This window comes from Bradyrhizobium sp. BR2003 (assembly GCF_009720285.1).
Classification (GTDB): Bacteria; Pseudomonadota; Alphaproteobacteria; order Rhizobiales; family Xanthobacteraceae; genus Bradyrhizobium; species Bradyrhizobium elkanii.
Map to the genome: position 1 here is coordinate 54,929 of NZ_SMYJ01000026.1, position 225,322 is coordinate 280,250.

At 64.0% G+C, this 225,322-nt stretch carries 215 protein-coding genes, 1 tRNA gene, 1 other RNA gene and 4 pseudogenes (1 of these 221 only partly in view); 80 read left to right on the forward strand and 141 right to left on the reverse strand.

Features of this window, described 5'->3' with window-relative positions; genetic code table 11:
- Positions 1-384: 384 nt before the first annotated feature.
- Positions 385-642, forward strand: a complete 258-nt coding sequence (locus E2I15_RS19245) for a hypothetical protein (RefSeq protein ID WP_137478674.1) — start codon at positions 385-387, stop codon at positions 640-642.
- A 58-nt stretch (positions 643-700) separates the two neighbouring features.
- Here the strand turns inward: E2I15_RS19245 and E2I15_RS19250 are convergent.
- From E2I15_RS19250 to E2I15_RS19270, 5 genes and pseudogenes are all read right to left on the reverse strand, one after another.
- Positions 701-885 (reverse strand): annotated as a pseudogene (locus E2I15_RS19250) (transposase); the annotation flags it as partial.
- Positions 886-1,711: 826 nt separating this feature from the next.
- Positions 1,712-2,833: an ABC transporter permease gene (locus E2I15_RS19255; RefSeq protein ID WP_137478675.1), complete on the reverse strand. Its 1,122-nt coding sequence runs from the start codon at positions 2,831-2,833 to the stop codon at positions 1,712-1,714.
- On the reverse strand, positions 2,834-5,572 hold the full coding sequence (gene rbbA / locus E2I15_RS19260; RefSeq protein ID WP_137478676.1) for a ribosome-associated ATPase/putative transporter RbbA: 2,739 nt from the start codon (positions 5,570-5,572) through the stop codon (positions 2,834-2,836). It abuts the gene before it with no gap.
- Positions 5,569-6,657 carry an HlyD family secretion protein gene (locus E2I15_RS19265; protein WP_137478677.1) on the reverse strand — a complete coding sequence of 363 codons (1,089 nt, stop codon included), beginning with the start codon at positions 6,655-6,657 and terminating at the stop codon, positions 5,569-5,571. Before E2I15_RS19265 ends, rbbA begins: the two co-directional genes overlap by 4 nt.
- A 901-nt stretch (positions 6,658-7,558) precedes the next feature.
- A pseudogene (locus E2I15_RS19270) lies at positions 7,559-7,957 on the reverse strand (CBS domain-containing protein); the annotation flags it as partial.
- A 241-nt stretch (positions 7,958-8,198) separates the two neighbouring features.
- Here E2I15_RS19270 and E2I15_RS19275 point away from each other — a divergent pair.
- Positions 8,199-8,558, forward strand: a complete 360-nt coding sequence (locus E2I15_RS19275) for a hypothetical protein (RefSeq protein ID WP_137478679.1) — start codon at positions 8,199-8,201, stop codon at positions 8,556-8,558.
- A 329-nt stretch (positions 8,559-8,887) separates the two neighbouring features.
- Here the strand turns inward: E2I15_RS19275 and E2I15_RS19280 are convergent, their stop codons facing one another.
- Together E2I15_RS19280 and E2I15_RS19285 are read right to left on the reverse strand one after the other, a co-directional pair.
- Entirely contained in the window at positions 8,888-9,028 is a 141-nt protein-coding gene (locus E2I15_RS19280) for a CBS domain-containing protein (protein ID WP_246668032.1), read from the reverse strand.
- A 106-nt stretch (positions 9,029-9,134) separates the two neighbouring features.
- Positions 9,135-9,608 carry an Hsp20/alpha crystallin family protein gene (locus E2I15_RS19285; protein ID WP_170991492.1) on the reverse strand — a complete coding sequence of 158 codons (474 nt, stop codon included), beginning with the start codon at positions 9,606-9,608 and terminating at the stop codon, positions 9,135-9,137.
- 383 nt (positions 9,609-9,991) lie between these two features.
- Here E2I15_RS19285 and E2I15_RS19290 point away from each other — a divergent pair, with 383 nt between their 5' ends.
- The 6 genes from E2I15_RS19290 (at position 9,992) to E2I15_RS19315 (ending at position 13,514) form a co-directional block, all read left to right on the forward strand.
- Positions 9,992-10,267 carry a hypothetical protein gene (locus E2I15_RS19290; RefSeq protein ID WP_137478682.1) on the forward strand — a complete coding sequence of 92 codons (276 nt, stop codon included), beginning with the start codon at positions 9,992-9,994 and terminating at the stop codon, positions 10,265-10,267.
- Between the two features lie 215 nt (positions 10,268-10,482).
- Entirely contained in the window at positions 10,483-11,319 is an 837-nt protein-coding gene (locus tag E2I15_RS19295) for a universal stress protein (RefSeq protein WP_137478683.1), read from the forward strand.
- Between the two features lie 74 nt (positions 11,320-11,393).
- The gene (locus E2I15_RS19300; protein ID WP_137478819.1) at positions 11,394-11,690 is read left to right on the forward strand and encodes a c-type cytochrome; all 297 of its coding nucleotides are present in this window, start codon (positions 11,394-11,396) and stop codon (positions 11,688-11,690) included.
- Positions 11,691-11,752: 62 nt separating this feature from the next.
- Positions 11,753-12,475, forward strand: a complete 723-nt coding sequence (locus E2I15_RS19305; RefSeq protein WP_137478684.1) for a CBS domain-containing protein — start codon at positions 11,753-11,755, stop codon at positions 12,473-12,475.
- 19 nt (positions 12,476-12,494) lie between these two features.
- Positions 12,495-12,662 (forward strand): hypothetical protein, encoded by a 168-nt coding sequence (locus E2I15_RS19310; protein ID WP_155262461.1) that lies wholly within the window; start codon positions 12,495-12,497, stop codon positions 12,660-12,662.
- 21 nt (positions 12,663-12,683) lie between these two features.
- Positions 12,684-13,514 (forward strand): helix-turn-helix domain-containing protein, encoded by an 831-nt coding sequence (locus E2I15_RS19315; RefSeq protein ID WP_246668033.1) that lies wholly within the window; start codon positions 12,684-12,686, stop codon positions 13,512-13,514.
- Between the two features lie 159 nt (positions 13,515-13,673).
- On the opposite strand, the gene E2I15_RS19320 is transcribed toward E2I15_RS19315, so the two are convergent.
- Positions 13,674-14,840, reverse strand: coding sequence for an OpgC domain-containing protein (locus E2I15_RS19320; protein ID WP_246668034.1), 1,167 nt, complete (start codon positions 14,838-14,840; stop codon positions 13,674-13,676).
- Between the two features lie 206 nt (positions 14,841-15,046).
- On the opposite strand from E2I15_RS19320, the gene E2I15_RS19325 reads away from it, so the two are divergent.
- On the forward strand, positions 15,047-15,784 hold the full coding sequence (locus tag E2I15_RS19325) for a CBS domain-containing protein (protein ID WP_137478685.1): 738 nt from the start codon (positions 15,047-15,049) through the stop codon (positions 15,782-15,784).
- 65 nt (positions 15,785-15,849) lie between these two features.
- Here E2I15_RS19325 and E2I15_RS19330 read toward each other — a convergent pair whose 3' ends face one another.
- Complete coding sequence (locus tag E2I15_RS19330; protein ID WP_137478686.1) at positions 15,850-16,062, reverse strand: DUF6894 family protein; 213 nt, start codon at positions 16,060-16,062, stop codon at positions 15,850-15,852.
- Positions 16,063-16,330: 268 nt separating this feature from the next.
- A complete protein-coding gene (locus E2I15_RS38780) occupies positions 16,331-16,495 on the reverse strand; it encodes a hypothetical protein (RefSeq protein WP_170991493.1) in 165 nt (54 codons plus the stop codon).
- Between the two features lie 419 nt (positions 16,496-16,914).
- On the opposite strand from E2I15_RS38780, the gene E2I15_RS19335 reads away from it, so the two are divergent.
- A complete protein-coding gene (locus E2I15_RS19335) occupies positions 16,915-17,217 on the forward strand; it encodes a hypothetical protein (protein WP_137478687.1) in 303 nt (100 codons plus the stop codon).
- A 170-nt stretch (positions 17,218-17,387) separates the two neighbouring features.
- On the opposite strand, the gene E2I15_RS19340 is transcribed toward E2I15_RS19335, so the two are convergent.
- The 6 genes from E2I15_RS19340 to E2I15_RS19365 all read right to left on the reverse strand — a co-directional run bounded on the left by E2I15_RS19340 (position 17,388) and on the right by E2I15_RS19365 (position 20,373).
- Entirely contained in the window at positions 17,388-17,678 is a 291-nt protein-coding gene (locus E2I15_RS19340; protein ID WP_246668035.1) for a hypothetical protein, read from the reverse strand.
- Positions 17,679-17,694: 16 nt separating this feature from the next.
- On the reverse strand, positions 17,695-17,910 hold the full coding sequence (locus E2I15_RS19345; protein ID WP_155262462.1) for a YgaP family membrane protein: 216 nt from the start codon (positions 17,908-17,910) through the stop codon (positions 17,695-17,697).
- A gap of 255 nt (positions 17,911-18,165) precedes the next feature.
- On the reverse strand, positions 18,166-18,987 hold the full coding sequence (locus E2I15_RS19350) for a universal stress protein (protein WP_137478689.1): 822 nt from the start codon (positions 18,985-18,987) through the stop codon (positions 18,166-18,168).
- A gap of 105 nt (positions 18,988-19,092) precedes the next feature.
- Positions 19,093-19,449 (reverse strand): hypothetical protein, encoded by a 357-nt coding sequence (locus tag E2I15_RS19355; protein WP_137478690.1) that lies wholly within the window; start codon positions 19,447-19,449, stop codon positions 19,093-19,095.
- On the reverse strand, positions 19,449-19,937 hold the full coding sequence (locus E2I15_RS19360; RefSeq protein ID WP_137478691.1) for a hypothetical protein: 489 nt from the start codon (positions 19,935-19,937) through the stop codon (positions 19,449-19,451). Before E2I15_RS19360 ends, E2I15_RS19355 begins: the two co-directional genes overlap by 1 nt.
- Before the next feature lie 64 nt (positions 19,938-20,001).
- Entirely contained in the window at positions 20,002-20,373 is a 372-nt protein-coding gene (locus E2I15_RS19365; RefSeq protein WP_137478692.1) for a carboxymuconolactone decarboxylase family protein, read from the reverse strand.
- Between the two features lie 622 nt (positions 20,374-20,995).
- Between E2I15_RS19365 and E2I15_RS19370 the strand changes: the two genes are divergently transcribed.
- Positions 20,996-21,715: a CBS domain-containing protein gene (locus tag E2I15_RS19370; protein WP_137478694.1), complete on the forward strand. Its 720-nt coding sequence runs from the start codon at positions 20,996-20,998 to the stop codon at positions 21,713-21,715.
- Positions 21,716-21,777: 62 nt separating this feature from the next.
- Here the strand turns inward: E2I15_RS19370 and E2I15_RS19375 are convergent, their stop codons facing one another.
- From E2I15_RS19375 to E2I15_RS19385, 3 genes are read right to left on the reverse strand one after another with little or no spacing between them, the layout of a single operon-like run.
- Positions 21,778-23,166, reverse strand: a complete 1,389-nt coding sequence (locus E2I15_RS19375) for an MBL fold metallo-hydrolase RNA specificity domain-containing protein (RefSeq protein WP_137478695.1) — start codon at positions 23,164-23,166, stop codon at positions 21,778-21,780.
- Positions 23,163-24,182, reverse strand: a complete 1,020-nt coding sequence (locus E2I15_RS19380) for an LOG family protein (RefSeq protein WP_137478696.1) — start codon at positions 24,180-24,182, stop codon at positions 23,163-23,165. The genes E2I15_RS19375 and E2I15_RS19380 overlap by 4 nt, the downstream gene beginning before the upstream one ends.
- Positions 24,175-24,357 (reverse strand): hypothetical protein, encoded by a 183-nt coding sequence (locus tag E2I15_RS19385; protein ID WP_137478697.1) that lies wholly within the window; start codon positions 24,355-24,357, stop codon positions 24,175-24,177. The genes E2I15_RS19380 and E2I15_RS19385 overlap by 8 nt, the downstream gene beginning before the upstream one ends.
- 262 nt (positions 24,358-24,619) lie before the next feature.
- Here E2I15_RS19385 and E2I15_RS19390 point away from each other — a divergent pair, with 262 nt between their 5' ends.
- Complete coding sequence (locus E2I15_RS19390; protein ID WP_137478698.1) at positions 24,620-24,823, forward strand: hypothetical protein; 204 nt, start codon at positions 24,620-24,622, stop codon at positions 24,821-24,823.
- Positions 24,824-24,940: 117 nt separating this feature from the next.
- The gene (locus E2I15_RS19395; RefSeq protein WP_137478699.1) at positions 24,941-25,162 is read left to right on the forward strand and encodes a ChaB family protein; all 222 of its coding nucleotides are present in this window, start codon (positions 24,941-24,943) and stop codon (positions 25,160-25,162) included.
- A gap of 170 nt (positions 25,163-25,332) precedes the next feature.
- Here the strand turns inward: E2I15_RS19395 and E2I15_RS19400 are convergent, their stop codons facing one another.
- The 3 genes from E2I15_RS19400 to E2I15_RS19410 form a co-directional block, all read right to left on the reverse strand.
- Complete coding sequence (locus E2I15_RS19400; protein ID WP_137478700.1) at positions 25,333-25,983, reverse strand: BON domain-containing protein; 651 nt, start codon at positions 25,981-25,983, stop codon at positions 25,333-25,335.
- A gap of 70 nt (positions 25,984-26,053) precedes the next feature.
- Positions 26,054-26,701 carry a BON domain-containing protein gene (locus E2I15_RS19405; protein ID WP_246668036.1) on the reverse strand — a complete coding sequence of 216 codons (648 nt, stop codon included), beginning with the start codon at positions 26,699-26,701 and terminating at the stop codon, positions 26,054-26,056.
- 238 nt (positions 26,702-26,939) lie between these two features.
- Positions 26,940-27,404: a host attachment protein gene (locus E2I15_RS19410; RefSeq protein WP_137478822.1), complete on the reverse strand. Its 465-nt coding sequence runs from the start codon at positions 27,402-27,404 to the stop codon at positions 26,940-26,942.
- Between the two features lie 127 nt (positions 27,405-27,531).
- Between E2I15_RS19410 and E2I15_RS19415 the strand changes: the two genes are divergently transcribed.
- Positions 27,532-28,218 carry a CBS domain-containing protein gene (locus E2I15_RS19415; RefSeq protein WP_137478702.1) on the forward strand — a complete coding sequence of 229 codons (687 nt, stop codon included), beginning with the start codon at positions 27,532-27,534 and terminating at the stop codon, positions 28,216-28,218.
- A 76-nt stretch (positions 28,219-28,294) separates the two neighbouring features.
- Here E2I15_RS19415 and E2I15_RS19420 read toward each other — a convergent pair whose 3' ends face one another.
- The 4 genes from E2I15_RS19420 to E2I15_RS19435 all read right to left on the reverse strand — a co-directional run bounded on the left by E2I15_RS19420 (position 28,295) and on the right by E2I15_RS19435 (position 30,588).
- The gene (locus E2I15_RS19420) at positions 28,295-28,921 is read right to left on the reverse strand and encodes a S1C family serine protease (RefSeq protein ID WP_246668037.1); all 627 of its coding nucleotides are present in this window, start codon (positions 28,919-28,921) and stop codon (positions 28,295-28,297) included.
- A gap of 165 nt (positions 28,922-29,086) precedes the next feature.
- Positions 29,087-29,587 carry a hypothetical protein gene (locus E2I15_RS19425; protein ID WP_137478703.1) on the reverse strand — a complete coding sequence of 167 codons (501 nt, stop codon included), beginning with the start codon at positions 29,585-29,587 and terminating at the stop codon, positions 29,087-29,089.
- A 179-nt stretch (positions 29,588-29,766) separates the two neighbouring features.
- Positions 29,767-30,264, reverse strand: coding sequence for a c-type cytochrome (locus E2I15_RS19430; RefSeq protein ID WP_246668038.1), 498 nt, complete (start codon positions 30,262-30,264; stop codon positions 29,767-29,769).
- A 159-nt stretch (positions 30,265-30,423) separates the two neighbouring features.
- On the reverse strand, positions 30,424-30,588 hold the full coding sequence (locus tag E2I15_RS19435; protein WP_155262463.1) for a hypothetical protein: 165 nt from the start codon (positions 30,586-30,588) through the stop codon (positions 30,424-30,426).
- A gap of 147 nt (positions 30,589-30,735) precedes the next feature.
- Here E2I15_RS19435 and E2I15_RS19440 point away from each other — a divergent pair, with 147 nt between their 5' ends.
- A complete protein-coding gene (locus tag E2I15_RS19440) occupies positions 30,736-30,969 on the forward strand; it encodes a DUF6894 family protein (protein ID WP_137478704.1) in 234 nt (77 codons plus the stop codon).
- Positions 30,970-31,188: 219 nt separating this feature from the next.
- Here the strand turns inward: E2I15_RS19440 and E2I15_RS19445 are convergent, their stop codons facing one another.
- A complete protein-coding gene (locus tag E2I15_RS19445; RefSeq protein ID WP_155262464.1) occupies positions 31,189-31,356 on the reverse strand; it encodes a hypothetical protein in 168 nt (55 codons plus the stop codon).
- A gap of 460 nt (positions 31,357-31,816) precedes the next feature.
- On the opposite strand from E2I15_RS19445, the gene E2I15_RS19450 reads away from it, so the two are divergent.
- Together E2I15_RS19450 and groL are read left to right on the forward strand one after the other, a co-directional pair.
- Complete coding sequence (locus tag E2I15_RS19450; protein ID WP_137478705.1) at positions 31,817-32,344, forward strand: Hsp20/alpha crystallin family protein; 528 nt, start codon at positions 31,817-31,819, stop codon at positions 32,342-32,344.
- Positions 32,345-32,431: 87 nt separating this feature from the next.
- Positions 32,432-34,054 carry a chaperonin GroEL gene (groL, locus tag E2I15_RS19455; protein ID WP_137478706.1) on the forward strand — a complete coding sequence of 541 codons (1,623 nt, stop codon included), beginning with the start codon at positions 32,432-32,434 and terminating at the stop codon, positions 34,052-34,054.
- A 257-nt stretch (positions 34,055-34,311) separates the two neighbouring features.
- Here the strand turns inward: groL and E2I15_RS19460 are convergent, their stop codons facing one another.
- The 3 genes from E2I15_RS19460 to E2I15_RS19470 are packed head-to-tail and all read right to left on the reverse strand — an operon-like array spanning position 34,312 to position 37,567.
- Positions 34,312-34,521 carry a hypothetical protein gene (locus tag E2I15_RS19460; protein WP_137478707.1) on the reverse strand — a complete coding sequence of 70 codons (210 nt, stop codon included), beginning with the start codon at positions 34,519-34,521 and terminating at the stop codon, positions 34,312-34,314.
- 20 nt (positions 34,522-34,541) lie between these two features.
- On the reverse strand, positions 34,542-35,513 hold the full coding sequence (locus E2I15_RS19465) for a universal stress protein (protein WP_246668039.1): 972 nt from the start codon (positions 35,511-35,513) through the stop codon (positions 34,542-34,544).
- Between the two features lie 11 nt (positions 35,514-35,524).
- Complete coding sequence (locus E2I15_RS19470; protein WP_137478708.1) at positions 35,525-37,567, reverse strand: protein-L-isoaspartate(D-aspartate) O-methyltransferase; 2,043 nt, start codon at positions 37,565-37,567, stop codon at positions 35,525-35,527.
- Between the two features lie 346 nt (positions 37,568-37,913).
- Between E2I15_RS19470 and E2I15_RS19475 the strand changes: the two genes are divergently transcribed.
- Positions 37,914-38,600, forward strand: a complete 687-nt coding sequence (locus E2I15_RS19475; RefSeq protein ID WP_137478709.1) for a CBS domain-containing protein — start codon at positions 37,914-37,916, stop codon at positions 38,598-38,600.
- Here E2I15_RS19475 and ftsH read toward each other — a convergent pair.
- Positions 38,594-40,414, reverse strand: coding sequence for an ATP-dependent zinc metalloprotease FtsH (gene ftsH / locus E2I15_RS19480; RefSeq protein ID WP_422109838.1), 1,821 nt, complete (start codon positions 40,412-40,414; stop codon positions 38,594-38,596). The two genes, E2I15_RS19475 and ftsH, sit on opposite strands and share 7 nt — an antisense overlap.
- Before the next feature lie 270 nt (positions 40,415-40,684).
- Between ftsH and E2I15_RS19485 the strand changes: the two genes are divergently transcribed.
- Positions 40,685-42,442, forward strand: coding sequence for a PHA/PHB synthase family protein (locus E2I15_RS19485; protein WP_137478711.1), 1,758 nt, complete (start codon positions 40,685-40,687; stop codon positions 42,440-42,442).
- 112 nt (positions 42,443-42,554) lie between these two features.
- On the opposite strand, the gene E2I15_RS19490 is transcribed toward E2I15_RS19485, so the two are convergent.
- A complete protein-coding gene (locus tag E2I15_RS19490) occupies positions 42,555-43,301 on the reverse strand; it encodes a nitroreductase family protein (RefSeq protein WP_246668040.1) in 747 nt (248 codons plus the stop codon).
- 21 nt (positions 43,302-43,322) lie between these two features.
- Between E2I15_RS19490 and E2I15_RS19495 the strand changes: the two genes are divergently transcribed.
- The 4 genes from E2I15_RS19495 (at position 43,323) to E2I15_RS19510 (ending at position 47,624) form a co-directional block, all read left to right on the forward strand.
- Positions 43,323-44,054, forward strand: coding sequence for a CBS domain-containing protein (locus tag E2I15_RS19495; RefSeq protein ID WP_170991494.1), 732 nt, complete (start codon positions 43,323-43,325; stop codon positions 44,052-44,054).
- A 233-nt stretch (positions 44,055-44,287) separates the two neighbouring features.
- The gene (locus tag E2I15_RS19500; RefSeq protein WP_137478714.1) at positions 44,288-45,694 is read left to right on the forward strand and encodes a GH1 family beta-glucosidase; all 1,407 of its coding nucleotides are present in this window, start codon (positions 44,288-44,290) and stop codon (positions 45,692-45,694) included.
- Positions 45,691-46,689 (forward strand): glucokinase, encoded by a 999-nt coding sequence (glk, locus tag E2I15_RS19505; RefSeq protein WP_137478715.1) that lies wholly within the window; start codon positions 45,691-45,693, stop codon positions 46,687-46,689. Before E2I15_RS19500 ends, glk begins: the two co-directional genes overlap by 4 nt.
- Positions 46,686-47,624: a 1-phosphofructokinase family hexose kinase gene (locus tag E2I15_RS19510; protein ID WP_137478716.1), complete on the forward strand. Its 939-nt coding sequence runs from the start codon at positions 46,686-46,688 to the stop codon at positions 47,622-47,624. The genes glk and E2I15_RS19510 overlap by 4 nt, the downstream gene beginning before the upstream one ends.
- Here E2I15_RS19510 and E2I15_RS19515 read toward each other — a convergent pair.
- Positions 47,611-48,666, reverse strand: coding sequence for an SbmA/BacA-like family transporter (locus E2I15_RS19515; protein WP_137478826.1), 1,056 nt, complete (start codon positions 48,664-48,666; stop codon positions 47,611-47,613). The two genes, E2I15_RS19510 and E2I15_RS19515, sit on opposite strands and share 14 nt — an antisense overlap.
- Before the next feature lie 202 nt (positions 48,667-48,868).
- On the opposite strand from E2I15_RS19515, the gene ppsA reads away from it, so the two are divergent.
- The gene (gene ppsA, locus E2I15_RS19520; RefSeq protein ID WP_137478717.1) at positions 48,869-51,289 is read left to right on the forward strand and encodes a phosphoenolpyruvate synthase; all 2,421 of its coding nucleotides are present in this window, start codon (positions 48,869-48,871) and stop codon (positions 51,287-51,289) included.
- Positions 51,290-51,362: 73 nt separating this feature from the next.
- Here the strand turns inward: ppsA and E2I15_RS19525 are convergent, their stop codons facing one another.
- The gene (locus E2I15_RS19525) at positions 51,363-51,605 is read right to left on the reverse strand and encodes a hypothetical protein (RefSeq protein ID WP_246668042.1); all 243 of its coding nucleotides are present in this window, start codon (positions 51,603-51,605) and stop codon (positions 51,363-51,365) included.
- Between the two features lie 133 nt (positions 51,606-51,738).
- On the opposite strand from E2I15_RS19525, the gene E2I15_RS19530 reads away from it, so the two are divergent.
- On the forward strand, positions 51,739-52,167 hold the full coding sequence (locus tag E2I15_RS19530) for a universal stress protein (RefSeq protein WP_246668043.1): 429 nt from the start codon (positions 51,739-51,741) through the stop codon (positions 52,165-52,167).
- A gap of 84 nt (positions 52,168-52,251) precedes the next feature.
- On the opposite strand, the gene E2I15_RS19535 is transcribed toward E2I15_RS19530, so the two are convergent.
- Positions 52,252-54,954, reverse strand: a complete 2,703-nt coding sequence (locus tag E2I15_RS19535; protein ID WP_338134464.1) for a cation-translocating P-type ATPase — start codon at positions 54,952-54,954, stop codon at positions 52,252-52,254.
- Positions 54,955-55,037: 83 nt separating this feature from the next.
- Here E2I15_RS19535 and E2I15_RS19540 point away from each other — a divergent pair, with 83 nt between their 5' ends.
- Positions 55,038-55,649, forward strand: coding sequence for a hypothetical protein (locus E2I15_RS19540; RefSeq protein ID WP_246668044.1), 612 nt, complete (start codon positions 55,038-55,040; stop codon positions 55,647-55,649).
- Between the two features lie 2 nt (positions 55,650-55,651).
- On the opposite strand, the gene E2I15_RS19545 is transcribed toward E2I15_RS19540, so the two are convergent.
- Both E2I15_RS19545 and E2I15_RS19550 read right to left on the reverse strand, forming a co-directional pair.
- On the reverse strand, positions 55,652-57,943 hold the full coding sequence (locus E2I15_RS19545) for a heavy metal translocating P-type ATPase (RefSeq protein ID WP_137478718.1): 2,292 nt from the start codon (positions 57,941-57,943) through the stop codon (positions 55,652-55,654).
- A gap of 197 nt (positions 57,944-58,140) precedes the next feature.
- Positions 58,141-58,977: a universal stress protein gene (locus E2I15_RS19550; protein WP_137478719.1), complete on the reverse strand. Its 837-nt coding sequence runs from the start codon at positions 58,975-58,977 to the stop codon at positions 58,141-58,143.
- Here E2I15_RS19550 and E2I15_RS39860 point away from each other — a divergent pair.
- Positions 58,939-59,034: a hypothetical protein gene (locus E2I15_RS39860; RefSeq protein ID WP_422109839.1), complete on the forward strand. Its 96-nt coding sequence runs from the start codon at positions 58,939-58,941 to the stop codon at positions 59,032-59,034. The two genes, E2I15_RS19550 and E2I15_RS39860, sit on opposite strands and share 39 nt — an antisense overlap.
- Before the next feature lie 353 nt (positions 59,035-59,387).
- On the opposite strand, the gene E2I15_RS38785 is transcribed toward E2I15_RS39860, so the two are convergent.
- The 3 genes from E2I15_RS38785 to E2I15_RS19565 form a co-directional block, all read right to left on the reverse strand.
- Entirely contained in the window at positions 59,388-59,867 is a 480-nt protein-coding gene (locus tag E2I15_RS38785; RefSeq protein ID WP_196238922.1) for a hypothetical protein, read from the reverse strand.
- Positions 59,868-60,364: 497 nt separating this feature from the next.
- Positions 60,365-60,511, reverse strand: a complete 147-nt coding sequence (locus E2I15_RS19560; RefSeq protein WP_155262465.1) for a hypothetical protein — start codon at positions 60,509-60,511, stop codon at positions 60,365-60,367.
- 612 nt (positions 60,512-61,123) lie between these two features.
- Positions 61,124-61,483: a c-type cytochrome gene (locus E2I15_RS19565; RefSeq protein WP_137478721.1), complete on the reverse strand. Its 360-nt coding sequence runs from the start codon at positions 61,481-61,483 to the stop codon at positions 61,124-61,126.
- A 726-nt stretch (positions 61,484-62,209) separates the two neighbouring features.
- Between E2I15_RS19565 and E2I15_RS19570 the strand changes: the two genes are divergently transcribed.
- On the forward strand, positions 62,210-62,545 hold the full coding sequence (locus E2I15_RS19570; protein ID WP_137478722.1) for a hypothetical protein: 336 nt from the start codon (positions 62,210-62,212) through the stop codon (positions 62,543-62,545).
- Positions 62,546-62,978: 433 nt separating this feature from the next.
- A complete protein-coding gene (locus E2I15_RS19575; protein ID WP_137478723.1) occupies positions 62,979-63,740 on the forward strand; it encodes a hypothetical protein in 762 nt (253 codons plus the stop codon).
- A gap of 116 nt (positions 63,741-63,856) precedes the next feature.
- Here the strand turns inward: E2I15_RS19575 and E2I15_RS19580 are convergent.
- The 6 genes from E2I15_RS19580 to E2I15_RS19605 all read right to left on the reverse strand — a co-directional run bounded on the left by E2I15_RS19580 (position 63,857) and on the right by E2I15_RS19605 (position 68,724).
- Positions 63,857-63,932: transfer RNA gene (locus E2I15_RS19580), tRNA-Lys, on the reverse strand.
- Between the two features lie 175 nt (positions 63,933-64,107).
- Complete coding sequence (locus tag E2I15_RS19585; protein ID WP_137478724.1) at positions 64,108-64,698, reverse strand: Spy/CpxP family protein refolding chaperone; 591 nt, start codon at positions 64,696-64,698, stop codon at positions 64,108-64,110.
- Positions 64,699-64,859: 161 nt separating this feature from the next.
- Positions 64,860-66,185: a TRAP transporter large permease gene (locus tag E2I15_RS19590; protein ID WP_137478725.1), complete on the reverse strand. Its 1,326-nt coding sequence runs from the start codon at positions 66,183-66,185 to the stop codon at positions 64,860-64,862.
- Entirely contained in the window at positions 66,182-66,757 is a 576-nt protein-coding gene (locus E2I15_RS19595; protein WP_137478726.1) for a TRAP transporter small permease, read from the reverse strand. The genes E2I15_RS19590 and E2I15_RS19595 overlap by 4 nt, the downstream gene beginning before the upstream one ends.
- Before the next feature lie 99 nt (positions 66,758-66,856).
- Entirely contained in the window at positions 66,857-67,861 is a 1,005-nt protein-coding gene (locus E2I15_RS19600; RefSeq protein ID WP_137478727.1) for a TRAP transporter substrate-binding protein, read from the reverse strand.
- A 509-nt stretch (positions 67,862-68,370) separates the two neighbouring features.
- Positions 68,371-68,724 carry a DUF2200 domain-containing protein gene (locus tag E2I15_RS19605; protein ID WP_137478728.1) on the reverse strand — a complete coding sequence of 118 codons (354 nt, stop codon included), beginning with the start codon at positions 68,722-68,724 and terminating at the stop codon, positions 68,371-68,373.
- Positions 68,725-69,025: 301 nt separating this feature from the next.
- Between E2I15_RS19605 and E2I15_RS19610 the strand changes: the two genes are divergently transcribed.
- Positions 69,026-69,982 carry an MBL fold metallo-hydrolase gene (locus tag E2I15_RS19610; RefSeq protein WP_137478729.1) on the forward strand — a complete coding sequence of 319 codons (957 nt, stop codon included), beginning with the start codon at positions 69,026-69,028 and terminating at the stop codon, positions 69,980-69,982.
- A gap of 531 nt (positions 69,983-70,513) precedes the next feature.
- Here E2I15_RS19610 and dapD read toward each other — a convergent pair.
- The 4 genes from dapD to E2I15_RS19630 form a co-directional block, all read right to left on the reverse strand.
- Positions 70,514-71,485 carry a 2,3,4,5-tetrahydropyridine-2,6-dicarboxylate N-succinyltransferase gene (gene dapD, locus E2I15_RS19615; protein ID WP_137478731.1) on the reverse strand — a complete coding sequence of 324 codons (972 nt, stop codon included), beginning with the start codon at positions 71,483-71,485 and terminating at the stop codon, positions 70,514-70,516.
- Between the two features lie 237 nt (positions 71,486-71,722).
- Positions 71,723-74,509: a formate dehydrogenase subunit alpha gene (gene fdhF / locus E2I15_RS19620; RefSeq protein ID WP_422109836.1), complete on the reverse strand. Its 2,787-nt coding sequence runs from the start codon at positions 74,507-74,509 to the stop codon at positions 71,723-71,725.
- Between the two features lie 36 nt (positions 74,510-74,545).
- The gene (locus E2I15_RS19625; RefSeq protein WP_137478732.1) at positions 74,546-76,258 is read right to left on the reverse strand and encodes an NAD(P)H-dependent oxidoreductase subunit E; all 1,713 of its coding nucleotides are present in this window, start codon (positions 76,256-76,258) and stop codon (positions 74,546-74,548) included.
- 207 nt (positions 76,259-76,465) lie between these two features.
- Positions 76,466-77,719 (reverse strand): molybdopterin molybdotransferase MoeA, encoded by a 1,254-nt coding sequence (locus tag E2I15_RS19630; RefSeq protein ID WP_137478733.1) that lies wholly within the window; start codon positions 77,717-77,719, stop codon positions 76,466-76,468.
- Positions 77,720-77,903: 184 nt separating this feature from the next.
- Here E2I15_RS19630 and E2I15_RS19635 point away from each other — a divergent pair, with 184 nt between their 5' ends.
- A complete protein-coding gene (locus E2I15_RS19635; protein ID WP_137478734.1) occupies positions 77,904-78,788 on the forward strand; it encodes a formate dehydrogenase accessory sulfurtransferase FdhD in 885 nt (294 codons plus the stop codon).
- Positions 78,781-79,413: a molybdenum cofactor guanylyltransferase MobA gene (gene mobA / locus E2I15_RS19640; protein ID WP_137478735.1), complete on the forward strand. Its 633-nt coding sequence runs from the start codon at positions 78,781-78,783 to the stop codon at positions 79,411-79,413. Before E2I15_RS19635 ends, mobA begins: the two co-directional genes overlap by 8 nt.
- Positions 79,414-79,470: 57 nt before the next feature.
- On the opposite strand, the gene E2I15_RS19645 is transcribed toward mobA, so the two are convergent.
- The 12 genes from E2I15_RS19645 to E2I15_RS19705 all read right to left on the reverse strand — a co-directional run bounded on the left by E2I15_RS19645 (position 79,471) and on the right by E2I15_RS19705 (position 91,721).
- Positions 79,471-80,403, reverse strand: coding sequence for a LysR family transcriptional regulator (locus E2I15_RS19645; protein WP_137478736.1), 933 nt, complete (start codon positions 80,401-80,403; stop codon positions 79,471-79,473).
- A 347-nt stretch (positions 80,404-80,750) separates the two neighbouring features.
- Positions 80,751-82,310 (reverse strand): 2-isopropylmalate synthase, encoded by a 1,560-nt coding sequence (locus E2I15_RS19650; RefSeq protein ID WP_137478737.1) that lies wholly within the window; start codon positions 82,308-82,310, stop codon positions 80,751-80,753.
- Between the two features lie 375 nt (positions 82,311-82,685).
- Entirely contained in the window at positions 82,686-83,135 is a 450-nt protein-coding gene (locus tag E2I15_RS19660) for a hypothetical protein (protein ID WP_137478738.1), read from the reverse strand.
- Between the two features lie 92 nt (positions 83,136-83,227).
- Positions 83,228-84,169 carry a polyphosphate kinase 2 family protein gene (locus E2I15_RS19665; protein ID WP_137478739.1) on the reverse strand — a complete coding sequence of 314 codons (942 nt, stop codon included), beginning with the start codon at positions 84,167-84,169 and terminating at the stop codon, positions 83,228-83,230.
- The gene (locus tag E2I15_RS19670; protein ID WP_137478740.1) at positions 84,135-85,145 is read right to left on the reverse strand and encodes a branched-chain amino acid ABC transporter permease; all 1,011 of its coding nucleotides are present in this window, start codon (positions 85,143-85,145) and stop codon (positions 84,135-84,137) included. Before E2I15_RS19670 ends, E2I15_RS19665 begins: the two co-directional genes overlap by 35 nt.
- The gene (locus E2I15_RS19675; protein WP_057015074.1) at positions 85,142-86,023 is read right to left on the reverse strand and encodes a branched-chain amino acid ABC transporter permease; all 882 of its coding nucleotides are present in this window, start codon (positions 86,021-86,023) and stop codon (positions 85,142-85,144) included. The genes E2I15_RS19670 and E2I15_RS19675 overlap by 4 nt, the downstream gene beginning before the upstream one ends.
- 186 nt (positions 86,024-86,209) lie before the next feature.
- Complete coding sequence (locus E2I15_RS19680; RefSeq protein ID WP_137478741.1) at positions 86,210-86,914, reverse strand: ABC transporter ATP-binding protein; 705 nt, start codon at positions 86,912-86,914, stop codon at positions 86,210-86,212.
- A gap of 4 nt (positions 86,915-86,918) precedes the next feature.
- Positions 86,919-87,692: an ABC transporter ATP-binding protein gene (locus tag E2I15_RS19685; RefSeq protein ID WP_018272977.1), complete on the reverse strand. Its 774-nt coding sequence runs from the start codon at positions 87,690-87,692 to the stop codon at positions 86,919-86,921.
- 22 nt (positions 87,693-87,714) lie between these two features.
- Complete coding sequence (locus E2I15_RS19690) at positions 87,715-89,025, reverse strand: ABC transporter substrate-binding protein (protein ID WP_137478742.1); 1,311 nt, start codon at positions 89,023-89,025, stop codon at positions 87,715-87,717.
- 176 nt (positions 89,026-89,201) lie between these two features.
- Positions 89,202-89,966: a substrate-binding domain-containing protein gene (locus tag E2I15_RS19695; protein WP_137478743.1), complete on the reverse strand. Its 765-nt coding sequence runs from the start codon at positions 89,964-89,966 to the stop codon at positions 89,202-89,204.
- A 15-nt stretch (positions 89,967-89,981) separates the two neighbouring features.
- Complete coding sequence (locus tag E2I15_RS19700) at positions 89,982-90,683, reverse strand: NUDIX hydrolase (RefSeq protein WP_137478744.1); 702 nt, start codon at positions 90,681-90,683, stop codon at positions 89,982-89,984.
- A gap of 12 nt (positions 90,684-90,695) precedes the next feature.
- Positions 90,696-91,721 (reverse strand): ABC transporter substrate-binding protein, encoded by a 1,026-nt coding sequence (locus tag E2I15_RS19705; RefSeq protein ID WP_137478745.1) that lies wholly within the window; start codon positions 91,719-91,721, stop codon positions 90,696-90,698.
- Between E2I15_RS19705 and E2I15_RS19710 the strand changes: the two genes are divergently transcribed.
- Positions 91,720-91,920, forward strand: coding sequence for a hypothetical protein (locus E2I15_RS19710; RefSeq protein ID WP_137478746.1), 201 nt, complete (start codon positions 91,720-91,722; stop codon positions 91,918-91,920). The genes E2I15_RS19705 and E2I15_RS19710 overlap by 2 nt on opposite strands.
- A gap of 46 nt (positions 91,921-91,966) precedes the next feature.
- A complete protein-coding gene (locus E2I15_RS19715; protein WP_246729422.1) occupies positions 91,967-93,325 on the forward strand; it encodes a 4Fe-4S binding protein in 1,359 nt (452 codons plus the stop codon).
- A gap of 98 nt (positions 93,326-93,423) precedes the next feature.
- Here E2I15_RS19715 and E2I15_RS19720 read toward each other — a convergent pair whose 3' ends face one another.
- Complete coding sequence (locus E2I15_RS19720; RefSeq protein WP_137478748.1) at positions 93,424-94,308, reverse strand: SDR family oxidoreductase; 885 nt, start codon at positions 94,306-94,308, stop codon at positions 93,424-93,426.
- A gap of 92 nt (positions 94,309-94,400) precedes the next feature.
- On the opposite strand from E2I15_RS19720, the gene E2I15_RS19725 reads away from it, so the two are divergent.
- A complete protein-coding gene (locus E2I15_RS19725) occupies positions 94,401-95,243 on the forward strand; it encodes a helix-turn-helix transcriptional regulator (protein ID WP_137478749.1) in 843 nt (280 codons plus the stop codon).
- Between the two features lie 124 nt (positions 95,244-95,367).
- On the opposite strand, the gene E2I15_RS19730 is transcribed toward E2I15_RS19725, so the two are convergent.
- A complete protein-coding gene (locus E2I15_RS19730) occupies positions 95,368-96,153 on the reverse strand; it encodes an ABC transporter permease (protein WP_137478750.1) in 786 nt (261 codons plus the stop codon).
- A complete protein-coding gene (locus E2I15_RS19735) occupies positions 96,153-96,968 on the reverse strand; it encodes an ABC transporter ATP-binding protein (protein ID WP_016844307.1) in 816 nt (271 codons plus the stop codon). The genes E2I15_RS19730 and E2I15_RS19735 overlap by 1 nt, the downstream gene beginning before the upstream one ends.
- A gap of 198 nt (positions 96,969-97,166) precedes the next feature.
- On the opposite strand from E2I15_RS19735, the gene E2I15_RS19740 reads away from it, so the two are divergent.
- Positions 97,167-98,090, forward strand: coding sequence for a ketopantoate reductase family protein (locus E2I15_RS19740; RefSeq protein ID WP_246668046.1), 924 nt, complete (start codon positions 97,167-97,169; stop codon positions 98,088-98,090).
- Here E2I15_RS19740 and E2I15_RS19745 read toward each other — a convergent pair.
- Positions 98,066-98,863, reverse strand: coding sequence for an IclR family transcriptional regulator (locus E2I15_RS19745; protein WP_137478751.1), 798 nt, complete (start codon positions 98,861-98,863; stop codon positions 98,066-98,068). The two genes, E2I15_RS19740 and E2I15_RS19745, sit on opposite strands and share 25 nt — an antisense overlap.
- Before the next feature lie 129 nt (positions 98,864-98,992).
- On the opposite strand from E2I15_RS19745, the gene E2I15_RS19750 reads away from it, so the two are divergent.
- From E2I15_RS19750 to E2I15_RS19780, 7 genes are read left to right on the forward strand one after another with little or no spacing between them, the layout of a single operon-like run.
- Positions 98,993-100,228 (forward strand): ABC transporter substrate-binding protein, encoded by a 1,236-nt coding sequence (locus E2I15_RS19750; protein ID WP_137478752.1) that lies wholly within the window; start codon positions 98,993-98,995, stop codon positions 100,226-100,228.
- 56 nt (positions 100,229-100,284) lie between these two features.
- Complete coding sequence (locus tag E2I15_RS19755; RefSeq protein WP_137478753.1) at positions 100,285-101,634, forward strand: aromatic ring-hydroxylating oxygenase subunit alpha; 1,350 nt, start codon at positions 100,285-100,287, stop codon at positions 101,632-101,634.
- Entirely contained in the window at positions 101,631-102,437 is an 807-nt protein-coding gene (locus E2I15_RS19760) for an SDR family NAD(P)-dependent oxidoreductase (protein WP_137478754.1), read from the forward strand. The genes E2I15_RS19755 and E2I15_RS19760 overlap by 4 nt, the downstream gene beginning before the upstream one ends.
- Before the next feature lie 31 nt (positions 102,438-102,468).
- A complete protein-coding gene (locus E2I15_RS19765) occupies positions 102,469-103,062 on the forward strand; it encodes a 3-phenylpropionate/cinnamic acid dioxygenase subunit beta (RefSeq protein ID WP_137478755.1) in 594 nt (197 codons plus the stop codon).
- A 43-nt stretch (positions 103,063-103,105) separates the two neighbouring features.
- On the forward strand, positions 103,106-103,300 hold the full coding sequence (locus E2I15_RS19770; RefSeq protein WP_246668048.1) for an SH3 domain-containing protein: 195 nt from the start codon (positions 103,106-103,108) through the stop codon (positions 103,298-103,300).
- 23 nt (positions 103,301-103,323) lie between these two features.
- Positions 103,324-103,722, forward strand: coding sequence for a hypothetical protein (locus tag E2I15_RS19775; RefSeq protein WP_137478756.1), 399 nt, complete (start codon positions 103,324-103,326; stop codon positions 103,720-103,722).
- A 10-nt stretch (positions 103,723-103,732) separates the two neighbouring features.
- Positions 103,733-104,932 carry an FAD-dependent monooxygenase gene (locus E2I15_RS19780; protein WP_137478757.1) on the forward strand — a complete coding sequence of 400 codons (1,200 nt, stop codon included), beginning with the start codon at positions 103,733-103,735 and terminating at the stop codon, positions 104,930-104,932.
- A 24-nt stretch (positions 104,933-104,956) separates the two neighbouring features.
- Here the strand turns inward: E2I15_RS19780 and E2I15_RS19785 are convergent, their stop codons facing one another.
- From E2I15_RS19785 to E2I15_RS19800, 4 genes are all read right to left on the reverse strand, one after another.
- Positions 104,957-105,229: a DUF3551 domain-containing protein gene (locus E2I15_RS19785; protein WP_137478758.1), complete on the reverse strand. Its 273-nt coding sequence runs from the start codon at positions 105,227-105,229 to the stop codon at positions 104,957-104,959.
- 106 nt (positions 105,230-105,335) lie between these two features.
- The gene (locus tag E2I15_RS19790; protein WP_137478759.1) at positions 105,336-105,608 is read right to left on the reverse strand and encodes a DUF3551 domain-containing protein; all 273 of its coding nucleotides are present in this window, start codon (positions 105,606-105,608) and stop codon (positions 105,336-105,338) included.
- A 41-nt stretch (positions 105,609-105,649) separates the two neighbouring features.
- Positions 105,650-106,321 (reverse strand): hypothetical protein, encoded by a 672-nt coding sequence (locus tag E2I15_RS19795; protein ID WP_246668049.1) that lies wholly within the window; start codon positions 106,319-106,321, stop codon positions 105,650-105,652.
- 150 nt (positions 106,322-106,471) lie between these two features.
- Complete coding sequence (locus E2I15_RS19800) at positions 106,472-107,308, reverse strand: metal-dependent phosphohydrolase (protein WP_137478760.1); 837 nt, start codon at positions 107,306-107,308, stop codon at positions 106,472-106,474.
- Between the two features lie 230 nt (positions 107,309-107,538).
- Between E2I15_RS19800 and E2I15_RS19805 the strand changes: the two genes are divergently transcribed.
- From E2I15_RS19805 to E2I15_RS19815, 3 genes are all read left to right on the forward strand, one after another.
- Positions 107,539-107,754, forward strand: a complete 216-nt coding sequence (locus tag E2I15_RS19805) for a hypothetical protein (RefSeq protein ID WP_016844293.1) — start codon at positions 107,539-107,541, stop codon at positions 107,752-107,754.
- Positions 107,755-107,901: 147 nt separating this feature from the next.
- The gene (locus E2I15_RS19810; protein ID WP_137478761.1) at positions 107,902-108,690 is read left to right on the forward strand and encodes an ATP-binding cassette domain-containing protein; all 789 of its coding nucleotides are present in this window, start codon (positions 107,902-107,904) and stop codon (positions 108,688-108,690) included.
- On the forward strand, positions 108,687-110,246 hold the full coding sequence (locus E2I15_RS19815) for a glycine betaine ABC transporter substrate-binding protein (RefSeq protein WP_137478762.1): 1,560 nt from the start codon (positions 108,687-108,689) through the stop codon (positions 110,244-110,246). Before E2I15_RS19810 ends, E2I15_RS19815 begins: the two co-directional genes overlap by 4 nt.
- Positions 110,247-110,264: 18 nt before the next feature.
- On the opposite strand, the gene E2I15_RS19820 is transcribed toward E2I15_RS19815, so the two are convergent.
- From E2I15_RS19820 to E2I15_RS19840, 5 genes are all read right to left on the reverse strand, one after another.
- Complete coding sequence (locus E2I15_RS19820) at positions 110,265-111,227, reverse strand: ABC transporter permease (protein WP_137478763.1); 963 nt, start codon at positions 111,225-111,227, stop codon at positions 110,265-110,267.
- A complete protein-coding gene (locus E2I15_RS19825) occupies positions 111,217-112,203 on the reverse strand; it encodes an ABC transporter ATP-binding protein (protein WP_137478764.1) in 987 nt (328 codons plus the stop codon). The genes E2I15_RS19820 and E2I15_RS19825 overlap by 11 nt, the downstream gene beginning before the upstream one ends.
- Positions 112,200-113,378: a COG1470 family protein gene (locus tag E2I15_RS19830; protein WP_137478765.1), complete on the reverse strand. Its 1,179-nt coding sequence runs from the start codon at positions 113,376-113,378 to the stop codon at positions 112,200-112,202. The genes E2I15_RS19825 and E2I15_RS19830 overlap by 4 nt, the downstream gene beginning before the upstream one ends.
- A gap of 305 nt (positions 113,379-113,683) precedes the next feature.
- Complete coding sequence (locus E2I15_RS19835) at positions 113,684-115,396, reverse strand: sulfatase-like hydrolase/transferase (RefSeq protein ID WP_137478766.1); 1,713 nt, start codon at positions 115,394-115,396, stop codon at positions 113,684-113,686.
- 170 nt (positions 115,397-115,566) lie between these two features.
- A complete protein-coding gene (locus E2I15_RS19840) occupies positions 115,567-116,274 on the reverse strand; it encodes a TetR/AcrR family transcriptional regulator (RefSeq protein ID WP_137478767.1) in 708 nt (235 codons plus the stop codon).
- A 107-nt stretch (positions 116,275-116,381) separates the two neighbouring features.
- Here E2I15_RS19840 and E2I15_RS19845 point away from each other — a divergent pair, with 107 nt between their 5' ends.
- On the forward strand, positions 116,382-117,002 hold the full coding sequence (locus E2I15_RS19845; RefSeq protein WP_155262467.1) for a hypothetical protein: 621 nt from the start codon (positions 116,382-116,384) through the stop codon (positions 117,000-117,002).
- A 12-nt stretch (positions 117,003-117,014) separates the two neighbouring features.
- Here the strand turns inward: E2I15_RS19845 and E2I15_RS19850 are convergent, their stop codons facing one another.
- Both E2I15_RS19850 and E2I15_RS19855 read right to left on the reverse strand, forming a co-directional pair.
- Positions 117,015-117,248, reverse strand: coding sequence for a hypothetical protein (locus E2I15_RS19850; RefSeq protein ID WP_028342354.1), 234 nt, complete (start codon positions 117,246-117,248; stop codon positions 117,015-117,017).
- Between the two features lie 28 nt (positions 117,249-117,276).
- A complete protein-coding gene (locus E2I15_RS19855; protein ID WP_137478768.1) occupies positions 117,277-117,549 on the reverse strand; it encodes a lysozyme inhibitor LprI family protein in 273 nt (90 codons plus the stop codon).
- Between the two features lie 9 nt (positions 117,550-117,558).
- On the opposite strand from E2I15_RS19855, the gene E2I15_RS19860 reads away from it, so the two are divergent.
- A complete protein-coding gene (locus tag E2I15_RS19860; RefSeq protein WP_137478769.1) occupies positions 117,559-118,578 on the forward strand; it encodes an adenylate/guanylate cyclase domain-containing protein in 1,020 nt (339 codons plus the stop codon).
- 193 nt (positions 118,579-118,771) lie between these two features.
- Positions 118,772-119,878 carry a DUF2336 domain-containing protein gene (locus E2I15_RS19865; protein WP_137478770.1) on the forward strand — a complete coding sequence of 369 codons (1,107 nt, stop codon included), beginning with the start codon at positions 118,772-118,774 and terminating at the stop codon, positions 119,876-119,878.
- A gap of 167 nt (positions 119,879-120,045) precedes the next feature.
- Here E2I15_RS19865 and ilvC read toward each other — a convergent pair whose 3' ends face one another.
- From ilvC to miaA, 8 genes are all read right to left on the reverse strand, one after another.
- Positions 120,046-121,065: a ketol-acid reductoisomerase gene (ilvC, locus tag E2I15_RS19870; protein ID WP_018272993.1), complete on the reverse strand. Its 1,020-nt coding sequence runs from the start codon at positions 121,063-121,065 to the stop codon at positions 120,046-120,048.
- A 150-nt stretch (positions 121,066-121,215) separates the two neighbouring features.
- Entirely contained in the window at positions 121,216-121,824 is a 609-nt protein-coding gene (locus tag E2I15_RS19875) for a LysE family translocator (protein ID WP_038383367.1), read from the reverse strand.
- Positions 121,825-121,831: 7 nt separating this feature from the next.
- Complete coding sequence (locus E2I15_RS19880) at positions 121,832-122,707, reverse strand: EamA family transporter (protein WP_137478771.1); 876 nt, start codon at positions 122,705-122,707, stop codon at positions 121,832-121,834.
- 35 nt (positions 122,708-122,742) lie between these two features.
- On the reverse strand, positions 122,743-123,438 hold the full coding sequence (locus E2I15_RS19885) for a class I SAM-dependent methyltransferase (RefSeq protein ID WP_018272996.1): 696 nt from the start codon (positions 123,436-123,438) through the stop codon (positions 122,743-122,745).
- Positions 123,439-123,441: 3 nt separating this feature from the next.
- Positions 123,442-123,984 carry an acetolactate synthase small subunit gene (gene ilvN, locus E2I15_RS19890; protein ID WP_016841057.1) on the reverse strand — a complete coding sequence of 181 codons (543 nt, stop codon included), beginning with the start codon at positions 123,982-123,984 and terminating at the stop codon, positions 123,442-123,444.
- Positions 123,985-124,005: 21 nt separating this feature from the next.
- Positions 124,006-124,992 carry a threonine dehydratase gene (locus E2I15_RS19895; protein ID WP_137478772.1) on the reverse strand — a complete coding sequence of 329 codons (987 nt, stop codon included), beginning with the start codon at positions 124,990-124,992 and terminating at the stop codon, positions 124,006-124,008.
- Between the two features lie 207 nt (positions 124,993-125,199).
- Complete coding sequence (locus E2I15_RS19900) at positions 125,200-126,975, reverse strand: acetolactate synthase 3 large subunit (RefSeq protein WP_137478773.1); 1,776 nt, start codon at positions 126,973-126,975, stop codon at positions 125,200-125,202.
- 440 nt (positions 126,976-127,415) lie between these two features.
- Positions 127,416-128,345 (reverse strand): tRNA (adenosine(37)-N6)-dimethylallyltransferase MiaA, encoded by a 930-nt coding sequence (gene miaA, locus E2I15_RS19905; protein WP_137478774.1) that lies wholly within the window; start codon positions 128,343-128,345, stop codon positions 127,416-127,418.
- Between miaA and serB the strand changes: the two genes are divergently transcribed.
- Positions 128,344-129,249: a phosphoserine phosphatase SerB gene (gene serB / locus E2I15_RS19910; RefSeq protein ID WP_137478775.1), complete on the forward strand. Its 906-nt coding sequence runs from the start codon at positions 128,344-128,346 to the stop codon at positions 129,247-129,249. The genes miaA and serB overlap by 2 nt on opposite strands.
- A 109-nt stretch (positions 129,250-129,358) precedes the next feature.
- On the opposite strand, the gene E2I15_RS19915 is transcribed toward serB, so the two are convergent.
- The 12 genes from E2I15_RS19915 to E2I15_RS19970 form a co-directional block, all read right to left on the reverse strand.
- Positions 129,359-130,855, reverse strand: a complete 1,497-nt coding sequence (locus E2I15_RS19915; protein WP_016841062.1) for a Do family serine endopeptidase — start codon at positions 130,853-130,855, stop codon at positions 129,359-129,361.
- A 213-nt stretch (positions 130,856-131,068) separates the two neighbouring features.
- Entirely contained in the window at positions 131,069-131,269 is a 201-nt protein-coding gene (locus E2I15_RS19920; protein WP_016841063.1) for a DUF2065 domain-containing protein, read from the reverse strand.
- Between the two features lie 94 nt (positions 131,270-131,363).
- Positions 131,364-132,263, reverse strand: coding sequence for a protease modulator HflC (hflC, locus tag E2I15_RS19925; protein ID WP_016841064.1), 900 nt, complete (start codon positions 132,261-132,263; stop codon positions 131,364-131,366).
- Positions 132,260-133,399: an FtsH protease activity modulator HflK gene (gene hflK, locus E2I15_RS19930; RefSeq protein WP_028342342.1), complete on the reverse strand. Its 1,140-nt coding sequence runs from the start codon at positions 133,397-133,399 to the stop codon at positions 132,260-132,262. The genes hflC and hflK overlap by 4 nt, the downstream gene beginning before the upstream one ends.
- 144 nt (positions 133,400-133,543) lie before the next feature.
- Positions 133,544-134,056 (reverse strand): dihydrofolate reductase, encoded by a 513-nt coding sequence (locus E2I15_RS19935; RefSeq protein WP_137478776.1) that lies wholly within the window; start codon positions 134,054-134,056, stop codon positions 133,544-133,546.
- On the reverse strand, positions 134,056-134,541 hold the full coding sequence (locus tag E2I15_RS19940; RefSeq protein ID WP_137478777.1) for a GNAT family N-acetyltransferase: 486 nt from the start codon (positions 134,539-134,541) through the stop codon (positions 134,056-134,058). The genes E2I15_RS19935 and E2I15_RS19940 overlap by 1 nt, the downstream gene beginning before the upstream one ends.
- A 20-nt stretch (positions 134,542-134,561) precedes the next feature.
- The gene (locus tag E2I15_RS19945) at positions 134,562-135,356 is read right to left on the reverse strand and encodes a thymidylate synthase (protein WP_028332488.1); all 795 of its coding nucleotides are present in this window, start codon (positions 135,354-135,356) and stop codon (positions 134,562-134,564) included.
- Between the two features lie 174 nt (positions 135,357-135,530).
- Entirely contained in the window at positions 135,531-136,511 is a 981-nt protein-coding gene (locus tag E2I15_RS19950; RefSeq protein WP_137478778.1) for a tripartite tricarboxylate transporter substrate binding protein BugD, read from the reverse strand.
- 184 nt (positions 136,512-136,695) lie between these two features.
- Positions 136,696-138,210 carry a tripartite tricarboxylate transporter permease gene (locus E2I15_RS19955; RefSeq protein ID WP_018272999.1) on the reverse strand — a complete coding sequence of 505 codons (1,515 nt, stop codon included), beginning with the start codon at positions 138,208-138,210 and terminating at the stop codon, positions 136,696-136,698.
- 7 nt (positions 138,211-138,217) lie between these two features.
- Positions 138,218-138,718, reverse strand: a complete 501-nt coding sequence (locus E2I15_RS19960) for a tripartite tricarboxylate transporter TctB family protein (RefSeq protein WP_137478779.1) — start codon at positions 138,716-138,718, stop codon at positions 138,218-138,220.
- Positions 138,719-138,811: 93 nt separating this feature from the next.
- Complete coding sequence (locus E2I15_RS19965) at positions 138,812-139,345, reverse strand: chromate transporter (protein ID WP_137478780.1); 534 nt, start codon at positions 139,343-139,345, stop codon at positions 138,812-138,814.
- Positions 139,342-139,953, reverse strand: a complete 612-nt coding sequence (locus E2I15_RS19970; protein ID WP_057015036.1) for a chromate transporter — start codon at positions 139,951-139,953, stop codon at positions 139,342-139,344. The genes E2I15_RS19965 and E2I15_RS19970 overlap by 4 nt, the downstream gene beginning before the upstream one ends.
- A 127-nt stretch (positions 139,954-140,080) precedes the next feature.
- On the opposite strand from E2I15_RS19970, the gene ssrA reads away from it, so the two are divergent.
- The 6 genes from ssrA (at position 140,081) to E2I15_RS20000 (ending at position 143,834) form a co-directional block, all read left to right on the forward strand.
- Positions 140,081-140,436: a transfer-messenger RNA gene (gene ssrA, locus E2I15_RS19975) on the forward strand.
- A gap of 147 nt (positions 140,437-140,583) precedes the next feature.
- The gene (locus E2I15_RS19980; protein ID WP_137478781.1) at positions 140,584-141,105 is read left to right on the forward strand and encodes an SspB family protein; all 522 of its coding nucleotides are present in this window, start codon (positions 140,584-140,586) and stop codon (positions 141,103-141,105) included.
- A 167-nt stretch (positions 141,106-141,272) separates the two neighbouring features.
- Positions 141,273-142,691 carry a class II fumarate hydratase gene (fumC, locus tag E2I15_RS19985; protein ID WP_170991495.1) on the forward strand — a complete coding sequence of 473 codons (1,419 nt, stop codon included), beginning with the start codon at positions 141,273-141,275 and terminating at the stop codon, positions 142,689-142,691.
- 274 nt (positions 142,692-142,965) lie between these two features.
- Positions 142,966-143,154: a DUF4169 family protein gene (locus E2I15_RS19990; protein ID WP_137478783.1), complete on the forward strand. Its 189-nt coding sequence runs from the start codon at positions 142,966-142,968 to the stop codon at positions 143,152-143,154.
- Positions 143,151-143,426: a ribbon-helix-helix domain-containing protein gene (locus E2I15_RS19995; RefSeq protein WP_016841077.1), complete on the forward strand. Its 276-nt coding sequence runs from the start codon at positions 143,151-143,153 to the stop codon at positions 143,424-143,426. The genes E2I15_RS19990 and E2I15_RS19995 overlap by 4 nt, the downstream gene beginning before the upstream one ends.
- Before the next feature lie 54 nt (positions 143,427-143,480).
- Positions 143,481-143,834 (forward strand): VOC family protein, encoded by a 354-nt coding sequence (locus E2I15_RS20000; RefSeq protein WP_137478784.1) that lies wholly within the window; start codon positions 143,481-143,483, stop codon positions 143,832-143,834.
- 122 nt (positions 143,835-143,956) lie between these two features.
- Here E2I15_RS20000 and E2I15_RS20005 read toward each other — a convergent pair whose 3' ends face one another.
- Positions 143,957-147,676 carry an AsmA family protein gene (locus tag E2I15_RS20005; RefSeq protein ID WP_137478785.1) on the reverse strand — a complete coding sequence of 1,240 codons (3,720 nt, stop codon included), beginning with the start codon at positions 147,674-147,676 and terminating at the stop codon, positions 143,957-143,959.
- Between the two features lie 201 nt (positions 147,677-147,877).
- Positions 147,878-149,110: a cytochrome P450 gene (locus E2I15_RS20010; RefSeq protein WP_028332498.1), complete on the reverse strand. Its 1,233-nt coding sequence runs from the start codon at positions 149,108-149,110 to the stop codon at positions 147,878-147,880.
- 154 nt (positions 149,111-149,264) lie between these two features.
- Between E2I15_RS20010 and E2I15_RS20015 the strand changes: the two genes are divergently transcribed.
- Complete coding sequence (locus E2I15_RS20015; RefSeq protein ID WP_137478786.1) at positions 149,265-149,876, forward strand: TetR/AcrR family transcriptional regulator; 612 nt, start codon at positions 149,265-149,267, stop codon at positions 149,874-149,876.
- Between the two features lie 4 nt (positions 149,877-149,880).
- Here E2I15_RS20015 and E2I15_RS20020 read toward each other — a convergent pair whose 3' ends face one another.
- From E2I15_RS20020 to E2I15_RS20070, 11 genes are all read right to left on the reverse strand, one after another.
- On the reverse strand, positions 149,881-151,173 hold the full coding sequence (locus E2I15_RS20020) for an MFS transporter (protein WP_137478787.1): 1,293 nt from the start codon (positions 151,171-151,173) through the stop codon (positions 149,881-149,883).
- A gap of 170 nt (positions 151,174-151,343) precedes the next feature.
- Positions 151,344-151,982 (reverse strand): hypothetical protein, encoded by a 639-nt coding sequence (locus E2I15_RS20025; protein ID WP_137478788.1) that lies wholly within the window; start codon positions 151,980-151,982, stop codon positions 151,344-151,346.
- On the reverse strand, positions 151,942-152,583 hold the full coding sequence (locus tag E2I15_RS20030) for a hypothetical protein (protein ID WP_137478789.1): 642 nt from the start codon (positions 152,581-152,583) through the stop codon (positions 151,942-151,944). The genes E2I15_RS20025 and E2I15_RS20030 overlap by 41 nt, the downstream gene beginning before the upstream one ends.
- Positions 152,584-152,624: 41 nt before the next feature.
- Positions 152,625-155,864, reverse strand: coding sequence for an AAA family ATPase (locus tag E2I15_RS20035; RefSeq protein WP_137478790.1), 3,240 nt, complete (start codon positions 155,862-155,864; stop codon positions 152,625-152,627).
- A gap of 224 nt (positions 155,865-156,088) precedes the next feature.
- On the reverse strand, positions 156,089-156,835 hold the full coding sequence (locus E2I15_RS20040; protein WP_137478791.1) for an ABC transporter ATP-binding protein: 747 nt from the start codon (positions 156,833-156,835) through the stop codon (positions 156,089-156,091).
- Complete coding sequence (locus E2I15_RS20045) at positions 156,816-158,615, reverse strand: branched-chain amino acid ABC transporter ATP-binding protein/permease (RefSeq protein WP_137478792.1); 1,800 nt, start codon at positions 158,613-158,615, stop codon at positions 156,816-156,818. Before E2I15_RS20045 ends, E2I15_RS20040 begins: the two co-directional genes overlap by 20 nt.
- Positions 158,615-159,472, reverse strand: coding sequence for a branched-chain amino acid ABC transporter permease (locus E2I15_RS20050; protein WP_018273004.1), 858 nt, complete (start codon positions 159,470-159,472; stop codon positions 158,615-158,617). Before E2I15_RS20050 ends, E2I15_RS20045 begins: the two co-directional genes overlap by 1 nt.
- A gap of 19 nt (positions 159,473-159,491) precedes the next feature.
- Complete coding sequence (locus E2I15_RS20055; RefSeq protein WP_246668050.1) at positions 159,492-160,688, reverse strand: ABC transporter substrate-binding protein; 1,197 nt, start codon at positions 160,686-160,688, stop codon at positions 159,492-159,494.
- A 160-nt stretch (positions 160,689-160,848) separates the two neighbouring features.
- The gene (locus E2I15_RS20060; RefSeq protein WP_137478793.1) at positions 160,849-161,832 is read right to left on the reverse strand and encodes an NAD(P)-dependent oxidoreductase; all 984 of its coding nucleotides are present in this window, start codon (positions 161,830-161,832) and stop codon (positions 160,849-160,851) included.
- Positions 161,833-161,844: 12 nt separating this feature from the next.
- Entirely contained in the window at positions 161,845-163,701 is a 1,857-nt protein-coding gene (locus E2I15_RS20065; protein ID WP_137478794.1) for a TRAP transporter large permease, read from the reverse strand.
- A 9-nt stretch (positions 163,702-163,710) separates the two neighbouring features.
- Positions 163,711-164,742: a TRAP transporter substrate-binding protein gene (locus E2I15_RS20070; protein WP_137478795.1), complete on the reverse strand. Its 1,032-nt coding sequence runs from the start codon at positions 164,740-164,742 to the stop codon at positions 163,711-163,713.
- A 160-nt stretch (positions 164,743-164,902) separates the two neighbouring features.
- On the opposite strand from E2I15_RS20070, the gene E2I15_RS20075 reads away from it, so the two are divergent.
- The 3 genes from E2I15_RS20075 (at position 164,903) to E2I15_RS20085 (ending at position 168,401) form a co-directional block, all read left to right on the forward strand.
- Positions 164,903-165,649: a FadR/GntR family transcriptional regulator gene (locus E2I15_RS20075; RefSeq protein ID WP_246668051.1), complete on the forward strand. Its 747-nt coding sequence runs from the start codon at positions 164,903-164,905 to the stop codon at positions 165,647-165,649.
- A gap of 240 nt (positions 165,650-165,889) precedes the next feature.
- Positions 165,890-166,621 carry a cytochrome c biogenesis CcdA family protein gene (locus E2I15_RS20080; protein ID WP_016846251.1) on the forward strand — a complete coding sequence of 244 codons (732 nt, stop codon included), beginning with the start codon at positions 165,890-165,892 and terminating at the stop codon, positions 166,619-166,621.
- Between the two features lie 91 nt (positions 166,622-166,712).
- Positions 166,713-168,401, forward strand: coding sequence for a SulP family inorganic anion transporter (locus E2I15_RS20085; RefSeq protein ID WP_137478797.1), 1,689 nt, complete (start codon positions 166,713-166,715; stop codon positions 168,399-168,401).
- A 42-nt stretch (positions 168,402-168,443) separates the two neighbouring features.
- Here E2I15_RS20085 and E2I15_RS20090 read toward each other — a convergent pair whose 3' ends face one another.
- The 3 genes from E2I15_RS20090 to E2I15_RS20100 form a co-directional block, all read right to left on the reverse strand.
- Positions 168,444-168,836: a hypothetical protein gene (locus E2I15_RS20090; RefSeq protein WP_137478836.1), complete on the reverse strand. Its 393-nt coding sequence runs from the start codon at positions 168,834-168,836 to the stop codon at positions 168,444-168,446.
- A 235-nt stretch (positions 168,837-169,071) separates the two neighbouring features.
- Positions 169,072-170,433, reverse strand: coding sequence for a Spy/CpxP family protein refolding chaperone (locus E2I15_RS20095; protein ID WP_137478798.1), 1,362 nt, complete (start codon positions 170,431-170,433; stop codon positions 169,072-169,074).
- 126 nt (positions 170,434-170,559) lie between these two features.
- Positions 170,560-171,984, reverse strand: a complete 1,425-nt coding sequence (locus tag E2I15_RS20100) for an FAD-binding oxidoreductase (RefSeq protein ID WP_137478799.1) — start codon at positions 171,982-171,984, stop codon at positions 170,560-170,562.
- Between the two features lie 160 nt (positions 171,985-172,144).
- On the opposite strand from E2I15_RS20100, the gene E2I15_RS20105 reads away from it, so the two are divergent.
- Positions 172,145-172,627 (forward strand): thioesterase family protein, encoded by a 483-nt coding sequence (locus E2I15_RS20105; protein WP_137478837.1) that lies wholly within the window; start codon positions 172,145-172,147, stop codon positions 172,625-172,627.
- Positions 172,628-172,873: 246 nt separating this feature from the next.
- On the opposite strand, the gene E2I15_RS20110 is transcribed toward E2I15_RS20105, so the two are convergent.
- Positions 172,874-173,047, reverse strand: a complete 174-nt coding sequence (locus E2I15_RS20110; RefSeq protein ID WP_016846258.1) for a DUF1328 domain-containing protein — start codon at positions 173,045-173,047, stop codon at positions 172,874-172,876.
- A 292-nt stretch (positions 173,048-173,339) separates the two neighbouring features.
- Here E2I15_RS20110 and E2I15_RS20115 point away from each other — a divergent pair, with 292 nt between their 5' ends.
- The 6 genes from E2I15_RS20115 to E2I15_RS20140 all read left to right on the forward strand — a co-directional run bounded on the left by E2I15_RS20115 (position 173,340) and on the right by E2I15_RS20140 (position 180,868).
- On the forward strand, positions 173,340-175,934 hold the full coding sequence (locus tag E2I15_RS20115; RefSeq protein WP_137478800.1) for an ATP-dependent helicase: 2,595 nt from the start codon (positions 173,340-173,342) through the stop codon (positions 175,932-175,934).
- An 89-nt stretch (positions 175,935-176,023) separates the two neighbouring features.
- On the forward strand, positions 176,024-176,437 hold the full coding sequence (locus tag E2I15_RS20120; protein WP_016841558.1) for a hypothetical protein: 414 nt from the start codon (positions 176,024-176,026) through the stop codon (positions 176,435-176,437).
- Positions 176,434-177,126 (forward strand): OmpA family protein, encoded by a 693-nt coding sequence (locus tag E2I15_RS20125; RefSeq protein WP_137478801.1) that lies wholly within the window; start codon positions 176,434-176,436, stop codon positions 177,124-177,126. The genes E2I15_RS20120 and E2I15_RS20125 overlap by 4 nt, the downstream gene beginning before the upstream one ends.
- Positions 177,127-177,393: 267 nt before the next feature.
- Positions 177,394-178,788: an ISNCY family transposase gene (locus E2I15_RS20130; RefSeq protein WP_155262337.1), complete on the forward strand. Its 1,395-nt coding sequence runs from the start codon at positions 177,394-177,396 to the stop codon at positions 178,786-178,788.
- A 398-nt stretch (positions 178,789-179,186) separates the two neighbouring features.
- On the forward strand, positions 179,187-180,110 hold the full coding sequence (locus E2I15_RS20135) for an ABC transporter ATP-binding protein (protein ID WP_137484030.1): 924 nt from the start codon (positions 179,187-179,189) through the stop codon (positions 180,108-180,110).
- Positions 180,107-180,868, forward strand: coding sequence for an ABC transporter permease (locus E2I15_RS20140; protein WP_028342160.1), 762 nt, complete (start codon positions 180,107-180,109; stop codon positions 180,866-180,868). Before E2I15_RS20135 ends, E2I15_RS20140 begins: the two co-directional genes overlap by 4 nt.
- Positions 180,869-180,973: 105 nt before the next feature.
- Here the strand turns inward: E2I15_RS20140 and E2I15_RS20145 are convergent, their stop codons facing one another.
- Complete coding sequence (locus E2I15_RS20145) at positions 180,974-181,303, reverse strand: hypothetical protein (protein WP_137484031.1); 330 nt, start codon at positions 181,301-181,303, stop codon at positions 180,974-180,976.
- Between the two features lie 301 nt (positions 181,304-181,604).
- On the opposite strand from E2I15_RS20145, the gene E2I15_RS20150 reads away from it, so the two are divergent.
- Together E2I15_RS20150 and E2I15_RS20155 are read left to right on the forward strand one after the other, a co-directional pair.
- A complete protein-coding gene (locus E2I15_RS20150; protein ID WP_137484032.1) occupies positions 181,605-182,402 on the forward strand; it encodes a L,D-transpeptidase in 798 nt (265 codons plus the stop codon).
- Between the two features lie 257 nt (positions 182,403-182,659).
- The gene (locus tag E2I15_RS20155) at positions 182,660-183,508 is read left to right on the forward strand and encodes an alpha/beta fold hydrolase (RefSeq protein WP_246668475.1); all 849 of its coding nucleotides are present in this window, start codon (positions 182,660-182,662) and stop codon (positions 183,506-183,508) included.
- A 98-nt stretch (positions 183,509-183,606) separates the two neighbouring features.
- Here E2I15_RS20155 and E2I15_RS20160 read toward each other — a convergent pair whose 3' ends face one another.
- The gene (locus E2I15_RS20160; protein WP_137484033.1) at positions 183,607-184,164 is read right to left on the reverse strand and encodes a DUF308 domain-containing protein; all 558 of its coding nucleotides are present in this window, start codon (positions 184,162-184,164) and stop codon (positions 183,607-183,609) included.
- A 134-nt stretch (positions 184,165-184,298) separates the two neighbouring features.
- Here E2I15_RS20160 and E2I15_RS20165 point away from each other — a divergent pair, with 134 nt between their 5' ends.
- Entirely contained in the window at positions 184,299-184,886 is a 588-nt protein-coding gene (locus E2I15_RS20165; RefSeq protein ID WP_137484034.1) for a TetR/AcrR family transcriptional regulator, read from the forward strand.
- A 45-nt stretch (positions 184,887-184,931) separates the two neighbouring features.
- Here the strand turns inward: E2I15_RS20165 and E2I15_RS20170 are convergent, their stop codons facing one another.
- Positions 184,932-187,193 (reverse strand): spermidine synthase, encoded by a 2,262-nt coding sequence (locus E2I15_RS20170; RefSeq protein WP_137484035.1) that lies wholly within the window; start codon positions 187,191-187,193, stop codon positions 184,932-184,934.
- A gap of 178 nt (positions 187,194-187,371) precedes the next feature.
- Between E2I15_RS20170 and E2I15_RS20175 the strand changes: the two genes are divergently transcribed.
- Complete coding sequence (locus tag E2I15_RS20175; protein WP_137484036.1) at positions 187,372-188,973, forward strand: phytoene desaturase family protein; 1,602 nt, start codon at positions 187,372-187,374, stop codon at positions 188,971-188,973.
- Between the two features lie 276 nt (positions 188,974-189,249).
- Here the strand turns inward: E2I15_RS20175 and E2I15_RS20180 are convergent, their stop codons facing one another.
- On the reverse strand, positions 189,250-189,414 hold the full coding sequence (locus E2I15_RS20180) for a Flp family type IVb pilin (protein WP_016841571.1): 165 nt from the start codon (positions 189,412-189,414) through the stop codon (positions 189,250-189,252).
- A gap of 170 nt (positions 189,415-189,584) precedes the next feature.
- Between E2I15_RS20180 and E2I15_RS20185 the strand changes: the two genes are divergently transcribed.
- Together E2I15_RS20185 and E2I15_RS20190 are read left to right on the forward strand one after the other, a co-directional pair.
- Entirely contained in the window at positions 189,585-190,469 is an 885-nt protein-coding gene (locus E2I15_RS20185; RefSeq protein WP_137484037.1) for a 50S ribosomal protein L11 methyltransferase, read from the forward strand.
- On the forward strand, positions 190,466-190,972 hold the full coding sequence (locus E2I15_RS20190; RefSeq protein WP_137484038.1) for a hypothetical protein: 507 nt from the start codon (positions 190,466-190,468) through the stop codon (positions 190,970-190,972). Before E2I15_RS20185 ends, E2I15_RS20190 begins: the two co-directional genes overlap by 4 nt.
- An 18-nt stretch (positions 190,973-190,990) precedes the next feature.
- Here the strand turns inward: E2I15_RS20190 and E2I15_RS20195 are convergent, their stop codons facing one another.
- A complete protein-coding gene (locus E2I15_RS20195) occupies positions 190,991-191,176 on the reverse strand; it encodes a hypothetical protein (protein WP_028342170.1) in 186 nt (61 codons plus the stop codon).
- A 190-nt stretch (positions 191,177-191,366) separates the two neighbouring features.
- On the opposite strand from E2I15_RS20195, the gene E2I15_RS20200 reads away from it, so the two are divergent.
- Both E2I15_RS20200 and E2I15_RS20205 read left to right on the forward strand, forming a co-directional pair.
- Entirely contained in the window at positions 191,367-193,196 is a 1,830-nt protein-coding gene (locus E2I15_RS20200; protein ID WP_137484039.1) for an aminopeptidase P family protein, read from the forward strand.
- A 292-nt stretch (positions 193,197-193,488) separates the two neighbouring features.
- A complete protein-coding gene (locus E2I15_RS20205; protein ID WP_137484040.1) occupies positions 193,489-194,766 on the forward strand; it encodes a multidrug effflux MFS transporter in 1,278 nt (425 codons plus the stop codon).
- Positions 194,767-194,821: 55 nt separating this feature from the next.
- Here the strand turns inward: E2I15_RS20205 and ligA are convergent, their stop codons facing one another.
- A complete protein-coding gene (ligA, locus tag E2I15_RS20210) occupies positions 194,822-196,972 on the reverse strand; it encodes an NAD-dependent DNA ligase LigA (protein WP_137484041.1) in 2,151 nt (716 codons plus the stop codon).
- A gap of 124 nt (positions 196,973-197,096) precedes the next feature.
- Here ligA and E2I15_RS20215 point away from each other — a divergent pair.
- Positions 197,097-197,385: pseudogene (locus E2I15_RS20215) on the forward strand (GIY-YIG nuclease family protein).
- Positions 197,386-197,502: 117 nt separating this feature from the next.
- Here the strand turns inward: E2I15_RS20215 and recN are convergent.
- The 19 genes and pseudogenes from recN to rsmH form a co-directional block, all read right to left on the reverse strand.
- Positions 197,503-199,176: a DNA repair protein RecN gene (gene recN, locus E2I15_RS20220; RefSeq protein ID WP_137484042.1), complete on the reverse strand. Its 1,674-nt coding sequence runs from the start codon at positions 199,174-199,176 to the stop codon at positions 197,503-197,505.
- A 13-nt stretch (positions 199,177-199,189) separates the two neighbouring features.
- Positions 199,190-200,098, reverse strand: a complete 909-nt coding sequence (locus E2I15_RS20225; protein ID WP_422109896.1) for an outer membrane protein assembly factor BamD — start codon at positions 200,096-200,098, stop codon at positions 199,190-199,192.
- A gap of 245 nt (positions 200,099-200,343) precedes the next feature.
- On the reverse strand, positions 200,344-201,306 hold the full coding sequence (lpxC, locus tag E2I15_RS20230) for a UDP-3-O-acyl-N-acetylglucosamine deacetylase (protein ID WP_137484044.1): 963 nt from the start codon (positions 201,304-201,306) through the stop codon (positions 200,344-200,346).
- 350 nt (positions 201,307-201,656) lie between these two features.
- Positions 201,657-203,447 carry a cell division protein FtsZ gene (ftsZ, locus tag E2I15_RS20235; protein ID WP_155262470.1) on the reverse strand — a complete coding sequence of 597 codons (1,791 nt, stop codon included), beginning with the start codon at positions 203,445-203,447 and terminating at the stop codon, positions 201,657-201,659.
- A gap of 89 nt (positions 203,448-203,536) precedes the next feature.
- A complete protein-coding gene (ftsA, locus tag E2I15_RS20240; protein WP_028332543.1) occupies positions 203,537-204,853 on the reverse strand; it encodes a cell division protein FtsA in 1,317 nt (438 codons plus the stop codon).
- Positions 204,850-205,860, reverse strand: a complete 1,011-nt coding sequence (locus E2I15_RS20245) for a cell division protein FtsQ/DivIB (protein ID WP_137480614.1) — start codon at positions 205,858-205,860, stop codon at positions 204,850-204,852. Before E2I15_RS20245 ends, ftsA begins: the two co-directional genes overlap by 4 nt.
- Positions 205,800-206,124: pseudogene (locus E2I15_RS39275) on the reverse strand (D-alanine--D-alanine ligase); the annotation flags it as partial. The gene E2I15_RS20245 and the pseudogene E2I15_RS39275, both read right to left, overlap by 61 nt.
- 68 nt (positions 206,125-206,192) lie before the next feature.
- A complete protein-coding gene (locus E2I15_RS20250) occupies positions 206,193-207,179 on the reverse strand; it encodes a D-alanine--D-alanine ligase family protein (RefSeq protein WP_137480611.1) in 987 nt (328 codons plus the stop codon).
- Between the two features lie 108 nt (positions 207,180-207,287).
- Positions 207,288-208,208, reverse strand: coding sequence for a UDP-N-acetylmuramate dehydrogenase (gene murB, locus E2I15_RS20255; RefSeq protein WP_137480609.1), 921 nt, complete (start codon positions 208,206-208,208; stop codon positions 207,288-207,290).
- 265 nt (positions 208,209-208,473) lie between these two features.
- Complete coding sequence (gene murC / locus E2I15_RS20260; protein WP_137480607.1) at positions 208,474-209,877, reverse strand: UDP-N-acetylmuramate--L-alanine ligase; 1,404 nt, start codon at positions 209,875-209,877, stop codon at positions 208,474-208,476.
- Between the two features lie 119 nt (positions 209,878-209,996).
- Positions 209,997-211,097 (reverse strand): undecaprenyldiphospho-muramoylpentapeptide beta-N-acetylglucosaminyltransferase, encoded by a 1,101-nt coding sequence (gene murG, locus E2I15_RS20265; RefSeq protein WP_137480605.1) that lies wholly within the window; start codon positions 211,095-211,097, stop codon positions 209,997-209,999.
- Between the two features lie 35 nt (positions 211,098-211,132).
- Complete coding sequence (gene ftsW, locus E2I15_RS20270; protein WP_137480603.1) at positions 211,133-212,284, reverse strand: putative lipid II flippase FtsW; 1,152 nt, start codon at positions 212,282-212,284, stop codon at positions 211,133-211,135.
- A gap of 295 nt (positions 212,285-212,579) precedes the next feature.
- On the reverse strand, positions 212,580-213,980 hold the full coding sequence (murD, locus tag E2I15_RS20275; RefSeq protein ID WP_137480601.1) for a UDP-N-acetylmuramoyl-L-alanine--D-glutamate ligase: 1,401 nt from the start codon (positions 213,978-213,980) through the stop codon (positions 212,580-212,582).
- Between the two features lie 112 nt (positions 213,981-214,092).
- Complete coding sequence (gene mraY / locus E2I15_RS20280) at positions 214,093-215,199, reverse strand: phospho-N-acetylmuramoyl-pentapeptide-transferase (RefSeq protein ID WP_016846578.1); 1,107 nt, start codon at positions 215,197-215,199, stop codon at positions 214,093-214,095.
- A gap of 10 nt (positions 215,200-215,209) precedes the next feature.
- Positions 215,210-216,643, reverse strand: coding sequence for a UDP-N-acetylmuramoylalanyl-D-glutamyl-2,6-diaminopimelate--D-alanyl-D-alanine ligase (locus E2I15_RS20285; RefSeq protein ID WP_137480599.1), 1,434 nt, complete (start codon positions 216,641-216,643; stop codon positions 215,210-215,212).
- Positions 216,640-218,097: a UDP-N-acetylmuramoyl-L-alanyl-D-glutamate--2,6-diaminopimelate ligase gene (locus E2I15_RS20290; RefSeq protein ID WP_137480597.1), complete on the reverse strand. Its 1,458-nt coding sequence runs from the start codon at positions 218,095-218,097 to the stop codon at positions 216,640-216,642. Before E2I15_RS20290 ends, E2I15_RS20285 begins: the two co-directional genes overlap by 4 nt.
- Before the next feature lie 49 nt (positions 218,098-218,146).
- A complete protein-coding gene (locus E2I15_RS20295; RefSeq protein ID WP_050385389.1) occupies positions 218,147-219,904 on the reverse strand; it encodes a peptidoglycan D,D-transpeptidase FtsI family protein in 1,758 nt (585 codons plus the stop codon).
- Between the two features lie 11 nt (positions 219,905-219,915).
- Complete coding sequence (ftsL, locus tag E2I15_RS20300) at positions 219,916-220,350, reverse strand: cell division protein FtsL (protein WP_137480595.1); 435 nt, start codon at positions 220,348-220,350, stop codon at positions 219,916-219,918.
- A 2-nt stretch (positions 220,351-220,352) separates the two neighbouring features.
- Positions 220,353-221,348 (reverse strand): 16S rRNA (cytosine(1402)-N(4))-methyltransferase RsmH, encoded by a 996-nt coding sequence (gene rsmH / locus E2I15_RS20305; RefSeq protein ID WP_137480593.1) that lies wholly within the window; start codon positions 221,346-221,348, stop codon positions 220,353-220,355.
- A 571-nt stretch (positions 221,349-221,919) separates the two neighbouring features.
- On the opposite strand from rsmH, the gene E2I15_RS20310 reads away from it, so the two are divergent.
- Positions 221,920-222,786, forward strand: coding sequence for an N-acetylmuramoyl-L-alanine amidase (locus tag E2I15_RS20310; RefSeq protein WP_155262471.1), 867 nt, complete (start codon positions 221,920-221,922; stop codon positions 222,784-222,786).
- 120 nt (positions 222,787-222,906) lie between these two features.
- Positions 222,907-223,134, forward strand: a complete 228-nt coding sequence (locus E2I15_RS20315) for a hypothetical protein (RefSeq protein WP_016840052.1) — start codon at positions 222,907-222,909, stop codon at positions 223,132-223,134.
- A gap of 80 nt (positions 223,135-223,214) precedes the next feature.
- Here the strand turns inward: E2I15_RS20315 and E2I15_RS20320 are convergent, their stop codons facing one another.
- Together E2I15_RS20320 and E2I15_RS20325 are read right to left on the reverse strand one after the other, a co-directional pair.
- Positions 223,215-224,450: an RNA polymerase sigma factor gene (locus tag E2I15_RS20320; protein WP_137480589.1), complete on the reverse strand. Its 1,236-nt coding sequence runs from the start codon at positions 224,448-224,450 to the stop codon at positions 223,215-223,217.
- Between the two features lie 105 nt (positions 224,451-224,555).
- The gene (locus E2I15_RS20325) at positions 224,556-224,909 is read right to left on the reverse strand and encodes a YciI family protein (protein WP_137480588.1); all 354 of its coding nucleotides are present in this window, start codon (positions 224,907-224,909) and stop codon (positions 224,556-224,558) included.
- A 224-nt stretch (positions 224,910-225,133) separates the two neighbouring features.
- On the opposite strand from E2I15_RS20325, the gene E2I15_RS38790 reads away from it, so the two are divergent.
- Positions 225,134-225,289 carry a hypothetical protein gene (locus E2I15_RS38790; RefSeq protein ID WP_170991631.1) on the forward strand — a complete coding sequence of 52 codons (156 nt, stop codon included), beginning with the start codon at positions 225,134-225,136 and terminating at the stop codon, positions 225,287-225,289.
- 7 nt (positions 225,290-225,296) lie between these two features.
- Positions 225,297-225,322: the 5' end (the start) of a hypothetical protein gene (locus tag E2I15_RS20330; protein ID WP_137480586.1), read on the forward strand. 175 nt of this gene lie beyond the right edge of the window; only the first 26 of its 201 coding nucleotides appear in the window; the start codon lies at positions 225,297-225,299; the stop codon falls past the right edge of the window.

Sequence of the window (225,322 nt, forward strand, 5' to 3'; positions counted from 1 at the left end):
GACCGGCGCAATGGATGCCGGGGCATCGTTTGCTGACCCGATCAACTTGCTATCTCGGTACGCTGTCCGCCACCGATGTTAGAGCGTCCTTGTGAATAGCCGGCAGCAGCAACCAGTCCTCATTTTAAGTAAGCAATTGCCAACAGATCAACGCCGCGCCGACAACGCCGAAAAAACGAGCCCAAGCGCGTGACGCAGACAGAAGCCGGACGCAACCTGGAGCTGATGTGGTTGTTGGGCCGCTCGCTCCCGACCACAGGACGATCGCAGACTTCCGCAAGGACGACGGCCTGTCGCTTCGCAAGGATTGTGCACGTTTCGTCGAACTTTGCCGTGAGATGGGGCTTGCCGCAGCGACGTCGATAAAACTATGTGGAGGGTAAAATGGCCCTGCACTTCAGCCACGTCGGCACTGGCGATCTGGAGATGTGGATCGCAAACAGCGACGACTATTCATTCGTAATCAGCAACGAGAGCCGAAGTGGACCCGGATTGCATGGAGAGCCGGGCTTTGCTGCGTCATATCGCCCCGACTTTCTGAACATGCCCGCGGCTCAAGTGTCCGGATCGCCCTTCAGCACATTCGTTGAAGCCGAGCGGGCCTGTAATGCTTTCCTTAATCGTCTAATTATCAAGGGATAATGCTCCTATAAGGCGCGCGCAGATTGAGACACGCGTGATGTCCGGAACAGGAAATTCCGCCCGTCGACAGGACGTAGAGGATCGCCTGTACGATCTCGCGCAAATCGACTGCCCGCGGTCTCCCCAGCCGCCGGGGCGGCGGCATCTGTCGGGCATCAGCGCCCACTCCCGATCGGTCAGGTCGCTTGTGTAGCGCAGCCCATTGCGCTGATACTCGACGCGAGTGATTTCGGTCCGCGGCATCGTGCCCTCCCTCGAATCTTCGCAAATCCGAAGGAATCACAGCCAACCGAAATCACTCACTGCTTTTTCACTCAGGCTCTCAGGTAGTCGATCATTGTCAGGCAGTGTCGCGCGCAATCGAGCTCGACAAACTGTGCCCGCGGCAAATGCTCGCTGGCAGGCCTTGATTGCTTTATCAAAGTCGAATTCCTTCTCCGCTCGTGCCCCTACATGAAAAACAGCTACTTCTTAGGCTTCTTCTCGACACCGCTGCATGTAGCGATCCGATCAACATGGCAAGACTGACGACTCCGTCAGTGCGGTTGGTAGCCTTGAACATCCGCCGTCCGGTTCGGTTGGGATCGCGGTGTCACTCGATGGTTGCGAGGCGGACACCTTCGACGAAAAGCGCATAATCGTCGGGCCGGATCCAGGGTGGCCTTTCCTGCCAACGCTCAAGCTGCTCTACCGACCGGGCGCGCCTCGTCAAACGCCCAAGATAAGCAAACGACGCGGCAATGTATTGGAAGGTAACGACATAACCCGGACGCAGGCGAGCAACTTGGCCCAATGTCTGCAGCGCGGCCGTGAATCGTGTGGACGGAACTGCAAAAGCGGACGCAAGATCAACCAAAGCCACATCAGCGGATCGTGCGAGCTGGCGCGCATTGCCTGCTGCAGCCTTTCGTTGAAATGACCGCCTTGTCGCGAAAAGACCAGGATGAAAACGGTCCTACTAGGCACTCGTTGCCCGCAGCGCAACGACCGCACCGCGGAGGAGGCGGAAACCAAGGAACTCGCCGATAAGAGCTCCGTTCTGACGATTGCCTTCGGCGTTGCGCGGCCGTCAGGCAGAGCTGAGCGAGGCCCGGAAGCGGATCAGCGACAGCATCAGGAACAGGGAGGCGATCGCGGCGACCGCGACAAATTGCGGCCAGACCACGTCCAGGCCGGCACCGCGGTACAGGATGGCCTGCGCGAACGAAACGAAATGGGTCGATGGCGAAGCCTGCATGGCGATAGCGAGCCAGTGCGGCATGCTTTCGAGCGGCGTCGCGTTGCCGGACAGGATATTCATGGGAACGGCAACCAGCATATAGAGCAAACCAAGTTGCGGCATGGAGCGGACAACGGTGCCGAGAAACAGCCCGATGGCTGTAGCAAAGAACAGGTAAAGCGTGGTGCCGAACATGAAAAGCGAGATCGAGCCGGCGATCGGAACCTGTAGAAGCGTGCGCACCACGAGGTGGAGCGACAGACCTACCGCCACGGCGATGACGAAGCCGTTGGCCCAGATCTTGGATATCGCAATCTCGAGCGGGCTGAGCGGCATGACCATCAAATGATCCATCGTGCCGTGCTCTCGCTCCCGGACGAGGGCGGCGCCGGCGAGGATGATCGCGAGCATGGTGACGCTCGAGATAATGCTCATCACGCTGGTGAACCAGGAGGTCGCCACGTTAGGGTTGAACGCGATTCTGACGGCGAGATTTACCGGCGAGGATGGCACAGGCTCCGCATGCGACACGAAGCGGGCGATTTCCGTATTGACGATCTGTTCGGCGTAACCCGAACCCAGTCCGGCCTGGACCATGGCGGTCGCGTCGACGTTAATCTGCAGGCGTGGTTGCCGGCCGGCCAGCAGGTCCTGCTGGAAGTCCGGCGGAATATCCATGACGAAGGTGTATTTGCCGGCGTTCATCAATCGCTCGACGTCAGCCTCTCGAATTGCCACCGGTGGCTTGAAATAGGGCATGAGAAACGCATGGGTGATGCGCCGCGACAGCTCCGAATGGTCCTCGTCGACGACGGCGATCGAGGCGTGATAGAGCTCCTGGGAGTTGCTCTGCGCCTGGCTGGTCACCGCGAGCGAGAAAGAGTAGATGACGAAGCCGAGCAGCACCCAGTCGGAGAAGAAGCTGCGCAACTCCTTGGTGCCGAGCCAGAAGATGTTCGAGAGTAAGCGCATCTATCGCTCCTGCTTGCGAAGCAAGAGCATGCTGATGATCGTCAGCACAGGGATGAACAGCGTGAGCAGCAGGATACTCGATCCGAGATCGGCGAATCCCAGGCCTTTGGTGAAGGCGCCGACGCTGATCGGGCGATAGTAGCTCATCGGAAAACCGAGGCCGATGATCTGCGCCGTGCCCGATAGCGAGGAGACCGGGGTCATCATTCCTGAAAACTGCTGGGCCGGCAGGATCGTGAGGATGGCGGTGCCGAACAGCGCGGCAATCTGGGTCTTGCAGAATGTAGAGATCAGCATGCCGTAGCCGGTCGTGGTGAAGACGTAGATGAAGGTGCCGACCAGGAGCGCGGGAAAGCTACCCTTCAGCGGCACGTCAAAAAGAAAGATCGCCATGACGAACATGACGAGGAAATTGACCAGCGCCACTGCCACATAGGGAAGCTGCTTGCCGACCAGGAACTCGAAGCGCGTCACCGGCGTGACATAGAGGTTTGTAATCGAGCCGAGTTCCTTCTCGCGCACGACCGCGAGAGCCATCAGGATGGCAGGAAACAGCGCCAGCATCATGGCCAGCGTCGAGGGCACCATCGCGAAGACGCTGTCGAAATCCTGATTGTACTTGAAACGGATCTCGATATCGGCTGGAAGCGGCGCGGTCGGTTGGGTCGTCTTTACGGAAGGATCGCTCAGATAGAGCTGGTGCATGCCTTCAAGGTAGCCGCGGATGGTCTGCGCGCGGAACGGCATCGCGCCGTCGATCCATGCGGAGACCCAGACCGGGCGTCCTCGCTTGAGGTCCACGCCGAAGTTCGGTGGAATTTCGATGCTGGCGTTGATGTCGCCGTTCTTCAGGCGGCGATCGATGTCCGCATAGTCGGCAATCGGCCGCTTCTCCACGAAGTACGGCGAGCCACGCAGCTCCTCCAGGTACGCGCGGCTTTCGGGAGTCTGGTCCCGGTCGAGCGCGGCGAAGGTGAGATTGTTGACGTCGGTGGAGATGCCGAAGCCGAAGACGATCATCAGCATGGCGGTACCGAATAGAGCGAACACCAGGCGGATTCGGTCTCGCGACAACTCCAGACCCTCACGCAGCGTGTAGGCGAGGAGCCTCTGAATGCTGAAGACGGCACGGCTGCGCCGCGCAGCCTCCTGCTGCAAGTCCGGTCCGGCGGCCCGTGCTTGGGTGATCGTGAGCGCCGGCACCGCGCCCGGCCGTTCCTGCTCGAGAAAGCTGATGAAGGCGTCTTCGAGGTCGATGGCGCCCTTCGCCTGGATCAGTCCGGCCGGGGTGTCGGTTGCAATCACGCGTCCTTCGTGCATGAGGGACAGCCGGTCGCAGCGTGCCGCCTCATTCATGAAGTGCGTCGAAACGAAGATGGTGATGCCCTGATTGCGCGACAGGTAGATCAGGAGCTCCCAGAACTGGTCACGAGCGACGGGATCGACGCCGGATGTCGGCTCGTCCAGGATCAGGAGTTCGGGCCTGTGTACTACCGCGACTGCAAGGGACAGCCGCTGCCGGATGCCGAGCGGAAGCGCCGAGGCCAGATCGTCAATATAGTCGGCGAGGTCGCACTTCTCGACGAGCTCGGCGATGCGCGCGTTAACGGACGCGCGGGGCAAATGGAACAGGCGCGCATGCAGCAGCAGGTTCTGGCCGACAGTGAGTTCACCGTAGAGGGAGAATGATTGCGACATGTAGCCGACGCGGCGGCGGGCCTGGATGTTGCCGGCCTCCAGCGCCCTGCCGAAGATCAGCGCCTCACCCTCCGAAGGCGGCAGCAGCCCGGTTAGCATCTTCATGGTCGTGGTCTTGCCGCACCCGTTCGAGCCGACAAAACCGAAGATCTCGCCGCGGCGGATGGCGAAGTTCACGCGGTCGACGGCGGTGAAATCGCCGAAGCGGCAAGTCAGGTCGCGGGCGACGATGACGGGCTCGGCATCGGAATCGAGCGGTAGATCGACGATCTCCGCAGCTCTGCGCTGGCGCTGCGGGAGCAGGGCCACGAACGCGTCCTCGATCGATTGCGCCGAGGTCCTTGCCTTCAGATCGGAGGGCGTGCCCGCGGCGAGAATACGGCCGCTATTCATGCCGATCAGCCAATCGAAGCGTTCGGCCTCCTCCATGTAGGCCGTTGCGACGATCACGCTCATTCCCGCCCTGCGCCCGCGCAGCCGGTCGATGAGATCCCAGAACTGTCGGCGCGACAGCGGATCGACGCCGGTGGTGGGCTCGTCCAGGATCAGCAGATCGGGATCGTGAATGAGAGAGCAGCAGAGGCCGAGCTTCTGCCGCATACCGCCCGACAGCTTCCTGGCCGACCGGTCGGCGAAGGACGCAAGTCCCGTGCTCTCCAGGAGCTCCCCAACCCGCCATTCGCGCTCCTCGCGGGACTGGCCGAACAACCGGGCAAAGAATTGGATATTCTCCTTCACGCTCAGGTCGGGATAGAGATTCTTGCCAAGCCCCTGCGGCATGTAGGCGATCCGCGGACATATCGACGCGCGGGCCGCGGCATTGGAAATGTCGGCACCGAGAACGAAGACCTCGCCCTCTTGGATCTTCCGCGCGCCCGCGAGGATCGCGAGCAGCGAGGACTTGCCCACGCCGTCAGGTCCGATCAGTCCGACGAGCTGCCCCGCCGGCAAGGTGGCGGATACATCATCGAGCGCGGTTGTGGAGCCGTAGAGGTGAAAAAGTCCCCGGACGATGGCGACCGCCTCGTCATCACTCGTCATGGAGAACCCTCAAGGTTCTTCGGCCAGGCGAGCTTCGCATCCCAGCGGACGTAGGCCATGCCGGGCAAACCGCCTCTGACCGACTCGGCATGCTTGAGCAGGCGCTCCTCGTCGATGCGGGTGCGGATGCGGAACATCAGCTTGTCACGCTCCGTCTGGGTTTCAACGGTCTTTGGCGTGAACTGCGCCTGGCTTGCGACAAAGGAGACTTTGGCCGGGATCGGATGATCTGGATAGGCGTCAAGCACGATGCGCGCATCGGCGCCGACTTTGACCTTCCCGGCCTCCAGCGTCGGCAGATAGATGTCCATGTAGACGTAGGACAGATCGAGCATGGTGAAAATCTTGCCGCCACCGGGAAGGACCTCCCCGATATTGGCCAGCCGGTACTGGATCCGCCCGGCCTTCGGCGCAACCAGCGTGTTGTCGGCAATCTGCACCCTGTAGAAGCCCGCGTCATGCTGGGCCGCCTCCCGCGCATGCTGGGCGACCAGGACCCTGGCTTGTGCCGCGTTGAGGCCGGCGATCGCCGCGTCGAGTGACTGTTTGCGCTGGTCCGCGATCTCCTGGGTGGTCCAACCGTTCTTCAGCAGCGAATTGGTGCGCCTCATCTCCTGTTCGGCGAGCGTCTTCGTCGTCTGCTGCTGCGCGAGGTTGGCCTGCGCTTCCTCGACGGCGCGCAGCGCCTGTCTGGTCTGGGCTTCCGCCTTGGAGAGCGATTGCTCGATATCGCGGGTGTCCATCCGCGCCAGCACCTGGCCCGGCGCAACGATGTCGCCGATGTCGACCAGCAATTCGGAAACCCGGCCGGCAAATTTGGTCGCGATGTCGATCTCGTCCGCTTCGATGCGACCGTTGCCAAGGCTGATGCCGACCGGAAGAGGCGGATGAGCCTTCTTCCAGACATAGTAGCCGGTACCGACGACGCCGCCCAGAACAACGAGAAGCGCGGCGGCGATCGGCCGGCCACGGCGCTTGAGCGCTGCCCGCCGTGCCGGCAGCGGATGATGCGGCTCTGACGGCACGAGCGAGGCGGGCTGGTTCAGTATAGACGGTTCTTCCCGAAGCTCGCTTGGGGCTTGCATGATGACAGCCTCGAATTGCGGAAGTTTTGCTATTTTCGCATCGCTGCAGCGAGTGTGTTTGACCTGCCTCAAAGGGTTGCGCGCTTGCATCCCGCTGATCCCATTCCGCCCGAAAGTGGCTCGCGCCCAGCTCGCGCTTAGCCAATCGGCGCGGCGCTGACGCTCCATCGCCGACGCCTTGCATGCTTGCCCGTCCCGGATGATCTTGTCGAACTCGGCACCATGCAGCGTGCGCTTGATGCGAAAGAAGGTGGACAGGATGATCACTGCGCGAAGAACGTTTCAATTGCCACTTCGCTGGAGCAGATCAGCACGGTATGGAGCCGAACCGCTCCGCATTACCCCAGCGTCATCGGGTCCAGGGCCACAATGGACGGCGCAGCGGAGATCGGCATCCACGGTGATGGCCGACCGGCTTGGCGTGTTGCTACCGCCTTTTCCCACACCGGCCAAATCTACGATATCTCATTGAATCATCCGCCGGGGCAAGACACCGCCTTGTCGGCACGGTTGCCGACATACAATCGAAATACTTACACGCGCGCTACGAAGTAATGTCGCAGATCCAGATCTTGGTAATACAGGGACGCGGCAACTTGGTCGATTGCTCGAAATACGGCCACCTTGGCCTCGTGCTGCGTAGGGGCAGTGTCGGATTGGCCGGACTTGGTACTGGTCTGGATCGTCCATCGCCATCCCCTGGGATAGATCGACTGAATGATTGAGTATTCAATTCCTTTGTACGATCCAACGCTCATGACGTCTCACCGTCGGCTGGAATCGCGGCGAATGCCACGACATCCGCGCTGACCACTGCGGTCACGATCAACGGAATGAGCAGGATTGCGCGGCGCACGATGTCTCCTTCGCTGCGTTTGCGGCGGCCGTTCGCTCATCCGCTGATGCCGACAAGATGACCGTCGCGCATCACCGGCAACCGCTTGATGCCTCTCTTTTCCATGAGCTCGACCAGATCGGGCAGAGGCGCCTCTTCCGTCACGGTGATCGGATCACGCGACATGATCTCTCCCACCTTCCGCCCGCGCTCGTGGACAAAGTCAGCAGCTGCGTGGCCCGAGCCGAGAAGGAACTGAAGCCAGCGGGCACGGCGGCGTTGCGTACCGATCTCGCTGCGCCGTAAGAAGTCGGTCTCCGACAGGATACCTACCAGTCTTCCAGTCGCATCGACCACCGGCAGGCCGCTAATGTGATGATCCATCATCAGCTTGGCTGCGTCGAGAATGGGTGTCTCGGTTCCGACGGTGATGATATGTCTCGCCATGATGCGATGGGTGCGCATTGCCGCTCTCCGTTCGACAGTAAATTCCCACAAGCGCGACTCATTCGTTTTGATCTCCCGCAAGCCTGACGGGAATCAAAGCGCCACGACCGATGATCGGAGATGTTGGTTCGTTGATGCCAAGCGCAGCCAGGTTGATCGCCGGAACCGGTGCGGCCCGAAACTATCGAGTTGACGCATATCAACGCGCAGGTGGCGCCTCTATGCGATACGAAGCTTCCTCCAATGAAGGATGTTGAACATGACAGGCCAAATCGAAGTCCGTGCGGTCTCCGACGCCATTCAGAGCTTCGCGAAGCGGACGATGGCCGTCCAGTCGGAATTCTCGGAAAAGCTGATTGAGGCAAACCAGCACTGGTTCGAGCAGATTCAGGTCGAATCGAACGAAGCCTGGGAGCTGTTCCGCAGGTTCAATTCCACCGCCTCCGTGGCCGAGAAGGTCACGGCTCTGCAGGACTGGGCCAAGGGCGTTACCGCGCGTAGCGCAAACGACGCGACGTACGTGATCGAGACAGCGCGTTCGCTGGGCACGATCGAGCTGAACCTGTTTGCACGAAAGACCATTGATGTCGATGACGAGGTTACTCAGAAGGCTGCTTAACGTGCCGGCACGCGACGCTCCAGAGCGCCCAAAGAACAGCGTCAGCGAAACATGGGAGGGAGTCGCGACGGCCCCCTTCGATCGGGACGTTGAGCTCGCTGTGATCGAGGGTAACGCGATTCATAAGCTCGTCTTTCCTTGCCGCCGCATTCTGGGCGGTTGGGTGAAGGCGGGGACCACAGAACGCATCGTGGTGCAGCCCACACACTGGCGTGCCTGGGCCAGATAGGTCTGTCTTCGCCGCCACGCCTCCATGACGTTGTTTCAGTCATTCATTTCAAGGTCGGCATCATCAAGGCGCGATTCATGGCGCTCGTGGCGGCGCACCTTCAGGCGTCGAGTTTCGTGACGAACCCGACCACGACATCGTAGCGGAGCACGGGATAGGCGTCATAGTCGTCTTTTGCGAGCAGCCGGTACAAGTCGCCGACGGTCATCTTCGGGGGCGACACTTCGCACCGCTTCGTCATGTTGCTCGCAACGGTTTCCTGGAGAACGCGTACGGGCCGATTTCCGTAAACAGATGGCTATTTGGCGGGCGCGCCGCTCCCTGACGAGCAACGCGCCAGCAGGCGGTTACGCCGCCGTCTTGATGTCGATCTGCTTGCTCTGCTTGGGAGCCGGCTTCTTGACGGTGACCTTGAGTACGCCCTTGGCGATTTCGGCGCTGATGTCTTCCTCCTTGACGCCCTCGGGCAATGCGACGGACCGCGAGAACGCGCCGAAGCTGCGCTCGATCAGGTGATAGTCCTTATCCTTCTCCTCGCGCTCGCTCTTCTTCTCGCCCCGGATCGTGAGCGTGTTGTCCGCGAGGTTAAGCTGAACGTCCTTGGTCTCGAGGCCGGGTAGTTCGGCTGAGATCTCGACAGTCTTGTCGGTCTCGCTGACGTCCATTCGCGGCATCATCGCCTGCGGCGCGGCGAAGGCCGGCAAACTGCGACCGAATCCATCGAACAGCCGGTCGATTTCCTGCTGCAGGAATGTGAAGGGGTTGCTCTCCCGCCGCGCCAAGGCGCGTTCGGCTCCAACGGGAATCATGTCCTTGACCATCAGTAACCTCCTGTATGAGAGTTGATTGCAAACCAACGTTAGTCGGGAGCAGCCACTCGGCCGTTGACCAGAATCAAAATCACGCCAACGTCACGTGATCAAAGCACAGACCCAGGCGGGTTCCGCCATGCACCCGGCCTTGAGGTGGATGCCGGCTCATTGAACCGCTGTCCTTTTCCAGGACAGTGTCGATACCGGTAGTATCGATTGGCAGATCGTGGACGCCTCCGGTTCGCCCGCGACGCCCCCTCCTACGCAGCGAACCCCGTCTACCACACGCGTCGCTTGACTCAGACGGACGGAACATTCCCTAAGGAAATATCCGGAATTGGTGGACCGGTTGATGTCTGTCAGCATCCTCCTGCTTATGCGGGAGGGATGCCATGAAGCGCGCATTGGCCTATCTTTTTGCCGGAAGCGCCGTCACAGCGGCGGGACTTGTTCTGTTCTACAGCTGGTTCTTTCCCGACGTCTTGCCGCTCGCTTCGACCGAGCCGCAGGTGCTGTGGCGGTTCGAGGCAGGCTTCGTCGTGTCCGCGGTTGCCTGGACCGCGGCGTTCGTGGCAGCAGGATCCGGGCTGTCATTGCTGCTGATGACCTTCACCAATCGGGAAGCCACCATGCCGGAACGTCAGTCTGGAACGCGGGCCGACGGGTGACGCCGCCAGCCCGCTTATGCTTCGAACTCGCGTTCGGTTCGCGTTTCCTGCACGATCGTAATCGCGATCGACATGGCGCGACTTCGTACGACAATTGCCCAAGGCAGGTGTGATCTCGCTCAAAAGATCAACCAGCGCGTATGAGGCAGATCAAATTGTGCCGCGCCCTCCCATGCTTCGATGGTTGTCTCTTTCGCCATGTTGGAGAACGGCCCGTGTTCACGAACATCCTGGTCCATATTCCCACCGAGCTGTCGCCGCGCCCTGCAGTCGACGGATCGGTCTCGCTTGCGCTGAGCACCGGCGCGCATCTCGACGCAATGGCAATCGGCTACGAGACTGCAAGCGTACCGTTCGTTGCCGAAAGCGGCGCGGCCGTCGCCTCGCTGTTCGAGGTCGAACATGCGCAAGCCCTCGAGCGCGCCGAGGCGGCGCTGCGCGTCTTCGATATCGAGGCACGGAATGCCGGGATATCCTACGCGACCCGCGCCGTGGGTGCGATCCCCATCGATGCTCGCGAGACCATCTGCGCAAGCGCGCGACTGCATGACCTGACGGTGGTGGCGCAGCCGCTGGGTGAGTACGATAGCTACGACAACATTATCCCGCGGGAGCTCTTGTTCCAGGCCGGCGGACCCGTCCTTTTCATGCCCTACACGTTCCACGGCGCATTTTCGGCGAAGCGGATCGGGATCTGCTGGGACGGCAGCCGGCTCGCCGCCCGCGCCCTTCACGACGCAATGCCGCTGCTGCGCGCGGCCGATGTGCTCGCGGTCATCACCATCGACGGCGCTGATCCAATTCCCGCCGAAAGCTCCACCGACCATCTGGTGCGCTATCTTGCCAAGGCGGGGCTTCCGGCCAAGATCACCTCGTTGCCGGCGTCCAAGTCAGAAGTTCAGTCGATCCTGCTGTCGATCGCTGCGGATGAGAGCCTCGACCTTCTGGTAATGGGTGGGTACGGCCACTCCCGCCTGCAGGAAACCCTGCTCGGCGGCGTGACGCGCGACATGCTGCGTGCGATGACCGTCCCGGTCCTGATGTCTCACTAGGCGCGAGCAGAATTGTGGAGCATCCCGCCAGGACATTTCGGCACCATGTCGCTCGTGGCTGCATCATCATCGGCATGTTCTGCACCACGCCGACTCCGGCCGCGGCGGGCCAGGAGCAAGGCCGTCGCCTTGCTCAGCTCTACTGCGCCCGCTGCCATGCAATCGACCGGGTGAGCCCGAGCCCGCTGAGGATAGCGCCGCCGTTCCGGACACTGCATGAACGTTACCCGGTCGAGACGCTGCGGGAAGCGCTGGCGGAAGGAATCATCACCGGTCATCCGACCATGCCCCAGTTCAGCTTCGAGCCGGACCAAGTGGCCGACTTCATCCAATTCCTGAAATCGCTGGAGCGCAGCAAGCCGGACCGTTGAGCCAGGTCAATGTGCGAGATGCGCAGAGCTCTATTGTGCAGCCCCCAACATGGAGGTCCGCCATGCGTGCGCATCAGATCATGACCAAGCACGTCATCAGCGTCAGTCCGCGCACCAGAATCCTGGATGCGGCCAATATTATGCTGCGATGCCATCTCAGCGGTCTGCCGGTGCTGGACGAAGATGGAACGCTCAGGGGCATGGTGTCGGAGGGAGATTTTCTGCAGCGCGCGGAGATCGGCACGGGACACAAGCGTTCGGCCTGGCTCGAGTTGTTCACCGGCGTCGGTCGTGCCGCGACCGATTTCGTGCATGAACGCGGCCGCAAGGTTGGGGACGTCATGTCCACCAACCCGGTTACCGTCGAAGAGCAAACGCCGCTCGATGAGATCGTGGATCTGATGCACCAGCATGGGGTGAAGCGAGTGCCCGTCGTGAGTGGCAAGACCATGGTCGGGATCGTTACGCGGGCAGACATCCTTCAGGCCGTCGCGTCGCTGGCGCGCGACGTTCCCGATCCGACAGCTGATGACACCCACATCCGTGAGAGGATCATGCGCGAGATCAACGCGACGGGCTGGCGTCCCCCCGGCTTCCAGGTCTGGGTGCGCGACGGCGTCGTGCACCTGCATGGCCAGACCTTCGATGACCGGGCTCGCCGGGCCGCAATCGTCCTTGCCGAGAACACCTCGGGCGTCAAGGAGGTCCACGACCATCTCTGCTTCGTCGATGGCTCCTCCGACTACTACGTAGAGTCGCCGGAGGACATCAAGGCGGCCGGCTGATCAGATCGAGGAGCCCAACATGGCAATGAGCACACTACTTGTCGTCACAGCCGTCTGTCTCATTTTCGCAATCTTTGCGCTCGTGCTCGCGGTGACCGATCACAGCACGACGCGTTGGCAGCGCCAGGACCAGGACAAGGATCGCGCCAGCACACGAGCCTCCTTTCCTGACAAGCATGTCATGTAGTCCAGCTTCTTAATTCGCGTGTTGTGGACCGATGTCTCGCGGCGCGTGGAGACCGTCTCGCCGCCTACGTACAAATACGTAAGTGGCTTCTACTTAGGGGAAACATCCCAATTTCCCGATCCATTCGATGCGATCAGTCTGCCTCCATCGATCTTCCCATCATGGAGCGTCGCCATGCAGACCCAGAACGCCATTTCCGTCGAGAGCAGCCGTCACCCGACCAGCATCCTCAACCGGCAGGCGCGCGTTGAGGGGCCTTTCGGCATGATCGGAATGCCGATGCGGTTCGCCCGCAACAGCGAGATTTACGGCGAGGATGAAGCCGCGGAATACCTCTACCAGGTCGTTTCCGGCGCCGTCCGAACCTACAAAATCCTGGAAGACGGACGTCGCCAGATCGGCGCATTTTATCTGCCCGGGGATATCTTCGGCTTCGAGGCCGGCGAGACCCATATCTCCTCAGCTGAGGCCGTCTCCGAGACGCGGGTCATCGTGGTCAAGCGCGCCGCGCTCATGGTCCGTGCGACGCACGAAAAGGAGCTGGCACGGCAGCTGTGGGATGCGACGGCCCAGGAATTGCGTCGCTTCCAGGAGCATTTGATGCTGCTGATCTGCAGCGCCGACGAGCGCGTCGTCGGCTTCCTCCACGACATGGCGCGCCGGGCCGTCAAGAATGCCGTCATCGAGCTTCCGATGTCGCGGCAGGATATCGCCGACTATCTCGGTCTGACGATCGAGACGGTGTCACGCACCTTTACCCAACTCGAGCAGAGCGGCGTCATCGCCCTTCCGACCGCGCGCCGGGTAGAACTGCGCAACCGTGCGATGTCGAACCGGGCCATAGCGGCTTGAGAAGGGCGCGACAGGCTTAGATCGGTCGCGAGCGAGAGGCGAAGGAGTCGAATGCGGTCGGACTTGACGATCACCTATCGCAGGACAGGTCTCGAGCGGCATCGTTAGTCCGAAGCAATCGGGCGGGCGAATCGCTACCGTCCGCGGTGCCCGTACCCTCTACAGCAGTTTCGGATGTTGGCGGCTTCGTTTGCCGATCCAGGCCATGCATGTCGCAAACAGAACGAGCGCCGCGATCCCTGCGGCACTCGTCACAAACTGCGCTGCCATGCTGTCAGACACTTCGATGAGATACAAACTCGCCAACAGGGAGAGCACGACGGCTGCACAATAGGTTTCGAGCGAACGCTCGCCACAACGAATTGCGCCCTTCAGACCGACCTTGGCAAATCCCCGCCAATTCGGCGGCACGAACCTCGCTACGACGACGGCGATGGCCAGGAAATGCAGCAACCGCAGCGGGTCCAGATCCGGCTTGTCGATCGGATAGATCAACCGCGCAATATAGCCAGGAATTGCGGCCGCCAATGGCTCGATCTCCCAGCTCAACGTGATCACAAGACCAAAGGCGAGGTATGTTATCGCAAGTGCAACGACAGGCCACGAAACTATTTTTCGCCCGAACGTTCGACGGCCCCGGATCGCCCACCACGCCCCAAGAACGACCAGGAACTGCCAGGCAAGCGGATTGAAGTACCACTGATTGACCGGCCACTCCGGCAAGTTCCAGCCGTACAATTGGACCAGTGCATAGATGATCGCGGAGATCAGCAGGGACACACGGGGAAACTTCAGTATTCCCCAGAGGGCGGGCGCAAACATCAGGTGAAAGAGCACAAAGGTCGGCAGGACATCGGTGTTGACGGGGCGATACATCAGGATGGCGGCGTGAGTGAGTGCTGCGCCCGGATTTTGCAGCAGGATCTTCACGTTGGCTTCGTCGGCCAGTCGCTCGCTTCCAGAGTTGTACACCACCAAAGCAAGCACGATGGTCAAGATGAGAAAGGCCGCATAGATCTCCCAGCTTCGCAGCAGCGTATGTGCGAAGACCGTAGGCCACCCGTCGCGACGGCGGACACGGCTGTAGCTCAGCGCACAGGTCACGCCGGACACGAACATGAAGACTTCGGTCGCATCGCTGAAGCCATAATGGCGCAAGGTCAACCAGCTGAAGACGTTGTTGGGGATGTGATCGAGGAAGACGCACCAGAGCGCAAGACCTCGGCACAGATCCAGCCGGAGATCACGTTCCAATGCCATGCTGTCGTCCCTCTCCGGATGAAGAGCCATGCGCGTGAGGTTCCGGTGAGGATTCTTGCCGTTCAAGCGACCAGTCATACAGTCAGAGAGCATGGGACGATTACCAGCTGTCGGCGGCTTGCTCGGCTCGACCGCCTGCCGCACGCCGGCATATCAACGCAATCACACGACCGCCCCGTTGATAAGGATCAACACATGTTGTTCCTGCTGGGAGTTAGCTGAGTTTTGTGAGCTCAAGTCGGAGGATCTACGCCGTGCGCGTACGGGAGATCATGTCGCGAAACGTCATCACAACCGATGCCGATGCATCGGTGATCGATGCCATCAAGACGATGCTGTCACATCACATCAGCGGCCTTCCTGTCGTCGATCAGGATGGTGCGCTCGTCGGGATCCTGTCGGACGGCGATTTTATCCGGCGCGTGGAAGTCGGAACGGAGAAGCGCCGCGGCCGCTGGCTTGCGATGCTTGCAGGCACGAGACAGATCGCGCTCGACTTCGCCCGCCAACACGGCCGCAAGGTCGGTCAGATCATGTCGCCCAACCCGATCACTGTCGAGGAGGACACCCCGCTAGAGCAGGTCGTCCAACTCATGGAATCGCACGGCGTTACGCGATTTCCGGTCATGCGGGACAATCAGCTGGTCGGGATGGTCACACGCACGGACTTCATGACGGCCATCGCAACCCTTCGCCTCGACCTACCGCCCTCTTCCGGCAACGACGATCAGATTCGCGCATCCGTCATCGCCGCACTGGCAAATGCACCTTGGCGACCTGCTGCTCTCAATGTGAGCGTTCACGACGGGATCGTCAGCCTGCGCGGCAGCATCCGAAGCGACAATGCGCACAAAGCGGCGATCGTTGCAGCGGAGAACGTCGCCGGCGTGAGGCGGGTCGAAGACCAGCTGGTGAAGAACAGCCACCCGCCGCCGGAAGAGGACTATGGCGGCGGCGACTTTGTCTCCCTACAGGAGGAGCCTTCGACGGAAGACGATCAGCCCTTGTAGGCATGCAAAAGCCGCCGATGATTGGCGCCTCCCCCGGCGTCGGGGCCAGAGGGGGCCAGTTGGTTCTAGGCAGGATAGATCGGCTCCCGGTGAATTTCCGCACCCGAGTCGTCGATGACCACCACGTGACGATCAGTGTTGCCGGAGGGATCCTCGCTGCGAATCCTGCTCGCCATTTGCTTGCCGTGCCTGATCGCGGCGGCTGCGTTCGCAAACTCAAGTCCAATCCGATCACGGACTGGGACGCCATCCTTCGTGTCGAAGTAGTAGGTTCTCATCTTTATCTATAGGTCTCCGATCGAATAGCGGCCGCCCAAAGAAGCTGCCAGCTTGCAACAGCCGGCAGTTTGCTGTGCGCAGTTGGGGCCGCGACCGAGCAAAGCGGATTGCTGGCGCGCCGGACTTGATCTCCATCAACCCGGCTTGCGATCCTTGGTCGCATCGCGCGAAGTAATCTGCCCTGCTGCGGGCGGGCGCGGTCCGGCCCATCAGCCGCCGGCGCCCGATAGGCTGCCCATTGCCGTGCCCATCGTCGCGACCTAGAGCTTACTCCGCGGCCTTCGGACTTGGATTTTGCTTGCGCCACTCAGCCAGCTTGGCCTCTTCCTCAGCCAGCAGCTTGTGAAGCATTTCAAGCTTCCCTGCGTCAGTCTCAGTGGCCAGCAGCTCCTTGTAGTGGGCGATGTTCGCCCTGAAAATGAAATCAGCCATGGCTCATTCCCCTCGCATGGGAGCCAGAAGCTGTTTCTTGCCAAACTGATGCAGACAAAACAACATACGTTACTGTGTACACCGTGGAGCTACGGTGCGCACTTTGCGGAAGTCTTTGTCGGCCGAACGTCAGCAATTCCGCCCTACTGAGGCTGCTACCCAAAACAATTCAGGCCAGTGCGGTCGGAAACAGGCCAGAACAACACGCCACTTCGCCACCCTTAAATCCAGATTCGTATTTAAAATCAATACGTTATAGATATGTTGCGACGCTTGGTTGCAATTCAGGTCGATGTCATTCGCGATGGCGCAATCGTCACACTGCCGGTGAGCGAGCTCGTGCCCTGGAAACGTCGCGGGGGCTGCGAACTGGCGACCTCGTGCCAGCGGACGGGGCTCGCGCTTGGGGCGATCTTCAGTTGAACAAAGCCCTCCGCCGCGGCTCGCACTTCGGTCCCGCCTGCGACGGAAATTCCGACATCGGCGGCGTGAATCGCCGGAAACGTCAGCTTGAGAGAGCAAGCCAAAGCTTTGAAGGGATGAGCAAAGCGCAATGCTCAGAAGCGATTGCACATCAGGAGCACAGCCGGACCAGGATTGATCCGCATCAAGGCCGGCGGCCTTCCTTAATGCAAGCCTTATTTGTGTTGATGTACGGCTTGATGGCAAATGAATCGATCGCGGCAATACGGCAGGCAGAAACTTGGCGACGCAAGCGATGACTTTGCTCGCGTCGGCGCCAACTCTATGCCGGCGTCGACCTTCGACAGGCAGGCGCGACGCCGACAGCGTCGGAGCGGTCCGACTGTCTCATGGTACGGCCGTCTGCTGATCGTTGGCGCATTATTGGTCGCCGCCGGCTGGGAGATATTCCGGCTTCTCCTGACCGTTATTACCCTCGATTGAAAATTTGCCGAACCGGTTTCGCACCGACGGATATCGCCGCTTCGCCCTGCGCCGGCTCAGCCGGACTGCACCCATCAGAGCTCCATTTTCGAAAGTATACCGCATCCTCTCCCGGGATGCTCACGCAATGATGCATCTTGGCAAACTGCTCGGCCTTGGCAGCAGCCACCTCGTTGATTCCAAACAACCGCTCGTAATCGCAATCGGAGATTCTGCAAACCGCGCCTGCGGCGAGACGATTGAGGCGAGATCGCAACTCAAGCAGAATGAAGTCCATCTACGTTACCAAACCTCTAGACCGAGTTGAACTTCTGCCGCCGAGTGTTGATTCCCAGCAACGTGTAGAGCGGGCAGTACGAGAAGAATGCTGTGGCAAGCAGGACGCAACCGAGGGTACCGGCGACGAGCCATCCCGCTCCAAGCGATCCATCCCTCACGGTGTATGCGATCAGAGCCAAAGCGATGATGATCCGGGCGTACTGATCAATGAATCCGACGTTGCGTGTCATGGCGATAAGCCTCCTTTGATCCAGCTCCACTTTGAACGCACTCCGGCTCATGGCCCTTGACTATGATCAATTCGCGAGGCGCAAGGTTACCGCCAGCATCGGCACCAAATCGCCATCGTCGATTTGTCATGGCCCCAAACGGCTAGGCTGCGCCGACGCGCGCCCGTTGGGCAACCGCGCCAAACGGCAATGGCGACCGCAAGACCGAGATCCTCAGGAGCCACCGTCACCGCGAACGTGGGAGACACAGCCGATCTAATGCGACATCAGCAAGCAAATGGGAGCGTGCTGCAGCAATCCGCGCGTCATGCCGCCGAACATCCATTCACCAAGTCGGCTATGTCCATAGCCTCCGGTGACGATGAGGTCGGCGCCTTCATTCCTTGCCAGTCTGACGAGGTACTCTGCGTCCGGCTCGGCCGTGTGGACGCGAACGTCAAACTGGCAATTGACGCTGTGCCGTTCGAGATAGCTCGCGACATCGCGCAAGCGGCGGATCGCGGCGTCCTGCTCGTCCGACGTGCAGATTTCGGCGACTGTCACTTTGGAAGCCCGTGTCAGGAAGGGCAACGCGTCCCGGATCGCCAGGCGCGCCTCGCGGGTGTCCTTCCAGCCGACGATGATGCGGTCGGCCGACAAGCCGGTTACGCCTTCCGGCACCGACAGCGTGGGACGTCCCATGCGCAAAATGGCCTCGGCCGAATCGAGGTAATGGAAATTGTCGGACTGGACTTTCCGGCGCTTGAAGACCACCAAATCGGCTGCCCTGGCCTGCTCCGCCAGGAACGCGGTCGGGGGTTCCAGCGCCCACCGCCATTCAACCTTGTGACGCTCCCGCCCCGTGATCTTCCTGAACCACTCGCCCTTCGCCGCGAGATTGGCCCGCATCCGCTTGATATCGTCTTCGGTGGTCTGCTCGATGATCACCCCCTCGGCGACAACGGGCGGATCGATGGTGGACGCTGAAACGCCGGTTATCGATGCGTGAAACCTGTCCGCAATGGCTTCGGCGACTCGAACCTGTCCTTCGTCCTGTTGCTGAGGGTCAACGTAAACCATGACATTGGCCATAAACATGTGCCTACTCCATCAAGCTGAGCTAATAACCCATTATCGCGCATGGCAGCCGTGCCAACGTTGAGGCAGGTCAAGTCCGCCTCGGCCTCTTCGTCCGTCGGGTGCCTAATCCTGATCCTGCCCAACGCTGCGAGCCGAACGCGCGAGCGCCTCATATCCGGCCGCGATCTTCATGAAGTGATCGCGGGTCGCCGGGTCCTGATGTCGTGCGGCCAGACGCTTCGTCCGCTCGGCGCGGGATTCCCAGTACGAAGCGTCGTCCTGAGGCTTCCCGGCACGCGGCTTCTTCTGCACGACCTCATCGGCCTTCTTCGCCGCCTGGCGTGGCGGCTGCGCTTCGTTCCCGTGTTGCTGCGACGGGCGCTGCTTGGCATATCTAGAGCACATCCCACAGGCCTCCCGGCCGATCGAAGCCGTTGATCGAAGACGGGTTGCACGCCGCGCGCAGCCCGCGCCTTCCATTACTCGACGATATCGAGCGTGAAGCGCCCAGGTCCGGCCGGCTTGCTGACGAACCTGACGGTCTTCCCGGAAAGCGAGCCCAAGGTGCCCGATCCGAACTTGAAGACCATCTTGCCCGCGGCCTCAGTCCCGATCGGCTTGCCGTCCTTCATGACGACAGCGCCGGTCCCTTCCAGCAGTTCGCCAACCGCCTCGCCGCCGGGCGCGCGATGAATGCCGACCGCCGCCAGCTGCGTTCCCTTCGGGCCGTCCCACTCGCTGGCGTTGATCGCCGTCACGACCGCCCCCTTCAGCAAGCCATCGATGCCGAAGCAGGAATAGAGAAAGCTGGCGAGCACGTGTCCCGCCCGATCGCCCACCGGCTCCTGCGCTGTCGTACCGATGACGCTGCATTCGTAGCGGCCGATGGCGTCGGCGACTGCCGGGCTGCACGCCGCGGTCATTGCAATGCCGGCGGACAAGGCAGTGGAAATAATGCGTTTTCTCATCTGATGTTTCCAATGTGGATTTTCGACGACGTATGACCTTCGCGCCGCGAGGGGCTGAGCCGGATCAATCCATTGCCGGCTCGGAGGCCACTGCACGTTCCTTAAACTGGTCGTAAGCCCCCAGCGCGTCAGCGGCGTACATCAACGAAGGTCCACCGCCCATGTAGACCGCCATTCCGAGCGTCTCCTCGACCTCTTCGCGGCCGACGCCAAGCTTGACCAAGGCCTGGGCGTGGAAGCCGATGCAGCCGTCGCAGTGAGCGGCGACGCCCAACGCGAGCGCGATCAATTCCTTCGTCCGGGCATCAAGCGCGCCATTTCTGGTGGCCGCCTGCGCCAAGGCCGAGAACGCTCGCATAGTTTCAGGAATGCCCTTGCGCAGCTGACCCAGATTACTGGAGATGTGCTTGCAGACGTCGGCATAGTCCTTTTGCATACGACCCTCGGTCTTCGATATTGGAACGGTCCAGGGGAAGGGCGGCTCCGCCGACGGGGATACAGCGGCGAACGCCGCCCTTCATCCAACGCAGCCGGCAACACGATCTGGCCTCTCTGAAGGACGTGCGTGTTCGGCCCGCAAGGACGAGAGCTTTGTAACGCAGTGATCGCTCGTGACATTTGCGCCAGATCAAACCGCGCGCACTTTGCCGCGTGGGTCGGAAACTGGAGGAGAAGCAGGCTCAGTGAAAGCGACGTCGGCGAGAAACCATCTCAGGTGCTGCGGGAACGTCGATGGCCCGGACAAGTCTCCTAGTCGCTTGTCGCTCTGTTGATCCAGAGCAAGGACTTCCGCCGCGATGACATTCAATTTCAGACTACCGCGCAAATCGGAGTCGCCGGAATGACGAGTGAGACAGCAAAAGCCATCTTGATGATTCTCTTGTTCGTGTCGCTTTCGACTGCCATCCACCTGTCGGAGCGCAGCGCAACGAAGCGGCTGCGAGCATTCGCGCTGCAGACGCTACGCCGCACACACCGTCGATAGGATTGCTGCGCCAAGTCAAAGCGAGGAGCATTAGGCCTGTCATTTTGAATCGACAGACCCATTGGAGGCATTCATGCGCGCCCACCAGATCATGACCAAGAATGTCGTCACCGTTACGCCTCGGACCTCGATCGAGGAGGCCGCCACGATCATGCTTCGGAACCACATCAGCGGCCTGCCGGTCGTCGACGACGGCAAGTTGACGGGAATCGTCTCGGAAAGCGACTTCTTGCGCCGCGGCGAGATCGGAACCGGGCGCAAGCGTTCGGTTATTCTCCAGTTCCTGTTCGGACCTGGCCGCGCTGCCGAGGACTTCGTCCATGAACGCGGTCGCAAGATCGAGGACGTGATGACACCGGATCCGGTCACGGTCGAGGAGCAAACGCCGCTCGAAGAGCTGGTGCACTTGATGGAGAAAAGCAACATCAAGCGCCTGCCCGTGATGCGCGGCAAGGACGTTGTCGGCATCGTGACCCGGTCAAATCTGCTCCAGGCCGTGGCCAGTCTGGCGCATGAGATCCCGGACCCGACCGCGGATGACGATCATATCCGCGATCGTATCCTCCAGCAGATCGACGCCGTGAGCTGGCGTCCCATCGGGTTCGAGGTGACCGTCCGCAACGGCGTTGTTCATCTGCATGGTATCGTCACCAGCGACCATGCGCGTAAGGCAACCATCGTGGCCGCGGAGAACACTTCCGGCGTCAAGAAGGTGCACGATCACCTCTGCTTTGTGGATACGCATACCGGCTTCTACGTCGAATCTCCCGAGGACATGAAGGCTGCGAGCTGAAACGACAAACCGCTCAAAATGACCCGTTTGACCCGATTGTCCGGTTCGGCTGCGCACCCCGTCTATAAATCAAACACGTCGCCCAGACGCGGCAGCTCGACCCGCATTCCCTCCAAATGCGCAGCGAGCGCTTGCATTGCAGGCTCTTCGCCATGGACCAGGAACGTTGCCTCGCATCCCTCGATCGCGCGTCGCCATGCGAGCAGCTCCTGCTGGTCCGCGTGAGCTGAAAATCCGTTGATCGTGTAGATCGTGCTGCGAACCGCAATGTCTTCGCCGAACAGGCGCACGGACCTGGCCCCATCGATGATCTGCCGCGCAATCGTTCCGGAGGCGGCGTATCCGACGAACACGATCGCCGATTCCTTGCGCCAGATATTGTGCCGGAGATGATGGCGAACCCTGCCGCCGGTGCACATCCCGGATCCGGCCATGATGACGGCACCGCCGGTTATCCTGTTGATGGCAACCGAATCGGCGCTCTCGCGGACGAGACGCAGGTTTGCCGGGTGCAATGGATCCCGTCCTTCACGAAACATCGAAGCGGCCTCAGAGCTGAGACATTCGGAATGCCGCTTGAATATCTCGGTTGCCGAGATCGCCATCGGCGAGTCCAGGAAGATCTGCATGGCCGGCGGCAACCTGCTGCGCTCCACTCCCTCGCGCAGGACATTGAGGATCTCCTGAGCGCGCTCGAGCGCAAAGGTCGGGATGATGACGTTGCCGCCTCGCGCCAGCGTGCTGCAAATCGCGCCGTACAGTTCGTCGATCGAGTCTGTTAGCGACCGATGGCACCTGTCTCCATATGTCGCCTCCATGACGACAATGTCGGCGCGAGCGGGCGCAGTCGGGGGCCGTAGCAGCGGGCGCCCCGCGTTGCCGAGATCCCCTGAAAACAGAACCGAACGCGTGCTGCCGTGGTCAGCCGCCTCGATCAGGATGCTCGCAGAGCCCAGAATATGGCCGGCATCGAAGAAGGTCGCGCGAAGTCCGTCTGCGATCTGTAATGGTTGCCCGTACTCCGGTGTCCTTCCAAACCGATCGAAGCAATCGAGCGCATCGACAACGGTATAAAGCGGCTGCGACGCATCGTCGTCCCCGTGCCTGCGCCTTCGGCGACCTCTCCGCTGTGCGTCCTCCTCCTGGATATGCGCGGCATCGATCAGCACGAGACGGGTCAGCTCACGACTGGCCGCAGTCGTGATCACCTCACCCCTGAACCCTCGCTTGGTAAGCAACGGAACCCTGCCGCAGTGATCCAGGTGGGCATGGGTCAGCAAAACATAGTCGATGGTTGCGGGATCGAATCCGAAGGCGGCGATGTTCTCCTCCACCAGATCGCGGCTTCCCTGAAAAAGACCGCAATCGATCAGAATGCGCCGGTTCAGGCATTCGACCAGGTGACAGGACCCGGTCACCGCTCGATCGGCGCCATGGAAGGACAACTTCACGATCCGGCCTCTTGACTGATCGACCTGCCCTGCGAGGCCTCGTCCCCAACCGGAAGGAGCGGTCGGCCGGCCGCCTCGTACCAACGCAGAATATCCCGCCAGGCCTCCTCGGCAGACTCCGCAAACCAAAAGAGGTCCCGGTCTTCCGGATCGATGATACCCTCATCGACAAGAAAGTCCGGATCAAACGCGCGACGCCAATACGACTCGCCCACCAGCACGACCGGCACCGGCGCGATCTTTCGGGTTTGCGCCAATGACAGCACTTCGAACAGTTCGTCCATCGTGCCAAAGCCGCCCGGGAATGCCACCAGCGCGCGGGCGCGCATCAGGAGATGCAACTTACGCACCGCAAAATAGTGGAACCTGAAGCAAAGCTCGGGCGTGGCATATGGGTTCGGGTACTGCTCGTTCGGAAGGGTAATGTTCAGTCCGACAGACTGGGCCCCGACATCGTGCGCGCCGCGGTTGGCTGCTTCCATGATGCCCGGGCCGCCGCCGGTCATGATCATGAGGCGGCCCCCAATGGCTTTTTCGCCTGCGGCGCCGACGATCCGGCCGAACTCGCGCGCGATTCTGTAATACTTGCTCTTCGCCGCAATGCTCCGTGCCGTCTTGAGACGGCGCTGCAAGCCTTCATCGTCGGGATTCAACGACAGCGCGTCAGCTATCGAGGTTACGGCCCGGCGCGCCGCTCTTGCCTCGCAGATGCGGGTGCTGCCAAAGACGACGATGGTATGAGCGATCTGATGCTCGCGTAGCAAGGTTTCGGCCTTGAGGAAATCAAGTTGGAGACGAATGCCACGGGTGGCTTCGCTCTGCAGGAACTTCTCATCCTGATTCGCCTCTTGATAGCTCGGCGATTGCAGGATTCTGCGCAGTGCGTCGCGCGCGCGGCTCTCCTCCTCGGCGCCGTTGGGCTGCTCACCCGGGAGCGCCGCAGCCCTGTCGACACGGTGTGCCGGCTTTGGAATCGAACCCGGACGCGTTGCCCGCAGACCTCCTTCGTCAGTCATGCGCCGTCCTGCCGTCCGCTTTGAAGAACGCTGCATCGTGTTTCTGGGCCTCGCGAACTTCGTCGTCTTCCAACGCATCCGAAAGCCAGCGGCGATCGCCCGCCTTTTCGCAACGGACATCCGCTCCGGGCGTCGCGGGTTGCTCGACGACGGGCGACTTCACTTGGTCAGTCATGGCAAACCCTCGTCAGCATTCGATGGATGCTGTCCAGCATCCGCGACCGCCTGCACGGGCGCCTTGAGCAAGGTCAATTGGCGACGAGCGATAGGCTTCTTTCGAAAGCTGAATTGGATCAATAGACCCTGCAACTTTTGTAGTCTTCGTCGCTGCAAGCCAGTTTGGCGAGCTGTCAGTTCCTCCGCAACAGCCCTTAGGGAACGATCCCAAATTTTCAGACGCGGGATCCCAAGGCAAGCTTTATGTGAAGGAGCTGGCCATGAATCATACTTTCCACGCGGCAGACCGCACGACCCATAGGAAGATCGTCGTCCTCGCGGCGGTTGCTGGCATCGCAGTGACGATTGGCGGGTTACATGGTCGCAGCATCTCCGGCATCAACAGCCTGCGTCCCAAAACCACAGTTCATCTTTCTCTCGCGCCCGACGATCTCAATCCCGTTGCCGTTTCCGATTTGAGGTAGCGCCGACCCTTTGAACGCATAGAGGCTTTTCTAAAGCTCCCCAACTGCCCCTAATCATCCGGGGCATTTTTTCCGGACATGCGCGGGAGGTGGGGTGAGGTGCTAGCAGGGGTGTATATGCCTTACCAGTCGAACAACGACCTTCCGCTTCCGATACGCAGTCACCTGCCGCCGCACGCCCAGGATATCTATCGTGAAGCCTTCAATCATAGCTACGCAGCTCACCGCGGTGACCCGAGGCAAGAGGAGATCGGTCACAGGACTGCATGGGCGGCGGTCAAGCGATCTTATGTCAAGCAAGGCGATCGTTGGATTGCACGGTCAGAACCTGGCCTTTAGCGAGCTAGTTCGTACTGCCCGACGGTGTCCTCGCCCGTGCCGCCATTCGTGCCGGTCGATGCGCCGTGTAAGAAACGCGACGAAGACAATCATTTGCCCGTCGCGTCCGGTCGGATCAGGTCAAACTCGACTGATTCTTTGAAGCTCGACGCCTCCGTCCGCGCCAGCGGTCAGCGAACGACGATCAGATCGTCGACCGACATGACGCCCGGAGCAGACCAAGCCGCGTGCTCGGCGGCGCTTCGGTCGCGCCAACTATCCACCTCTCCTTCGAGCACCACGTGATCTCCGCCCGTCACCGAAACGCGAATTGCGCCAGCCTCGACGGCCGCGTGTCGCGCAAGCGCCGCTTCGATCTTTGCCTTGACGCCTCTGCTCGTCGTGCGCTGCTTCAGCTTGATATGATTAAGAACGCCGACGACGCCGCCCAGCTTGCGAATGCATGATTCCGCCGCCCGCCTTTCAAACTGCCAGTTCACGGTGCCGCTAAGTGTGACCCAGCCGGCACTGACAAGGGCGGTGATCTCGTATTGCGACACCGTGGAATCCCAGCGCAGGAGATCCAGCGCGCGCCTCGCGATCTGTTGGTCATCCGTCTTCGGGTTGTCTGGATAGCGAACCTCGATCTCGTCAGCGATCCCGCGCACGCCTTTCACGCGTTGAGCGGCGGCAACCGCCGCAAGCTTCTGCGAATAGCTTCCGACGTGGCCCGTCAGGGTGACGACCCCATCCTCCACGGCGATCCCGACATGCGCACCGTCGAAGCTCGGTTCGAACTCGAATTCATCGATAATGTCTTGGCGCAATGTCTTGTCTCTCATACGTCTCTCCTTGCCGATCATGGTCGCAGGAAGGCCAATCCCCGGCCATCCTGCCACCAACTACAGGAAGTCAGCCGACCGTTAGCCGGTCCTCAACCGAGTGAACGCCAGGTGCGGACCAGGCGGCGTTTTCGATCGCACGCCGTTCCTGCCAGTTGCCAACCATGCCCTCGAGAACAACGCAGTCGTCGTCTCGAACGGAGACCCGGACCGCCCTTGCCTGCGTCTCGGCGCGCCGCTTCAACGCGCCCTCGATCTTGGCCTTGACGTTCTCAGCCTTGATGCGCGGCGCGACCTGGATATTGTTGCTGATGCCGCGAATGCCGGAAAGCTTTCCCACGTCATGCTCCGCGGCCCGCTTCTCGAAATACCAGTCGACGTTTCCCGACAGCGTGACCCAGCCGTCACGAACCAGGACGGTGACGCCCGCCGGCACGACCGTGTCCCAAGCGAGAATGTCGAGCGCCCGTTTTGCAATTTCATCGTCGGCGGTCTTCTTGTCGCTCGGCGCGCGAACGTCGATTTCGTCCGCGATTGCCTTGACGCCCTTGACCCGCCGCGCCGCCGAGATCGCCGAGAGCTTCTCAAGATACGTTTTGACGTAGCCGCTGAGCGTGACGACGCCACCTTCCGCCATCACACCAATATGGGCAGCGTCCACGCTCGGCTCGAACTCCAGCTCGTCCAGTACATCCTGACGCAATTGCAGTGCCGTCATGGCGGCCTCCATTGTTTGATCGAAAATTATAATGAACCGCGGGCGGCTCAGCATTGCCTTGCGCTGGATCAACGCAGGACTGGGTTCGACTGAACGATCGACGGACGCCTCAGGTCATTCATTCGCATGGCAATCGGTTCGCTCGCTTCTGCCGGCCGGCCAGCGGCGCCAACCGATCACGACGCGCGTCACGAGGACGTCAAGCCTCCGCGCATTACAGCCTTGGCTTCGCGGCGCATTATCGCGTGGGCAACGCAAGCGCTTCCACGACGTGCTTTTCGATTTCCCGGACAGCAAGCTTGGTCAGATCCTTGGGAATCTCTGCAATGATATGGCGCTTGACGTCGGGATGCAGCGTCGTCCGAAGTTCGGCCAGCGTGCGCGGCGGAGCGACGATGACAAGCGCCGTCGCCTTTCCACTCCGGACGATCTCCTCCGCGGCCCGCGCAACCCGCTTTGTAAACCGATACTCCTCGAGTTCGTGCCAGTTCGTCGGCTCGACGGCCCCCCTCTGACCGGAGGCGATCCCCTTTACGAAGTGTCCCGGGCGGTCGGTGCCTTGCAGATGCGTTGCCTGGTTCTGGTCTTCGAAGACAGCCTCCGCCTTCAGGCTGGGGAGCCGATTGTCGCCTTCGTTGCGAAGCAGCAGCGCCTTGCGCCCGTCCCCGACAAACACCAGCGCGTTGTTTGGAATTCCCGCCATCGACATCCTCCGCTTCAACAAAACCACTCTAATGCCGGGAGGGGCCAGATCAATTGATCGGGGTCAAATCATATATGCGCGTGATGTCGCAGAATGTAGCATCTTCCCGTCTACAGAGAGCACAATCATGCAAGCACGTGACGTCATGGTGTCGCCTGTCATCGCGGTGGACTCCAACGCGACGGTGCAGCGGGTTGCCTCCTTGCTGCTCCAGCACCGCATCAGCGCCGTTCCCGTTGTCGGCAAGGAAAGCGAACTCGTCGGGATCGTCACGGAAAGCGACTTGATGCATCGGACCGAGGCGGGCACCGAGCGCCCATATTCGTGGTGGCTGCGGTTGCTGGCCGGAGACGCGCAAATGGCGTCCGACTACGTGAGATCCCATGCTGTCAAGATCGCGGACATCATGACCCGGGAAGTGGTGACCGCAGGGCCGGAGACGCCGCTGCATGAAATTGCGATGCTGCTTGAGAAGCATGGCATCAAGCGTGTCCCCATCGTCGATGGAACCGGCCACCTCCTCGGCATCGTCAGTCGCGCCAACCTGCTCCAGGCTGTCGCGAGCGCCCGGCCGAAGCTGGAGATATCACCCGCCGATTCCGTCATCAGGAAGAAATTGCTCGGCGAGCTTCGCGGGCAGCCATGGGCACACACCTTCAATCTGACCGCGACCGTACAGAACGGCGTCGTCGACCTGTGGGGATATGCGCCATCCGCCGCCGAGCGCACGGCGATCCGGGTCGCGGCGGAGGCTATCCCCGGCGTCGTTGCCGTGAATGATCATCTTCTGGAAACGCCGATCATGGTCTACTGATCGGAACGCACGATCACTGAGCAGCTACCATTCAGATCGATCGTACCGTAGAGCGATCCGCGATCCCGCGGAATGCCTAATTCATTCTGACGTAGAGGCGGTCGATGGCATCCGAGGGAATCGCGACGCCAAAGGCGCGCTCGGATTCAGTTTCATCGGCGCCGGCGGCAACAATGCCGATTATTTCGCCCCGCAGATTGAACAGCGCTCCGCCTGAGCTGCCGCGGTCCAGCAAGGCGTCGGTCTGAATGAGATCCTGGCAGGGGATTCCAGGCCGCGAACGATGCAGAGCGCTGACGATGCCGAAGCTGACGCTCGGAGCGGATCCCGAGGAGCCACCGACGGCAAGGACGAAATCGCCGGGCTCGGCGTCGATCGACCGACCGATGCGGGCTGCGGTCAGGCCGGACGCCGAAATCCTCAGCATCGCCAAGCCATACCGCTCGTCGGCCACCACGAACTTGGCGTCAAGCTGACGCCCATCCGGCAATCGGACCGCAAGTGTCTCGGCGCCGCGAACCAGATGATTGCTTGTTACGATCAATCCGGACTCCGCCTTGATGATGACGCCTGCACCATACACCTCTTTCGTTGTGAGAGACGGTCCGCCGGGAGACGCAGACCCGGGGGCCATCGAGCGGGAAGCCGGCGCCGTTTCCGTAGTGGCCTTTACGCCGACGACACTTTGGACGACCTTGCCCACGAGAGGCGCAAGCGTTTGCACGTCCCGGATGTCCCCTGCTTGCACCGGCCCAAGCCAGACCAGGAGCATCCACGCGATAAGGGCGATGAATGACGACCGGCGGCCGGACCACGTCCACACCAATTTGCGGCAGGGTCTTCTCGGGTCCATTGGCGCCCGCCCCGCCTATTCGGCCGCGGCGATCGGCAGCACGCCAGGCCGTTCCGCCGCAATGATTGCCTTCCACAATGCAACGATACTGTTCTGGGTGGTTGGCAGAGTCGAGCAATGCCCCGCGGCGTCAAAATCGCAGAGTCGCGCTGCCGGATCGTCACACATTTCCGCAAACGCCCGATTGATGTGGTCGAGACATTCCAGGAGCTTGGTGATGCTCTCCAAACCGGCACGACGCTGAAGGTCGAGGAGACGGAAAGTCACGACTGGTGGCGATCCGTAGGAGATCTCGGGATGGGCAAGCCCGAAGAACACTTCGACAGCCGATGGCACCTGCCTAATTCGACTAAGAAGGTTCGCCGCCTGAGCTTCCGTGCAGGCGACCAGGCGCGGCAATTGCGTGCCCGCTGCCGATCCCGGACCGAGAGCCGCCGATATCTGCTGCTCAATCCAGAAACGAACGGGGGCCGGGGCACTCTGAATCTGCTTGGCATCGAGCACTATGCTGGTCATCGTTGATCCTCCACTGCTCTATAATTACTAGCGAGCCTGCTCGCGGCGGCCTTGATGAGGATCAATGTTAGGACAGTTCGCCTTCATGCGCGCGCAGGCTGCGCCCATTCATTGCCGCAGATCACGTCGCTGCGGCCGAGCGCGGCGGCCGCACGGTCGTCCCGATGCCTTCGCGACCGCTACTTCTGCTGAATGCGGTTCAGGTAATCGATAACGGCGAGGATGCGTGTGCGCACGACGACTTCGCGCATATCCCGCGAAGGATCGAGCGCATCGTAGGGAGGATCGACGGTGTGAGGCAAGCTCTTGACTGGGTTGAACCGCTCTCCCCAAATGGGCATTTCATGAGTGCCGTGCGCGGAAATTGGCTTCCGTCCGTCGATAGTTTCGTAGACGGCGTTTATGGGAAAGACCCCGTTGTTGTTCTTCGTCAAGGTCGTCAAATCGGTAGGCGGCACTTTCAGCTGCGCGCTGACCGGTCCGTTGCCCTTTCCATCCGCACCATGGCAGCTGGCGCACGAAGCTTGAAATTCCGCCTTGCCGACATCAGCATCCTCGGCATGAACGGCCGTAGCGACAATAGCGGTCAGACCGCCAATCAGAAACGACTTAAGGCAACCATTCATCATATCGCGCCCTGGCTTTTGGATAAATTTGTCTAGCGGCGGTGGGCTCATCTCAATTTAACGTCCATCAATGGCTCGTAAACCCACAGACAGAGATCAACCAAGCATTTGGCTCCTGAGCTCTCATGCAGCACGATCTCGGTAGTCGGCCCGAAACTCCTCGACAATCGTACTAGGTTGTCATCCAGAGAGAGTGTCAGTCAACCCCCGCTACAGCCCTTGTGCCGGATCAGCTTGTCTGTCCTTCGGCACGATCGGGGCTGCTGACGAACTGCGCTGCCAATCCAGGCCGCAAAGATGATCGGCATTCACAATGCCGGCTGCACTGAGCGCAATCTGAAGCACGACGCCGCCCGCGAGCCGCACCAACAGCATGTGGCATCCAAGCGAGGTCAGCACCTTCGCGCTTTGCGCGGACCACTTTCCCGCTAGCCTCCGTGAATGCCCTTAGGTGACCGACCGGAATTTTCGACCAATCGGGCCGGGACTAATCTCAACAAATATCCAGCTCGGGAGAAGTCCATGACCGAGGTCTACTTCCACTATTCCAATGCCAAGGGAGCGCTGGTCGATGGGCGAGCGGCCGCCCTCAAGGATCTGGCGGATGCACGCGCATATGCGGAACTCGTGGTGCGCTCGATCATCATGCGTCCCGGCCCCGAAGACTGGCGCAGCTGGGTGCTGCACGTCAGCGACGATCTCGGCGACGAAATACTAACCCTGCCCTTTGCATCCGTGCTGGGCAAACTGCATTGAGGAGCGTGCCATGACGTACCTAACGCCACCGCTTCGTCCGAGCCTCAACGCTTTCAAGGCGAAGTGGCGCAAACTGATCGCAGACGTCCGTGACCCCTATCGTCCGGAGCTTCACTATATGAGGGGCCTTGGCCCGAAATGGCGCGCCAAGCACCAATCGTCTCCCCAGAGCTGCCCGTCTTGATGCCGGCGACACCACCGCGATTGACGGCCCTTGGTCTAGATTTGCTTTGATCTGTCGTCGGATCGCTTGGGATCTGAGCTGATCTTTTTAGCCTCCTCGTCGGCCAACAGCTTGCGGATAATGGCCCGCCTATCCTCGTTGGTCTCTTCTTCGAGGAGTTTTCGGTAACGACGGACGTTCTCATTGTGAATGAAGCGGCCCATGGCGCTCACCCATCCATGCGTCTTCCGGGGGACGCTAACGGTACTCGACTAGAGTTCAAATCACGGCGACGTTAATCCGTAGTCTTAGGGGCATCGAGACATGGGAGCCCGGGAGCCTGAAATCGCGCCTCATTGGCAATTCGGCGGAGGTTGGGACGTCCTTTCTTGATATGCCGACGCGCTTCGCCTTCCAGGAAATTCTCGCTTCGACCGCCCTGATCATGGCAACCCTTCTGACCATTCCGGAAGCCGGTGTTCTCTTCCAGATCTCGACTCCACCGTGCTCGTGCTTGTGATCATCACCGGACTTGCTGCTGGCGGCTGGTCCGAATTCTGGAAGGAGTTCGAAAAGCTTGGCGCTGCGGCCGTCAACGGCCCGTAAGAAGTTTGACGGACATCAAGGAAGCGGGACTTGATCAGGCCTACCCTTATTTAGTTTCAAACTACAAGGGAGATTGTCATGGCAGAAGCAGCCACCAAGTTACCCATCAAGACCGAGTCGACGTCGGCTGCTCAGCCGGCCAAGAACTGGCAACCGTTCGAAACGCTGCGCAATCAGATCGACCGACTGTTCCATGATTTCCAGTCCGGCTTCCTGCAGGCGCCGTCCTACCGTTCACTGTTGGACATGGAGCCGTTCTGGCGCCGCGATCTCGGCTTTAGCGTCACGCCGGCGATCGATATCGTCGAAAAGGAAAAGGCGTTCGAAATCACCGCCGAACTTCCGGGCCTGGATGCCAAGAATATCGACCTCCAGCTCTCCGACGACGTGCTGACGATCAAGGGCGAGAAGCAGGACGAGAAGGAAGAGAAGACCAAGGATCGCTACGTCTCCGAGCGTCGCTATGGTTCTTTCCGTCGGTCGCTGCAGATCCCCGGCAGCGTCGATGCCGACAAGATCGAAGCGACCTTCAGGAACGGCATACTGACTGTTTCGCTGCCAAAGTCGCCCGAGGTGCAGAAGCAGAAGAGCATCCCGGTGAAGTAAGCGCGTCGCCATCCCGCCGGCCTGCACCGGACGGCGGGACACGCCGCATTATCCCACGACTCCAATTTATTTGGCTGGAGAGTGCCAGTGGCGCACAAGCAAATCCTGTTTCACTCTGCCGCTCGCGAGAAGGTCTTGCGGGGCGCAACGTTGCTCGCCGACGCAATTCGCGTAACGCTCGGTCCCAAATCGAAATCGGTCCTGATCCAAAAAGGCTGGGGTGCACCGATCGTTTGCAACGACGGGGTGACCATTGCCAAGGAATTTGACCTGAAGGATCCGGAGGAGAATCTCGGGGCTCAGGTGCTCCGCCAGGCCGCCGAGAAGACCGGCGAGGTGGTTGGCGACGGCACCAGCACAGCCACACTCCTTGCCCATGCAATCCTGGCCGACGGCGTGCGCAACGTCGTGGCGGGCGCCAGCGCCATCGATATCAAGCGCGGCCTGGATCGCGGCGCCCGTGCAGCGATCGAGGCGCTCCGCACGATGTCCAAGCCGGTGAAAACCAAAGCGGAAAAAGCGCAGGTCGCGACCATTTCGGCTCATAACGACCCTACCGTCGGCGCACTTGTCGCGGACGCGATCGAAAAGGTCGGAGGCGAAGGCGTGATTTCGGTCGAGGAGTCGAAAACGACGGAAACCATACTTGATGTCGTCGAAGGCATGAAGTTCGACCGCGGATTCCTGTCACCCTACTTCGTCACCGACGCCGAGCGCATGGAAGCCGTCCTTGAGGACGCACTTGTGCTGATTTGCGATCACAAGGTCGCAGCTCTGAACGATCTCGTTCCGGTTCTGGAACAGGTCGCGAAATCCGGACGAGCGCTGTTGCTCATAGCCGAAGATATCGAAGGCGAGGCGCTCGCGACCTTGATCGTCAATCGGCTTCGAGGTGTCCTGAAGGCATGCGCCGTCAAAGCGCCGGGTTTCGGCGACCGGCGCAAGGCGATGCTCGAGGATATCGCAATCCTGACCGGTGCTCAGGTGATTTCCGAAGAGCTTGGACTGAAACTTGAGAAGGTCACGCTGCAAGAGCTTGGACGGGCGGCGCGCGTCATCTCCGACAAGGAAAATACGACCTTGATCGGCAGCGGCGGCGACCGTGGGCGGATCGATGCACGCCTCCAGCAGATCCGGCGCGAAATCGAGAAAACGACCAGCGATTATGATCGCGAGAAGTTGGAGGAGCGGCTCGCCAAGCTATCCGGTGGCGTCGCCGTTATCCGCGTCGGCGCTCCGACTGAGGCGGAGATGAAAGCAAGGAAGGAAGCGCTCGACGACGCCATCAGTTCCACCAAGGCCGCGGTAGCCGAGGGCATCGTTCCGGGCGGCGGCCTGGCATTGCTCAGATGTGTTGACGCGGTTGTCCGCGAGGAGGCCGCCGCCGAAGGCGACGAAAGGACCGGTATTGCAATCCTGAAGCGGGCGCTCGAAGCACCGGCGCGACAGATTGCGGAAAACTCCGCGGTCGACGGCGGCGTGGTCGTGGCGCGCATGGAGGCAAGCCAAGGCAATTTTGGCTTTGATGCCGCTTGCAAGCAATTTGTCGATCTCGTCGAGGCCGGCATCGTAGACCCGACCAAGGTCGTCCGCACCGCACTGGAAAATGCCGTTTCGGTCGCGAGCGTGCTGCTCCTGACCGAGGCGACAATGACCGAAATCCCGGAGGCAAAGCGAGAAAGGACGGTCGAACCGGAGATGGCAATGTGAGCGGCGACCAGAAGGCCATTTGATCCATCTCAAATACAAGACCCTCGAAGATTGCTTTAGTTATTTTGACCGGATGGTTCCCCCCACCCAATCATCCGATCCATGAGTGGATGCTCCTGTCCCCCCACAGGAGCATCTTTTTTGTCAACCTCGAACCAGACCGGCCGTTTGATACGAGAGAGGGGGCGGCCTAACAAATCGGCGACGCTTTACCAGCAGGCCGTCCCGTCAGGCGGACAGGAGACCGGTACCTTCGCTCAGTCCGCGAACATCGGCGGATCCTGCCGTTCCTCCGATTGGATTCGCTCAATTGACTGATCGTGCTTCAACGGAAGTTCGCGCTCGATCTCGACTTCTTGCTTTTCCAATTGCTCCCGCGCTTCATCGACTTGCTCGCAGGGAGGGCATGTCCTCTTCGGCGGCGACACCGCCAGCTCAATGGCTTCTGGTTGATCCAAATATCGCATCGATCGCTCGTTTCGGCGTCTCAGTGGGACATCAGGCAGCAGATTGGACTTGAGGTCAGCAGATCGCGGGTCATGCCGCCAAAGACCCACTCGTTGAGCCGATTGTGTCCGTAGGCTCCCGCCACCAGCAGATCTCCCCCTTCATCCTCGGCAAGCTCGATGATCTGGTCCGCTCCCGATCCGTGCGCCCGTATCTCGACCCGGGTTTCAGCCTTGATCCCGTGGCGTGCAAGATAGCTGGCGACGTCATTCACGGAGTAACGTGCCGCATCCATTCGATCATTTTCGCAAACTTCGATCACGGTCGTGCGACCCGCTTCCCGCAGGAACGGCAGAGCGTCCTGAACGGCGCGCCTGGCCTCTCGCGTATCCTTCCAGGCGACGAAAACGTGCTCGGCGGTAAGCGACCTCGCGGCGGCCGGCACCACGAGCAGCGGCCGGCCTGTACCGAGAATGGCGGCCCCGGGGTCCAGCGTCCGGTATATATCGTCCGATTTGCCCTTTTGAATCACGATCAGATCGGCGCATCGCGCTCCATCGATCACCGCCTTGGTTGGAAATTCGATGGCTGACCGCCATTCGACTTCGCGACCACTCCCGGCAGCGGAGCGAAACTTGTTGCCGGCCGATTCGAGCTTTGCCTTCATTTTGGCGATGTCGAATTCCGTCGCATTGTCGACGACGACGACACCTTCGGCAACAAACGGCGGCAAGACCGCCAGTGCCGAAGATCCGATCAGGCGAGCGGAGAACTTGTCCGAGACCGCCGCAGCAACGGCCACCAGATTGGTCGAGACGTGATCCGCGTTGACGTAGACCAGCAGCGATGCATACGACATGACTCTCTCCAATGGCGATAACAACAGTTGGTTGAGCGCCGGTTGGCGCGCCGGCTCACGACTCCTTCGCCAGACGTTTCCAATTTCATGAAGCGGATGTTTGGTGAGATCCTTGTCTATCTCCGAAACGATGCATGCCTTGATTAGCTTCAAGACCCTTTGCGCTACACGCCGAAGGGATAAGTATCGGGAAGTCCCTTGATCTCGGCAGTCTCCAACGGAGTCACCGCACAGCTGTCGTCGAACCAGACAAATTCGTCGAACTGTTGCGGGAGAACGGCCCGGAAGTAGTGACTTCCAAGCTCCGTATCAGGCCGATAGATCACGCCGACCGCTCGCTCGAGCCGCTCCTTGCCGAGGCCGCTCGGCCCGCAGAGGTCGCCACGTTCGCTCAGAGCCAGCATGAAGCGCGGCAAGCCGGTCGCGTGACACAGTCTTTCATAGCTTTCTGGATGCGACGGCCGCACCGCCTTGATCTCCATCGGCCCATCCCATTCGGATGCGGCAGCGACCGTCCCGCTGTGCGTGCCAAAGCCAACCATATAGGCACCGTCGCCGAACTCGCTTCGGCAGAGTTGACCGAGGTTGTATTCGCCTCGCGCGGCCATCTCGGTCGCGTTGGCGTTGCCAACATGGGAATTGTGCGCCCAGACTACCGCCTTGCTATCCGGTCCGTGATAGGCAAGCAGGTTCTTCAAGGTCTCGAACATGTGATTGTCGCGCAGATTCCACGACGCCCGCGAGCCGTAATACATGATGCGATAATAACGTTCCGCGTTCGCCACCAGCCGCGCGTTCTGTTCGGCATCTAGGAAACGATCGCCGTCGTGCTCGGCGTAGGTTCGGCGCTTTTCCAGGAGATCGGTAAGCGCGCGTACGACGTGCGGCTCGCATGTCGGGTATGATCCTGTCAGTGCGGCATGCCCGTAAGTCGCCGGATCACGCTGCCACGGCGTCAGGCACCCGTAGCGCTCGCGGGCTACTCTTGCCGATTGCGGGTCGACCTCGTCGAGATAATTCAGAACAGAGCGGATCGAGTCATATAGGCTGTAGAGATCGAGGCCGTGACATGCGACGCGCTTGTTACGTTCGACTCCGCCGTTGTGTTTTCGCAGCCAGCTGACGAAATCGCGCATCTCAGCATTGCGCCACATCCAGGTCGGAAAGCGCGCGAACGCCGTCCATTCGGAAGGCGGATACTGGAAATGCCGCACGTAATGATCGACGCGCGCCGCGTCAGGCCAGTCGGCCTCGATTGCGACAAAGTGAAAGCCCTTCTTGATAATGAGATCGCGGGTGATGCGCGCGCGCATTCGATAGAATTCGGAAGTTCCGTGGGTCGCCTCGCCAAGCAACACAACACGAGCCGGGCCAATTCTTTCCATGAGAGGGTTGAGATCGGCAGCTTCGATCGAGGCAAACGGCTCAGCCGCGTCCGCAAGGTTTCGCACCAGCATCTCCCGTTCCGAGGAGACCGGGCGCGGTGCGCGGCGGCTTGGCATGCGGCCGTCGTTCTTGACGGTCGGCCAGCCCTCTTCGCCGATCAACGGGACGAAGCGGACGTCGGCGATATCCTCGCTACGGTATTCATTGGCCGACACTCGGGTTACCCGGACCAGTTCCTGGCTGCGCTGATCCGAACCGACGGGCATCACAAGCCGACCGCCGATCTTGAGTTGCTCCTTGAGGGACTCCGGAATCTGCGGTCCGCCGGCGGCGACGATGATGGCATCGTAGGGAGCATGGTCCGGCCATCCGCGGGTGCCGTCGCCATGCAGCACATGAACATTGTCATATCCGAGGTCCGCCAACGTCCTGGCGGCCGTTTCGGCGAGCGGACCAAGCCGTTCGACCGTGTATACGTTAGCCGCGATTTCAGACAGCACCGCGGCGGCATAGCCCGAACCGGCACCGATCTCGAGGACCTTCTCACCGCCCCTGAGCATCAAGGCTTCGACCATGAACGCAACGATATAGGGCTGGGAAATGGTCTGGTCGCCGGCGATAGGCAGGGGCGCATCCTCGTAGGCGAACTCTTGAAGGTTCTTCGGCAGAAACAATTCGCGTGGCACCTTGCGCATTGCTTCAAGGACCAATTCGTCGCGGACGCCGCGCGCGGCGATATCCCGCTCGACCATTGTCTTGCGGCGCGATGGAAACGAGGTCTCATCGCCGGAACGGGCGGGGGTCGATGTCAAAACTCCCATGCCGACACCTCCAACTTCGCTCCCTGTTCAAGAACCCGGGCCATTGGCAATGGGACCACCGGCCGTTGCGGCCGCGATCGGTTCCGCCGACCAACATCATCCGTCCAGCAGGTACCCGGATGAAGCTATTCATGTAGCCGGCGGAAATATTGATCGACATCAATAGGTCAAACCGGAAGCCACATCCCGGCCGACCATCGCGGTGTCGTACGTTGCCGGTCGCGCCGGGCTGGGAGTTCGCCTCACGTCGGTCCCGCCCCCGTAGCCCACGCTTGATACGGATCAATCTCGTCTTTGGCGAGCTCTCCAGAATGTCAGTCAATTGATCCAAACAGGAGTAGTGCTCATGCAAGCCCGCGACGTGATGGTATCCCCCGTGATTACCGTAACCAAGAGCGCGACCGTCCGGGATGTCGCGAGAACGATGCTCGAAAAGCGCATCAGCGCCGTTCCAGTCGTCGACGATGCCGACAAGGTCATCGGCATCGTGACCGAAAGCGATATGCTTCACCGCGTCGAAGCAGGGACCGAACGGCGCGACCCCTGGTGGGTACGCTTCCTCGCCGGCGAGACCGCCATCGCCGCCGAATACGCGAAATCTCATGCGAGGCACGTTGCCGACGTCATGACCACGGAAGTCATATCGGCCACACCGGAAACACCGCTTCACGAAGTCGCCACTCTCCTTGAAGAACGTGCCATCAAGCGTGTGCCCATCGTCAACAAGGCCGGTGAACTCGTCGGCATTGTCAGCCGGGCAAACCTGATTCAGGCGGTCGCGAGCGCCCGGCCCAAGCTCGCCATGCACCTTCCCGATTCGACCATCCGACAGAGGTTGCTGGATGATCTGAAGAAGCAGTCGTGGGCGCATCCGCATAGCTTGAACGCGGTAGTGACCAATGGAACCGTTGACCTCTGGGGTTTTGTCGATTCCGACAAGGAGCGGAAGGCGATCCGCGTGGCGGCCGAGAACATTCCCGGCGTCGTGTCAGTCAATGATCACCTGATGATCAAGCCTGTCCTGGTCTATTGAGCCGGTATCGATGCCACTTCGGCAGCCACCTGCCCCCGTGTACTGACGCCGGCGCCGCGCAACGGAGCGAATTGCTCTGCGGTCAAAGCTTCGCGCGCCATCAGCAGTTCCACGCCGGCCTCGAGGTCGGCGCGCCGCTGCTTCAGGATTTCCCGCGCACAGGCGTCTCCGGCCTCGACGAGTTCGCGCACAGCGAGATCGATTTCCCGTCCGGTCGCTTCCGCGGCGCTGACTACCGCATCCTGCATCGCAGGCAGGAAGGCTTGCGGCCGCGGCGCGTAGGTCCGCTGCCCGACGTTTGCGTCCATTCCGTACTTCGTCACCATTTCGACGGCGATCTCGGTTGCGCGCTGCAGATCGTCCGCCGCTCCGGTCGAAACGTCGCCATCGAAAATCAGGCGCTCGGAAGCGCGACCGCCCATCAGCACCGCAATCCGGCTTTTCAACTCGCTCACTGACAGCAAGAAGCGGTCTTCCGTGGGCCGCTGCATGGTATAGCCCAGCGCGCCGACGCCGCGGGGAATGATGGACACCTTCTGTACGGGATCGACGCCCGGCAGGCTGGCAGCGACGAGCGCATGGCCCATCTCGTGGTAGGCGACCCTGCGGCGCTCCTGCTTGCTGAGCACCCTGCTCTTCTTTTCAATGCCGGCCAGGATACGCTCGATAGCGACGGTGAAATCGTCGAAGGAAACTTCGCTCGCGTTTCGCCTCGTGGCGGCAATCGCAGCCTCATTGATCAGATTTGCGATGTCGGCGCCAGTGAAGCCGGCGGTGAGTCCTGCGATCTTGTCGAGATCGACGTCCCCACCGACCGTTACTTTGCGGATGTGCACCCTGAGGATGGCTGCGCGACCGGCCTTGTCGGGTCGGTCCACCAGCACCTGGCGGTCGAAGCGGCCGGCGCGCAGCAGCGCCGGATCGAGAATTTCGGGCCGATTGGTCGCCGCGAGCAGGATCACACCGACCCTGGGATCGAAGCCGTCGAGTTCCGCAAGCAGTTGGTTCAGCGTCTGCTCCTTCTCATCGTAGCCACCAAACGCGCCTGGAGTCCGGCTGCGGCCCAGCGCGTCCAGTTCGTCGATGAAGATGATACATGGCGCGGCTTTCCGGGCCTGCTCGAACAGGTCCCTCACCCGCGCCGCCCCGACGCCGACGAACATTTCGACGAATTCCGATCCGGAGATCGAAAAGAACGGCACACCGGCCTCGCCGGCCACGGCGCGTGCGAGCAGCGTCTTGCCTGTACCGGGAGGACCTACAAGCAGGATGCCCTTGGGAACGTGAGCTCCGAGCCGACCGTAGCTTTCCGGATTCTTCAGGAAGGAGACGACTTCCTGCAATTCGAACTTCGCTTCCTCGACGCCCGCAACATCCGCAAACGTGACTTTGATATCTCTTTCGAGGTAGATCTTGGCGCGCGACTTGCCGATCGACATGAAACCGCCCAGACCTTGCCCCTCTCCAACCCGGCGGCTCAGGAAGGACCAAAAAAGATAGAACATCAGGACGGGCAAGCCCCATAGGAGAATCGTCTGCAGCAGTCCCTCCGCCGGAGCACCCGTCACAACGATGCCTTTCGCTGACAGTTTTTCGGCAAGCGCTGTATCGACGCGAACAGTTACAAAGGCCGACTTTCCGCTCGGCAGTTTGTCCCGGACCTTGCCTGTGATGTTGTCCTTGCCGACCGTCACTTCGGTGATACTGCCTTGGGCGACCAGCTGCTCGAACTGGCTGAACGGGATCGTGTCAAACTGGGTGTAGGAGAAAGCGACCCATTGAAAGATCAGCGAGCCAATAGCTCCGGCCGCCATGACGGCGATCACGATCCTTTGCTTACGTGCCGTCTGATCGGAGGCCATTTTCACGTCCCGCTGCGATCCCGAGGAGGATGACCAAGAAATTGCCACCTGCCTTCGTAATCGTGAACCAGCAACCGGACTTGCGCTGGATCAAGTCCGCGGTTGCCGGTACTGGGCTAGGATTAAAAGTGATCGGCGTCGCTAGAACGTGGCCAATCGGCCGCTCGGCGGTTGGTCACTCAACGTCGGGCACGTCCTACTGTGGAAGGGACATCGGGAGTCATGAGTCACGATCAGAGCCCGACCAGCGGTTCGGAAATCGCAGGCTCGCTGCCTGGCGACATCAATGCACTGGTCCATGAACTCGACCGCAGGCGCCGCGGCCACCTTGGAATGCTGCTAGGCGGACAGTCGCCTTGGGCTGCCCTTCAGGCTTGGGAAGATTGGGCATTTCACCTGATGATCTCGCACGCCAAGCAGATCGAGCTCTGGGAACTCGCGCTGCAAGCCTCCATGTCTCTGGTGGAAGGCAAGCTCGCGAACGACGGCCCGGGATCGGAATTCGCAGATCGGCGCTTCCGCGATCCCGCCTGGAAGCACCCGCCGTTCAACCTGCTGGCGCAGGTCCAATTGGCCGCCGAGGCTCAATGGCATGCGGCGACCATGGATGTGCCGGGGATTGGCCGCCGTCATGCACGGCGCGTTGATTTTCTCGGCAGTTTCTTGCTGAACGCGATTGCTCCCGTCAACTTCCCATGGACCAATCCAACCGTTCTGGAAACTGCCTGGCGAAGTGTCGGCACCAGTCTCGCCGATGGCGCATCGCTGCTTATTCAGGACATGATGCGGGTCGCACGCGGCAAGAAGCTGAAAGGGCTCGACGACTTCAAGATTGGCGAGAATATTGCGACCACCGAGGGAACGGTGGTGTTCCGTAATGAGCTGATGGAGCTGATCCAGTACGATCCAACGACGCCGCAAGTCCGGGAAGAGCCGCTGCTGATCGTTCCTGCCTGGATCATGAAATACTACGTTCTCGATCTAAGTCCCGGGAATTCACTGGTGCGCTATCTGGTCGACCAGGGATTTACGGTGTTCATGATCTCCTGGAAAAACCCCGGCCCCGAACTGAGGAACACGTCCTTCGACGATTACCGAAGCAAGGGAGTGATGACCGCCATCGATGTTATCGGCAAAATTACTCCGGGTCGAAAGCTGCACGCTGTCGGATATTGTCTGGGCGGAACGATCCTGGCGATCGCCGCCGCCGCGATGAACCGAGACCACGACGAGCGGTTCGCCAGCCTTAGCCTGCTCGCCGCGCAGACCGACTTCGAGGAAGCGGGCGAACTGATGCTGTTCATCGATGAAAGCGAGCTCGCACTGCTCGAGGACATCATGCATGTTCAGGGATTTTTGGAAACCCGGCAAATGGCTGGAGTGTTCTACGTCCTGCGTGCAAACGAGATGATCTTCGCCCAGTTCGTCGAGAGATACCTTCTAGGACAACCGCGGGTGCCGACCGACCTCGACGCCTGGCTTGCCGATGCGACGCGAATGCCTGCTCGAATGCACAGCGAGTATCTGCGCCAGCTATTTCTCCATAACAGTTTCGCCCACGGAAATTATCTGGTCGGCGGCCGTGCGCTGGCCATCAAGGACATCAGCACGCCGGTTTTTGCGCTGGGAGCGGAGCGGGACCATATCGCCCCCTGGCGTTCAGTCTACAAGATCGAACTCTATAGCTCGGCCGATACGGAGTTCATTCTCACCGGCGGCGGCCACAACAGCTCGGTCGTCAGTCCACCGGACAAACCGGGAGCCTACTATCGCGTCAGCACTTGCGATCCGCTCGACAAATACGTCGATCCCGACACCTGGCTCGCTTCGGCCTCGCAGAAGGAAGGATCTTGGTGGCCGGAATGGGTACGCTGGCTCGACGCGCATTCCTCGCAAGTGCGAGTTACGCCCTCGTTTCGCTCAAATGTGAGCGTGGACTGTCTCGGTCCGGCCCCGGGGTTCTATGTCTTCGAGCCCTGATAGGGAGCATAATCGAGCCCCCTCCCCGACGCGATGAAGCAATATGCGCGTCCAGGAACGGCCGCGACCGGACGCCGGCCAGCGGTCTCGTATCAGTTCATCACCCGAGCAGCTACGGCACCCATCTGAGGACAACCGGCGGCTTGCGAGATGCGCTGTCCGCAATTTCTCTCGGGAATCCGACAATGATCGGCGCAACGGCTGCACCGCCCTCTGGAATTCCCAACTCCGCCTTGACGTCCGGCATGTTCAGAAGGCCGACTGCAAACCCGATGCAGCAGGTCCCCAGCCCCTCCGCGGTGGCCGCTAGCATGAGATTCTCGGCGGCCAGCCAACAATCCGCCTCAACGAACGGGCCCTTGGCTTTGCAGCAGACGACGATAAGTGCGCCGGCGTCGTAGAAGATGTTGAAATCCGGATTGGACAGCATGGCAAGTGCCCGCGGTTCGGCGCTCTGCAGGTGAGATATGGCCTGCTGTTGGTCGAGCAGCAAGGTCTTGGCGCGATCCGAATATCGTCGCAAGCGTGCCTTGTCCTGGATCACCACAAACGCCCATGGCTCGGCATGGAGTGCCGTCGGTGCCTGCACCGCTGCATCCAGCAAGTGTTTGATCGTGGCTCGCTCAAGCTTCTCTGGCGTGTAACTTCTGACGGCGCGCCGCTTATAGATGGCCGTCACGGTGTCCAGTTTGGAATAGGTCAGCATGACCTTTCTCCTTCTTCGGAACTTTCCAATCAACATCTCCGCGAGTTTTGTGCCTTGATCCAGCTCAATTGCTCGTCCGTGGCCGCCCGCCAGGACGCGAACAGGTTGACTCAGATCAAGCACCTGCGGCGCCACAGCGCTAATCAGATACATGATCAGCTACTGGAGGCTCCCATGCGAGCTCATGAGATCATGGCCCGGAACGTCCTTACGATTGCTCCGGAAGCCGATTTAGCGGAGGCTGCAAGCCTCATGCTACGGCATCATATCAGCGGACTCCCGGTCGTCGACCGGCACGGCGCGCTGGTGGGCATCCTGTCCGAAAGCGACTTTCTACGAAGGAGCGAAATCGGCACGCAGCGAAAGCGTCCTCGTTGGCTCGAATGGGTTCTCGGGGTCGGCGAGGCGGCCGAGAGCTATGTTCGCGAGCGCGGTCGCACGGTATCGGAGATCATGACCGCGTCTCCGATCACGGTGGACGAGCAGACGACGTTGGCCGAGATCGTCGACATCATGGAGCGGAACGGCATCAAGCGCGTCCCAGTCGTGCAAGAAGGCAAGCTGACTGGACTTGTGTCGCGTTCGAACCTCATGCAGGCGGCTGCCAGCCTGGCTGGCAGAGCGCCTGCCCCGACCACTGATGACGAACATATCCGCATGCGGATCGTCGACGAGATCGAGAACAAGGACTGGTGCCCGTCGGGCTTCAACGTGATCGTCAAGGATGGCATCGTTCATCTCAGCGGCATGATTGCCGAAGAACGTTGTCGCAAGGCCGCAATCGTCGCGGCGGAGAATGTCGAAGGCGTCGTCAAGGTCCACGATCACCTGCGGTGGTTCGATCGGATCTACGGGCTCGCCTCTGAGCGTTCTCCCGAGGATGAGGAGTGGGCCAAACTGAACTGACGGAGATGGGCATGCCGTACCGCTCCAATGTCCCACGCTCCGGGTATCCATCGCGGGGCGTTCAGCCATTGCTTGGCGGCGCACGCGTTCAGTCGTCTCGGTCTCATCTCCCGTTCAGCCGGTTCATTCCCCTAAGAGCAGGTCGCGTTCCACATCTACCCGTTGATTTTCATCAAAGGGCCGATCGATAGCCTACGCTCTTAATTCAGAATAACGCACCTGAGGGCTGGAAAATGACCAAGGAGGCCTTGCAAAGTGAGCCGCAGCTGTTGGCAGCACTGAAATCCAGTTTCGTCTGGGGTGTTTCGACGTCGAGTTTTCAGATCGAGGGCGCGGCACACATTGACGGACGCGGCGACAGCATCTGGGATGTCTATTGCCGGAAGCCCGGCACGGTCAAGAACGGCGACACTGGCGAAACGGCTTGCGATCACTATCATCGCTACGGTGAGGACGTTGCGCTCATGCGCGAACTCCGCATCGACGCCTACCGCTTTTCCATTTCATGGCCGCGGCTCTTGCCCGGAGGCCGCGGTGCAGCCAACGAACTCGGGCTGGCATTCTACGACAGACTGATCGACGCGCTGCTCGCAGCAGGAATCGAGCCCTGGATTTGCCTCTATCACTGGGATCTGCCGCAGGCTCTCCAAGAACTCGGTGGCTGGCAGAATCGGGATATCGCCGGATGGTTTGCCGACTACGCGGCGCTCGTCGCACGGCGTTATGGCGATCGCGTCAAGCGATTTGCGACTTTCAATGAACCATGCGTCTTCACGCTGTTCGGATATGGTCTCGGCTGGAACGCGCCGGGGATTGCCGATGCCGACGCCTTGCACAAAGCCATCCATCACGTCAATCTAAGCCATGGTGCCGCAATTGGCGCGTTGCGGACGATGGTGCCCCAAGCCTCGGTCGGCGCCATTCACAATCGGCAGCCCTGCTTTCCGGCCGGGACAAGTCCCAATGACGCGGCTGCGGCAGCAAGATTCGCCGGCTATTGGAACGACGCCTTTCCGTATCCACAGCATTTCGCATGTTATCCTGCTGCGCTGGCAGAGGCCGTTGAGCCGTTCCAGAAGCCCGGCGACATGGCGCTGATCGCACAGCCCGTCGACTGGTTTGGGCTAAACCATTACTCGCCGCACTACATCAAGGCAGACCACAATGTTATCGGCGCGACCTTTGGTGCGCCACCGCCAAATGTGCCGAGAACCACAATCGGATGGCCGATTGTGCCTGACGCTTTCCGTGACACCCTGCTCGATGTTCATCGCTGCTTCTCCTTACCGATCTACATCCTCGAGAATGGAACCGCGACAGACGACACGCTCGACAGTGCCGGCCACATCGAAGATGCCGGGCGAATTGTCTATCTGCGGGCCTATATCGATGCCATGCAAGAAGCCATCGCGGCGGGCGCGGATGTCCGCGGCTATTTCGTGTGGTCATTGCTGGACAATTTCGAATGGAGCTCCGGGTATTCTCAACGTTTTGGACTCACTTATGTCGACTTCGCCACGCAACGGCGCATTCCCAAGGCCTCGGCGCGATGGTATGCGAACCTCATCGCAGCCAATCGAAGAAGCCTGGTTCAGCCAATATCCGGCTATTCTACCGAGGCGGCGATGGCAACGCGATGAAGAACGGTCGACCATTAGATGAGCCGGTCCTTCTCGCCGACATTGGCGGGACCAACGCCCGCTTCGCACTTTCGGGAGGAGGCAGAATCGGTCCGATAGAGCACTACAGAGTGGGCGATTTCTCCACCGCTATCGAAGCAATCGCAGCTTTTCTGTTACACCATGCGGGCTGCGCGCCCCGAGCGGCGGTCCTCGGGGTTGCGGGACCTGTAGAGAATGACCGCTGCGTCGTCACCAACAGCGGATGGATGATCGACGGACGTGATTTTCAAGATAGGTTTGGATTCAGGACAGTTCATCTTCTCAACGATTTCGAAGCTCTCGCGTGGTCGCTGCCGGCGCTTCAGCCGTCCGATCTCCGGGCGATGGGAACGCAAAGGGCAGCGGCCGCAGCGCCCATGCTGGTGATCGGGCCGGGCACCGGATTTGGTGCCGCCTGCTTCTTTCCGAGCGCGGCGATGGTGGCAGTCACCGAAGCCGGTCATGCGACGTTGCCGGCAACTTCCGAGAGAGAGGAGCAGATCATCGGCCAATTGCGCCAGCGCTTCGGGCATGTTTCCGTGGAACGCGTTCTGTCAGGATCCGGTCTTGTCAATCTCTATCAGGCGCTCGCTGCCATCGATGGCGTGGCAGTGCCGGACCGAGATCCCGCAGCGATCACTCAAGCGGCGCTAGAGAAGCATTGCCGGATCAGCGTTGCCGCGCTCGATACGTTCTGCGCCATGCTCGGCGCGGTCGCCGGAGATCTTGCGCTGACGCTCTGCGCCCGTGGCGGCGTCTACATCTCGGGCGGCATCGTGCCGCGCTTTGCCGATCGCTTCGTCGCTTCCAGGTTCAGAATGCAGTTCGAATGCAAGGGTCGCTACGAACCCTATCTGCGCAGAATCCCGACAAGTCTCATTCTTGATCCTGACAGAAGCTTCATCGGGCTCAAGGCGTTTTGCGAACGGAGCGCGGCAGCCTCAGGCACATCTTCGATCCACCACAGGCCATGACGGACGTTGTGACGATTACCCTCAATCCGGCGGTCGATCTGTCGACAACGGTCGAGAAGATCGTTCCGGTCTACAAGCTGCGGGGCAAGTCGCAACAGCGCGATCCGGGCGGCGGCGGAATCAATGTGGCGCGCGTCGTCAAACGCCTCGGCGGGCGTGTTCGCGCCGTCTACCCTGTGGGCGGCGCGACGGGGGATATGCTCCGCAGACTGCTCGACAAGGAGGGCGTGCCAAGCTGGACCTTCTCGATCGCGGAAGAGACACGCGAGGATTTCTTTGTCGTCGAAATCAGCACTGGTCAGCCGTTCCGCTTCATTCTGCCCGGACCGACCCTCACTGAGGCCGAATGGCAGCAATTTCTGGCGTTTCTTTCCGGGATTGAACCGTTTCCCCGATTTGTAGTCGCGAGCGGAAGCCTGCCCGGAGGCGTTCCGGACGATTTCTATGCCAGGTTGGCGAGAATCGCGAAACTACGCGGCGCCAGGATGGTCGTTGATGCATCGGGCCCGGCGCTTGCGGCTGCCGTCGTTGAAGGGGTCGATTTGATCAAACCGAATTTGCAGGAAATGCGGGAGCTCGCCGGCTGCGAGCCACATGACGCCAGGGAATGGCAAGCCGCGGCAAAAGCTCTCGTCCACGATGGCAAAGTTACCACCGTTGCGCTGACCATGGGCCATCTCGGCGCCGTGCTGGTCACGCGCGACCAGGTGTTGCGGGCAGAGCCGCTTGCGATCACTCCGATTAGCGCAGTTGGCGCCGGCGATAGTTTTCTCGGAGCGTTGCTCTGGCAATTTGCGTCTGGAGGCGGTCTGGAAGACTCCTTTCGGTACGCCGTTGCCGCAGGCGCCGCCGCTTTGATCAATCGCGGCACCGGTCTCTGTATGCCCGAAGACGTCGAACGTCTTGCCCGACAGGTCGTCATCAAAGCGGCGTGATGGACTCCCCAAGGATCGGTGTTTCCTCGCGAGCTGTCGGCACGATTCCCCGGTCGAGTTCGTCCAACGCAAGCAGCAGACGACCTACCCTTTCAAGCGAAGAGACCCAATCTGCCAGCCGTCCGTAGTTGTCCACGAGCCAGTTGAATGAACTCTGTACGAGTGTGAATGCTGCGGCAGCCTGCGTGAGCTCGCCGAGTGTCATCGTCCCGGCCAGGAATTTTGGCGAGCATAAGACGAGCCCGACGACTGGCGCGAGCAACGTGTTTCCCTGCGAGACCAACGTGTTGCGAACGAGCTGCCAACACAAGCGCCGCCAACGAGCGAGCACATTCCGCAGCGCTTGCTGGAGCCCTCGCCTGGCCTCCGCCTCCTGCAGCTTGGGCATCACGCCTTCGCCGACATCTCGCAGCAAGTGGGCCGCTGTAATCAACTCTGCTTCAGCCTGGTTCTTGATCTGAATGACGCTCGTGAGCGGCGAGCCTACCAAAACCATTGCGATCGTCACGATGCCCGAATAGACCGCAACACTCCCCACCAGATAGCCGGGTATCCAGAACTGATAGCCGGATACTGAGAAGCTTGCGTCGCCGCCGACGCTCCACAATACCTGAACAAAGATGACAGCGGTCAGCAATGATGAAACAATTCCGAGCGCAAAATCGATTGGCGCGTCCGTTGCGATCCTCACATCCTCGGAAATGCGGTATTCGGGGATGATCTTCTGATCTCCTTGCACCCGTGCGAGCCCGGCATACCGGTCGTTTTCGATCCAGTAATCGATCAGATTGTTGGTCAGCCATTCGCGCCATTTGCGCTGCACCGTCATGCGACCCCAGACCGACATCGCTGCGAGCGCAATGCTCGCGCCGCACAAAGGAATGAGCAAGATCGCCTGGGCATGCAAACGCAGCGGGTCCCGGCTCTCCAGCGCATTGAAGAAATCGCGATTCCAGTAGTTCAGGCGAAATTGAACATAGAGCTGCAGGGCGACCACGCCGACCAGCGAAGCGCAAACCAGCCAAATGCGCCACGCCGACAAGTCCCGCCAGAGACCCGACGCGCTTTCCCAAAATCGGCGCCACTCCTGATGCCGATTATCTTCGTGCTCTTCGGACATGATCGAGTTTGACAGCTAGCGGCCTTTCGTCGGTGAGTGCTTGATCTTGCGCAAAGGCTGCGGGCGGCGGTCGGTCAATATGCCCTACTGGATTGCATTTGCTGCAGCGCACGGAGAAGGCACCATGAACGCTTCCGGCTACACGCGGTGGTTCAAGGATATCGGCCTTGAGGATGTCCCCCTGGTGGGGGGCAAGACCGCCTCGCTGGGCGAGCTCTACTCGGCGCTCGCGCGGCAGGGGGTCAAAGTACCGAATGGCTTTGCCCTGACAGCGTCGGCTTATCGCGACGCGCTGACGCAGGCAGGTGCCTGGGACAAACTCTGCAAGCTGCTCGACGGTCTGGACAAGCGGAACATCGCGGAACTCGCCAAGCGCGCCCGCGCCGCACGGGCCATCGTCTATGCTGCAACGGATCAGGAGGCTCTGCGCCGCGAGGTCGGGAAGGCCTATCGAAAACTCGAAGAGGAATATGGCGCCAATGTCGCAGTCGCCGTGCGCAGTTCAGCGACTGCGGAAGACCTGCCTACTGCGAGCTTTGCGGGACAGCACGAGAGCTTCCTCAACGTTCGCTCTCCGGATGACCTCATGCTCGCCTGCCGTCGATGCTTTGCCTCGCTGTTCACCGATCGCGCGATTTCCTACCGCCTCGACAATGGCTTCGATCACTTCAAGGTCGCACTGTCCGTTGCGGTCATGAAAATGATCCGCTCCGACCTTGCTGCAAGTGGCGTGATTTTCACGCTCGACACCGAATCGGGGCATCGCGATGTGCTCTTCTTGACCGGCGCCTATGGCCTCGGCGAGAACATCGTCCAGGGGACCGTGGATCCTGACGAATTCTACGTGCACAAGCCGACTTTCAACAATGGCTTCCGGGCTGTCCTGTCGCGCCGAATGGGATCGAAGCAAATCCGCATGGTCTATGCCAAAGGCCGCTCAACCACCCGCAACGTGACGACATCGAAGGCGGCTCGCGAGCAGTTCTGTATAGATGACAAGGACGTGCTGGAGCTCGCGCGGTGTGCCATTGTGGTGGAGAAACACTACTCCGAACGAGCTGGCGCGCCGACCCCCATGGATGTGGAATGGGCGAAAGACGGGAATACCGGCGGGCTCTACATCATTCAGGCACGTCCGGAGACGGTGGCATCCCGCCGCGGACCTGAAGCGCTTGAAAGTTATGTCCTTCAATCAACGGGCAAGGTCGTTGCAGCCGGCCGCGCCGTCGGCGAGAAGATTGCCGCCGGAAAGATTCGGCTGATCAGGACCGAGCGCGATCTTCGCGCTTTCAAACCCGGCGAGGTGCTGGTTGCCTCCGCGACCAGTCCCGATTGGGAACCAGTGATGAAGACCGCCGCCGCTATCGTTACCGACCATGGCGGCAGAACCTGTCATGCCGCCATTATCGCCCGCGAGCTTGGAGTGCCGGCGGTTGTCGGCACCGAAAATGTCACCCGGCTCGTGAAAAATGGCATGCCTGTCACGGTGTCATGCGCCGATGGCGACATCGGCCATGTCTATGACGGAGCATTGCCGTTTTCGGTCGAGCGGATCACGACAGACGAATTGGAAAGGCCACGTACCAAGATCATGGTAAATCTCGGTAATCCGGAAATCGCCTTCAAGACGGCCATGGCGCCGAACGACGGCGTCGGGCTGGCGCGGATGGAGTTCATCATCAACCAGTATATCGGGATCCATCCGATGGCGCTTGCGCAGCCCGCAAAAGTCAGATCCGCGAGTGACCGTCGCTCGATCGAGCGTCTCACCGGGCGCTATCGGAAGCCATCCGACTTCTTCGTGGAGCGCCTGTCGGAAGGTGTCGGCATCATCGCCGCCGCGTTCTATCCGCGCCCCGTCATCATCAGGCTCTCCGATTTCAAGACCAATGAATATGCCAATCTCTTGGGGGGCGCGGACTTCGAGCCAAAGGAAGAGAATCCGATGCTCGGGTTCCGCGGCGCTGCACGCTATGCGCACCCGGCCTATGCCGAAGGCTTCGCCTTGGAATACGCCGCGCTGCGTCGCGTGCGAAGCGCAATGGGTCTGACCAATCTCAAGATCATGATTCCATTTTGCAGGCGCATCGAGGAGGCCCGCAACGTCCTCGAAGCGATGGCCGGCAACGGTCTTACCCGCGGCGACGGTGGCCTCGAGGTGTTCATGATGTGCGAGATTCCGAACAATGTCATTCTGATCGATCAGTTCGCCAAATTGTTCGATGGATTTTCGATCGGGTCCAATGATCTGACCCAGCTCACGCTTGGTGTCGACAGGGACTCCGATATCGTCGCGTTTGATTTTGACGAGCGCGATCCCGGAATGCTGCAGATGCTCAGAATGGCGGTGACGGGAGCGAAGCGCAACCGGCGCCATGTCGGCATTTGTGGTGAAGCGCCGGCAAACTATCCGGAAATCGCGAAATTCCTGACCGAACTCGATATCGATTCGATCAGCGTGAACCCGTCAAGCGTGATGCGTACGATGAGGGTCGTCCATGAGGCCGAACGGGCTGTTGCCAAACCGACCGTACTCGCAAGCTAGGCGCTTCTTCTCGCACCCGTGCAAGATTTCGGCGCGAACTTCGTCGTCCTCCAAGCCGTCTCGAAATGGATGCTCATCCTTGGGAAGACACGCTTCGGTAGGTATTCGCTGACTGCGGACCGTGCTCTTCCGGCATCTTCGGCAAGTGCTCTTCGTTGTGCGCATGCAACAGTTTCAGCGCTTCGCGAGCTTCGTCATCCTCCAATGCATCTCGAAATCGGCGCTCCTCCCGCTGCTTGAGAACAAGCGCCTCGCGGTTGGTCTTCGCTGACTGCGAACCGTTTTCTCCTCGCTCTTTCCGCATCTCGTTAGCCAATTGACCATCCTCCAAAATAATATGTATTGAGAATGGAGACCACGTCGCCGATGTGTTTGAGCAAAATCAATATCCTTCTGATTTTAGAAACTAGCTTTCGAGTGAGTCCAAGTGGCGGCAAGAGGCAACCCTCGTGACATCCATCATGGTGGCTACGGACGGATCCGCCGGAGCAAGTCGCGCTGTTGAAGCCGCGGCAGAAATTGCCAAAGCCTTGGCATGCAACCTGCTGATCGTGACTGTTGCGGATCGTCTCCTGGGAGAAGAAGTGCGACAACTGCCACACTCCAGTGTCAGCACCGGCGACGTGCTGGCAGCCCTCACGGCCCAAACGCTGAGCGCCGCGGAAGCCCGTGCGCGCCAGTTGGGCGTGCAGCAGGTCGAAGCCCGGACAAGTTGGGGTGATGTTACCCAGTCCCTGCTCGATATCGCCGCAAGCGGATCAATCAAAATGATCGTAGTGGGACGCAGGGGTCGCGGTCAGTTGGCGGGCTTACTACTTGGGAGCGTCTCTCACAAGCTCGTCAGCCTCGCCCCCTGTGCCGTCGTCGTTGTCCCCTAACCAGGCTTGACGTCGCTGTTGGGCCTGTTTCGTGTCGCATATGCTACGGATGCCAAGATCGAGCGGGTGCCACCTAGCGGCCGGCTATTCCATCCATGCTCTGACGACAGCGCTGATCGCTTGCGTAACGATCATCGGTGCCAAACTAAAGAGAAGTACGACTGACCACATGTCAGCGGTGGGAGGAACAAGGTGCAATAGATGGGCCGCCTGGGGAAGGTAGGGCGGCACGGCGAGCAGCGTTGCGCAAAGCAAAAGCGCGCTCCAAAGCCAACCATTTTGAGTGATGCCGTTTACGATGAGCGGAGATTGCGGATCGCGCATGTTGAACGTGTGCCAAAGCTGCGCGAACGCGAGAGTGAGAAACGTGACAGTCACCGTTGCTTGCGCGTCGAGACCGAGCCGAGACGACCCCGCCAGCGCCCCGAACGTGCCGGCAGTCAACGCACCGCCATGCAGAATTATCGTGATCCATTGCCAACGGCCCAGAATGGGCTCTCTCGGATCGCGCGGCGGATGCCTGAGAACACCGGCCTCACCGTCGCCCATTGCCAATGCGAAGGCCGGAAACACGTCCGTCACGAGATTAAGATACAGAATTTGCAGCGGCAGCAACGGCAAAGGGAGCGCTAACAACACGGCCAACCCAACCACCATCACCTCGCTCAGATTGCAGGACAACAGGTAAGCAACGAAACGGCGGATATTGGCGAAGATGATGCGGCCTTCGCGTATCGCTCCAAGGATGGTCGGAAATGCATCGTCAAGCAAGATCATGGCGGCCGCTTCGCGCGCGACGTCGGTGCCGCGCAGGCCCATCGCCACGCCGATATCGGCCTGCCGCAGGGCGGGCGCGTCGTTGACCCCGTCCCCCGTCATGGCGACGATCTCGCCTGCGGCCTGATAAGCCCTGACCAGGGCAAGCTTCTCATCAGGGTTTACTCTTGCGAAAATTCCGACCTCGCGGAGTGCAGGCGGCCCGGACTCGATCACCTGCGCGATGTTCTTGCCCTCCACGACATTCGCGATGTTCTCCTCGAGGCCGACGGCCCGACCGATGCTTCGCGCCGTCACCGAGTGGTCGCCGGTGACCATGACGACGCGAATTCCCGCTTGGCGGCAGTCCCGGATCGCCTGCGGCACGTCGGCCCGTGCGGGGTCTTCCAGACCGATGAGGCCAACCAGCACCAACCCCTCGTATGGCGCGACATCGGCCAGCCCGTCCATTTTCATCGCGCAGGCGATTACCCGCAGGCCGTGATGGCCGAATTGATCGGCTCGGCTCAGCCACTCCGCTCGCATGGCGTCATCGAGGGCGACCTCGTCATGCTCGACGATCACGCGGTTCGCCGCCGCCAGGACGGCTTCCGGCGCCCCCTTTACCGCGACCAGCATGCCGTCCCTATGTTCATGAACCGTCGCCATCATCTTGGTGGACGGATCAAAGGCATGCTTGCGAATGATGCGGTAGCTGTGCAGCAAGGCCGACCGCCTCAAGCCCGCGTGAAGCCCGGCGCGCAAGAGTGCGACCTCCATTGGGTCGCCGCTGCCGCTTTCATCGGCCCGGTCGAGATTGGCATCGTTGCAGAGGACTGCAATGCGCAGCAATCCGACGGCTCTCCGGTCGCCGGCGAGCTGCGAATACTCACCGTTCTTTGGCGCTTCCGTCTCAAGTTCGATCTCACCGGAGGCAACGCAGAGCCGCCGCACCGTCATCCGGTTTTGGGTCAAAGTGCCGGTCTTGTCGGTGAGGATAACAGTGGTAGCCCCAAGCGTCTCGACCGCGGAAAGGCGCTCGATCAACGCATTCTGCCGCGCCATGCGCCACATACCGCGGGCGAGCGCAAGCGTTGCGACGATCGGGAGCCCCTCGGGAATCGCCGCCACGGCAAGCGCGATAGCCGCCTCGACCATCAGGAGAGGATCTTTACCGCCCATGAGGCCGACGGCGCCAATTACGGCAGCGACAGCGACGGTTGCCCAGACTAGCTGCGCCGACAGACGCCCGAGCTTTCGTTCCAGAGGCGAACTGCCCGGGTCGGCTTCGAGGACGAGCTGCGTCACTCGGCCGAGCTCCGTGCCGAGGCCGGTTGCCACTACGACGCCAACGCCGGTACCGCGCGTGACGGCGGTACCCTTGAAGGCCATCGACGCGCGATCACCGAGACGGCTGTCTGCACTGACCGGGCGCGTCTGCTTGTCGACGGTGACCGATTCGCCGGTCAGCGTCGATTCGTCTGCGGAGAGACGGGAAGTCTCGATGAGGCGCAGGTCGGCGGACACGGCGTCGCCAGCGTCCAAAACGACGACATCGCCCGGAACGAGCTCCTCGGCCGGCACGACGCGAACACGCCCCTCGCGTCGGACGCGCACGGTACGTGCGCCAAGCGCACGCAAAGCCTCAATGGATCGCGCCGCCTTCAACTCGGTCATGAAGCCGATCAGCGCATTGATGGCGAGGACCGCAATGATGGCGCTGCCTTCCTCCAATTCGCCGAAATAGAACGCCAGCCCGGCCGCGCAACTCAGGAGATAGACGACGGAACTCTCGAACTGGTGCAGTAGCAGGCGCATCGCGCTGGTGGCGCGCCGAAAGGTGATCGTGTTCGGCCCGTAGCGCTTTCGCCGCGCGTCGACCTCGGTAACGGAAAGTCCCTCAACACTGGACACGCGCAACTGCCGAAGCAGCTCAGCGACGGACAGGGCATGCGGACTTTCCGGCAGCATAGCCTGTTCAGCGGTTGCCTGCTTTTCGATGGCCGGACCCTCCTTTACGCCCGAAAACAAGCACTTAAGATAGGCGATCCTCGATAGCCGGTATTGACCTGAAGCAAGCGAGGGTTACGGAAGCTCCGGAGCATTGAAAGCTGATGATTGCCCAAGCATCCGAAGAGGTCATCGAGCTTCGGGTCGACAACATTGCCCAGCTGTTTCACACGCTCGACCCTTTCCCGTTTCGCGAGCGTGACCTAGACAGAGAGGCGGAAGAATACATTGTCGGCTGGGCACGGGAACTTTCGGGCCGGCAACCGATCCGGATTCGCGTTCATCATCCCAATACTGATGTGCAAGCAAAGGAGGCATTGGAGCTCCGCGAAGCCTTTGGCCACTATTTTGCAGATCGAGCGAACGCAGTTCAAAGGGATATCAACGAGCTGTTCAGGGTGGGCCGCTGGTCGCTGGTCATCGGACTCGCCATTCTGATCACTTGTCTGCTCTTGGCGCAGTTTGTCGTGGGCGCGCTGTTCGCCAATCCCCTGCGGCGACTCCTGGAGGAGAGTCTCTTGATCCTGGGCTGGGTAGCGAACTGGCGTCCGTTGGAGATATTTCTGTATGACTGGTGGCCACTTGTTCGCCGGCGTGATCTGTACCGACGGCTTTCTAGGGCCGTTATCGAAACTCGGCCACGTCTTGCCGTTCAGAGCGAAGCCGGTGGAGTAGTCCGTCAAGACGGTTCAAGGGAAGGTACGCGCGGATCGTAGAGCTAAGCCGATCCTGCCACGGCTTCGTAGATGTCCTCCTCCTGGGCTGTATGCATGCGAACAAGCGTTTCGATGGCCTCGATTACCCGCTGAGCATCCCGGATGAGATAGCGGTCGACCTTCTCTGACGGCAGGTCCTCGACGATCCGAGCGAGCAGCCGGGCAAGGTGCAGTATCTCCCGATGGGCACGGCTCATGGCAGACAGGCCGTAGCTTTCGCGCAGCACCTCGGCGAGCTTCGGATAGACACTGTCCTCGTCCTCGCGCTCGTGCATCACCACACTATTCTGGATCAGGCGCTGAGCTACCTCGATCAACGCCGCGGCCGATTCTGGCGTCGTGTCGTCCAACGCATCAACGATCTTGCGCAAGCGATCGAGGTCCCTGAATAGGGCCTGATGATCGTGATGCAAGATCAGCCCCTGCTCTGCGGTGATGCGCGGGCCACCCCTGCCTATGCCGGGAGTGAGCGCCCGTAGCGCGTTCAGGATGACGGCAACATCGATTACCTCCTGGACGATGGCCGCGGGCACGGGATCGAGCCAGCCAAGCGTGGCCGCTCCCATTGCCACCAATGACAATCCCATACCGACAACAATGCTTTGCAAGGCGATACGTCGCGCGCGCTGCGCTATCATGATCGCTTCGCCGACGCGATCGAGCCGGTCGGCCAGGATCACCACATCCGCCGCTTCGGACGAGGCAGTCGCGCCGCGCGCACCGAGCGCGACGCCGACATCGGCCGCGGCCAGTGCCGGAGCGTCATTGACGCCGTCGCCAACCATGATGGTCGGATGCAACCGCTGCTCGGTGCGCACCGCCTCGACCTTGTCGGAAGGAACGCGGTCGGCCAGCACGGCGTCGAGATCAAGCGCCGTACCGATCGCCTGCGCTGCCGCGGCGCGATCGCCCGTGACCATCACCATTCGCACGATGCCCGCATCGCGCAGCAGCCGGATCGCCCGTGGCGTATCGGCCCGCAGTTCGTCGGCCAGCAGCAAGGCTCCGATCGGACGCCCGTTCACGGCGACAAAGACGACCAGCGCCGAGCGCCACGAGGCGCGCCGGAGCGCGCGCAGTTCCCAAGGCGACAGTTCGGCATGAGAAAGAAGCATCTCCGGCGAACCGGCAGCGACCTGACGGCCATCGATCAGGCCGAACAGGCCGGTGCCCATGGCCTCCTTGACCTGCTCGGGCACTTTCAGCTTCAGTCCGCGATCGAGCGCCGCAGCGACAACGGTCTTGGCGAGCACGTGATGCGAGGCCTGTTCAAGCGACGCCCCCAGCGCGAGCACCTCATCCGGATCCTCCCCTGGGGCGATTTCAACCGAAAGCAACCGCGCACCTCCCACGGTCAGGGTGCCGGTCTTGTCAAACAGCACCGTGTGTGCACGAGCCAGCGCTTCTAAGGCTCCGCCGCCTTTGACCAGGACGCCGCGACGGGCTGCCTGCGCCACTCCAGCGACAAAGGCCACGGGCGCGGCCAAAATCAACGGGCACGGCGTCGCCGCCACCAGCACAGCGAGGCTCCGGGTCAAATCTCCGGAGATCCACCATGCCACGAAGGCGATGAGGAGCGTCACCGGCAGAAGGATCAGTGCGTAGCGGTCGGCCAGCCTCACAAAGGGAGCTTTCGCGGTTTGTGCAGCCGTCACCATGCGCACGATTCCAGCGTAGGTGCTCTCGCCGGCCGGCGCGGTCACGGTCAAATCAAAGGAATCACCCGCATTCAGCGAACCGGAAAGAACAGCGCCGCCGCGTGTCTTCTGGACCGGGATCGGCTCCCCCGTAATGGCGGATTCGTCGATGGTGGCCGAGGCCGAACCAACAATGCCGTCGACCGGCACGACCTCTCCGGCCCGTACCAGTAGCGCTTCGCCGACCGAGACCGCCTCGATCGGGACCTCCTCGATCCGCTCGCCGATCTTGCGGTGTGCCTGGCGCGGTGCGCGATCTACCAGCGACCGCAGGTCGTGCTCCGCCCGTGCGATCGCGATATCCTCCAGCACGTTGCCGCCGGAATACATCAGCGCGACCACGGCCCCGGCGAGCGGCTGGCCAAGCGCCAACGCAGCGCTCATCGACAGTAGCGCAATCGCGTCCACTCCCAGGCGGCCGCTCAGCAGGTCTCTAACGATCGAGATCGCCAGTGCTGCGATCACCGGCGCCGTGCCGAGTTCCCATGCAAGATCAGCCAGGTCAGGCCGGCTCGCGGCCCGCGCAAGAATGCCCCCGGTCAATCCCGCAAGTGCAACCGCAACCAGAGCCCATCGCAGCACGCGTTCAAACGACATGGTTTGGTTTCCGCTGCGCCGAAGACCTATTACCCCATCTCCGGCATTCCGTGCGACGGCTTTGAAAGCCCGCGGGCACGAAACATCGGAGCTTTCTTGTGCACCTCTGTGAGCGGATCGGGCGTCCATGGGCTTTCGATTGGTGTAAAGCTAGAGCGTGCAACCTACCTCTCGCGATGTTGTCGGCCTCCTGCCGTTCAGTGGGAAAACAGCACGGGAATCGGCGGATTGGCCAGGATGCTCCGGGTAGCGCCTCCCAATACGAACTCGCGCAGACGCGAATGGCCATAGCCGCCCATGACGAGGAGATTGCATCTGCGCGACTCGATCTGCGTAGCGAGAACGTCGCCGATCGCCCGTCCAGCGGCGTCCACCTCCTCGACGATCACATCGATGCCGTGCCGCGACAGGTTCTTGGCCAGTTCGGATGACGATCGCCGGCTTGGTATCGTTTTCTCGCTGGTTACCGTGCAGATGTACACTTCACGCGCTTTCTCCAGGATCGGGATCGCATCGGAGACTGCGCGTGCAGCCGCGCGGCTGAAGTCCCACGCCACAAGCACCCTGTTCAGGTCGACCGCCCCGGACGATGGGGCTTCCGGCACCACCAGGGTCGGTCGCCCCGACCCGAAGATGATGGCTTCGGCATACCATTGATCGTAGGATTGCGGCACCGGAACGATGGTGAGATCGCGCAGTCGCGCATACTCCATCAGAAGATCCGGCACTTCGAACGTCAGACAACGTTCGAGAACGATCTCGTGCAGCACGCCGGACTTCTGAGCCGCCGCCTCAAACGCCGCCAGCAGGTCCTGCGCGTTCTTTCTGCTCTTATGCGCCTCGCCGGCGACAATGGCTCCGAGATTGCCGGCGCCGCCCAGGAAGCTGCCGGGAATCTGCACATGAGCCTCGCATGAGATCGCTGCAATATGAGCACCAAATAGCGAGGCCAGAGACACGGCGTGATCGATCACTGAAGGTGGGGTCGGATCGGGATAGCTGGTCAGCGTAAGCAAAACGTCTTTGATGGCCATCGTCGTCTCCAAAACGCAATTCTAAAAGGATACCAGCGCAAACTACGGAAAGGTTGATCTAACGCAGATTGCATCAAGGTTGGACTGGATAGAGTTTTTGATCTGTATCAAGTCAACCAGAACCACAAAGTTTATCGAAGTTGCTTGCGCTCCTCGCACAAAGCTAGTTATGGGTGGCGGCCGTCGCACTGCACGTTTTGTCTCAATACCTCGGCTTCGGTGTAGCCAAAGAACCGTTGCGCTATCGTATGATGCGCAAGGTCATTGCGCTATTCGACGAGTAGTCGTCATCGATGCGATCCCGCGATCCATAATTCTCACCTCCGCGCCCGCGCCCATCTGCGCGGTTTCCTATCGAGAGCGCGCCGCCGGTTCGAGGTGGAAATCTGTTCCTTTACTCAGGGCCGAAGTTATCCCTGCCTCTTGAAGCGCTTGAGCAAGCCGTCCCAAGTTTTATCAGGGCTCCTGATATCGTCCCGCAGCTTCGCCCTCTCAAGCGTAACGAGATCGCCGCAGCCTTCGCAGGCAAATTGCGTTTCGTCGGAAAGCGAGGGCATCGCTTTCTCATGTTCAGGACCGGAAGCAGGACGCCGAGAATTGACGCCAGCATCGTCGCAAATCGCCATGTCGCCCAAGAGGGCGCAGCGAGGACAGTACCGGTCGGCGGCTTTGCCGAGTTGGCGTCTAAATTCGCCTCGAAGAGCTTCTCCCTCCCACGTCGTGCCATCGCTCTTGAGGAGCTTTCTGGCACGCGCAACGGCATGGTTCTCAGCCGCGTCGTCACCGATACGGATGGTCACATCCAAGTGGAATGGACACACTGCGATGGCACGGGTCGTTTCTAGCGCGTAGTGCACTGCCGAACCGAGATCGTCTGCGTTTACGGACATGCGAGCCTCCTCCTCGGAACCGAGGCCCAATGCGAGGTCGGGCCTCATCACCTCAACAGCCCCGACAGAATAGGTTGTTCGGCTACACCGCTTGTGTATTGCACCAGACCAACGCGATGCTTGATGTAGCGCAAAGTTCAGCGCCATGGGCGAGCAGCTAGCTCTATCGTTTGGCGGACGGCAGCAGCTCAGAGGCTGCTGATCCTGCCCGGCTGAACCGAGCCACGCCGGAGGCGGCATATGGACAGCTAACGGATTGGACCAACAACCTACGTAAGTTTCCGAACGTAGTCGCCCGGATAGCCTGCCCGGCAAAAACCGGGCAGAAGGGAGACACATTTCATCCCCGAGACATTGCTTGCGTTCGCCCGGCAGCCCTTCATGGGCTGCCGGGTTTTTATCCCCGCGCGGCTCGGGCGCCCTTTTGATCCCGATCAACCCGCCACCCGTGCCGCGCTGTAAAAGGCCGGATGGACCGCAATATGATCCTGCAGCACCTAGCCGTAGCCGAACGGCATGTCATGCAAGGCGAAGTTCACCTCGCGCGGCAGGAAGCGTTGATCGCCGAGCTGAACCGCAAGGAGCGCGACGTGACTCAGGCGCGCGACCTCCTCGCCACTCTGCGCGAGACGCAGGCTCTTCATGTGCAACATCGTGACCGCATTCTAGCGGAGCTGCGGCGCGGCCGATGATCCTGACGCAAGGAACCATTCGGCAGACTTCGCGCGGTGAAAATCGTCGGATAAGGACGACCGGATGGCGTTTTAGGACCGGCTGGCTTTCTTCTCGACCTCGCTTGCGAGCTTCCGCCATTCCTCAGCAGCCTGCAGCCAAGCTTCCTTCGCGCTTGCAGTCGTGGCCTTGGCCGCCTCGCTTTCGCATTCAGAGGCCTTTTGCCGGTATCGTTCAGCGTCCTGCGTAGGCATGCGATTGGGCAACCACCTTGTAGGAAAGCGTCCCAAGGTTAGCGCTGCGGCGCGACGGAACGCAGCCGTATGACTACGGTGCTGCTGCCTGAAAGCAGACCGAACCACCACCGCCCGGCGACAGCTCGGACCCCAGATGGCCCATTGCAGGCGCCGGGACATAGGCTACAGGCGTTTGCGCCGCCGCCAGGTACGAGGCAGAGATGATTTGGAAACGCGCACGAGCATCGCGCTCTGGCTCGGCGCAGGGTCGGCGAAATCGGATCGCTCCCGCTCCGCTCGGCGAGTTAGCAGAACATTTGTGAGCCTATCCCTGCCGCGAGTTCAGGTTTATTTCGACTTGGAAGGTTTCTGAATTGACTTCATATAGCTGACGACCTCCTCAGCATCCTCCCTGTTGAAGCGGAAGGTCGGCATGGAGGGATGGATGCTGCTGTAGCCGTTCTGCAGCCGTTGCAAGAAGTCGCTGTCGTAAAGTTTGGTTTCACTAAAGCTGCGAAAGGGCGGCGCTAGCTTGTTCGGGCTGTTACCGGTCCTGCCAATGGAGTGACATCCGGCGCATAGCTTTTGCAACATCTCTTTGCCATGCCGCTCCTCCCCAGCCCGCGCCTGGCTGGTGGAGTTCAAGAAGAGAAATATTGCCAGTAAAAGCAAGGATCGCGTCATCGCAGTCTTTCCGCTGTTCTGCATGGTTCGCCTTCTCTTAGGCGCAACCTTCCTTTACTTGCTCCAATTGTGCCAGTGTAGCCGATCAACGGCGCCTCGATCAGCCGCCAGCTTATCTCCGCCACGATGCAAGCGATTGGAAGGGCTGCTAGACCGGCTTGGATAGCCGAGGCAGATGTCGTAAGCTAGCGTGTGAGACAAATAGAACGCATAGTATCGGCGGCCCGGCCAGATGAATGGCCGCAACAACGCCGGCCACTCCACTCTCGTCGCCGCCCAGACGCGGCTGCGGGCATCGGGCGATGCTGCCGAGAGGGCAGTGATAGCGACGCGGACATGCAATGGATAGCGGGCACCGAGGCGACTGCAGTCGCGAGACCGGTCAACAAGGCACCCGCGCGCGGGACAGCGATAGCGACGCCGGCATACAATGACGGCGGGGCCCGCGGGCGAGTGCCTCCGGCGAGCGACACATTATCTATCTACATCTATCTACACCCGCGCGAGGAATCGAAGCCGAATGGCCGAGACATCGAACGGCTCGGTTGATGAGAGCCCAGTGCGGCGACAACCGCACGCATGCCGCGTAGGGCGCTAATGAGCGACACGATAACGCGAAGATGATCTACTTGACCAAACTGTCATTAGTCACCCCGAGATAACGTAAGCCCGCCGACCTGAGCCCGCGTAGCGCCAACTTTGCCAAGCTTGACGTTGAACGATCGGACTCAATGATGTCAGCTGCGCTTCATGGTGACCAACAGCTCTGCGGACAACTCAAGCAATGTCAGCGGCAAGCGCTGTGTCGGCGTGCGGCATAATTTGCTGCCACCGCGTTATCCGGAAAACGGCGCATGGCCCGCTGAGATGCGCGTCGACATGCTCGCGGCATATCTTGATTTCAGGAGCGTACGCGAACTGGTGCTTGCCGTTTCTCGAGACGATGCGCCGTCACCCACGAGCACTCGTGGTACCAGCCGGTCGCGAGAGGCAATATGGGCAAGAGTGAGTGTGGACGAGCATGTTGCAGGCACCCGCGCCATCAGGCAGAAGCTGCCGACATCAGATCTGGCAGCATTGGTATGAAGCCTCCCAAGACCGTTCTGAGATTGCCAGGTATTGCAGAAGAAAGCCGTTGAAGAGTGGTCGATGGGCTTACTTCTTCGAGCCGCCGACCTGGGCGCGCGCAAGGATGTCACGTCAAGGCGGAAGCACTTGGCGAGGATTACAGCACGGCGGTTGAACGTGCCGAGTACGTTCTGCTGCCGGCATTCGACAGCTGGCGCTCTCGCGGAATGACCACCTCGTTCCGATTGGAGTCGCCCCGGGGTCCTTTGATTGGCTTGTCGGCGTATTCAAGAGCCACCAGAAGTGGAAGGAAATCGACCACAAGACCCGGCGGCTCTACGAGCAGGGCCTTTCCCTGTTCGCCAACTACAGGCTGAAGGATGGCACCCGCGCCGGATCGAAGCAGATTTCTCAGTTCACGAAGGGTTTCGCCGACACGATCTATGCAAAGTTGCTGGTGGTGGAAGAGAAGGACGCAGACGGCAACGTTATCCGACGCGAACGCCGCCGCTTCGCAAATGCTGCAATGACCGCTTGCAGGCGCGCCTGGTTCGTCGGCCAGCGAACTCAGGACGTACCGGAGGTCAATCCATTCTCCCGCATGGGCCCGAAGGCGCGCTCACCGGGCAAGCCTGTCCGGGAGACCCCGACCGCGACCTGGGACGACCTCGTTGCGTTCAGGGAAGCCGCCAGGAGGCTCGGATACTTCTCGGTTGCAACGGCCGCGTTGGTAACTTGGGAATGGCTGCAGCGCGAGGAGCTTGTGTTCGGCGCCTTCGAGGTTACGCACTACCGTCCAAAGGAGCGGCCCAACAGCGTCAAGATCGTCCATCCAAAGAACGGCGAGGAAGCCTGGTGGCCGCTTTTCGATGAGCGGGGTAAAGCCCTCTTCCCGGAGTTGATGACCGAGCTCGATGCCATCAAGCAAACCACGGTTTCGGGGCCGGTTTTCCGGCGCGATCACGCGCACCGCAAATCACGTATTCCGATACCATGGATTACCGAACGCCAGGATCTCAGGTACCTGCGGAGCGTCGTGAAGGACATCGTCGCGGCGGCGGGGATTCGGGCCGAGCTCTCATTTACCTCTTTCCGCCACGGCGGGTTCACGGAAGGGGCCGACAGCGATCTGACGCGGAACTGCGTGCCGCCGGCCGCCACCGGTCGGCGCGACAATTGCCGACCTATGCGAAACGGACACGCAAACAGCTGATCTCGGGGACGCGGAAACGGCGCGAGGAGCGAACAAAAGCAGCCAGTTTGTCGGAATAGACACGGCTGCTTGTCGGAATGACCGCTACGAGGGCTAACCTAAGCTATTGAAAAGCTTGGTGGGCGCACCAGGGCTCGAACCTGGGACCCGCTGATTAAGAGTCAGCTGCTCTACCAACTGAGCTATGCGCCCGGAACTTGTCCGGAAATGACCCTCGCAAGAGAGCGGTCGTTTAGCAAAGCGATTCCCCGATGTCCAGCAAGCTCAAGCAAGTTTTCCCGACTTTTACCAACCCTCCCGACAGCCGAAAGGCCGCCGGAATCCGGCGGCCTTTCATAGGCTTGGCGAGGGTGCCGGCGGACGGCGCTCAGAGCCGGCCGGAGCGCTCCTGATCGGGGCCGTCGTCGCGGTCGAAACGGTCGTGATCGAAGCCGCGGCCGCCGCGCTCCCAGCGGTCCATGCCGCGCTCGAGGCGGTGGCGGCGCCAGCCCTCGGCGCCGAAGCCGCGCCCTTCCATATGGGTCAGCATGCTCAGCCGCCGCTTCTGGTTGTCGTCGAGCGTCTTGTAGAGCGGGTCGGCGGCGTCGGCGATCTTCTTCAGCGACGTCGCGGTCGACGCCATGTTGTCGGCGCGCTCGCGCAGGCGGGCGACCGGATCATCCGGCTTCTGCGCCTTGTCCGCATCGGTCTTCTCGGCGGCCATCCGCGCGTTGGCGCGATCGAGCCGCATCTTGGCGAAGTCGCGCACCGCGGCCTCAACCGGCGGCCACAGCTTCTCCTGATCGGCGTCGAGCTTCAGCCCAGCGTGGACGGCGGCGATCCGCGCGTCGAGGAAGGCGGCCCGATCCTCGGGGCTCATCCGCATATGGCCGTGGAACCAGGGACGATGCTGGGCATAGACCGCGGTCGAACCGGCAATCGTGAGCGCCGCGATACCGGCGAGCAGAACTTTCTTCATACGAACCTCCTTTGAAGGTTGCTCGAAGATGATGCCGCCCGCCCGCGCCTTCAACTTACGGATTGGACAGAGAGAGCTCTGTTACCAAGATGTAATCCGCTTTATTGCACCGCAGAAACATCCAAGGCGCGAGGTCGCGCTTTGGATGTCTGTTGTTTGCGCTAGAGCATTCCGAGCAGGCGCGGCAGCCACAGCGAGATCTCCGGCACGTAGGTCACAACGCCGAGGAAGATCAGCATCGTCAGCAACCACGGCCATACCGCGACCGTCAGCTCGGTAATCCCCATCTTGGCAATGCCAGATGCGACATAGAGGTTGAGACCGACCGGCGGATGGCACATGCCGACCTCCATGTTTACCACCATCAGGATGCCGAGATGCACCGGATGGATGCCGAGCTTGACCGCCACCGGAAACAGGATCGGCGCCATGATCAGCACAATCGAGGATGCCTCCATCACATTGCCGGCGATCAACAGCAGCACGTTGACGATCAGCAGGAACACGATCCAGTCGACACCGACCGAAGTGATCCAGGTTGCGATTTGCTGCGGAATGTTCTCGTTCGCCATCAGGAACGAGAACAGCACTGCATTGGTGATGATGTAGAGGATCATCGCGCTCATGTTGGCCGAGCCGAGCAGCACCTTCGGGACGTCCTTCAGCGACATGTCGCGGTAGACGAACACGGCGATGACGAACGCATACACCGCGCTGATCGCGGCCGCCTCGGTCGGCGTGAACATGCCGGTATAGATGCCACCCAGCACGATCAGGATCAGCAACAGTCCCCATACGCATTTGCGGAAGGCGGTGATCCGCTCCGCCCAGCTCGCCTTCGGCAGTCGCGGGTAGTCGTTGCGCCAGGCGCGGTAGAAAGTAGTCAGCCCGAGCAGCGTCGCAAGCATCAGGCCGGGTATCACGCCGGCGATGAACATCTGCCCGACCGACGCAGACGACACCCGGTGGCCGGCGGGATCAAGCGCGATACTGCCGCCGGTGGCGACGCAATAGATCACCATCACGATCGAGGGCGGGATCAGGATGCCAAGCGCGCCCGACGTCGTGATGACGCCGGCGCCGAAGCGCTTGGGAAATCCCTGCCTGACCATCGCCGGCATCATGATCGAGCCGATCGCGATCACCGTCGCGGGCGAAGATCCGGACACCGCGGCGAACAGCGCGCAGGCCATCACGCCGGCAAGTCCCAGCCCGCCATACCAGTGTCCGACCATGGAGGTGGCGAAGTTGATCATTCGCCGCGCTACTCCGCCGTGGGTCAGGAAATTGCCCGCGAGGATGAAGAACGGGATTGCCATGATCTCGAAATTGTCGATGCCGGTAAACAGCTTCAGCGCGACCGACTCCGTCGGCACGTTGGTCATCGTGTAGATGAAGGTGAGCACGGTGAGGCCGAGCGCGATCGAGATCGGCATGCCCGTCAGCATCAGCGCGATCAGGAGGCCGAAGATGATGAGGCTGGTCATCGCGTTACCTCCGCGGCGCCAACACCTGGCCCATCGACCTCGACGCCCTCGACGCGGGCATGGTCATGATGCGGCAGCTCGCCGGTGCGGAAATAGACGTACGCGACTTGCAGAAAGCGGAAGCACATCAGATAGGAGCCGAGTGGAATGCAGAGATAGACGATCCAACTCGGGATCTCGAGATCCGGCGAGACCTGGTCGGTGTGCATCAGACCCCACACGAACTTGGCGCCCATGGTGCCGATTACCGCCGTGAAAAACGCGCCACAAAGCAAGCCGAACAGGATGATCGTGTTCTTCCACGGCGATTTGAGCTGATTGACGACGACATCGACGCCGACATGGATGCCGGTGCGCACGCCGTAGGCGGCGCCAAACTTGGCGACCCATACGAACATGTAGATGCAGAGCTCCTGCGCCCAGGACAGGTTGATCGGAAACAGGATCGGATAAAGCAGAGGGATACCGATCAGATAACGATGCATGACGGCGACGAAGATCAGCAACGTCGCCGCCGCCATCAATGTCGCGATCAGTATCTCTTCGAGCCGGTCAAGAATACGCAGCAGCATCAAAGCTCCCCCTCACGGTCGGGCGGATACGCCGCGCCGTGGCCCCTCCAGCGGCCATTCCGGCCGCTGGCTCCTTCATTTGCGGTCTATGACGTCCGCTCAGTTCATCGGGCCGCGGCCCGTTTCCTTCAGGAACTCGTCGATCAAGGGCTGGCCGACGCGCGAGGCGACATCCTTGTAGACCGGCATCATCGCCTTGCGCATCGCCTCGTCCTGTTCCGGCGTCAGCTTGACGATCTCGCTCTTGCCGCTCTTCTTGATCTCGGCCAGCGCGTCCTCGTTCTCCTTGGCCGACTGGCTGTTGCCGAACTCGGTGGCTTCCTTCATCGCCTTGGAGAGCTGCTCACGGATATCGGCCGGCAGTTCGTCCCAGAACTTCTTGTTCACGACCACGACGTAGCCGATATAGCCGTGATTGGTCTCGGTGATGTACTTCTGCACCTCATGCATCTTCTGGGTGTAGATGTTCGACCAGGTGTTCTCCTGGCCATCCACCACGCCGGTCTGCAGTGCCTGGTAGACTTCCGAGAACGCCATGACCTGTGGAATCGCGCCGAGCGAGCGGAACTGGGCTTCCAGGACCTTGGACGATTGGATGCGGAATTTGAGCCCCTTGTAGTCGGCCGGCGCGACCAGCTTTTTGTTCGCGCTCATCTGCTTGAAGCCGTTGTCCCAATAGGCGAGACCGGTCATGCCCTTGGAATCCAGCTTCTTGAGCAATTTGGCGCCCAGCGGGCCGTCGGTAACCTTCCGCAGCGTCTTCAGGTCGGGCAGGATGTAGGGCAGATCGAAGACTTCGAATTCCTTCACGCCGATCGGCCCGAACTTCGAGTTGGACGGCGCCAGCATCTGAACGGCGCCGAGCTGCAGCGCCTCGAGTTCTTCCTTGTCCTTGTAGAGTTGCGAGTTCGGATAGACCTCGACCTTCACCTTGCCGCCGGTGTACTTCTCGGCCAGCTCCTTGAACTTCTCGGCCGCCTGCCCCTTCGGCGTGTTGGTGGCCACCACGTGGCTGAATTTGATGACGATCGGCGACTGCGCCGACGCCGGTCCTACGAAAGTCAGCGCAGCGATCGACGCCGCAGCCAGAATGAATTTACGCATATTTCCTCCCGCGTATTGCGGAGCACGAATACCGGCCCCGGGCACATCCGGTCGCACCATTACAGACAAGCAACGACGATTGCCATTGCCCCTTTAGCAGGGGCTAATTGCGCCATTGCTGCACTGCAAAATTCGATGCGACGGTATCCCTTTCGGCTCTTGCGACCGTTCAATGACACCGCCCGCACGCTGTGCCCGGCCACGGCGATGAGGTCAATGCGAGGTTTGGCAATGGCGGGTTCGCCGGGCGCGAATGCTGCGCGTGGTTTTTGCCGGCCGTCGTCCCTGCGGAAAGCAGCGACCCATAGGCCGCGGCAAATGTTGCAGATGGGACTCTTCGTTGTCGTCCTGGCGAGAAAGCCAGGACGACACTGAACGTGTTGGACGACGTGTGGCTCATGCTTCCCGCCGTCGGGCAAATCAGTGGCAGCGGCCCTCCCCGGTCCTTTCGTCATTGCGGGCGACGCATCAGCGTCCAGTGTCGCCTCGCCGGACGGACGGATCAGGCATCATTCCTTGCGCAGGATCTTATCCATGGCCTTTCCACGCGCCAGCTCATCGATCAGTTTATCCAGGTAGCGAATTTCCCGCATGGTTGGCTCTTTGATTTCCTCCACCTTGACACCGCACACCACGCCCTTGATCAGGGCCCGCGCAGGATTCATTTCAGGCGCCCTTGCGAAAAACGTTTCGAAGTCGGTTTGTTTTTCCAACTGAGCTTCCAGCTCCTTCGGACCGTAGCCGGTCAGCCAGCAGATCACCTGATCGACTTCCGCTTTGGTGCGTCCCTTCTTTTCCGCTTTCGCGACATAGAGCGGGTACACGCTTGCGAAGCTCGTCGTATAGATCCGATGCTTGGCCATGAATTGCTCCGAACGTTCGAATTCCGGGGTCTCGACGAGGAAATATTAGTCCTGGGTTGAACCGGCTTCGCCAATCCGAAGTGTCGCATGTGGCTGGGGGCATGGCGATGGCTTGCTGCCTCCCGTTTCGTCCCCAGCGCTCGCCTGCGGGCGCGCATGCGTTGGCAGCAATCGCTCTACAGCGACGGCAACCGCTCTGGGGCGGCGCCACACCCGATCCGCTAGATCATCACCATGTCCAATCCACGGGCGGAAACCCCGCCGGGATCGACATCAGGACCGAACGCAGGAGTCTTCAACGATGAACCAGATGATCCGCAACACGCAGCAGGAGACAAGCATGAGCCTCGACAATGTCTCGCGCACCGGCCGACCGGGACCCAGCGAACTGGTGCCGTCGCGCTACGCGCTGAAGATCGGCGAGATCGACGTGCTGGTCATCAGCGACGGGGTGCTGCCGCTGCCGACCAAGATGCTGGCGCACAACGCCGAGCCCGCCGCCCGGGCGGCCTGGCTGGGCGACATGTTCCTGCCGCCGGACGCGTTCGACTGGGCGCTGAACGTGGTCGTGGTACGGAGCGGCGAGCAAACCATCCTCGTCGACGCCGGGCTGGGGTCGGATCCGGACCTGCACCTGCCGAAGGCCGGACAGACGGTCAAGCGACTGGAGGCCGCCGGCATCGACCTTGGGTCCGTCACCGACGTGGTGCTGACCCACATGCATATGGACCACATCGGCGGGCTGCTCGTCGACGGCGTGAAGGAGCGGCTGCGTCGGGACCTGCGGATCCATGTGGCAGCCGCCGAGGTCAAGTTCTGGGAGTCGCCTGATTTCACCCACGCCGATATGCCGCCCGGATTCCCGGACGCGCTCCGGGCGACCGCGAAACGGTTCAGCAAGGAGTACCAGAGCCAACTCCGCCTGTTCGACGAGGAGCATGAGGTGGCGCCGGGCGTCGTCGTCTCCCGCACCGGCGGCCACACCCCGGGGCACAGCGTGGTCCGCCTGGCATCCGGCGGCGACCGGCTGATGTTCGCAGGTGACGCCGTGTTCGTTGTCGGGTTCGATCACCCAGACTGGTTCAACGGCTTCGAACACGATCCTGAGGAGGCAGCGCGCGTTCGGGTCCGACTCTTGCGGGAACTGGCGACGACCAATGAGCTGCTGGTTGCCACGCATATGCCGTTCCCGTCCGTCGGCCGGGTCGCGGCCGATGGCGACACCTTCCGCTGGGTCCCGGTGTTCTGGGACTACTGAGGGAGCTTCGTCGGGTGAGAGCCGAACCGGGGCGCGTACTCATATCGACCATGGGTGCGGGCCCCGGCTTCCGCGCGGCCCTCCTGAGCAAAGGTCGGCTACGGGCCGTAAGCGGTCATTCAAGCCAGTCGAGAGCGAATTAGCTTGCCTTGCTTTGAGTCCTTTTGCACTCTTAGGCAAGGAGGTCGATGCATGAAGATAATGACCGTCGCGTGCGCTCTCGGAGCGGCCCTCGCGCTGTGTAACCTCGGGACGTCTGGTGCTGAAGCCCGGGCGCGGAAAGCACAAATTGTTCATGAACCAAGGAGGGTCATTATCCCGACGCCCGTGATAAGGCCAACTCCGTGGGATTATTATATTGTTCCACGATATCAATATCGCCCTGAAGACGACCGGGTCGATCCATACGCCCCGCCCCTGGTGTCGTCGTGGCGCCTCTATGAGGCGTGGCGGTGGCCATACTGGTGGTGAATAGCGATCGCGCCAAACAGATCGCATTCCGAGTGGTGATCGTCCCCTGACGGACGGGGACTAGCCGTGAAGTTGCGCGTTGAGGCCGTCCCAATTCGGCGTACGTCTGGTTGCCTCAAGAGCGCCGCTCTGGGAATTACGACGAAAAAGCAGGCCCTTCTGGCCCGAGAGTTCCTTGGCTTTCAGGATCCGGCCATCTTCCAAAAGGATGCGCGCGCCTGCCGTGACATAACAGCCCGCTTCGACGATACAATCGTCACCCAATGAAATGCCGATACCGGCGTTGGCTCCGATCAGGCAGCGCTCACCAACTGTAATCCTCTCTTTGCCTCCTCCGGACAGAGTGCCCATGATCGAGGCTCCGCCACCAACGTCGCTGCCGCTTCCGACAACCACACCGGCGCTGATCCGGCCTTCGACCATGCAGGGACCGAGCGTACCTGCGTTGAAATTGCAAAAGCCTTCATGCATGACGGTCGTGCCCGGCGCCAGGTGGGCTCCGAGCCTTACGCGATCCGCATCTGCAATTCTCACCTCCGCAGGCGTCACATAATCAGTCATGCGCGGAAACTTATCCACGCCTGTCACCTCAAACGCGAGGCCACGCTTTCGTGCTTCCAGTCGCGCGTCCGATACATGAGAACATTCACAAGGACCGAGTGTGGTCCAAGCAACGTTCGGTAACAGACTGAAGATTCCGTCAAGGTTCAGGCAATTCGGCTGGACGAGCCGGTGGCTCAGCAGATGGAGTCGAAGATATGCGTCGTGCACGTCAGTCGGCGCAGATGCAAGGGAGCCGATTTCTGTACGGATTGGAACGATGTCGACATTGCGAATGTCGTCGTGTCGCGCGTATCCGTCTGCCGACTCTCCCAACGATCTGGTGATCTCGTCGCTCGCCAGCCGCACCGTTGCCGCCTTGTCGGCCTCCGCAACCAGGTGCAGCTGAAGAAACCAGGAATCCAGCACGCGACCGTCAGCGGCAATCGTCGCAAATCCCTCGCCTCTCGCGCCCCTCAGTTCCATCGCCATTTGAATGTCTCACACTACGATCCTGCACGTAATGCATACGCGAGTTCTCGTGGAAATGGCAACTTCCGGACTGTCAAACACGTCCGCTTTGGGGCAAAGGGCGACATGGGTCCATGCCGCGGCGACGCCCGCTGTCATGCTCTCGGCGGATGTCGATCGACGGTGCTTGCGGTGCCGTGTCGGGCGAGCGAGTAGCCGGGTCGGCCGGCTCGCCCTCCACGCTTCGTCCCGGGACCGCTACTCCGCCGCGGTCCGGATATCGATCTTCTCGGCGCGGACCGCGCAGAACTTGAACTCCGGAATCTTGCCGAACGGATCGAGCGCCGGATTGGTCAACAGGTTCGCCGCCGCCTCCGCGTAGCAGAACGGCATGAAGACCATGTTCTCGGGCACGTCGCGGTCGGCGCGCACCTTGACCTCGACCGCGCCGCGGCGCGTCTCGAGACGGATGAAATCGCCGGGCGCGAGCCCTTTCTTGCGCATGTCCTTCGGGGTCATGAACGCGACTGCTTCGGGCTCGATCTGGTCGAGCACCTGGGCACGGCGCGTCATCGAGCCGGTGTGCCAATGTTCGAGCACGCGGCCGGTCGACAGCACCATCGGGTACTCGTCGTCGGGCAGCTCGTCCGGCGCGATCACCTTGGCCGGCACGATCTTGCCGCGGCCGCTTTCGGTCGGGAAGCCGGTGGTGAAAATGATCTCGTTGCCCGGCTTGTCGGGATCGTCGACCGGATAGGTCACCGCGCCCTCGCGCACCAGGCGCTCCCAGCTAATGTTCTTCAGCGACGGCATCAGCTCGGCCATCTCGGTGAAGACCTCGCCCGGCCCCGCATAATTCCAGGGCAGCCCCATCCGCTTGCCGATCTCCTGGATGATCCAGAGGTCCTGCCTTGCATCGCCCGGCGGCTTGATCACCTCGCGCGCCAGCTGCACGCGGCGGTCGGTGTTGGTGAAGGAGCCGGACTTTTCGGCGAACGCCGAAGCCGGCAGGATGACGTCGGCGTGGAACGCGGTCTCGGTGACGAACAAATCCTGCACGACGAGATGATCGAGCTTGGCGAGCGCCTCGCGCGCGTGCTGCAGGTCCGGATCGGACATCGCGGGATTCTCGCCCTCGACATACATGCCGTGGATTTCGCCGGCGTGGATCGCGTTCATGATCTCGACGACGGTCAGCCCGCGCACCGGATCGAGCTCCTGCCCCCACAGTTTCTCGAAGGCGCCGCGCATGTCGTCGCGGCCGACCGGCTGGTAGTCCGGCAGGAACATCGGGATCAGGCCGGCGTCGGAGGCGCCCTGCACGTTGTTCTGCCCGCGTAGCGGATGCAGCCCGGTGCCGGGGCGGCCGACCTGACCGGTGATCAGGGCCAGCGCGATCAGGCAGCGCGCATTGTCGGTGCCGTGGACATGCTGGCTGATGCCCATGCCCCAGAAGATGATCGACGATTTGGCGCGGGCATAGGCGCGCGCGACCTCGCGCAGCGTCTCCGCCGGAATGCCGCAGATCGGCGACATCCGCTCCGGCGTGAACTCCTGAATCTTCGCCTTCAGCTCGTCATAGCCCTCGGTGTAGCCGGCGATGTACTGCTCGTCGGTCAGGCCCTCGGTGATGATCGTGTGGATCATCGCGTTCAGCATCGCGACGTCGCTGCCCGGCTTGAAGGCAAGATGCTGCGTGGCATGGCGCGACAGCGACTGCCGGCGCGGGTCCATCACGTAGAGCTTGGCGCCGCGCTTGGCGGCGTTCTTGATGTAGGTCGCGGCGACCGGATGGTTCACGGTCGGGTTGGCGCCGATCACCCAGATCACCTCGGCATCGGCCGCGGCCGCGAACGGCGCCGACACCGCGCCGGAACTCAATCCCTCGAACAGCGCCGCCACCGACGAGGCGTGACACAGCCGCGTGCAGTGGTCGACGTTGTTGGAGCCGAAGCCGGTGCGGACCAGCTTCTGGAACAGATAAGCTTCCTCGTTGGAGCCCTTGGCCGAGCCGAAGCCGGCCAGCGCCTTGGCGCCCTTCTCGTCGCGGATCTTGCGCAAGCCGGCCGCTGCAAGATCGAGCGCCTCTTCCCAGGATGCTTCGCGGAAATGGGTGTAGGGATTGGCCGGATCGACCTGGTCGTTGGCATTCTTCTTGACGCCGGGCAGCCGCACCAGCGGCTTGGTCAGGCGATTGGGGTGATGGATGTAGTCGAAGCCGAAGCGGCCCTTGACGCAGAGCCGGTTGTGATTGGCAGGACCATCGCGGCCTTCCGCGTAGATCACCTTCTCGTCCTTGACCTGGTAGGTGACCTGGCAGCCGACGCCGCAATACGGGCAGAGCGAATCCACCTTCTTGTCGGGATAGGTGACGCGGGTCTGCTTGTCATCGAGCATGACCGCCGGCATCAGGGCGCCGGTCGGGCAGGCCTGCACGCACTCGCCGCAGGCGACGCAGGTCGATTCGCCCATCGGATCGTCGAAGTCGAACACGATCTTGGCGTCGTGGTTGCGGTAGGCCATGCCGATCACGTCGTTGACCTGCACCTCGCGGCACGCCCGCACGCAGAGGCCGCACTGGATGCAGGCATCGAGATTGACGCGCATAGCGGGATGACTGGTGTCGGGCTGCCAGCGCTCGGTCGCCGGAAAGCGGCTTTCGGTCACGCCGGTCTTCTCGGCCCAGTGCCAGAATTTCGAGTCCGGATCGTGCGAAGTCTCGCGCGCCGGCTGGTCCGCCACGAGCAGCTCCATCACCATCTTCTGCGCCGCGACGGCGCGCTGGCTGGCCGACTTCACCTTCATGCCGACCGTCGGCGTCCGCTTGCAGGACGCCGCCAGCACGCGCTCGCCTTCGATTTCGACCATGCAGGCGCGGCAGTTGCCGTCGGGCCTGTAGTCCGGTGCGGGCGAATAGCACAAATGCGGGATCTCGGTGCCCTGGCGCTTGGCGACCTGCCAGATCGTCTCGCCGGCCCGCGCTTCGACCTGCTGGCCGTCGAGCTCGAACTGAATCGTCAGGCCTGAGTTCTGATTGTTGCTCATTCAAATCCTCGTCGAAATTCGTCTGCTCGGCCTCGCCTACTCGGCGGCTTGCTGCGGACGAAAGCCGTCCGGAAAATATTTGATCACGGAGGTCAGCGGATTGGAGGCCGCCTGACCGAGGCCACAGATCGACGCATCGCGCATCGCCTGGCTCAATTGATCGAGCAGCTCCTTGTTCCAGACCGGCTGCTGCATCAGCAGCGCCGCCTTCTCGGTTCCGGCGCGGCACGGCGTGCACTGCCCGCAGCTCTCGTCCTCGAAGAACTTCATCAGGTTCAGCGCGGCATCCCTGACGTCATCGGCCTGCGAGAGCACGACCACGGCGGCGGAGCCGATGAAGCAGCCATATTTCTCCAGCGTGCCGAAATCGAGCGGGATGTCGTCCATCGACGCCGGCAGGATGCCGCCCGATGCGCCGCCCGGCAGATAGGCCTGCAAGGTATGCCCATCGGCCATGCCGCCGCAGAACTCGTCGATCAGCTCGCGCAGCGTGATGCCGGCCGGCGCGAGCTTGACGCCGGGATCCTTGACGCGTCCCGACACCGAGAAGCTGCGCAAGCCGTGGCGCTCGTTGCGGCCGTGGCTCTTCCACCAGTCGGCGCCCTTCTCGACGATGTCGCGCACCCACCACAACGTCTCGATGTTGTTGATCAGCGTCGGCAGGCCGAACAGCCCGACCTGGAACGGATATGGCGGCTTGTGCCGCGGCAGGCCGCGCTTGCCCTCGATCGATTCCAGCAGCGAGGATTCCTCGCCGCAGATATAGGCGCCGGCGCCGCGCCGCAGATGCAGCGTCGGACCACCCGGCGGGAGCTTTGCGATCTCGCGGGCGAGGATCTCGCGGCAGGCCGGGTACTCGTCGCGGATATAGATGTAGACTTCGGGCGCGTCGACCACGTGGGCGGCGATCAGCATGCCCTCGAGGAAGCGATGCGGATCGGTCTCGAGATAATAGCGGTCCTTGAACGTGCCGGGCTCGCCCTCGTCGCCGTTCACCGCCATCAATCGCGGACCGGGTTCGCCGAGCACCGCGCGCCACTTGCGGCCGGTCGGAAAACCGGCGCCGCCCAGGCCGCGCAGCGATGCGTCGTCGAGCGCCTTCAGCAGGTCTTCGCGCGGCAGCTCGCCCGAGCGCAGGCGCGCCAGCAGCTGGTATCCGCCGCCGGCGACATAGGCGTCGTAGTCGACATATGGCGGAAGGTGCACATGGGTGTCGCCGTTCTTCGCCGCCGCCAGCACATTGGTGACGGTCGCATGATCGACGAAGTTGTGGCCGACCTCGGCAGCGGGGGCGGTGTCGCAGCGGCCGACGCACGGCGCCCGCACGACGCGCATGCCGGGGCCGGCGCGGTTCTGCAGATCCTTCAACAGCTTCTCGCCACCGAGCATCGCGCAGGTCAGCGAATCGCAGACACGCACGGTGAGCGGCGCGATGTCAGGCTCGCCTTCCTTCACGATATCGAAATGCGCGTAGAAGGTGGCGGTCTCGAACACTTCGGCGAACGACAGCTTCATCTCGTCGGCGAGCGCGGCAAGATGCGCCGCCGAGATCTGATGATACTTGTCCTGGATCAGATGCAGATACTCGATCAGGAGGTCGCGCCGCCTCGGACGATCGGCGAGCAGCGCCTCGATCTCATGGGCGGCCACGGGGTCGACCTGGCGTCCCTTGGGCGTAGCCTTCGCTCGCTTCCTGCCCTGTCCGGGATGCTCGAACGCACGAACCTTGTGAACGTCGTCTCGACTCATGAAGCCTCGCCTTGGAAACCACGCCTTGCGCGAATTGCACTGCTTCGACGAACTCTATTCTCTGGTATGCCAGAGGCAAGCAGTTTTAGAACGCCTCTAGCAGCGTCGGGTTGCCGCGTAGGCCGTTGTTTATGTTTGCCTATCGGGCGATCTGATTTTGCTATCGCGCGCCCGTCGCGCTGCGCGGTCTCGACCGCGTTTCAGCTCTCACAGCAGATCCGCGTAGCCGAGAAAGCCGACGGCATCGCCAGGTTCAACCCGCACCACCGGCTCCCCGAGTTCGACCAGTCCATCGGTCTCGATCAGCGACGACAACAGGCCGGCTCCTTCGCGGGGAAACTTGCTCGCCTCCAGCGCACCGTCCGCCGTCCGTCGCAGCGAAACGCGGACATATTCGCGCCGCCCGCTCTTCTTCTTGTAGCTGAAGGCAGCCCGCACCGGCATCGGCAGCAAGGGGGATGGCACGGCGCCCGACAGCGCCAGCACGGTCGGCCGCACGACGTGGACGAAGGTGACGAAGCTCGCCACCGGATTGCCGGGCAGGCCGATCAGCGGGGTGCCGTCGATGATTCCCATCGCCACCGGGCGGCCGGGCTTGATCGCCATCCGCCACAGCACCAGCGAGCCCGCCCGTTCGATGCCGGCCCTGACGTGGTCCTCTTCGCCGGTCGAGACCCCGCCGGTGGTCAGGATCAGGTCGTAGCGCCGCGCGACCTGCTTGAGCGCCGCGGCGAGCTCGGCCCGCTCGTCGCGCAGGATGCCGAGATCGCCGACCTCGCAACCAAACCGCCGCAACATCGCCATCAACATGAAGCGGTTGGAATCGAACAGTTGCGCTTCGGTGCGCGCGCTGCCGGGCGCGGCCAGTTCATCGCCGGTAGAGAACACCCCGACGCGAAGCTTCCGCACTACATCGAGCGTGGTGAGCCCGAACGCCGCGGCGACCGCAATATCCTGCGGGCGCAGGCGCCGTCCCGACGCCAGCGCGACGTGGCCGCGCGGAATGTCCTCGCCGGCCGGACGCACATTGGCGCCGATCTTCAGGCCGGACGGCAGGATCACGTTTCCCGCATCGTCGATCCGCACGTCTTCCTGCATGAACACGGTGTCGGTGCCATCGGGCATCGGCGCGCCGGTGAAGATCCGCACCGCCTGGCCCGCCTGCGCCGGCTGCGCCGACGCGCCCGCCTGCACCCGCCCGGCAACGGGGAATGCGCGCTCGCCGCTCGCCGGCAGGTCCGCGCCGGATACCGCGTAGCCGTCGACGGCGGAATTCCTGAACGGCGGCAGCGCAAGCGGTGCGACAATATCGCCGGCCAAGATGCGTCCGTCCGCATCCACCAGGGCAACGGCTTCAGTCTCGCCGACAGGCTTGACCCGCGCGGCGATGATCGCGACGGCTTCGTCGACCGACATCATCGGTCCGCCGAACGCGAAGCAGTCGTCCGAAAGCTGCGCCATGATCTTCCTCAGTCCTCGGCCATCGACAAGATTTGTTCGACCCAGATCGCGAACTGCGCGTTATCCTTAAAGCCGGACCGATCGATGGCAGTTCCCGCGACGCGGCGGAGAGTCGCCAGTCAGTCTCCGAACGTGCTTATATCCCCAGCTCCGTTGCCATGTGAACCCATTCGGACCTCCCGCAGTGACCGAGAAAACCACCGCTCCCATCATTGTTCCTGATCCGGACGATCCGCGCCTGACGGAGCGCGTGGCCGGCGTCGACCAGACCGGCGCGCGGACCGAGATCAAGGTGCCGGTCGAGCGGCCGCTGACGCTGTACCTCAACGCGCAGGAGATCGTCACGATGATGACGATCAACGACTACCCCGAATACCTCGCACTCGGCTACCTCTTGAACCAGAACATGCTCAAATACGACGACGTCGTCACCGAGGTCGAATATGACGACGATCTCGAGGTCGTCGTGGTGCGCACCGCGCACCACACCAATTTCGAAGCGAAGCTGAAGAAGCGCACGCAGACCTCGGGCTGCGCCCAGGGCACCGCGTTCGGCGACCTGCTCGAAGCCGTCGAGAAGGTCGCGCTGCCGAAGGCCGAACTGCGTACCTCGTGGCTCTACCGGATGACGCACACCATCAACACGATGCCGTCGCTCTATCTGGAAGCCGGCGCCATTCACGGCTGCGTGCTTTGCAAGGAGGCGACGCCGGTGTGCTACACCGAGGACGTCGGCCGGCACAACGCCGTCGACAAGATCGCGGGCTGGATCTATCGCCACAATGTCGATCCGGCCGACAAGATCCTCTACACCACCGGGCGGCTGACCTCGGAGATGGTGATCAAGACGGTGCGGATGGGGATCCCGATCCTGGTCTCGCGCTCCGGATTCACGGCATGGGGCGTCGATCTGGCGCGGCAGGTCGGCCTGACGCTGGTCGGGCGCGCCCGCGGCAAGCGCTTCATCGCGCTGTCGGGCCAGGAGCGGATCGTCTACGACCAGAACCTCGACTATGTCGAAGAGGAATCGATGCGTCACAAGCGCAAGGGCGAGACCGACAATGACTGATATTCCGGGGACTGCCGTCCCGGGCGTGCTGCTCGCCGGCGGCCTCGCGCGGCGGATGGGCGGCGGCGACAAGCCGATGCGCAAGATCGCGGGCCGTACCATCCTGCAGCGGGTGATCGACCGTCTCGCCCCGCAATGCAGTGGGCTGATCATCAACGCCAATGGCGATCCGGCGCGCTTCGCCGCGTTCGGCCTTCCGGTCGTGGCCGACGATGTCGCCGACTATCCCGGTCCGCTCGCCGGCATCCTGGCAGCGCTCGACTGGGTTGCCGCCAACCGGCCGGATGCGCAGTGGCTGCTCAGCGCCGCAGGCGACTGTCCGTTTCTGCCGCGCGATCTCGTCGCGCGCCTCGCGCAAGCACGCGCGGCTGGGAATGCCGAGCTCGCGGTCGCTTCATCCGGCGGGCAGAAGCATCCCGTGATCGGCCTCTGGAGCGTGCGTTTGCGGAACGAGTTGCGCCAGGCGCTGGTCGTCGAGGAAGTGCGCAAGATCGACCGTTGGACCGCGCGCTATCCGCTCGCAACGGTCGAGTGGCCGACGGAGCCGCTCGATCCGTTCTTCAACGCCAACACCGTCGAGGACATCGCAGAAGCCGACCGCCTCGCCGCGCTCGATGGCGGCTAACGTCCGCTGGGCCACGGCGGCGCCCTCTGCGGGGGTGAATCGTGATGCGACGCCCGCTTAGCGCGCCTGCGCCACGCCTATCCGCGCAGTATTTCCCGCCTCCGCCGCGCGCAGATAGTCCAGCATCAGGCGGCTGGTTGCCGACAGATGCGTGGTGTCGCGGACCACGATCTTCAGCTCGCGCCGTCCCCAATCGTCGCGCAGCGGGATGGCGCGAAGGCCCATGCCGGCGCCGACCACCTCGAAGGCGCGGTCGGGGATCAGCCCGAGCCCCATATTGGCCTGCACCATGCGGCAGACCGCATCAAAGCCGGGCACATTGATGCGCAGCCGCATCGCCTTGCCGGCTTGCGTCGCCGCGTATTGCGAGCGGAGATAGATCGAGCTCGCGGTGTGCAAGCCGATATGGTCGAAATCGAGTGTCTCGGTGAACAGCAATGTCTCGCGGCCGGCCAGCCGATGGTCGGCGCGCATCACCACCACCAGATTGTCGTAACGATAATGGAAGGCCTCGAGCGCGCGGCTGTCGGCCTCGACCGAGCAGATGCCGATCTCGGCTGCGCCCTCCTCGATGCCGCGCACCACCTGCCCGCTCGGCCGCTCCTGCAGATCGACACGGAGCAATTCATGCGCGGCGAAGAAGGCGGAGAGATCCTCTGGCAGGTACTGCACGATCGCCGAGAGATTGGCGAGCATGCGGACATGGCCGCGCACGCCTTGCGAATATTCCGACAGTTCGACCGCGATCTTCTCGACATTGAGCAGCGTCACCCGGGCGTGATGCAGCAGCGCCTCGCCGGCCGGCGTCAGCGCCATGCCCTTGGCGAGCCGCTTGAACAGCGTGACGCCGAATGCCAGCTCGAAATCGTTCATCCGTTTCGACACCGCCGACGCCGCGATCCCCTCGCGCTGCGCAGCGCGGGTGAGGTTCTGCTCGTCGCAGACCGCGACGAACAGGCGAAGCGTCGTCAGGTCGACCCGGCGCGTCAGCGCGGTCTACGCCGGCGTGGCGGCGCGCGGAAGGTCTGTCACGATGGAGGAGATCGGCATGGACGGCGTTCCCCGGAAAGAACGCAGCGTAGCGCTGGAGACGGCGCGGAAGATTCCAAAGCGGTGCGGGATGGAGCGGATTGTTGGGATAGGATTCCAACAATGGTCGAGTTGGGCAGTTTTTATCCCAACCAGCCGACCGCCAGCTGTGATTACGAGCGCAGTCTCACCGTCACCCCTGCGCAAAGGCTTCGCCTTTGCGCAGGGGTGACGGGAAATGTGGGGCGTTCAAACAAAAACGCGGCGTCGAGGCGCCGCGTTTCAACTTTGTCGGTCGACCTCGCTCGTCAGCCCGCGGCCTTGGCCGGCACGTCGCGCTGGCGCTTCATCACGATCTTGTTCAGCGCACCGAGATAGGCCTTTGCGGAGGCGACCAGCGTGTCCGGATCGGCGGCGCGGGCGGTCATCGAGCGACCTTCATGGGCCAGACGCACCGAGACTTCGGCCTGCGCGTCAGTGCCCTCGGTCACCGCGTGCACCTGATAGAGCTCCAACTTGGCCTCGTGCGGCACCAGACGCTTGATGCAGTTGAAGACGGCGTCGACCGGGCCGTTGCCCTCGGCCTCCTCGATCTTGATCTGGCCGTCGACGTCGAGCTTCATGGTCGCGCGCTGCGGGCCATGGGTGCCGGCGATCACGGTCAGCGAGGTCAGCTTGATGCGGTCGTGGGCGGCCGCCATCTCCTGGTCGACCAGCGCCTCGATGTCCTCATCGTAGATGTCCTTCTTGCGGTCGGCCAGCGCCTTCATCCGCGTAAAGGCATCCTCCAGCTGGTTGGCGCCGAGCTTGTAGCCCATCTCCTCCAGCTTGTGGATGAAGGCGTGGCGGCCGGAATGCTTGCCGAGCACCAGCGAGGACTGCTTCAGGCCGACCATCTCGGGCCGCATGATCTCGTAGGTCGAGGCGTCCTTCAGCACGCCGTCCTGATGGATGCCGCTCTCATGCGCGAACGCGTTACGGCCGACGATCGCCTTGTTGTACTGCACCGGGAACGAGGTGGCCGCGGACACCACCTTCGAGGCGCGGGTGAGCTGCGTGGTGTCGATCTTATTCCAGAACGGAAACTTGTCGTTCCGCACGTTGATCGCCATCACGATCTCTTCCAGCGCGGCATTGCCGGCGCGCTCGCCGATGCCGTTGACGGTGCACTCGACCTGCCGCGCGCCACCGACGACGCCGGCCAGCGAGTTCGCGACCGCCATGCCGAGGTCGTTGTGGCAGTGCACCGAGAAGATCGCCTTGTCGGAGTTCGGCACGCGCTCGATCAGCGTGCGCATGAAGCGGGTGTATTCCTCCGGCACCGTGTAACCCACGGTGTCGGGGATGTTCACCGTGGTGGCGCCGGCCTTGATCACCGCTTCGACGATCCGGCACAGATAGTCCATCTCGCTACGGGTGCCGTCCTCGGCCGACCATTCGACGTCGTCGATCTGGTTGCGGGCGCGGGCGACCATCGCGACCGAGGTCTCGATGACCTCCTCGGGGGTCTTGTTCAACTTCACCCGCATATGCAGCGGCGAGGTCGCGATCACGGTGTGGACGCGGCCGCGGCGGGCGAACTTCACGGCTTCGGCGCACCGGTCGATGTCGGCCGGATGGGCGCGCGACAGGCCGGCGATGACCGCGTTCTTGGAGCGGCGGGCGATCTCGCTGACCGCCTGGAAATCGCCTTCCGAGGTGATCGGGAAGCCGGCCTCGATGACGTCGACGCCCATGTCGTCCAGCAGCTCGGCAACCTCGAGCTTTTCCTCGAAGGTCATGGTGGCGCCGGGGCACTGCTCGCCGTCGCGCAAGGTGGTGTCGAAAATGATGACGCGATCCTTCTCGGACTTGTTCGCGGTGGCCATGTCAGAAATTCCTTTAAGCTTTGCGCCCGTCATGTTGCTCCTTGAGCAATTCCTTGGGCGATATCAGGGTTCGGTGATCTCGTACAAACCCCTGAGTGCCCAGGCGCAAACGCCCAGCCGGCCCTCAGGGGCAGGTAAGAAGAAGGCCGCCAATAAGCAGGGTGGGCGCTGCGGCAGGGATCGTGGCGGTAGCCTCAGCCACCTCCCCCGAAATCCCATCAATTTGGCCGCGAATCAGCATTGCCAGACCCTGTTGAGCGCCGAAATCCTCGGACAAAACCATTGACGGTTGGTTGCCGGGACGCGCTGTGCGCCGTCGTTCTAGACGATTATGGCAAGCCGCCGCAATGGGTAAAGATGGTCAGCGAGGTTGACCTAACATGGCCGCATGGCTGGGGCGCGATCGCCCTCACCTGACTTCCGCGCGGGACTCAGCTCGATGCACCGCGGGGCATAAGCTCTCCAATCGTATCCGACCAGCAGATCGGCGCTCAACAATTGGTCGTCGATCAAAGGACGGCCGACTGTCGCGGCGGCATAGGTCAACATCGTCGCGGCGATCACAACCACCAGATTCTGCGACCAGCAGTTTATGAACAATTGGACGAATTGGATTCGCAGTCCCTTTGTCACGAGATAGGCGCTGAGCAAGATCGCTGCCATCCCGCCATAGCCAGCCCAATTGACATCGACGTGCCGGAATCCGGACCAACGGAAGGCGGCAAAGCAACCGGCCAAGAATAGCAGGACAGGCGCCCAAAGCACGCCCCTCAGTGCCTTATCGTTCGCGTTGTAACTGCCCGTCGCTAAATCTGTGGTTGCCATGCCTCCATGTTGCGTCAATTCATTAAGATTGCCTTGCGAGCGGCCAGTACGCGCGGGGAATATCCGCATGCGACAAACATACGACGCGGCGCCTACTTCTTTGCAGACGCCCTCTCGCCAGCCCCGCCCTTGCCTTCCGCCTCCAGCGCCGCGCGGACGCGCTTGAATTCGCTCAAGTCGGCCTTGTCGACCTCGGGGAATTTCAGATCGAGCTTGTCGAGCGCGTTGACGATGGTCGAGCCGATCACGACGCGGGCGAACCATTTGTGGTCGGCGGGCACGATGTGCCAGGGCGCCAGCCCGGTCGCGGTGTGATGGATCATGTCCTGATAGGCGGCCTGATATTTGGCCCACAGCTTGCGCTCGGCGACGTCGGCCATCGAGAACTTCCAGTTCTTGGCCGGCTCCTCGAGCCGGTCGAGGAAGCGCTGGCGCTGCTCCTCCTTGGAGACGTTGAGGAAGAATTTCAGGATCACGGTGCCGTTGCGCGACAGATAGCGCTCGATCGCAGCAATGTCCTCGAAGCGCTCGCGCCAGATGTCCTTGGTGACGAGGCGCTTCGGAATCTTCTGCTTGTCGAGCACCTCGGGATGCACCCGCACCACCAGGCACTCCTCGTAATAGGAGCGGTTGAAGATGCCGATGCGGCCGCGCTCCGGCAGCGCGATCATCGCGCGCCACATGAAGTCGTGGTCGAGCTCCCTGGTCGAAGGCTGCTTGAAGGAGGAAACCTCGCAGCCCTGCGGATTGACGCCCTCGAACACGCTCTTGATCGCGGAATCCTTGCCGGCGGCATCCATGCCCTGGAAGATCAGCAGCAGCGACCAGCGGTCCTGGGCGTAGAGCTTCTCCTGGAAATCGTTGAGCCGCTTGCGGTTGGCCTCGATGATCTTGCCGCCGGCGTCCTTGTCGATGCCGCCCTTCTCGGCGGTCGGATATGATTTGAGGTGAAATTCGCCCGAACCGTCGAAGCGGAACGGCGCGACGAAGTGCTTCAGTTCATCGGCGAGCGATGGGGACGGTTTGTTGTTCATGGCCTCTCGACGGCTTGCGTGGCGATTTGATCCGGTCGATCACGCTACCAAGAATGCCCTTGGGCAGGAAGATGATGAACAGCACCAGCAGCACGCCATAGACCAGATTGTCCCAGCCGACCGCCTTGGTGCCGAAAGAGATGCGCAGCACCTCGGCCAGCACGATGGTGATGACGGCGCCGACCGTCGGCCCCAGCGCGACATAGACGCCGCCGACGATCGCCGCGAACACCATCTGCAAGGAGACCGCGATGCCGCTCACCGTGTCGGGCGAGATGAACATCTGGTACTGGCAGTAGAGCGCGCCCGACAGCGCGGTCATCAGCGCGCTGATCAGGGTGATCTTGAGCTTCTCGGCGGTGACGTTGACGCCGGCCGCGGCGGCGGCATCCTCGTCCTCCGAGATCGCCTCCATGGCATGGCGGATCATGCTGCGATCGATCGCGCGCCAGATCACGAGGCCCACGACCCAGACCGCGAGCGCGATAAGATACCAGGTGGTCTTGTCGTCGAATTGCAGCGCGAGCAGCCCCTTGCCGCTCGGCGCGCGCTGCGGCGTGTAGCCGAGCGAGCCGCCGGTATAGTCGCGGGTCGCGGTGATGACCTGCAGCACGATGCCCGACAGCGCCAGGGTCACCAACACGAAATAATGGCCGGTGATGCGAAAGCGAAAGCAGGGATAGGCGACGACGAGCGCGAGCGCGCCGGCGGTTGCCATGCTGAGGGGAATGCCGATCCAGGGCGACACGCCGAGATGGTTCCACAGCAGCGCGGTGACATAGGCGCCAATGCCCATGAAGCCGCCATGGCCGAGCGAGACCAGGCCGAAGCGCCCCATGATCGACCATGAGGTGTAGGCGAACGACCAGATCAGGATCAGCACCAGCACGTGCAGATGATAGGGATCGCGATGCACGAAGGGCACCGCGACGAGCGCGATCAGCGCGATGATCCAGAAGGCCGCTTGCCTGTTCACGAGCGCCTCGCCAGGAGGCCCGCGGGCCGGATGAACATCATGACGATGAAGAAAGCGAAGGCCAGCACGTAACCCCACTCGAGATCGGAGAACAGGCCGCCGAGCGAGATGATCTCGGCGAACACGAAGGCGGCGATGAAGCCGCCGATGAAATTGCCGAGCCCGCCGAGCACGCAGATCAGGAAGGTGATCGGCCCGAACGACAGGCCGACGAACGGATGCACGTCATATTGCAGCACCAGGAGGCAGGCGGCGAGGCCGGCGAGCCCGCCGCCGATCGCCGAGGTGACGAGATAGATGCGCTTGGGATCGACACCCATCAGCGGCATGATCTGGCGGTCCTGCGCGATGGCGCGGATCGCGGTGCCGGTGAAGGTGCGGGTCAGGAACAGATAGACGCCGATCATGCCGAGCAGCGCGGCCGCGAACGACAGCAATCGCGCGTAGCTGAAATTCATCTCGCCGAGCGCGAGCACCGGCAGGCGGATGCCGAGATTGCGGAAGTCGATGCCGAAGGCGACGGTGGCAAAGCTCTGCAGGATGAACAGCACGCCGCCGGTGGCGAGCAGCTGGTTGATCGGCGGCGCGGTCAGCAGCGGCGCAATCACGAAGAAATGCAGCGCGGCGCCGAGCAGCGCCACCAGCAGGATGACGAGCGGCGCGGCGGCCCAGTATGGCAGGCCGTAATACTGCACGAGATAGTACATGCCGTACATCCCGATCATCACGAGTTCGGCGTAGCAGATCCAGGTGACGTCGATGACGCCGAAGATCAGGTTGAGCCCGAGCGCGAGCAGCGCCAGCACACCGCCGAGCAGGATGCCGTTGATGACGGCCTCCAGCAGGTAGATGTCGAAGATGTCGAGGAAGGATTGCATGGCGGCTGCCTTTCTTACCTCTCCCGCTTGCGGGGGAGGTCGGATCGCATCTTCAGATGCAATCCGGGTGCGGGCTCTTTCCACAGTACGACTCGCGGAGAGACCCCCACCCCAACCCTCTCCCGCATGCGGGAGAGGGAGTAGAGCGTCCTCGCGGCAATCATCCCGGCCAATCCAATCATCCCCTCACACCCCCAAATACGCCTGCTTGATGGTGTCGCTGGCCGCGAGCTCCGCCGCTGACCCGGCGGCGCGGATGCTGCCGGCTTCCAGCAGATAGGCGCGGTCGACCACGCGCAGCACCTGCTGCACGTTCTGCTCGACGATCAGGACGGTCAGCCCGCTGGCGCGGATGCGCTTGACCAGCTCGAACACCTGCTGCACCACGACCGGCGCGAGCCCGGCCGACGGCTCGTCGAGTAGCAGCAGTTTCGGGTTCGACATCAGCGCACGGCCGATCGCGCACATCTGCTGCTCGCCGCCCGACATCGTGCCGGCCATCTGGTGCTGACGTTCCTTCATGCGCGGAAACAGCTCGAACACGAACTCCAGCCGCTCGGCGTAACGCGCGCGGGCACCGGGCATGTAGGCGCCCATCTTCAGGTTGTCGGCGACGGTGAGCCGCGGAAACAGCCGGCGATTTTCCGGCACATGCGCGATCCCGAGGCTGACGATGCGATGCGGGGGCGTCGCGACGACGTCGGTGCCCTCCATCGCGATCGTGCCTCTGATCGGGCGGATCAACCCGGAGATCACCCGCATCAAGGTGGTCTTGCCGGCGCCGTTCGGGCCGATCACGCCGACCGCCTCGCCCGCCTTGACGTCGAGGCTGACGTCGAACAGCGCCTGGAAGCTGCCATAGCCCGCGTCGATCGATTTCAATTCCAGCATGCGCTCACGCCCCGATCCGGCGCCGCGCCTGGGCTGCCGCCGCGGCCGCGAGGCTCGCATCCGCATCGGTACCGAGATAGACCTCGATCACTTTTGCGTCGCCGGCGACATCGGCCGGCAGGCCCTCGGCGATCTTCTCGCCGTGATCGAGCACCATCACGCGATCGACCACGCGCATCAATACGCCCATGATGTGCTCGACCCAGATGATGGTGATGCCGAGCTCGTCTCGGATCCGGCGCAGCATGTCGGCGGCCTGGTCCATCTCGGCCTCGTCGAGACCGCCAAGGCTCTCGTCCGCGAGCAACAGTTTCGGGCCGGTGGCGAGCGCCTTGGCGAGCTCGAGCTTCTTCAACCCGGCGGCGCCCAGGCCCTCGACGCTGGCGTTGCGATCGGTCGGCAGACCGACCATCGCGAGCGCCCGCTCGGCCGCCTCCTCGGCCTTGCCGCGGCTGTGGCGGCCCTGGCCGTAGAAGCCGGCGAGCACGACGTTCTCGAAAATGCTGAGGCGATGGAACGGCCGCGGGATCTGGAAGGTACGGCCGATGCCACGGTTGATGATCCGGTGCGGGGCGAGCCCGGCGATCTCGTGGCCGTCGAACAGGATCGAACCGGAGGTCGGCGGCAAGGTGCCCGACAGCATGTTGAAGATCGTGCTCTTGCCCGAGCCGTTCGGGCCGATCAGGCCGAGGATCTCGCCCTGCTCGACGCGAAACGACACGTTGTTGACGGCACGAAAGCCGCCAAACCGCTTGACCAGGCCTTCGACGGCGAGCACGGCAGTTCCCTTCGCGAGCGAGCTATTTGTAGCTGTAGGTGGTGCCGGCCGGCAGCGGCAGCTCGGTCTCGCGCTGCATCTGGCTCTTCGGCCACACCACATAGGACTTGTCGTCGATATATTGCAGCACCACCGGGAACGAGCGCGCGTTCTGCCCGGCATACTGCTCTCCCTCGCCGTAGAACTTCACGCCGTAGCCGAGCATGGTGCCGCCCTCGGGAATGTCGGTGTCGAGCGCGGCCTTGCGCAGCGCATCCGGATCGACGCCGCCATACTTCTTGATCGCGCGCGGCAAGACGTCGTCGAGGAAGACATAGGCGTTGGCCGCGCCGATGCCGACATGGGCGGAACGGATCGGCATGCCGGGCTTCAGCCGGTCATACTCCTCGCCGACCATCTTGATGACCGGCGGCAGCTTGGGATCCATGTTCTTCTGGTTGGCAAGCCAGATCGATATCGGGTCGGTGTTGAAGAGATAGTTGGCGTCGGCGCCGAGGCCTTCCTTCAACTTCTCGTAAACGCCGTAGCCCGCGCCATGGCCGACGATGGCGCCGAACTTCAACCCCTGCTCGCGGGCCTGGCGGAACAGCAGGGTAATGTCCGGATTGTAGCCGGTGTGGAAGATCACGTCGGGCTTGGCGCGCTTCAGCTTGGTCACCAGCGCCGACAGATCGGGCGCGGTCGCCGAATAGCCCTCCTTGAGCACGATGTTGAAGCCGGCCTTCTTGGCGCCGGCCTCATTGCCCTTGGAGACGTCGACGCCATAGGCGCCGTCCTCATGGATGATGGCGACGCGGAGGTCCTTCGGCTCCTTGCCGAACTTGGACATGGAGTATTGCGCGATGAAGTCGGTCGTCATCATGCCGTACTGGTTGCCGGCGGCCTGCGGACGGAACACGTATTTGTAGTTCTTGCCGTCGAACACGCCGGACGAAATGCAGGTCGTGATCCACATGAACTTCTTCATCTGCTCGACCCGCGCCGACACCGGCACGCATTGCGCCGAGGAGAAGAAGCCCATCACCATGTCGACCTTTTCCTGCTCGAGCAGCCGGACGGCCTCGTTGATCGCGATGTCGGGCTTGCTCTGCGCGTCGGCATAGACGGCCTCGACCTTGTAACCCTCGACGCCGGTCTTGGCGTAATGGTCGAGCATGATCTTGACGCCGGTGTATTGCAGCTCGGAGCCGCCGCCGGCCAGCGGGCCGGTCAAATCGAAGATCACGCCGATCTTGATCTTCTTGTCCTGCGCATGCGCTGCACTGGCCACACCAAGCGCCGCAAGCGCGACAGATAGACCCGCAAGCCAGCGGGCAGCCCTCCTGACCGGCATGAATCCCTCCCCAGAGATTGTGCACTGCATTTTTTGTTGTCGTGCCACCCTATCACAGGGGGAGCGGCCGATGATGTCAAGCGCGATGGCTGCGTCGCCACGGCGCAGGCTTGCGCAAAGTTTCGGCGGAACGGTGCCGACGCGCGGTGCTCGGGCGCGCGCGTCGCGGCGGCAATTTATCCGCGGGGCCGTTCCATGCCGGCCCGTTTGATGGCCGCGAGCAAGATATCGCTGTCCAGGGACAGAAAATCGATCAGGCGCTTGGCTGCTTCCGGCGCTTGCGCGTCGCTGACGATCGCGGCCGTGAAAGTCTGGACCAACTGGAGATCTGGCGGCAGCAGACCGACAACTTCGATGCCGCTCTCCTGAACCAGTTCGCTGGTCGGGCCGATCGAGAGATTTGCCTTGCCTGCTCTCAGCGCTTCGGCCGCCTCGGTTCCGCGCGCTTCGAGGGTGAGCCTGACCGTGTCCGGCAAGTTCAGCCTGGGGAAAACCTTGTCGCGGACGTACTGCCCGCTCGTGCTGCTCGGCGCCACCACCTGGCCCGCATCGATCAAGGCTTTCCTGAGCGCGACATCATTGCCGATGTCCGGCTTGCGAGAACCTGTTCGAACCGCCGCGGCCAAAGGTGCCGTCGCCAGTCCGGCCTCCGATCCGGCACGAATCCGGCCGTCTTCGTTGAGCTTGTGAAGTCCCTCGCGCGAAAGGATCACCACGTCCGCTTTGGTGCCGTTCGCAAGCTGGTGCCTGATCGTCTTCGGACCGGCGCCCTCCGACGCGCCGGATCCAGTCTCCACGCTGATGCCCGTGCTTCGCTCGAATTCAGGCAGCATGTCGCGATAGACCGCGGCGAATCCACCCGAAATGATGACCTTGATCGTTTGGGGGCCGTCGGCGATTGCCGGTGTCAATGCAGCGACAGCGGTGGCGTGCTCGGTCATTGCGCATTCCTTTGCCTAGGCCGGCAGCTGCGTCTCGATGAACGCGGTGACGAAGCGCGGCATCTGGGCATTGAGATCGGCGCGGCTGCGCACCAGATGGATGCCGGCAAGCTCGGGATTTGCCTGGCGCGCGAGATTGGCCTCGATCCGCGCCCGCAGCGCGTCACCTTGCATATCGACGCGCAGGATCTGCATCATCGCAAGCGCGGGCCCGGTGTAGATGCAGTGCCAGTCGGCATCGCCGCGGCAATCCGACGGCAACAGTCCCGTCTCCTCCTCGAGCTCGCGCATCACGCTGCCGGCGATATCCACCGTCTCGCCCCTGATATCGTCGAGATCGGGCGTCCCTGACGGGAAATAGATGCGTCCGGCATTCGCGGTCTGCTCGCCCATCACCCCGCACACGAAGGTGCCGTCGCTGGCGAGCAGCGCCCCCATGCCGAACCCGTTGAACACCTCGCGGTCCGGAAAGCCCCAGTCGCGCCAGGCGAGGAAGCTTGCGAAATCGGTCTCGAAATAGCTCGCGCTAAGCCGTTCGCCGGCAAAGACCGGATCGCGCCCGAGCAGGACGCGGCCGTTCCACAGGTTCGGGTTCAGCCGCTGCTGCTCGGCGAAATGCGCGTCGATCTCGGCGCGCCGCTGGTCCGCGAATGGCCAGGGACGCCGCTGCAGCGCGAGGTCGAGCGCGGTGACGCGACAAATGAGTGGAGACTGCATATCCGTGCGAGTTTACTTCGCGTTTCCGGTCGTCTTCTTGGCTTGGTCGACGAACTTGTTGGTGTAGGTCTTGGTGACGTCGATGCCGGCCTTGGCGACCTCGGGCGAACCCTCGCTGAACACGGCAAGCACGGCCTCGGCGCCCTTGGGATCCATCTTGCCGGTTTCCGAATACATCGGAATCGTGTTCTTCAGCGCGGCCAAATATTGCTCCTTGTTCTTGCCGACGAGATCTTCCGGCATCTTGGCCATGATCTCTTCGGCGGAATGCGAATGGATCCACGAAAGCGTCGCCATGATCGCGTTGGTCAGCGCCTGCACTTCCTTCTCGTGGCCGTTGACCCAGGCCGCGGTCGAATACAGCGCGCCGCCGGGATATTCGCCGCCGAACACCGCCAGCGTGTCGTGCTGGGTGCGGGTATCGCTGAGGATCTTGAGGTCCTTGTGACTGCCCTGCAGCACGGTGACGGACGGATCTAGCATGACGGCGGCATCGATCTGGCCCTGCTCCATCGCCGCCACCGCCGTGGCACCGAGGCCGACGCCGATCACCGCGGTCCCGGCGGGATCGAGGCCGTTCTTCTTCAGGAGGTACTTCAGGAAGAAATCGGTCGAGGAGCCCGGCGCGCTGACGCCGACCTTCTTGCCGGCGAGATCCTTGATCGCATTGATCTCGCCGGTGTGCTTCGGCGACACCACCAGCACGAGGCCGGGATAGCGGTCATAAACCACGAAGGCCTGCATCTCCTGCTTCTTGGCGGCGATATTGACACAATGGTCGAAATAGCCGGAGACGACATCGGCGCTGCCGCCGAGCACGGCTTTGAGCGCATCCGAGCCGCCCTTGAGGTCGACCAGTTCGACCGCAAGCCCGGCCTTGTCATATTCGCCGAGCTGCTTGGCCAGCACGGTGGGCAGATAGCACAGGCAGGCGCCGCCCCCGACCGCGATGGTGATCTTGCTTTGCGCCGCGGCAAGGCCCGTGGACAGGGTCAGCGCCAGCAGCGTTCCGGCAAGCTTGCCAAGCCATTTGTTCATGACGTCCTCCGTTCGACTGGCCGGCAAGATAGAGGAGCCGGCAGGCCTTGAGAAGGCGACTTTCCGACAGCTGGACGGCCGCGCCATCAAGGCCATTCCGATCAAGACGCCGCCGCAGGCGCAGGATGATACCAAACTGCTGAATTTGATTGCGGGCTCCCTCAACGTCACGCGCGCAACTGACGGTTCCATGCCATGACGCCTGACAGACAATTCACTTGCCTCGCGTCCGCTCGCTCCATAATATGATAATCATCATCTATAGAAGGCAGGACCCCATGAGCCTGGACGATCACCCCACGGTCAGGGCTGTGCGCGCACGCAGCAGCGAACCGGGCCGCGACGTCCCGGTTTCATCGGAGCTGATCAAGGATATCGCGCGCAGATGCGGAGCCGACGATGTCGGCATCATCGAGTTCGAACGGGCCGCCATCGCGCCGCAGCGGGACTTCATTCGCAAGGTCTATGGCCGGACGCGCTCCCTTATCGCGATCGTCTGCCACATGAACCGCGAGCCGGTGCGCTCGCCCTCGCGATCGGTCGCCAACGAGGAATTCCACTGCACCTACGATCACGTCAACGAAACCGCGCGCGCCATCGTTCGCGCGCTCGACGAGCACGGCATCCCGGCCTGCAACTCGGTTGCCGCGTTCCCGATGGAGATGGACCTGCCCAGGATCATGATGGTCCAGCACAAGCCGATCGCGGTGGAAGCCGGTCTCGGCCGCATGGGAATCCATCGCAGCGTCATCCATCCGAAATTCGGCAGCTTCGTCCTGCTCGGCACCATCCTGCTCGGCTGCGAGGTCGACGCCCATGATCACCCGATCGAATACAATCCGTGCCTGGAGTGCAAATTGTGCGTCGCCGCCTGCCCGGTCGGTGCCATCAAGCCGGACGGCGGCTTCGACTTCCTGTCCTGCCATACCCACAACTATCACGACTTTCTCGGCAACTTCGCGCAGTGGGTGGAGAAGGTCGCGGACTCGAAGGACGCAAGGGATTATCGCGCCCGCGTTCCCCGCACCGAGACGCTGAACATCTGGCAATCGCTGTCGTTCAAGCCTGGCTACAAGGCGGCCTATTGCATTTCGGCCTGCCCGGCCGGCGAAGACGTGATCGGCCCCTTCCTGCACGATCGCGACGCCCATTTCGCCGAAGTGGTGCAGCCGCTGATCGACAAGGACGAGTTCGTCTACGTGATCCCGGATACCGACGCCGAGGACACCGTGACGCGGCGCTTTCCACACAAGAAGCTTCAGCATGTCGCGTCCGGCCGCCATACCGGCAGCCTGCAGGCCTATATCTTTTCGCTCTCGCTCGGATTCCAGCGCGGCAGGGCGCGAGGTCTGGATTTCGTGACGCATCTGCGCTTCACCGGTGCAAGCGCGCTGGATATGACCGTCGCGATCAAGGGCAAGGACCTCCAGGTCGTGCCGGGACGGCATGTCGGTGAGGCCGCTCTGACCATCACCGCCGACATCCAGGCCTGGCTGCGCGTCCAGAACCGCGACCTCGAATTGGCCGACGCGGTTACCCACGAGCTGGTGAGCTACAGCGATGAGAAGCTGTTTGCGGCCTACATGCGATGCTTCCCGCTGTGACCGGCTGCGAAGCTACCCCACCAACTGTGCCCACCCGCGGAGAAATGGTGAGTTACGCCTTCGGCTAACCCACCTTACGTATCCTACTGTGCCGCGTCCTACTGCGCGGAATAGACCAGCTGCTCGAGATCGGCAATCAACCCCGGCCCGGTCGGCTGCCATCCAAGCGTCCTGCGCGTCTGCTCGCTGGAGGCCGCTATGTCGTATGCCGCGAACGTGCCGAGCCAGCCAAAGAAGGCCTGCGCCTCTTGCGGGGCGATCGATCTAACCGGCAGCTTCAGGCGCCGTCCGATCGTTTCGGCAATATCGCGCATCGAGACCCCCTCTTCTGCGACGGCGTGATATCTTGCGTTCGGCTCAGCCTGTTCGACGGCCAGCCGGTAGAGGCGCGCCACGTCGAGAACATGCGCCGCCGGCCAACGATTTTGCCCGTCGCCGAGATAAGCGCACGCGCCCTTTTCGCGGTACACCGCGATCAAGGGGGTGATGAGACCCTGCCTGACGGGATCGTGGACCTGGGGAAGACGCATGGCCGACGCACGGACGCCCTTCAGCGACAGGGCCGTCTGTTCCGACACGCGGGGAAATGGGAAATCCGGCGATATCGTTTGGTTCTCAGTCGCGATCTGGCCGGGCTTGGCCAATCCCGCCAACCCCCCGGTTACAATCAGTGGCCTGTCCGATCCGGCCAGAACAGAACCCAGGGCTTCGATGGCGCGGCGGTCGATCTCGCAACTGTTCGCGAAGTTGGACCAGTCGTGAACGAAGCCCAGGTGAATGACAGCATCCGAAGCGCTTGCCCCCTTGCGCAGGCTATCAAGGTCCTCGAGCGAGCCGCGAAGAACCTCCGCACCAAGGGCGGAGATCGCGTTCGCCCCCTCGTCCGAACGGGCCATGCCAAGAACTTGATGTCCGGCGGCGATCAGGTCCTTGACGACGGGAGTGCCGATGAATCCGGTGGCACCAGTGACGAACACACGCATGAGGAAGTCTCCAGGTTTCGTTGGAGACAAATCTGGCCCTGCGCGCTATCCTGTTAAAGTAGTGACCTTATCATGGTATAATAGCTAACAGGATGAGCGAACCGCTCGCGCAAGAGAACCTGCTCGGCGCCTACCTGAAGGACCGCCGCAGCAAGCTCGATCCGGCCGTGTTCGGCTTTCCGCCGGAGCGGCGGCGCACGCCGGGGCTGCGCCGCGAAGAGGTGGCGCAGCGCGCCAATATCAGCGCGACCTGGTACACCTGGCTCGAACAGGGCCGCGGCGGCGCGCCCTCTGCCGATGTGCTCGACCGCATCGCGCGTGCGCTGATGCTGACCGATGTCGAGCGCGAGCATCTGTTCCTGCTCGGTCTCGGACGCACGCCCGAGGTGCGCTACCAGAAGAGCGAAGGCGTCACGCCCCGGCTGCAGCGCGTGCTCGACGCGTTGGAGCCGCGTCCCGCCGTGATACGCACCGCGACCTGGGATATCGTCGCCTGGAACCGGGCCGCGACCGTGATGCTGACGGACTACGGATCGCTGCCGCCGCGCGAGCGCAACGTGCTGCGCTTCATGTTCCTCGATCCGCGCGTCCGCGCCGCGCAACACGACTGGGCCAGCGTGGCGCGCTTCGTGGTCGGCGCCTTCAGGGTCGACGCAGCGCGTGCCGGCGCCGCTGCCGAGGTGCAACCGTTCGTCGATGAGCTCTGCCGGCTCAGTCCGGAATTCGCGGCGCTGTGGCGCGACAACGACGTGCGAACGCACGGCGAAGGCGTCAAGCAGCTCCGGCATCCGATCCTGGGCCCGGTCAAGTTCGAATATTCGGCGTTCGCGGTCGACGGCCGGCCCGACCTCAGCATGATTGTCTACAATCCGATCGACCCGGAGGTGACGGAGAAGATCCGCGGCTTGATCGAGACCGCGCCGGAAGTGCCCTAAAGCGCGATGCGATTAGGTTGAATCGTCATCGCGCTTTAGCTCTTTGTTTGAGCATGATCTCCGCGCAAACGCGTCCCGCGTTTGTCGCGAGGGAAAACTGCTTCGCACTTTTCCGGATCATGCTTTAGTCCCGCGTCACGGTCGTCGGCCGCCACACCAGCAGCCGCTTTTCGACCATCGTCACGCCCATGTCGATCAGGATGACGAAGGCCGACAGCACGAACATGCCGGCGAACACGCCGGCGACGTCGAACACGCCCTCGGCCTGCTGGATCAGGTAGCCGAGGCCGGCGGCGGAGCCGAGATATTCGCCGACCACCGCGCCGACCACCGCAAAGCCGACCGAGGTGTGCAGCGAGGAGAACATCCAGGACAGCGCCGAAGGCCAGTAGACGTGGCGCATCAGCTGCCGCTCGTTCATGCCGAGCATGCGGCCGTTGTCGAGCACCGTGGTCGGTACTTCCTTGACGCCCTGATAGACGTTGAAGAACACGATGAAGAACACCAGGGTCACGCCGAGCGCGACCTTGGACCAGACGCCGAGCCCGAACCACAGCGCGAAGATCGGCGCCAGCACCACGCGCGGCAGCGCGTTGACCATCTTCACATAGGGATCGAACACCGCGGCGACGCGCGGTTGCCGCGCGAACCAGAAGCCGACCAGAATGCCGCTGGCCGAGCCGATCACGAAGGCGAGGATGGATTCCCAGAGCGTGATCGCGAGATGCTTCCAGATCACCCCCGTCGAGAACCACTTTACAATCTGGCTGAAGACGTCGACCGGATTGGAGAAGAAGAACGGCGGCAGCAGCACCTTGCCGAACACCGGCACAGTGGAGAAGAGCTGCCACAGTACCAGTGTGACGACGGCGACCAGAACCTGCAGGGACAGCAACGCGATGCGCGACATCAGGCGGCTCCCGCCTGCGTCGACTGCACATAGCCCTTCATCACCTCGTCCTTCAGCACGCCCCAGATCTCGCGGTGCAGGGCATGGAAATCCTTCTCCATCCGGATCTCGGCGATGTCGCGCGGCCGCGGCAGCGTGATGCGCCAGTCGCCGATAATGCGCGCGGAAGGACCGGCCGACATGATCACGACGCGATCGGCCAGCGCGATCGCCTCCTCGAGATCGTGGGTGACGAACAGCACCGCCTTGCGGTCGGCGCTCCACAATTCCAGCAGCAGATTGCCCATGATCTGCCGGGTCTGGGCGTCCAGCGGACCGAACGGCTCGTCCATCAGGAGGATCTTCGGATCGCGGATCAGGACCTGCGCCAGCGCAACGCGCTTGCGCTGGCCGCCCGAGAGCATGTGCGGATAGCGATTGGCGAAGGCGCCGAGCCCGACCGAGGTCAGCCATTTCTGCGCGCGCGCGAGCGCCTCGGCGCGCGGCGTGCCTGATATCTCGAGCCCGATCGCGACATTGTCGATCGCGGTCTTCCAGGGGAACAGCGCATCGGCCTGGAACAGGTAGCCGGCATCGCGGTTGAGGCCGCTCAGCGGCTTGTCGAAGATCCTGGCCGTTCCGGCCGCCGGCTTGAGCAGCCCGGCCGTGACGTTAAGCAGCGTCGACTTCCCGCATCCGGTCGGGCCGACAATGGCGACGAACTCGCCGTGATCAACCGAAAGATTGGCCTGCTCGACCGCGGTATAGACGCGTCCATCCGCCAACCGAAACGCCACCGTCGCATTGTCAAGCGCGACCGCCGTCGGCTCCGTCATCGCCACGCATTCCTCCCGAACTTTCCGAAATGGCTTAGCGGTTCGGGCGGGCAAGTCAACGCAGGAAGATGGCGTAGCAAACAAGGCTGCGGTCACGCGAATTTCAGACAGGCCGGCTGCGCAATAGCGCAACCGGGTTGCACATTGCGCCGACATCGTCGAGGCTGCGGCCCCAAAGCGACGGACAAGGAGACAATCATGCGGATCGCAGTGGTGGGCGCCGGAGGCGTCGGGGGCGGCTTTGGTGCGGCGCTCGCGCATGCCGGCGCCGACGTCACCTTTATCGCGCGCGGCGCTCATTTGGCCGCCATGCGCAGCGAGGGGCTGAAGGTTCAGGGCGGCCGCGGCGAAACCCATCTCGTCCCGACCCAGGCGACCGACGATCCGGCAAGCGTCGGCCCGGTCGATATCGTGCTGTTCTGCGTCAAGCTGTGGGACGTCGAAAGCGCCGGCCAGCACATCAGGCCGATGGTCGGCCCCGACACGGCGGTGATCCCGCTGCAGAACGGCATCGACGCGCCTGACAGGCTGGTCCCGATCCTCGGACGCAACGCCGTGATGGGCGGCGTGGCGCAGATCTCTGCCTCGATCATCAAGCCTGGCGTCATCAACCAGGTCGGCACCTTCATGCGGATGATCTTCGGTGAGCTCGACGGCCAGATCACGCCGCGCGGCAAGGCGCTGCTCGATCTCTGCCTGAAGGCCGGCTTCGACGCGACCTTGAGCGAGCAGATCAATACCGAGCTCTGGATGAAGTTCGTCGGCCTCGCCACCAATGCCGGCATGACCGCGGTCACCAGGCTGCCGATCGGCAAGCTGCGCGACGATCCTGATTTGCGCCCGCTCTTCGTGTCGGCCTGCGAGGAGATCATCGCCGTCGCGCACGCCAGCGGCATCAAGCTGCCGCCGGATGCGCTGACGAAAGTGCTCGACTTCATCGGACACGCGCCGCCGGCGATGAAGGCCTCGATGGCGCTCGATCTCGAGCGCGGCAACCGGCTCGAACTGCCATGGCTGAACGGCAAGGTGGTCGAGCTCGGCCGCAAGCTCGGCGTCCCGACGCCGACGCACGACATGCTCTATGCGGTGTTGAAGCCCTACGCGATGGGCACGCCGTCCTGATAGCCCAGCAGAACCGAAATCTGCCGGCCCGCCTCGCGCACCAGCTTTGAGTATTCCAATAGCTTCCGCTCGTCGATGCGCGCGCTCGGTCCGTAGAGGCCGACCGAACCGACGACCTCGCCGCGGTGATCGAAACACGGCGCGGAGACGGCGACCGCGCCGGCGAAGATCTCGCCGTGGCTGGTCGCATAGCCGTTGCGCCGCGCAAAGGTCAGCGCGTCCTCGAGCCGCGCGCGATCCGCGCTCTTTGCAATGCCGGCAAGAAGCGCGGCCTGCCGCTTCGGCTCCATGAAGGCCAGCATCGCCTTGCCGGTCGATCCCTGGATCAGGCTCAGACTGTGGCCGACGCCGCGGCTGATCGAGAGCACGTGACGGCTCTCGCATTCGAGGATGCAGATGCCGCGATCATCCTGTTCGCGGAACAGCGCCGCGGTCTCGCCGGTCGCCTCGCGCAGGCCCTCGACGACCGGGCGCGCGATCGCGACCACCTCGAGACCCTTCAGCCAGACATGGGCCAGCTTCATCACGCCGTGCGACAGCCGGAAGCGCTGCGGGTCGCCTTCGGCCTGGATTAGGTCGCGCTGCGCCAGCGTCTGCAGCAGGCGATAAAGCGTCGGCCGGCTCAGCCCGACCCGCTTCTGGATCTCGATCACGCTCATCGCCGGCTGATCCGGCGTGAAGCATTGCAGGATCGCAATGGCGCGGTCGACCGCCCGCACGCCTGACGCCCCCTGCTCCGCGTCGTGAACTTCCGCCTTCGGTTTCTTTGCCATCCGTCCACATCCGCAAATTCGGCAGGGCGCGCTGCATCCAGCGCGCTTGACCAATCGGCCCGCGCGGATACTATCGCAAATTATGATAATAATGTCCACTAGATGGACATATGAAAATCGACGGGAGGATTGGAATTGCCGCAGACAGACGCCTCGCGCAGATGGGCCGCCGCCGCGATCGCCACGCTGATGCTCTCGACGCCGCTGGCGCATGCCGCACCCGACGGCTCGGGCATCTCGGACGGCGTGGTGCGGATTGCGGTGCTGGGCGACTACGGCAGCGGCCGCGATCTCGGTGGGCCGGGCTCGGTGACCGCCGCCAAGCTTGCCGCTGAGGATTTTCACAACAAGGTGCTGGGCAAGCCGATCGAGATCATCTCGGCGGATCACCAGAACAAGCCCGACGTCGCGGTCGGGATCGCCCGGCAATGGTTCGACGTCGAACACGTCGACGCGGTGACCGATCTCGCCGTGAGTTCGGTCGGTCTCGCGGTCGCCGGACTTGCGACGCAGAGCAACCGCACCGCGCTGGTCTCGGGCGCAGCAACATCGGACCTCACCGGCGACAAATGCTCGCCCGTCGTCACGCATTGGGCCGACGACACCTACGCGCTGTCGGCCGGCCTTGTCGGTGAGCTGGGCCGCCGCGTCGGCAAGGAATGGTTCTTTGTCGCGGTCGACTATTCGTTCGGCAGCGCGATGGTGAAGGACGCCTCGCGCGCCGTCACCGATGCCGGCGGCAAGGTGCTCGGCGCGGTGCGCTATCCCTTCAACACCACCGACTTCTCATCTTTTTTGCTCGCCGCGCAGAGCTCCGGCGCCAAGGTGGTGGCGCTGGCCGGCACCGGCGCCGACACCGTCAACGCGGTCAAGCAGACCCACGAATTCGGCCTGCAACAAGGCGGGCAGACCATCGTCGGCATGCTGACCTTCATCTCCGATGTCCATTCGATCGGCCTGCGCGACGCGCAAGGCATGTACATCGCGTCCCAATATTACTGGGATGACGACGACGGCACCCGCGCCTTCGCCAAGCGCTTCATCGAGATCGAGAAGCGCGAGCCGACTAAATTGCAGGCCGCGACCTACGCCGCCGTGCGCCATTATCTGAAGGCGATCGAGGCCGGCGGCAGCGACGAGGCCAAGGCGGTCAATGCCGAGATGCGCAAGCTGCCGGTCGATTTCTTCAGCCGCCCCGCGCACATCCGCAAGGACGGCCGCGTCGTCTACGACCTCTCGCTCTACCGCGTGAAGAAGCCGGACGAGAGCAAATATCCCTGGGACTATTACCAGAAGATCGCGGCCATCCCCGGCGACAAGGCGTTCCGCCCCGAGGGAACCGGCGGCTGCAAGCTCGACAAGTAGGACGCACCATCGTTCGCCGCGACTGACCGTCGCGCAGACTAGACAAGGAGGAGCCGATGCCGCTTCGCAACGATTTCGATCAGCTTGTTGACGTCAAGGGTGGCTTCATCAGCCGCGAGATCTTCGTGGATGCCGATATCTACCGGCAGGAGCTCGACAAGGTCTTCACCCGCGCCTGGCTGCTGGTCGGCCACGAAAGCCTGGTGCCCAATCCCGGCGACTTCTACACCGCGCGGATGGGCGAAGAATCCGTGATCCTGTGCCGCGACAAGAAGGGCGAGATCCACGTCTTCCTGAATTCGTGCCGGCACCGCGGCATGAAGGTGTGCCGCTACGAGCAGGGCAATACGTCGTTGTTCACCTGCCCCTATCACAGCTGGACCTACACCACCGACGGCAAGCTGCAGGGCGTTCCGCTGCACCGGACGCTGTATGACGGGGTGCTCGACCGCGATGCCAACTCGCTGGTCTCGGTGGCGAAGCTCTGCAACTACAAGGGCTCGATCTGGGCGACCTGGGACAAGGACGCGCCCGACTTCATCACCTATCTTGGCGATGCCAAGATTCATCTCGACCAGGCGCTCGACTGCCGCGACGGCCGCGAGGGCGGCTCCGAGGTGATCGGCGTCCACAAATGGGTGTTCCCTGCCAACTGGAAATTCGCGGCCGAGAATTTCCTCGGTGACACCTATCACAACCCAAGCCATCGCTCGGTCGACCTGATCGGCATCGGGCCGAGCGCCGCCGCCGGCAAGAAGGGCCGCCGCGACGACGAGCTGGAGAAGGCGCAGCACGTCTGGATCAGCTTTCCGGAAGGCCATGGCGTGCACAGCGCGATCCAGCCGGAGGCCAATGAATACATCGAGTCCTTCCTCGACAACCCGATCCTCGAAAAATACTTCCGGCACTGTTTCGAGGAGCGCAAGCGGCGGCTCGGCGAAGGGGCGCGGCTGCTGCCGTTCGTCGGCACGATCTTCCCCAACACGTCCTATCACGGCCGCCAGCCGCGAGGGCTTTGCGCCTGGCATCCGCACAGCCCGACCTCGACCGAAGGCTGGCGATTCTTCCTGGTCGACAAGGACGCGCCGAGGGAAGCCAAGGAATATCTGCGCCGCTACTACATGCGCTACTCCGGCCCGGCCGGCATGACCGAGCAGGACGACATGGAGAACTGGCTCTATGCCACCGCGGCCAGCACCGGCACGGTGGCGCGGCGCTATCCGTTCAACTATCAGCAGTCGATGGGCGCCTACGTCACCGATCATCCGCTCGGCGGCGACGTCTCGACCCAAGTCACCGAGCAGATCGCGCGCGGCTTCTACCGCCGCTGGACCACCTACATGCAGGGCGGCGACTGGCACGAGTTGCTCGGATCACCCGCCGGCCACCGGCAGGCCGCAGAATGACCGCGCCCGCAAAAACCGTCCTCGTCAGCGGGGGCACCTTCGGCATCGGCCGCGCGATCACGCTCGGCCTCGCGCGGCGCGGCCATGCGGTGGTCGCCTTCGGTCTCGAAGCGCCGCAGGTCTCGAGTACCGCGGAGAACGCCATTCCGGCCTTGCGCGAACAGCTTGATCGCGAAGGGCTCTCCGCCGAACTGATGGAAGCCGATGTGTCGCAAGCGAATGACGTCGCCAGGGTGGTCGCGCGCGCGATGGCGCGGTTTGGCCGCATCGACGGCGTCGTCAACAACGCCGCGATCGGTCCGCTCGGCACCGTGCTCGACACCGACGAGGCGCTGTTCGACCGGATCATCGCCGTCAATCTGAAGGGACCGTATCTGACCAGCCGCGCCGCGATCCCGTACATGATCGCGCAAGGCGGCGGCTCGATCGTCAACATCGGCTCCGGCGCCGGCTGGGGCAAGCCGAACATGGCGGTCTACAGCGCGAGCAAGGGCGGCGTTGTCGCGCTGAGCGCGGCGATGGCCTACGACTTCTTTCACCAGCGCGTCCGCGTCAACACCGTGATCCCCGGCGGCGGCGGCATCGTCAGCGGCATGAGCCTCGGCCGTATCGGCGGCGATGCGGCGCGTTTCGGCAAGGGCGCGCCGGGCACCGCCGCGGGCCGCGTCGCCGCCGGTGACGACATCGCCAATGTCGTGGCCTTCCTGCTGTCGCCGGAAGCGGAAACGCTGTCCGGCACCGTGATCGATGTCGGCTGCTTCGCCCAGCAGGGCGGACCGATTCCGCCCAAGCCGGCGCTCTGAAAACCGTGCGATGCCTGATGAGGAGATAGCGATGACGACGACCGTTCAGGATCAGGACAAACAACAACACGCCGGCAACGCTGCGATCGAGCGATCAGCGGCCTACTACCGGCTGAAGGCCGATATCGAGGATTTCTACTATCACGAGGCCGATTTGCTCGACGACCGGCGCTTCCGCGACTGGCTCGAGCTACTCACGGACGACATCAGCTATTTCATGCCGATCCGCCGCAACGTGAAGTTCGGCCAGCAGGCCGCGCGCGAGAACACCAAACGCGGCGAAGGCATCAGTTGGTTCGACGAGGACAAATGGACATTGACCAAGCGGGTCGAGCAGATCCTGACCGGCGTGCACTATGCCGAGGAGCCGCTGTCGCGCATCACGCACATGGTCAGCAATGTGCAGATCAAGGGCGCGCGGCCGGATGTCGGCGCAGCTCGCGAGCTCGACGTCACCAGCCGCTTCCTCGTTTACCAAAACCGCGTCGAGTACGAGACCTACATCTTCGTCGGCCGCCGCAACGACACGCTGCGCCTGACCGACAATGGCTTCAAGATCGCAAGGCGCGAGATATTGCTTGAACAGAACATCCTGCTGGCCAAGAATCTCACCACGTTCTTCTGAGCGAGGCCAGCTCCGGGCGAGGTCAAGGGTAGCAAGGGTAGCAATGATTGACGTGATGGCGATCAAGGTGGGGACGCGGCTGAAACTTGCGGCCGGCGTCGTCGCCGAGGTGGTGGAGAACATGGACGATGGCCAGTGGCTGCAGGTGCGCTATCTGGAGTGCCTTGCCCGGCCCGCCGACGTCGGCACCGTGGAGCTGTGCCACGCCCAGGACGTCATCAAGATGCTCAGCGAGTAGTCCCAGCCAACGGACCGACGATCATGCTGCGATTCGAATACATGCCGAGCGATTTTCATCCGCTGTTCCTGTTCCTCGGCGAGGCGGCGGATCTCGCCGCCCTGGCAATGCTGCTGCGGCGCTTTGCCGAGAACCCGCAGAGCATTGCCGTGGCGGAGCGGATTCCCGGCGCCGTCTCGCGCGACGCGCTGGTGCTGGCGCCCGCCGACAACGAATTCGGCATGCGCGATCTCGGCCGCGGCCACTTTGCCTGGAAGCTCACCGATTGGCAGGCGGAGCGGATCGCCGAGCGCATCGAGCTGTTAACCCCTGAGGATAACAAGTCCGGCTCGGAGATCGTCGAGATCGGCAGCGAAGGCGAGATCCCGGTCAAGCTGTCGCGCGGCGAATTCACCGACGACTTCCTGATCACGCGCAGATAGCGGTGTTGGCGTGAGCACACACCGCAAGCCAAAGGTCCTGATCGCCGGCGCCGGGATCGGCGGCCTTGTCGCCGGATTGTCGCTGCTGCAGCGCGGCATCGAGGTCGAGATCTTCGAGCAGGCGTCCGAGCTGCGCGAGCTCGGCGCCGGTGTCCAGCTCAGCGCCAACGGCACCAGCGTCCTCATCGCGCTCGGGCTCGAGCAGGAGATGCAGGCGATCGCCTGCGAGCCCTCGGGCAAGGAGATCAGGCTGTTCAGCACCGGGCGGACCTGGAAACTGTTCGACCTCGGCGCCTCCTCGCGCGCGATCTATGGCGCGCCCTACTGGATGGTGCATCGCGGCGACTTTCACCGTGTGCTGGTCGACGCATTCAAGGCTCGGACGCCGGGGCGGCTGCATCTCGGCAGCCGCTGCAGCGGATTCGACCAGGACGGCGACGGCATCTGGCTGCACCTTGCAAAAGGCGAGCGTCGGCGCGGCGAGGTCGTGGTCGGCGCCGACGGCGTGCACTCCGAAATTCGCCGGCAGATCGGCGGCGACACCAAACCGTTCTTTTCGGGCGTGGCCGCCTGGCGCGGCCTGGTGCCGATGGAACGGCTACCGGCGAGCCTGCAACGCGACGTCGGCACCAACTGGGTCGGCCCGGGCGGCCACGTCATCACCTACCCGGTGCGCCGCGGCGAGCTGTTGAACTTCGTCGGCATCTTCGAGGGCGAGAGCTGGTCGGTCGAGTCATGGACCGAACGCGGCACGCGCGAGGCCTGCAGCGGTGCCTTTGCCGGATGGAATCCGCAGATCCACACCATCATCGCGAGCCTCGATATTCCCTACAAATGGGCGCTGCTCGGCCGCGACCCGCTCGATCGCTTTGTCGTCGGGCGCGCCTGCGTGCTCGGCGACGCCGCGCATCCGACGCTGCCGTTCCTGGCCCAGGGCGCCAACATGGCGATCGAGGACGGCATGGTGCTGGCGCGCTGTCTTGAAAGCTTCCCGCCCGAGGAGGCGCTGCGGCGCTACCAGGCCGCACGGCTGACGCGGACCAACGCGATCGTGGTGAAGTCGGCCGAGAATGCAAGGCGCTTCCATAATCCCGCGCTTGCCGACGCCGAAGGTGCCGACGCCTACGTCTCGCGCGAATGGCAGCCGGACCGGGTGCGCGAGCGCTATGACTGGCTGTTCACTTACGATGCGTTTCGTGTGCCGCTTTGACGGGACAAGTTTCGCGGGCCCGCCTCACTGAACGGGATGGCGTCCGCGGCGCACGGGACGTTCCGGGGGTGGTGGCGGAGGAGCGAAGAAGGGATTGACGATGCACATCGCGGAGAGACCCGATGCGGTCGCCTGACACTGTGGGATCGAGGTGTAGCTGCAATCGATGTGGTCTCCGGCCATCGGCCCGTTATAGAGATGCAGACAGACTGGATAATTCGGATCATAGGCCTGTCCGGCGGCAGGTGGGGCCAGCGCGACCGCGAACGCAGCGATCGCGAAAAGTTTCAGGCGCATCGGATTCTCCTTATTGCTCGGACGGTTTCCTCACAACTGCCGGAGTTAGTCAACCACACCAGCGGCGCGACCGCCATCAGGGCATGATTGGCGGCCGACCCAAGCGCTAGTTACGGGGTTGACGGTATCGTTGACCCCGCTCCCTGGTCGGCTTTTTTGCACCCTTGTAGAATGGATTGACCGAGCATGATGCCGATCGCCCCGAGGCCGTTGCCTGGCATTGCGGAAGCGACGTGAAGCTGCAATCGACGTATTCGGGTGTCAGCCTGCCTTCGTAGACTTCCATGCAGACCGGGTAATTCGGATCGTACATTTGCGCGGCAGCGGGCCCGGCGAGACCGGTGCTGAAGGCTGCGATGATGGTGAATTTCAAGCGCATCGAATTCTCCTCAAGCCTGGTCCGGATCGCCGGGCGCGTGGCTATCGCTGTTCGTCGGCCGGCTTGCCGTCGCCCTCGCCGAGGCAGCGGATCATGAAGGCCGTCGTGTCCCGCGGCAGCACTTGCGCGGCACGCGCCTTGAGACGGCATTCGAGCTGCGCGATCTGGCGCGCCCGCTGCCGTTCGGACGGCAGCGTCGATTGCCGCAACCGGCGCAACGTCATCGGCGAGCCGTCCGATTCGAAACTCAGCTCGTATTTCTTGCCGTTCTGGTCGGTGGCGGCGCAGGTGATGGTGGACACCTGCCGCGTGATGAAGCTTCCGACCTGACGGCAGGAGCCCGTCGACATCTCGACCAGCGGCACCGGCAGACCATCCACCCGCGGGCGGTCGCTGGACTTCAGCAGCATGCGGTCGACCGCGAGCTCGAACAGATTGTCCTGGGTGCGTTCGGTGCTCTCGCCGGAGAACGAGATGATGTGGCTCTTGTCGGCGGGATCATCGAGCACCACGGTGAATTCGGAACGGCCGCGCAGGGTGTGGAAATAGGCGACTGCCTTGCAGGTGTAGCTGCGGCCCGCAACGGTGACATTGCGGCAGGTGCCGGACATCAACGCGTACAGGTCGACGTCGTAGACCGGACCGGCGGCAGCGGCGAGCGCCGGCCAGCAGAGGACGGCAGCCGCAATCAATTGAGCGAAACGGGAGATCATGCTGAACGGTCGAAAACGCGGTCACTGGAGGGGTCCATAGCCCAAGGTCGCTGATTTCCACGAAACGTGCAACGACGAAGCAGGCCTAAATGTGGACACTCCGCGAACGGCTGGGGAACGCAGCGCAATCCGTGCTGAAAGGCCGCGGCGTCAGATTTGCGGGCCGGACAACGTCACCTCGCGCTCGGCGCGGAACACGTTGCTATAGAGATTCGCGATCCACTGGCGGCCGCTTGCCGTCATGTTCAGGCAGTTGATGGCGCCCTGAATGTGCGGCGCAACCATGTTCCAGTAGAATTGCGGATAGCGGTCGACGATATCAGCCGGCGACTCATAGCCGAGCTGGCGGTTGATGCCGACCTCCTCGAACTCGTGATAGAGCGCGTTGGCCTTCCTGATGTAGTTGGGATCGCCGAGCTGACCGATGAAATCGGCTGCCCGGACGATCGATGCCTCATCGTCATATTGCTGGCCTTCGGGCGCCGGAAACCGCGTGCCCTCGATGTTGCGCGCGACGCGCTCGCGATCGAGCGGAAGGACGGCCTCGAGCCTGTCGAGCACATACAGCTTCGAGCGGTCGACATGATATGGCATCAGGCCGGCATCCGACGAGCCACGTGGCAGCACGACCTTGTTGCCGGAGGCATCGATGACGTAGCCGTCGGGTGCATCGCCTTTCAAAAGACCGCGCACATAGCCGATGTCGTGAGTCAGGCAGGCGATGATAGTGTGGGTGTAATCCTCGGCGGTGACGTGGGTGTGCAGCGCGCGGCCGCGGATGATGTCATGCCCGGCGAGCGTGACCAGCATCGTGTGCTCGACATTGTGGTAGAGCGCGTCGCTGTTGCCGATGCATTCCAGCGCGATGCGGGCCGCGGCCGGCAGGAGTTCGCCAAAGCGCGCCTGCGAAGCCCCGAAGGTGCGGCTGACATGCGTGGCGAGAAACTTCTCCAAAGCACCTGCCGCCAACTCAGGTAACGTCATCATCGATGCAGCCCCCGACCGCGCAACGTTCCTCGCTCGCCCCGATCTCACGTCGTAGTTGGGCAGCCACTATAGCGTATCTACGGGCGTGCGGCTACGCGCTGACGGGCGTGACGATTCGCTCCGGCCGTACTTTCCCGGTCTTGTCGGCCGTGGCGCCAAAGCCGCTGATAGTGGCATGAACCCTGCATGATTCGGGTCAGACCGGGTTAACCCCACTGATAAAGGCCGTCATGCTCGTTACGCTCGTCGCCATCCTCTGCAATGCTCAACTCTGCATGGAAAAGGTCGTCACCACGAGTGACCAATCCGGCATCACCATGGGCGCCTGCGCAGTGAATGCGCAAATCGGCATCGCCGATTGGCTCGCCAAGGGGCCGTATCACGAATGGCACCTGCAGAGCTATAAATGCATCATGGGCAAGTACGTACCCAAGAACGAAGTGTGATGTGTGCTCACAGCCCCGGACAGGGGTGATCCGCTTCGACCGGAACAGGCTGCGAAACCACACGGCGCAGGCGCGCGCCTCAAGTCAAAGTCCATTTTATGGGCTATCACTGTCGTTCACGACGGTGAGACATGAGGTCGCCCTGGAATGCCCGCAACGCCGCTGATTGCCTACGCGCATGTCGGCAAGAGTTTTGACAGTGGTCGCGTGGTGGCGGTCGACGACGTCTCGCTTGACGTGGCCGAGGGTGAATTCCTGGCGATCGTCGGCGGCTCGGGCTCCGGCAAGACGACGCTGCTGAGGCTCGCCAATCGCCTGATCGAAGCCGACCACGGCCGGATCGCCGTCGAGGGTGAAGATGTCAACCGCGTCGACCCCATCCTGCTGCGGCGCCGCATCGGCTATGTCTTCCAGAGCGGTGGGCTGTTTCCGCATCTGTCCGTCGCCGGCAACATCGGCATCACGCCACATCTGCTCGGCTGGGCGCAGGCGGAGATCTCGGCGCGGGTCGACGAACTGCTCGACCTTGTGCGGCTCGACCGCTCACAATATCGCGAGCGTCTGCCGCACGAACTCTCCGGCGGCCAGCGTCAACGCGTCGGCGTCGCGCGTGCACTGGCTGCGAAGCCGCGCATCGTGCTGATGGACGAGCCGTTCGGCGCGCTCGATCCCCTCACCCGCGACGCGCTCGGCGACGATTATCGAACGCTGCACCGCGAGCTCGGCCTGACCACGGTCATGATCACCCACGACATGACCGAGGCGTTGCTGCTGGCGGATCGTGTCGCGGTGATGCGTGGCGGCAGGCTGCTGGCCCAGGGCACGCCGGCGGAACTCTCGGCCAGCACCGACGCCTATGTCGGTGAACTGATGCGCACGCCGCGGCGGCAGGCGGAACGCCTGGGCGCTTTGCTGCCGCGGGGCGACACGGCATGAATCTATTATCCGATCCGCGCTGGAGCGAGGCGCTCGCGCATCTGCCCGACTATCTCGGCAATCATGTGCGGGTCAGCGTCGCCGCGCTGGCGCTCGGGCTTGTGATCAGCCTGCCGCTTGCGATCATCGCTCGTAACCGGCCGGTGCTGCGCACGACGTTGCTCGGGCTTGCCAGTATCGTGCAGACCGTGCCAGGTCTCGCGCTGCTCGCGTTGTTCTATCCGCTGCTGCTGGCGCTCGCCGCGTTGACCGCGGCGTGGCTCGGCTTCAGCTTCTCCGCCTTCGGCTTCCTGCCGGCTGTGCTGGCGCTCGCGCTCTATTCCATGCTGCCGGTGTTGCGCAACACCATCACCGGCCTGTCGGGGGTCGATCCGGCGGTGCTGGAAGCCGCCCAGGGCGTCGGCATGACGCCGCGGCAATCGCTCACCATGGTCGAGTTGCCGCTGGCGCTGCCGGTGATGATGGCCGGAATCCGCACCGCGGCGGTATGGGTGATCGGCACCGCCACCTTGTCGACGCCGATCGGTCAGACCAGCCTCGGCAATTATATCTTCGCGGGATTGCAGACCCAGAACTGGGTGTTCGTGCTGTTCGGCTGCTTCGCTGCGGCCGTGCTCGCGCTTGTGGTCGACCAATTGCTGGCGCTGATCGAGAACGGCCTGCGCAATCGCGGCCGCATCCGGACGGCGCTCGGCGGGCTTGGTATTGCCGCCCTGATCGCGGCGACTCTGGTGCCCGCGATCGCGCGCCCGCATGCGGGCATCGTCGTCGGCGCCAAGACGTTCACCGAGCAATATGTGCTGTCGGCGTTGATCGCGCAGCGGCTGCAGGCGGCCGGGCTTCCGGCCACGACCCGCGCCGGCCTCGGCTCCAACGTGATCTTCGACGCGCTCACGGCCGGCGATATCGATGTCTATATCGACTATTCCGGCACGCTGTGGGCCAACCAGTTCCACCACACCGACATCAAGCCCCGCGCCGAGCTATTGGGCGAGTTGCAGACGACGCTGGCGAAGCAAGACATCACGCTGCTCGGCGAGCTCGGCTTCGAGAATGCCTATACGCTGGTGATGCCGAGGAAGCGCGCCGAAGAGCTCGGCATCCATTCGATCGCCGACCTCGCCTCACGCGCCGCCACGATGTCGATCGCCGGCGACTATGAATTCTTCTCGCGGCCGGAATGGGCCGGCATCCAAAAGGCTTATGGGCTGACATTCCGCGCCCAGCGTCAGATGCAGCCGGATTTCATGTATGCGGCGGTCGCCTCCGGCGAGGTCGACGTGATCGCGGGCTACACCAGCGACGGACTGATCGCGAAATACGATCTTGTTACGCTCGCCGACGACAGGCACGCCATCCCGCCCTATGACGCGATCGTGCTGCTGTCGCCGAAGCGGCGCGATGACGAGGCTCTCAAGGCGGCGCTGCGGCCGCTGCTCGGCAAGATCGATATCGCCGAGATGCGCGAGGCGAATTTGCGCGCGTCGGGCAATGACGCATCATCGTCGCCCGACGCCGTCGCGCGCTGGCTGTGGGACAAGATTGGGCCTCACTGAACGGCCGCGCTCTCCTCCTCAGGCCCTGACCTCCTGGCGCTGGAACAGGACGTAGCCGGCGACGAACAGCACGATGGTGCAGGCGATCAGGCCGACCGTCTGCGGCCAGGCGATCATTACGCTCTGGCCGAACGGCAACGGGGCGCCCATCACCGCGCCGCGGATCTGGTCGAGGAATACCGGGCCGAGCGTGCGGGTGGTCGGCGACAGCACGGCCAGCATCGCCTCTCCGAACAGATCATTCGGCGAGAAGCGCTGCAGCAGCTGGGTCCAGATCGCCGTGCCCGGCGTATCGAGGCCGAGCGCGGCAAAGCGCGGATCCGGCGGCACGATGGCCTGCGCGATCGCCGGTGCCAGCATCGGCCACAGCACGGTCAGGAACAACCAGATGCCGAGCGCCACCAATGCCGCGGTCGCCGGCGAACGGAACACGATCGAGAGCAGCATCGCGAGCGACAGCCAGACCCCGGCATAGAAGACCGCAATCACCAGGAAGGCCAGCGAGCGGGCGATCTCCTCGCCGCCGGGCGGCACGCCGAGGAAGATCAGGCCGAGGCCGATCACCAGCAGCCACAGCGCGGTCAAGCTGATCGCGATCGTCGCGAGCCCGGCGAGATATTTGCCGAGCAGCAGCGCGTCGCGATAGATCGGCTGCGCCAGGATCCGCGACAGCGTGCGCCGGTTGTGCTCGCTGTTGATCAGGTCGAAACCGAGCCCGATCGCCATCAGCGGGATCAGGAAGCCGAGGATGGCGACGAAGGACGGCAGCGGCGCCTGGCTCACCGTGAACAGCCGCAGCAGCAGGAACGGATCCTCCGCGGTGTTCTGGCGTAGCGCGGCGATCGCCTCATAGAGCGCCGCCATTGCGGTCAGCACGATCAGAAGCTCGAGCATCAGCATGCGGACGCTTGAGATGTTGTCCGATAGCTCCTTGACGAAGACGGCACCGACGCCCTGGAATGCTGAACCCTCACGCCGCATCGCGCACGCCTCCTGACGGGGTAGCCTGGAAATAATGGGCGTAGATCGCCTCGAGGCTCGGCTCGTCGACCGAGAGCCGCCGCAGCGCGCCATTGGCAGCGACCACCGCGCGCGCGGCATCGGCCCGGACGTCGCGGTCGGCGGTCATGCGGAAGCGGTCGTCGGCGAGCGTCTCGACATTGCCGACGCCCGGTATCGCCGCAAGCCGCCGGGCGATCCCCGCGCCGTCGGCCTCGACCTCGACGACGAAGCCCGCACCGAGCACCTGGACCGAGAGTTCGGCCACCGAACCCATCATCGCGATCTTCCCGGCCCGGAACAGCGCGACGCGATCGCAGACCCGCTGCACCTGGTCGAGCATATGCGACGAGAGCAGGACGGTAACGCCCTCGGCCTTCAATTCCCTGATCAGGTCGAGGAATTCAATCGTCGCCTGCGGGTCGAGACCCGAAGTCGGCTCGTCGAGGATGGCGATCTCGGCGCGTTTGACGATGATCTCGGCGAGCCCGAGCCGTTGCCGCATGCCGCGCGAAAAGGTCGCGACGCGCTTGTCGGCGACGTCGAGCAGGCGCACGCGGGTGAGCGCCGCCGCGATCCGCCGCGAGCGTTCGGCCATCGAAAGACCCATCAGCTTGGCGGCGTAAGCGAGGTTCTCCACCGCGGTCAGGTGATCGTAGAAGCCGACGGCATCGGGCAGATAGCCGACCCGCCGCTTGACCTGCAAGGGCTGCCGCGCCGGATCGAATCCGAGCACGCTGACTCGGCCGCCCGAGATTTCGGTGAGCCCGAGCATCATCAGGATGGTCGTGGTCTTGCCCGCGCCGTTCGGGCCGAGCAGCCCGAACACCTCGCCCTTGGCGATGTCGAAGTTGATGGCGTCGACGACGCTGGTTTTGCCGTAGCGCTTGGTGAGGTCGCGTGCCGCGATGACGGCCTCTGGCCGTGGTGCAGCACTGTTGTTCTGCTGCTCGCTCATCGCCGTCCGAACCTCGCAACCGCACCCAGCATCAGCAGCAGCGCGACGCCGATCACGCCGGCTCCGGCCATGCCCCAGACGGTGGATGTGCTCACCGTGACCCGGAACTGGCTCGATGCCGTCTCGCCGCGCGAGGTGGCGCGCACCGCGAGCTGATAGTCGCCGGCAAGCGACTTGTCGCTCGGCGTCACCAGCGCCTGAACCTCGGTGTCCTTGCCGGGCACCAGGCGCTCGATCTTGGCGGGCTGGAACGTGACCTTCCAGCCGCTCGGCGCCGTCGCGGCGAGCTCGATGTTGTCGGCCGGCGCGGTGCCGCTGTTGGTGACGACGACCGGGATCGTGCTCTGCTCGGCGGCGACCGCACGCGCGCTCAACAGCCCGTCACGGCCGGAGAGTTGAAGCTGCGGCTGGCCCGCAACGTCGAGCGCCACCTCGGTCTGCGCCGATGCATCCTCGGCGTTGACGGTGACCTTGACCGGGAAGTGTCCGGCATCGATCGCGCTCGGCGGCCGCACCTTGAGCTTGATGTCCTTGGACTGCCCGGCATCGATCGGGATCGACGACAATTCCTGTGTGCCATAGGCCTCGGTGAACGAGGTCTCGAAGTTTTGCGGCGCCGCTGCGGCGAAGCTTGCGACCAGGTTGCGGCCGCTGTCGTTCTTGATGGTCAGCGTGTATTCGAAATTCGATTTCGGGCTGCCGCGCAATTCGGGAAGCTTCGACGTCACCGTCAGCTTCGCCGGCAGTTCCTTGGCGAGCGCGACCACGATCGGCAACGTCGCCTCGCTGCCCTGCCCTTCGGCCTTCACCGTCAAGGTCTGCTCGGTGAGCGAGGCGTTGGCGGGCACGTCGAGCCGAAGCTGCAGCGGCACGCTGGAGTCGGGCGCCGGCATCGCGGCCGCGACCGGCTGGCCGCCGCCGAGCAGCGTCGCGGTCCAGCCGCTCGGCACACCCTCGACCGATAGCTTGTAGCGCTGCGGGCCGAGATCGTAATTCTGCAGACGCAGCGAGATGTTGGAGGTGGTGCCCGGCCTGATGGTGACGGCCGGATAGTCCGTCATCATGTAGAGCCCCTTGATGTCGCGAGGCGGCTCCGCGGCGGAGGCTGAGGGAATGGCAAGGGGGATAGCAAGTCCGAAGGCGGCAACAAGGCGCGCAACATCGAGCGCTCGCATGGGCAAACACTCCTGCAAGAAGGGCGGGATTGGCTGACTTGACGCTGCGCGTTGATGAGAACCGTGGCAGCGGCGCGACCGATCATCGACCCAATCGTGACGAAATCTCGGCGGCGTAATTACAAATGAGTAATGCGCGCGGTTTCGCGCGGGCGACCTTCGTCTACCGACGTTAGTCTAGTTCACGTGCGATCGCTTTGATGTGCGGAGCGATTGTCACAAGGAACTCGCGACGAAATCGCAGCGCGGTTGCGATCGGCGACAATGGATCGCTTCCGCCTTGACTGAAGGCGGGCGAAGCATGCTCAAAGTCCCTTGATGATCCCCGCGTCGATCAACAGGCGGTTGAAGCGGCGCGCTTCTGCGCCGTCCTTGCAGGAATAGAACGCGCCGTTGCAGCGAAGCATGATGGCCTTCTGCTCCTCGAACGACGGATCGAGCGGAATGCCCGCGGCTTCCTGAATCACCAGCGGCAGATAGGCGGCGTCGATCGTGTCCATCACCGCCGGGCTCTTCACCGGCTCGAAGTTGACGGCGTCGATCGCATAGTAGGTCGCATAGTAACGCGGATCGTAATCCATCAGCTTCTTGCCGATGCCGGCCTCGTCGAGATCGGGATCGAGCAGCTGCGGCGAGAATTCCGGCTGATGATCGCCGTAACGCACGATCAGGAAAGGCTGCGCCGGAAACTTCTTCTTCAGCGCCGCGACGAAGCCGGCATAGTCGTTGGCGCTCATCGCCTGCCGGCGCAGATATTCATCGACCGCGGGCGTGTTGCCCGACCGCTTCCACGACGGCAGCAACTCGGGACGGAATTTGGTTTCCCAGGGGAAATGATTGGCGGCGAGATAGACGAAGGCGAACAGCGGCGTGCCTGACGTCTTCTGCTCGGCCATCAGCTTCAGCGCCTTGTCGTAGAAGAAGCTGTCCGGCTCGACGTCCTTCGCATGCAAATCATGCGCGTCGTAGAAGCGCTGGATGCCAGTCGTGGTCTGGAAGTTGCGTGCGCTCATGAAGGCGCCGAATGCGGGATAGAGCGACAGCGTGTCGTAGCCGCAGCGGCGCAGCGCCAGCGGCAGGCCGCGCGCCACGCGTCCCGATGCAATGCGGGTGACGAAATAGGAGAACCGGCCGAACGAGCGCGAGGACAGTCCCGCAAGCACGTTGTACTCGGTGAACCAGCTTGGCCCGCCATTGCTCTCGGCGAGGAATTTGCGCTCGACGCCGTCATAGGACTTGAACTGGCCGCCATAGCCCGGCGGCACCTTGACGCCGGAGGCGGCGCGGATGTCGAAACTCGATTCATCATGGATCATGATGATGTTCGGCCGCCGCCCGGCAGGATGGCAGGCATCGACCAAGGGCATCTTGAGCTGGTCGCTCGCGGCCGGATCCGACTCCATGAAGCCGTAGGCGACGAAATCGGACACGGCCGTGACGCCGGAGCGCGCGAACTTCGAGAGGTAGCCGTCGTCGTAATAGCCCCGCCAGGCCTCATCCGGCCAGGCGAATGCATAACCCGAGAGCGCCGCGGTGCAGGCAAGGCAGGCCGCCGCAGCCGGCAGACGGCGAATGCGGAACGGATCGAGCCACCACAGCGCGTACATCAAAGGCAGCGTGACGAGGCCGGCGCCGATGATCGACCAACGCAGGCTCGGGAAGATCGTCAGCAGGAACGTCGCGGTGTCGCGGTCGATCACCATCAGGTCGACGAAGTTCGCGGTCATCTGCACCACGTCGTGCTTGAACCGCGACAGCAGCACCAACACGACGACCAGTGTCAGCGACAGCGCGCCCGACAGCGCCGGCCGGCGCAGCAGCGCGATGAACAGGAAGTTCAGGATTCCCCAGGCGAGCAGGAAGCAAAGCCGCGATCCGAAATCGGTCTCGGTGCGCAGCATCAGGATCAGCGCGCCGAAATGCGGTGCCGCGACCGCCATCAACCGCCAGATGCCGAGCGCGGCAAGACCGCCGGCCAGTGCGGCGACGGAGGAGTTTTGCTGAGGCGCGGGCGCCATGGGCGGGACGCAATACAACCCGGCGCAATGCCACCGCCTTGACTGGCAATGGCCAGGAGGCACACGGCACAGCCGGTGTCTGGGCCGCGTCACAAAACCGTAATTGAATCGTCATGAACGCGCAATGAATTTGCCTGCCCAGGCTTGCCGCGGCAGGCAGCGCGCGTGCCTTAAACTTTGGCGGCCGGCGCGGCGTGGCTCGCGATGCCCGTGATGAAGAGATCGACGATGTCGGCAGCCATCTGCTCGACCTCTGCATCGCCGCCACCCCAGCGCGGCAAATGGCCGTCGATGTGCATCCGCGCGAAGCCGTAGACCAGCGCGCGGCCGGCGATCTGGACCTGCCTGAGGTCGCGGGTCGCAAGCTGACCGGCTGAAAATGCCTCCGCCAGCGTACGCTCGGTCAGGCCGATCAACTCGGCATTGTCGCTGGAAACCCCGGCCGAACGGTCGTGATCGAAGAAACGGCGGCTGGAGATGATCTCGAAATGGGTCGGGTTCTTCATCGCCCAGCGCAGATAGGCGATCCCGAGATGGCGGAAGCGGCCGAGCGGATCGCCTGACGGCGCCTCGGCCAGCGCCGCCTCGATCTCGGCGCGGAAGCGGCGCTGCGCCTCCTCCGCGACCGCATTCATCAGGGCGTCCCGGCTCGGGAAATGCCGGAACGGCGCGCCCGGCGAGACCCCGGCGCGGCGCGCGGCCTCGCGCACGCTGACCGCCTCCGGCCCGCCCTCGCCGACCAGTTGCATGGCGGCATCGATCAGGACCCGGCGGAGATCGCCGTGGTGATACGGCCTGGCCGCCTGCGCCCGCGTCGCGACCGGACGCGGCTTGGCGGACCGGCGGCCGGTAGGCGGGCTTTTGGCGGGGCGGCGCATGGCGCACCACTAGCATCACCCGCTCGTGAATGTAAGCGATGATTACACGGATTGACCGCACGCGGGCGCGAAATGTAACTGGCGATTACATAAACGGGAGGCGGCATTTGGCGACGCATCGCAACTGGTTCGAGGGCTGGCGGCTGTTTGGCCTGCTCACGTTCACCTTGATCGGGCTTTCGATCTGGATCGCCGCGATGCGGCAGTTCGAGGTCGACGGCGTGCGGATGGTGATCCGCTTCACGGCGCGGACCTCGCTGTTGTTCTTCTGCCTCGCCTTCTCCGCAGCGGCGCTGGCGCGGCTGTGGCCGAACGCATGGACGCACTGGCAGCGCCGCAACCGCCGCTACCTCGGCGTCACCTTCGCGGCCTCGCACGCCATCCATGCGGTCGCGATCGCAGCCTTCGCGATGCTCGATCCGCCCGGCTTCGCCGCCGCGACCTCGGCGGTCTCGTATATCTTCGGCGGCATCGGCTATGCCTTCATCATCGCGCTGACCGCGACCTCGTTCGATCGCACGGCCGCGATGCTTGACCCGCGCGCCTGGCGCAGGCTGCATCTCATCGGCGGCTACTATCTGCTGCTGCAGTTCATGGTCTCGTTCGGCAAGCGAATTCCCGAGATGCCGCTCTACGCGCTGTTCCTCGTGCCGCTCGCCACAGTGTTCGCGCTCAGGATGATCGGCATGGCCGGGCGGCCTGCGCCACGTCAGGCGAAGGCGAGCTGAGATCGGGCCACTTCACACCAGGTGAAACTTGCGGCCGAGCTGGCGATGAACCGACAGCACCGCGCGGTCGACGTCGCTGATCAGGCTGTCACCGAGCACGACGTTCGGAATTTCCCAGTTGCGCCCGATCTGCGCATCGGGCAGCGCGGCGACCGCCGGCACGCGCGCGGTCTCGCAGCCGGGCTGGGCGCGCAGCGCCTCATCCGCAAGCTGGGTCAATTCGTCCTGGCTCTTTCCATCAGTCATGACCTCGGTCCTGACTCCGGAAGATGGCTCACTGATGGCCAAGATTCTCCAGTTCCTTAGCGCGGGCTGCGGTCATGCTGCGCATGCATTCGCCGGCATCGAGCCGGGCGATAGTGCCCTCGCCGAGGTCGTGATACAGGCAGTTGGCGTCACGATACTGGATCCATAGCCGCTGCGCGGTGCGCAGCTGTTCGCGCTGCTTGTCGTCGGCGGCGGCATGAGTGCCGCCGCGTTGCATCCCGTCACCGCCGGCCGCGCCGCGGCTGGCCTTCCCGGTCCGCGCAGGATATTTCATATGCATGGAGGGACCATGCGGCGCGTCGTGACGCCCGTGATCGTCTTGGCGATGTTCGGCCTGCTCGTCGGTGGGCTGTTTCGCTATGCCTTCGATCAGTCCGACGAGGCCTCCGTCTCGAATTATGTGCGCAGCGCCCTCGACGGCGCAGCCCTCACGGTGATCGTCTGGGCGACGCATCTCTATCTGGCCGCACGCGGCGGCTGGCTGCGGCGGCAATCACTCATCGTCGAGCTGATCGGCCGCTCTGTGATCCTCGCCGTCGTCGTTGCGGCCGCCGCGATCGTGCTGGAAATCGTGCTCTACGGGCATGGCCTCGAAGCCAAGTGGATGCGCGAAACCTTCCTGAAGATCATTGGCGTCGGCCTGCTGCTGTCGATCCCGATCACGACGATCTACGAGCTGGTCCGGATGATCGGCGGGCATACGCTGCTCGGCATCGTGCTCGGACGCTATCGGCAGCCGGTGCGCGAGGAGCGCGTGCTGCTGTTTCTCGACCTGGTCGGCTCGACGACGCTAGCGGAGTCGATGGGCGAGCTGCGCGTGCAGGAATTGCTGACGCGCTTCTTCTTCGACATCGACGAGCCGATCGTGTCGCACGGCGGCGAAGTCCACGCCTATGTCGGCGACGAAGTGATCGTGACCTGGCCGGCCAATGCCGACGGGCGATCGCGGCGGCATCTCGATTGCGTGTTCGCGATCGAGGATCGCCTCGCCAAGCGGGCCGAACAATATCGCAAGGAGTTCGGCGTGGTGCCCGCGTTTCGGGCCGGGATGCATGCCGGTCCGGTCGTCATCGCGGAATGCGGCGACTCGCGGCGGCAGATCGCCTATTTCGGCGACAGCGTGAACGTCACGGCGCGGCTGCAGGCGCATTGCAAGGAGGCCGGCCGGCCGCTGCTGGTATCGGGCGACCTGCTCCGCCTGCTGCCGCCGGACCGGGATTTAGTCGTCGAGCCGCTCGGCTCGACGCAATTGCGCGGACGTGCAGCGTCGATCGACATCTTTTCCATCGCGCGGCGTGTATCGTCCTAAACGATCCCTTAAAATGCACTGGCCTCGGCTTGCGCTGAGCCGAAAGCGCGCATTGAATCGAGTCCGGTCGCAGCCTGTTAAGGATGCGACGCACACCGTATTTGCACCGGTTCCACCTTAACGCAGGTGTAAGACCGCGCCCCGCATGGTGCGCGGACAAGTGTTCATTCAACAAAAACAAGGTTGCCCATCGATGGCGCAACAGGCGTCACAATCGATTATTGCCGAACTCGAGGATGCGGTCCGGGACGGGACATCGACCAAGCGCGTGCAGACGCTGCGGCAGGTCACCGATCTGTTCCTGAACGACGGCGACCGCCTCAACGATGAACAGGTCAAGGTGTTCGACGACGTGCTCTGCCTCTTGGTCGCGCGCGTCGAGACCCGTGCGCGGGCCGAGCTCAGCAAGCGGCTCGCGCCGCTCGACTATGCGCCGTTCGAGGTGATTCAGCACCTCGCGTGGGACGACGACATCAGCGTCGCCGGCGACGTGCTGACCCACTCCAGCCGCCTCTCGAACGACGCACTGCGCGAGATCGCGAGCAGCAAGGGCCAGGACCATCTGTTCGCGATCTCCGCGCGGGAAAACCTGCCGCCTTCCGTCACCGACGTGATCATCGACCGCGGCGAGGACAAGGTGATCCGGCGTCTCGCCAAGAATGCCGGCGCGCAGTTCTCCGACAACGGCTATTCCAGCATCGTCGCCCGCGCCGAAGGCGACGACGAGCTGGTCGAGATCCTCGGGCTGCGCATCGACATTCCGGCCAAGCTGCTGCGCGACCTGCTGCAGCGCGCCAAGGATACGGTGCGCGCCCGTCTGCTTTCGATCGCGTCGCCCAGGGCGCGCGAGGAGATCAGCCAGGTGCTGAACGACATCGCCCAGGAAGAGGCCGCGGCGCCGCGCCGCAACTACGGCATCGCCGAAGAGCTGGTCAAGCTGATGAAGCAGCTCAACGAGCTCGACGATGCGGCCGTCTACAAGTTCGCCGAAGAGGGCAAGCTCGACGAGGTCACGGTCGCGCTTGCCGTGCTCAACGACATGCCGATCGCGATGATCGAACGCCTGATGCTCGGCCTTCGCTCCGACCTGATCCTGATCCCGTGTCGCTCGGCGCGGCTCAACTGGCCGACGGTCGAAACCATCCTGCGTAAGCGGCCGCTGCCGCTGCCGCTCGATAATGCGACGCTCGAGATCGCGCAGCGCGATTACCGCCGGCTCTCGCTGGAAACCGCGCAGCGCACGGTGCGGTTCTGGCAGCTGCACAACAGGATCGAGAAGCAACCGATGGCGGCAGGCTAGGCCGCCGCGCCACTGCGACAAAGAAAAAGGGTGGGCAACGCGCCCACCCTTTTTTGTTGTCGATGCGTAGGGCGGGTTAGCCGAAGGCGTAACTCACAGGCGACCCCGGAATCTCGAGATTCCGGGCTCGGTTCTGCGGACCACCCCGGAATGACAGGCTTCGCCTGTCAGTTCTTGCTCTTGTCGACCAGCGCGCCCTTCTTGATCCAGGGCATCATGTCGCGCAGCTTGGCGCCGACTTCCTCGATCGGGTGCGCGGCGAGCTTGGCGCGGGTCGCCTTGAACGAGGTCTGGTTGACCTTGTTCTCCAGCATCCAGTCGCGGGCGAACTTGCCGCCCTGGATGTCGGCGAGCACGCGCTTCATCTCGGCCTTGGTCTCGGCCGTGACGATGCGCGGACCGGTGACGTACTCGCCGTATTCGGCGGTGTTGGAGATCGAGTAGTTCATGTTGGCGATGCCGCCTTCATAGATCAGGTCGACGATCAGCTTCACTTCGTGCAGGCACTCGAAATAGGCCATCTCGGGCGCGTAGCCGGCCTCGACCAGCGTCTCGTAGCCGCCCTTGATCAGCTCGACCAGGCCGCCGCAGAGCACCACCTGCTCGCCGAACAGGTCGGTCTCGCACTCTTCCTTGAAGGTGGTCTCGATGATGCCGGCGCGGCCGCCGCCGATCGCCGAGGCGTAGCTGAGGCCGAGGTCATGGGCGTTGCCCGACGAATCCTTGGCGATCGCGATCAGGCAGGGCACGCCGCCGCCGCGCTGGTATTCCGAGCGCACGGTGTGGCCGGGGCCCTTCGGCGCGATCATCAGCACGTCGAGGTCGGCGCGCGGATCGAGCAGGTTGAAGTGCACGTTGAGACCGTGGGCGAACACGAGCGCCGCGCCCTTCTTCATGTTGTCGTGCAGGTGCTCACGATAGATGTCGCCCTGCAGCTCGTCCGGGGTCAGCATCATGACGAGGTCGGCCCACTTGGCGGCTTCGGCGACTTCCATCACCTTGAAGCCGGCGTTCTCGGCCTTCTTGGCCGAGGCCGACCCCTTGCGCAGCGCAATCGCCACTTCCTTGACGCCCGAATCCTTCAGGTTCAGCGCATGGGCGTGACCCTGGCTGCCGTAGCCGACGATGGCGACCTTTTTGCCCTTGATCAGGTTCAGGTCGGCATCGCGATCGTAGTAAACTCGCATCGTGGTTTCCTCGTTTGAAGGGGGCCAAAATCGGCCGATGAATCAGGCTTTCGGAAGGTCAGAACCGCCGGGCGCCCGCGAATTTCCGGCGTTGTCTAGAGCATTTTTCCCCTCAGGGGAAACCCTCATCTCGCATGGCGCGGCGCGGCATCATGCGTCCATGAAGACCGGGTAGAGCGAGGCCAGCAGCAGGATGGCCATCACCACATTGAAGGCGCGGATCGCCCGGGGCGAGGTCAGGATCGGCCGCAAGGCGGTCCCGAACAGCGCCCAGACGACGCAGGACACCGTGCCCAGGATCAGGCTCAAGCCGACCTGGATCGCGATGTTCCAGGGAAAGGCGGCAATCGCCGCATAGGCCGTGATGGTGCCGATCACCATCACCCAGCCCTTGGCATTGATCCACTGGAACATAGCGGCACCCCAGAAGGTCATCGGGCCGCGGCCGCCCCTGTCGTCCTTGTCCGCCGAGGGCGGCTCGGCCATGGCGATGACGGCGGCGAGATAGATCAGATAGACGACGCCGCCATATTTCAGGATCGTCTGCAGCACCGGATAGGCGATGAAGACGGCCCCTAGCCCGACGCCGACCGCGCCGACCATGAAGGCGAAGCCGACCGTGATGCCGGCGATGTGGGGCACCGTGCGGCGGAAGCCGTAGGTCAGCCCCGACGACAGCAGCATGATGTTGTTGGGGCCCGGCGTGAAGAACATCACGACGGCGAACACGACAAAGGCGAACAGCAGCGAATTCGACATGGCACCCTCACGCGACTTTCGGCAGAGCTTTTGGCCGCTTCGACAGCAGCATCACGGCGATGCCGGCGATCACGGTGACCATGCCGGCGAGCCGCAGCCGCCCGAATGTCTCGCCGAACACGATGCTCGAGGCGGCGGAGCCGACGAACGGCACCAGCAGCGCGAACGGCACCACCTGCGCCGCCGGATAATCCCTGAGCAGCCGGCCCCACAGCCAGTAGGCGATGCTGGTCGAGATGCCGCCGAGGCAGAGGATGCAGACGAGCCCGGTCAGCGACATATGGGTCAGCGCATGCCAGGTCGGCCGCGGGCCGTTGGTGATCAAGGTCAGCACTGTGAGCGGCACCGCGGCGGACAGGCACAGCCAGGCGAACAGATCGAACATCGGCGCGCCGTTCGCCTGCCGCAGCAGAAGATTGCCGATCGCGAAGCTGATCGGGCAGATCATGATGATCGCAAAAGCGGCAACGCTGAAGTCGTAGCCGACCGTCCCGCAGATCATCAGCAAGCCGAGCGCGGCGATCGCGATGCCGATCGCCTGGGTCCGCGTCGGGATTTCCCCGAAGGCCACCGCGGCGAAGGCGATGGTGAAAAGCGCCTGGCTCTGCACGATCACGCTGGAAAGCCCGACCGGAACGCCATGCGCGATCGCAAAGGCCTGTGCGAGGAACTGGCCGAGGAACAGCGTGGCGCTGATCGCGATCAGAAGCGGCCAGGAAACGCCGGGTTTGCGCAGGAACAGGCACGGCAGCGCGGCGATGGCGAAGCGCAGCGTCGTCATCAGCTCCGGCGAAAACTCATCGAGCGCGATCCGGCTTGCGACGAACGCAAGCCCCCAGATCACCGCGACCATGACGGCGATGCCAACATCGGCCGGCTTCATTGTTATTCTTCTTTTGCTTCCGTTTCGGTCGGGATCTAGATCTGTTCGTCGGGCTTCGGTTTGCGCAGCAGATAGGTGCCGTGCAACGGCGCGTGGTAGTCGACGGAGTCCAGCGTGAAACCGGTCTCGGTCAGCATGCGCTCCATTACCCAGCCGAAGGTCGAGTATTCGTCGCGCATATGGGTGATCACGCTTTCGCGCTCGAAACCGTGATTCTTGATCGAGAAGTCGGCCCAACCTTCGACATCGCGATCGACACCGTCGGGCATGCCGACGAACACCATGTCGCGCAGATAGAAGTTCGCGCCGGGTTTCAACGCGTTGAAGATTCGCGACAGCGCCACCGCCTTCCAGAAGTCCGGCAGGTGGTGCAGCGTGAACTCGCTGACGATGAGGTCGTAGGAATTCGGTTGATAGGCGAACGACAGCAGCCCGGCCGGCTGGGTCCGGATCTTCGCCTTGCGGTCGCGCGCATAGATTTCCGCAAGCCCGATCATCGCCGGCGAGATGTCGATGGCATCGACCTCGGCCCCCATCAGCGCCGCCTCGGTGGCCAGCACGCCGTTGCCGCAGCCGATATCGGCGATCCGCCAGCCCGGCTTGACGCCGAGCATGGACAGCGCCTGTCGGGCACGGACGTCGCTGTCCTCGCTGACGTCATAGATCGAGGCCACCGCGGTATCGAGACCGACCTGCCGCCGTTGCGTGTAATACCAGTCGCGCGCCAACATGACTCACATCCCTTCCGGCCCACGCGTGATCGCGGCCACCCCGGTTCGTGACACCTCGACCAGGCCCAGCGGACGCATCAGGTCGATGAACTGACTGATCTTGGACGAATTGCCCGTGATCTCGAACACAAAGCTCTCGGTCGTGGCGTCGATCACCCGGGCGCGGAATGCGTCCGCCAGCCGCAGCGCCTCGACGCGGTGATCGCCACCGCCCCGCACCTTCACCATCGCAAGCTCGCGCTCGATCGAGCTGCCGGTCAGCGTCATGTCGACGACGCGGTAGACCGGGATCATGCGGTCGAGCTGATGCTTGATCTGCTGGATCACCATCGGCGTGCCGGTGGTGACGATCGTGATCCGCGAGAGATGTTTCTGGCTCTCGGTCTCCGAGACTGTGAGACTCTCGATATTGTAGCCGCGGCCGGAGAACAGGCCGATCACGCGCGCGAGCACGCCGGGCTCGTTCTGCACGAGCACGGACAGCGTATGCGTCTCGTTGGGATCGTGACGCTCTTCGAGGAAGTAGGCGGATGCGGGCTGGTTCATGGTCGTCCCCTTACATTCTGTTCACGCGACCGCCCGCTGGGCGGCCGGCGCAGCATCCGTCCCGATCCAGGTCCGGAACAGATCGAAATCGATATTGCCGCCGCTCAGGATCAGGCCGACCCGCTTGCCGGCGAGCCTGTTTTTTTCCTGCAGCGCGGCCGCGAGCGCCGCAGCGCCCGCTCCCTCGGCGAGATTATGGGTGTCGGTCCAGTAGGCGCGGATTGCCTGCCCGACCTCGTCGTCGCTGACCTGCACGATGCGGGAGGCGCCCTTGCGGATCAGCGCGAACGCATCCGCGTCCGGAATCCGCGTCGCCATGCCGTCGGCAAGGGTGTTGCTGGTTTCGGTGGTGACGATCCTTCCGGCCGCAAACGACAGCGCGTAGGACGGCGCCTCGGTCGACTGCACGCCGACGATCTCGGTCTTCAGCCCGAGCAGGTCGCGCGCCATGATGCAGCCGCAGATGCCGGAGCCCTGCCCGATCGGCACATAGAGAATTTCGAGATCGGGCGCGGTACGGAACAGTTCGAGCGCGTAGGTCGCGACACCCAGCACGAGGTCCGGGTGGAACGAGGGCACCATGTGCAGGCCGGCGAATTGGGCGCGGCGCTCGGCCTCTTCCCGCGCGGCCTGGAAGTCGTCGCCGTGCTCGACGAGCTCGGCACCGAACGCGTGCATGGCCCGGTTCTTCTCGACCGAGTTGCCGCGCGGCACATAGATCACCGCCTGCACACCGTGACGCCCTGCCGCAAACGCCAGGCTCTGGCCGTGATTGCCGCGCGTCGCCGAGATGATGCCGGGCACGTCGGGCCGCTCGCGCTTCAGCCGCTCGAGATAGACCAGGCCGCCGCGCACCTTGAAGGCGCCGGTCGGCGTGTGGTTCTCATGTTTGACCACGACCTCGGCGCCGAGCCGCTCGGCCAGCAGCGGCCAGGCGTGCGCCGGCGTCGCCGGCACAGCGGTGCCGACGATCCGGTGCGCGCGCTCGAGCTCGTTGAGATCAAACATGGGAGCCGCCCTCCATCCGAGCGCGCGATAAGCTCCCTCTCCCCGCTGTTTGCGAGGAGAGGGTTGGGGTGAGGGGCTGCTTCCAGAGCAATGGTGAGAGACCGACTCGCGGAGGCTCCCCCTCACCCGGATTGCGCTTGCGCGCAACCCGACCTCTCCCCGCAAGCGGGGCGAGGTGAAGAGAGAGTGCTCCACGTCGATCCATCGTCACACCAGCGCCTTGCCACCGGAGAAGGCCTTCGCGGTGGCCTCATCGGTCGCCTCTTCCGGCAGCAGCATCTCGTTATGAGCCTTGCCCGACGGGATCATCGGGAAGCAGTTCTCCAGCGCGGCGACGCGGCAGTCGAACAGCACCGGGCGCTTGATCGAGATCATCTCCTTGATCGCGCCGTCGAGATCGGACGGCTTGGTCGCCTGCAAGCCGACGCAGCCATAGGCATCGGCGAGCTTGACGAAGTCCGGCAGCGCCTCGGAGTACGAATGCGACAGGCGGTTGCCGTGCAGCAGCTGCTGCCATTGCCGAACCATGCCCATGTACTGGTTGTTCAGGATGAAGATCTTGATCGGCAGCTCGAACTGGACCGCCGTCGACATCTCCTGGATCGTCATCTGCACCGAGGCGTCGCCGGCGATGTCGATCACCAGGCTGTCCGGATGCGCCACTTGCACGCCGACCGCGGCCGGCAGGCCGTAGCCCATGGTGCCGAGACCGCCCGAGGTCATCCAGCGATGCGGCTCCTCGAAGCCGAAGAACTGCGCGGCCCACATCTGGTGCTGACCGACCTCGGTCGTGATGTAGGTGTCCTTGCCGCGGGTCAGTTCGAACAGGCGCTGGATCGCATGTTGCGGCAGGATGATATCGTTGTTCTTGCGGTAGGACAGCGAGTTGCGCGCGCGCCATTGCGCGATCTGCTGCCACCACGACTTGATGTCCGGCTTCTTGGCTTCTGCCTTGAACACCTGCAGCAAATCGCCGAGCACGTTGCCGGCGTCGCCGATGATCGGCACGTCGACGCGGATGTTCTTGTTGATCGAGGACGGGTCGATGTCGATGTGGATCTTCTTCGAGCCCGGCGAGAACGCGTCGGTACGGCCGGTGATGCGGTCATCGAAGCGCGCGCCGACGCACAGCATGACGTCGCAATCATGCATCGTCATGTTGGCTTCGTAGGTGCCGTGCATGCCCAGCATGCCGAGCCAGTTCGGACCCGAAGCGGGATAGGCGCCCAGCCCCATCAGGGTCGAGGTGATCGGGAAGCCGGTCGCCTCCACCAGTTGGCGCAGCAGTTTCGAGGCCTCGGGACCCGAATTGATCACGCCGCCGCCGGAATAGATCACCGGACGCTTTGCGTTGGCGAGTAGCGCCACCGCCTTGCGGATCTGGGTCGCGTCGCCCTTGACGCGCGGCGTGTAGGAGATGTGCACGTCCGACTTGCGCGGCGGATGATAGGTGCCGGTCGCGAACTGCACGTCCTTCGGCACGTCGACCACGACCGGGCCGGGCCGGCCGGTGGTGGCGACATAGAAGGCCTCGTGCAGCACCCTCGCGAGGTCGTTGACGTCGCGGACCAGCCAATTGTGCTTGGTGGCGGGCCGCGTGATGCCGACCGTATCGCACTCCTGGAAGGCGTCGTTGCCGATCAGGTGGGTCGGCACCTGGCCGGTGATGCAGACCAGCGGGATCGAATCCATCAGCGCGTCGGTCAGCGGCGTCACCATATTGGTGGCGCCGGGGCCCGACGTCACCAGCACCACGCCGGGCTTGCCGGTCGAGCGCGCATAGCCTTCGGCGGCATGGCCGGCGCCCTGCTCATGACGGACCAGGATGTGCTCGACCTCGCTCTGCTGGAAGATCTCGTCGTAGATCGGAAGCACCGCACCACCGGGATAGCCGAAGACATGCTGCACGCCGTGATCGATGAGCGCGCGCACGATCATCGCGGCGCCGGTCATCTGATTGGGATCGTGGCTCTTGTCGGTCATGGTTCGCTCCGGATGCGCTTGTTTTTGCGCGGCTTTTGTCAGTTCTCGTCAGTTCGGCTTCGGGCAATAAAAAGGGGCCCCAGAGGCCCCATGCACACCGCCCGAATTTGGATGGCCGCTAGCCATCCCCGGCGGTGTGCCTGGGTACGACGGCGATAAGCAGTTTGGTAATAATGTTGCGCACGAGACGACCCAGTCTTCCCAAAGGTTGCGCGAACATAGCGGCCAAAGCCTGAATGTCAAGGCAAGGCAAGCGCTTTCGCGATTTCCGTACTGTACCGGGGTTCCGCTCGTTCGGCGAGTGTTTTTGCGCAGGCGAACGCGCATGGCTGACGGGCGTGCGGGAAGCCTGCTTGGTAGCCCGGATGGAGCCCAGCGCAATCCGGGACAGCCTCCGCGCGGAGGGGCCGGTCCCCCGGATTGCGCTGCGCTCCATTCGGCTACGGGGTTTGCCCTCGCAGCCATTTGCCGGCCGCATCCGGCTCGACCCAGGCGAATTCAGGGAGCTGATGGCGAAACCAGGTGAACTGGCGCTTCGCATAATGGCGGGTGTCGGCCCGGCCGATCTCGGCGGCCTCTTCGCGGCTGATCTCGCCCTTGAGGTGCCGGATCAGCGCCGGCACCCCATGGGCCTTCATCGCCGGCAGCAGCGGATCGAGCCCACGGGCCGCCAGCGCCGCGACCTCGTCGAGCGCGCCGGTATCGAGCATCACACCGAACCGGGCGTCGATCCGTGCATAGAGCGTCTCGCGCTCCGGCGCGAGGAACAGCGCATGAAAATCGCCCGGCGGCAGCAGTGGCGGCAGGCCCTCGCGATGCCAGTCCGGCAGCGGGCGGCCGGTGGCCTCGACCACCTCGAGCGCCCGCGCGATGCGGGTACGATCGCGCGGCTTCAGCCGTTCGGCCGACGCCGGATCGCGCGCTGCAAGCTCGGCATGCAGCGCCTCGACGCCGCGTTGCTCGAGCCGTGCGCGCACGTCGTCGCGCACAACGGCCGGGACCGGCGGCACCGCCGACAAGCCGCGCGTCAGCGCCTTGAAATAGAGGCCCGAGCCGCCGATGAAGATCGGCAGCCGTCCCTGCGCACGCACCTCGCCGAGCACCTTCGCCGCGTCAGTCACCCAGGCGCCGGCGGAGAAATTCACGCCGGCGTCGACATGGCCGTAGAGCCGGTGCGGAACCAGCGCCTCTTCGCCTGCGGTCGGCCGCGCCGTGATGATCCGGAGGTCACGATAGACCTGCATGGAGTCGGTGTTGATCACGACCCCGCCGGTCCGCTGCGCAAGCTCGAGCGCCAGCGCCGACTTGCCGCTGGCGGTCGGCCCTGCGATAAGCACTGCCTTGTTCAACAATCCCGAATGCACCTGCATGTCCCTCGTTGCCACGCTGATCTGCAATCCTGCAAGCCCCGCGCTCGACACCACCATCGTCGACGGTGCGCGGGCCGTGCTGCCCTCACCCGGCCCGGCGCAGTGGCTGTTCAACGAAGTCGCCGTCGACATTCCGTTCGAAAGCGAGGACAGCAGCAGGGACGCTATCAAGACAATCGAGGAACGCCTTCGCCAGGCCCGCGGCGACCTGCCGATCGACATTGTCGTGCAGCCTCGGATCGCCCGGCGCAAGAAGCTTTTTCTGGCCGACATGGATTCCACCATGATCGGCCAGGAGTGCATCGACGAGCTCGCCGACTTCGCCGGGCTCAAGGCCCATGTCGCTGCGATCACCGAGCGCGCGATGCGCGGCGAGATCGAGTTCGAGTCCGCGCTGCGCGAGCGGGTGGCGCTGCTCAAGGGCCTGCCGGTCAGCGTGGTCGACGAGGTGCTCGACGAGCGCATCACGCTGACGCCGGGCGGCCGCGAACTGGTCATGACCATGCGCGCGCACGGCGCCTATACCTGCCTGATCTCGGGCGGCTTCACCTTGTTCACCAAGGTGGTCGCGGCGAAGGTCGGCTTTCAGGAGAACCGTGCCAACCAGTTGCAGGTCGCGGGCGGCAAGCTGACCGGCGAAGTGGTCGAGCCGATCCTCGGCCGCGCCACCAAGCTCGCCACCCTGATCGAGCTCACCGAATCCTTCGATCTCGACGACATCGACACGCTGGTGGTTGGCGACGGCGCCAACGATCTCGGCATGATCCAGGCTGCGGGCCTCGGCGTTGCCTATCACGCCAAGCCGGCGGTCGCGGCCGCGGCCGCGGTCCGGATCGACCACGGCGATCTCACCGCGCTGCTGTACGCCCAGGGCTATCGGCGGGATGAGTTCGTGGCGAGCTAGCCGTTCGCGAAAGTCGTCATGCCCGGGCTTGGCCCGGGCATCCATCTTCTTCGCAAGACCTTTGTTCGGTGATGGATTGCCGGGTCAAGCCCGGCAATGACCATCGGGGTCACTGCACGCCGAGCGCGACGAAGCGCAGTTCGCCGTCGCCGTTCGAGACCAGCAGCAGTACGGACTTCTTGCCGTCCTTCTTGAGCTGATCGACGCGCTTCTTGATGTCGGCGGCGCTCGATACCGCCTCCTGCGCCACCTCGACGATGACATCGCCCGCCGACAGCCGCTTCTCGGCGGCATCGGAGTTTCCGTCGACGCCGGTGACGACGACGCCCTTCACGCTGTCCTTGATCTTGTACTTGGTGCGCAGGTCCTTGCTCAACGCCGCGAGGTCGAGACCGAGCGCCTTCTGGGTCACCGGCTTCTCGGCGCTGTCGTCCTTCGACTTGGCGTTGACCTGCTGAACCTTCTCATTGTCCTCGAGCCGGCCGAGCGTGACCTTGCGGGTCTCCTCATTGCCCTTGCGGATGACGACGACGTCGACTTCCTTGCCGACCGCCGTGTCGGCAACGATGCGCGACAGATCCTTGGGATCCTTGACGTCCTTGCCGTCGAACTTGACGACGACGTCGCCAGGCTCGATGCCCGCCGGCTTGGCCGGCCCCTTGTCGTCGACGCCGGCAACCAGCGCGCCGCGCGCCGGCTTGATGTTGAGGCTGTCGGCGATCTCGTCGGTCACCTGCTGGATCCGCACGCCGAGCCAGCCGCGGCGCAGCTCGCCGAATTTCTGCAACTGGTCGACGACGCCGGCCACGGTCTTCGACGGCACGGCGAAGCCGAGGCCGATCGAACCGCCGGTCGGCGAGATGATCAGCGTGTTGACGCCGATCACCTCACCATCGAGGTTGAACAGCGGACCGCCGGAATTGCCGCGGTTGATGGCCGCGTCGGTCTGGATGTAGCTGTCATACGGGCCTTGGCTGATGTCGCGGTTCTTGGCCGAGACGATGCCCGCGGTCACCGTGCCGCCGAGGCTGAACGGGTTGCCGATCGCGACCACCCAGTCGCCGAGCCGAATCTTGTCGCTGTCGCCGAACTTGACCGCGGTGAGCGGCTTCGGCGGCTTGAATTTCAGGACCGCGAGGTCGGTCTTCTTGTCGACGCCGACCAGCTCGGCCTTGATCTTGGTGCCGTCGTTGAGGATGACGTTGATCTCGTCGGCGTCGGCGATCACGTGGTTGTTGGTGACGACGATGCCCGCGGTGTCGACGATGAAGCCCGAGCCGAGCGAGTTGGTCTTGCGCGGCTGGAACTCGCCGCTCTTGTCGCCGCCCTTGCCAGGCGGCCCGCGGCGGTTCTTGAAGAAGTCGTCGAAGAATTCCTCGAACGGCGAGCCCGGCGGCAGCTGCGGCATCGTCCGGTCCTTGGCCTCGACGGTCTGCGACGTCGAGATGTTGACGACGGCGTCGATCACCTTCTCGGCGATGTCCGCGATGCCTTCAGGACCGCGTGCGAACGCCGGCACGGAGCTCAGCATGCTCGCAGCACCGATCGAGATCGCGGCTCCCATCATGCGGAAGCGGCGGCTCAGGGCTGGTCTGGCAGCGGTCATGTCGGAGTTTCTCCAGGCAAACGGGTTCAAATGAGCTCGTTACAGAGTGCGCCCGAACGGGCATATGGCGCAAGCATCTCAGCCCGGCATTTCGGCGAAAAACCGGCTGCGAGAGGCTCACGATATGTTCAGTCTTGCTTGGTCCGAAGGACCAGACCCGGAATCTCGAGGTTCCGGGTTCATGCTTCGCATGCCCCGGAACGACGACTTATTTCAGCGCCGTACTGCCCAGATCAGGACAAGCCCGGCGACCGCCGAGCCGATGCCGACGATGCGCAGGATGTTGTCGGGCGTCGCCAGCGCGCTCTTCATCGCCCGGCGCATCCAGGCCGGGCTTGCCGCGAACAGGATGCCTTCGAGCACGAACAGGATTCCCAACCCGATGAGGAAGTCGCCGAACGCTATGGACTTCATCGGATGGCAGCCTCCCGCTCGATACTTGTTGTTTTTGGTCGGCGGCGAAGCGTCATCCGCATCGCCGCCAAGTCCTGATGTTCACGTCGTGACGTTACTGTTTCGGCGCGGCGGCCGCCTCAGGCAACTTGCCGCTTGCACCGCCGAAGTATCTGAAGAATTCCGAGTCCGGCCGCAACAGGAAACGCGTGTCGCTGGAACGCAGGCCGTTCTCATAGGCCGTCATCGAGCGATAGAACGCGAAGAAGTCCTTGTCCTTGCCATAGGCCTCGGCGAACAGGCGGTTGCGCTCGGCGTCGCCCGCACCGCGGGTCTGGTCCGCGGCCGAGTTCGCCTCGGCGACGATCACGGTCGCTTCGCGGTCGGCCTTGGAGCGGATCTCCTGCGCCTTCTGGTCGCCCTGGGCACGGAACTCGGCCGCCTCGCGCTCACGTTCGGTCTTCATCCGATTGTAGACGGCCTGGCTGTTCTGCTCCGGCAGGTCGGCGCGGCGGATTCGGACGTCGACGACCTCGATCCCGTATCCGTCCGCTTCCCTGTCGAGTTGCTCGCGAATCCGCTGCATCAGCTTCTCGCGATCGTCACGCACGACGGTGATGAAGTTGACCTCGCCGAGCACGCGGCGCAGCGCCGCGTTCAGCAGCGTGGTCAGCTGCAGATTGGCGGCCTGGATCGAGCCGACGCTGGTGTAGTAGCGCAACGCATTCTTGATGCGATAGCGCGCGAAGGCGTCGACCACGAGCCGCTTCTGGTCGGAGGCGATCACCTCCTGCGACGGGTTTTCCAGATCGAGGATGCGCTTGTCGACGTTGATCACCGAATTCCACGGCGCCTTGAAGTGCAGACCGGGCTCGGTGACGATGTCGACCGGCTCGCCGAACCGCAGAACGATGGTCTGCTCGGTCTGCTGCACGGTGAACACCGAGCTGTAGCCGACGGCGAGCACAATGAAGAGGATGATCAGGGACACAATGCCGGTGACGGGGGACCTCATCGGGTGGCTCCCTGCTGCTGGCCGGTCGTGGCCGGTGCCGCGGGACGCCGCGGCGTCAGTTCGCCGAGCGGAAGGTAGGGCACGATGTTCTGGCCCGGGCCGCCGTCATAAACCAGCTTCTCGGAGCCGCCGAGCACTTTTTCCATGGTCTCCAGATAGATGCGCTCGCGCGTCACGTCGGGTGCCTTCTTGTACTCTTCATAGACTTTCAGGAAGCGCGCGCTCTGGCCCTTGGCGTCGGCGACCGCCTGCTCCTTGTAGCCTTCGGCGGCCTGCAGGATCTGCGCGGAACGACCGCGCGCTTCCGGCACGATCCGGTTGGCGTAGGTCTGTGCCTCGTTCTGCTTGCGCTCGAGGTCGGCGCGCGCCGCCTGCACGTCGCGGAATGCGTCGATCACCTGCGCCGGCGGATCGACTTTCTGCATCTGCACCTGCGTGATCTGGATGCCCGCGTTGTAGGTATCGAGCGTCCTCTGCATCAGCTCCTGGACGCTCTGCTCGGTGACGTTGCGCGCCCCGGTCAGGATCGGCTGGATCTGTGAGCGGCCGATCACCTCACGCATCGCGCTTTCGGCAACCGCCTTCACGGTGCCTTCGGGATTCTGGATGTTGAACAGATAGGCGCCGGCCCCGCCCGGCTTGATGCGCCACAGCACCGTGAAGTCGACGTCGACGATGTTCTCGTCGCCGGTCAGCATCAGGCTCTCTTCCGGCACGTCGCGCATGGTGCGGCCGCGGCGAGCGGGGTCGTCGATCAGGGTCATGCCGATCGAGATCGTGTTGACGCGCAGCGCCTTCGGCAGCAGTACTGTCTCAATCGGATATGGCAGGTGATAGCGCAGGCCCGGCTGCGCATCGCGGACATACTTGCCGAAGCGCAGCACGACGCCGAGCTCTTCGGACTGCACGCGGAAGATGCCGGTCGCGAACCAGATCGCCAGCGCGGCGACCAGCACCAGCGCGACGCCCATGCCGCTGAAATGCCCGCCGGGCAGCCACTGCTGCAGGCGGTCCTGGCCGCGCCGCAGCAGATCCTCAAGATCCGGCGGCCTTGGCCCGGCTGACTGCGGACCGGTGCCCCATGGCCCTTTCGGACCCGAGCCCCAGGGCCCCCCGCCTTGATTTTTCCACGGCATCAAACATCTCCTCGGCAAGCCCGGACGGGACGCCCGGCCTCGAATGTCCGGCCCGGTTATAGGGGACCGCTAGGGCCCTTACAACGCAAGCTTCCTGGCCGGACGAGCTATGCGCCGGGGCATAATTGTCAATGCAAACATTGGTTAACCCCGGCCGCGCCGACGATATGTCACATAGGAGAAGTCGGCACTGTCGTCCGGACCTGCCGGATTTCGCACGCGCGCCACCTCGTCCCACTGCTGCGCATCGATTTTGTCGAACCGCGTGTCGCCGTCCGGCCGGGCATGGACCTCGGTAATCTCAAGGCGATCGGCGATGCCCATCCATTGCGCGTAGATTTCAGCGCCGCCGATGACGGCAATCTCAGTGGCGAAACGCCGCAGCGCATCGCCAAGCGCAATGGCGCGGGCGTTTTCAAACGACGTCGTGACGACGGCGCCGCGCGCGCGATAGTTGGCATCGCGCGTCACCACGATGTTGGTGCGGCCCGGCAGCGGCCTGCGCAGGGATTCGAAGGTCTTGCGCCCCATCACGACGGGCTTGTTCAACGTAATCGCCTTGAAGCGCTGCTGGTCGGATTTCAGCCGCCACGGAATGGCGTTGTCGCTTCCGATCACGCCGTTCTCGGCGACCGCCACGACGAGCACGATCTCCATCAGCGCGTCCCTTCCGCGAGCATCGACAGCGCCTCGCCGGAGACGCGGCACATCGTCCATTCGTCCATCAGCTCGGCGCCGAGCGACTTGTAGAACGCGATCGACGGCGCGTTCCAGTCGAGCACCGCCCATTGCAGGCGCGACCAGCCATTGGCGAGGCATTGCTTCGCCAGATGCACCAGCAGCGCCTTGCCGATGCCCTTGCCGCGCAGCGCCGGGCGCACGAAGAGGTCTTCGAGATAGATGCCGTGACGGCCGGCGAAGGTCGAGAAGTTGACGAACCAGACCGCGAAGCCGGCAGGTTCGCCGTTCCATTCCGCGATATCGCAATAAAGCCGCGGATTGGCGCCGAACAGCGCGTCGGCGATATCGGCCTCGCTGGCGTGCACCTCATGCAGAAGCTTTTCGTATTCGGCGAGTTCGCGGACCAGCGAGAACACCAGTCCGGCCTCATCGGGCCGCGCGCGGCGGATCGTCAGCGACATTCAATCCCTCGGACCGCAACTCATACCGCGACTTCGGCCTTGATGTGCGGATGCGGGTCGTAACCTTCGAGTTTGAAGTCCTCGTAGCGGAACGCGAAGATATCCTTCACGTCCGGATTGATCGCCATCGTCGGCAGCGGCCGCGTCGGCCGCGTCAGTTGCAGGCGCGCCTGCTCGAGATGGTTCGAGTAAAGGTGCGCGTCGCCGAGCGAGTGCACGAAATCGCCGGGCTTGAGCCCGGTCACCTGCGCGACCATCATGGTGAGCAGCGCATAGGAGGCAATGTTGAAGGGCACGCCGAGGAAGACGTCGCCCGAGCGCTGATAGAGCTGACAGGACAATTTGCCGTTCGCGACATAGAACTGGAACAGGCAATGGCACGGCGGCAGCGCCATCTTGTCGACCTCGGCCGGATTCCAGGCGCTGACGATCAGCCGCCGCGAGTCCGGATTGCGCTTGATCATCTCGACCACGCCAGCGATCTGGTCGATGCTGCGGCCATCCGGCGCGGGCCAGGACCGCCATTGCGAGCCGTACACCGGACCGAGGTCGCCGTTGGCGTCGGCCCATTCATCCCAGATCGTGACGCCGTTGTCGTTGAGATATTTGATGTTGGTGTCGCCGGCGAGGAACCAGAGCAGCTCGTGCACGATCGCCTTCAGCGGCAGCCGCTTGGTGGTCAGCATCGGGAAGCCGGCCGCGAGGTTGAAGCGCATCTGATGGCCGAAGATCGACAGCGTCCCGGTGCCGGTGCGGTCGTGCTTCTCGGCGCCGTCGGCGAGGATGCGTTCGAGCAGGTCGTGATACTGGTTCATGGCGTCTGTTTCGGGCTTTCGAGAGAACGGCCAATGTAGCGGCCAAGGCCGCCGGTCGGCACGCTGATTCGGCTGAACATACTAATTATACCCTGAAAAGTGAGCACTCCGCGCCAAACGACAAGGGGCGGAACTCGCGTCCCGCCCCTGTGCTATCCACTTGATCGTGCTGGATTAAGTTGCCGGCTTGAGCACCGGCGTCCACTTCGCGATCTCGTTCTTGACGAGGGTCGCGAGCGCCTCCGGCGTGCGGTTGGCCGGCGCCGGGATCACGCTGCCGAGCTCGAGCAGGCGCTTGCGGACATTCTCGTCGTCGAGCGCCTTGACGGCCGCGGCATTCAGCGTGGCGATGATGGCGGGCGAAGTTCCCTTCGGCGCGAAAATCGCGTTCCAGGCCTGGGCCTGGAACGCCGGCAAGCCGGCTTCCGTCGTGGTCGGCACATTGGGCAGCGACGGGTTGCGCTCGGGGGTGGCGACCGCATAGGCCTTGATGGTGCCGGCGTTGATCTGCGGCACCGCGTTGACGATCTGGTCGCACATGTAGTCGACCTGGCCGGCGACCAGCGCATTCATGGCCGGGCCGGTGCCGTTGAAGGGCACGCCGACCGGCTTGATGCCGAGGATCGAGTTCAGGAGCTCGCAGGAGGCGTGCGAGACCGAGCCGATGCCGGCATGCGCGGCGTTGACCTTCTCGGCATTGGCCTTCACGTAGGTGACGAATTCCTTGAGATCCTTCGGCGGAAAGTCCTTGCGGGCAAGGATCAGGATCGGCGTGCCGGCGAGCAGCGCGACGGGCTCGAAATCCTTTTCCGGGTGATAGGCCAGCTTCGGATAGAGCGGCACGGAGGCGGCGTGCGTGCCCATATGCCCTGTGATCAGCGTATAGCCGTCATTGGCGGCGCGTGCGGCGCGCGTCGTCGCGGTGGTGCCGCCGGCGCCGACCACGTTCTCGATCACGATGCTCTGTCCCAGCGTCTGCGCCATGTGCGCGGTGACGATGCGCGAGATGACGTCGGTCGGACCGCCGGCTGCGAACGGCACGATCATGGTGATGGTGCGGGTCGGATAATTTTGCGCGGACGCCGGCACGGCGAATGCGCCGAGCGCTACAAATGCCGAAAGGCATGCGCCCGCAAGCGAGCGAATGGACATCATCTCAATTCCTCCCGGAACGTTTGACCAATAAAAATGCCGGCCAAATCGGCCGGCATTTTCATTTCACGGGGCGACATCGAGTGTCGATTCGACTTCCGCCTGCGGCGCGCCGACGCAGGGCCGGCGCACCCTGTTTGCGCATGATCTATCCGGAAAACCGCTCCACACTTTTCCGGATCATGCGCTAGCCCTCGGACTCCACGAACACTTCGTCGCGCTTGGCACGCAAGGTCGGCAGCACGGCAAGCACCAGCAGACCGGCCGCGATCGCCAGCAGCACCGCCGACAGCGGCCGCGAGACGAACACGCTCCAGTCGCCGCGCGAGATCAACAGCGCGCGACGCAGGTTCTCCTCCATCAGCGGGCCCAGCACCATGCCAAGCAGCAGCGGTGCCGGCTCGAAATCATGCTTGATCAGCCAATAACCGACGAGGCCGAACACGCCTGCGAGCACGACGTCGACCGGCGCGTTGTTCACCGAGTAGATGCCGATCGCGCAGAACACCACGATCGAGGGGAACATCAGCCGGTACGGCACGCGCAGCAGACGGACCCAGATGCCCACCAGCGGCAGGTTGATGATGATCAGCATCAGATTGCCGATCCACATCGAGGCGATCATGCCCCAGACCAGATCGGGCTGCTTCTGCATCACCTGCGGACCCGGCACGATGCCGTGGATGGTCATCGCACCGACCATCAGCGCCATCACCGCGTTCGGCGGGATGCCGAGCGTGAGCAGCGGGATGAACGAGGTCTGCGCCGCGGCGTTGTTGGCGCTTTCCGGCGCCGCCACGCCCTCGATCGCGCCGCGGCCGAACCGCTTCGGATCCTTCGCCAGCTTCTTCTCCAGCGTATAGGCCGCGAACGAGGCGATCACGGCGCCGCCGCCCGGCAGGATGCCGAGGATCGAGCCGAGCACGGTGCCGCGCAGGATCGCCGGCGTGGAATCCGCGATGTCCTTCCGGGTCGGCATCAGGCCGGTGATCTTCTGCTGCACCAAATTGCGGTTCATCTCGGCGCCGTGGTCGAGGTTGCGAATGATCTCCGCGAAGCCGAACACGCCCATCGCCACCGTGGCAAAGCCGAGACCGTCGGCGAGCTCGGGGATGTTGAAGGCCATGCGCGAGGCGCCGGTCTCGATGTCGGAACCGACCATCGACAGCAACAGGCCGAACACGATCATCGCGATCGCCTTCAGCACCGAGCCCTTGGCGAGCACCACCGCGAAGATCAGGCCGAGCACCATCAGCGAGAAATATTCGGCCGGGCCGAACGCCAGCGCGAGCTTGGTCAGCGGCGCGCCGAGCACGGCGATCAGCACGGTCGCGACGCAGCCGGCGAAGAACGAGCCGATCGCGGCGATCGCCAGCGCCGGACCGGCGCGGCCCTGCTTGGCCATCTGGTGGCCGTCGAGCGCGGTGACCACGGAGGTCGCCTCGCCGGGAATATTGACCAGGATCGAGGTGGTCGAGCCGCCATATTGCGCACCGTAATAGATGCCGGCGAGCATGATCAGCGCACCGACCGGCGGCAGGCCGAAGGTGATCGGCAGCAGCATGGCCACGGTGGCGATGGTGCCGATGCCCGGCAGCACGCCGACCAGCGTGCCGACCAGCGCGCCGATCAGGCACATCAGAAGGTTGATCGGCGAGAATGCGACCGCGAAACCGTGGGCGAGATTGGCGAACAGTTCCATCACGCCCTCACTGGATCAGGAAACGCGGGAACATCGGCATCGGAAGTCCCAGCACATAGGGGAAAAGCAAGGCGCAGCCGATGGTCAGACAGGCGCCGACAATGACGGCCTCGACCAGTTTCGTCTCCTGCGAGCCCATCGCCGCGATCATGAAGGCGGCAAAGGCGGAGACCACGAGCCCGAGCGGCCGGATCGCCAATGCGAAGAACACGATTGCCGCGGATACGAACAACGGGCCGCGCCAGGAATAGGCCGCGATGTGCGGGCCGGCCTGCAGAACTCCCATCAGCGCGACACCACCGCCGAGCAACAGCAGCAGCACGGCGAACATGCGCGGCGCGGTTCCGGCGCCGAACGAAAATCCGTGCATGCCCTGCAAATCGCTCGAGGCCCACAAGGCAAACAGCGCAACCGCCATCATGGCGAGCCCGCCGACAAAGTCCTGCGGACCGCGCACCCATTTCGGCAAGATCGATTTGACCGGCGCCTCGCTCGGCGTATCGCTCATGACTTCGCTTCCCCCGTCAGGGCTGTCCCGCCCGTTTTGATTGAATGGCTTGGCTTGTGGTGCGTTGACCGAAAGCCTTGCTAGCGATTTTCGTCAGATAACGCCAGCGAAACCCAAGAGGCCTCCGGCCAGCAACATCCACAAAGGGTTGATCCGCGTCGCGAAAGCAAGCGCGGCCGCGACAATGGTGATCAGGACCGCGATCCAACTTTGGTCTGAGGTCTGCGCCACGATCAGGCCAGAGGCCGCCATCAGACCGATCGACAACGGAACCAGTGCCGCCTGGATCATCGCCGGCCAGCGCGCGTCGCGCGAGCGATCGAGGAAACGGCTCACATAATAGGCAAGCAGCGCGGTCGGTCCGCACATCGCCACCGTCGCGGCCAACGCCCCGGCGACGCCTGCGACAGAGTAGCCTATCAAGGTCACGATCAGCACGTTCGGCCCCGGCGAGAGCTGCGAGATCGCGAATACGTCGGCGAACTGCTTGTCGGTCAGCCAGTGATGCACGTCGACGGCGGCACGGTGCATTTCGGGAATCGCCGAATTGGCGCCGCCGACCGCAAACAGCGACATCAGGCCGAAGGTCCAGACCAGCGCCGCGATCGGGTTGGAGTCCGAGCTCATGCCCGCACCATGCGGCGGGCCAGGACCGTGGTCGCGATGCTGAGCGGGATCGCCACCAGCAGCACGATCTGGAGCGGCCACCGGATCAGTCCGATCGCGACGAAAACCGCAGCCAGAATGACGAGGCCCGTGACGTCGCGCCGCTTCAGGAGCGGCATCATCATCTTGAAGACGACGGCGAACAGCAGCCCGACCGCGGCGCAGGCGACGCCGGCGAGCGTCCTGCGCAGCACGTCGATGTCGCCGTAACGGGCATAGAGCGCGGCAAGGATGGTCGCGATCACCATCGGCGGCCCGACCAGCCCGGCAAAGGCCGCGAGCCCGCCGGCTATGCCGCGAAAGCGCGAGCCGAATACGACCGACAGGTTGACGATGTTCGGACCTGGCAGGAAATGGCACAGCGCGAAGGTCTCGTTGAACTCCTCCGCGGTCATCCAGCGGTGCTGCTCGACGATCGCGCGCCGGGCCCAGACCAGAACCCCGCCGAAGCCGGCCAGCGACATCTTGGCAAAGGCCAGGAACAGCTCGAGCAGGCCGGGCTGGTGGGGCGGAGATGGTGCGGAGGCGTCCGGCGCCGGGGCGGCAACCGGCGGAGAATCCGGGGGCATGGACAAAACCTAGAACGGCGCCGGGACAGCGCCAAGATTCTTGGCCAAGATTCATGGCCAAGATTCCTGGTCAAGAGCCTGGCCACCCCAAATCGGCGGGTTTTCACAGCCGAAAGGGCCTGAATCGGCTCTGTTTTTCTAAGACTTTGCCGCTATATTGGGGGTGCCGGTTCGCCGGCTATGGAAATAAATGACCGTCGCAATAAACCATTCGGACCCGGGGGCGGTACCCGGCGCCTCCACCAAAACCCATCCGTCGCGGTGGTTTTCGGCGGGGGCGAAATAGGATCGACGAGGGCGTAAAGGGCGTGTTTTTTCTCGGTATGGTTCCGCCGACATCGGGCCAATGCAATAGTTGCCAACGACAACTTTGCTCCGGTTGCTCAGGCTGCGTAACGCAGTTTGAAAGACCATCTTAAAGTCCTAGCGGGTTAAGCTCCGCTAGGCGGGGTTCGGAGGCACCTGGCAACAGAAGCCTCCACTTTATCCCTTGTTTCCCAATCGGGCGGCCCGCCCGCATTTCAGTGCCGGCCCTGCTGATTTCCGGCTCCCGGCGGGGTAGCATGGGAGAAGGGCGAGTCGGACGGTCCGGCGCCGCCCTGGCGGGCATTTCGAAGCGACAGGATCACCATGGCGACCGATCACATCCGATATGACGTGCTGGCGCGCGATGCGCTGCGCGGGGTGCTGCGCCGGGTGTTGTCCGACGCCGCCGAACATGGCTTGCCGGGCGAGCATCATTTCTACATCACCTTCCTGTCGCACGGCGACGGCGTGAAGCTGTCGCCCCGGCTGCTCGCGCAATATCCGGAGGAGATGACCATCATCCTGCAGCACCAGTTCTGGGATCTGGTGGTGACCGAGGATCGCTTCGAGGTCGGCCTGTCGTTCGGCGGGATTCCCGAGCGGCTGACCGTGCCGTTCGCCGCGGTGACGCGCTTCCTCGATCCGTCCGCGCCGTTCGATTTGCGCTTCGACGTCTCGGACGCACTGTCCGAAGAAGCCCCTCCCGCCACGGTGCCGGCCTCTCCCCTGCCCGCCCCTGCGGTCCAGACAACGGCCGAGACCGCGAGCGCCGAGACCGAGCAGGAGCCCGCGAAGCCCAGCGAAGGCGCCGAGGTCGTGCGGCTGGACCGCTTCCGCAAGAAATAATCTAAGCGCAGATCACGCCTCGACCTTGTAGGATGCTTGCCGCGATCGGGATGACAAATCGTCATCCCGGCCTACCTTCTGCATGAACGTGCCCTTCGCGCGGACGCTTTCGCGTTGCCGCGCTGGGTCACGTTTTGATGACGCAACGGCAAGCATCCACGGAAAGCATGATGGCTCGATCGACGATCCCCTCCAAGGCAAAGACCCGCAGCGAGACCGACAGCTTCGGTCCGATCGACGTTCCCGCCGACCGCTATTGGGGCGCGCAGACCGAACGCTCGCGGCAGAATTTCAAGATCGGCCACGACCGGATGCCGATCGCGATCGTCCATGCACTCGGCATCGTGAAGCTTGCGGCCGCGGAGACCAATCGCGAGCTCGGCCAGCTCGATGCGCGCCGCGCCGGCGCCATCATCCGCGCAGCCAAGGAAGTGATCGAAGGCAAGCTCGACGACAACTTCCCGCTGGTGGTCTGGCAGACCGGCTCGGGCACGCAGAGCAACATGAACGTGAACGAGGTGATCGCCAACCGCGCCAACCAGATGCTCGGCGGCGAGCTTGGCGCCAAGAAGCCGATCCATCCGAACGATCACGTCAACATGAGTCAGTCGTCGAACGACTCGTTTCCGACCGCGATGCATATCGCCGCAGCGAGCCGCATCGTCGCCGATCTGATTCCGGCACTCACCGAACTGCATCGCGCGTTGCGCAACAAGGAGAAGGCCTTTGCCAGGATCGTCAAGATCGGGCGCACCCACACCCAGGATGCGACGCCGCTGACGCTCGGCCAGGAATTCTCCGGCTACGCCGCGCAGGTCGAAAGCGGCATCGCGCGGCTGCGCGTCGCGGTGAAGGATCTGTTTCCGCTCGCGCAGGGCGGCACCGCGGTCGGCACCGGCCTCAACTCGAAGCCGCGATTTGCGAAAACCTTCGCGCGCCACGTCGCCAAGATCACCAAGCTGCCGTTCACCAGCGCGGCCAACAAATTCGAGGCGCTGGCTTCCAACGATGCCTATGTGCTGGTGCACGGCGCGATCAACTCGGTGGCGACCGGCCTGTTCAAGATCGCCAACGACATCCGCTTGCTCGGCTCGGGCCCGCGCTCGGGCCTCGGCGAGTTGATCCTGCCCGAGAACGAGCCGGGCTCGTCGATCATGCCGGGCAAGGTCAATCCGACCCAGTGCGAAGCCATGACCATGGTCTGCTGCCAGGTGTTCGGCAATCAGACCACGATCACCGTCGCCGGCAGCCAGGGCCATTTCGAGCTGAACGTGTACAAGCCCGTGTTGGCATACTGTATGTTAAATTCCATTCAGTTGCTGTCTGACGTTGTCCGCTCATTTACCGAGCATTGCGTTGTCGGAATACGCGCCGACGAAAAGCGCATCAACGAACTGATGCAACGATCGCTGATGCTGGTCACGGCGCTCGCACCGAAGATCGGTTACGACAACGCAGCCAAGGTCGCCAAGTCGGCGCATGCGCGCGGAACGACACTGAAGGAAGAGGCTTTGCGGCTCGGATTTGTTTCCGCGGATGAATTCGATCGCCTCGTGCAGCCGGACAAAATGACACACCCGGGCTAAAGCGAGGCGCGCATTGTCCGGATAATTACGGTCAGCGCGCGTGATATAATTATGGATCATAACGCCTAAAGACTAAGGCGCGTTACCTATGAGCTCTGCGCTGGCGCGTGGTACAGACGTCTAGTTTTCGCAGAGCGAAACGGATTCTTTGATGCTATCAGAGCATCAAATGGGGATTCGGGATGAATATCGAGCCGGGCGCGTAGTGCAGTCGCTCTTGTTTTCGTCACGATGCATCACCAATTCCGCTCTGGGGACGATGAGGACGACGAGCATGGGCGACGTGGTCAACCTGAAACGATTCAAGAAGCGCGGTGAGCGCGAACAAGCAGCGAAGCAGGCCGAAGCCAATCGTGCGCTATTCGGTCGCACCAAATCCGAACGAGCGCGTCACGAATTTCTCGGCGAGCGCAACGCGCGTGCGCTCGATCAGCACCGCATCGAAAACGGAGACGCATCATGAAGTCTCCCGTCGTCAAGCGCTCGATCGTCGTCGCCGGACACAAGACCAGCGTCAGCCTCGAAGAAGCCTTCTGGAATGGCATGAAGGAGATTTCCGGTCTGCGGAACATGACGCTGTCGGAGTTGGTCGGCGAGATCGACAACAACCGTCAGCAGGGCAATCTGTCCTCCGCGATCCGGCTCTTCGTGCTCGACTACTTCCGCTCGCGCGCCACGCCGGCGGTGCCCGCGGATGTCAGGCCGCAACAGGTCGACACACGTCAGCAGGCCTGACGGCCTCTCCGACCGTCGCCATCGGCAGACGGTCGTTCCGACGCGGGCTTCAGCATGAAGGTCAATCGGATCGTCGCGAACGTTGCCGCATCGGACACAGCGGCAGCGAAGTCGTTCTATCGGGACCTGCTTGGCCTCGAGCCACTGATGGATTTCGGTTGGGTTGCGACTTACGGCTCATCCGAAACAATGCAGGCTCAAATCAGCTTCGCTTCCGAAGGCGGCTCCGGCACGCCGGTACCCGATCTCTCGATCGAGGTCGATGATCTCGACGAGGCCCTGCGCCGAATGAAGGCAGCCCGCATCGCGATCGAATACGGACCGGCGGACGAGCCGTGGGGTGTGCGACGCTTCTTCGTCCGCGATCCCTTCGGCAAGCTGATCAATATTCTCCAGCACCGATCGTGAGCCGTTTCTAAAGCGGGATGAGTTTTGGTTGAATCGGCTTGGCGCGATCTCGGTTCACCTCTCCCCGTTGGGGAGAGGTGAACTCTCGACGCCGTTCCAGCTCAACCTAATCTCATCATGCTTTAGTTCTGCATCGCCGGCCGCGGCGGCGGATTGGCGACCTGCGGCGTCAACGACAGTGGCGGTCGCAGCGGCCTTGACTTGGCTGCGCCGGGCACCGGTTTGACCTCGATCGGCGGCGGCAGCGGCGCCAGCTGCGGCTGACTCGCAACCGACGCGGGCGGCGCAATGGCGGGCGCGGTGGCGACCGGTGGGACAGTCGGCGGCCGCGGCGCAACGATCTTCGGCTTCGCCGGCACGCGGCGCGGATCGGGGCCGGGCCCCGGCAAGTTGGCGGAAGGCAATCCTGTCGAATTTGGGTTGGACGTATCCGGCGCCGGCTCGGCCGGATGCGGAAGGGCCGTCGGGGTCGGCGGCGGCGCCGGTTCGCCGCGCTCGATGGCGTCGAGCCGCTTGGTCTCCCGGTCGATCGCGCGCACCGCAAGCCACGACGACAGCGCTGCAATGTCGATGCTGCGCGACAATCCGTCGGGCGTACCCACGGCAAGCAGCTGGATCTCCGGTCGGCTGTTGGCCGTGCCGACCTGCGTCGACGCCAGGGCGGCGCGAATGTCGGCCTGGTCGGCCGGAATGTCGTAGCCGCCGGATACGATCGCATTGGCGCCGTTCGCCGCAAGCGTGGTGGCGCCGACCCGGAGGCGGCCGTCGCGGATGTTGAAGGGGATTTGCGCCGAAGCAATCGACAGCGCGCCACCCGCGAGAGCCGGTTCGACGATCTGCCGCAGCCGCGTGTCGTCGGTCGCCTGCCCGGAATCGCTGGCGCGGATCGCAACCTCGAAGGCGCGCGGATCGAGACCCGGAAGGCTCAGCCCCTCCAGCGTCACGGTGCCGCTGCCGGACAGCGCGCCGGTCAACGCCGAGGCGCTGCGGCCCTGCGTCAACAATGTCATCTGCATCGAGGCGCGTCCCTTGGGCATCGCGAGACTGCGGTAGCGCAAGGCCGAACTGTCAATGCCGGACAGCTGCACATTGGCGCTGAGCGCCAGTCCGTTGGCGCCCTGTCGCGCATCGATGGTGGCAGTCGCCTCGCCGCCGCCGATCTTGCCCTTGATGCCGTCAAAGGTCAGCGACTGCCCGTCCGACCTGATGGTGCCGCGGACCGGCTGCAGCTCGGCGCCCCCCGGCAGCAGACCGTGCAACGCTTCGAACGTGACCTTGCCGCGCCAGGCGCTCGTGAGCCCTTGGCCGAGCGGCTCCGTCGCATCGTGACCGGCCGCGCCGATCGCAGCCGCGAAAATCGGCGCCAGCGTGATCTGATCGAGACCGACTTCGCCGTCGACGCTCTTCTGATCGGCGAGCGTCAGCGCCAGATGGCCGCGCAGCCGTGAACCGGCGATGATGCTGTCGAGATCGTCGAAGCTCAGCCTGTCGCCCGCGAGCGTCAGCTTCGACGACAGACGGATGTTTGCGACCGGATCGGCTGGTTTCAGATTGAGCAGCGGACTGATGTCGGCGCTGCGAACGCGGAGGCTGATGCTCGATTTGCTCGCACCGGCCCCATCCATTGTCCAAGGCTCCGCGGTCCCTTCGGCATCCGCGTCGAGCCCTGCGCCCCAGAGCCTTGCCTTCAGCCGCAACGGCGCGCGCCAGGCACCGCTCAATGTACCTTCGAATTGCGTCGCGCCCGCACCGGCCGCGACCGCATGGTCAAGCCCAAGCAGCGCCAGCAAAGCATTGCCATCGCCGGCCGAGAATTTCATCTCCGCTGTAACCTCGTTGCTGCGGAGTGCATCGAAATCCAGCGCACGGATCGCAGCCACCTGCGGCGTCGCCGAGATCACCGTATTGCCCTTGAGTTGCGGCGTGTCGAGATCGAGCGTCGCGCGCGCGGTGACGCGATCGGCGGCCTTGCCCTTGCCGAGGTCGAGCGCGAACCGGGCGCGAACCGGGCCGGCATCCGCGCGGAGCACGCCAAGCCGCGCGGCCAACGCCGGCGCGAACGGCTGAACCACAGCGGTCAGCCGGCCGAGCGACGCGGCGGTCGCGTCGACGGCAAGCTTGCCGGTCGAATTGGCACGGTCGAAATTGCCGCTGCCGTCCAGCGTGACATTGTCGGGCTGGCCGATCTTGACGCGCTCGAGCACGATACTCTTCGCGCTATAGGCGATCTTCGCCAGCAGCGGCCGCAATTCCTGCCCGGAAGACACCGCGCGCCCGACGTCGAGCGACAGCTGCGCCTCGTCGGGCCATTCGCCTTGCGGACCGGCCAGCGAGCGGATCAATGCCGCGGTCGCGTCGAGATCGAGCCGATCCGCCTTCAACTGCGCCTCGACCTTCGAGCCGCTGGTTGCCTCGCGGTGGGTAACCGCGACGCGGCCCTCGAGCGTGCCGCTTTCGATCTCCGCCTTCATCGCGTCGATCGAAAAGCCTGATGGCGACACCATGACGTCGCCGCGCAAACGCAGCGGCCTCTGGCTGCGATAGGTGGCGTCGCCGCGCCCCTGCAGCCAGGTCATCAGCGCGTCGGGATCGGACGATTCGATGTTGAGCGCGGTCTTGAAGCTGTTCGCGGCTCCGGCTTGCGCGCTGGCACCGCTCATCGAGACCCGCGTGGATCCCGGCGCGCGAAATTCCAGCCGGCGCACTGTCCAGGATTTCGCATCCGATTGCAGCTCCGCCGAGATGTCCTGCAACGGACGGCCGCCGAGCATGATCTGCTCGGACGCGAGCTCGACCTGCGCCGGTATCGGGCTTTGCGGAAGACCCGACAACACCGCGCGCATGGCCGGCAGCACGCGGACCGGCTCGACGTTGCCATTGTTGCTGTCCTTGGCACTATCCTTGGCGGCAAACTTGTCGCCGTCGAGCTGCCGCGCCGTAAGCGAGGCGCGCAGCAGCGGCGACGCACCGAAACGCAGATCGCCATTGCCGGCGAGCTTCAGCGCACGGTCCTCGGCGCCATAGCTCACGTCGATCTGGTCGAGCCGCGCCGCCGAATAATCCGATTTCACCTTGGCCGCGATCCGCCACGGCGGCGCATCGCCGCCGCGCTGACCGGGCGCACCCGCCAGCGTCAGTGTGCCCTCGAACCGCGGCGCGCGGGCCTCGAAGGTCAGGATGCCGTCGAGATCGGCCGACACCGGACGCTGCCCGGGATCGATGCTGAAGTGCAGGCGGGTGCCGCCGCCATCGGCGCTTTGTCCCGAGGACACCCGAAACGGGTAGCGGTTGCCATCGAACATGAAATTGCCGTCGCCGCGGATCGCGCCGGCAAGCGAGCGGACGTCGCCGCTGAAGGCAATGTCGTTCAGCTCGAGCGTGCTGCGGCTCGCGGCATCATGCAGCGCGATGCGGCCGGTCAGGTTGAGCCGGTCGATCGCCAGCGAAGCGAGGTTGAAGCTCCCGCTCGACGGCGACCAGTCGATCCGCCCTTTCGGGTCGAGCCCGAGATCGAGCGACACGCCGTTGATGGTGAGCTCGTTCGCGCGCCACTCGCCGCGCATCAGCGAGCTCAGGCTGAACTCGACGTCGAGATTGGCGGCCCGGACCTTGCCGCGGTCGTTGGCGCCGCCGACGGTGACGGTCTTCAACCGCAGCGAGGGTGCCGGCAGCAGACGCGCGTCGAGATTGCCGGCGACGCGGACCGGCACGCCGATGATCTTGGACGCCTCCGCCTCGAACTGCGGCCGGAACTGGTTCCAGTCAACGAAATACGGACCGACCAGCGCCGCGACCAGTGCAAGAATGAAGGCAATTGCCAGGCCGAGCAGCGTCGTCTGCACGGTGTCTCCCTTTGAGCCAGCTCCGCGGCAGCCTCCTCATGCTGAACCCTTTGCCAACCTTTGGCCGGAGCACCCCAAATATAGAGACAAGTACGGCGAAGTCACAGCCGGTTTACTGCTGGGACTTCGGACAGATAGTGGATTTCCCGTTCAAGCGTGCGTGTGCTCGGCCCCGCCGCGGATCGCTGCCGCGCGGGAACGTCACCAGCTCGCCGGCAGCCGCTTCAACCCGCGCAGCACGAAGGTCGGCCGCCACTCCGGATTTTCCGCGTCATCGAGCCGCAGGTCGGGAATCCGGCGCAGCAGCGTCGAGATCGCGATCTCGGCCTCGATCCGCGCGAGCTGGGCGCCGAGGCAGAAATGGATGCCGCCGCCGAACGACAGCGGCTTGACGTTCGGCCGCCGGATGTCGAGCCTTTCGGGGTGATCGGGGTAGACAGCCTCGTCGTGATTGGCCGAGCCGAGCAGGCACAGCACGCTCTCGCCCTTCGGGATGCGCTTGCCACCGAGGTCGTCGATGTCCTCGAGCGCGACACGGCCGGTCAGTTGCACCGAGGAATCGTAGCGCAGGAACTCCTCGATCGCATTGGTGATCAGGCCGGGATTGGCCTTCAGCAGCGCGAGTTGGTCCGGGTTGCGGAACAGCGCCAGCAGGCCGTTGCCGATCAGGTTCACGGTCGTCTCGTGGCCGGCGCCGAACAGCAGGATGATGTTGCCGGTCAGCTCCTCATTGGTGAGCTTCTGGCCGTCCTCTTCGGCCTGCACCAGTTGGGTGGTGAGGTCGTCACCGGGCTGCTTGCGGCGCAGCTCGAACAGCTGATGGAAATACATCGCCGCCATCGCATTGGCGGCATTGCCCTGCTTGATTTCCTCGGGTGTCAGCGGCACCGGCTCGAGGATACGGCCGCCATCGCGCGAACCGTTGTAGAAGGCCTCGCGGTGTTCTTCGGGGATGCCGAGCATGTCGCAGATGATCGTGACCGGCAGGCGGAACGCGAAATCCTCGATCAGGTCCATCTTGCCTTGCGGAATGATGCGGTCGAGCGTCTCGTCGACGACATGCTGGATGCGCGGACGCATGTCCTCGACCCGGCGCGCGGTGAAGGCCTTGACCACAAGGCCGCGCAGGCGGGTGTGGTCGGGCGGATCCTGCTGCAGCATCCAGTGGCTCATGCTGCGGAAGACCGGCTCCTCCATGATCTTCGGACCGTAGCGGCGGATCGAGCGCTCGGCAAAATCCTTGCCGAACCGCTTGTCGCGCAGCACGAGGCTCGCCTCGGCGTGCCGGCTGGCGACGAAGGCGCCGTGCACATTGACATGCATCGGATCGAGGCGGCGCAGCCGCTCGTAATACGGATAGGGATTGCGAATGAATTCGGGCGCCAGTGGATTGAAAAGCGGCTCGCCGCTCGCCGGCTGAACTTGCTCGTTCATGGTGACCTCGTTCGCTCGCTGCGCCGGTGCAAGCAGCCTGGCGCGCCCTGGTGTCATCCTCAAGACCGCATCATCACGGATGCGGCTGTTCTGGTTCTCGAATGCAATTCGATACACTCTTGTATCGAGTTGCATTCTGCCCTAAAATGCGCCGATGTCAAGGGTTCGAACCAGACCGACACGGGACGACACCTGCGAGAAGCTGTTCGAGGCGGCGGCGCGGGTGTTCGAGGAACAGGGCATCGGCGGCGCCAGCATCGAGGCGATCGCGGCCGCGGCGGGCTTCACCCGCGGCGCCTTCTACTCGAACTTCAAGAGCAAGGACGAGCTGATCTTCGCGATGCTCGAGGATCACGTCGAGCAATCGATCCGGCGCAATCTCGATTTGCTCGCCCGGCACAGCAACCTGGCCGACTTCCTCGAGGCGCTGCGCACCATGGATCGTAGCCGGCAGGATCCGCTCGGCCGTTCCCCTCTCCTGCACATGGAGATGATCCTGTTCGTGGCCCGTGCCGAGAAGCGCCGGCCCGAGCTCGCCAAGCGCTTGCGCGCGCGGCGCAAGCTGATCGCCGACATCGTCACGACTGCGCAGAGGAATAGCGGCAGGAACGGCAGACTCGATCCGGACTGGACCGGAGCGATCGTGCTGGCGCTGGAAGATGGTTTCCGCCTGCACCGCCTGATCGATCCGGAAACCACCCCCGCCGACAGCTGCCTGCGCGCGATCACCGACCTGCAGCGCGCGATCGGCGTTTCGTCGGCCTGACGCGTCAGGCCGCGCTTGCGACCTTGTGCATCTGTCCGGCGACCGCGCGGACCTTGCGGGGCGAGGCCTGCCAGATCGCAAATGCCGACAGCAGGCTGACGGCGATCCCGAGCAGGAAGGCGCTGGTGTAGCTGCCCGACAGATCATAGAGCTGGCCGGTGATCCAGGGGCCCGCAGCGCCGCCGGCGAGCGCAGCCAGCATCACAGTGCCGAAGATGCTGCCGTAATGCTTGCCCTGGAATATCTCCAGCACGACCGGTCCCATCACCGATGTCAGGCCATAACCAAGCGCGCCCTGGGTGAAGACCATGAGATAGATCAGCGCCATGTTGGGCCAGTATTTCAGCGCGGCGAGCGCGGCGAAGCAGATCACGAAGCCGAAGCAGGATATCGCCCACACCCATTCCCGGCCGATGCGATCGGAGAGATGCCCGAGCCAGATCTGGCCGGGAATGCCGAGCAGGCTGACGACGCCAAGCGCCCAGACGCTGACGCTGGAGCTGAAGCCGATGTCGAGCAGGAATTTGGTCTGGTGCACCTGCACCGCGTACCAGATGTACAGGCCGCAGAAATAGCCGATCGCAATCCACCAGAACCGCGCGGTGCGCAGCGCACGCGGCAGCGTCCAGTCGGTGCCGGCCCACACCGGGTCGACGATATTCGACGCCGGCCTGGCTGACGTCGCCGTCGGCGCGGCATCGCCGTCCGGCTGCAGGCCGACGTCCTCCGGCCGCTTGTGCAGCAAGAGATTGATCGGCGCGAGCACGACCAGCACCACGATCCCCATTGCGGTGCAGGCGGTGCGCCAGCCGGTGTGCTCGATCATGTGCTGCACCCATGGCAGCAGCGTCACCGAGCCGATGCCGACGCCGGCGAAGGCGAGCCCGATCGCAAGTCCGCGACGGCGGAGGAACCAGTTCGGCACGAACAGCGATTGCCCGGAATAGCCGAGGCAGACGCTGCCAGCGCCGACCAGCACGCCGATCGTGAGATAGAGGTGCCAGGGCTGCGTGGTCAGCGGCGCCAGCAGCAGGCCCGAGCCCATCAAGAGCACGCCAAGCTCCATCACCGCGCGCGGACCGCCGCGGTCCATCAACCGGCCGATCAGCGGACTTGCGATCGCCGAGGCGACAAAGCCGAACGAGAACGCGCCCGCCGTGATGCCGCGCTCCCAGCCGAATTCTGAGATGATCGGCGGATAGAACAGCGAGAACGCCGTACGCGCGTTGACGCCGATCGCCATGGTGACGAAGGTCACCGCGACGATGATCCAGCCGTAGAAAAAGGGAAGTCGCATCGGACGCAGCATTCCATCCGCAACGGAACAGGCTGGACCGGTGCCGTAGCGGACTTTGGGCAGCCGGCAGCAGGCGCTGCCGCCAGCCAGATTTCAGGACGACCTGGAGACAGAAGGGCCGACGCATCCGTCGACCCTTGCCGCCACAATCAACCGCCGTGATCGCCTCGTCAACGCTTGCGCGGACGCTTGGCGGCCTTTTTGCCGACCTTCTTCTTGCTGACGGCCTTCTTCTTGGCAGCGCCCTTCGCGCCGCCCGATTTGCTCCGCCCGAAGGATGGCCTGCGGAGCTCAAGGTTCGGCCAGGCGATCGGCTGTTCACCGCTATCGGTATCGTTGTCGCCAGGCGGATCCTCCGCGCTGTCATCCATCGGTCCCTGCACGACCAAATGGACCAGATATGCGTTGCCGGCGCCATTCAGGTAACCCGTGAGCGGCTCGTTATTGCTCGGAAACAGGTGCGGATAGGTCACTACGCTGTTTTCCTCGACCGAGAACTTCACGGCCTTGATCGCGGTTCGGGTCATCGCGTCGCCCAGGATCCTCTTGATCGCGTCCTGCGTCTCCTCAGGCAGCACATGGTGGAGAAAGAAGAACCATTTCCGCTTGGCGTCATCCTTCCCGTAATCCTTGCTCGGATAGGCACCGATGCGGAACGCCACGCGCCGTAGCCTGTGGCTCGGATCAAACAGCTTTTCTTTTTTGTTGTGCTTGCGAAGAGTAGCCAGATCCTTGCCACTGAAGAGCTCATTCAGCCGGTCCACGATTTCAGCATCGGGACCGCTGCCGACGGGAAGTAGAGCACCCATTTGTCGTCTCCCTTTGTGCAATTTGTTTCAGTCGTAAAAACTCGGACAGATAGCACCGCGGAATTGCCGGCGCGGCCTCCGGTCGAACCAGGACATGTTTGCGCCTTGGCCAATGATCGGCCCAGCACACGCTCGGGCCACGCTTGCGAGCTCTCCGGCCGCAGCCGGCAAGCGCAGTCAATTGCTCGATGCTCGATACCGCGCGCTCAATCGAGAGCGTGCGCCGGGTCTGCTTGCGCAGCCGGGCCGCGCCCTTGGCGAGAATCCAGCGGTCCGCCGCGCACTCGCAACCGAGCTCGGAATTGGCGGCGAGCCGGCCGCCTTTCGACAGATGGTGTCCGACCTCGTGAAGCAGGGCGAAAACCAGGCCGTCGGCGTTCATCGCCGCGTGGTAAGCCAGTCCGCCATAGATCCGCACGACGCGGTCGTTGCCACGAATGAAGGCCTGAGCATTGACGGTTGCGCTTCCTTCGTCGAGCTCGAAAAGCAGATCGGGAAACGCGCGCCTGAAATCGGCCAGGATGTCGCAAATGAGCGCGTCCCTGCAAGCGCGGGCGCTTCCTTTGCCGACCGGTTCGCCCGTCACGTTCGCGAACAACATGGGATCATCCGAATGCGATCAGAACAAATTTCACTCGCAACTCAAGTATTATTGGCTTCGTTCGAACTTCGACTCGCTTTGACGGTCTTTCCCGCGCCACCGACAAACGGCGCGAAGATCATTGCGCCGGTCTCGTGAAGCAGCGCGGTCGCGCGATCCAGCTCCTTCGTGCCCTCCTCGACCTCATCGCCGCGCCCGGAGCGCAACAGCAGATCGGCGCGAACCGATCGGGCAAGGCATTCCGGAATGCGCGCGTGCCGCCTGACCGCAACCGCAATCGCCTCGTTGACGGCGGACAACGCCGCCGCCGCATCTCCTTTCAGTCGATAAGCGTTCGCCAGATCGGCGAGAATCCGTGCTTCGTTTTCGAGGCCGGCCTTGCGGGTTCGCGCGAAGTCGAGCGCGGCCGACAGATCCTCGATCGATGATGTGATCCGGCCTGCCACCAGATGGGACAGGCCGCGGCTGGCCTGGGCGTAGACGCGCAGATATGGATTGCCGCTTTTGACCGCGAGCGTGAAGGCGCGATCGGCATGGTGCTGGGCCAGTCCGACGTCGCCTTCGGACCAGGCGAGGTCGACATAGGCGAGGCTCGGAATGACGTAGTGAATGGCATCGACCTGGCTGCCATCCAGTTGCAGCACGCGATCGAGCAGCGGCCGGGCCTCGGACCCGCGCCCCAGCATCACGAGCGTCTGCCCGCGCATGGCGGTCAGCCAGATCTCGACGTCGAATCCAAGCGTCTCCCGGTCCGACTTCACGATCTCCGAGGCGCGCGCCGCCGCCTCCATGTTCATCTGCAGCGCCTCCGACATCCGGCCCGAGAGCCGGAGCGCGTGGCAGAGAATGGCCTTCAGCGTGACCTGGACGCTGGTGTCGGTGCCGGTGTCGGCAAGCGCCTTGGCTTCCAGCACTCGCTGGACATACTCGTCGGCCGAGCCGCCATTCGCCAAGATCCGGCCGTAGGCAGCGTGAATCAGCGTGTTGGCGCGCAGGTCCCCCATCGCGAGCGCGAGGCCGCGGGCTTCCTCGAAATAGATCTGCGCATCGGCGGCGGAAATGCCCTCGCGCCAGCCGAAATTCACGATCTGGCCGCAGGCCATCATCTTCAGATAGTCGGTCATTTGCGACGGGGGCTGGTGCATCAGGAGTTCACGCACCTTCTTCCAGCTTCGCAAAGCCTGACTGGGATCGTTCGCGCCGACCCAGACCGCCGCGCGCATGTGCTGCTGCGCCGCCTTCAAATGTTCGCCGGCATGCTCCCAGTGGTAGGCGAGAAGCGATGCCCGTTCCTCGGCGCGATCCTTGAACAGCTTCTCGATCGCCTGCGCGACGGCCGCGTGAAGCTCGCGGCGCCGTTCGTGCAACAGCGAGAGATAGGCGACTTCCTGGATCAGCGGGTGACGAAACGCGATCAGCCGCTGCTCAAAGGGTGGCACGTCGTAGAGCAGTTCGGCACGTCGCAAATGTCCTACGGCTTCCAGCAGTTCAGGCTTCGCCAGTCCGGCAACCGCATCGAGAACGGGTAGCGAAATCTCGCGACCGGCAACCGACGCGACCTCGAGGGCCCTTTTCGCGTGTTCGTCGAGGCGATCGATGCGCGCCGCGACCACCGCCTGCACGGTCGTCGGAAGCGGGATTGTGTCGATGCCGCCCTTCAGCCGGTACGCGCCCTTCTCGCCCTCGAAGTCGCCGCGCTCGACAAGGGCGCTCATAAGCTCTTCCAGGAAGAACGGATTGCCGTGCGCGCGCTCGACGATGTTCCTGCTCAACAGCGCCAGCGACGGGTCGGCACCAAAATGATCGCGCAAGATCGATTGCGCCTCCGCCGGCCCAAGCGGAGCCATGTTGATCTGGCGATAATGCGATCGCTGCATCAGCGGCGCGGTCAATCCGGCCCTGAAATTGACCAGGAGCATCGTCGTGGTTCCGACCACGGCGTCGGCAAGTGCCTCGACGAACTCCTCGCTCGCCGGATCGATCCAGTGCAGATCGTCGATCAGGACGACCGTCACATTGTCACGAGGTGCGGCGCGCACCAGTTCGCCGACGAAATCGAGCAATTGGGCCTTGCGGGCCTTGGGATCCAGTTTCGGCGCGGGCTGGTGCGGGTCCGCCAGACCGAGGAATTCCAGCAACACGGGTGCCAGATGATCGGAGACCGCCATTGCCGCCAACCGGTCGAAGACACGGCGGCGCGAAACGTCCGGCGGTTCTTCCTTGATGCGAAGGCCGAAAATATCCCGAAGCAGCGCCAGCACCGGCTGAAACGGCGTTGCGCGGCCATGCGCGAGCACACGCGCCTCAAAGACGCGGATGCCCTTGCTGCGACAACTCTCGGCAAATTCAAAGCAAAGGCGGCTCTTTCCGATGCCGGCTTCGCCCACGACGCCGATCACTCGGCCATCTCCCTTGCGGGTGTTCTCGAGCTCGGCCGTCAGCGTGGCAAACTCGTCGGCGCGGCCGGTCAAGGGGCTCAACCGTCGTCCGGTCCGGAATACACCGCTCGACGGCGCATGCTGCAGGCCCCTCAGCCTGAGCACCTCGACGGGGGCCGCGAGCCCCCGAATGGCCTGCTCGCCAAGCGACTCCACCTCCACGAACTGTTTCGCGACAGCGTAGGTTTCTCTCGAGACCAGAATGGTGCCGGGCTCGGCAAGCTGCTCCAGTCGGCTGGCGAGGTGCACGTTCGCACCCGCGGCGTCATAGGTTTGATAGATGCCGTGCTCGATGGCCTGGAAGACGACCTCACCGGTGTGGACGCCGACGCGAATTTGCAGATCGACGTCATGCAGCCGCTTGATATCATCCTGCATCGCCAACGCCGCGAGACAGCCCCGAACGGCGTGATCCTCATGAGGCTGCGGGGCGCCGAACATCGCCATGACGCCGTCGCCCTGGGCCTTGTTGACGACGCCGCCGTAGCGGTGAACCGCCTCGTTCATAAGGTCGAGCACCGGCTGCAAACGCCGCATGCCCAGTTCGGGATCTCCGAGGCTATCGATGATGCCCGTCGAGTTGCTGATATCGGCGAAAAGAATCGTGAGGCGTTTCCGCTCCCCACCCTTGGCGTGCAGGCTCCTCAGGGCATGCTCGTGCGACGGCTGCGCCTGGGTCGCGTCAATCGCCGTCGTCAGCGCAGCGCCGCACTTTCCGCAAAAGCGGCTGCTCGATCCGTTCAGGTGGCCGCAAGCTTCACACGTAGTTCCGAGAGAGGCGCCGCACCCTTCGCAATACTCATTGGTCGCCCTGTTCTGACAACCGCAACGCAAACATTGCATCGTAGGCCTCTTGAAGAGAGCTGCAGACGCAGGCAACCGCAACAAGTCTTAAAAACAACGCGACAATGATCGACAATCGGGTATCGCTGTGAAGCTTAGCAAAGCCGCTTGCACCTGTCGTGCCATTTTATGGCGCACGTCCAGATTGCGCCACAATGGCAGCCGACGCTGTATCCGATCACAAGTTGCGCGGCTGTTGGCGTCGAGCACACAGGTTGTATTGGCTAGGTCTGCAACGCGTGGCTCTCATGACCGAAATAGGCGCGCTCGAGCCGGTGCGCGAGGTCGCTCTCTCCGGTCGGCGCCTCCAGCGCGATCGCGCCCTGCACCAGCGCGTAGACGCGATCGGCGCAGGCGAGCGCCTTCTCCAGCAGCTGCTCGACCAGCAGCACGGAGGTGCCCTGCTCGCGCAGCCGGCCGATGACGTTGAGGACCCGATCAACCAGCACCGGCGACAGCCCCGCGGACGGCTCGTCGAGCATCAGGAGCCGCGGTCGGCGGACCAGGCCCTGCGCCACCGTCAGCATCTGCTGCTGCCCGCCCGACAGCGCGCCGCCGCGTTCATGCCGCTTCTCGGCGATCTCGGGAAAGAACGCCAACGCCTCCTCGATGCGCATGGCGCGCTCGGCGCGCGGCAGGTCATAGCCTGCGAGCAGCAAGTTGTCGGTCACCGAGATCTGCGTGAACACGCGATGTCCCTCGATCACATGCACGAGCCCGGCCCGCGCGGCATCGCGCGGCGTCGCGTTGGTCATGTCGCGGTCGCCGAACCGAACCTGCCCGGCAGTGACGGGCAACAGTCCTGACATCGCGCGCAGCAGCGTGGTCTTGCCGGCACCGTTCGGCCCGAGCAGCGCCACGACCTCGCCGGCGGAAATCGTGACGTCGATGCCGTGCAGCACACGGATCTTGCCGTAGCCGGACTCCAGCGCATTGACCGCGAGCAACGGTTCAGCCGCCGAGATAGGCACTGACGACCTCCTTGTGGACGCGAATCTCCGCCGGGGTTCCCGCCGCCAGCGTCCGGCCGAGATTGAGCACGGTGACCTGGTGGCAGATATCGAAGATCAGATCGGCATGGTGCTCGACCAGCAGCACGCCGGTGCCGCGGCCGCAGACCGCCTTGATCAGGCTGGCGAGCCGCTCGATCTCGTCATTGGAGAGACCCGCGGCGGGCTCGTCGAGGAGCAGGAAGTCCGGATCGAGCATCAGCGCCCGCGCGATCTCGATGAAGCGCAGCTCGCTGTGCTGCAGGCGATCGGCGCGTATGTCGGCGAGCGCCTCGAGGCCGACGACGCCGAGCAGCGCGCGCGCCTTGGCGGCGAGCAGACGCTCGTCGGCGCCGTTGCGCGGCAGTGCGAGCATCGCCTCGACGAAATTGGCCCGGCCCTCGATCGAGCCGCCGATCATGACGTTCTCCAGCACCGAGGCTTCGCCGATCACGCGCGGCGTCTGGAAGGTGCGCGCGATGCCGCACGCGGCGCGCTTGACCGGCTGGCCCGCGGCCAGGACTTCGCCGCCAAGCGTCATGGTGCCGGCTTTGGCGGCATAATAGCCCGAGATCACGTTCAGCGTCGTGGTCTTGCCGCTGCCGTTCGGTCCGATCAGCCCGTGAATGGCGCCGGGCGCGATATCGAGATCGAGACCGTCGATCGCCTTCACATTGCCGAAGCTCAGCGCGATGCCGCGCAATTGCAGCGTCTTGCCGCCGTCCCTGCGGCGCACGATGTCGGCGAGTGCAGCGGGGCGCGGGATGATGGCGCGGTTGCTGGCGAGCGGTCGGCGGTTGCGGAAATCGAGCAACGCCGCGATGCCGCCCGGCATCACCAGCACGATCACGAGCAGCAGCACCGCGTAGAGGAAGGTCGACCATGCCGCCAGCGGCGCCGCGATCTCGGGCAGGATGGTCAGGATGATGGTGCCGAGCATCGGGCCGAGGATCGAGCCGCGGCCGCCGATCAGGATCGCGATGAAGAACAGCACAGACAGATCGAAGGTGAAGGCATCGGGCGTGATGTAGGTCTGCAGGGTCGCGAACAATCCGCCGGCGATCGCCGCCAGCGCGCCGGCGAACAGGAAGATCGCGATCAGCATTTTCGGCTTGGAGATGCCGCTGGCCTCGGCGGCGACCTCGGCGTCGCGCACCGCGATCAGGGCGCGGCCGAACCGGCTGCGCGCGACATTGGCGCTCATCCAGGTGGTCAATGCGGCGAAGGCGATGCAGAGGGCGTAGAAGCCCCACGGCGTGTTGAACGGCGCCGGGAATTCCGGACCGGCAATGCCGATCCCGCCGCCGGTCACACTCTGCCAGGCCAGCGCGATCTGGGTCACGATGGTCGCAAAGCCGAGCGTCGACATGGCGAAGTAGAAGGTGCGCAGGCGCAGGGCCGGCAGGCCGACGACCACGCCGAAGATCGCGCCGATCAGGCCGGCGATCGGCAAGGCGACGAACACCGGAATCGCCGGCATCACGTTGCCGGCAACCAGCACGCTCGTCGTGTAGGCGCCGAGCGTCAGCAGCGCGACATAGCCGATCGCAAGATGGCCGGCAAAGCCGACCACCAGATTGAGGCCCGACACCAGCACCCAGTAGATCGCCATGCGGGTGCCGATCAGCACCCAGTAATCATTGCTGACGAACGGCAGCAGCACCGCCGCCACCAGAATGCCGAGGAACGGCAGGACGTGCGGCAGCGCGGCGCGCCATGCGCCGCTATCGGTTCGGGGCGGAGCGGCGGCGACCGTGGTCATCACACCCTCCGCGCGGTCGAGGCGCCGAACAGCCCTTGCGGCGCGGCGAGCAGCACCACGATGAACAGCGTGAACACCGCGACCGAGGAGAAGATGCCGCCGACCAGGAAGTTCGCCGCCTGCTGGAACAGGCCGAGCGCCAGCCCGCCGATGATCGCGCCTCTGTTGTTGCCGAGCCCGCCCAGCGCCACCGGCACGAAGCCGTAGAAGTTGAGCAGCGCGCCGTTGGCGAAGAAGGCGAGCAGCAACTGGCCGCCGGAAAATCCGGCGATGCCGCCGACCACGCCGGCGAGCGCATAACTCGCGACGCGCAGATTGCGCTCGGGCAGGCCGAGCGCCCGCGCCGCAAAATTATCCTCCGCGATGGCGAGAAACGCGCGGCCGACCAGGGTGCGGCGGTAGAGCCATTCGAGGCCGATGATGGTGACAGCGCAGGCGAGGACCGGCAGCCAGAACTTCTCATCGAGAACGCCCTCGCCGAATCCCGCGATGCGCGGGAACGGCTGCGGCTCGGTGCCCCATTTGATCGCGGTGATCTGCTGGATCATCAGCGCGACCGCCAGGGTCGAGAGTACGTAGAGATGCTGGTCGAGGCTCTTGAGCACCGGCCGCACCGCGACGAATTCGGTGATGATTCCGATCACCGCGCAGCAGAGCAGCGTCAGCACGAAGCCGACGGCAATGGGCAGGCCGAGCTTCAGCGTGAACATCGAGCCGAACACGCCGCCCAGCATCGCGAGCTGTCCGGCGGTGAAACTCATCACCCGCGAGGTCGAGAACATCGTGTTGTAGGTGACGCCGACGAGCGCGTAGATCGCGCCCGCCGCGAGACCGGATGCAAGGATCGAGGCCAGCATCGGCTGCGCCCTCGCCCTTCTATGTATACCCCGGCGCCAGCGCGAAGGTGCCGTCCTTGGCGGTAGAGGCTTCCGACATCACGATTTCTTCGGTCAAATAGCCGTTGTGCTCGGTCGGCGAGAAGCGGTAATTGCCGAAATAGCCGGGATAGGTCGACAGCGTGTTCCAGTACTTGATGATGCCGGCGCTGTCGGTCGAGCCGCTTTCGGCGACCGCCTTGGCGATCAGCTCGATGCAGTCGATGCCGCCGGCGACCCACCACAACAGCGTGTCGTTCAGCGCGATGTTGGCCTTGGTCAGGCGCGCGACCAGATCCGCGCTCTTCGGTGGCAGCTTGCCGGCGCCGTCATAGCTGCAGCTCTTGTAGCCGATCGCGTAGACCTTCTTCCAGTTCTCCGGCTTGGCGACCAGGCTCGCAAGCTCGCCCGACGCCATCGAGGGATGCCCGACAAAGGGCACGTCCCAGTTCATCGCGGCGCGGGTGTTGAACATGCGCGCCTCCATGCCGGTCGAGACGCTCCACACCACGATCGCTTCCGCGCCGGCATTCTTGGCGCGCAGCATGTCCGGCGTCATGTCGGGCTGCGTGGCGTCGATATTGGCCTGATAGGCCACCTCGGCACCGTCCTTCTTGAACGCCGCGACGGAGGCGCCGACCGCGGTGACGCCATAGCCGGTGGTGTCGCCGATCACCGCGACCTTCTTCACCTTGAGGATCTTGAGACAATAATTGCGCACGGCGTCGTCCCATTGGTTGTTCGACGGCGCGATGCGGAACGCGTTGGGGAACTTGACCGGATCGATCAGGGTCTCGACCACGCAGGGATGCAGATCCGGCATCTTGGCGCGCGCCATGATCGGCGTCGTCGCCAACGCCTCGCCCGAGTTCAGCGGGCCCCAGATCGCGTGCACCTTGGCCTGGCTGATCAGCTCCTGCGTGGCGTTCACCGCCTTGGTCGGATCGCCCTGGGTGTCGCGCATCACGAGTTCGATCTTGCGGCCCTTCACCCCGCCGGCGCCGTTGATGGCGTCGACCGCGAAGTTGACGCCGCGGTTGAAGCCGACGGTCGGCGCCGAACTCGGACCGGTGATCGCCGCGAGACAGCCGATCCTGATCGGTTCTGACTGTGCGATGGCCGGCGCCGGGAAGGAAAATGATGCGGCGCCCAGTGCACTGGCGCTGCCCAACAAAACGTCACGGCGTGAAACAGCCATGTGATGCCTCCCTGTTCCCTCTCGGCGCCCGTCGTTTGTTGCGGGACGTCCGTTCATTGACTGTCCGCGCGCTCAGGGGCCGCGGTTATGCGGGCCAAGTCTGGGCCGGATGCGAAGCTCTTGTCCAGTCCCGCGGACGACATTGGGCTTCGCCAAACTTTCATGGCCGAGGCCGCCGCGTCCAGTGGCCGGCATTGACCGCGCCGACGGGTATCTCGCCGGCAACGATCTTCGCGACCTGGCGTACCGTCTCCGATGACTGATGCTCGATCGCCCGCGGCGTCAGGCCGCCGACATGCGGCGTTGCGATCACATTGTGCAGCTTCGCAAGCTCGCGCGTCGGCATCTGGTCCGGCGCGCGGCCGACATCCATCGCGGCACCCGCGATGCGGCCGTCGCGCAGCGCGGCCGACAGCGCCGCCTCGTCGACCAGGTTTCCGCGCGAAAGGTTGATGAAGAATGCGTGCTTTTGCATCCGCGCCAGTGCGGCCTGCCCGATCAGGTTCTCGGTCTGCGCGTTGGCGATCGCGAGACAGACGACGTAGTCGGCGCGCGCCAGCAGATCGTCGAGCGGCAGATGCCGGATCGCCGCATCATCGATCGTTACGTAGGGATCGGCGACCAGCACATTCATGCCGAGCACCTTTGCGATCCCGGCAAGATAGCGCCCGATTCTGCCATAGCCGATGATGCCGATCGTGCTTCCCGCAAGCTGGCGGCCCATCGTAACTTCGGGTGCCCTGCCCGCATGATAATCCGCGGTGGCGCGCGAGACGCCGCGCGACAGATCGACCATGAAGCCGAGCGCGAGCTCGGCGACCGACTGGACGAAGCCGGCGCTCGCCTGCGTCACCAGCACGCCGACGGCGGAGGCCGCGGCGACGTCGATATTGCGGATGTCGACCGCGCAGCGCACGAAGGCGCGCAGCTTCGGCAGCTGCGGGAAGATCTCCCCTCGCCCCTGCGTCATGCGGTCGGCGACGATGATGTCGACATCAGCCGCGGCCTCGACCAGCGCAGCCGCGTCGAGCGCCTCCTCGCCCTCGTGCAGCCTGACGTCGGCGACCGCGCGCAGGCCGTTCAGGCTGCGCTCGCCGTAATAGTCGCGGCGCATCTGCGGGGTATGGGCGAGCAGGACCTTCACGATCGCATCCCCCTAATAGCCGAGCGCATGCGGCAAGGCCGTGCTGATCGCCGGCACGAAGGCGATCACCAGCAGGCACAGCAACAGCAGGCCGAGATAGCCCGCGATCGGCTTGATGGTCTGCTCGATCGGCACGTTGCCGATCAGGCAGGCGCCGTAGAGCCCAAGGCCAAGTGGCGGAGCAAAAAGCCCGAGCCCCATCGCGATCACAAGGACGACGCCGAAATGCAGCGGATCGATGCCGAGCTTGACGGCAACCGGCAGCAGCAGCGGGCCGAAAATGATCAGCGCCGCGGCGCCTTCGAGCACCGAGCCCATCACCACCAGCACCAGGATCGACAGCAGCATGAACAACCAGACCCCGTGGCTGCCCGAGATCGCCAGCATGAGGTCGCCGACGGCATGCGGCACCTGCTGCAGCGTCAGGATGAAGGCCAGCGACTGCGCCGCGGCGACGATGAACAGCACCAGCCCCGAACGAACAGCCGACTGCACGAAGCAGTGCGCGAGGCTCTTCGCGCCGAGTTCGCGGAACAAGAGGCTGCCGACGGCGATGGCATAGACCGCGGCGAAGGCGGAGATTTCGGTCGCGGTGGCAAAGCCGCTCTTGAAGCCGAAGAAGATCATGAAGATCAGCCCGAACGAGGCGATCGCACCGGTCCAGAGCCCCGATACCGCGGCGCGCGGCTCGGCTTCCACGTTCGCGGCGGGACGCTTGCCGAAGATGATCGACACCGCAATCAGCGCCAACGCCATCAGCGCGGCCGGCAACACGCCGGCGACGAACAGTCCGCCGATCGAGAGGTTGGCGACGAAGCCGAGGATGATCAGGTTGATGCAGGGCGGAATGGTCTCCGCCATGACCGCGGAGGCGGCGAGCAGCGCCACGGCCCCGCCCGGATTCTGCCGCGAGCGCCGCGCCGCCGGGATCAGCACCGAGCCGACCGCGGCGACATCGGCCATCTTGGAGCCCGAGATGCCGGAGAACAGCACCATCGACATCACCATCACGACGTTGAGCCCGCCGCGCATCCGTCCGACCGCGCGCTGCAGCAGCTCGATCAGCCGGACCGACATGCCGTTGGCTTCCATCAGGTAGCCGACCAGGATGAAGAACGGGATCGCCAGCAGCACGAAATTGTCGATGCCGCGCGCCATCTGCTGGGCGAAGATCACGCCGGGCAGCGTGCCCTCGACCCAGATGAAGATCAGCGCCGCCAGCGCCAGCGCAAAGCCGATCGGCAGTCCGCCGAACAGCGTGAGGAAGAAGCCGATCAGCATCAACGCCTGCGACGACGGCACGGACGACGGCGCCAGCGCATCCCAAGCCAGATAAAGGCCGACGATGACGGCGGTCGCGACGATGGCTGCCGCGATATCGCGCGGCGGCCGGCCACAGAACGTCTCGAACGCGAAGACCGTCATGAACGACGCGCCGACGCCCATCGGATAGAACGTCCATTCCAGCGGCAGGCCGGAGCCGGAGGTCTGGCCGGTGGTCAGCCAGCCCATCTTGACGGCGTTGAACCCAACATAGCCGGCGATGACGGTGACGAGCAGCGCACCGACCGCGTCGACCATCCGCCGCAGGGCGTGCGGCAGCATGTTGACGAAGAAGGCGACGCCGAGATTCTCGCTGCGCGCGAGCGCGCTCGCCGCGCCGAAGAAGCTCGACCCGACCATCAGGCCGCGGGCGACGTCGTCGGACCATTCGACCGGCGCGTTGAACAGGAAGCGGGCCAGCACCGAGACGCAGACCACCACGAGATCGGCGGCAAGCAGCAGCGCGGCGATCGCGTCGCTGACGGCGAGCAGCGGCGCCGTCATCCGATCGGCGCTGCTTCTCGCCTCGACTGCGGCGACTGACATGCGCCGACCTCAGGCCTGCGTGGCGCGGATCAGGTCGACGACGGCCTTGGCCTCGGGCCGCGCCTTGATGAAATTGTCGGTCTGCGGCAGCACGCGCTTGCGGAACGCCTCCTTGTCGCATTCGACGACTGTGACGCCCTTCTCCACCAGTGCCGCCAGCGCCTCCTTCTCCACCGCAAGGCCGTGCGCGCGGGTGTCGGTCGCGGCCTTGTTCGCCGCGTCGAGGAAGCCTTCGCGCAGCTTGGGAGCCATGCGGTTGAAGCTGGTGTCGCTGAAATAGACCGCGAGCGGCGAGAAGATGTGCTGGGTCAGCGCATAATGCTTCGCGGTCTCGTAGAACTTGCTCGCCAGGATGGTCGGCGGATCGTGTTCGAGGCCGTCGAGCACACCGGCCTGCAGCGCCGTGTAGATCTCGCCGAACGCCAGCGGCGTTGCGGCGGCCCCCATCAGCCGCAGGCACTCGGTGATGATCGGATTGGGCAAGGTGCGGATTTTCAGGCCGGCGAGATCCTCCGGCGTCTTCACCGGCTTCTTCGCCAGCACGCTGCGCGCGCCGAAATTATAGGCCCAGCCGATGATGTGAATGCCGGCGCCCTTGAGCAGCGCAGCCTCGATCGGCTTCGCCGCGCCGGCGTCGAACGCCTTGGTCTGCTGCTGGAAGCTGGTGAAGAGGTAACCGAGGTCGAAGGTGCCGACCAGCGGCACGAGATTCGCCGAGATCGACGAGCCCGACACCATCAGGTCGATCACTCCGAGCTTCACCGAGTTGATGACGTCGATCTCCTGGCCAAGCTGGTTGTCGGGAAAGAAGGTGACCTCGATCTGCTCGCCGAGCCCGTTCGCCTTCAGGCTCTTGACCAGATTGTCGTGGTAGACGCGGCCATTGGCATATTTGGGATCGTTCGGAAGCGACGACGAGCACCGCATCTTCATCACCGCAGCCTCGGCGCGGCCGATGATCGCGGGCGCGGCGGCAAGCCACGCGGTCGCGGCGACCGACGACTGCAGCACGATGCGGCGGCTCACGCGGTTCGACGTCATGATGGAGCTCCTCCCCGGGAACGGATCTTTATTGTGTGGCCGCCCGCCTGATGGGCGTGAGCTTGGCAGCCGATTTGTCATAATGTATGACAAAACGGATACGGTTGTGCAAGGGCGCGGCTCGGCGGCGGCGCAGGCTGCAACCGCAACGAGGCCCTCGATGTTCCAGACATCCAACGCGTTGCGTCGGAGCGTGCACAGCCAGGTCACCGACCGCGTCGGCAGCAGCATCGTGCGCGGCGAGATCGGCGTCGGCGAGACGCTGCCGCCGGAAATCCGGATCTGCGAGATGATGGACGTCAGCCGCACCGTGGTGCGCGAGGCGATCCGCACCTTGACCGGCAAGGGCCTGATCGAATCCCGGCCCAAGAGCGGCACGCGGGTCCGGCCGCCCGAGCAGTGGAATCAGCTCGATCCCGACGTGCTGCGCTGGCACCTCGAGAGCGCGCAGATCGACCGTTACCTCGCCAAGCTGTTCCAGCTGCGCACCGCGGTCGAGCCGGCCGCGGCAGCGCTCGCGGCGACCCATGCCGAGGAGGTCGACGTCGCCCGCATCCGCGCCGGATGCGACGGCATGGACGCGGCAAAGACCAACGAGGAGTTCGTCGCCGCCGACATCGCGTTCCACCAGGCGATCTATTTCGCCACCCGCAACGAATTCTTCTGGCCGATCGCGCAGATGTTCGAGATCACGCTGCGCCAGAGTTTTACGATCGCAGCGCCGGGCTCGCACCGTCCGCGGGCGCTGCGCGAACACCGCGCGGTGCTGGACGCGATCGCCGCCGGAGATGCGGAGACGGCGCGCGCGGCTACCGTCGTGCTGCTGACGAATTCCGCCGACGACCTGGTGCGCATTCGCGGCCGGGAGTTCGAGACACCGGCGAGCCGACCCGCACGCAAGCGGTAGCGAGCGGGCAGCTCCCTCCCCGTCGTCGTCCCGGCGAAGGCCGGGATCCATACGCCGCAGCCGATGTTATCGGTGGGACTCGTCATTCCAGCGTCGCGCAACCACGTGCAGCGGTGGTTATGGGTCCCGGCCTCCCGCACACGACCCTGTGACCATAGTTGAAGGCTGCGACGACGAAACTTCTGGATTGTTGGCGGCGTAGACGCCAAGACAGGAGCGCAATCTGCGAAGGTTTCATTGATGCACGACGTCTCGATCCCGGCGGCCCTGATCGCCGGTCTGGTCAGCTTCCTGTCGCCCTGCGTGCTGCCGCTGGTGCCGCCCTATCTGATCTATCTGACCGGCGCGACCATCGAGCAGGTCAACCAGGATGGCGCCACCGCGGCCTCCAAGCGGGCGGTGATGACGGCGGCGCTGATGTTCGTGCTGGGCTTCTCCACCGTGTTCGTCGCGCTCGGCGCCAGCGCGTCCTTCGTTGGCGGGCTGGTGCGCGCCTGGTCGGCCGAACTCTCGATCCTGGCCGGCATCGTCATCATCATCATGGGCCTGCACTTCCTCGGCGTGACCCGGATCGGCCTGCTGATGCGCGAGGGACGGCTGACTGCGCCGAAGCCGGTCGGGCTGTGGGGCGCCTATGTCATGGGTCTGGCCTTCGCCTTCGGCTGGACGCCATGCATCGGGCCGATCCTGGCGGCGATCCTCTCGATCGCGGCCGCGGAGGCCACGGTGACCAAAGGCGCCGGCCTGCTCGCGGTCTATTCCGCCGGGCTCGGCATTCCGTTCCTGCTTGCGGCCTTCATGGTCAAGCAGTTCTCCTCGCTGTTCGCGCGGATGAAGCGCCATCTCGACACCGTCGAGCGGGTGATGGGCGTGCTGATGGTGGTCACCGGCATCGGCTTCCTGACCGGCGCAGTGTCCAGCGTCAGCGTCTGGCTGCTGGAAACCTTCCCGGCGCTGCAAAATATCGGCTAGGCGTTCGCGCCGACGCAGGCTGCCGTCCGCTGGATTTTGGCCGCGCGATGTCGGACTATTGCGGAATCGCGGTAATCCTCATGAGACACCGATGGGCCAGGATCGTCAGACCCACGCCAGCTGGCCGATCTTCAGTTCGCTCAGGGCGTTCCGGCCAAGCGACCTGCCGGGTGACCTGATCGCCGGGCTGACGCTCGCCGCGATCGCGATCCCCGAGCAGATGGCGACCGCGCGGCTCGGCGGCTTCTCGCCGCAGATCGGCTTCTTCGCCTTCATGGCCGGCTCGCTCGGCTTTGCGATGTTCGGCGCCAACCGCTTCCTGTCCTGCGGCGCCGACTCCACGATCACGCCGATCTTCGCCGGCGGCCTCGCGCTGATGGCGACCGCCGGCTCGCCGGACTATCAGGCGTTGGCAATGGCACTGGCGCTGATGGTCGGCGCGATCATGATCGCCGGCAGCCTGTTCAAGCTCGGCTGGATCGCCAATTTGCTGTCGACGCCGGTGACGGTCGGCTTTCTCGCCGGCATCTCGGTCCACATCCTGGTCTCGCAATTGCCCGGCGTGCTCGGCCTGACCGAGCCGGACGGCCCGACGCTTTACAAGCTCGGGCTCCTCGCCGGGAAGATCGGCCAAACCAACTTCTACACGCTGGCGATCGGCCTCGGCGTGCTGGCGCTGGTCGCTGGATCGGAGCAGATCAGCGCACGCATTCCGGGCGCGCTGATCGGCCTTGTCGTGGCCACCGTCGCCGTGATCACCGGCCATCTCGAAAGCAAGGGCGTCAAGGTGGTCGGCACCGTGCCTGGAACGCTGCCAATGCCATCGTTTCCGGAGATTGCGCCGGAGCGATGGATAAAACTGCTGTCACTGGCGTTCCTGATCGCCGTCGTCGTCATGGTGCAGACCGCGGCGACGACGCGCTCGTTCCTGTCCGATCCGGACAAGCCGGCCGACGTCGATCGCGACTTCCTCGGCGCCGGTGCCGGCAGCGTGCTGTCCGGGCTGTTCGGCGCCTTTCCCGTCAACGCCAGCCCGCCGCGGACCGGCATCGTGTCGGAGACCGGCGGACGCACGCAGCTCTCGGGGCTGTTTGCCGCGGCCATCGTGCTCGCGCTGCTCGCGTTCGGCGCGACGCTGCTGCGCCACGTGCCCGACGCGGCACTCGGCGGCGTCCTGCTGTTCGTGGCGCTGCGCATCATCCGCGTGAAGCAGATCGTCGCGATCTTCCGTCAGTCGTTCTATGAATTCCTGCTGGTGGTGGCGACCGCGGCCGCGATCATCGTGCTGCCGATCGAGCAAGGCGTCGCCGTCGGCATCGCCTTGTCGCTGCTGCACGGCATCTGGACCACGACGCGCGGCCAGCTTGCCGAATTCGTCCATGTGCCCGGCACCACGATCTGGTGGCCGACGAGCCCGCACGTCACAGGCGAGCGCACGCCCGGCATTGCCGTCGTCGGCCTGCAGGCCCCGTTGTCGTTCCTCAACGCGGAAAGCTTCCACAGCGGCGTGCTCAAGGCCATCAGCGGGGCGACACCCAAGCCGAGGCTGCTGGTGATCGAGGCCAGCGGCATGATCGAGATCGATTTCACGGCGGCGCAGGCGCTGCGCGATCTGTTCCGCGAATGCCGCGATGACGGCGTGACGGTGGCGGTGGCGCGGCTCGAATCCGAGCGCGCGCAGGACGCCTTCGAGCGCTTCGGTCTCTACGAGGTGTTGCCGCGGGACCACGTCTTCCGCAGCGTCGACGAAGCGGTCCGCACCCTCGGCGGGCAGGCGTAGAGATGATGAGATCACTGGCTGCGTAGCCTCGCCCCGACGACCTCAGGCCTGCTCGCCCTCGAGCGTCGGATGTTCCCTCAAAACTTCCGCCTTGATCGAGCCCGCGTGGATGGCACGAAACAGCGCCCGCCCCGTCTTGATGTTGTTGGCCTTCATGCAGAGGCCGACGATCTCGCGCACCGCGGAATCCCGCACCAGCTCGTCGGAAATCTTCATCGCGGTCTCCATCGCGGCCTTGGCGGCACGCTCGTAGCGATCACGCTCGATCTGCTGCTTGTTCGGTGGACGCTTGTCGGGCGAGCCGACCGCCTCGGCACAGCCGGCGGCATCACGGCAGATCGCACGAATCCGCTGCGCAGCCTCGATGTCGCCGAGCGGACGCTCGACGGGATCGTCCCAAATATCCTTGCGCCCGGCCTTGTTGAACCACCACATCGCCGCACCTTGAAAAAGCACGGCAAGCATAGCTGGCTTAGGCGCAACCTGTGAACCGCGGAGTCCACTCGGTGCCGAGCGAGAGGTGCACACTATGGCCCGGCGGCCACACCGGCCGCCGATCCCCGTGCGAATCGATGTCGAATTCATGGAATAAAGCCCGTTTCGGTTCTGATTGCGTCAGAGCCGAGACTGCGGGACTCTCGCTTGCCGCGTCTTCGCGCGAACCGACACTCTACGCAGATCGTTTCGGCCCGATCGCCTCGAACTGCGCCTTTTGCTCATCGCTGAGTGTGGCATAGAAATTCTCAAGCGCGGCGCGGACATCCTTGACCGCCTGCAGCATGACGTCGAGCCGCCTGGCAACGAACGCAAGACGTGCGGGCGGGGTCATCGCCTCGTTCGTCTGGCACGCGGCCTTCAGCTTCCGCGCGGCGTCGGCGCTGGTATCCTGCAGCACCTGAAGCGCACCGCGCTGGGTGTCGCTGAGCTGCAGCCGCGCCTCGATCTCGCCCGTCGGCCATTCCTGCATCGCGGGCTGTGCGGCGCCGCAGCTCTGGGCGACCGTCGCGTTCGGATCACGGGCTGCAGCTTCCTTGCGCTGGTTCTCGGCGAGCGCGTTGAGCCGCGCTTTCTGCTCGTCATCGAGCAGACCGTAAAATTTCTCCAGCGGAGGCTTCACGATTCCGACCGCGGTGACCATCGCTTCGATCCGCTGCTGCATGGCGGCGAGGCGGTTCGGCGCCGTCAACACCACCTGCGCAGGACATGCCGCGCGAATGGCCTGGGCCGCCGCGAGCGACGCATTGCCGAGTTCGCCGAGCGCCGCCGATTGCGCTTCGGTCGGCTGCACCGTATCCGCGATCTGATCCACCGGCAGGCCGGCGACCGAACGGCTGTCGTTGCCGCACATCTGCTCGATGCGCCCGCCGCCGCGGTAACGGCGGCCCGTCCGGCGTTCCGGCAGATAGCCCCTGAGATCGTCATACCCATAAGGCCCGAAGATGCCGGCATAGATATCCGGATAGCCGTAGCCCCAGAATCCGATGTCATCGCCCCAGATCGCGTAGTCGTAGATGTCGTTGTACGCGAACGGCCAGAACAGCGGGCCGACCCAGCCATAGCCGCCGCCGGGATGCTGCCACCAGCCGTTGGCCACCGCCCCGCCGTGCCAGCCGGCGAGCGCCGCGGCCGCGGCGATCTGCGCGCGCGCCGCCGGGTTGCTCAACAGCCGGCCGTTGCGCAATGCGCCGCTGCGCGACAGCGAGTTGAACGTGTTGCGCATATGGCCTGGTGCGATCGCGGCATTGCGCATCCGGCCGAAATTGCCGCCTCCGCGCGATGCGAAGGCGCCATGGCCGGCGAAGCCTGATCGCGAGATCGCGTGCGAGCGGCCTCGCCCGCCATGATGGCCGCCACCGAAATGCATGTGGCCGAAGCCATGCCCGCCATGCCCGTGGCCACCGCCATGTCCGTGGCCGCCGCCATGCCCTCCGCCATGGCCGCCGCCGTGCCCACCGCCGCCTCGGGCGATCGCATCGCCCGACAGCACCATCGCAAGCACCACGACCGCAATTCCGATTGCCCGTCCGATCACGGCGTTTTCCCTCCGCGCACCGCACACATCGCGGCAATGCAACAGAGACGCCGGGCGGGCGAAAAAGTTCCACGCACGACGCGCGCCGCGCGGACGTTCGCGGCCCCTGCGCGGCGTGACGACGCCTCAGGCGGCCGGGACGATCTTTCCGGGATTGAAGATGTTTTGCGGGTCGAGCGCATGCTTCAGCGCCCGCATCGCGTCGAGCGCCTCCGGGCCGAGCTCGGCCTGCAAATATTTCTGCTTGCCCTGCCCGATGCCGTGCTCGCCGGTGCAGGTGCCGTCCATGGACTGGGCGCGTTCGACCAGGCGGTGCATGAACTCCTCGCCGCGCGCCATCTCGTCCTTGTTGTCGACGTCGCAGAGCAGCGAGCAGTGGAAATTGCCGTCGCCGACATGACCGACGATCGGCGACAGCAGATTGAGCCGCTTGAGATCCTCCTCGGTCTCGGTGACGCAGTCGGCAAGCCGCGAGATCGGCACGCAGACGTCGGTGGCGACGACGCCGATGCTGTCGCCGGGACGCAGCGCCTTGACGGACCAGTAGGCGTCGTGCCGGGCCTGCCACAGCTTGGTGCGGTCCTCCGGCTTGGTGGTCCAGGTGAAGTCGCCGCCGCCGCATTCGGCGGCGATGTCGCGGAAATTCTTCGACTGCTCGGCGACTTCGACCTCGCTGCCGTGGAATTCCAGCAGCAGCAGCGGCGTCTCGGGCAGCGACAGCTTGGAGTAGCTGTTGCAGGCCTTCACCTGCGCGGCATTGAGCAGCTCGATCCGCGCGACCGGAATGCCGGTCTGGATCGCGAGGATCGTGGCCTGGCAGGCGCCACGCACCGTGTCGAACGAACAGGCCGCCGCCGCGATCGTGTCGGGAATGCCGCGCAGGCGGATGGTCAGTTCGGAGATGATGCCGAGCGTGCCTTCGGCGCCGACGAACAGATGCGTCAGGTCGTAACCGGCCGACGACTTCTTGGCGCGCGTGCCTGTCGTGATGATCTCGCCGTCGCCGCGCACCACCTTCAGCGCCAGCACGTTCTCGCGCATGGTGCCGTAGCGCACCGCGTTGGTGCCGGAGGCGCGGGTCGAGGTCATGCCGCCGAGCGAGGCATCGGCGCCGGGATCGATCGGAAAGAACAGGCCCTGATCGCGCAGATGCTCGTTGAGCGCCTTGCGCGTCACGCCGGGCTGGATCACGCAGTCGAGGTCCTCGGCATGCACCTCGAGCACCTTGTTCATGTCGCGCAGATCGATGCAGATGCCGCCCGCGGGCGCGTTGACCTGCCCCTCGAGCGAGGTTCCGGTGCCGAAGGCGATGACCGGCACGCGATTGGCGGCGCAGATTCGCACCACGTCCTGGATGTCGGCGGTTTCCTGCGCCATCACGACCGCATCCGGCGGCTGGGTCGGCAGCCACGTGGTGGTATGGGCGTGCTGTTCGCGCACCGCCTGCGACGTGACGAGCCGGTTGCCGAACCGTGCCGCCAGCGCGTCGATCGCGCGCTTCAGGGCCTGCGGCTCAGGTCGCGTCACAGTGCTCGAAATCGTTGTCGCCACGTCAAGTTTCCTCCCACCTTTAGCCGACCGTGGCAAAGCTTGTATAAGGGGTCAAGAGAGCCTGACTTGAAAAAGTGGACGCCGGAGTCACAGAAAAGCTCATGCTCGAACGCCAGCAAACCGGGGATGGATCATGACTTCAGCGACTGCCACCAGCGAGATGCCGCTTCCACCGGCGCCGTTCAGATCCTCGGTGATGCAGATCGAGCCGCAATGGATCGACTACAACGGCCATCTCAACATGGCCTACTACAATGTGATGTTCGACCGCGCCATCGACGAGATGTGGCTGCAGCTCGGCATCGGGCCGGCCTACATGAAGGCCCGGCAGTGCTCGACCTTCACCGCCGAGTGCCACGTCCGCTATCTCAGGGAAATTCATCTCGGCGATCCCGTGCAAGTCCACGTCCACCTGCTCGGCGCCGACGAGAAGCGGCTGCACACCTTCGAGGAGCTGCGCCATGCCACCGAGGGCTGGCTCTCCGCGACCTCGGAAAACCTCACGCTGCACATCGACATGGAGGCGCGCAAGGTGGCGCCGTTTCCGCCCGATATCCGCGCCCGCGCTCGCGCGATCGTCGACAGCTATGCGGGTGTACCACGTCCCGAGGGCATCGGCCGCGTGGCGATGCCCTCGAAGTAGTCCAGCGCTCCGCCAGAGCGCGATGGCATTAGATTTAATCGGTCCAGCGCCCGACTCGCTGCACCTCTCCCGCTTGCGCGGGAGGTCGGATCGCATCGTTAGATGCGATCCGGGTGGGGGCTCTCTCCACCAAGCGACTCGTGGCGAGAGCCCCCACCCTGACCCTCCCCCGCAAGCGGGAGAGGGAACGCAGTTTCGATGCCGCTACGGCTCGACCTCGTCTCATTGCTTCGCTTCATTGCCTCGCTAGACCCTTGTGCGGCCGCGCACCAATCCGACCACCGCCGACACCAGAAACAGGATGACAGCGATGAAGAAGATCGCCTTGGCGATTTCGACGGACGCGCCGGCGATGCCGCCAAAGCCCAAAATGCCCGCGATCAGGGCGATGACCAGGAACGTGACGACCCAGCTCAGCATGATCAAAACTCCGCTTCGTTTCCCTGCTGCTTCCTTGGCGCGGACCTCCGTCCGGCGCGCACCTGTTGAAACAATCCGGCTGGGAAACGCATGTTCCTGAGCGTGAAACCGTAAAATTTTCGTCGATTTCCGGAACCGCGATTGAGTGTGGGCTGCTGCCAAAAGCGTTCCTGTCGACCGCTATAAAACCTGTCAAAACGGCCGATCAGGCCCTATATGGCCTTCAATCCCTGTTAAGAAGGCTCCCCTTCACCGTCCCGCGGTGCCATCGTGGGGCCGAGACGATTCGCCAATGACCGAGCCGAGCAAATTGCCCCATCACGGCGTTCCCGAGCACCAGCCGGCGGCTGGCGGCATCGCCGCGCGTGCGCGGGCGGCGGCGGGCGGCCCGCAATATCTGAACGGCCTCAATCCGGAGCAGCGCGAGGCGGTCGAGACGCTCGACGGCCCCGTGCTGGTGCTGGCCGGTGCCGGCACCGGCAAGACCCGCGTGCTGACGACGCGGATCGCGCATATCCTGAGCCAGGGCCGCGCGCGGCCGCACGAAATCCTGTCGGTGACCTTCACCAACAAGGCGGCGCGCGAGATGAAGCTGCGGCTCGGCCAGATGCTGGGCCAGGCGGTCGAGGGCATGCCGTGGCTCGGCACCTTCCACTCGATCGGCGGCCGCATCCTGCGCATCCATGCCGAACTGGTGCAGCTGAAATCCAACTTCACGGTGCTCGACGTCGACGACCAGGTGCGGCTGCTGAAGCAATTGCTGCAGGCCGAGAACATCGACGACAAGCGCTGGCCGGCGCGGATGCTGGCCGGCCTGATCGACGGCTGGAAGAACCGCGGCCTGTCGCCGTCGCAGGTGCCGGCGGGCGAAGCCGCCTCGTTCGGCAACGGCAAGGGCGGCAAGATCTACGCGACCTATCAGGAGCGGTTGAAGATCCTCAACGCGGCCGATTTCGGCGACCTGCTGCTCGAGAACATCCGGCTGTTCCGCGAAAATCCCGACGTGCTGCGGCAGTACCAGAGCCGCTTCAAGTTCATCCTGGTCGACGAATATCAGGACACCAACGTCGCGCAGTATCTGTGGCTGCGTCTGCTGTCGCAGGCGCCGCCGCGGCCGGGCCAGCCACTCTCGGCGGTGATCCCGGGCGAGCTTACCTCGCCCCGCTTGCGGGGAGAGGTCGGCGCGCAAGGCGCGCCGGGTGAGGGGGACTCTCCGCGGGCTGAGCTCGAGGATAGAGCCCCTCACCCCGACCCTCTCCCCGTGAAGGACGGGGAGAGGGAGCAGACCGCTCTCAAGAACATCTGCTGCGTCGGCGACGACGACCAGTCGATCTATGGCTGGCGCGGCGCCGAGGTCGACAACATCCTGCGCTTCGAGCACGATTTCCCCGGCGCCAAGGTCATCCGCCTCGAGCGCAACTACCGCTCGACCGGCCACATCCTCGCCGCGGCCTCGCATCTGATCGCGCATAATGAAGGCCGGCTCGGCAAGACGCTGCGCACCGAGGATGTCGACGGCGAGAAGGTCACCGTCACCGGCTCCTGGGATTCGGAGGAGGAAGCGCGCGCGATCGGCGAGGAGCTCGAGGAGCTGCAGCGCGCCGGTGAAAACCTCAACGACGTCGCCATCCTGGTGCGCGCCTCGTTCCAGATGCGCGAGTTCGAAGACCGCTTCGTCACGCTCGGCCTGCCCTACCGCGTGATCGGCGGCCCCCGATTCTACGAGCGCGCCGAAATCCGCGATGCGCTCGCCTATCTGCGCACCATCAATTCGCCGGCCGACGATCTCGCCTTCGAGCGCATCGTCAATGTGCCCAAACGGGGGCTCGGCGACGCCACCGTGCAGCTGCTGCACGACCATGCCCGCAAGCGCCGCATTCCGCTGTTCGAGGCGGCGCGGGCCGTGGTCGAGACCGACGAGTTGAAGCCGAAGGCGCGCGGCTCCTTGCGCGATCTCGTCATGCAGTTCGACCGCTGGCGCGCCCAGCGCGAGGTCACCTCGCATACCGAGCTCGCCGAGATCGTGCTCGACGAGAGCGGCTACACCGAGATGTGGCAGAAGGACCGCTCGGCTGATGCCGCCGGCCGGCTGGAGAACCTCAAGGAGCTGGTGCGTTCGATGGAGGAATTCGAGAACCTGCAAGGGTTTCTCGAACATATCTCGCTGGTGATGGACCGCGACGGCGAGGCCGGCGACGAGGCGGTGTCGCTGATGACGCTGCATTCGGCGAAGGGGCTGGAATTCGACAACGTGTTCCTGCCGGGCTGGGAGGAAGGCCTGTTTCCGAGCCAACGCACGCTGGACGAGCAGGGCCGCGCCGGGCTCGAGGAGGAGCGCCGCCTCGCCCATGTCGGGCTGACCCGGGCGCGCCGCCGCGCAAAAATCTATTTCGCCACCAACCGCCGCATCCATGGCACCTGGTCGACCACGATCCCCTCGCGCTTCCTGGACGAGCTGCCGGCGCACAATGTCGAGATCACCGAATCCAAGGGCGGATCGGGCTGGGGCGGCAGCGGCGGCTATGGCGCCTCGCGCTTCGACAACCTCGAATCATTCGGCTCCAGCTATTCGACCCCGGGCTGGCAGCGCGCCCAGGCCAACCGCAGCCGCGGCGGCGGCGGACGCGGCGGCAGCGGTTTCGAGGAGCGGCAGTCGTCCTTTTCATCCGAAGGCTTCGGCCGCAGCAAGCGCGGCCCGATGGTGATCGAAGGCGAGCTGGTGGCGAAGTCCACCGGCACGACGTCGGATTTTTCGCTGGACGACCGGGTGTTTCACCAGAAATTCGGCTACGGCCATGTGGTGAAGATCGACGGCAACAAGCTCACCATCGCCTTCGAAAAGGCCGGCGAAAAGAAGGTGGTCGACAGCTTTGTGGAACGGGTGTGACGTAGCGATCTTCTTTGGCGACCTTCTTTGGCGGTCTTCTCTGTTGGTAGCCCTTGACCCCGGTTGAATTCACGGGTTGAGATGGCCCCATGGTCCGGGGGAGGTTTTTCTTTTTTGTCATCGCGCTCACCGCGCCGTCGCTGGCGGTCGCGGAGACGATGAGCTTTGGCGATTCTGCAGCGCAACTGGCCAAGGCCTGCGGCGCCGATATCACCGCGAACTGCCGCGGCGTCAATCTCGACTCCAACCGCCTCAAGGAATGCCTGTCGCGTAACCGCGACGTGATATCGCCGCAGTGCAAGGAGAGCTACTTCTCCACCCTCGATGCGATCCAGAAGCGGATCGCGGCGCGCGTCACCGTTGCGAATGCCTGCACCCGCGAGATCGTCAAGGTCTGCGGCGGCTCGACCAAGGAGACCAGCAAGTCGGTGCCCTGCCTCGTCAGCGCCAAGGGCCTCAGCCGCAACTGCACCCAGGCGATCAATGACGCGGGGTATCAATGATGCGGCTGTCGGCACGAGGCCCGCGCGAGATCAGTCTGTCGGGCCTGCTCGGCGCGCTGCTGGTGCTGGCGATGCCGCTCTCGCCGATGCAGGCGCAGACCGCCGTCACGCGCGACGACATCATCGCCAAGCTCAATCATTTCGAGACCGACGCCGCGATCGATGTCCCGGCGTTGCGCCAGCAGACGCTGGAACGATCGAAGTCGCGATCGAGGAACGAGCCACCGCCCTCGAGCCGGCCGCCGATCGCCCCCGACCTGACCAAGCTGCCGGCGTTCAATGTCGATGTCAGGTTCGACGTCGACACGCCGATCGTGATGCCGGAGTCCTATGCGACCGTCGGACGGATCGCCGACGCGCTGACGCATTCCGCGCTGCTGCCCTATACTTTCCTGATCGTCGGCCACATCGAATCGGGCGGACGGCGCGACAACAACGTGCTGTTGAGCCAGCGGCGCGCCGACGCGATCCGCGACATCCTGGTCAACACCTACAAGATCGCGCCGAAACGCCTGCAATCGGTCGGGCTCGGCGAAGAGCAGTTGCTCGACCCCGCCCGTCCCAACGCGCCGGTCAACAGCCAGGTGCAGATCATGCTGGTCGCGAAGCTCGCGGACGCCGAGCCGCCCGCGCACCCCGCCCCGGCGGCCGCCGCCAAGAAGCCGGCGAAATCGGCGAAGAAGCACTGATTGGATTGAATAGCAGGGCGTCGGAACTGCGTCCTCACTCCCGCTTGCGGGCAAGGCTATCGCATATGGCTATCGGCCAGGTCCCATAGCCCGGCGATGACACCACGTCAGTCGCGGCAGCCCGCAAATGCCATCTGCGATGGCCCCGAGCGAGGGCGCCCCTCATGATTTCGGAATAATAGAAGCATAGCGCTGAGTTGCCCGACGAGTCAAGTTGCCGTGCCCGCCGGTGTCAGTAGCTCGTGATCTGTCGCCTGATTGTAGCTCGTGAAGTGTCGTGTTTTCGGTGCCCCGGAACAAAGGGGGCACGATGGGCACGGCATCCATTCACGAGGGAGTACGACGGATGCGGTTTTCAAGTTTGTTGGAGCGGACGGAGGCCAAGGAGCTGACGCAGGAGGCGGCTGCAGAGGTTCTGGGATCAGCGTGCGGACATTTCAACGTTGGGCAGAACGCTACGAGGCAGAGGGCGATGACGGGCTTGTCGACCGGCGGATGGGTCGGCGCTCGCCACGGCGAGCGCCGCAGAAAGAACTTGAGCGGATGCTGGGGCTGTTCCGGGACAAGTACGCGGACTTCACGGTGAAGCATTTCCACGAGCAGCTGCAAAAGCGGCATGGCTATATGCTGGGCTATACGGTGACCAAGCTAGCCTTGCACGCGGCGGGGTTGGTGCGGAAGGCGCCGAAGCGTTCGGCGCACCGCAAGAAGCGCCCACGCCGGCCGCTTCGGGGCATGCTGCTGCACCAGGACGGATCGCGCCACGTTTGGATCGAAGGTCTGCCCGCGAGGGACCTGATCGTCACGATGGACGATGCGACCAGCGAGGTCTACTCGATGGTCCTGGTCGAGGAAGAAGGAACGGCCTCGACCTTCCAGGCCTTGCGCGAAGTGATTGGCGAGCATGGCCTGTTCTGCGCGCTCTATACCGACCGCGGCAGCCATTATTTCCTTACCCCAAAAACCGGCGAGAAGGTCTCGAAGACGCAACAAACCCAGGTGGGACGGGCTTTATCGCATCTTGGGATCGAGCATATCGCAGCCTATTCGCCGCAGGCGCGCGGGCGCTCCGAGCGGCTGTTCGGCACGTTGCAGGATCGGCTGCCGAAGGAGCTGCGGCTTGCCGGGATCAAGACGGTCGAAGCCGCCAATGCGTGGCTGAAGGCGCATTACATCGCCGGGCACAACGCCGCGTTTGCGATCAAGCCCGAACAGGAAGGCTCGGCATTCGTGGCCGACCGGCATGAGGCCTGGCGCGAGGCGCTGTGCGTGATCGAGGAGCGTACCGTCGCCAACGATAATACCGTTGCATGGAACGGTCGGCGGCTGCAGCTGCCGCAGAGCCGGCTCAGGCCTCACTTCGTCAAGGCCGTGGTGCGGCTCCATGAGTATCCCGATGGCGCCGTCAGCGTGTTCCTCGGACCGCATCGGTTGGCGGTGTTTAGCGCCAACGGACAGCAGATCAGCCCCGACGCGCCTCAGCCTGGCAGCGTGCTCGGAGCCGTCAAGGACAAGCCCTTGCGGGCGCGCAAGCGCGCGTCCTTGACCGCTCCTGCGCGCGCCGCCGTCAAGATCGCGCGGGTCGGGGCGGAGAAACGGGCTTCAAGTCGAACAAAGAAACACACCCGCAGGGCTAAAACCGCCGCAACAGCCGTGGCATGATCAATCAGGCAAAGCCGTCCCCGCCTTCCGGCTCCCCTGCAAATCACAAACGAAGGCGACAGATCACGAGCTACAAAAACACGACATCTTCACCCGCTACGGACAGTTGCCGTGCCCGCCGGCAGCCGCCGACTCCTTTGCATGGGGTTGTTTTCGATATTTTGGCAGTGCGCCCTTGCCCAGGCAGATTATCGGCCTCGTTCGATAGCCCGGTCATGACGACGTGGACACGTCAGTTGCAGAAGCCCGCAACCGGGAGAGCGGACGCCGCAGAATAAATTTCTCCCTCGCCGAGCGATTGCAGAACGGACCGTGCGTCCCTATCTGGGCTTGACCCGCATTCCGCTCCCGCCCGGGCCCAATCCGCGCGCGCCCCTCCCTCACGCTCCCTGCCCTGCATGTCGCCGATCATCTCCGTTTCCAATCTTTCGAAGACCTATGGCTCCGGCTTCAAGGCGCTGAAAGGCATCAATCTCGATATCGTCAAGGGCGAGATCTTCGCGCTGCTCGGGCCGAACGGCGCCGGCAAGACCACCCTGATCAGCATCATCTGCGGCATCGCCAATCCGAGCGAGGGCCGCATCACGATCGGCGGGCACGACATCATCGCCGACTATCGCGCGGCGCGGTCGATGATCGGGCTGGTTCCGCAGGAACTGCACACCGACGCGTTCGAGTCGGTGTGGGCGACCGTCAGCTTCAGCCGCGGCCTGTTCGGCAAGCCGAAGAACCCCGCCCATATCGAGAAGGTGCTGCGCGACCTGTCGCTGTGGGACAAGAAGGACGCCAAGATCATCACGCTGTCCGGCGGCATGAAGCGCCGCGTGATGATCGCCAAGGCGCTGTCGCACGAGCCGCAGATCCTGTTCCTCGACGAGCCGACCGCCGGGGTCGACGTCGAATTGCGCAAGGGCATGTGGGAGGTAGTCCGCACGCTGCAGGCTTCCGGCGTAACCATCATCCTGACCACGCACTACATCGAGGAAGCCGAGGAGATGGCCGACCGCATCGGCGTCATCAACAAGGGCGAGATCATCCTGATCGAGGACAAGGCGACCTTGATGCAGAAGCTCGGCAAGAAGGAGCTGACGCTGCAATTGCAGAACAGGCTCGAGGCCATTCCCGACGTTCTGTCCGCCTACAATCTCGAATTGTCCGACGACGGCCGCACCGTGACCTACGACTACGATACCAAGGGCGACCGCACCGGCATCACCAGCCTGCTCAACGATCTGCGCAATGCCGGCATCCGCATCTCGGACCTCGATACGAAACAAAGCTCCCTTGAAGACATCTTCGTCAGCCTCGTGAGGGCGCCATGAACTATCGCGCAATCCGGGCGATCTATCTGTTCGAAATGGCGCGCACCTGGCGCACGCTGCTGCAAAGCATCGTCTCGCCGGTGGTGTCGACCTCGCTGTATTTCGTGGTGTTCGGCGCCGCGATCGGCTCGCGCATCACCGAGGTCGAGGGCGTCAGCTACGGCACCTTCATCGTGCCGGGGCTCGTGATGCTGTCGGTGCTGACCCAGAGCATCTCCAACGCCTCGTTCGGCATCTACTTCCCGAAATTCGTCGGCACGATCTACGAGATCCTGTCGGCGCCGATCTCCTATTTCGAGATCGTCATCGGTTATGTCGGCGCCGCCGCCACCAAGTCGATCATCCTCGGCCTGATCATCCTGGCGACGGCCGGGCTTTTCGTACCCTTGCATATCCAGCATCCGGTGTGGATGCTGACCTTCCTGGTGCTGACGGCGGTCACCTTCAGCCTGTTCGGCTTCATCATCGGCATCTGGGCCGACGGCTTCGAGAAGCTGCAGATGATCCCGATGCTGGTGGTGACGCCGCTCACCTTCCTCGGCGGCAGCTTCTATTCGGTCAACATGCTGCCGTCGGGCTGGCGCACCATCACGCTGCTCAATCCCGTAGTCTACCTGATCTCCGGCTTCCGCTGGAGCTTCTACGAGATCGCCGATGTCAGCGTGCCACTGAGCCTCGGCATGACCGTGGGATTCCTGGTGGCCTGCATGGCCATCGTGGCGTGGATCTTCAGGACCGGCTACCGGCTGAAGAACTGACTTGGAAAAGCAAGTCATTCCGGGGCGCGAGCCCTAGCGCGAACCCGGAATCTCGAGATTCCGGGTTCATGCTTCGCATCGCATGCCCCGGAATGACGATCTCAATCAATAGCAATGGAAATGGCCGTGGCGGTAATAGCCGCGGCAGCGGTGGCCACGGCGGTAGCCGCGATCCGGGATGCCGAACACGCCCTTGACCGCGCCCATGGCGCCACCGACACCGGCGCCGACGGCACCGCCGACCACGCCGCCGACCGGGCCGGCGACCCGGTTGCCTTCATAGGCTCCCTCATGGGCGCCGCGGACGATGCCCTGGGCATTGCCGGTATGGGGGACTGCGACCAGTGTCAAAGCGAGGGCTGCGGCCGCAAGCAGGAGCCGCGCGGAGAGGCCGGCTGGGACGACGGCCGCGGTCTTCACCTTGGTGTTGTTCATCTGGATTCCTTGATGCGCGGCGCGAACGCGCCGCCAGGCGGGAATTTGTTAAACGCCCATGCGGCCAAATGGTTGCGTGTCGGAGATCAATTGGGCCGCCGTCGCGGCCTGCTCGCGAAAAAGTCAGCCCGCCGTGACAGGCGGGCCCGGCTTCGGCCTTGTTTGCGCCGCGCGCGGGATTAACCATGGTGATGATCACGGCCTTGGTCCGCCACTGGAACCAAGTTCGGATTCCGTGCATATTGATTGCCGGGGACGGAGAGTCGCGGCTTCGCGAGCAGGCCTGGAGGCCAAAGGTAAAATGCGTTCGTTCCTCATTGCGTTCACGTCCGTGATGCTCTTCACCGCCGGCGCCGCACAGGCCAAGGTCGATATCACCATCGACAAGGACAACCAGCAGATGACCGTCGCGGTCGACGGGGTCGCGCGCTATCACTGGCCGGTCTCGACCGGCATCCCGTCGCGCGAAACGCCGAACGGCAGCTTCCGCGCCTTCCGCATGGAAGAGGATCACTATTCCAAGGAATTCGACGACGCGCCGATGCCGCACTCGATCTTCTTCACCAAGATCGGGCACGCTATTCACGGCACCGACTCGGTGAACCGCCTCGGCTCGCCGGCCTCGCATGGCTGCGTGCGGTTGTCGCGCGACAACGCAACCACGCTCTACGCGCTGGTCCAGAAGGAAGGCGTGCTCAACACCACCGTGACGCTGACGGGTTCGTCGCAGGTCGCGCTGGCGCGCAATCCGCGTGGGCGCAACGGCACCGCCGTCGCCCGCCGCGCGCCGCAGCAATATGACGAGCAGTACGGCACCGCCGCCGCCGGCGACCCGGTCGTGCTGACGCCTCAACCGCGCGACTATCCGGCGCAGGCCCGCGCCGACGACGGCTACATCTATCCGGCCGACGGCAGCTCGACCGATCGCCGTTATCCGGCACCGCCGTCGAGCCGCCGCGTCTACGACGCGCAGGCCTATGGCCAGCAGCAGCAGTATTACGGCAATCAGGGCTACGCACCGGCGCCGCAGGGCTACTACCAGCCGCGCCCGTACTACCAGCAGCAGCGCAGCTTCTACGGCAACAGCTATCAGGACTGAGACGCTCTCGTGGTCCAATGACGGCGCCGCAGGCAGCGCGCCGTCAGTTCACGCTCCCCTCACCCGCTTGTGACCGTCGCAAAGGGCGCGCGTCATCGTGCGCCGGGGCCCGTCGTCGCGTCGTCATCTGATTGTAAAACTAGCCCGATATTCGGCGGCACAAGCGCCCGCCTGGCCCCTGGAGGCCGATTCACGCGGCATGCCCGATGAAATCAGGGCGAGAAGCGCGGGTCACGTAGGCGAGATCAGAGGTCGACATGAAACGGGGCATCATTGTCCTTTGCCTGTGCATCGTGGCGATGGCCGCCTATTTCACGACGGACAGATGGGCCATCCGTCACACGACGCTGACGTTCCACGACGTTCTGCGCGACGACCGCAACGTCACGGTCGAGGTCGCGGTGCGCCGTGACCGGCAAATGCAGGCGATGGCCGAGATGATCGAGCTGCCGGTCGCGATCCTGAGCCACGGCAACACCGTCAAGAACACCGAGTACTCGTTCCTCACCAATTTGTTCGCGTCGCGCGGATACCTCGTGGTCAGCATTCAGCATGATCTCGACACCGATGCGCCGATGGTCACCAAGGTCGGCGAGGAATATGTCGGCCGCCGCATGCAGTACAATCGCGGCGTCTTCAACATCATGTATGCGATCGACGAGCTCAAGAAGCTCTATCCGAACGCAAACTATCGCCAGCTGACGTTGATCGGCCATTCCAACGGCGGCGACATCTCGATGTTCTTCGCCAAGCAGCATCCCGACCTGGTCAAGAAGGTCGTCACGCTGGACAATCTGCGCGTTCCCTTCATCACCGACGGCAGGATCAAGATCCTCTCGTTCCGCTCCAGGGATCCGGTGTTCAAGGCCGATCCGGGCGTCGTGCCCGACGACGAGACCTGCGCGAGACTCGGCATCAAGGTGGTCAGAACCGAATTCCAGCACAACGATCTCAGCGACCGCGGCCCGGACAGCGCGAAGTCGTCGATCCAGGCCGGCGTGGAACAATTCCTCGATGAGGATGCCGGCGAGAGCACGCCGACGATGCCGCTGCTCGCCGCCTCGACGCCGGTCTCCGCGGGTGCAGCGCCGCCAGAGAACAAATAGTCGCGTCGCGCGGAAGGCGAGCTCGCGCTCTCCGGTGCTGCCGGACAGCTCTCCGTTCCGATAGAATCGGAACGGAGCCCTGGCTTCTCGCTTTGATCCTAGGCGCGCGCGTGGCGATAGCCGGCGGCTACGAGCCAGATTGCGGAAAGCAGGAAATAGAACGCGCCGAAGCCCGCATAGGGAGCGACGTCGAGAATGGTCGGCGCAACGTTGCCGATGGACTGGCTGATCATGTAGCCGCCGGCGAGTGCCGACTGTGCGCCACTCAGGATCATCGCCCATTGCGCGCCATAATGACGCCAGCGCCTGACGCCGGTGGACAATTGCAGCACGCCCGCGAGGATCGCCCAAGCCCCGAACACGGCCAGGACGGCATAGCTGCTGTGGCTGAGCGCCACGATCACGGCGAGCGTCGTGATCGCGCTGACCGCGACATTCAGGGCCTGGGACGGATTGGCCTTCAGGCCGCCATTGACCCGGGCGTCGGCCAGATTGGCGATGCCGTCCCACGCCGGGTAGATCACGAGCAGTACCGCTGCGGGGCCGGCTTGGCCGCTGAACAGAACGGCGGCGGCGACCCAGGCGACCGAGAAGATGGCGCGCCCGAGATAATAGGATCGCAGCCAGGCGGATTGGGTCGAGAGGTGGCTTTGCATTGACAGGCTCCTTGTTTGTCTTCCTACTAGTAGGTAGATGACAAATCCGAGTCAATCTGGCCCTCCGACGTCCTGTGAGGAGAAGAAAGCCTTGATTTGCCTCTGGAATTTACCTACTGGAAGGTAGGCATGACGTGAACGTGATGGTTTCGACTTCTGAAAAAATTCTCGACGTCGCGCAGCCCCTCATCGTCGCCGGGGGCTACAATGGGTTCAGCTATGCCGACATTTCGGATGCCATCGGTATCCGGAAGGCCAGCATCCACCATCACTTCCCGACCAAGGCCGAGCTGGTCTCGGCGCTGGTGGATCGCTACCGGCAGCAGACGGAGCTGGGCCTGAAGTCGCTTCAGGAGCAATTCGCAAGCCCGGCCGACCAGCTGCAGGCTTACGTGAACTTCTGGCAGGCGTGCATCGGCAATGCCTCGCTGTCGTTCTGCGTCTGCGCGATGCTTGCCGGCGAGATGCCGATGTTGCCGGACGAGGTCGCATCGCGCGTCCGCGCCCACTTCAACCACCTTGCGGGATGGCTCACGTCGGTGCTGCAGGCCGGCGCGGAACAGCATCTGTTCCGGCTGGACCAGCGGCCGCACGAGGAGGCCCAGGTGCTGATGGCATCGGTTCACGGGGCAATGCTCTCGGCGAGGGCTTTCGACGATCCCGGAGAGTTTGCCGTAATCGTCAAGCCCCAGCTCGCCAGACTGCTGGTGGCCGATCGCTAGAGAATTATGCGCGGAAGGCGCCGCGATTGGCTCGGCTTGCAGGTCCTACTGCTCGCCGTCGCGCAGGCGGCGGTACACCGCTCCCAGCACGTTCGAATAGTCGTCGGTCCAGACCCGCTGCTTCTCGTCGGCTTCGGTCTCGGTCCAGACATCCGACGATGCGAGTTTGCCAACGTCTTCCTCCTCGCGCGCGGACACGACGACCGAGGTCGAGAAGATGTACTCGTTGTCGCGGCCGGAATCCTCGCTATAGACCCAGCTCTTCATGTCGTTGGCATCCGCAATGCCGACCACGACGCTGGCGAGTTCGAGATGACGGTTGGAGACGTGCATCACGACCGCACCCTGCGGCGCCAGCTTCTCCTTGTAGATCGCCATCGCCTCCTCGGTCGCGAGATGGATCGGGATCGCGTCCGACGAATAAGCGTCGACGATGATGAGATCGTAGACGCCGTCCGGCTCCTTGGCGAAGGTCAGCCGCGCGTCGCCGATGACAGGCTTGAGGTTCGGCTCGCAGTTCTGGATGTAGGTGAAGTATTTCGGATCCCGCGCGGTATCGACCATCGACTGGTCGATCTCGAAGAAGCGCCAGTCCTCGCCGGGGGCCGACGCGCAGGTCAGCGTCCCCGAACCGAGCCCGATCACCGCCACTTTCAGCGGCGCGCCCTTGCGCTCGCGGATCGCAGTGATCGCCCGCCCGATGCCGCCGTCCTTGTAATAGTAGCTGATCGGTTCGGGCTTTCCGACGACCGGCGTGCCGTCATCGTTCTTGAACTTCTCGGCGCCATGGATCGTGGTGCCGTGCATCAGCACGTGAAACTGCCCGTTCGGCGTCACCACGATCTTGTGCACGCCGAAAAAGCTGCGCACGGTTTCGACGCGGCCGTCGTCGGATGGATAGGCGCGCAGCACCACGAGCGCGACAATGACGGTGGCGAAGATCTTCCAGCGATTGGCGTTCAGCGCGAGCGCGAGCAGCGCCGAGAGCACGCCGACCGCGCCGATCACCCAGACCCGATGCACGTCGAACCAGTCGAAGATGTCGCCGGCCGAATAGCTTGGTGCGATCAGGGCCACCGCCAGCACCGCGAGGAACGGCCAGTACCAGGCGCTCCAGCGCGGCAGCCGCTCCGCGCCGCCGGGCGGACGGCACAGCGCAGCGAGCGCCAGCAGGATCGGATATTCGGCGACCCACGAGAAAGTAAAAGGCGCGATCAGCCCGGCGAACAGGCCGCCGACCATGCCGCCGAACGACAGCGCGACGTAGAAGCCGGTGAGATATTTCGCGGCCGGGCGGGTGCGCGCGAGCTCGCCATGACAGGCCATCGCGATGATAAAAAAGCAGAGCTGATGGCCGCCGAGCGTGAGCAGCAGGTTCTGCTCGCCGCCGACCGCAAGCAGGATCACGACACCGGCAATCGCCAGCGGCTGTGCCCGCAGCATCCATTTGTGCGGCAAGAGCGGCCGCGACTGGAACACCAGCACCCAGGTCAAGAGATACAGCGACAGCGGCAGCACCCACAGCAAAGGCGCGGCGGCGACGTCGGTCGAGATGTGTGCCGTCACCGCGATCAAGAGGCCGGACGGCACCGCGGCGAGGAAGATCCAGCGCGCCCGCAGCAGCCAGGTCGGCGCCGGCGCATTGACATCATCGACCTGGATGTTGAGTGCGGCGTTGGCCGGCGACCGCAACAGCAGCACGCCGCAACTCGCGATCAGGACGATCAGGAGACCATAGCCACCGGTCCAGATCAGGTTCTGGGTGCGCAACGTGAACATCGGCTCGAGCAGCACCGGGTATGACAAGAGCGCGAGGAAGCTGCCGATGTTCGAGGATGCGTAGAGAAAATACGGGTCGGGCCCGTTGGGATGTCCGGTGCGCACGAACCAGGCCTGCAGCAGCGGATTGTTGGCGGCGAGCGCGAAGAACGGCAGGCCGATCGAGACCGCGAACAGGCCAAGCAGCCAGATCGCATAGCCGGACGTCGGCGGCTCGCCCCAGCCGCTCCTGATCGACAGCGGCAAGGTCACGAGCGCGACGACGAGCAGCACCAGATGCACCGCGACCGGCACGATGCGGCCGTTCAGCTTCATCAGGAGATGCGCATAGGCGTAGCCGCCGAGCAGCAGCGACTGGAAGAACACCATCGCCACTGACCACACCGCCGGCGAGCCGCCGAGCCGCGGCAGCACCATCTTGGTGAACAACGGCTGCACCGAGAACAGCAACAGGGCGCTGACGAAGATCGCGGCGGTGTAGACAACCAGCACCAGCCGGTTGCGCGAGGCGGTCGGCTCAGACGTCATGAAAGCTCCGGCATGGACCCGGCGGGCGCCGGAGGCGGACGGTCCGGTGGCACCCCACCGGAGGATTTCAGTTGAGCATACGGCACTATCACGGACAAGAAACGGCGGTCACGCGGACTTGACGACGCGGCGCTGCGGCGCCACAGCACTGCTCTAATCACTGCTTCTTGAAGCGGACATGAACGAAACTGACGTCGTCATCATCGGTGCGGGGCACAACGGCCTCACCTGCGCGGCCTATCTTGCGATGGCCGGGCTGCGCGTGAAGGTCGTGGAACGCCGCAAGGTGGTCGGCGGCGCTGCGGTCACCGAAGAATTTTGCCCGGGCTTCCGCAATTCGGTCGCCGCCTACACGGTGAGCCTGCTCAATCCGCAGATCATGTCTGACCTGAAACTTGCCGATCACGGTCTCAGGATCGTCGAGCGGCGCGCGCAGAACTTCCTCCCCTCGCCCGACGGCAGCTATCTTTTGACTGGCGAAGGCCGTACCCGGGCCTCGGTCGAAAAACTCAGCCGCCAGGACGCGGCCGCAATCGGCGTGTTCTCAGGGGAACTCGAAGCCATCGCCGACGTGCTGCGGCAATTGGTGCTGCGCGCGCCGCCGAACCTCGTCGAGGGTTTTGGCATCGGCGCGATCAGCGAGGCCTTCAACGCGCTCGGCGCCGCCAACATCCTGCGCCGGCTGTCGCTGGAACAGCAGCGCAATCTGCTCGACCTGTTCACGCGATCGGCCGGCGAGATGCTCGACGAGCGCTTCGAGAACGACCTCGTCAAGGCGCTGTTCGGGTTCGATGCCATCGTCGGCAACTATGCCAGCCCCTACGCGCCGGGCTCGGCCTATGTGATGCTGCATCATGCGTTCGGCGAGGTGAACGGCAAGAAAGGCGTCTGGGGCCACGCGATCGGCGGCATGGGTGCGATCACGCGGGCGATGGCGTGTGCCGCGTGCAGCCATGGCGTCGAGATCGAAACCGATGCTGCCGTCCGCGAGGTGATCGTCGAGAAGGAGCGCGCCGTCGGCGTCATCCTCGACAATGGCAAGACCGTGCGCGCCAAATACGTCGTCTCGAACGTCAATCCGAAGCTGCTGTACACACGCCTGGTGCCGGAAGGCGCATTGGCGCCGGCGTTTCGCGCGCGCATCTCACGATGGCAGAACGGGTCCGGCAGTTTCAGGATGAATGTGGCGCTCAGCGCCCTGCCCTCGTTTAGCGCGCTGCCCGGCCTGGGGGATCACCTCTCGGCGGGCATCATCATTGCCCCGAGCCTCGGCTATATGGATCGCGCCTGGCACGATGCGCGCGAATTCGGCAGGAGCCGCGCGCCGGTCGTCGAGGTGCTGATCCCCTCGACGCTCGACGACAGCCTGAGCCCGCCGGGCCAGCATGTCGCGAGCCTGTTCTGCCAGCACGTCGCGCCGCAGTTGCCCGACGGCAGATCGTGGGACGATCATCGCGAAGAGGTCGCCGATCTGATGATCGCAACCGTCGACCGCTACGCCCCCGGGTTCGCAGGCACCGTGATCGGCCGCCAGGTCCTGTCGCCGCTCGACCTCGAGCGGGAGTTCGGCCTGCTCGGCGGCGACATCTTTCACGGCGCGCTGACACTGAACCAATTGTTCTCGGCGCGGCCGATGCTCGGCCATGCCGACTACCGCGGACCTCTGAAGGGTCTCTACCATTGCGGTTCCGGCGCCCATCCCGGCGGCGGCGTCACCGGCGCCCCCGGCCACAATGCCGCGCGGGCGATTTTGGCCGACCATCGGGCGCTGTTCTCGTAGGGCGGACGAGACACCACGCGCCGCGCTCATCGCACTGCAAGCTGTAGACAGGCATGTTGAGAAGCTGTGGGTCTGCGGTGGACAGCGGTCTTGTCCAAGGACGGGATAACCGGTGGACGCCGCTGTGGACCGGCTGTGCGACAGACGCTGACAATCCCGGGAAAACGCAGTTGACGTCTTGTCGACAAGCTGCGTGTGGCCTCTGTGGACAACCGGTCAAAAAGAAAACACCGGGCGTCGCCGCCCGGTGCTTCCCTGAGAACGCCGTTCGAGAGATTACTTCAGCGAGCCGCTGATCGAGTTGAAGGTCCCGCTCAGTGCCGTGCCGACGCCATTCACCGCAGCGATGATGGCGATAGCGATGCCGGTCGCGATCAGTCCGTATTCGATGGCGGTCGCGCCGGATTCATTCCGCAAAAACTTAACGATAAAAGCCTTCATTGCAGCCCTGCCCTTGGTTGTGATGCCTTGGAACGAAGGGTGTTCCCAGTTCCGCCACAGTAGTAGTACGGCAACATCTAAGGTTGTCTGAACCGGGAACCTCTCAATTCTCGCGATATTCGATTGAATCCGGCTTGAAATTTTAACAAAAACCGCGCTACCGGCCTCCGATGACCCCGTCCACACACCGCACCAGCGTCACCCTTCCAGACGAATCGACCGCAAAGCGCGTGGTAGACGCGCTTTGCGAGCTGTTTTTCGAGGATCAGGCGGCGTTTGCGGCCTTCGAGCGGCCGGATGGCCGCTGGGACGTCAGCGTCCATTTTGCCGAGCCGCCCGACCAAAATTTAATCCGCGAACTGGTTGGCCAACTGGTGCGGCAGGATGTCGCATCAACTTTAGTTTTTGATACCGTGGAGGCCAAGGACTGGGTCAAGGCCAGCCTGGAAGACCTTGTCCCGGTCGCGGCCGGCCGCTTTATCGTCCACGGCCAGCATGACCGGCACCGGATACCCCCCAACAAGCTCGGGATCGAGATCGAGGCGGCGCTGGCCTTCGGCACCGGCCATCACGGCACCACGCGCGGCTGCCTGCTGCTGCTCGACCACGTGCTGAAGGCGTATCAGCCCCGCCGCGTGCTGGATCTCGGCACCGGCAGCGGCGTGCTGGCGATCGCCGCCGCCAAGGCGCTGCACGGCAAGGTGCTGGCGAGCGATATCGACCCGCCATCGGTCAGTGTCGCCGAGGAGAACGCCCGGCTGAACGGCACTGGCGATCTGGTGGACGTCATTCGCGCCACCGGCTTTGCATCGCCGCGCTTTGCCGAGGACGGTCCGTTCGACCTGGTGCTTGCCAACATCCTCGCCAATCCGCTGCGGCAACTGGCCGGCCCGATGGCGCCCCACCTTGCCTCGTCGGCGCAGGTCATTCTCTCGGGCCTGCTGACGCACCAGGCGCCGGCGGTCATCGCCGCCTACCGGGCCCGCGGGCTGGTGCCGCTGCGGCATCTGAAGATCGAGGGCTGGAGCAGCCTGCTGCTGCGTTTCGTGAAGTGACCGAAACCGGCAGACAGTGCGGCGACTGCACGCTCTGCTGCAAGGTGATGGCGATCGAGGAATTGGCAAAGCCTGCCAACACGTGGTGCCCGCACTGCGAGCCGGGGCGCGGCTGCCGGACCTATCGGAGCCGGCCGGCGGAATGCCGCTCGTTCAGCTGCGTCTGGCTGGCGAACGATCTGCTGGAGGAGCACTGGAAGCCTTCCAGGTCGAAGCTCGTCCTGACCACATCCGAAGATGGTCTTGAGGTCAGATGCGATCCGGGCTTCCCCGACGCCTGGCGCAAAGAGCCGTTTCGCAACGAGCTCAGGGAATGGGCGATCTCCGGCGAGACGCTCGACATGACCGTCGTCGTGATCGCCGGCCAGCGCATGACGCTGCTGACGCCCGATCGCGAATTCGATCTCGGCATCGTCGGCCCCGATGAGCGGATCGTGCGCGAGCTCGAGGACGGCAAGGTCGTCAATGTAACCGTGGCGAAGGCGTCGGATCTGGAACGGTAGCCGCGATCCGTGGATTAGCTATTCGGGTGCAGGAGAATCGCTGCGGATGGTCTCGACCTTGTCCTGGCCTGCCGCTCGCTTGGCGCGCGCCTCGACCAGACGGTCCAGCATCTGGACGATGACGCCGCGCTGCTTCTGTTCGACCGGCGCAATCGGGCCGCGGCGGACCGGCGGCGAGATCTTCTCAAACGTGAATGCAGGCATCGTGCATCTCCTCACCGTTGAGTTGAGACACTCCTGGACACTCCCCATACGCTTGACCGTTGACGTGCAGTGGACATCGTCCGGTCAATTCCACTATGCCATATTCAAGCATAAGTTATGCCAAAAATATGGTCATGCTTGACCGCGCTCGCGCGAAGGTCAGGCTTCCATCGAAGAGAGTGCGACGGCGATGTTCGAAGCCCATTTCCAGACGTTCGAAGAGCCCGAAGGCGGCGTGGCGCTGACCGCGCGCTTGAGCGCGCTGCGCGAGGAGCTGGCGCGGCGCAAGCTGACGGGATTCGTGGTTCCGCGCGCCGACCAGCAGCAGAATGAATATGTCGCAGCCTCCGAGGAGCGGCTCGCCTGGCTGACCGGCTTCACCGGATCGGCCGGGCTCGCGATCGTGCTGAGCACGGAAGCGGCCCTGTTCGTCGACGGCCGCTACACGCTGCAGGCCGGCAAGCAGGTCGACCGCAAGGCCTGGCAGGTCGAGCCGCTGGTCGAGCCACCGCCGGAGCATTGGCTGACCCGGCATCTGGCGGCCGGCGACCGCCTGGGATTTGACCCCTGGCTGCACACTTCTGCGGCAGCCGAACGGCTGGCAGCGGCCTGCGCCAAGGCCGGCGCGGAACTGGTCGCCGTCGACGGCAATCCGGTCGATGCGATCTGGCACGAGCGGCCGGCACCGCCGCTCGGCCCGGTCACGATCCACGGCGCGCAGTTTTCCGGAGAGATCGAAGCCGAGAAGCTCAAGCGCATCCGCCTCGAGATCAACAAGCTCGGCGTCGACGCGCTGGTGCTGTCCGACAGCCACGCTGTGGCGTGGACCTTCAACATCCGCGGCGCCGACGTCTCACATACGCCGCTGCCGCTGTCCTATGCGCTGGTGCCGAAGGAAGGCCGGCCGCTGGTGTTCATCGATCAGCGCAAGCTGTCCAACTCGACGCGCGACCATCTCGAGCAATCGGCCGATGTCGAGCAGCCGGCGGCGCTGGCGGCAAAACTCACCGAGCTTGCCAAGCGCGGCGCCTCGATCGCGCTCGACAGCGCGACCGCAGCCGACGCCTTGAGCCGCCTGATCGCGGGTGCCGGCGGCAAGCCGGTGCGCGGCAGCGATCCCGTGAGCCTCTTGAAGGCGGTCAAGAACATCACCGAGATCGAGGGCACGCGCACGGCGCATCAGCGCGACGCGGTGGCGCTGGTGCGTTTCCTCGCCTGGATCGACCGCGAGGCGCCCTCCGGCAGCCTCACCGAGATCGACACCGTCGAGGCGCTGGAGACGTTCCGCCGCCAGACCGGCGCGCTGAAGGACGTCTCGTTCCCGACCATCGCCGGCACCGGGCCGAACGGCGCCATCGTGCACTACCGCGTGACGCGCAAGAGCAACCGCCGCATCGAGCCCGGCGACCTCCTGCTGATCGATTCCGGCGCGCAATATGAGGACGGCACCACCGACGTCACCCGCACCATCGCGATCGGCAAGCCGACCGACGAGATGCGCGACCGCTTCACCCGCGTGCTGCGCGGCCATATCGCGATCGCCCGCGCGATCTTCCCCGACGGCACAACCGGCGCCCAGCTCGACACGCTGGCGCGGCAATATCTCTGGCAGGCCGGGATCGATTTCGAGCACGGCACCGGTCACGGCGTCGGCAGCTATCTCAGCGTCCATGAAGGGCCGGCGCGGATCTCCAAGCTCGGCACCACGCCGCTGAAGCGCGGCATGATCCTGTCCAACGAGCCCGGCTACTACAAGACCGACGCCTTCGGCATAAGGATCGAGAACCTCGAGCTTGTGATCGGCACCGACATTGCCGGGGCCGAGAAGCCGGTCAACGCCTTCGAGACGCTGACACTGGCGCCGATCGATCGCCACCTGATCGAGGTCAGCATGCTGAGCCCGGACGAGTTGAGCTGGCTCAACGACTACCACGCCCGCGTCGCGCATGTGGTGCGCCCGCATCTCGACGACAACGTGACGAAGCTGTGGCTGGATGAGGCGACAGCGGCGCTGACGTAGCGGCGCCGAGTTTACCGTCATCCTCTCCTCGTACTCGCTGTCATCCCCCGCGAAAGCGGGGGATCCAGTACGCCGCGGCCTTTCAATTCAAATACGCCTGCTTCTGGAATACTGGGTCCCCCGCTTTCGCGGAGGACGACAGCGGAATTCGCGGCTGACAACAGTGTGTTTATTGCGCGAGACGAAACATCGTCGCTGCGTCTCCTGAAATCGCATGGGCGTATGCCGAAACGCCCGTATTCCGCGCGGACGGGCACGCTACAGTCTTTCCACAATGCTGGATCGGACCTGAATGCACGGCGTGATGGGCAAGCCGCCCGGCGCGGCAAAGGACAACATCGCGACATCGAAGGTCATGCTGCTGATGCTCGTCGTGATGACGGGCGTGGCGCCGATCTCGCTCTACATGCTGGTGCCGGCGCTACCGGTGCTGGCGACCACCTTCGGCCGCGATATCGGGGTCGCGCAGATGACCGTGTCGCTCTACATGGTCGGCATCGCGCTTTCACAGCTGATCATGGGGCCGCTGTCCGACAGGTTCGGCCGCCGGCCGGTGCTGCTCGCAGGGCTCGGCCTGATGGTCGCGGCCGGCGTCGGCTCTGACTTCGCCGAGACCCTGCCGCAACTGATCGCGGCGCGCTTCTTCCAGGCACTCGGCGGCGCCAGCGGCATGGTCATCAGCCGTGCCATCATCCGCGACCTCTATCCGCGCGAGCGGGTCGGCGCCATGATCAGCCTCGTCGTCGCCGCGCTGATGATCGCGCAGATGGTGAGCCCGCTGACCGGCGGCCTGCTGGAGACCGCCTTCGGCTGGCGCGCGATCCTCTATCTCATCACCGCGGCGTCGCTGAGCACCACGATCTTCATCGCGCTGGCGCTGCCGGAAACCCGCCGCGACCGCGCCGACAGCTCCAGCTTTCGCGGCGACCTCGGCAAGCTGATGACGAGCCGTGCCTTCGTCGGTTACCTCTTGTGCCAGGTGCTGGCGTCACAGATCATCTTCGCCTTCGCCGGCGGCGGCCCCTACATCGTGGTGACCCAGATGGGCCGGACCAGTGCCGAATATGGCGCGTGGTTCGCGATGACGGGGTTCGGCTACTTCGTCGGCAATCTCCTGTGCGTGCGCTTCGCACCGCGGCACTCGCTGGAGAAACTGATCTGGTTCGGCCTCGCGCTGCAGGTCGGCGGCAGCCTGCTGAACCTGGTCTGGAGTTTTACCGGAGTAAACCAGGCGCCGCTCTGGCTGTTCGGCACCCAGATGATCGTGATGATCGCCAACGCCTTCGTGATGGCCAATTCCGCCGCCGGCGCCATCAGCATCCGGCCCGAGGCCGCCGGCACCGCCTCGGGGGCCATGGGGTTCCTGCAGCAGGGGATCGGCTCGCTGATCTCGCAATTCGGCGCTTATCTCGGCGGCCACTCCACCACGACGCTGCCGCTGACCGCGGCGATCTTCGCGATCTCGATCGCCTGCGCCTGCACCATGATCTTCGTCGTGCCGCGGCGGCAGGTGGTGGTGAGCGAGGAGCTGATCGCGCAGGCCGAGGAGGATGAGCAGGGGATGATGTGAGCAACTCGTCATTCCGGGTTCGCCTCTTCGAGGCGCCCCGGAATGACGGACAACCCTACTCCCCGATCAGCTTCAGCCACTCGTCCTCGGTCAGCACCTGGACGCCGTGCTTCTGCGCTTCGGCAAGCTTCGAGCCGGCGCCCGGCCCCGCGACGACATAGTCGGTCTTCTTCGACACCGAGCCGGCCGCCTTGGCGCCCAGCCGCTCGGCCGTCGCCTTGGCCTCGTCGCGCGTCATCTTTTCGAGCGATCCGGTGAACACCACGGTCTTGCCGGCCACCGCCGAATTGCTCTTCGGCTTCTCGGCGTCGATGATCTCGTCGAGTTCTCCGGTCAACCGCTCGACAATGCCGCGATTGTGGCTCTCGCCGAAATAGTCGGCGATGCTCTTGATCACGGTGTCGCCGATCTGGTCGAGCGCATCCATCTCCGCCATCGCTTCCTCGTCGCCCTTGGCGACCTTGAGGCAGGCATCGTGGAACGCGTCCCAGGAGCCATAGCCGCGCGCCAGCGCCAGCGCGGTGGTCTCGCCGACATGGCGCATGCCGAGCGCGTAGATGAAGCGCTCCAGGCCAATCCTGCGCCGGCTGTCGATCGCGGCGAACAGATTGCGCACCGAGGTCTCGCCGTAGCCTTCGATGTCCTCCAGCTTCAGCTTCGCGTTGCGCTTTTGCAGCGTGAAGATATCGGCCGGCTCCTTGACCCATCCCTCGTCGAAGAAATATTGCAACTGCTTCACGCCGAGACCGTCGATATCGAAGGCGCGGCGCGACACGAACAGAATGAGGTGCTCGACCTTCTGGAACGGACAGGCGAACTCGCCGGTGCAGCGGGCGCGCGAGCCTTCCTCGCCGGCCGCGGTCTCCTCGCGCACCACGTCGGTGTGCAGAGGGCATGGGCATTTCTTCGGGAAGTGGAATTCCTTCGCGTTCTTCGGCCGCTTGTCGATCACGACGTCGACGACCTGCGGGATCACGTCGCCGGCGCGCTGGATCACCACGGTGTCGCCGATCCTGATGTCGCGTCCCTCGCGCAGCACCTCGCCCTTGTTGCCGATGCCCTTGATGTAGTCCTCGTTGTGCAGCGTGACGTTCTGCACGATCACGCCGCCGACACCGACCGGCTCGAGCTTGCCGACCGGCGTGAATGAGCCGGTGCGCCCAACCTGGATCTCGATGTCGCGCAGCACCGTCATGGCGCGCTCGGCCGGGAATTTGTGCGCGATCGCCCAGCGCGGCGTGCGCGACACGAAGCCGAGCCGCTCCTGCCAGTCGATGCGATCGACCTTGTAGACGACGCCGTCGATGTCGTAGTCGAGCTCGGCGCGCTGCTCCTCGATCTTGCGGTGGAACGCGATCAGCTCCTCGACCGAGTGACACAGTTTGGTCAGCGGGTTGGTCTTGAAGCCGCACCGCTCGAACCAGTGGATCATCGCGGTCTGGGTATCCGCGGGCATGGCGCTCATCTCGCCCCAGGCATAGGCGAAGAAGCCGAGCGGCCGCGAGGCGGTGATGGCCGGATCCTTCTGCCGCAGCGAGCCGGCCGCCGAATTGCGCGGATTGGCGAAGATGGTGTCGCCGGCCGCCTTCTGTCGCTCGTTGAGCGCGAGGAACGCCTTCTTGGTCATGTAGACCTCGCCGCGCACCTCGCAGATGTCGGGCACGTTGCGGCCCTTCAGCTTCTGCGGCACGTCCTCGAGCGTGCGGATGTTGGCGGTGACGTCCTCGCCCTCGGCGCCGTCGCCGCGGGTTGCCGCGGTGACGAGCTCGCCCCCCTCGTAGCGCAGCGACATCGAGAGCCCGTCGATCTTCGGCTCGGCCGAAAAATCGATCTTGTCGTCCGGCAGCTTGAGGAAGCGCGTGATGCGCCCGACGAAATCGACCACGTCGGCTTCCGCGAACGCGTTGTCGAGCGACAGCATCGGCAACGAATGGCGAACCTTCCTGAAGCGCCCCGACGGCGCGGCGCCGACCTTCTGCGACGGCGATTCCGCAGTGACGAATTCCGGGAAGCGCTTCTCGATCGCATTGTAACGCTGCCGCAGCGCGTCGTATTCGGCATCGGTGACGCTGGGCGCGTCGTCCTGGTAGTAGCGCTTGTCGTGGTCCTCGAGCTCGAGCGCAAGCCGGGTCAGCTCGACCCTCGCCTGGGTCTTGCTGAGCTTGTCGACGTCGGAGAGCGCTTTCTTTTTTGCTGGTTTAGCCATGCGACGGGCGCGCTATAGTTTTTCGTCATTCCGGGGCGGTCCGTCAGGACCGAACCCGGAATCTCGAGATTCCGGGTTCGACGCTGCGCATCGCCCCGGAATAACTGTGTGGGAAATGGGGCTCATGTCGTACTACGTGTACATTCTAGCAAGCCGACGAGACGGAGCAAATCTATGTTGGGATCATCAACGATCTCGTGCGGCGGGTCTACGAACATCGAATGAAGGCTGTCCCAAGCTTCACATCTAAATACAACATCACGCAGCTTGTTTGGTTCGAAATCTACGACGCCCCGATCTCCGCCATATCACGCGAGAAGGAGCTCAAGAAGTGGAAGCGAGCCTGGAAGACGCAATTGATCGAAGCGAGCAATCCGCAGTGGAATGACTTGTACGAGTCGATCTGTACCTGAGGTAGTCATTCCGGGGCATCGCGCAGCGATGAACCCGGAATCTCGAGATTCTCAGGTGCGCAATTGCGCACCATAGTTCGATGCTTCGCATCGCCCCGGAATGACGAGGGGGAGAGATTATGCCGTCGCCGCCCGGAGCAGGCGTTCCGCGGCCGCCCTCGCCTCCGCGGTGATCTCGGCGCCGGCCAGCATGCGCGCGATCTCTTCGCGGCGGTGGTCGGCGGCGAGCGCGTTGACGCGGGTGGCGACCCGCTTGCCCTTGTCGAGCGCGTCCTTGGAGATCAGGAGATGCTGGCTGGCGCGGGCCGCGACCTGCGGCGCGTGCGTCACCGCCATCACCTGCACCTTGCCGGCAAGGCGCGCCAGCCGCGAGCCGATCGCATCGGCCACCGCGCCACCGACGCCGGTGTCGATTTCGTCGAACACCAAGGTCGGCGCCGAGCCGCGATCGGCCAGCACGACCTTCAGCGCCAGCAGGAAGCGCGACAGCTCGCCGCCGGAAGCGACCTTCATCATCGGCCCCGGCTTGGTGCCCGGATTGGTCTGCACCCAGAACTCGACACGGTCGATGCCCTGCGGCCCCGGCGCGGCCGCGTTGCTCTCGACCTGGGTCATGAACTTCGCGCGCTCGAGCTTGAGCGGCGCAAGCTCGGCGCTGACGGCCTTGTTGAGCTTCTCGGCGGCCTTGGTGCGCGCCGCCGACAGTTTGGCAGCAGCCGCCGCATAGCGCTTGTCGGCTTCACCGGCGGCCGCTTCCAGCTTCTTCAGCTGGTCGGCGCCGGCATCGATCAGCGCGACGTCGCCGGCGTATTGCATCGCCAGCGCAGCCAGCAGATCGACCGGCGTCGAATATTTACGCGAGGCGGCGCGCAGCGCGAACAGCCGCTCCTCGATGCGCTCCAGCTCGACCGGATCGAAATCGGTCGCCGCCAGCGCGGCGTTGAGATGCTGGTCGGCCTCCTCCAGCGCGTTGATCGCAATATCGATCGCCTTGACCGCGGGCTCGATCAGCGCAGGCGCATTGGCGGCGCGCCGCTCCAGCCGCCGGACCGCGGCCGACAGCGACGCCACCGGCGAATGCGAGCCGCCAATCGCCTCCTGCGCCTCGCGCAGATCGGTTGCGATCTTCTCGCCCTGCATCATGGTGGTGCGGCGACCCGCGAGCTCGGTTTCCTCGCCCTCCTTCGGCGCCAGCGTCTTCAATTCCTGCGAGGCATGGCGCAGATAGTCCGCCTCGCGCGCGGCGCGCTCCATGCCGGCGCGATGCTCGTCGAGATCAGCATTGGCGGTCCGCCTGACATCCCACAGCGCTTCCAGCGCCGCGACGTCCTTCTCGTGTCCGGCGAAGGCATCGAGCAGCTGGCGATGGGTGGAGGCGTCGACCAGCGCGCGCTCGTCATGCTGGCCGTGGATCTCGACCAGCGCGGCACCGACCGCCTTCAGGGTCTGCACGCTGATCGCCTGATCGTTGATGAAGGCGCGGGTGCGGCCGTCGGCGAGCTGCACGCGGCGCAGGATCATCTCACCGGTGTCGTCGAGGCCGTTCTCGGCCAGGATCCCGGCCGCCGGATGCCCCTTCGGGACATCGAACATGGCGGTGACCTGCCCCTGTTCGGCGCCGTGGCGCACCAGTCCGGCATCGCCGCGGCCGCCGAGCGCCAGCGCAAAGGCATCGAGCAGGATGGATTTGCCTGCGCCGGTTTCGCCGGTCAACACCGCGAGGCCACGGGAAAATTCGATATCGAGCCGTTCGATCAGGACGATGTCACGGATCGACAGACGCGCCAGCATGCGAGGACAATTCCTAGCCGAGACCTATCTTCTTGAAGGTCCTGCTGATCCAGGAACCCTGATTCTCGCTCGGCTCGAGACCGCCGGACTTTACTAGATTATATGCGTCCTTGTACCAGCGGCTGTCTGGAAAATTGTGGCCGAGCACCGCGGCCGCGGTCTGCGCCTCGCCGACGATGCCGATCGCCATGTAGGCCTCGGTGAGGCGGAAGAGCGCCTCCTCGACGTGGCGCGTGGTCTGGTACTGTGTGACCACGGTCTTGAAGCGGTTGATCGCGGCGGTGAAGTCGCGCTTGCCCATGTAATAGCGCCCGACCGCCATTTCCTTGCCGGCGAGTTGGTCGCGCGCAGCCTGAATCTTGGACTTGGCCTGGGTGGCGTATTCCGAGGTCGGATATTTGCGGACCACCTCTTCGAGCGCCGCGATCGCCTTCTCGGTGCGGCTCTGGTCGCGCGAGATGTCCGGGATCTGGTCGAAATGCGATGCCGCGATCAGATACTGGGCGTAGGACGCGTCCGGGCTGCCAGGATGCAGCGTGACGTAGCGGGTGGCAGAGCCGATGCAGCTGTCGTAGTCGCCCGCCTGGTAGAACGAATAGGCCGACATCAACAGCGACTTGCGCGCCCAGTCGGAATAGGGATGCTGACGGTCGACTTCCTCGAACTTCTTCGAGGCGGCCTTCAGGTCCTTCTTCTCGTTCATCATGTACAAGCCCTCATTGTAGAGCTTGTCCGCGGGCTCATCGACGAACGTGTCGTCCTTGGCCATGAACTTGTCCCACAGCGCGCCGGTGCCGCAGCCGCTGAGCGGCATGGCCAGCACAATCAGGCCCGCCGCAAAACGCAGCGTGCGCCCGGCCTTGGTCAGGCCGGAGACGTCAGAAGAATTGCGTGATTCGAGCGCCATACGCATTGCCGACATGAATTGTAAAACCTGACGCCTTTGATGCGGTTAACGGCGACCCCACTCCACCCATGAACCGCGGTCATGGATGCAATATTTCCAGTGCCATTGGCCGCCGTTACTCGCAACCGCAGGCCTGCTTAGCCGAAAAATGACCGTGGACCAACCGAATACGGAGCCATTCCGCCGGGAATAAGGCGACCCGACGAAGCTCACAGCCTGCTGTGGTTATTACGGAAATTGGACCCGACCGCCTGCGGCGATCAGGACACGTCCGGGCCGTAGGCCGGGGCGACGAGGCCGCCCACGGTGCCTGCACCGGCTTCGACATGGCCACGGAGCGGCCGCCGAGCGGTGTCCGATTCGACCACCCGCCAGGCGCTGCGGTCGGCGAGCAGCGCCTTCAGCACCGCGTTGTTGAGCTTGTGGCCGCCCCGTACCGAACGGTAGCTGCCGAGCATCGGCAGGCCGGCCAGCGCCAGATCGCCGATCACGTCGAGCACCTTGTGGCGGGCGCATTCGTCGGCGTAGCGCAAGCCCTCGGCGTTGAGCAGACGGGCCTCGTCGAACACCACGGTGTTGTCGAAGGACGCACCGAGCGCGAAGCCTGCACCCCACAGCCGCGCCACGTCGCTCATGCAGCCGAACGTGCGGGCGCGCGCGACCTCGCGGCGGAAACCTTCCGGCGACAGATCGAAGGAGAAGGTCTGGCGGCCAATCACCTGGTTGGTGAAATCGATCTCGACTTCGGTGCGGAACCCGCCCGCGAACGGACGCAGCTCGCCAACCGATTCGCCGATCCTGACTTGCACCGGCTTCAAGACCTGGATGAAGCGGCGGACGCCGGGCTGGGTCACGATGCCGGCCTGATCGATGGCCGCGACGAACGCTGCAGCGCTGCCGTCCATGATCGGAACTTCGGCGCCATCGATTTCGATGGTGGCGTTGTCGACGCCCATGCCGCGCAGCGCCGCGAGCACGTGCTCGGCGGTCGAAACCAGCGGCCCTTCGCGGTCACCCAGCACCGTCGCGAACTCGGTCGCGATCACCGCATCGGCGGTGGCCACGACTTCGCGGTCGGAACCGTCGAGACCGGTGCGGACAAAAATAAAACCCGCATCAACAGGTGCAGGTCCCAAGGTGAGACTGACAGGAAGACCGGAATGAACGCCTACGCCAGTCACGGTGGCTTGCGACCGAAGCGTTGTTTGACGGCTGAACTTCATTCGATAATGCCCACTACCCGACTTCACTCAATTCAAGTGGCCAAACTTCCCCAAGGCCGACTCGCTTGAGCTCCCCAAGTCACGGCAGACCATAGTGATTGCCCTAAACTGCGCCAACTCACGCTTGTTTACCGATTGTTACCCCACCTCTGCCGCATTCGCGCCCAAGGTTAACCAAATTGCGGCAGCGAAAACGGCCCTCGGCAAGCCGCCATCTGACCACCGAAAGAATAATTAATCATTTAAAATCAGTTGCTTGTTTGTCCGGCGCAATCGCCTGCCCGCGCCAAGGAAAAGGCCCCGGCGGTTCGCCGCCGAGGCCTTCTTCGTCGCCAATGTTGTAACAAACTTCAGTTTGCCTGCCGCCGCAGGAAGGCCGGGATATCAAGATGGTCGTCGCCCTGTGGCGCCGGGGCAACAGGTGCTTGGCGGCCATGAGCGTCCAGACCCTGCGGCGCAGGGCGCTTTGCATATTCGGATACCGGCGATTCGTTCGCCGAGATCTGCTGGGCGACGCTGCGGGCCGGCTTGCGCTCGGGCAGCGGCGGCATCGTCGGCATGGCCGGACCGGAGGCACGGGCCGCGATCGGCGGCTCGGTCTCTTCGTCGCGGCGGCCGAGGCCGACATTGGCCAGCCGCTGCAGCAGCGACAGCCGGGTCTTCTGCGGGTGCTCCGCCTCGCCGTCACCGCTGGCCTGGCGGATTTCGGCCTGCGCCGGCATCGGCAGATCCTCGAACTTCGGCATCCGCGGAGCACGGACCGGCGACCGTTCCGCCGCTTGGGGGATGAAGGTCTCGGGCGGCATCGGCTCATGCTGCTCGGCCCGGGCGGCCTCGTGGTCCGGGAACAGCGAGGGCTTCTGGGCAATCGGCCGCACGGTGACGTCACCGTAGGAGGCCGGCTGCATCGGCGCCTGGGCAGCCGGCGCGCTGTCGGGAGCAACCGCGGCGGCGATCGCCGCGAGCGCAGCGCGTTCGACGGCCGGACGCTGCTGCGCCGCGGCGGCAGCCGCGATCGGAGCGACCGTCACGCCGGTCGGCGGTTCCAGCTTCTGGGCACGCTCGGCCATGCGCTGATTGTCGGCACGCAGGCGGGCGGTCAGATCGGCCAGCCGGCTCTCGGGCGAGCCGCCCGACTGCTGCGCGGCGGGAGCCTGGGCGCGGGAGGCGATGGCGGCCTGCTCGATACCGGTTGCGACCACCGAGACGCGAATGACGCCGTCGAGCGATTCGTCGAAGGTGGCGCCGACGATGATGTTGGCGTCGGCGTCGACCTCCTCGCGGATGCGGGTGGCGGCTTCGTCGACCTCGAACAGGGTCAGGTCCTTGCCGCCCGTGATCGAGATCAGGAGGCCGCGGGCGCCCTTCATCGAGCTGTCGTCGATCAGCGGGTTGGCGATCGCGGCTTCCGCGGCGGTCAGCGCGCGCTTCTCGCCGGTGGCTTCGCCGGTGCCCATCATCGCCTTGCCCATTTCACGCATCACGGCGCGGACGTCGGCGAAGTCGAGGTTGATCAGGCCTTCCTTGACCATCAGGTCGGTGATGCAGGCGACGCCCGAGTACAGCACCTGGTCGGCCATCGCGAAGGCGTCGGCGAAGGTGGTCTTCTCGTTGGCGACCCGGAACAGGTTCTGGTTCGGAATGATCAGCAGCGTGTCGACCACCTTGTGCAGCTCGGCGATGCCGTGCTCGGCGGTGCGCATGCGGCGCTGACCCTCGAAGTGGAACGGCTTGGTCACCACGCCGACGGTGAGGATTCCCATCTCGCGCGCGGCCTTGGCGATCACGGGTGCAGCCCCGGTGCCGGTGCCGCCGCCCATGCCGGCGGTGACGAACACCATGTTGGCGCCGGTGAGGTGATCGCGCAGCTCGTCCATCACCTCCTGCGCGGCCGCAGCGCCGACGTCGGGCTGCGAACCGGCGCCGAGGCCCTGGGTGACCTGGGTGCCCATCTGCACGATGCGCTGCGCCTTCGACATGGTCAGCGCCTGCGCGTCGGTGTTGGCGACGACGAAGTCGACGCCCTGCAACCCGGCGGTGATCATGTTGTTGACGGCATTACCACCCGCGCCGCCGACGCCGAAGACGGTGATCCGCGGTTTCAGCTCGCTGATGTCAGGGGGTGTCAGATTGAGTGCCATGGTTGCCTCTCTCGATTATGCGCGCGTTGGTTCGTCCCGGCCGCTGGCCGCCGGAGCTGGTGAAAATGCTGTGAGCCGGGGTGCGGTCATCAGAAGCCCTCGCGAAGCCATCGTCCGACCTTTCCGAAGTAACCGTCTGTCCCTGTCCTGAGCTGCCGCGTGCGCCGCGGTTCGACATGTTCAAGATGTGCGTATTGCGGATAGACCAGGAGGCCCGTGGGCACCGAGAACGAGGCGCCCTTCGCCTCGTTCGGCAGCCGGCCGAAGCCGAGCGGACGGCCGATGCGGACCTGACGGTTCAGGATGCGGGTCGCAAGCTCGACGGTGCCGGTGAGCTGCGAGGCGCCGCCGCTCAACACGACACGCGCCCTCGGCTCTGCCGCAAAGGGGGAATCCGCGAGCCGGTCACGGACCATTTCGAAAATCTCCTCGGCGCGATGCCGGACAATGTTCGCAATCGTGGCGCGGGACACGATTTGCGGTGTCTCCCGATCATCGCCTGCAGTGGGAACGGACATCAGCTCGCGCGAGTCCGAACCGCCGGTCAGCACCGTGCCGTATAAGGTCTTGATTCGCTCGGCATCCGCAATGCACGCGCCGATGCCGCGCGCAAGATCCATCGTGATGTGTTGCCCGCCGAGCGCGAATCCTGATGCGTGCACGAGACGTCCGCCGGAGTATGTCGCGATAGTGGTCGATCCCGCGCCCATCTCGACGACGGCAGCGCCGAGATCGGCCTCGTCATCGGTCAGCACCGAGAGGCCCGCGACATACGGGCTCGACGCCATGGCTTCGACGTTGAGATGGCAGCGCTCGACCACCAGCATCAGGTTCTTGGCGACCGTCGCGTCCGACGTCACCACGTTCATGTCGACGCCGAACTGTCGCGCCACCATGCCTCTCGGATCGCGGATGCCCTTGACGCCGTCGAGCGCGTAGCCGACCGGCAGCGCGTGCAGCACGGTGCGGCCGGCGCCGGCGGCGTGGCGCATGCCGGCGGAGGTGACGCGGCTGATATCGTCCGAGGTGACCGAGCCGCCGCGGATATCGGCCGCGGCTTCGACCAGCTGGCCATGCTGCCGGCCGCCGGAGACCGACAGCAGGACGGATTCGACACGGACCTTGGCCATGCGCTCGGCCAGCGCCACCGCGTGGCGCACCGCCTTCTCGCATTCGGCGAGATCGACGACGGAGCCGGCCTTGACGCCGCGCGACTGGATCTGGCTGTAGCCGATCAATTCGACCGCGTGGGTGCGGCCGCGCAGCGCCTCGTTCGGCGGCGACGGCCGCAGCCGCGCGATCATGCAGGCGATCTTGCTGGAGCCGACATCGAGCGAAGCCACCATCGCGGTGCGCTTCTGCATCGGGCGGGTCTTCGGGGTCAAATTGCGATCGAGGCCGGTCATGCGGAGTCACCGGCCTTCTTCTTGGACTTCTTGTCCTTGAGCAGTTCGTCGCGCGCCTTGCCGGCATCCTCGGACAATTGCACGATCAACCGATCGGGCAGGCGCATGTCGACGGCGACAATGTCGCGCGAGAACAGCTTCTCGTCCTTGTCGAGCCTGGAGAGTGCAGCGAGCGCGTTGCCGACGTCGTTCTCCGGCAGGCGGACGTCGAGACCGTCCTTGAGGCGCAGGTTCCAGCGCCGCTCGCCGACGAAGATCGCGGCCTTGGTCACCGAACGGACCTGCGGGTAACGGTCGAGCAGCGCCAGGAAGTCGTGGGCTCTGACATCGGCGCCCTTCCCCACCACCAGCGGCAGGTTGAGGAAGCGGCGCGAGACGTAGGGCTCGAGCACCGCGCCGTCGGAGGCGATCACCGACAGGCGGCCGTTCTGCTGCCACAGCGCGAAGGCGGTGCGTTCGACGATGTCGATCTGCAGCCGGCCCGGATAGAGCTTGAGGATCGTGGCATCCGCGATCCAGGGATTGGCCTTCAGCTTGGCGCGCACGGTGTCGGCGTCGAGGAACAGCAGCGAGGAGCGGCCGTTGACGCCGCCGATCGCGAGCACCTCGTCCTGGCTCAGCTGCTTGCGGCCGTTGATGCCGACGGTGGTGATGCGGAAGCCGGCGGTGTTGGCGAGCGCGTTGCGGGTGTCGCTGAGCGCGGTGGTGAATTCCTCGACATGGCCGCCTTTGACGATGCCGAGGCCAAGGCTGCCGAACAGGATCGCGAGCGTCGCGACCAGCCCGATGCGGCGCGGCAGATAGCGTTCGACCATCAGGATGTAGCGGTTCGGCGGCTCGCGATCGATGATGACTTGCGGCCGCTTGGGGGGACGCCGGCGACGACGTGCGAGATGGGCGCCGACATACTCGCGCAGCAGCACCGCCGCTCCAATAGCGGCTGCTCTCAGGTCAGCTTGAGGCCCCAGCGATCGCAGCGATCGGGTGAGGCGTCCTGCACCATCCATTGCACGAGCTCGTCACATGTTGTGCCCGCAAACCCCGCGGGTCCCGGCACAAATCACGTCTCGGCTAGACCGGTGGGATTAGAGTGGCCCCCTGTTCCCTGGTTGCGATCCTCGAAGCGGTAATCCGCGACAGCTCACGCCCCGGCAGCCAAGCGCTACATGCGCCGCCAGCGTTAACCTTCGGGCTTCCTGGTAAACAAACGGTAAATGACTTCGGCCTGGAGCGTGTTTTGACCAACGCTCTGAGTACTTTGCCGCGAACTCGTTAGCATTTTAGCAACAGCGCCCGGGTTCCATCCGGCCGACCAAGCGGGTTCCCGCCCGGCCGGGCATTAACTTCGGACGCGGCGGCGGGCCAGCTCGATCTGGTCGTTGAGGAAGTCGGCAAAGGCGATGCCCTGTGCTTTCAAGGCCTTAGGGTACAGTGATGCCGCGGTGAGTCCCGGCAGGGTGTTGGTCTCGAGGTAGACCGGGCCATTGGCCGAGACGATGAAATCGCTGCGCGAGTAGCCGGTGCAGGACAGCGCGCGGTGCGCCCGCAGCGCATGGTCCATGATCGCGGCGCTGACCTCGGGCGCGAAACGCCCGGGACAGATCTCCTGGGTAGACTTCAAAAGGTATTTGGCTGTGTAGTCGAAGGTTCCCTCCCCCGGCACGATCTCGATCGGCGGCAGCGCGAACACGGAGCCGTCGGACTGCTCGAGCACGCCGCAGGTCGCCTCCACGCCCGACACGAACGGCTCGATCAGATACTCTTCATGCTTCGCGGCATTGCGGACCGCGACGAGATCCTGCTTCGCGTTGACGAAGATCAGCCCGTAGCTCGATCCGTCCTTGGCGGGTTTTGCAATCAGTCTGCCGTGTTTCGCGAAGGCCTCGTCGATCTGCTCGACAGTGATGCCCTGCGGCGCGTTGAGGCCTGCGATCGCGGCGAAGCGCTTCGCCGACGGCTTGTCGAACGCCAGATGCGACGACGCCGAGCCGGAACCGGTGAACGCGACGCCGCGCAGCTCGCACATCGCCTGCAATTCGCCATTCTCGGCACGGCCGCCGTGCAAACCGAACACCAGCACACGCTGCTCGGCGCTCGCCTTGTCGAGCGCCTGATCGAGTGCCATGCCGCGACCGTCGGGTTTGAAGTCGACCTCGAAAGGCCGCGTGTGGCCGAGCAGTTTTTCCGACGTCACCGCGTGCACGGTGTCGTCGACATCCCAGAACCAGAGGTCCGCGTCGGGCAGGGCGCGGTGCAGCGCCTGTGTGCTTGCCACCGAGACCAGCCGCTCCTTGTTGGTGCCGCCGAACAGAATGGTCACCTGCATCTTCTTTGCCTGTCTTCGCTGCTTCCGTCGTTCCGGGATGGTCCGAAGGACCAGATCCAGACTTTCGAGATTCCGGGTTCGATGCCGCGCATCGCCCCGGAACGACGACTACGATGAATTTCCGATCCGCTTGATTTCCCAGTGTAACTCAATTCCGCTGCTCTGCCTGACCCGTTCGCGCACCGTCTCGCCGAGCGTCTCGATGTCGTGCCCGGTGGCGTTACCGGTGTTGATCAGAAAATTGCAGTGCATCTCCGACACCTGCGCGCCGCCGACCTTGAGGCCGCGGCAGCCGGCGGCGTCGATCAGCTTCCAGGCGCTGTTGCCGGGCGGATTCTTGAAGGTCGAGCCGCCGGTCTTCTCGCGGATCGGCTGCGCGGTCTCGCGATGGGTCTGCACCTCGTTCATGCGGACGCGGATCGCCGCGGCATCGGTGATCCTGCCGCGGAAGCGCGCCGAGGTGAAGACGATGGACGGATCGACGCCGCTGTTGCGGTAGACGAACTTCATGTCGGCATTGTCGAACGTATGCTTCGTGCCGTCGCGGCCGATGCCGGTGGCCTCGATCAGCACGTCCTTGGTCTCGCCGCCATTGGCGCCGGCATTCATGCGTAGCGCGCCGCCGACCGTGCCGGGAATGCCGAAGAAGAATTCCATGCCGCCGATGTCCGCCGCCGCAGCCGTCTCGGCGACGCGCTTGTCGAGCGCCGCAGCACCGGCGGTGACGACATCGCCGGCCGCGCTGGTCTCTCCGAAGGCGCGCGGCGCGAGCCGGATCACGACGCCGGGCATGCCGCCATCGCGCACGATCAGATTGGAGCCGACGCCGACGACATAGACCGGCAGTTCCGGCGGCAGGCGCTTCAGGAAATAGGCGAGGTCATCTTCATCGGCCGGCGTGAACAACACCTGCGCCGGCCCGCCGACGCGAAACCAGGTCAGCTCCGCCAGCCGTTGGTTCGCCAGTAGCCGCCCGCGCAGCTCCGGCATCACAGCTTTCAGGTCCGGCGTGATGTCTGGGAAGGTCATGATGCGTTGATCGATGCTGAATTGAGATCGTGGCGTGCCAGTTTCTGCGCCGACGCCCGGAGCTTACCCCTTTCCCCAACCCTCCCCTGCAAGGGGGGAGGGAGTCTGATCAGCGTGCTCACCTCACGTAACGTCACAACCGCGCTCTGACTTCTCGCTTGAGTCAGGGAGGCACCGGCGAATGGGTTCCCTCCCCCCTTGCGGGGGAGGGTTAGGGAGAGGGGTGAGCCGCACGGGCGGTGCTCGTGATTGGCAACGAACATCATCACCCCAGCGCCTTCAATTCGCCGGGCAGCGCGTAGGCCCATTGCGTGATGTTGCCGGCGCCGAGGCAGACGACGAGGTCACCGGGCTTGGCAAGGCCGTGCACGATCTTCGCGAGCTCGCCCGCGTTCGGCAGCGGGACAACGTTGCGATGGCCGTGGGCGCGCAGGCCGGCGGCGAAATGATCGCGGTCGATGCCGGCGATCGGCGCTTCGCCGGCCGCATAGACCTCGGCCACCACGACCGCATCGGCATCGTTGAAGCAGGTGCAGAATTCCTCGAACAAGGATTGCAGGCGGGTGTAGCGATGCGGCTGCACCACGGCGACGATCTTGCCGGTGACAGATTCCCGCGCCGCCTTCAGCACCGCTGCGATCTCGACCGGATGATGACCGTAATCGTCGATCACGGTGATGCCGTTGGTCTCGCCGGTCTTGGTGAAGCGCCGCTTGACGCCGCCGAAGCCGGACATGGCCTGGCGGATGACGTCGTCGGACACGCCGAGCTGGTGCGCGACCGCGATCGCCGCCGTCGCATTCGATGCGTTGTGGCGCCCCGGCATCGGCAGCATGATATCGGCGATCTCGTGGACCGCGCCGGACTTGCGATCGCGGATCGCGACCGAGAATTTCGAGCCGCCGCCCATCGGCGTCAGATCCTTGAGCTGCGCATCGGCCTGCGGGTTCTGGCCGTAGGTGATGATGCGGCGGTCTTCGATCTTGCCGACGAGAGTCTGCACCACGGGGTGATCGGTGCACATCACGGCAAAGCCGTAGAACGGGACGTTCTCGACGAAATTGCGGAACGCGTCCTGAATCGCCTCGAAGGTCTTGAAGTGATCGAGATGCTCGGGGTCGATATTGGTCACGATGACGACATCGGACGGCAGCTTCAGGAAGGTGCCGTCGCTCTCGTCGGCTTCGACCACCATCCAGTCGCCGGCCCCGAGCCGCGCGTTGGAGCCGTAGGCATTGATGATGCCGCCATTGATCACGGTCGGATCGAGCCCGCCGGCATCGAGCAGGGTCGCCACCATCGTCGTCGTGGTGGTCTTGCCATGGGTGCCGGCGATCGCGACGCAGCTCTTCAGCCGCATCAGTTCCGCCAGCATCTCGGCGCGCCGCACCACCGGAATGCGCCGTGCGCGGGCCGCCATCAGCTCGGGATTGTCGCGCTTGATCGCGGTCGAGACCACGACGACATCGGCACCGTCGACATTCTCGGCGGCGTGGCCGACCGAGACCTTGGCGCCCTTCTTGCGCAAGCGGTCGAGGTTGTAATTGTCCGAAGCATCGGAACCCTGCACGGTGTAGCCGAGATTGATCAGCACCTCGGCAATGCCGCTCATGCCGATGCCGCCGATCCCGACGAAGTGAATGGGTCCGATCTCGCGCGGCAGTCTCATGACGATAGCACCTTCATCGTGTCCGGCCTCATCCGGGGATTCACCGACTTATGAAAGACTGACATGGCCGGGACAAGCCCGGCTATGACGCCTCATGGCCTAAAATTCCTCGCAACGGCCTAAATTCCAGCCACTTTCGCAACCAGATCGGCCAGCCGCTCGGCGGCATCGAGCCGGCCGACGCCGCGCGCCGACGCCGCCATCGCGGTCAGTTTCGCGGGCTCGGCGGCGAAGGCCGAAATTTCAGCGGCCAGCCGCTCGGGCGTGAAGTCGCTCTGCGCGATGCGCAGCGCGCCGTTCGCCTGCGACAGCACGCCGGCATTGGCGAACTGGTCCTGATCGATCGCGCCCGGCAGCGGCACCAGGATCGAGGGCCGGCCGATCGCGGCGAGCTCGGCGACGGTCCCCGCGCCGGAGCGCGAGATCACGAGCTGGCTCGAGGCGAGGCGCGCCGGCAGGTCGGCGAAGAACGGCGCGAGCTCGGCGTTGATCTCGAGCCGGTCGTAGACCGCGCGCACCCGATTCATGTCCTCTTCGCGCACCTGCTGGGTGATGATCAGGCGGCTCCACAGCGCGGGCGCGAGCTGCCCGATCGCCGGCGGCACGATATCGCTCATCACCCGCGCGCCCTGGCTGCCGCCGACGACAAGCAGGCGCAGCGGCCCGTTCGTCTCGGGTGCCGTGTATTTCACCGCAGCGGCGGCGAGGATCGCCGGACGCATCGGCGTGCCGACGGTGGTCGCCTTGCCCGCGAGCGCGGGATCGCGATCGAGCACGCCGGGCAGCGAGGTCGCGATCGCGTTGACGCGGCCGGAGAGAAAACGGTTGGCGCGGCCGAGCACCGCATTGGCGTCATGGATGATGCCGGGCACGCCGAGCAGCCGCGCCGCCATCAGCGGCGGCAAGGTCGGGTAGCCGCCGAAGCCGACCACGGCCGCGGGCTTCAGCCGGCGCACCAGATTGGCGGCGACCAGCGTGCCGTAGCCGAGCATCAGCGCGGTCCGCGCCAGCGAGATCGGCTTGCGGCTGCGCACGGTCGCGCTCGGCACGAGGTCGATGCTCTCCCGGCCGAACAGGCCGGAATAGCGCAGCGCGCGGCCGTCGGTGGCGAGCCGGACCCGCAGGCCACGCCTGATCAATTCCACGGCGAGCGCTTCGGCCGGGAACAGATGGCCGCCGGTTCCACCGGCCGCCAGCAGAATCAGGGGCGCGTTGTCCATGGTCTCCAGATAACCGACACGACCGTCACAGTCACCTACGCGTAGGCGCGCTGAGCGCTGGCGCCTTCCATCGATTCGATTTCGGTGCGCGGCCGCTGCCGCGTCAGCGCCAGCATCATGCCGACGCCATAGGCAAGCGACACGAACGAGGAGCCGCCGTAGGAGATGAACGGCAGCGTCATGCCCTTGGCGGGGATCAGTTGCAGATTGACCGCCATGTTGATCGTCGCCTGCACGCCGAACAGGATCGCCAGCCCCGACGCCGCAAAGCGCGAGAACATGTCCTCGGTGGCATAGGCGCGAGTCAGCGTGCGGATCACGATGAAACCGAACAGCGCGACCAGCATCAAGCAGAGGATGATGCCGAACTCTTCCGCCGCGACCGCGAACACGAAGTCGGTGTGGCTGTCCGGCAGGCTGCGCTTGGCGATGCCCTCGCCCGGCCCCAGGCCGAACCAGCCGCCGTTCCAGAACGCCTCCATAGCGGTGTCGACCTGGAAGGTGTCGCCGGAGGCGGGGTTCATGAAGCGCTTGATGCGGCCGGCGACGTGCGGCACCAGGAGATAGGCGCCGAACAGGCCCGCGCCCGCCGCGCCGGCGAGCCCGAACACCCAGATCATCCGCATGCCCGCGATGAAGAACAGCGCGCCCCAGACGGTGAGGATCAGCATGGTCTGTCCGAAGTCGGGCTCCATCACCAGAAGCGTGACCAGCGTCAGCAACAGCACCAGCGCCATCGAGGTCGCCGGCATCTCCGGCCGCTTGGTCGATTCCGCGAACAGCCAGGCCGCGACGATGACGAAGGAGGGTTTTGCGGCTTCCGAGGCCTGGATGTTGACGCCGAGCAGCGTGATCCAGCGCCGCGAGCCCTTGAGCTCGGGTCCGATCAGCAGCGTCAGCACGATCAGCGCGATCGAGACCGCGAACACGATCAGCGCGGTGCGCCGGATCTGCCGCGGCGTCATGAACGAGACGCCGATCAGCACCATCAGCGACGGCACCAGGAACATGACGTGGCGGTTGAAGAAGTGGAACGGATCGAGCCCGATCCGGGTCGCCACCGGCGGACTCGCCGCCAGCGACAGGATGACGCCGGCCAGCATCAACGCCGCGATCGCGACAAGCAGCAGCTTGTCGACGGTCCACCACCAGTCCGAGAACGGGGTGCGTTGGTCACGGGCGAGCATGGGCGTCCCCAGATGGCAGAGATAACGTCCATTCGTGGCGCAGGATGGTTTCCAAGGGGTTAACGGGACGGGTAACTTTTGAGGGAGGTGGGTCTGGGAGCTCGCGGCGCATGCAGGCGCCTCACACACAATCGTCGTCCTGGCGAAAAGCCAGGACGACGATGAGGATGGTTCTCGCTTCAAGACGTCAAACAACGCAGCTGCGTAGGGTGGGTTAGCGCAGCGTAATCCACCACTCAACTCGCGGCACCAAACGGTGGATTACGTTGACGCCAATCCGCCCTACACTGCCTCGTCATACCACCGGCCTGACGCCAGGCAGCGCCTGGACGATGTCGCGGAAAGCCGCGCCGCGGATTTCGAAATTGCGGTACTGGTCGAACGAGGCGCAGGCCGGCGACAGCAGCACGACGGCTTCCGCGAGCCCCGACGCCTCGGCATCGCGCGCGGCGCTGGCGATCGCGACGTCGAGCGTGCCCGACATCTCATGCGGGACGCGGTCGCCGAGCGTGCCGGAGAATTCGGCCGCCGCCTCGCCGATCAGATAGGCCTTGCGGATGCGCGGGAAATATTCGGACAGACTGGTGATGCCGCCGGCCTTCGGCTTGCCGCCGGCGATCCAGTAGATGTCGGCGAACGACGACAGCGCATGCGCGGCCGCATCCGCGTTGGTGCCCTTGGAGTCGTTGACGAACAGCACGTTGCCGCGGCGGCCGACCTGCTCCATGCGATGGGCGAGACCCGGGAAGCTGCGCAGGCCGTTCTGCAGCACGTCGGTCGCGATTCCCATCGCGAGCGCGCAGGCCGAGGCGCAGGCGGCGTTCTGCGCATTGTGCAGGCCGCGCAGCGAGCCGATGCCCCCCAACCGCGCGATCTCGCTGCGCGCCGCGCCAGATGCGCGCAGGATGGTCTCGTGCTCGACATAGAGACCGTCGGGCAGCGGGTTCCTCACCGAGATGCGGACTACGCGCTTGCCGGCGCGATCGAGCCGATCGGCGATGTTGCGGCACCAGCCATCGTCAACGCCGACGATCGACGTGCCGCCCTGCTGCACGCCGGCGACCAGCCGCTCCTTGACCGCAGCGTAATGCTCGAGCGTGCCGTGGCGATCGATGTGATCCTCGCTGATGTTGATCAGGATGCCGACCGACGGATCGAGCGACGGGGCGAGGTCGATCTGGTAGGACGACATCTCGATCACGTGGACACGCCCCATGCGCGGCGGCTCCAGCGACAGGATCGCGGTGCCGATATTGCCGCCCATCTGGGTATCGTAGCCGCCGACCTTCATCAGATGCGCGATCAGCGCGGTGGTGGTCGATTTGCCGTTGGTGCCGGTGATGGCGACGAACGGTGCGTTCGGCGCGTGACGGCGCCGCTCGCGGCAGAACAATTCGACGTCGCCGATCACCTCGACACCCGCCTCGCGCGCCTTCAGCACGCTCCAGTGCGGTGCCGGATGGGTCAGCGGCGCGCCGGGGGTCAGGATCAGCGCGGCGAAATTCGTCCACGACACGGTGCGCAGATCAGCGGTGGTGAAGCCGGCCTGTGCCGCCTTGGCGACGTTGTCGGCATTGTCGTCGGCCGCGATCACCTCCGCGCCGCCGGCCTTCAGCGCCTGGCAGCTCGCGAGCCCGGAGCCGCCGAGCCCGAACACCGCGACCGTCTTGCCCGAGAAGGAGGTGACCGGGATCATGATGTGACTTCCGTCGTTCCGGGGCTCGCGCAGCGAGAACCCGGAACCTCGAGATTCCGGGTTCGACGCTGACGCGTCGCGCCGGAATGAGGGTTGAAGGGCTTGCTCATCATCAGCGCAACTTCAGCGTCGACAGGCCGGCGAGCGCCAGCATCACCGAGATGATCCAGAACCGGATCACGATCTGCGGCTCGGTCCAGCCCTTCTGCTCGAAATGATGGTGCAGCGGCGCCATCCGGAACACGCGCTTGCCGGTGAGCTTGAACGAGGTGACCTGGACGATGACCGAGACCGCCTCCAGCACGAACAGGCCGCCGATCACGGCGAGCACGATCTCGTGCTTCACCGCAACGGCCGTCGCGCCGAGCATGCCGCCGAGCGCCAGCGAGCCGGTGTCGCCCATGAAGATCGAGGCCGGCGGCGCGTTGAACCAGAGGAAGCCGAGGCCCGCGCCAAGCACCGCGCCGCACAGCACCGCCAGTTCGCCGGTGCCGGCGACGTAATTGATCTGCAGGTAATCCGAGAACACCGCGTTGCCGGTCAGGTACGAGATCATGCCGAAGCTTGCCGCGGCAATCATCACGGGCACGATCGCAAGACCGTCGAGACCGTCGGTGAGATTGACCGCATTGCCGGCGCCGACCATCACGAAGGCGCCGAAGATCACGAAGAACCAGCCGAAATTGATCACGAGGTCCTTGAAGAAGGGAATCACGAGCGAGGTCGAGGACACGTCGCGCCCGAGCCGGACCAGCGCGTAGGTGGCGGCGAGCCCGATCGCCGCCTCGATCAGCAGGCGGAGCTTGCCGGCGAAGCCGCTGTGCGACTGCTTGGTGACCTTCAAATAATCGTCATAGAAGCCGACGAAGCCGAAGCCGAGCGTCACCGCCAGCACGATCCAGACATAGGGATTGAGCGGATTGGCCCAGAGCAGCGTCGACACCACGAGCCCGGACAGGATCATGAGCCCGCCCATGGTGGGCGTGCCTTTCTTGGAGATCAGATGCGACTGCGGACCATCGGTGCGGATCGGCTGGCCCTTGCCCTGCCGCAGCCGCAGATGATCGATGATCCAAGGCCCGAACAGAAACACGAACAGCGCACCGGTCACCATCGCGCCGCCGGTGCGGAAGGTGATGTAGCGGAACACGTTCAGGGCGCTGCGGAATGCCCCAAACCCCGGAACGGTGTTGGACAATTCGATCAACCAGTAGAACATTCAAGGAGTCCTATACCGCTTCTTCGTGCGCGGCCTTGTCGGGGAAGCGTTTTTCCAGCGCGCTGACAATGAGCTTCATCTTCGATCCCAGCGAGCCCTTCACCATGATCACGTCACCGGCACGGACCGCGGCGACCGCCTGCGCTTCGAGCGCCGCCGAGCTCTCGGCATAGCCTCCCCGCTTGCCGGTGGAAAGGGCATCCCACAGATTCCGCATCAGCGGACCACAACAATATACGAGGTCGATGCGGTTGGCGGTCACGGCCTCGTTGAGGCCGCGGTGCAGTTCGGGCCCGGTCGGCCCGAGTTCGAGCATGTCGCCGAGCACGGCGATGCGCCGGCCTTGCGGCCCGGTCTGGGCCTGGCCGAGCACGTTGAGCGCGGCGCCCATCGAGGCCGGGTTGGCGTTGTAGCTCTCGTCGATCAGCATCGCCTCGCCATGGCCGACCTCGAGGGTGCGGCGGAAGCCGCGGCCGGTCGGCGCCTCGAGCTGCGACAGCGACAGCGCCGCGCGCGCGATATCGGCGCCGAGCAGCGAAGCACCGGCGAGCACCGCGAGCGAGTTCATCGCCATGTGCCGGCCGGGCATGCCGATCTTGTAGGTGATGTCATGATCCAGAATATCGGCATGCACCGCCGAGCAGGTCGCGTGCAGCGACAGGTCGAGCAGCCGCGCCTCGGCGCGCTTGTGGGTGCCGAACGAGACGATGCGCGAGATGCCGGCCTGCTTGGCCTGCTTTTGCAGCCGTGCGAATTGTCCGTTGTCGCGGTTGAGCACGACCGCGCCATTGGGCTCGAGCCCTGCGAAGATCTCCGCCTTGGCGTCGGCGATCGCCTCGATGCCGGCGAAGAATTCCAGATGCACCGGCTCGATCGTGGTGATGATTGCGACGTGCGGGCGCACCATCTTCACCAGCGGCGTGATCTCGCCGGCATGGTTCATGCCGATCTCGAACACCGCAAAGCGGGTGCTGGCCGGGCAGCGCGCCAGCGACAGCGGCACGCCCCAATGATTGTTAAACGACGCCACCGACGCATGGGTCTCGCCCTGCGCCGACAGCACGCGGCGCAGCGCCTCTTTCGTCGAAGTCTTGCCGACCGAGCCGGTCACCGCGATGATCTGCGCGTTGAGCCGCGCGCGCGAGGCATGGGCGAGCTCGACGAGGCCGGCGAGCACGTCGTCGACCACCAGCAGCGGCGCATCAGTGGGAAACTTTGCGCGCTGCGCGGTCTCGACCACCGCGAGCCCGGCGCCGGCCTTCAGCGCCGCCTCGACAAAGGCATGGCCGTCATGGACGTCGCCCTTGATCGCGAAATACGCCTCGCCCGGCGCGATGGTGCGGCTGTCGATCGAGAGACCGGTGATACCGTCCGGCAGCGTGCCTTGCGTGGCGGCGCGCATCGCCGTCGCCATCGCATCCGAGGTCCACAACATCGTGCTCATGCGCCCTCCGCAGCCAGTGCACTGGCGACCGCTTCATGGTCGCTGAACGGCAGCGTCGTGTTGCCGACGATCTGCCCGACCTCGTGGCCCTTGCCGGCGACGACCAGCGCATCGCCCGGCGCGAGGCCGGCAATGCCGGCGCGGATCGCCGCGGCACGGTCGCCGATCTCGCGCGCGCCCTTCGCCGTCGCCATGATCGCGGCGCGGATCGCCTCCGGCTTCTCGCTGCGCGGATTGTCGTCGGTGACGATGACCTGATCGGCATTCTCGGCCGCGATCGCGCCCATGATCGGACGCTTGCCGGCGTCGCGGTCGCCGCCGGCGCCGAAGATCACTACGAGCTTGCGCTTGGCATAGGGCCGCAGCGCCTGCAGCGCCTTGGCGAGCGCGTCGGGCTTGTGGGCGTAGTCGACGAAGATCGGCGCGCCATTGTGCTCGCCGACGAATTCCAGCCGGCCCTTGGCGCCTTCGAGATGTTCGAGGCAGCCGAACACGTCGGCGGCGGCGCTGCCGGTGCCGATCGCAAGCCCGGCCGCGACCAGCGCATTCTCGATCTGGAATTCGCCGACCAGCGGCAGCCGGATCGCGTGCTTGCGCCCGCGGTGCTCGATCAGGAGCCTTTGGGCAAAGCCTTCGATGGCGGCATCGAGGAGCTTGATGCCATCGCCTGCATCGGCGTTGCGCCCGACCGCGATGATGCGCAGGCCGCGCGTGCGCGCCGTATCGATCACCTCGGCCGAACAGTCATGGTCGGCCGAGATCACCGCGGCGCCGCCCGGCGCGACCAGATCGCGGAACAGCCGGAGTTTTGCGTTGAGGTAATGCGCGACATCGGGATGATAATCCATATGGTCGCGCGACAGATTGGTGAAGCCGCCGGCGGCGATGCGCACGCCGTCGAGACGATACTGGTCGAGGCCGTGCGAGGACGCCTCGAACGCCAGATGCGTGACGCCGTCGCTCGCGATCTCGTCGAGCTGGCGATGCAGCGCGATCGGATCCGGCGTGGTCAGCGAGCCGTAGACCGTGCGCTTGTCCGAGACGAGGCCGATGGTGCCGATGCTGGCGGAGGAATGACCGAGCCGCTGCCAGATCTGGCGCGTGAACGCTGCGACCGAGGTTTTGCCGCTGGTGCCGGTCACCGCCGCGATCGTCGCCGGCTGGCGGGAAAAGAATTTGGCCGCGGCGAGCGCCAGCGCGCGGCGCGGATTCGGCGTGATGACGAAGGGGGCGCGAGCGTGACCTTGCGGCAGATGGTCGCTGGCGATCGCGACCGCGCCGGCGGCGATCGCCGCATCGACGAAGCGCGCGCCGTCGGTCCTGCTGCCGGCCAGCGCGAAGAACAGGTCGCCCGGCTTCACCGCCCGGCTGTCGACCGCAAGCCCTCCGACGACGACGGTGTCGGCACTTGGATCGATCGTGGCATCGGCGTCGAAGAGGTCGCGAAGTCTCATGATCTTCCAGTCTGGCCGGCGCTGTTCTGGCACCGCGTGAGTATACGCCTTACTGGGTTGTTCTGGATGCCGCAAGAATAAGGCGGTCGGACGGCGGCAGGTCGAATCGCGGTTCAACGCCCAAAAGCGGCGCAATTCGGGCGATCACATTGCCGCCGGTCGGCACCGCATTCCAACCCGAGGTGATGAACCCGTAGGTCTCCTTCAGGGGCTGCGGCTCGTCGAGCATGATCAGAAGCTGGTATTTCGGATTGTCGGCGGGCAGGATCGCGGTGAAGGCGTTGAGCACGCGCTTCTTGGCGTAGCGGCCGTTGATCACCTTCTCCGCGGTGCCGGTCTTGCCGCCGATATAGTAGCCCTTGACGTCGGCCTTCTTCGCGGTGCCGATCTCGGCATTGAGCCGCATCAGATAGCGCATCTTGTCCGAGGTCTCCGGCTTGATGACGCGCTTGGCGAGCGCCATCGCCTCCTGCTCGGTGCGCTTCAGGAAGGTCGGCGGAATCAGGTAGCCGCCATTGACCAGTGCGTCGATGCCCATCACAGCCTGCAGCGGCGCCACCGCGATGCCGTGACCGAACGAGATGGTGACGGTGTTCAGTTCGCCCCACTTCTTCGGCACGATCGGCGAGGCGCTCTCCGGCAGTTCGGTGCGCAGCCGCTCGAGCTGCCCCATCTTGCGCAGGAATGCCTTGTGCGCGTCGACACCCATCGCCAGCGCGATGCGCCCGGCGCCGATGTTGGAGGAATAGTAGAACACCTCCTTCATGTTGATCATGCGGCCCATGTTGTGATCGTCATGGATCGCGAACTTGCCGTAGTGCAGCGGGCCGCGCGCATCCCACATCGAATTGAGGTCGAACCGGCCGCTATCCAGCGCCATCGCCAGCGTGAACGCCTTGAAGGTCGAGCCCATCTCGTAGACGCCGGTGGTCAGGCGGTTGATGCGATCGGGATCGTGCGCCTCCTTCGGATTGTTCGGATCGAAATCCGGCAGCGACACCATCGCCACGATCTCGCCGGTGCGCACGTTGGAGACGAGCCCGGAGGCGGCCTTGGCCTTGAACTTCTCTTTCGCCTTGAGCAATTCGTCGCGCAGCGCGTGCTCGACGCGCAGGTCGACCGACAGCTCCACCGGTTTCTGCAGCCGGTCGGTGGCGAAGCCCGCGCGATGCAGATCGGCCAGACCGTTGCTGTCGAGCCACTTCTCCATGCCGGCGATGCCCTGGTTGTCGATGTTGACCAGGCCGATCAGGTGGGCGACCTCGTTGCCGGTCGGATAGACGCGCTTGTTCTCGCGCAGGAAGCCGACGCCGGGAAGGCCGAGGCGATGGATGTCGCTCTGCTGCTTCGGCGTGATCTCGCGCTTCAGCCAGACGAAGCCCTTGCGCGACGACAGGCGGTCGCGCACCTCGCTGGTGTCGAGATCGGGCAAGGCGCCGGTCAAGAGCTCGATCGCCTCGTCCTTGTCGATGAGGCGGCGCGGCTCGGCGAACAGGCTCGGCGCCTTGACGTCGGTGGCGAGGATTTCGCCGTTGCGGTCGGTGATGTCGGGCCTCGCGGTCGCGATGGCGTCCTGCGAGGCGGTGCGGCGCGCGCCATGGCTGTCGGCGCCGACGGCGAACAGCACCAGCCTCCCCGCGAGCACACAATAGACCGCGGCGAAGGCGAGGATGGCGAGGCCAACGCGCGCGCGCGCCTTGGCGGCGCGGTCGACATTGCTGCCATACAGCAGCGTGCGGATCAGCCGCTGGTTCCAGGGCTCGGCGGGCTTCACGGCCGGCGTGTTGGCGGGTGCCGGATCGGTCATGGCTGGTCCCGTCATGGCTGGTCTCCCCCGCCCTGCCCGAGGTCTTCGAGCGCAGGCTGGTCGGTCGCCGCCTTGTCGATCGATCCGGTCGTGCTGTCGGGCGCCGCGGCGGCCTCGATGGTGTCGATCATCGCGCCGATCGGATCGCGCGAACCGGGCCGCGTGAAGCTCGGCGGCCGCTCCGGCAGGTTCTTCAGGGAATCGTACTGGTTGGCGTTGATCGGCTTCAGCGGCAGATGGCGCTCGGCGAGCCCCTGCAACCGGAGCGGCGCGTCGAGCTTGGCCCATTCGGCGCGCAGCCCGGCGATCGCGTTGCGCTGCTCGCGGATCTCGGCATTGAGCTGCAGCACGCGTTCGACGCGCGCGGTCGATTCCATCTTGATGCGGTAGACATAGGACGCCGCGAAGATCAGCATGCCGATGACGAGGAGATGGAGAAGGCGCATCGTCACCCTCCCCGCTTCAGGTCGGACAGGCGCGGCCATGACGGCAGGTCGTCGTCGGCGTGCACCGGCGCGGCGGTGCGTTCGGCGGCACGCAGCTTGGCCGATCGCGCGCGCGGATTGGCGGTAAGCTCGGCCTCATCAGGCGTCACCGGACGCTTGGTCAGGATCTGAAAGCTCGGCGCCGCTTGCGCCACCTCGGGCAAATGCCGCGAGCCGGCAGAGACCTTGCCGCGTTCCGTGAGGAAATTCTTGACGATGCGGTCTTCCAGCGAATGGAAGGAAACCACGACGAGCCGGCCGCCCGGCTTCAGCACGCGCTCGGCGGCTGCGAGCGCCAGATAGAGCTCATCGAGCTCTTCATTGACGAAGATGCGCAGCGCCTGAAAGGTCCGCGTCGCCGGATGAACCTCGTTCGGCTTGGCGCGCACGACTTTCGCGACGATATCGGCAAGCGCATCGGTCGTCGTGATCGGCGCGTCCTTGCGCGCGGCGACGATGGCGCGGGCAACGCCGCGCGAATGGCGCTCCTCGCCGAAGACATAGATGATGTCGGCGAGCTGTTTCTCGGAAGCCGACGCGACCACGTCGGCCGCGGTCGGGCCGCTCTGGCCCATCCGCATGTCGAGCGGACCGCCGAGGCGGAACGAGAAGCCGCGTTCAGCCTGGTCGAGTTGCATCGAGGAGACGCCGACATCCATCACGACGCCGTCGACCGCAGCCACCCCCTGCGACGCGCAGACCTCGGCGAGGTTGGAGAAGCGATCCTCGACCAGCGTCAGCCGACCGCCCGCGCCGTCGACCAGATCGAAGCCGCCGGTGATCGCGGTGCGGTCGCGGTCGATGCCGATCACGCGGGTCTCGGCGACATCGAGGATCGCCCGGCTGTAGCCGCCGGCACCGAAGGTCGCGTCGACATAGATGCCGCCGGCGCGCGGATCGAGATACGCGACCGCCTCACGGCCCAGCACCGAAATGTGACGCGGCGCACGCTCGCTCATGCGCCGCTCCCGGGCGGGGCCGCGTAACTGGCATACAAGCTGGGTGCGCGCCGACTCATTGCGCCTCGAATCCTCGCGCCCGGAGCCTTCTCCGTTCCGATTCGATCGGAAGGGAGCTCCGGATTCCTGTCTTGACGCGTCTTCTTCACGCGAACCGGTATCCACTTCGCTTGAAAACGCGTGAAAAAGCCGCTGCGTGACGCCAGCGCCAACTCCCGTCCTCGGCCGCAAATCCTGATATCCGACCGGAATTGGGAGGGTTTCCATGGGATTTCGCGCAAACAGCGGGGCTCAGCGTCATTTGGCCGTCCCCCCGAAACCGGTTCGGCACTTCACCTCTCAGTAACGGCACTTAACGTTAAGAAAACGTTGATGATCGGTTAGCGGAACCGCGCGCCTTTGATCCGCATTCGAGTGATACCCTCGAGACTCACTCCGGGCTCAATTGCGCGGCGCATCGTGGAACCGGCAGGGTCGATTGCGCAGCCCGCACGGTAAAGGAATAGTAAACGCCTATTTGTTTATCCATATGTCAAAATGCTTTCTCCTGGTTCGGGTTTGAGTGATTCGTATGGCTTCAAGTTCGTCTTCGTCCGGCAACGCTGATCCGAAGCGTCAGCGCGCCCTCCCTGTTCCAAAGGGGGTGGCGGACGCGAAGACGTTCACGCCGGATTCCTCGATCGCCTCCGACGTGATCCCGTCGGCGAACTTCGGCGATCGCGCCAATGGCCGGCAACCCGACATGATCGTGCTGCACTACACCGGCATGCCCGATGTCGAGGGCGCGATCACCCAGCTCTGCACGGCCGGCACCGAGGTCTCGGCGCACTACATCGTGCTCGAGGACGGCCGCATCGTGCAGTGCGTGCCGGAGAGCAAGCGCGCCTGGCACGCCGGCGTGTCGGCGTGGGCCGGCGAGGACGACATCAACTCCTGCTCGATCGGCGTCGAGATCGTCAATCGCGGTCACGATTGGGGCTATCCGGACTTTCCACTGCGCCAGATCGCGGCGGTGATCGCGCTGTGCCGCGGCATCATGCTTCGCCGCAAGATCGTCCCGCATCGCGTGCTCGGCCATTCCGACGTGGCGCCGGCGCGCAAGAAGGATCCCGGCGAGAAATTCCCGTGGCACTCGCTGGCCAATTCCGGCGTTGGGCACTGGGTGCAGCCGGCGCCGATCGTGCGCGGCGACGCGCTGCAGCTCGGTGCGATCAGCGACAACGTCTCCAACATGCAGGCCGCGTTCCGGCGCTACGGCTACAACATCCCGACCAACGGCAAGTTCGACGGCCCGACCATGGAGGTCGTCACCGCCTTCCAGCGCCACTTCCGCCCGGAGCGTATCGACGGGATCGCCGACCACTCCACCATGGCGACACTGCACGCGCTGCTCGAGAGCCTGCCGCCGGATGCGGCGGCAGTGGTCGCGTCGCGCTAGGCTCGCCTCCGTCCGTCACTGCGACGAGCCGTGCTTTTTCCGGCCAAGTGTGCATGCACGTTGGAACTTTTCGGCATATGCGGTCTTTGTAGCTGGGGCGGTCCGAGTGGAGATTCGTCCATGTTCAAAGCACTGATCGCAGGAGCTGCCGCCGTCGGCCTCATTGTCGCTCCGGCAGCCGCTGGCGCTATGTCGACCCAAAGCAAGACGATGTCGTCGACCCATCACAAGACCCAGAAGGTCCATCACGCGCAAAAGAAGATGGCACCCGGCACCACGACCGGCATGTCGAAGGGGACGACGACCGGGCAATCGAGCACCGGCGCCAAGGCAAAGACAGGGTACTAAGCACGCTCAACGCCGCACGGCGCGCTGATCATCGTGGATGAATTGCGCGCCGCCACTGGCCACGCACGAGACGGGGTGCGTCACCCCATCTCGGCAATCCGCCGCGCATAAAGCCGCCGCAGCGGTTCGAGTTGCGTGGCTGCTGTTGCAGCGAGATAGGCCTGCCGCGCTTCGTCCTTGCGGCCGAGGCGGCGCAGGAGATCGGCGCGCACCGCGGGCAGCTGGTCATATCCCTTCAAAGTGCCGCGCGCGTCCAGCGCGTCGATCAGGTCGAGCGCGCGCGCCGGGCCGTCGACCATCGACACCGCGGCAGCGTGATTGAGCTCGATCACCGGCGACGGGCTGATGCGCAGCAGGACCTCATAGAGACCGGCGATCTGCGGCCAGTCGGTGTCCTTGTAACTCGGCGCCCGCGCGTGCAGCGCGGCGATCGCGGCCTGCACGGCATAGGACTGCGGCCGGCCCGGCATGCGCAGCGCCTCCTCGACCAGTTCGAGGCCTTCGGCGATCTGCTGGAAATCCCACAGCGAACGGTCCTGCTCCTCGAGCAGCACGATATCGCCGCCGGCGGTCTGGCGGCCGGCGCGCCGCGCATCATGCAGCAGCATCAGCGCCAAGAGTCCCTTGATCTCGCCACGCGCCGGTATCAGCGCATCGATCAGCCGCGCCAGCCGGATCGCCTCGCGCGCGAGATCGGGCCGCATCAGATCCTCGCCGGCGGTCGCCGCATAACCTTCGGTGAAGACGAGGTAGATCACGGCGAGCACGCCGGTGAGGCGCGGCTCCAGCGCCTCGCGCTCGGGCACCTCATAGGGAATGCCGGCGAGTTTTATCTTTTGCTTGGCGCGCAAGAGGCGCTGCGCCATGGCGTCCTCGCTCACCAGGAAGGCGCGCGCGACCTCGACCGTCGTCAGCCCGCACACCGTGCGCAAGGTCAGCACGACCTGGACCTCGGCGGCAAAGGACGGATGGCAGCAGGTGAAGATCAGCCGCAGCATGTCGTCGTCGAGCGTTGCATCGGCCGGCTCGGGCGAGGACTCCGCATCGAGCAGGATTTGATGCGTCAGCTCCTGCTGCTTGCCGCGAAACGTCGCCGCGCGGCGGACGCGGTCGATCGCCTTGTTGCGGCCGACATTGACCAGCCAGGCGCGCGGATTGGAGGGGAACTCGCCGATCGGCCAGCGCTGCAGCGCCACCGCGAAGGCATCCTGAAGTGAATCCTCGGCCAGATCGAAATCGCCGACGAGCCGGATCAGCGTTGCGAGCGCCCGGCCCGCCTCGTCGCGAAACACTTTTTCGATCTGGCTGGGGGTCATGCTCGCGCCTGATGAGGAACCGTCATTCCGGGGCGATGCGAAGCATCGAACCCGGAATCTCGAGGTTCCGGGTTCGCGCTTCGCGCGCCCCGGAACGACGAAGCATCAGTTGTCGTAGATCATCACCGGCCTGACTTCGATCGAGCCGGTCTTGGCGCCGGGAATCCGCGCCGCAAGGCCGAGCGCGGTGTCGAGATCCTTGGCATCGACGAGATAGTAGCCGCCGAGTTGTTCGCGGGTTTCCGCAAACGGCCCGTCGGTCGTCAGCGTCTTGCCGTCGCGCACCCGCACGGTGGTCGCGGTCGACACCGGCTGCAGCCCGTCTCCCGCCTTGAAGTGTCCGCTCTGGATGATGGACTGGGTGTAGACCGCATACTCCGCCGACAGGGCCTTGCGGTCGTCGGGATTCATACGGCCATACTCCGCGTCGCTCCGGTAGATCAGCAACAGATATTGCATCTTGAGAACTCCTCTTGATCGGCTGGATTGCCGACACCCAGTCGAACGGGCGACACGCAGAACGACATCGTCAGGATAAATTATTTTGGCCGCCCGGCGTGAATGCCCCGGCGGGCCGCGGCGCCGGGTTATATCGGATAATCCGATAGTAACCGCCAGTATTATTCGTTTGTTAAATTCATGGCAGCGCGTAGCCTTGGGTAGGGATGCCCGGAGGACTCGCCATGACACCATTGCCGCAAACAGCAACGCGCCTTTCCCGGCTCTTGCTGTCGATGCTGTACCGGATCCTGCGCAGCCGGATCGTGGCGAAACCGCGCCACCACGCCAGTCAGGTCGCCTCGACCATCGCCGCGGGCGGCAATCCGCTCGGCGTGTGAGCGTGCAATGCAACGGGGCACCACGCGCCTGAA

Excerpts from the sequence above, each read along its gene's own strand:
- E2I15_RS20080 (WP_016846251.1), top strand. The coding sequence starts at position 165,890 with ATGCACGACGTCTCGATCCCGGCGGCCCTGATCGCCGGTCTGGTCAGC.
- E2I15_RS19795 (WP_246668049.1), bottom strand. The coding sequence starts at position 106,321 with ATGATCTCCCGTTTCGCTCAATTGATTGCGGCTGCCGTCCTCTGCTGG.
- E2I15_RS19990 (WP_137478783.1), top strand. The coding sequence starts at position 142,966 with ATGGGCGACGTGGTCAACCTGAAACGATTCAAGAAGCGCGGTGAGCGC.
- ftsW (WP_137480603.1), bottom strand. The coding sequence starts at position 212,284 with ATGCTCGCCCGTGACCAACGCACCCCGTTCTCGGACTGGTGGTGGACC.
- E2I15_RS19765 (WP_137478755.1), top strand. The coding sequence starts at position 102,469 with ATGACGACGACCGTTCAGGATCAGGACAAACAACAACACGCCGGCAAC.
- dapD (WP_137478731.1), bottom strand. The coding sequence starts at position 71,485 with ATGGCGATGGAACTGAGGGGCGCGAGAGGCGAGGGATTTGCGACGATT.
- E2I15_RS19590 (WP_137478725.1), bottom strand. The coding sequence starts at position 66,185 with ATGACCAGCCTCATCATCTTCGGCCTCCTGATCGCGCTGATGCTGACG.
- E2I15_RS20085 (WP_137478797.1), top strand. The coding sequence starts at position 166,713 with ATGGGCCAGGATCGTCAGACCCACGCCAGCTGGCCGATCTTCAGTTCG.
- E2I15_RS19665 (WP_137478739.1), bottom strand. The coding sequence starts at position 84,169 with ATGAACAACAAACCGTCCCCATCGCTCGCCGATGAACTGAAGCACTTC.
- E2I15_RS20315 (WP_016840052.1), top strand. The coding sequence starts at position 222,907 with ATGTTCAAAGCACTGATCGCAGGAGCTGCCGCCGTCGGCCTCATTGTC.
- E2I15_RS19440 (WP_137478704.1), top strand. The coding sequence starts at position 30,736 with ATGACCGAGGTCTACTTCCACTATTCCAATGCCAAGGGAGCGCTGGTC.
- E2I15_RS19385 (WP_137478697.1), bottom strand. The coding sequence starts at position 24,357 with ATGACTGACCAAGTGAAGTCGCCCGTCGTCGAGCAACCCGCGACGCCC.
- E2I15_RS19445 (WP_155262464.1), bottom strand. The coding sequence starts at position 31,356 with ATGGGCCGCTTCATTCACAATGAGAACGTCCGTCGTTACCGAAAACTC.
- ilvC (WP_018272993.1), bottom strand. The coding sequence starts at position 121,065 with ATGCGAGTTTACTACGATCGCGATGCCGACCTGAACCTGATCAAGGGC.
- murB (WP_137480609.1), bottom strand. The coding sequence starts at position 208,208 with ATGACCTTCCCAGACATCACGCCGGACCTGAAAGCTGTGATGCCGGAG.
- ppsA (WP_137478717.1), top strand. The coding sequence starts at position 48,869 with ATGAACGCTTCCGGCTACACGCGGTGGTTCAAGGATATCGGCCTTGAG.
- E2I15_RS19360 (WP_137478691.1), bottom strand. The coding sequence starts at position 19,937 with ATGAGAAAACGCATTATTTCCACTGCCTTGTCCGCCGGCATTGCAATG.
- E2I15_RS20025 (WP_137478788.1), bottom strand. The coding sequence starts at position 151,982 with ATGGGTGCTCTACTTCCCGTCGGCAGCGGTCCCGATGCTGAAATCGTG.
- hflC (WP_016841064.1), bottom strand. The coding sequence starts at position 132,263 with ATGAGGTCCCCCGTCACCGGCATTGTGTCCCTGATCATCCTCTTCATT.
- E2I15_RS20135 (WP_137484030.1), top strand. The coding sequence starts at position 179,187 with ATGTCGCCGATCATCTCCGTTTCCAATCTTTCGAAGACCTATGGCTCC.
- fumC (WP_170991495.1), top strand. The coding sequence starts at position 141,273 with ATGATGGCTCGATCGACGATCCCCTCCAAGGCAAAGACCCGCAGCGAG.
- E2I15_RS19540 (WP_246668044.1), top strand. The coding sequence starts at position 55,038 with ATGATTGCCCAAGCATCCGAAGAGGTCATCGAGCTTCGGGTCGACAAC.
- E2I15_RS20160 (WP_137484033.1), bottom strand. The coding sequence starts at position 184,164 with ATGCAAAGCCACCTCTCGACCCAATCCGCCTGGCTGCGATCCTATTAT.
- E2I15_RS19340 (WP_246668035.1), bottom strand. The coding sequence starts at position 17,678 with ATGGACTTCATTCTGCTTGAGTTGCGATCTCGCCTCAATCGTCTCGCC.
- E2I15_RS38780 (WP_170991493.1), bottom strand. The coding sequence starts at position 16,495 with ATGGCTGATTTCATTTTCAGGGCGAACATCGCCCACTACAAGGAGCTG.
- E2I15_RS19810 (WP_137478761.1), top strand. The coding sequence starts at position 107,902 with ATGCCCGCAACGCCGCTGATTGCCTACGCGCATGTCGGCAAGAGTTTT.
- E2I15_RS19855 (WP_137478768.1), bottom strand. The coding sequence starts at position 117,549 with ATGCATATGAAATATCCTGCGCGGACCGGGAAGGCCAGCCGCGGCGCG.
- E2I15_RS19265 (WP_137478677.1), bottom strand. The coding sequence starts at position 6,657 with ATGCAAGCCCCAAGCGAGCTTCGGGAAGAACCGTCTATACTGAACCAG.
- E2I15_RS19410 (WP_137478822.1), bottom strand. The coding sequence starts at position 27,404 with ATGGCGGGAATTCCAAACAACGCGCTGGTGTTTGTCGGGGACGGGCGC.
- E2I15_RS19950 (WP_137478778.1), bottom strand. The coding sequence starts at position 136,511 with ATGATGTCCATTCGCTCGCTTGCGGGCGCATGCCTTTCGGCATTTGTA.
- E2I15_RS19715 (WP_246729422.1), top strand. The coding sequence starts at position 91,967 with ATGATAATCATCATCTATAGAAGGCAGGACCCCATGAGCCTGGACGAT.
- E2I15_RS19405 (WP_246668036.1), bottom strand. The coding sequence starts at position 26,701 with ATGACGGCACTGCAATTGCGTCAGGATGTACTGGACGAGCTGGAGTTC.
- E2I15_RS20150 (WP_137484032.1), top strand. The coding sequence starts at position 181,605 with ATGCGTTCGTTCCTCATTGCGTTCACGTCCGTGATGCTCTTCACCGCC.
- ftsZ (WP_155262470.1), bottom strand. The coding sequence starts at position 203,447 with ATGGCACTCAATCTGACACCCCCTGACATCAGCGAGCTGAAACCGCGG.
- E2I15_RS19840 (WP_137478767.1), bottom strand. The coding sequence starts at position 116,274 with ATGCGCCGCCCCGCCAAAAGCCCGCCTACCGGCCGCCGGTCCGCCAAG.
- E2I15_RS19290 (WP_137478682.1), top strand. The coding sequence starts at position 9,992 with ATGAAGCGCGCATTGGCCTATCTTTTTGCCGGAAGCGCCGTCACAGCG.
- E2I15_RS19755 (WP_137478753.1), top strand. The coding sequence starts at position 100,285 with ATGCCGCTTCGCAACGATTTCGATCAGCTTGTTGACGTCAAGGGTGGC.
- E2I15_RS19395 (WP_137478699.1), top strand. The coding sequence starts at position 24,941 with ATGCCTTACCAGTCGAACAACGACCTTCCGCTTCCGATACGCAGTCAC.
- E2I15_RS19350 (WP_137478689.1), bottom strand. The coding sequence starts at position 18,987 with ATGTTTATGGCCAATGTCATGGTTTACGTTGACCCTCAGCAACAGGAC.
- E2I15_RS19585 (WP_137478724.1), bottom strand. The coding sequence starts at position 64,698 with ATGAAGAAAGTTCTGCTCGCCGGTATCGCGGCGCTCACGATTGCCGGT.
- ilvN (WP_016841057.1), bottom strand. The coding sequence starts at position 123,984 with ATGAACCAGCCCGCATCCGCCTACTTCCTCGAAGAGCGTCACGATCCC.
- E2I15_RS19390 (WP_137478698.1), top strand. The coding sequence starts at position 24,620 with ATGAATCATACTTTCCACGCGGCAGACCGCACGACCCATAGGAAGATC.
- E2I15_RS20125 (WP_137478801.1), top strand. The coding sequence starts at position 176,434 with ATGATGCGGCTGTCGGCACGAGGCCCGCGCGAGATCAGTCTGTCGGGC.
- E2I15_RS19720 (WP_137478748.1), bottom strand. The coding sequence starts at position 94,308 with ATGCGTGTGTTCGTCACTGGTGCCACCGGATTCATCGGCACTCCCGTC.
- E2I15_RS19935 (WP_137478776.1), bottom strand. The coding sequence starts at position 134,056 with ATGGAGATCGTGCTCGTCGTGGCGGTCGCCGAGAACGGCGTGATCGGA.
- E2I15_RS20180 (WP_016841571.1), bottom strand. The coding sequence starts at position 189,414 with ATGAAGGCTTTTATCGTTAAGTTTTTGCGGAATGAATCCGGCGCGACC.
- fdhF (WP_422109836.1), bottom strand. The coding sequence starts at position 74,509 with ATGAGCAACAATCAGAACTCAGGCCTGACGATTCAGTTCGAGCTCGAC.
- E2I15_RS38790 (WP_170991631.1), top strand. The coding sequence starts at position 225,134 with ATGACACCATTGCCGCAAACAGCAACGCGCCTTTCCCGGCTCTTGCTG.
- E2I15_RS19285 (WP_170991492.1), bottom strand. The coding sequence starts at position 9,608 with ATGGTCAAGGACATGATTCCCGTTGGAGCCGAACGCGCCTTGGCGCGG.
- E2I15_RS20140 (WP_028342160.1), top strand. The coding sequence starts at position 180,107 with ATGAACTATCGCGCAATCCGGGCGATCTATCTGTTCGAAATGGCGCGC.
- E2I15_RS20110 (WP_016846258.1), bottom strand. The coding sequence starts at position 173,047 with ATGCTGAGCTGGGTCGTCACGTTCCTGGTCATCGCCCTGATCGCGGGC.
- E2I15_RS19630 (WP_137478733.1), bottom strand. The coding sequence starts at position 77,719 with ATGGCGCAGCTTTCGGACGACTGCTTCGCGTTCGGCGGACCGATGATG.
- E2I15_RS20115 (WP_137478800.1), top strand. The coding sequence starts at position 173,340 with ATGACCGAGCCGAGCAAATTGCCCCATCACGGCGTTCCCGAGCACCAG.
- E2I15_RS19865 (WP_137478770.1), top strand. The coding sequence starts at position 118,772 with ATGGCGCAACAGGCGTCACAATCGATTATTGCCGAACTCGAGGATGCG.
- E2I15_RS19675 (WP_057015074.1), bottom strand. The coding sequence starts at position 86,023 with ATGCAATCCTTCCTCGACATCTTCGACATCTACCTGCTGGAGGCCGTC.
- E2I15_RS19860 (WP_137478769.1), top strand. The coding sequence starts at position 117,559 with ATGCGGCGCGTCGTGACGCCCGTGATCGTCTTGGCGATGTTCGGCCTG.
- E2I15_RS19300 (WP_137478819.1), top strand. The coding sequence starts at position 11,394 with ATGTTCTGCACCACGCCGACTCCGGCCGCGGCGGGCCAGGAGCAAGGC.
- E2I15_RS20170 (WP_137484035.1), bottom strand. The coding sequence starts at position 187,193 with ATGACGTCTGAGCCGACCGCCTCGCGCAACCGGCTGGTGCTGGTTGTC.
- E2I15_RS19545 (WP_137478718.1), bottom strand. The coding sequence starts at position 57,943 with ATGTCGTTTGAACGCGTGCTGCGATGGGCTCTGGTTGCGGTTGCACTT.
- E2I15_RS19415 (WP_137478702.1), top strand. The coding sequence starts at position 27,532 with ATGCAAGCACGTGACGTCATGGTGTCGCCTGTCATCGCGGTGGACTCC.
- E2I15_RS20120 (WP_016841558.1), top strand. The coding sequence starts at position 176,024 with ATGGTCCGGGGGAGGTTTTTCTTTTTTGTCATCGCGCTCACCGCGCCG.
- E2I15_RS19900 (WP_137478773.1), bottom strand. The coding sequence starts at position 126,975 with ATGACCGACAAGAGCCACGATCCCAATCAGATGACCGGCGCCGCGATG.
- miaA (WP_137478774.1), bottom strand. The coding sequence starts at position 128,345 with ATGCAGGTGCATTCGGGATTGTTGAACAAGGCAGTGCTTATCGCAGGG.
- rsmH (WP_137480593.1), bottom strand. The coding sequence starts at position 221,348 with ATGAGCGAGCGTGCGCCGCGTCACATTTCGGTGCTGGGCCGTGAGGCG.
- mobA (WP_137478735.1), top strand. The coding sequence starts at position 78,781 with ATGACTGATATTCCGGGGACTGCCGTCCCGGGCGTGCTGCTCGCCGGC.
- E2I15_RS20105 (WP_137478837.1), top strand. The coding sequence starts at position 172,145 with ATGCCGCTTCCACCGGCGCCGTTCAGATCCTCGGTGATGCAGATCGAG.
- hflK (WP_028342342.1), bottom strand. The coding sequence starts at position 133,399 with ATGCCGTGGAAAAATCAAGGCGGGGGGCCCTGGGGCTCGGGTCCGAAA.
- E2I15_RS19650 (WP_137478737.1), bottom strand. The coding sequence starts at position 82,310 with ATGGCCACCGCGAACAAGTCCGAGAAGGATCGCGTCATCATTTTCGAC.
- rbbA (WP_137478676.1), bottom strand. The coding sequence starts at position 5,572 with ATGACGAGTGATGACGAGGCGGTCGCCATCGTCCGGGGACTTTTTCAC.
- E2I15_RS19730 (WP_137478750.1), bottom strand. The coding sequence starts at position 96,153 with ATGTCGCGCATCGCGTTGCTGTCCCTGCAGGTTCTGGTCGCCGTCGTC.
- E2I15_RS19330 (WP_137478686.1), bottom strand. The coding sequence starts at position 16,062 with ATGAGAACCTACTACTTCGACACGAAGGATGGCGTCCCAGTCCGTGAT.
- E2I15_RS20050 (WP_018273004.1), bottom strand. The coding sequence starts at position 159,472 with ATGCTGGCCTCGATCCTTGCATCCGGTCTCGCGGCGGGCGCGATCTAC.
- E2I15_RS19775 (WP_137478756.1), top strand. The coding sequence starts at position 103,324 with ATGCTGCGATTCGAATACATGCCGAGCGATTTTCATCCGCTGTTCCTG.
- E2I15_RS19310 (WP_155262461.1), top strand. The coding sequence starts at position 12,495 with ATGGCAATGAGCACACTACTTGTCGTCACAGCCGTCTGTCTCATTTTC.
- E2I15_RS20065 (WP_137478794.1), bottom strand. The coding sequence starts at position 163,701 with ATGTCAGTCGCCGCAGTCGAGGCGAGAAGCAGCGCCGATCGGATGACG.
- E2I15_RS19570 (WP_137478722.1), top strand. The coding sequence starts at position 62,210 with ATGGTGACCAACAGCTCTGCGGACAACTCAAGCAATGTCAGCGGCAAG.
- serB (WP_137478775.1), top strand. The coding sequence starts at position 128,344 with ATGTCCCTCGTTGCCACGCTGATCTGCAATCCTGCAAGCCCCGCGCTC.
- E2I15_RS20035 (WP_137478790.1), bottom strand. The coding sequence starts at position 155,864 with ATGCAATGTTTGCGTTGCGGTTGTCAGAACAGGGCGACCAATGAGTAT.
- E2I15_RS19485 (WP_137478711.1), top strand. The coding sequence starts at position 40,685 with ATGAGTCACGATCAGAGCCCGACCAGCGGTTCGGAAATCGCAGGCTCG.
- E2I15_RS19275 (WP_137478679.1), top strand. The coding sequence starts at position 8,199 with ATGACAGGCCAAATCGAAGTCCGTGCGGTCTCCGACGCCATTCAGAGC.
- E2I15_RS19875 (WP_038383367.1), bottom strand. The coding sequence starts at position 121,824 with ATGTCGAATTCGCTGCTGTTCGCCTTTGTCGTGTTCGCCGTCGTGATG.
- E2I15_RS20175 (WP_137484036.1), top strand. The coding sequence starts at position 187,372 with ATGAACGAAACTGACGTCGTCATCATCGGTGCGGGGCACAACGGCCTC.
- E2I15_RS19800 (WP_137478760.1), bottom strand. The coding sequence starts at position 107,308 with ATGATGACGTTACCTGAGTTGGCGGCAGGTGCTTTGGAGAAGTTTCTC.
- E2I15_RS19970 (WP_057015036.1), bottom strand. The coding sequence starts at position 139,953 with ATGCCCCCGGATTCTCCGCCGGTTGCCGCCCCGGCGCCGGACGCCTCC.
- E2I15_RS19245 (WP_137478674.1), top strand. The coding sequence starts at position 385 with ATGGCCCTGCACTTCAGCCACGTCGGCACTGGCGATCTGGAGATGTGG.
- E2I15_RS19490 (WP_246668040.1), bottom strand. The coding sequence starts at position 43,301 with ATGTATCTGATTAGCGCTGTGGCGCCGCAGGTGCTTGATCTGAGTCAA.
- recN (WP_137484042.1), bottom strand. The coding sequence starts at position 199,176 with ATGCTGGCGCGTCTGTCGATCCGTGACATCGTCCTGATCGAACGGCTC.
- E2I15_RS19740 (WP_246668046.1), top strand. The coding sequence starts at position 97,167 with ATGCGGATCGCAGTGGTGGGCGCCGGAGGCGTCGGGGGCGGCTTTGGT.
- E2I15_RS20020 (WP_137478787.1), bottom strand. The coding sequence starts at position 151,173 with ATGCGACTTCCCTTTTTCTACGGCTGGATCATCGTCGCGGTGACCTTC.
- E2I15_RS19595 (WP_137478726.1), bottom strand. The coding sequence starts at position 66,757 with ATGCTGCTGCGTATTCTTGACCGGCTCGAAGAGATACTGATCGCGACA.
- E2I15_RS19885 (WP_018272996.1), bottom strand. The coding sequence starts at position 123,438 with ATGTTGGCGCGCGACTGGTATTACACGCAACGGCGGCAGGTCGGTCTC.
- E2I15_RS20010 (WP_028332498.1), bottom strand. The coding sequence starts at position 149,110 with ATGAACGAGCAAGTTCAGCCGGCGAGCGGCGAGCCGCTTTTCAATCCA.
- E2I15_RS19895 (WP_137478772.1), bottom strand. The coding sequence starts at position 124,992 with ATGTTTGATCTCAACGAGCTCGAGCGCGCGCACCGGATCGTCGGCACC.
- E2I15_RS19450 (WP_137478705.1), top strand. The coding sequence starts at position 31,817 with ATGGCAGAAGCAGCCACCAAGTTACCCATCAAGACCGAGTCGACGTCG.
- E2I15_RS19400 (WP_137478700.1), bottom strand. The coding sequence starts at position 25,983 with ATGAGAGACAAGACATTGCGCCAAGACATTATCGATGAATTCGAGTTC.
- ligA (WP_137484041.1), bottom strand. The coding sequence starts at position 196,972 with ATGGCTAAACCAGCAAAAAAGAAAGCGCTCTCCGACGTCGACAAGCTC.
- E2I15_RS19380 (WP_137478696.1), bottom strand. The coding sequence starts at position 24,182 with ATGACTGACGAAGGAGGTCTGCGGGCAACGCGTCCGGGTTCGATTCCA.
- E2I15_RS19550 (WP_137478719.1), bottom strand. The coding sequence starts at position 58,977 with ATGGCCATCAAAGACGTTTTGCTTACGCTGACCAGCTATCCCGATCCG.
- E2I15_RS19605 (WP_137478728.1), bottom strand. The coding sequence starts at position 68,724 with ATGGCCAAGCATCGGATCTATACGACGAGCTTCGCAAGCGTGTACCCG.
- E2I15_RS19370 (WP_137478694.1), top strand. The coding sequence starts at position 20,996 with ATGCGCGCCCACCAGATCATGACCAAGAATGTCGTCACCGTTACGCCT.
- E2I15_RS20070 (WP_137478795.1), bottom strand. The coding sequence starts at position 164,742 with ATGACGTCGAACCGCGTGAGCCGCCGCATCGTGCTGCAGTCGTCGGTC.
- E2I15_RS20320 (WP_137480589.1), bottom strand. The coding sequence starts at position 224,450 with ATGACCCCCAGCCAGATCGAAAAAGTGTTTCGCGACGAGGCGGGCCGG.
- E2I15_RS19355 (WP_137478690.1), bottom strand. The coding sequence starts at position 19,449 with ATGGAAGGCGCGGGCTGCGCGCGGCGTGCAACCCGTCTTCGATCAACG.
- E2I15_RS19345 (WP_155262462.1), bottom strand. The coding sequence starts at position 17,910 with ATGACACGCAACGTCGGATTCATTGATCAGTACGCCCGGATCATCATC.
- E2I15_RS20195 (WP_028342170.1), bottom strand. The coding sequence starts at position 191,176 with ATGCCTGCATTCACGTTTGAGAAGATCTCGCCGCCGGTCCGCCGCGGC.
- E2I15_RS19510 (WP_137478716.1), top strand. The coding sequence starts at position 46,686 with ATGACGGACGTTGTGACGATTACCCTCAATCCGGCGGTCGATCTGTCG.
- E2I15_RS19825 (WP_137478764.1), bottom strand. The coding sequence starts at position 112,203 with ATGAGCGAGCAGCAGAACAACAGTGCTGCACCACGGCCAGAGGCCGTC.
- E2I15_RS20245 (WP_137480614.1), bottom strand. The coding sequence starts at position 205,860 with ATGGATGGTGCAGGACGCCTCACCCGATCGCTGCGATCGCTGGGGCCT.
- E2I15_RS20090 (WP_137478836.1), bottom strand. The coding sequence starts at position 168,836 with ATGTGGTGGTTCAACAAGGCCGGGCGCAAGGATATTTGGGACGATCCC.
- E2I15_RS38785 (WP_196238922.1), bottom strand. The coding sequence starts at position 59,867 with ATGTCCGTAAACGCAGACGATCTCGGTTCGGCAGTGCACTACGCGCTA.
- lpxC (WP_137484044.1), bottom strand. The coding sequence starts at position 201,306 with ATGAAGTTCAGCCGTCAAACAACGCTTCGGTCGCAAGCCACCGTGACT.
- E2I15_RS19920 (WP_016841063.1), bottom strand. The coding sequence starts at position 131,269 with ATGAAGTCCATAGCGTTCGGCGACTTCCTCATCGGGTTGGGAATCCTG.
- E2I15_RS19785 (WP_137478758.1), bottom strand. The coding sequence starts at position 105,229 with ATGCGCCTGAAACTTTTCGCGATCGCTGCGTTCGCGGTCGCGCTGGCC.
- murG (WP_137480605.1), bottom strand. The coding sequence starts at position 211,097 with ATGGACAACGCGCCCCTGATTCTGCTGGCGGCCGGTGGAACCGGCGGC.
- E2I15_RS20075 (WP_246668051.1), top strand. The coding sequence starts at position 164,903 with ATGTTCCAGACATCCAACGCGTTGCGTCGGAGCGTGCACAGCCAGGTC.
- E2I15_RS20145 (WP_137484031.1), bottom strand. The coding sequence starts at position 181,303 with ATGAACAACACCAAGGTGAAGACCGCGGCCGTCGTCCCAGCCGGCCTC.
- E2I15_RS20285 (WP_137480599.1), bottom strand. The coding sequence starts at position 216,643 with ATGAGCACGATGTTGTGGACCTCGGATGCGATGGCGACGGCGATGCGC.
- E2I15_RS20000 (WP_137478784.1), top strand. The coding sequence starts at position 143,481 with ATGAAGGTCAATCGGATCGTCGCGAACGTTGCCGCATCGGACACAGCG.
- E2I15_RS20325 (WP_137480588.1), bottom strand. The coding sequence starts at position 224,909 with ATGCAATATCTGTTGCTGATCTACCGGAGCGACGCGGAGTATGGCCGT.
- E2I15_RS19435 (WP_155262463.1), bottom strand. The coding sequence starts at position 30,588 with ATGCTGTTGGTGCGGCTCGCGGGCGGCGTCGTGCTTCAGATTGCGCTC.
- E2I15_RS19915 (WP_016841062.1), bottom strand. The coding sequence starts at position 130,855 with ATGACCGCTGCCAGACCAGCCCTGAGCCGCCGCTTCCGCATGATGGGA.
- E2I15_RS19790 (WP_137478759.1), bottom strand. The coding sequence starts at position 105,608 with ATGCGCTTGAAATTCACCATCATCGCAGCCTTCAGCACCGGTCTCGCC.
- E2I15_RS19760 (WP_137478754.1), top strand. The coding sequence starts at position 101,631 with ATGACCGCGCCCGCAAAAACCGTCCTCGTCAGCGGGGGCACCTTCGGC.
- E2I15_RS19660 (WP_137478738.1), bottom strand. The coding sequence starts at position 83,135 with ATGGCAACCACAGATTTAGCGACGGGCAGTTACAACGCGAACGATAAG.
- E2I15_RS20055 (WP_246668050.1), bottom strand. The coding sequence starts at position 160,688 with ATGGCTGTTTCACGCCGTGACGTTTTGTTGGGCAGCGCCAGTGCACTG.
- E2I15_RS19495 (WP_170991494.1), top strand. The coding sequence starts at position 43,323 with ATGCGAGCTCATGAGATCATGGCCCGGAACGTCCTTACGATTGCTCCG.
- E2I15_RS19815 (WP_137478762.1), top strand. The coding sequence starts at position 108,687 with ATGAATCTATTATCCGATCCGCGCTGGAGCGAGGCGCTCGCGCATCTG.
- E2I15_RS19325 (WP_137478685.1), top strand. The coding sequence starts at position 15,047 with ATGTCGCGAAACGTCATCACAACCGATGCCGATGCATCGGTGATCGAT.
- E2I15_RS20295 (WP_050385389.1), bottom strand. The coding sequence starts at position 219,904 with ATGACCGATCCGGCACCCGCCAACACGCCGGCCGTGAAGCCCGCCGAG.
- E2I15_RS20200 (WP_137484039.1), top strand. The coding sequence starts at position 191,367 with ATGTTCGAAGCCCATTTCCAGACGTTCGAAGAGCCCGAAGGCGGCGTG.
- E2I15_RS20185 (WP_137484037.1), top strand. The coding sequence starts at position 189,585 with ATGACCCCGTCCACACACCGCACCAGCGTCACCCTTCCAGACGAATCG.
- E2I15_RS19600 (WP_137478727.1), bottom strand. The coding sequence starts at position 67,861 with ATGCGTAAATTCATTCTGGCTGCGGCGTCGATCGCTGCGCTGACTTTC.
- E2I15_RS19680 (WP_137478741.1), bottom strand. The coding sequence starts at position 86,914 with ATGCTGGAATTGAAATCGATCGACGCGGGCTATGGCAGCTTCCAGGCG.
- E2I15_RS20310 (WP_155262471.1), top strand. The coding sequence starts at position 221,920 with ATGGCTTCAAGTTCGTCTTCGTCCGGCAACGCTGATCCGAAGCGTCAG.
- E2I15_RS19745 (WP_137478751.1), bottom strand. The coding sequence starts at position 98,863 with ATGGCAAAGAAACCGAAGGCGGAAGTTCACGACGCGGAGCAGGGGGCG.
- E2I15_RS20250 (WP_137480611.1), bottom strand. The coding sequence starts at position 207,179 with ATGCAGGTGACCATTCTGTTCGGCGGCACCAACAAGGAGCGGCTGGTC.
- E2I15_RS19805 (WP_016844293.1), top strand. The coding sequence starts at position 107,539 with ATGCTCGTTACGCTCGTCGCCATCCTCTGCAATGCTCAACTCTGCATG.
- E2I15_RS19695 (WP_137478743.1), bottom strand. The coding sequence starts at position 89,966 with ATGACCGAGCACGCCACCGCTGTCGCTGCATTGACACCGGCAATCGCC.
- E2I15_RS19610 (WP_137478729.1), top strand. The coding sequence starts at position 69,026 with ATGAACCAGATGATCCGCAACACGCAGCAGGAGACAAGCATGAGCCTC.
- ftsL (WP_137480595.1), bottom strand. The coding sequence starts at position 220,350 with ATGCGCCTTCTCCATCTCCTCGTCATCGGCATGCTGATCTTCGCGGCG.
- E2I15_RS19830 (WP_137478765.1), bottom strand. The coding sequence starts at position 113,378 with ATGCGAGCGCTCGATGTTGCGCGCCTTGTTGCCGCCTTCGGACTTGCT.
- E2I15_RS19625 (WP_137478732.1), bottom strand. The coding sequence starts at position 76,258 with ATGAGTCGAGACGACGTTCACAAGGTTCGTGCGTTCGAGCATCCCGGA.
- E2I15_RS19820 (WP_137478763.1), bottom strand. The coding sequence starts at position 111,227 with ATGCGGCGTGAGGGTTCAGCATTCCAGGGCGTCGGTGCCGTCTTCGTC.
- E2I15_RS19700 (WP_137478744.1), bottom strand. The coding sequence starts at position 90,683 with ATGCAGTCTCCACTCATTTGTCGCGTCACCGCGCTCGACCTCGCGCTG.
- E2I15_RS19280 (WP_246668032.1), bottom strand. The coding sequence starts at position 9,028 with ATGACGAAGCGGTGCGAAGTGTCGCCCCCGAAGATGACCGTCGGCGAC.
- E2I15_RS20290 (WP_137480597.1), bottom strand. The coding sequence starts at position 218,097 with ATGAGACTTCGCGACCTCTTCGACGCCGATGCCACGATCGATCCAAGT.
- E2I15_RS20225 (WP_422109896.1), bottom strand. The coding sequence starts at position 200,098 with ATGTCGGCAATGCGTATGGCGCTCGAATCACGCAATTCTTCTGACGTC.
- E2I15_RS19500 (WP_137478714.1), top strand. The coding sequence starts at position 44,288 with ATGACCAAGGAGGCCTTGCAAAGTGAGCCGCAGCTGTTGGCAGCACTG.
- E2I15_RS19725 (WP_137478749.1), top strand. The coding sequence starts at position 94,401 with ATGAGCGAACCGCTCGCGCAAGAGAACCTGCTCGGCGCCTACCTGAAG.
- E2I15_RS19850 (WP_028342354.1), bottom strand. The coding sequence starts at position 117,248 with ATGACTGATGGAAAGAGCCAGGACGAATTGACCCAGCTTGCGGATGAG.
- E2I15_RS19835 (WP_137478766.1), bottom strand. The coding sequence starts at position 115,396 with ATGGCGCCCGCGCCTCAGCAAAACTCCTCCGTCGCCGCACTGGCCGGC.
- E2I15_RS19770 (WP_246668048.1), top strand. The coding sequence starts at position 103,106 with ATGATTGACGTGATGGCGATCAAGGTGGGGACGCGGCTGAAACTTGCG.
- murD (WP_137480601.1), bottom strand. The coding sequence starts at position 213,980 with ATGATCCCGGTCACCTCCTTCTCGGGCAAGACGGTCGCGGTGTTCGGG.
- E2I15_RS19470 (WP_137478708.1), bottom strand. The coding sequence starts at position 37,567 with ATGGGAGTTTTGACATCGACCCCCGCCCGTTCCGGCGATGAGACCTCG.
- ftsA (WP_028332543.1), bottom strand. The coding sequence starts at position 204,853 with ATGACCGGCCTCGATCGCAATTTGACCCCGAAGACCCGCCCGATGCAG.
- E2I15_RS19710 (WP_137478746.1), top strand. The coding sequence starts at position 91,720 with ATGACGTCCTCCGTTCGACTGGCCGGCAAGATAGAGGAGCCGGCAGGC.
- ftsH (WP_422109838.1), bottom strand. The coding sequence starts at position 40,414 with ATGGCGGCCGGAGCTATTGGCTCGCTGATCTTTCAATGGGTCGCTTTC.
- E2I15_RS20045 (WP_137478792.1), bottom strand. The coding sequence starts at position 158,615 with ATGACCACGGTCGCCGCCGCTCCGCCCCGAACCGATAGCGGCGCATGG.
- E2I15_RS20155 (WP_246668475.1), top strand. The coding sequence starts at position 182,660 with ATGAAACGGGGCATCATTGTCCTTTGCCTGTGCATCGTGGCGATGGCC.
- E2I15_RS19255 (WP_137478675.1), bottom strand. The coding sequence starts at position 2,833 with ATGCGCTTACTCTCGAACATCTTCTGGCTCGGCACCAAGGAGTTGCGC.
- mraY (WP_016846578.1), bottom strand. The coding sequence starts at position 215,199 with ATGTTCTACTGGTTGATCGAATTGTCCAACACCGTTCCGGGGTTTGGG.
- E2I15_RS19965 (WP_137478780.1), bottom strand. The coding sequence starts at position 139,345 with ATGAGCTCGGACTCCAACCCGATCGCGGCGCTGGTCTGGACCTTCGGC.
- E2I15_RS19940 (WP_137478777.1), bottom strand. The coding sequence starts at position 134,541 with ATGTCGCTGACGATCCGCCGCGCGCGGCCCGATGAGGCCGGACTGGTG.
- E2I15_RS19735 (WP_016844307.1), bottom strand. The coding sequence starts at position 96,968 with ATGACGGAGCCGACGGCGGTCGCGCTTGACAATGCGACGGTGGCGTTT.
- E2I15_RS19430 (WP_246668038.1), bottom strand. The coding sequence starts at position 30,264 with ATGAGCCCACCGCCGCTAGACAAATTTATCCAAAAGCCAGGGCGCGAT.
- E2I15_RS20030 (WP_137478789.1), bottom strand. The coding sequence starts at position 152,583 with ATGTTGTTCGCGAACGTGACGGGCGAACCGGTCGGCAAAGGAAGCGCC.
- E2I15_RS19960 (WP_137478779.1), bottom strand. The coding sequence starts at position 138,718 with ATGAGCGATACGCCGAGCGAGGCGCCGGTCAAATCGATCTTGCCGAAA.
- E2I15_RS19980 (WP_137478781.1), top strand. The coding sequence starts at position 140,584 with ATGGCGACCGATCACATCCGATATGACGTGCTGGCGCGCGATGCGCTG.
- E2I15_RS19460 (WP_137478707.1), bottom strand. The coding sequence starts at position 34,521 with ATGCGATATTTGGATCAACCAGAAGCCATTGAGCTGGCGGTGTCGCCG.
- E2I15_RS19955 (WP_018272999.1), bottom strand. The coding sequence starts at position 138,210 with ATGGAACTGTTCGCCAATCTCGCCCACGGTTTCGCGGTCGCATTCTCG.
- E2I15_RS19705 (WP_137478745.1), bottom strand. The coding sequence starts at position 91,721 with ATGAACAAATGGCTTGGCAAGCTTGCCGGAACGCTGCTGGCGCTGACC.
- E2I15_RS19945 (WP_028332488.1), bottom strand. The coding sequence starts at position 135,356 with ATGAACCAGTATCACGACCTGCTCGAACGCATCCTCGCCGACGGCGCC.
- E2I15_RS20015 (WP_137478786.1), top strand. The coding sequence starts at position 149,265 with ATGTCAAGGGTTCGAACCAGACCGACACGGGACGACACCTGCGAGAAG.
- murC (WP_137480607.1), bottom strand. The coding sequence starts at position 209,877 with ATGAGACTGCCGCGCGAGATCGGACCCATTCACTTCGTCGGGATCGGC.
- E2I15_RS19880 (WP_137478771.1), bottom strand. The coding sequence starts at position 122,707 with ATGAAGCCGGCCGATGTTGGCATCGCCGTCATGGTCGCGGTGATCTGG.
- E2I15_RS19475 (WP_137478709.1), top strand. The coding sequence starts at position 37,914 with ATGCAAGCCCGCGACGTGATGGTATCCCCCGTGATTACCGTAACCAAG.
- E2I15_RS19690 (WP_137478742.1), bottom strand. The coding sequence starts at position 89,025 with ATGCCGGTCAGGAGGGCTGCCCGCTGGCTTGCGGGTCTATCTGTCGCG.
- E2I15_RS19560 (WP_155262465.1), bottom strand. The coding sequence starts at position 60,511 with ATGAAGAGCCTGCGTCTCGCGCAGAGTGGCGAGGAGGTCGCGCGCCTG.
- E2I15_RS19425 (WP_137478703.1), bottom strand. The coding sequence starts at position 29,587 with ATGACCAGCATAGTGCTCGATGCCAAGCAGATTCAGAGTGCCCCGGCC.
- E2I15_RS19565 (WP_137478721.1), bottom strand. The coding sequence starts at position 61,483 with ATGCAGAACAGCGGAAAGACTGCGATGACGCGATCCTTGCTTTTACTG.
- E2I15_RS19365 (WP_137478692.1), bottom strand. The coding sequence starts at position 20,373 with ATGCAAAAGGACTATGCCGACGTCTGCAAGCACATCTCCAGTAATCTG.
- E2I15_RS20205 (WP_137484040.1), top strand. The coding sequence starts at position 193,489 with ATGCACGGCGTGATGGGCAAGCCGCCCGGCGCGGCAAAGGACAACATC.
- glk (WP_137478715.1), top strand. The coding sequence starts at position 45,691 with ATGAAGAACGGTCGACCATTAGATGAGCCGGTCCTTCTCGCCGACATT.
- E2I15_RS19305 (WP_137478684.1), top strand. The coding sequence starts at position 11,753 with ATGCGTGCGCATCAGATCATGACCAAGCACGTCATCAGCGTCAGTCCG.
- E2I15_RS19995 (WP_016841077.1), top strand. The coding sequence starts at position 143,151 with ATGAAGTCTCCCGTCGTCAAGCGCTCGATCGTCGTCGCCGGACACAAG.